Annotated in this window: 185 protein-coding genes, 1 pseudogene, 1 CRISPR repeat array and 1 riboswitch (1 of these 188 cut by a window edge); of the genes and pseudogenes, 89 read left to right on the forward strand and 97 right to left on the reverse strand. The window is 38.8% G+C overall.

Annotated features, from left to right (window positions below; all coding sequences use genetic code 11):
- The 3 genes from PL8927_RS00565 to PL8927_RS00575 form a co-directional block, all read left to right on the forward strand.
- Positions 1-28, forward strand: the final stretch of a protein-coding gene (locus PL8927_RS00565; RefSeq protein ID WP_083616484.1) for a hypothetical protein. It extends 188 nt beyond the left edge of the window; only the last 28 of its 216 coding nucleotides appear in the window; its start codon lies beyond the left edge, outside the window; it ends in the stop codon at positions 26-28.
- Positions 28-393, forward strand: coding sequence for a hypothetical protein (locus tag PL8927_RS00570; protein ID WP_083616485.1), 366 nt, complete (start codon positions 28-30; stop codon positions 391-393). The genes PL8927_RS00565 and PL8927_RS00570 overlap by 1 nt, the downstream gene beginning before the upstream one ends.
- A gap of 78 nt (positions 394-471) precedes the next feature.
- Complete coding sequence (locus PL8927_RS00575) at positions 472-1,056, forward strand: 50S ribosomal protein L25/general stress protein Ctc (RefSeq protein WP_083616486.1); 585 nt, start codon at positions 472-474, stop codon at positions 1,054-1,056.
- A gap of 72 nt (positions 1,057-1,128) precedes the next feature.
- Here PL8927_RS00575 and PL8927_RS00580 read toward each other — a convergent pair whose 3' ends face one another.
- The gene (locus tag PL8927_RS00580) at positions 1,129-2,130 is read right to left on the reverse strand and encodes an adenosine kinase (protein ID WP_083616488.1); all 1,002 of its coding nucleotides are present in this window, start codon (positions 2,128-2,130) and stop codon (positions 1,129-1,131) included.
- Between the two features lie 171 nt (positions 2,131-2,301).
- Between PL8927_RS00580 and PL8927_RS00585 the strand changes: the two genes are divergently transcribed.
- The 3 genes from PL8927_RS00585 (at position 2,302) to PL8927_RS00595 (ending at position 6,612) form a co-directional block, all read left to right on the forward strand.
- Positions 2,302-3,843 carry a bifunctional aminoglycoside phosphotransferase/ATP-binding protein gene (locus PL8927_RS00585; RefSeq protein ID WP_083616490.1) on the forward strand — a complete coding sequence of 514 codons (1,542 nt, stop codon included), beginning with the start codon at positions 2,302-2,304 and terminating at the stop codon, positions 3,841-3,843.
- A 104-nt stretch (positions 3,844-3,947) separates the two neighbouring features.
- Positions 3,948-5,204 (forward strand): glycoside hydrolase family 10 protein, encoded by a 1,257-nt coding sequence (locus PL8927_RS00590; protein WP_083616492.1) that lies wholly within the window; start codon positions 3,948-3,950, stop codon positions 5,202-5,204.
- A gap of 70 nt (positions 5,205-5,274) precedes the next feature.
- A complete protein-coding gene (locus PL8927_RS00595) occupies positions 5,275-6,612 on the forward strand; it encodes a Fic family protein (protein WP_197047268.1) in 1,338 nt (445 codons plus the stop codon).
- A gap of 5 nt (positions 6,613-6,617) precedes the next feature.
- Here the strand turns inward: PL8927_RS00595 and PL8927_RS00600 are convergent, their stop codons facing one another.
- The 5 genes from PL8927_RS00600 to kdpA are packed head-to-tail and all read right to left on the reverse strand — an operon-like array spanning position 6,618 to position 12,487.
- Positions 6,618-7,766, reverse strand: coding sequence for a histidine kinase (locus PL8927_RS00600; protein ID WP_083616494.1), 1,149 nt, complete (start codon positions 7,764-7,766; stop codon positions 6,618-6,620).
- Positions 7,763-8,347, reverse strand: coding sequence for a K(+)-transporting ATPase subunit C (gene kdpC / locus PL8927_RS00605; RefSeq protein WP_083616496.1), 585 nt, complete (start codon positions 8,345-8,347; stop codon positions 7,763-7,765). The genes PL8927_RS00600 and kdpC overlap by 4 nt, the downstream gene beginning before the upstream one ends.
- A gap of 48 nt (positions 8,348-8,395) precedes the next feature.
- Complete coding sequence (locus PL8927_RS00610; protein WP_083616498.1) at positions 8,396-8,665, reverse strand: potassium-transporting ATPase subunit F; 270 nt, start codon at positions 8,663-8,665, stop codon at positions 8,396-8,398.
- Between the two features lie 34 nt (positions 8,666-8,699).
- Positions 8,700-10,766 carry a potassium-transporting ATPase subunit KdpB gene (gene kdpB / locus PL8927_RS00615; RefSeq protein WP_197047279.1) on the reverse strand — a complete coding sequence of 689 codons (2,067 nt, stop codon included), beginning with the start codon at positions 10,764-10,766 and terminating at the stop codon, positions 8,700-8,702.
- A 38-nt stretch (positions 10,767-10,804) separates the two neighbouring features.
- Positions 10,805-12,487, reverse strand: coding sequence for a potassium-transporting ATPase subunit KdpA (kdpA, locus tag PL8927_RS00620; RefSeq protein ID WP_083616501.1), 1,683 nt, complete (start codon positions 12,485-12,487; stop codon positions 10,805-10,807).
- Between the two features lie 351 nt (positions 12,488-12,838).
- On the opposite strand from kdpA, the gene PL8927_RS00625 reads away from it, so the two are divergent.
- The gene (locus PL8927_RS00625) at positions 12,839-13,915 is read left to right on the forward strand and encodes a sensor histidine kinase (protein ID WP_331281787.1); all 1,077 of its coding nucleotides are present in this window, start codon (positions 12,839-12,841) and stop codon (positions 13,913-13,915) included.
- A gap of 32 nt (positions 13,916-13,947) precedes the next feature.
- Positions 13,948-14,619, forward strand: coding sequence for a response regulator (locus tag PL8927_RS00630; protein ID WP_083616505.1), 672 nt, complete (start codon positions 13,948-13,950; stop codon positions 14,617-14,619).
- Positions 14,620-14,680: 61 nt separating this feature from the next.
- Here PL8927_RS00630 and PL8927_RS00635 read toward each other — a convergent pair whose 3' ends face one another.
- Positions 14,681-15,985: a CrcB family protein gene (locus tag PL8927_RS00635; RefSeq protein ID WP_083616507.1), complete on the reverse strand. Its 1,305-nt coding sequence runs from the start codon at positions 15,983-15,985 to the stop codon at positions 14,681-14,683.
- A 145-nt stretch (positions 15,986-16,130) separates the two neighbouring features.
- Here PL8927_RS00635 and PL8927_RS00640 point away from each other — a divergent pair, with 145 nt between their 5' ends.
- From PL8927_RS00640 to PL8927_RS00650, 3 genes are all read left to right on the forward strand, one after another.
- A complete protein-coding gene (locus PL8927_RS00640; protein ID WP_083616509.1) occupies positions 16,131-17,027 on the forward strand; it encodes a calcium-binding protein in 897 nt (298 codons plus the stop codon).
- Between the two features lie 401 nt (positions 17,028-17,428).
- Positions 17,429-17,620: a BrnT family toxin gene (locus tag PL8927_RS00645; protein WP_231505870.1), complete on the forward strand. Its 192-nt coding sequence runs from the start codon at positions 17,429-17,431 to the stop codon at positions 17,618-17,620.
- A complete protein-coding gene (locus PL8927_RS00650; protein WP_083616513.1) occupies positions 17,589-17,876 on the forward strand; it encodes a CopG family antitoxin in 288 nt (95 codons plus the stop codon). The genes PL8927_RS00645 and PL8927_RS00650 overlap by 32 nt, the downstream gene beginning before the upstream one ends.
- Positions 17,877-18,002: 126 nt before the next feature.
- Here the strand turns inward: PL8927_RS00650 and PL8927_RS00655 are convergent, their stop codons facing one another.
- The 5 genes from PL8927_RS00655 to PL8927_RS00675 form a co-directional block, all read right to left on the reverse strand.
- Positions 18,003-19,637, reverse strand: a complete 1,635-nt coding sequence (locus PL8927_RS00655; RefSeq protein ID WP_083616515.1) for an alpha-D-glucose phosphate-specific phosphoglucomutase — start codon at positions 19,635-19,637, stop codon at positions 18,003-18,005.
- A 67-nt stretch (positions 19,638-19,704) separates the two neighbouring features.
- Positions 19,705-21,210, reverse strand: coding sequence for a sensor histidine kinase (locus PL8927_RS00660; protein ID WP_231505871.1), 1,506 nt, complete (start codon positions 21,208-21,210; stop codon positions 19,705-19,707).
- 440 nt (positions 21,211-21,650) lie between these two features.
- A complete protein-coding gene (locus tag PL8927_RS00665; RefSeq protein ID WP_083616517.1) occupies positions 21,651-22,997 on the reverse strand; it encodes a TldD/PmbA family protein in 1,347 nt (448 codons plus the stop codon).
- A 111-nt stretch (positions 22,998-23,108) separates the two neighbouring features.
- A complete protein-coding gene (locus tag PL8927_RS00670) occupies positions 23,109-23,762 on the reverse strand; it encodes a Uma2 family endonuclease (protein WP_083616519.1) in 654 nt (217 codons plus the stop codon).
- Positions 23,763-23,800: 38 nt separating this feature from the next.
- Entirely contained in the window at positions 23,801-24,316 is a 516-nt protein-coding gene (locus PL8927_RS00675; RefSeq protein ID WP_083616521.1) for a DUF29 family protein, read from the reverse strand.
- A gap of 160 nt (positions 24,317-24,476) precedes the next feature.
- On the opposite strand from PL8927_RS00675, the gene uvrC reads away from it, so the two are divergent.
- The gene (gene uvrC / locus PL8927_RS00680) at positions 24,477-26,336 is read left to right on the forward strand and encodes an excinuclease ABC subunit UvrC (protein WP_083616523.1); all 1,860 of its coding nucleotides are present in this window, start codon (positions 24,477-24,479) and stop codon (positions 26,334-26,336) included.
- Between the two features lie 76 nt (positions 26,337-26,412).
- Here the strand turns inward: uvrC and PL8927_RS00685 are convergent, their stop codons facing one another.
- Together PL8927_RS00685 and PL8927_RS00690 are read right to left on the reverse strand one after the other, a co-directional pair.
- Positions 26,413-29,205 (reverse strand): PAS domain S-box protein, encoded by a 2,793-nt coding sequence (locus PL8927_RS00685; RefSeq protein ID WP_083616525.1) that lies wholly within the window; start codon positions 29,203-29,205, stop codon positions 26,413-26,415.
- Positions 29,206-29,237: 32 nt separating this feature from the next.
- Positions 29,238-30,272: a BMP family protein gene (locus PL8927_RS00690; protein ID WP_083616527.1), complete on the reverse strand. Its 1,035-nt coding sequence runs from the start codon at positions 30,270-30,272 to the stop codon at positions 29,238-29,240.
- Between the two features lie 475 nt (positions 30,273-30,747).
- On the opposite strand from PL8927_RS00690, the gene PL8927_RS00695 reads away from it, so the two are divergent.
- The gene (locus tag PL8927_RS00695; protein ID WP_231505872.1) at positions 30,748-31,413 is read left to right on the forward strand and encodes a tetratricopeptide repeat protein; all 666 of its coding nucleotides are present in this window, start codon (positions 30,748-30,750) and stop codon (positions 31,411-31,413) included.
- Positions 31,414-31,513: 100 nt separating this feature from the next.
- Here the strand turns inward: PL8927_RS00695 and leuD are convergent, their stop codons facing one another.
- Positions 31,514-32,107 (reverse strand): 3-isopropylmalate dehydratase small subunit, encoded by a 594-nt coding sequence (gene leuD, locus PL8927_RS00700; protein ID WP_083616812.1) that lies wholly within the window; start codon positions 32,105-32,107, stop codon positions 31,514-31,516.
- A gap of 248 nt (positions 32,108-32,355) precedes the next feature.
- The gene (gene leuC / locus PL8927_RS00705) at positions 32,356-33,759 is read right to left on the reverse strand and encodes a 3-isopropylmalate dehydratase large subunit (protein ID WP_083616530.1); all 1,404 of its coding nucleotides are present in this window, start codon (positions 33,757-33,759) and stop codon (positions 32,356-32,358) included.
- A gap of 232 nt (positions 33,760-33,991) precedes the next feature.
- Here leuC and PL8927_RS00710 point away from each other — a divergent pair, with 232 nt between their 5' ends.
- Together PL8927_RS00710 and PL8927_RS00715 are read left to right on the forward strand one after the other, a co-directional pair.
- Complete coding sequence (locus PL8927_RS00710; protein ID WP_083616532.1) at positions 33,992-34,561, forward strand: Uma2 family endonuclease; 570 nt, start codon at positions 33,992-33,994, stop codon at positions 34,559-34,561.
- 8 nt (positions 34,562-34,569) lie between these two features.
- Positions 34,570-35,520 (forward strand): nucleotidyl transferase AbiEii/AbiGii toxin family protein, encoded by a 951-nt coding sequence (locus tag PL8927_RS00715; RefSeq protein WP_083616534.1) that lies wholly within the window; start codon positions 34,570-34,572, stop codon positions 35,518-35,520.
- Here the strand turns inward: PL8927_RS00715 and PL8927_RS00720 are convergent.
- The 3 genes from PL8927_RS00720 to PL8927_RS00730 form a co-directional block, all read right to left on the reverse strand.
- Positions 35,517-36,089, reverse strand: a complete 573-nt coding sequence (locus PL8927_RS00720) for a Uma2 family endonuclease (RefSeq protein ID WP_083616535.1) — start codon at positions 36,087-36,089, stop codon at positions 35,517-35,519. The two genes, PL8927_RS00715 and PL8927_RS00720, sit on opposite strands and share 4 nt — an antisense overlap.
- A 107-nt stretch (positions 36,090-36,196) precedes the next feature.
- Positions 36,197-36,892, reverse strand: a complete 696-nt coding sequence (locus PL8927_RS00725) for a hypothetical protein (RefSeq protein ID WP_083616537.1) — start codon at positions 36,890-36,892, stop codon at positions 36,197-36,199.
- A gap of 44 nt (positions 36,893-36,936) precedes the next feature.
- The gene (locus PL8927_RS00730) at positions 36,937-37,359 is read right to left on the reverse strand and encodes a hypothetical protein (protein WP_083616539.1); all 423 of its coding nucleotides are present in this window, start codon (positions 37,357-37,359) and stop codon (positions 36,937-36,939) included.
- 141 nt (positions 37,360-37,500) lie between these two features.
- Between PL8927_RS00730 and PL8927_RS00735 the strand changes: the two genes are divergently transcribed.
- A complete protein-coding gene (locus tag PL8927_RS00735) occupies positions 37,501-38,586 on the forward strand; it encodes an AAA family ATPase (RefSeq protein ID WP_083616541.1) in 1,086 nt (361 codons plus the stop codon).
- Between the two features lie 289 nt (positions 38,587-38,875).
- On the opposite strand, the gene PL8927_RS00740 is transcribed toward PL8927_RS00735, so the two are convergent.
- Positions 38,876-39,172 (reverse strand): hypothetical protein, encoded by a 297-nt coding sequence (locus PL8927_RS00740; protein ID WP_156093052.1) that lies wholly within the window; start codon positions 39,170-39,172, stop codon positions 38,876-38,878.
- 67 nt (positions 39,173-39,239) lie between these two features.
- On the opposite strand from PL8927_RS00740, the gene PL8927_RS00745 reads away from it, so the two are divergent.
- The 4 genes from PL8927_RS00745 to PL8927_RS00760 all read left to right on the forward strand — a co-directional run bounded on the left by PL8927_RS00745 (position 39,240) and on the right by PL8927_RS00760 (position 43,170).
- Positions 39,240-41,330 carry an AAA family ATPase gene (locus PL8927_RS00745; protein WP_156093053.1) on the forward strand — a complete coding sequence of 697 codons (2,091 nt, stop codon included), beginning with the start codon at positions 39,240-39,242 and terminating at the stop codon, positions 41,328-41,330.
- Between the two features lie 26 nt (positions 41,331-41,356).
- The gene (locus PL8927_RS00750) at positions 41,357-41,572 is read left to right on the forward strand and encodes a type II toxin-antitoxin system HicB family antitoxin (RefSeq protein WP_083616545.1); all 216 of its coding nucleotides are present in this window, start codon (positions 41,357-41,359) and stop codon (positions 41,570-41,572) included.
- Between the two features lie 65 nt (positions 41,573-41,637).
- Complete coding sequence (locus PL8927_RS00755; protein WP_083616547.1) at positions 41,638-41,889, forward strand: type II toxin-antitoxin system Phd/YefM family antitoxin; 252 nt, start codon at positions 41,638-41,640, stop codon at positions 41,887-41,889.
- A gap of 420 nt (positions 41,890-42,309) precedes the next feature.
- The gene (locus PL8927_RS00760; protein WP_083616549.1) at positions 42,310-43,170 is read left to right on the forward strand and encodes an alpha/beta hydrolase; all 861 of its coding nucleotides are present in this window, start codon (positions 42,310-42,312) and stop codon (positions 43,168-43,170) included.
- Positions 43,171-43,336: 166 nt separating this feature from the next.
- Here the strand turns inward: PL8927_RS00760 and PL8927_RS00765 are convergent, their stop codons facing one another.
- Positions 43,337-43,531, reverse strand: a complete 195-nt coding sequence (locus PL8927_RS00765) for a hypothetical protein (RefSeq protein ID WP_083616551.1) — start codon at positions 43,529-43,531, stop codon at positions 43,337-43,339.
- Between the two features lie 37 nt (positions 43,532-43,568).
- Positions 43,569-43,657, reverse strand: a riboswitch (Glutamine riboswitch).
- 321 nt (positions 43,658-43,978) lie between these two features.
- Here PL8927_RS00765 and PL8927_RS00770 point away from each other — a divergent pair.
- From PL8927_RS00770 to PL8927_RS00785, 4 genes are all read left to right on the forward strand, one after another.
- Positions 43,979-44,125, forward strand: a complete 147-nt coding sequence (locus tag PL8927_RS00770) for a zinc ribbon domain-containing protein (RefSeq protein WP_083616553.1) — start codon at positions 43,979-43,981, stop codon at positions 44,123-44,125.
- 355 nt (positions 44,126-44,480) lie between these two features.
- The gene (locus PL8927_RS00775; RefSeq protein ID WP_083616555.1) at positions 44,481-46,895 is read left to right on the forward strand and encodes a dynamin family protein; all 2,415 of its coding nucleotides are present in this window, start codon (positions 44,481-44,483) and stop codon (positions 46,893-46,895) included.
- Positions 46,896-46,915: 20 nt separating this feature from the next.
- The gene (locus PL8927_RS00780; RefSeq protein ID WP_083616557.1) at positions 46,916-49,090 is read left to right on the forward strand and encodes a dynamin family protein; all 2,175 of its coding nucleotides are present in this window, start codon (positions 46,916-46,918) and stop codon (positions 49,088-49,090) included.
- A 92-nt stretch (positions 49,091-49,182) separates the two neighbouring features.
- Complete coding sequence (locus PL8927_RS00785) at positions 49,183-49,902, forward strand: M15 family metallopeptidase (RefSeq protein WP_083616814.1); 720 nt, start codon at positions 49,183-49,185, stop codon at positions 49,900-49,902.
- Between the two features lie 12 nt (positions 49,903-49,914).
- Here the strand turns inward: PL8927_RS00785 and PL8927_RS00790 are convergent, their stop codons facing one another.
- Both PL8927_RS00790 and PL8927_RS00795 read right to left on the reverse strand, forming a co-directional pair.
- Positions 49,915-50,769: an Rpn family recombination-promoting nuclease/putative transposase gene (locus PL8927_RS00790; RefSeq protein WP_083616559.1), complete on the reverse strand. Its 855-nt coding sequence runs from the start codon at positions 50,767-50,769 to the stop codon at positions 49,915-49,917.
- A 5-nt stretch (positions 50,770-50,774) separates the two neighbouring features.
- Positions 50,775-51,221, reverse strand: a complete 447-nt coding sequence (locus PL8927_RS00795; RefSeq protein ID WP_083616561.1) for a hypothetical protein — start codon at positions 51,219-51,221, stop codon at positions 50,775-50,777.
- A gap of 237 nt (positions 51,222-51,458) precedes the next feature.
- Here PL8927_RS00795 and PL8927_RS00800 point away from each other — a divergent pair, with 237 nt between their 5' ends.
- Both PL8927_RS00800 and PL8927_RS00805 read left to right on the forward strand, forming a co-directional pair.
- A complete protein-coding gene (locus tag PL8927_RS00800) occupies positions 51,459-53,138 on the forward strand; it encodes a glycoside hydrolase family 10 protein (RefSeq protein WP_083616563.1) in 1,680 nt (559 codons plus the stop codon).
- 12 nt (positions 53,139-53,150) lie between these two features.
- Positions 53,151-53,615 carry a GNAT family N-acetyltransferase gene (locus PL8927_RS00805; RefSeq protein ID WP_083616565.1) on the forward strand — a complete coding sequence of 155 codons (465 nt, stop codon included), beginning with the start codon at positions 53,151-53,153 and terminating at the stop codon, positions 53,613-53,615.
- Positions 53,616-53,786: 171 nt separating this feature from the next.
- Here the strand turns inward: PL8927_RS00805 and PL8927_RS00810 are convergent, their stop codons facing one another.
- Together PL8927_RS00810 and PL8927_RS00815 are read right to left on the reverse strand one after the other, a co-directional pair.
- A complete protein-coding gene (locus PL8927_RS00810; protein ID WP_083616567.1) occupies positions 53,787-55,967 on the reverse strand; it encodes a lytic transglycosylase domain-containing protein in 2,181 nt (726 codons plus the stop codon).
- A gap of 147 nt (positions 55,968-56,114) precedes the next feature.
- Complete coding sequence (locus PL8927_RS00815; protein ID WP_156093054.1) at positions 56,115-57,176, reverse strand: class I SAM-dependent methyltransferase; 1,062 nt, start codon at positions 57,174-57,176, stop codon at positions 56,115-56,117.
- 417 nt (positions 57,177-57,593) lie between these two features.
- On the opposite strand from PL8927_RS00815, the gene PL8927_RS00820 reads away from it, so the two are divergent.
- Positions 57,594-58,916: an RNA-guided endonuclease InsQ/TnpB family protein gene (locus PL8927_RS00820; RefSeq protein ID WP_231505873.1), complete on the forward strand. Its 1,323-nt coding sequence runs from the start codon at positions 57,594-57,596 to the stop codon at positions 58,914-58,916.
- Between the two features lie 195 nt (positions 58,917-59,111).
- Here PL8927_RS00820 and PL8927_RS00825 read toward each other — a convergent pair whose 3' ends face one another.
- A complete protein-coding gene (locus tag PL8927_RS00825; RefSeq protein ID WP_083616569.1) occupies positions 59,112-60,695 on the reverse strand; it encodes a B12-binding domain-containing radical SAM protein in 1,584 nt (527 codons plus the stop codon).
- 186 nt (positions 60,696-60,881) lie between these two features.
- On the opposite strand from PL8927_RS00825, the gene PL8927_RS00830 reads away from it, so the two are divergent.
- Positions 60,882-61,892 carry a M28 family peptidase gene (locus PL8927_RS00830; RefSeq protein WP_083616571.1) on the forward strand — a complete coding sequence of 337 codons (1,011 nt, stop codon included), beginning with the start codon at positions 60,882-60,884 and terminating at the stop codon, positions 61,890-61,892.
- A gap of 473 nt (positions 61,893-62,365) precedes the next feature.
- On the opposite strand, the gene PL8927_RS00835 is transcribed toward PL8927_RS00830, so the two are convergent.
- Complete coding sequence (locus PL8927_RS00835) at positions 62,366-62,851, reverse strand: VOC family protein (protein WP_083616575.1); 486 nt, start codon at positions 62,849-62,851, stop codon at positions 62,366-62,368.
- A 4-nt stretch (positions 62,852-62,855) separates the two neighbouring features.
- Entirely contained in the window at positions 62,856-63,233 is a 378-nt protein-coding gene (locus tag PL8927_RS00840) for a hypothetical protein (RefSeq protein ID WP_197047269.1), read from the reverse strand.
- A 540-nt stretch (positions 63,234-63,773) separates the two neighbouring features.
- Between PL8927_RS00840 and PL8927_RS00845 the strand changes: the two genes are divergently transcribed.
- Complete coding sequence (locus PL8927_RS00845; protein WP_083616577.1) at positions 63,774-65,243, forward strand: CIA30 family protein; 1,470 nt, start codon at positions 63,774-63,776, stop codon at positions 65,241-65,243.
- A 319-nt stretch (positions 65,244-65,562) separates the two neighbouring features.
- Positions 65,563-66,450: a carbohydrate ABC transporter permease gene (locus PL8927_RS00850; protein ID WP_083616579.1), complete on the forward strand. Its 888-nt coding sequence runs from the start codon at positions 65,563-65,565 to the stop codon at positions 66,448-66,450.
- A 17-nt stretch (positions 66,451-66,467) separates the two neighbouring features.
- Here PL8927_RS00850 and PL8927_RS00855 read toward each other — a convergent pair whose 3' ends face one another.
- Positions 66,468-66,863, reverse strand: a complete 396-nt coding sequence (locus tag PL8927_RS00855) for a winged helix-turn-helix transcriptional regulator (RefSeq protein WP_083616581.1) — start codon at positions 66,861-66,863, stop codon at positions 66,468-66,470.
- 417 nt (positions 66,864-67,280) lie between these two features.
- Here PL8927_RS00855 and PL8927_RS00860 point away from each other — a divergent pair, with 417 nt between their 5' ends.
- Positions 67,281-67,454, forward strand: coding sequence for a helix-turn-helix domain-containing protein (locus PL8927_RS00860; protein WP_331281788.1), 174 nt, complete (start codon positions 67,281-67,283; stop codon positions 67,452-67,454).
- Between the two features lie 221 nt (positions 67,455-67,675).
- On the forward strand, positions 67,676-70,219 hold the full coding sequence (gene ppsA, locus PL8927_RS00865; protein ID WP_083616583.1) for a phosphoenolpyruvate synthase: 2,544 nt from the start codon (positions 67,676-67,678) through the stop codon (positions 70,217-70,219).
- Between the two features lie 130 nt (positions 70,220-70,349).
- Here ppsA and PL8927_RS00870 read toward each other — a convergent pair whose 3' ends face one another.
- From PL8927_RS00870 to PL8927_RS00885, 4 genes are all read right to left on the reverse strand, one after another.
- Positions 70,350-71,123 (reverse strand): RloB family protein, encoded by a 774-nt coding sequence (locus PL8927_RS00870; RefSeq protein ID WP_083616585.1) that lies wholly within the window; start codon positions 71,121-71,123, stop codon positions 70,350-70,352.
- Between the two features lie 11 nt (positions 71,124-71,134).
- Positions 71,135-72,538 carry an AAA family ATPase gene (locus PL8927_RS00875; protein ID WP_083616587.1) on the reverse strand — a complete coding sequence of 468 codons (1,404 nt, stop codon included), beginning with the start codon at positions 72,536-72,538 and terminating at the stop codon, positions 71,135-71,137.
- 115 nt (positions 72,539-72,653) lie between these two features.
- On the reverse strand, positions 72,654-73,166 hold the full coding sequence (locus PL8927_RS00880; protein WP_197047270.1) for a hypothetical protein: 513 nt from the start codon (positions 73,164-73,166) through the stop codon (positions 72,654-72,656).
- Positions 73,167-73,168: 2 nt separating this feature from the next.
- On the reverse strand, positions 73,169-74,446 hold the full coding sequence (locus PL8927_RS00885; RefSeq protein ID WP_083616589.1) for an AAA family ATPase: 1,278 nt from the start codon (positions 74,444-74,446) through the stop codon (positions 73,169-73,171).
- Between the two features lie 291 nt (positions 74,447-74,737).
- Here PL8927_RS00885 and PL8927_RS00890 point away from each other — a divergent pair, with 291 nt between their 5' ends.
- From PL8927_RS00890 to PL8927_RS00950, 13 genes are all read left to right on the forward strand, one after another.
- On the forward strand, positions 74,738-75,673 hold the full coding sequence (locus PL8927_RS00890) for a restriction endonuclease (RefSeq protein ID WP_083616591.1): 936 nt from the start codon (positions 74,738-74,740) through the stop codon (positions 75,671-75,673).
- Positions 75,674-75,731: 58 nt separating this feature from the next.
- Entirely contained in the window at positions 75,732-76,658 is a 927-nt protein-coding gene (locus PL8927_RS00895) for an alpha/beta hydrolase family protein (RefSeq protein WP_083616593.1), read from the forward strand.
- Between the two features lie 310 nt (positions 76,659-76,968).
- On the forward strand, positions 76,969-78,783 hold the full coding sequence (proS, locus tag PL8927_RS00900; protein ID WP_083616595.1) for a proline--tRNA ligase: 1,815 nt from the start codon (positions 76,969-76,971) through the stop codon (positions 78,781-78,783).
- A 215-nt stretch (positions 78,784-78,998) separates the two neighbouring features.
- Positions 78,999-79,415: an ATP synthase subunit I gene (locus tag PL8927_RS00905; RefSeq protein WP_083616822.1), complete on the forward strand. Its 417-nt coding sequence runs from the start codon at positions 78,999-79,001 to the stop codon at positions 79,413-79,415.
- 54 nt (positions 79,416-79,469) lie between these two features.
- Positions 79,470-80,228 carry a F0F1 ATP synthase subunit A gene (gene atpB, locus PL8927_RS00910; RefSeq protein WP_197047271.1) on the forward strand — a complete coding sequence of 253 codons (759 nt, stop codon included), beginning with the start codon at positions 79,470-79,472 and terminating at the stop codon, positions 80,226-80,228.
- Between the two features lie 268 nt (positions 80,229-80,496).
- A complete protein-coding gene (gene atpE, locus PL8927_RS00915) occupies positions 80,497-80,742 on the forward strand; it encodes an ATP synthase F0 subunit C (RefSeq protein ID WP_026786419.1) in 246 nt (81 codons plus the stop codon).
- 93 nt (positions 80,743-80,835) lie between these two features.
- The gene (locus PL8927_RS00920) at positions 80,836-81,321 is read left to right on the forward strand and encodes a F0F1 ATP synthase subunit B' (protein WP_197047280.1); all 486 of its coding nucleotides are present in this window, start codon (positions 80,836-80,838) and stop codon (positions 81,319-81,321) included.
- Between the two features lie 143 nt (positions 81,322-81,464).
- Positions 81,465-81,992 (forward strand): F0F1 ATP synthase subunit B, encoded by a 528-nt coding sequence (locus tag PL8927_RS00925; RefSeq protein ID WP_083616599.1) that lies wholly within the window; start codon positions 81,465-81,467, stop codon positions 81,990-81,992.
- 2 nt (positions 81,993-81,994) lie between these two features.
- Positions 81,995-82,540 carry an ATP synthase F1 subunit delta gene (gene atpH, locus PL8927_RS00930; RefSeq protein WP_083616601.1) on the forward strand — a complete coding sequence of 182 codons (546 nt, stop codon included), beginning with the start codon at positions 81,995-81,997 and terminating at the stop codon, positions 82,538-82,540.
- Between the two features lie 72 nt (positions 82,541-82,612).
- The gene (gene atpA / locus PL8927_RS00935) at positions 82,613-84,130 is read left to right on the forward strand and encodes a F0F1 ATP synthase subunit alpha (RefSeq protein ID WP_083616603.1); all 1,518 of its coding nucleotides are present in this window, start codon (positions 82,613-82,615) and stop codon (positions 84,128-84,130) included.
- Positions 84,131-84,650: 520 nt separating this feature from the next.
- Positions 84,651-85,601: a F0F1 ATP synthase subunit gamma gene (locus tag PL8927_RS00940; protein ID WP_083616605.1), complete on the forward strand. Its 951-nt coding sequence runs from the start codon at positions 84,651-84,653 to the stop codon at positions 85,599-85,601.
- A gap of 329 nt (positions 85,602-85,930) precedes the next feature.
- Complete coding sequence (locus PL8927_RS00945; RefSeq protein ID WP_083616607.1) at positions 85,931-86,122, forward strand: hypothetical protein; 192 nt, start codon at positions 85,931-85,933, stop codon at positions 86,120-86,122.
- The gene (locus tag PL8927_RS00950) at positions 86,119-86,298 is read left to right on the forward strand and encodes a type II toxin-antitoxin system HicA family toxin (protein ID WP_026788940.1); all 180 of its coding nucleotides are present in this window, start codon (positions 86,119-86,121) and stop codon (positions 86,296-86,298) included. Before PL8927_RS00945 ends, PL8927_RS00950 begins: the two co-directional genes overlap by 4 nt.
- A 71-nt stretch (positions 86,299-86,369) precedes the next feature.
- Here the strand turns inward: PL8927_RS00950 and PL8927_RS00955 are convergent, their stop codons facing one another.
- The 5 genes from PL8927_RS00955 to ilvB form a co-directional block, all read right to left on the reverse strand.
- Complete coding sequence (locus PL8927_RS00955) at positions 86,370-87,173, reverse strand: ParB N-terminal domain-containing protein (RefSeq protein WP_083616609.1); 804 nt, start codon at positions 87,171-87,173, stop codon at positions 86,370-86,372.
- Complete coding sequence (locus PL8927_RS00960; RefSeq protein WP_083616611.1) at positions 87,166-88,545, reverse strand: ParA family protein; 1,380 nt, start codon at positions 88,543-88,545, stop codon at positions 87,166-87,168. Before PL8927_RS00960 ends, PL8927_RS00955 begins: the two co-directional genes overlap by 8 nt.
- 451 nt (positions 88,546-88,996) lie before the next feature.
- On the reverse strand, positions 88,997-89,605 hold the full coding sequence (locus PL8927_RS00965; RefSeq protein ID WP_083616613.1) for a DUF4276 family protein: 609 nt from the start codon (positions 89,603-89,605) through the stop codon (positions 88,997-88,999).
- Positions 89,602-90,750, reverse strand: coding sequence for an AAA family ATPase (locus PL8927_RS00970; RefSeq protein WP_083616615.1), 1,149 nt, complete (start codon positions 90,748-90,750; stop codon positions 89,602-89,604). Before PL8927_RS00970 ends, PL8927_RS00965 begins: the two co-directional genes overlap by 4 nt.
- Positions 90,751-91,235: 485 nt before the next feature.
- The gene (gene ilvB / locus PL8927_RS00975; RefSeq protein ID WP_083616617.1) at positions 91,236-93,071 is read right to left on the reverse strand and encodes a biosynthetic-type acetolactate synthase large subunit; all 1,836 of its coding nucleotides are present in this window, start codon (positions 93,069-93,071) and stop codon (positions 91,236-91,238) included.
- Between the two features lie 815 nt (positions 93,072-93,886).
- Between ilvB and PL8927_RS00980 the strand changes: the two genes are divergently transcribed.
- Complete coding sequence (locus tag PL8927_RS00980; RefSeq protein WP_083616619.1) at positions 93,887-94,225, forward strand: P-II family nitrogen regulator; 339 nt, start codon at positions 93,887-93,889, stop codon at positions 94,223-94,225.
- Between the two features lie 134 nt (positions 94,226-94,359).
- Here the strand turns inward: PL8927_RS00980 and rdgB are convergent, their stop codons facing one another.
- The 5 genes from rdgB to accA all read right to left on the reverse strand — a co-directional run bounded on the left by rdgB (position 94,360) and on the right by accA (position 99,340).
- Positions 94,360-94,938: an RdgB/HAM1 family non-canonical purine NTP pyrophosphatase gene (gene rdgB, locus PL8927_RS00985; protein WP_083616621.1), complete on the reverse strand. Its 579-nt coding sequence runs from the start codon at positions 94,936-94,938 to the stop codon at positions 94,360-94,362.
- A 151-nt stretch (positions 94,939-95,089) separates the two neighbouring features.
- Entirely contained in the window at positions 95,090-96,520 is a 1,431-nt protein-coding gene (locus tag PL8927_RS00990) for a phosphoglucomutase/phosphomannomutase family protein (protein ID WP_083616826.1), read from the reverse strand.
- Positions 96,521-96,664: 144 nt separating this feature from the next.
- Positions 96,665-97,384 (reverse strand): GTP cyclohydrolase I FolE, encoded by a 720-nt coding sequence (gene folE, locus PL8927_RS00995; RefSeq protein ID WP_083616623.1) that lies wholly within the window; start codon positions 97,382-97,384, stop codon positions 96,665-96,667.
- 69 nt (positions 97,385-97,453) lie between these two features.
- Entirely contained in the window at positions 97,454-98,179 is a 726-nt protein-coding gene (locus PL8927_RS01000; protein ID WP_083616625.1) for an SDR family oxidoreductase, read from the reverse strand.
- A gap of 180 nt (positions 98,180-98,359) precedes the next feature.
- Entirely contained in the window at positions 98,360-99,340 is a 981-nt protein-coding gene (gene accA, locus PL8927_RS01005) for an acetyl-CoA carboxylase carboxyl transferase subunit alpha (RefSeq protein ID WP_083616627.1), read from the reverse strand.
- 283 nt (positions 99,341-99,623) lie between these two features.
- On the opposite strand from accA, the gene PL8927_RS28765 reads away from it, so the two are divergent.
- The 5 genes from PL8927_RS28765 (at position 99,624) to PL8927_RS01025 (ending at position 104,585) form a co-directional block, all read left to right on the forward strand.
- Positions 99,624-99,758 (forward strand): hypothetical protein, encoded by a 135-nt coding sequence (locus PL8927_RS28765; protein WP_269321996.1) that lies wholly within the window; start codon positions 99,624-99,626, stop codon positions 99,756-99,758.
- Positions 99,759-100,028: 270 nt separating this feature from the next.
- Positions 100,029-100,415, forward strand: a complete 387-nt coding sequence (locus tag PL8927_RS01010) for a hypothetical protein (protein WP_083616629.1) — start codon at positions 100,029-100,031, stop codon at positions 100,413-100,415.
- Between the two features lie 27 nt (positions 100,416-100,442).
- Entirely contained in the window at positions 100,443-102,305 is a 1,863-nt protein-coding gene (locus PL8927_RS01015; RefSeq protein WP_083616631.1) for a MotA/TolQ/ExbB proton channel family protein, read from the forward strand.
- Positions 102,306-102,307: 2 nt separating this feature from the next.
- Positions 102,308-102,976 carry an OmpA family protein gene (locus PL8927_RS01020; RefSeq protein WP_083616633.1) on the forward strand — a complete coding sequence of 223 codons (669 nt, stop codon included), beginning with the start codon at positions 102,308-102,310 and terminating at the stop codon, positions 102,974-102,976.
- Positions 102,977-103,100: 124 nt separating this feature from the next.
- Complete coding sequence (locus tag PL8927_RS01025) at positions 103,101-104,585, forward strand: EH signature domain-containing protein (protein WP_083616635.1); 1,485 nt, start codon at positions 103,101-103,103, stop codon at positions 104,583-104,585.
- Positions 104,586-104,808: 223 nt separating this feature from the next.
- On the opposite strand, the gene PL8927_RS01030 is transcribed toward PL8927_RS01025, so the two are convergent.
- The 3 genes from PL8927_RS01030 to PL8927_RS01040 all read right to left on the reverse strand — a co-directional run bounded on the left by PL8927_RS01030 (position 104,809) and on the right by PL8927_RS01040 (position 106,885).
- Positions 104,809-105,264, reverse strand: a complete 456-nt coding sequence (locus tag PL8927_RS01030; RefSeq protein WP_156093055.1) for an SMI1/KNR4 family protein — start codon at positions 105,262-105,264, stop codon at positions 104,809-104,811.
- Positions 105,261-105,545, reverse strand: a complete 285-nt coding sequence (locus tag PL8927_RS01035; RefSeq protein ID WP_083616639.1) for a hypothetical protein — start codon at positions 105,543-105,545, stop codon at positions 105,261-105,263. The genes PL8927_RS01030 and PL8927_RS01035 overlap by 4 nt, the downstream gene beginning before the upstream one ends.
- A gap of 242 nt (positions 105,546-105,787) precedes the next feature.
- On the reverse strand, positions 105,788-106,885 hold the full coding sequence (locus PL8927_RS01040) for an SDR family NAD(P)-dependent oxidoreductase (protein WP_197047272.1): 1,098 nt from the start codon (positions 106,883-106,885) through the stop codon (positions 105,788-105,790).
- A gap of 80 nt (positions 106,886-106,965) precedes the next feature.
- Between PL8927_RS01040 and rpsO the strand changes: the two genes are divergently transcribed.
- From rpsO to PL8927_RS01060, 4 genes are all read left to right on the forward strand, one after another.
- Complete coding sequence (gene rpsO / locus PL8927_RS01045) at positions 106,966-107,235, forward strand: 30S ribosomal protein S15 (RefSeq protein WP_083616641.1); 270 nt, start codon at positions 106,966-106,968, stop codon at positions 107,233-107,235.
- Positions 107,236-107,319: 84 nt separating this feature from the next.
- A complete protein-coding gene (locus PL8927_RS01050; protein ID WP_083616643.1) occupies positions 107,320-107,856 on the forward strand; it encodes a PAM68 family protein in 537 nt (178 codons plus the stop codon).
- Positions 107,857-107,976: 120 nt separating this feature from the next.
- On the forward strand, positions 107,977-109,038 hold the full coding sequence (aroF, locus tag PL8927_RS01055; protein ID WP_083616645.1) for a 3-deoxy-7-phosphoheptulonate synthase: 1,062 nt from the start codon (positions 107,977-107,979) through the stop codon (positions 109,036-109,038).
- 189 nt (positions 109,039-109,227) lie between these two features.
- Positions 109,228-110,100, forward strand: coding sequence for a hypothetical protein (locus tag PL8927_RS01060; RefSeq protein ID WP_083616647.1), 873 nt, complete (start codon positions 109,228-109,230; stop codon positions 110,098-110,100).
- A 58-nt stretch (positions 110,101-110,158) separates the two neighbouring features.
- On the opposite strand, the gene PL8927_RS01065 is transcribed toward PL8927_RS01060, so the two are convergent.
- Positions 110,159-111,295 carry a GspE/PulE/PilB domain-containing protein gene (locus tag PL8927_RS01065; RefSeq protein ID WP_083616649.1) on the reverse strand — a complete coding sequence of 379 codons (1,137 nt, stop codon included), beginning with the start codon at positions 111,293-111,295 and terminating at the stop codon, positions 110,159-110,161.
- 655 nt (positions 111,296-111,950) lie between these two features.
- On the opposite strand from PL8927_RS01065, the gene PL8927_RS01070 reads away from it, so the two are divergent.
- The 3 genes from PL8927_RS01070 to PL8927_RS01080 all read left to right on the forward strand — a co-directional run bounded on the left by PL8927_RS01070 (position 111,951) and on the right by PL8927_RS01080 (position 114,527).
- Positions 111,951-112,457: a cupin domain-containing protein gene (locus PL8927_RS01070; protein ID WP_083616651.1), complete on the forward strand. Its 507-nt coding sequence runs from the start codon at positions 111,951-111,953 to the stop codon at positions 112,455-112,457.
- Positions 112,458-112,499: 42 nt separating this feature from the next.
- The gene (locus PL8927_RS01075) at positions 112,500-113,177 is read left to right on the forward strand and encodes a MarC family protein (RefSeq protein WP_083616653.1); all 678 of its coding nucleotides are present in this window, start codon (positions 112,500-112,502) and stop codon (positions 113,175-113,177) included.
- A 288-nt stretch (positions 113,178-113,465) separates the two neighbouring features.
- Complete coding sequence (locus PL8927_RS01080; protein WP_083616655.1) at positions 113,466-114,527, forward strand: DMT family transporter; 1,062 nt, start codon at positions 113,466-113,468, stop codon at positions 114,525-114,527.
- Between the two features lie 17 nt (positions 114,528-114,544).
- Here PL8927_RS01080 and argS read toward each other — a convergent pair whose 3' ends face one another.
- The 3 genes from argS to ychF all read right to left on the reverse strand — a co-directional run bounded on the left by argS (position 114,545) and on the right by ychF (position 118,263).
- Complete coding sequence (argS, locus tag PL8927_RS01085; protein ID WP_083616657.1) at positions 114,545-116,302, reverse strand: arginine--tRNA ligase; 1,758 nt, start codon at positions 116,300-116,302, stop codon at positions 114,545-114,547.
- A gap of 348 nt (positions 116,303-116,650) precedes the next feature.
- Positions 116,651-117,019, reverse strand: a complete 369-nt coding sequence (locus PL8927_RS01090; protein ID WP_083616659.1) for a phage holin family protein — start codon at positions 117,017-117,019, stop codon at positions 116,651-116,653.
- 152 nt (positions 117,020-117,171) lie between these two features.
- Complete coding sequence (gene ychF, locus PL8927_RS01095) at positions 117,172-118,263, reverse strand: redox-regulated ATPase YchF (protein ID WP_083616661.1); 1,092 nt, start codon at positions 118,261-118,263, stop codon at positions 117,172-117,174.
- A 340-nt stretch (positions 118,264-118,603) separates the two neighbouring features.
- On the opposite strand from ychF, the gene PL8927_RS01100 reads away from it, so the two are divergent.
- The 5 genes from PL8927_RS01100 to PL8927_RS01120 all read left to right on the forward strand — a co-directional run bounded on the left by PL8927_RS01100 (position 118,604) and on the right by PL8927_RS01120 (position 123,828).
- Positions 118,604-119,647 (forward strand): DNA cytosine methyltransferase, encoded by a 1,044-nt coding sequence (locus PL8927_RS01100; protein ID WP_083616663.1) that lies wholly within the window; start codon positions 118,604-118,606, stop codon positions 119,645-119,647.
- Positions 119,648-119,763: 116 nt separating this feature from the next.
- Entirely contained in the window at positions 119,764-121,236 is a 1,473-nt protein-coding gene (locus PL8927_RS01105) for an aminotransferase class I/II-fold pyridoxal phosphate-dependent enzyme (RefSeq protein WP_083616665.1), read from the forward strand.
- 66 nt (positions 121,237-121,302) lie between these two features.
- The gene (gene cbiT, locus PL8927_RS01110; RefSeq protein ID WP_083616667.1) at positions 121,303-121,902 is read left to right on the forward strand and encodes a precorrin-6Y C5,15-methyltransferase subunit CbiT; all 600 of its coding nucleotides are present in this window, start codon (positions 121,303-121,305) and stop codon (positions 121,900-121,902) included.
- Positions 121,903-121,977: 75 nt separating this feature from the next.
- Positions 121,978-122,871: a phosphatidate cytidylyltransferase gene (locus tag PL8927_RS01115; protein WP_083616669.1), complete on the forward strand. Its 894-nt coding sequence runs from the start codon at positions 121,978-121,980 to the stop codon at positions 122,869-122,871.
- A 24-nt stretch (positions 122,872-122,895) separates the two neighbouring features.
- Entirely contained in the window at positions 122,896-123,828 is a 933-nt protein-coding gene (locus PL8927_RS01120) for a DNA cytosine methyltransferase (protein ID WP_083616670.1), read from the forward strand.
- On the opposite strand, the gene PL8927_RS01125 is transcribed toward PL8927_RS01120, so the two are convergent.
- The 7 genes from PL8927_RS01125 to PL8927_RS01155 form a co-directional block, all read right to left on the reverse strand.
- A complete protein-coding gene (locus PL8927_RS01125) occupies positions 123,825-124,856 on the reverse strand; it encodes a DUF4435 domain-containing protein (protein WP_083616672.1) in 1,032 nt (343 codons plus the stop codon). The two genes, PL8927_RS01120 and PL8927_RS01125, sit on opposite strands and share 4 nt — an antisense overlap.
- A 4-nt stretch (positions 124,857-124,860) precedes the next feature.
- Positions 124,861-125,805 (reverse strand): AAA family ATPase, encoded by a 945-nt coding sequence (locus tag PL8927_RS01130; protein ID WP_083616674.1) that lies wholly within the window; start codon positions 125,803-125,805, stop codon positions 124,861-124,863.
- A 159-nt stretch (positions 125,806-125,964) separates the two neighbouring features.
- Positions 125,965-127,266: a DNA-processing protein DprA gene (locus tag PL8927_RS01135; RefSeq protein ID WP_083616676.1), complete on the reverse strand. Its 1,302-nt coding sequence runs from the start codon at positions 127,264-127,266 to the stop codon at positions 125,965-125,967.
- Positions 127,267-127,277: 11 nt separating this feature from the next.
- Positions 127,278-129,374, reverse strand: coding sequence for a RecQ family ATP-dependent DNA helicase (locus PL8927_RS01140; RefSeq protein ID WP_083616678.1), 2,097 nt, complete (start codon positions 129,372-129,374; stop codon positions 127,278-127,280).
- A gap of 44 nt (positions 129,375-129,418) precedes the next feature.
- Positions 129,419-130,828 (reverse strand): cytochrome c biogenesis protein, encoded by a 1,410-nt coding sequence (locus tag PL8927_RS01145; RefSeq protein WP_083616680.1) that lies wholly within the window; start codon positions 130,826-130,828, stop codon positions 129,419-129,421.
- 51 nt (positions 130,829-130,879) lie between these two features.
- Positions 130,880-131,617 (reverse strand): cytochrome c biogenesis protein CcdA, encoded by a 738-nt coding sequence (locus PL8927_RS01150; RefSeq protein WP_083616682.1) that lies wholly within the window; start codon positions 131,615-131,617, stop codon positions 130,880-130,882.
- A gap of 58 nt (positions 131,618-131,675) precedes the next feature.
- Positions 131,676-132,359 carry a pentapeptide repeat-containing protein gene (locus tag PL8927_RS01155; RefSeq protein WP_083616684.1) on the reverse strand — a complete coding sequence of 228 codons (684 nt, stop codon included), beginning with the start codon at positions 132,357-132,359 and terminating at the stop codon, positions 131,676-131,678.
- Positions 132,360-132,550: 191 nt separating this feature from the next.
- On the opposite strand from PL8927_RS01155, the gene PL8927_RS01160 reads away from it, so the two are divergent.
- Positions 132,551-133,876 (forward strand): PQQ-dependent sugar dehydrogenase, encoded by a 1,326-nt coding sequence (locus tag PL8927_RS01160; RefSeq protein WP_083616686.1) that lies wholly within the window; start codon positions 132,551-132,553, stop codon positions 133,874-133,876.
- Positions 133,877-133,967: 91 nt separating this feature from the next.
- A CRISPR array of direct repeats spans positions 133,968-136,655; the repeat unit is 37 nt; unit sequence GTTTCAATCCCTGATAGGGATTATAGCTGATTTCAAC.
- A 290-nt stretch (positions 136,656-136,945) separates the two neighbouring features.
- Here PL8927_RS01160 and PL8927_RS01165 read toward each other — a convergent pair.
- The 6 genes from PL8927_RS01165 to PL8927_RS01190 form a co-directional block, all read right to left on the reverse strand.
- Positions 136,946-137,239: a hypothetical protein gene (locus PL8927_RS01165; protein WP_083616830.1), complete on the reverse strand. Its 294-nt coding sequence runs from the start codon at positions 137,237-137,239 to the stop codon at positions 136,946-136,948.
- 58 nt (positions 137,240-137,297) lie between these two features.
- The gene (locus PL8927_RS01170; protein ID WP_083616688.1) at positions 137,298-138,290 is read right to left on the reverse strand and encodes an ABC transporter permease; all 993 of its coding nucleotides are present in this window, start codon (positions 138,288-138,290) and stop codon (positions 137,298-137,300) included.
- Positions 138,291-138,344: 54 nt separating this feature from the next.
- A complete protein-coding gene (locus tag PL8927_RS01175) occupies positions 138,345-138,860 on the reverse strand; it encodes an adenine phosphoribosyltransferase (protein WP_083616690.1) in 516 nt (171 codons plus the stop codon).
- A 71-nt stretch (positions 138,861-138,931) separates the two neighbouring features.
- Positions 138,932-139,327 carry a phosphomannose isomerase type II C-terminal cupin domain gene (locus PL8927_RS01180; protein WP_083616692.1) on the reverse strand — a complete coding sequence of 132 codons (396 nt, stop codon included), beginning with the start codon at positions 139,325-139,327 and terminating at the stop codon, positions 138,932-138,934.
- Positions 139,328-139,408: 81 nt separating this feature from the next.
- Positions 139,409-141,430 carry a CHAT domain-containing protein gene (locus tag PL8927_RS01185; protein ID WP_156093056.1) on the reverse strand — a complete coding sequence of 674 codons (2,022 nt, stop codon included), beginning with the start codon at positions 141,428-141,430 and terminating at the stop codon, positions 139,409-139,411.
- Positions 141,431-141,704: 274 nt separating this feature from the next.
- The gene (locus tag PL8927_RS01190; protein WP_083616694.1) at positions 141,705-142,385 is read right to left on the reverse strand and encodes a DUF305 domain-containing protein; all 681 of its coding nucleotides are present in this window, start codon (positions 142,383-142,385) and stop codon (positions 141,705-141,707) included.
- A gap of 118 nt (positions 142,386-142,503) precedes the next feature.
- On the opposite strand from PL8927_RS01190, the gene PL8927_RS01195 reads away from it, so the two are divergent.
- Positions 142,504-143,082, forward strand: coding sequence for an NUDIX hydrolase (locus tag PL8927_RS01195; RefSeq protein WP_083616697.1), 579 nt, complete (start codon positions 142,504-142,506; stop codon positions 143,080-143,082).
- Here PL8927_RS01195 and PL8927_RS01200 read toward each other — a convergent pair.
- The 5 genes from PL8927_RS01200 to PL8927_RS01220 all read right to left on the reverse strand — a co-directional run bounded on the left by PL8927_RS01200 (position 143,051) and on the right by PL8927_RS01220 (position 148,868).
- The gene (locus tag PL8927_RS01200) at positions 143,051-143,905 is read right to left on the reverse strand and encodes a GGDEF domain-containing protein (protein WP_083616699.1); all 855 of its coding nucleotides are present in this window, start codon (positions 143,903-143,905) and stop codon (positions 143,051-143,053) included. The genes PL8927_RS01195 and PL8927_RS01200 overlap by 32 nt on opposite strands.
- A gap of 96 nt (positions 143,906-144,001) precedes the next feature.
- Positions 144,002-144,850: a diguanylate cyclase gene (locus PL8927_RS01205; RefSeq protein WP_083616701.1), complete on the reverse strand. Its 849-nt coding sequence runs from the start codon at positions 144,848-144,850 to the stop codon at positions 144,002-144,004.
- A 76-nt stretch (positions 144,851-144,926) separates the two neighbouring features.
- Positions 144,927-145,280 (reverse strand): slr1659 superfamily regulator, encoded by a 354-nt coding sequence (locus tag PL8927_RS01210; protein ID WP_083616703.1) that lies wholly within the window; start codon positions 145,278-145,280, stop codon positions 144,927-144,929.
- A gap of 38 nt (positions 145,281-145,318) precedes the next feature.
- Positions 145,319-145,894 carry a slr1658 superfamily regulator gene (locus tag PL8927_RS01215; RefSeq protein WP_083616705.1) on the reverse strand — a complete coding sequence of 192 codons (576 nt, stop codon included), beginning with the start codon at positions 145,892-145,894 and terminating at the stop codon, positions 145,319-145,321.
- A gap of 418 nt (positions 145,895-146,312) precedes the next feature.
- Positions 146,313-148,868 carry an adenylate/guanylate cyclase domain-containing protein gene (locus PL8927_RS01220; RefSeq protein ID WP_231505874.1) on the reverse strand — a complete coding sequence of 852 codons (2,556 nt, stop codon included), beginning with the start codon at positions 148,866-148,868 and terminating at the stop codon, positions 146,313-146,315.
- Between the two features lie 365 nt (positions 148,869-149,233).
- Here PL8927_RS01220 and PL8927_RS01225 point away from each other — a divergent pair, with 365 nt between their 5' ends.
- The 3 genes from PL8927_RS01225 to PL8927_RS01235 all read left to right on the forward strand — a co-directional run bounded on the left by PL8927_RS01225 (position 149,234) and on the right by PL8927_RS01235 (position 152,571).
- Positions 149,234-150,925 carry a SulP family inorganic anion transporter gene (locus PL8927_RS01225; protein WP_083616709.1) on the forward strand — a complete coding sequence of 564 codons (1,692 nt, stop codon included), beginning with the start codon at positions 149,234-149,236 and terminating at the stop codon, positions 150,923-150,925.
- 63 nt (positions 150,926-150,988) lie between these two features.
- A complete protein-coding gene (locus tag PL8927_RS01230) occupies positions 150,989-152,107 on the forward strand; it encodes a glycosyl transferase (RefSeq protein ID WP_083616711.1) in 1,119 nt (372 codons plus the stop codon).
- A 47-nt stretch (positions 152,108-152,154) separates the two neighbouring features.
- Positions 152,155-152,571: a secondary thiamine-phosphate synthase enzyme YjbQ gene (locus tag PL8927_RS01235; protein WP_083616713.1), complete on the forward strand. Its 417-nt coding sequence runs from the start codon at positions 152,155-152,157 to the stop codon at positions 152,569-152,571.
- A gap of 397 nt (positions 152,572-152,968) precedes the next feature.
- On the opposite strand, the gene hemL is transcribed toward PL8927_RS01235, so the two are convergent.
- Positions 152,969-154,264, reverse strand: coding sequence for a glutamate-1-semialdehyde 2,1-aminomutase (gene hemL / locus PL8927_RS01240; protein ID WP_269321997.1), 1,296 nt, complete (start codon positions 154,262-154,264; stop codon positions 152,969-152,971).
- A gap of 139 nt (positions 154,265-154,403) precedes the next feature.
- Between hemL and hisE the strand changes: the two genes are divergently transcribed.
- The 5 genes from hisE to PL8927_RS01265 all read left to right on the forward strand — a co-directional run bounded on the left by hisE (position 154,404) and on the right by PL8927_RS01265 (position 159,242).
- Positions 154,404-154,979: a phosphoribosyl-ATP diphosphatase gene (gene hisE, locus PL8927_RS01245; protein ID WP_083616715.1), complete on the forward strand. Its 576-nt coding sequence runs from the start codon at positions 154,404-154,406 to the stop codon at positions 154,977-154,979.
- 266 nt (positions 154,980-155,245) lie between these two features.
- On the forward strand, positions 155,246-156,667 hold the full coding sequence (locus tag PL8927_RS01250) for a nicotinate phosphoribosyltransferase (RefSeq protein ID WP_083616717.1): 1,422 nt from the start codon (positions 155,246-155,248) through the stop codon (positions 156,665-156,667).
- A 141-nt stretch (positions 156,668-156,808) separates the two neighbouring features.
- Positions 156,809-157,759, forward strand: coding sequence for an ADP-ribosylglycohydrolase family protein (locus PL8927_RS01255; RefSeq protein WP_083616719.1), 951 nt, complete (start codon positions 156,809-156,811; stop codon positions 157,757-157,759).
- Between the two features lie 37 nt (positions 157,760-157,796).
- The gene (locus PL8927_RS01260; RefSeq protein ID WP_083616721.1) at positions 157,797-158,369 is read left to right on the forward strand and encodes a nicotinate-nucleotide adenylyltransferase; all 573 of its coding nucleotides are present in this window, start codon (positions 157,797-157,799) and stop codon (positions 158,367-158,369) included.
- 138 nt (positions 158,370-158,507) lie between these two features.
- Positions 158,508-159,242 (forward strand): NUDIX hydrolase, encoded by a 735-nt coding sequence (locus tag PL8927_RS01265; RefSeq protein ID WP_083616723.1) that lies wholly within the window; start codon positions 158,508-158,510, stop codon positions 159,240-159,242.
- 36 nt (positions 159,243-159,278) lie between these two features.
- Here the strand turns inward: PL8927_RS01265 and PL8927_RS01270 are convergent, their stop codons facing one another.
- A complete protein-coding gene (locus PL8927_RS01270) occupies positions 159,279-159,506 on the reverse strand; it encodes an antitoxin (protein ID WP_083616725.1) in 228 nt (75 codons plus the stop codon).
- Positions 159,507-159,692: 186 nt separating this feature from the next.
- On the opposite strand from PL8927_RS01270, the gene PL8927_RS01275 reads away from it, so the two are divergent.
- Positions 159,693-161,096, forward strand: coding sequence for an IctB family putative bicarbonate transporter (locus tag PL8927_RS01275; protein ID WP_083616727.1), 1,404 nt, complete (start codon positions 159,693-159,695; stop codon positions 161,094-161,096).
- Positions 161,097-161,158: 62 nt separating this feature from the next.
- On the opposite strand, the gene PL8927_RS01280 is transcribed toward PL8927_RS01275, so the two are convergent.
- Positions 161,159-161,341, reverse strand: coding sequence for a hypothetical protein (locus tag PL8927_RS01280; RefSeq protein WP_083616729.1), 183 nt, complete (start codon positions 161,339-161,341; stop codon positions 161,159-161,161).
- A gap of 845 nt (positions 161,342-162,186) precedes the next feature.
- Here PL8927_RS01280 and PL8927_RS27880 point away from each other — a divergent pair.
- Complete coding sequence (locus tag PL8927_RS27880; RefSeq protein WP_197047273.1) at positions 162,187-162,360, forward strand: hypothetical protein; 174 nt, start codon at positions 162,187-162,189, stop codon at positions 162,358-162,360.
- Positions 162,361-162,442: 82 nt separating this feature from the next.
- Here the strand turns inward: PL8927_RS27880 and PL8927_RS01290 are convergent, their stop codons facing one another.
- From PL8927_RS01290 to PL8927_RS01305, 4 genes are all read right to left on the reverse strand, one after another.
- Positions 162,443-162,859 (reverse strand): TIGR02588 family protein, encoded by a 417-nt coding sequence (locus tag PL8927_RS01290; protein WP_197047274.1) that lies wholly within the window; start codon positions 162,857-162,859, stop codon positions 162,443-162,445.
- Complete coding sequence (locus tag PL8927_RS01295; RefSeq protein ID WP_083616733.1) at positions 162,856-163,758, reverse strand: TIGR02587 family membrane protein; 903 nt, start codon at positions 163,756-163,758, stop codon at positions 162,856-162,858. Before PL8927_RS01295 ends, PL8927_RS01290 begins: the two co-directional genes overlap by 4 nt.
- A 35-nt stretch (positions 163,759-163,793) precedes the next feature.
- Complete coding sequence (locus PL8927_RS01300) at positions 163,794-164,156, reverse strand: 4a-hydroxytetrahydrobiopterin dehydratase (protein WP_083616735.1); 363 nt, start codon at positions 164,154-164,156, stop codon at positions 163,794-163,796.
- Between the two features lie 99 nt (positions 164,157-164,255).
- Positions 164,256-165,191, reverse strand: a complete 936-nt coding sequence (locus tag PL8927_RS01305; RefSeq protein ID WP_083616737.1) for a cation diffusion facilitator family transporter — start codon at positions 165,189-165,191, stop codon at positions 164,256-164,258.
- A gap of 424 nt (positions 165,192-165,615) precedes the next feature.
- Between PL8927_RS01305 and PL8927_RS01310 the strand changes: the two genes are divergently transcribed.
- Positions 165,616-165,972 (forward strand): hypothetical protein, encoded by a 357-nt coding sequence (locus PL8927_RS01310; protein WP_083616739.1) that lies wholly within the window; start codon positions 165,616-165,618, stop codon positions 165,970-165,972.
- A 139-nt stretch (positions 165,973-166,111) separates the two neighbouring features.
- Positions 166,112-166,510, forward strand: coding sequence for a hypothetical protein (locus PL8927_RS01315; RefSeq protein WP_083616741.1), 399 nt, complete (start codon positions 166,112-166,114; stop codon positions 166,508-166,510).
- Positions 166,511-166,959: 449 nt separating this feature from the next.
- Here PL8927_RS01315 and PL8927_RS01320 read toward each other — a convergent pair whose 3' ends face one another.
- From PL8927_RS01320 to rbfA, 3 genes are all read right to left on the reverse strand, one after another.
- Positions 166,960-167,184 carry a DUF4327 family protein gene (locus PL8927_RS01320; protein WP_072719914.1) on the reverse strand — a complete coding sequence of 75 codons (225 nt, stop codon included), beginning with the start codon at positions 167,182-167,184 and terminating at the stop codon, positions 166,960-166,962.
- Between the two features lie 234 nt (positions 167,185-167,418).
- Complete coding sequence (locus PL8927_RS01325) at positions 167,419-169,023, reverse strand: glycoside hydrolase family 3 N-terminal domain-containing protein (protein WP_083616743.1); 1,605 nt, start codon at positions 169,021-169,023, stop codon at positions 167,419-167,421.
- Positions 169,024-169,150: 127 nt separating this feature from the next.
- Positions 169,151-169,549: a 30S ribosome-binding factor RbfA gene (gene rbfA, locus PL8927_RS01330; RefSeq protein WP_083616745.1), complete on the reverse strand. Its 399-nt coding sequence runs from the start codon at positions 169,547-169,549 to the stop codon at positions 169,151-169,153.
- 135 nt (positions 169,550-169,684) lie between these two features.
- Here rbfA and sipA point away from each other — a divergent pair, with 135 nt between their 5' ends.
- Complete coding sequence (gene sipA / locus PL8927_RS01335) at positions 169,685-169,939, forward strand: regulatory protein SipA (RefSeq protein WP_083616747.1); 255 nt, start codon at positions 169,685-169,687, stop codon at positions 169,937-169,939.
- Positions 169,940-169,947: 8 nt separating this feature from the next.
- On the opposite strand, the gene PL8927_RS01340 is transcribed toward sipA, so the two are convergent.
- The 4 genes from PL8927_RS01340 to PL8927_RS01355 form a co-directional block, all read right to left on the reverse strand.
- Complete coding sequence (locus tag PL8927_RS01340; protein WP_083616749.1) at positions 169,948-170,148, reverse strand: antitoxin; 201 nt, start codon at positions 170,146-170,148, stop codon at positions 169,948-169,950.
- A gap of 38 nt (positions 170,149-170,186) precedes the next feature.
- On the reverse strand, positions 170,187-170,966 hold the full coding sequence (locus PL8927_RS01345) for an alpha/beta hydrolase (RefSeq protein WP_231505875.1): 780 nt from the start codon (positions 170,964-170,966) through the stop codon (positions 170,187-170,189).
- A 306-nt stretch (positions 170,967-171,272) separates the two neighbouring features.
- Positions 171,273-172,169: a type II secretion system F family protein gene (locus PL8927_RS01350; RefSeq protein WP_083616751.1), complete on the reverse strand. Its 897-nt coding sequence runs from the start codon at positions 172,167-172,169 to the stop codon at positions 171,273-171,275.
- 377 nt (positions 172,170-172,546) lie between these two features.
- Positions 172,547-174,241, reverse strand: a complete 1,695-nt coding sequence (locus PL8927_RS01355) for a tetratricopeptide repeat protein (protein ID WP_083616753.1) — start codon at positions 174,239-174,241, stop codon at positions 172,547-172,549.
- A 425-nt stretch (positions 174,242-174,666) separates the two neighbouring features.
- On the opposite strand from PL8927_RS01355, the gene PL8927_RS01360 reads away from it, so the two are divergent.
- On the forward strand, positions 174,667-175,023 hold the full coding sequence (locus tag PL8927_RS01360) for a Mo-dependent nitrogenase C-terminal domain-containing protein (RefSeq protein WP_197047275.1): 357 nt from the start codon (positions 174,667-174,669) through the stop codon (positions 175,021-175,023).
- Positions 175,024-175,112: 89 nt separating this feature from the next.
- Here the strand turns inward: PL8927_RS01360 and PL8927_RS01365 are convergent, their stop codons facing one another.
- The 4 genes from PL8927_RS01365 to PL8927_RS01380 all read right to left on the reverse strand — a co-directional run bounded on the left by PL8927_RS01365 (position 175,113) and on the right by PL8927_RS01380 (position 179,960).
- A complete protein-coding gene (locus tag PL8927_RS01365; protein WP_083616840.1) occupies positions 175,113-175,466 on the reverse strand; it encodes a Dethiobiotin synthetase in 354 nt (117 codons plus the stop codon).
- Positions 175,467-175,761: 295 nt separating this feature from the next.
- Positions 175,762-177,348 carry an SDR family NAD(P)-dependent oxidoreductase gene (locus PL8927_RS28770; protein WP_083616757.1) on the reverse strand — a complete coding sequence of 529 codons (1,587 nt, stop codon included), beginning with the start codon at positions 177,346-177,348 and terminating at the stop codon, positions 175,762-175,764.
- 199 nt (positions 177,349-177,547) lie between these two features.
- Entirely contained in the window at positions 177,548-179,167 is a 1,620-nt protein-coding gene (gene guaA, locus PL8927_RS01375) for a glutamine-hydrolyzing GMP synthase (RefSeq protein WP_083616759.1), read from the reverse strand.
- Positions 179,168-179,747: 580 nt separating this feature from the next.
- Positions 179,748-179,960 (reverse strand): hypothetical protein, encoded by a 213-nt coding sequence (locus PL8927_RS01380; protein WP_083616761.1) that lies wholly within the window; start codon positions 179,958-179,960, stop codon positions 179,748-179,750.
- A gap of 204 nt (positions 179,961-180,164) precedes the next feature.
- Here PL8927_RS01380 and PL8927_RS01385 point away from each other — a divergent pair, with 204 nt between their 5' ends.
- Complete coding sequence (locus PL8927_RS01385) at positions 180,165-181,517, forward strand: FAD-binding oxidoreductase (protein ID WP_083616763.1); 1,353 nt, start codon at positions 180,165-180,167, stop codon at positions 181,515-181,517.
- An 88-nt stretch (positions 181,518-181,605) separates the two neighbouring features.
- Here PL8927_RS01385 and PL8927_RS01390 read toward each other — a convergent pair whose 3' ends face one another.
- The 6 genes from PL8927_RS01390 to PL8927_RS01415 form a co-directional block, all read right to left on the reverse strand.
- Positions 181,606-182,031: a DUF29 family protein gene (locus tag PL8927_RS01390; RefSeq protein WP_083616765.1), complete on the reverse strand. Its 426-nt coding sequence runs from the start codon at positions 182,029-182,031 to the stop codon at positions 181,606-181,608.
- Positions 182,032-182,073: 42 nt separating this feature from the next.
- On the reverse strand, positions 182,074-182,493 hold the full coding sequence (locus tag PL8927_RS01395; RefSeq protein WP_083616767.1) for a DUF29 family protein: 420 nt from the start codon (positions 182,491-182,493) through the stop codon (positions 182,074-182,076).
- 70 nt (positions 182,494-182,563) lie between these two features.
- Complete coding sequence (locus PL8927_RS01400; protein ID WP_083616769.1) at positions 182,564-184,081, reverse strand: hypothetical protein; 1,518 nt, start codon at positions 184,079-184,081, stop codon at positions 182,564-182,566.
- Positions 184,078-184,476: a hypothetical protein gene (locus PL8927_RS01405; RefSeq protein ID WP_083616771.1), complete on the reverse strand. Its 399-nt coding sequence runs from the start codon at positions 184,474-184,476 to the stop codon at positions 184,078-184,080. The genes PL8927_RS01400 and PL8927_RS01405 overlap by 4 nt, the downstream gene beginning before the upstream one ends.
- Positions 184,477-184,479: 3 nt before the next feature.
- The gene (locus tag PL8927_RS01410) at positions 184,480-187,359 is read right to left on the reverse strand and encodes a CHAT domain-containing protein (RefSeq protein ID WP_083616773.1); all 2,880 of its coding nucleotides are present in this window, start codon (positions 187,357-187,359) and stop codon (positions 184,480-184,482) included.
- Between the two features lie 581 nt (positions 187,360-187,940).
- Positions 187,941-188,246 (reverse strand): hypothetical protein, encoded by a 306-nt coding sequence (locus tag PL8927_RS01415; protein ID WP_156093058.1) that lies wholly within the window; start codon positions 188,244-188,246, stop codon positions 187,941-187,943.
- Positions 188,247-188,403: 157 nt separating this feature from the next.
- Here PL8927_RS01415 and PL8927_RS01420 point away from each other — a divergent pair, with 157 nt between their 5' ends.
- Both PL8927_RS01420 and PL8927_RS01425 read left to right on the forward strand, forming a co-directional pair.
- Positions 188,404-188,700, forward strand: coding sequence for a DUF4926 domain-containing protein (locus PL8927_RS01420; protein ID WP_083616777.1), 297 nt, complete (start codon positions 188,404-188,406; stop codon positions 188,698-188,700).
- 173 nt (positions 188,701-188,873) lie between these two features.
- Positions 188,874-189,683 (forward strand): creatininase family protein, encoded by an 810-nt coding sequence (locus tag PL8927_RS01425; RefSeq protein WP_083616842.1) that lies wholly within the window; start codon positions 188,874-188,876, stop codon positions 189,681-189,683.
- A gap of 297 nt (positions 189,684-189,980) precedes the next feature.
- Here PL8927_RS01425 and PL8927_RS01430 read toward each other — a convergent pair whose 3' ends face one another.
- On the reverse strand, positions 189,981-190,613 hold the full coding sequence (locus PL8927_RS01430; protein WP_083616779.1) for a hypothetical protein: 633 nt from the start codon (positions 190,611-190,613) through the stop codon (positions 189,981-189,983).
- A gap of 197 nt (positions 190,614-190,810) precedes the next feature.
- On the opposite strand from PL8927_RS01430, the gene PL8927_RS01435 reads away from it, so the two are divergent.
- Positions 190,811-191,479 (forward strand): DUF2301 domain-containing membrane protein, encoded by a 669-nt coding sequence (locus PL8927_RS01435; RefSeq protein ID WP_083616781.1) that lies wholly within the window; start codon positions 190,811-190,813, stop codon positions 191,477-191,479.
- Here the strand turns inward: PL8927_RS01435 and PL8927_RS01440 are convergent.
- The 4 genes from PL8927_RS01440 to PL8927_RS01455 all read right to left on the reverse strand — a co-directional run bounded on the left by PL8927_RS01440 (position 191,469) and on the right by PL8927_RS01455 (position 197,871).
- On the reverse strand, positions 191,469-192,758 hold the full coding sequence (locus PL8927_RS01440) for an O-antigen ligase family protein (protein WP_083616783.1): 1,290 nt from the start codon (positions 192,756-192,758) through the stop codon (positions 191,469-191,471). The two genes, PL8927_RS01435 and PL8927_RS01440, sit on opposite strands and share 11 nt — an antisense overlap.
- 11 nt (positions 192,759-192,769) lie before the next feature.
- Positions 192,770-194,950, reverse strand: coding sequence for a GumC family protein (locus PL8927_RS01445; RefSeq protein WP_083616785.1), 2,181 nt, complete (start codon positions 194,948-194,950; stop codon positions 192,770-192,772).
- Between the two features lie 35 nt (positions 194,951-194,985).
- Positions 194,986-196,458, reverse strand: coding sequence for an SLBB domain-containing protein (locus tag PL8927_RS01450; RefSeq protein WP_231505877.1), 1,473 nt, complete (start codon positions 196,456-196,458; stop codon positions 194,986-194,988).
- Between the two features lie 96 nt (positions 196,459-196,554).
- Positions 196,555-197,871, reverse strand: a complete 1,317-nt coding sequence (locus PL8927_RS01455) for a cytosine deaminase (RefSeq protein ID WP_083616788.1) — start codon at positions 197,869-197,871, stop codon at positions 196,555-196,557.
- Between the two features lie 509 nt (positions 197,872-198,380).
- Here PL8927_RS01455 and PL8927_RS01460 point away from each other — a divergent pair.
- From PL8927_RS01460 to PL8927_RS01485, 6 genes and pseudogenes are all read left to right on the forward strand, one after another.
- Entirely contained in the window at positions 198,381-200,240 is a 1,860-nt protein-coding gene (locus PL8927_RS01460; RefSeq protein WP_083616790.1) for a ferredoxin--nitrite reductase, read from the forward strand.
- A 66-nt stretch (positions 200,241-200,306) separates the two neighbouring features.
- Positions 200,307-201,644, forward strand: a complete 1,338-nt coding sequence (locus PL8927_RS01465; RefSeq protein ID WP_083616791.1) for a CmpA/NrtA family ABC transporter substrate-binding protein — start codon at positions 200,307-200,309, stop codon at positions 201,642-201,644.
- Positions 201,645-201,825: 181 nt separating this feature from the next.
- Complete coding sequence (gene ntrB / locus PL8927_RS01470) at positions 201,826-202,665, forward strand: nitrate ABC transporter permease (protein WP_083616793.1); 840 nt, start codon at positions 201,826-201,828, stop codon at positions 202,663-202,665.
- Positions 202,666-202,711: 46 nt separating this feature from the next.
- Complete coding sequence (locus PL8927_RS01475) at positions 202,712-204,715, forward strand: ABC transporter ATP-binding/substrate-binding protein (RefSeq protein ID WP_083616795.1); 2,004 nt, start codon at positions 202,712-202,714, stop codon at positions 204,713-204,715.
- A 44-nt stretch (positions 204,716-204,759) separates the two neighbouring features.
- Positions 204,760-205,590 (forward strand): annotated as a pseudogene (locus PL8927_RS28945) (nitrate ABC transporter ATP-binding protein); the annotation flags it as partial.
- Between the two features lie 1,518 nt (positions 205,591-207,108).
- Positions 207,109-207,855 carry a DUF561 domain-containing protein gene (locus tag PL8927_RS01485; RefSeq protein WP_197047276.1) on the forward strand — a complete coding sequence of 249 codons (747 nt, stop codon included), beginning with the start codon at positions 207,109-207,111 and terminating at the stop codon, positions 207,853-207,855.
- Positions 207,856-207,981: the final 126 nt, after the last annotated feature.

The raw sequence follows: 207,981 nt of genomic DNA on the forward strand, positions 1-207,981 counted from the left end.
GGAATCTGAAGTACAGGAGGAAGGATAATGTTAGATATTGTGTTCTATCCTGCTAATGGTGAGTCATCTTATTCTGTTGATGTTTCAGAAGAGATATATGAATGGTTAGCCAAGTCAGAATTCTCTAAAATTGGGAAGTCGGTCGAGCGTAAAATGCTGATTGATGGAGAAACAGAAAAACTGCCTTTAGTTAAGTTAGGGAAAGACACTCGCAAAAAGTTCAAGAATTTTTTTCGAGATGTGATCACCCAGGAAAGTGATCAAGTGCTAACTCAACTGGGGGACTCTCCCTCAAAGCAAGAATATCAACAGGCGACATACCGCTTAAAAATCCTGCAAGAACTCCGCAAGTGTATTGAAAATCTGAACTATCTGTATCTGCAAAGATGTTAGCTACAACGTCAGAATTTTGGTATAATCAGAGTTTGGCTAAAAAATTTTAAGTGTTTTACTCTAAGCGCAAGAAACGTCATGGAAATTACGATTGAAGGTCACAAACGGCCAGAAGGCTCTAAACCCAATGCTTTGCGTCGTCAAGGATTAGTCCCGGCGGTGCTGTATGGCCATCAAGGGGCCGAATCTATTAACATTACTATTCCAGCGAAAGCCGCAGAAACCCTTCTGAAACGGAACGTTGTGAATCATGCCTTAATTCAACTGAACGTTCCTGAACTCTCTTGGAGTGGCAAAACCCTCCTCCGGGAAGTACAAAAACATCCCTGGAAAGGATTTCCCTATCACTTGAGCTTCTTCTCTGTGGCTCAACAAGACAGTTTAACCGTTTCTATTCCTCTGTATTTCGTCGGTGAACCCGTTGGGGTAAAACTCGAAGGCGGTCTGTTAGATGTCGTCCTCTCGGAATTAGAAATAGACTGTGAACCGGGTAGTATTCCTGATCGCATTGATGTCGATGTTACAGGTTTACATCAAGGTCAAGCCCTACATATTAGAGAACTCACCTTACCTTCAGGAGTCACAGCCACAGGTGATTCTGAACAAGTGGTTGTCAGTATTATTCGTCCTGAACGGGGTGAAGAAGGGGACGCGGAAGCTTAATGATTGTTGGCTGTTGGCTGTTGGCTGTTGGCAGATGAGATGTTAACCGACAACCGACAACCGACAACCCAACTAATTAATAATTTGCTTTAATTTATCCTGTTGAGATTCGGGTAAACGGGGGCCGTGAATTTGGACGATTTGAGAACCGAGATAATTTCCCCAACGGGCGGCTTGTGAGGTCGTTAAACCGTTGGTGAGTCCGTATAATACCCCACCCGCAAAAGCATCTCCCGCCCCAACAGTATCAACGGGTTTGACCGGAAACCCTGGAACATGAATCAGGGTTTGGTTTTCAACCACGAAACAGCCTTTATCACTATTCGTCATGAACACAAGATCAACTTTTTCTCCTAACTGACGGGCGCAAACCTCTAAATCTTCGTTACCGCAGAAGTGACGCACCTCATCTGCATTACAAAACAGCACATCACAATACTCAGTTAAAACACTGCGAAAATCATCCCCAAACCGTTCGACTAAAAACATATCGGAGAAGGTAAACGCTACTTTTACCCCTAAGCGTTTCGACTGTTCCATCGTTTGAATACTGGCTTGACGGGGTTGGGGTGCATCCCACAAATAGCCTTCAATATAACTGTATTGACACTGATTCAAATGATCAACATTAATATCCGTCACCGCTAAGGTTGTGGAAACCCCCAAATGAGTACACATCGTTCGTTCTGCGTCGGGAGTTGTCAACACCAAACAGGTTCCCGTTGGCCCTTCGGTGCTATTAGCGGGTTCGATTTCAAACCCAATTCCAGCCGCGACCATATCCTGTTGATAAAATTCGCCATTGGTATCCGCACTAACTTTACCCGAATAAATTCCCGTCCCTCCACTTTGAGCGATCGCAATCATCGTATTAGCGGCGGAACCTCCACAGCGTAATTCTAGGGGATGGCTCTCCAATTGTTGTAACAATTTCCCCTGTTTGATCGTATCCATCAGGGTCATTGATCCTCGGTTGAGGTCATGGGTTTGGATAAAATTATCCTCAACTAATGCCAAAATATCGAGGAGGGCATTTCCAACACCAAAGACATTAAAGGGTTTGGGTTCTGTCATTGACTCTTGGTATAAAACGGTTTGAACAATTCAATTGTTATCATATCAAACCTTTTGTAACTTTTATTTTCAACCCATTGGAATTTGCTGTTTTTCCAGACATAATAAAAATAATACTCAACCTATTATTTCTTCTCAGCCCTTATTCTCCGATTTTTATCTTTTTTTGATATGACTGACTCTGCACTTCCTCGACTAATTCAACAAATGTTAGAACCGGATTTTTATCCCCATTCGGTACAAGAACCCATTCAACTCTTACAAACTCATATATCGTTTATTTTGTTAACGGGAGAGTATGCTTATAAAATTAAAAAAATCGTAAATTTTGGGTTTTTAGATTATTCCACTTTAGAGAAACGATGCTATTTTTGTGAACAAGAATTAAAAATGAACCAGCAACAAGCACCGGAATTGTATTTAGAGGTTTTACCAATTATAGAAATAGGCGATCGCTTTCAATTTAGTGACAATCACGATCAAGCTGTAGAATATGCTTTAAAAATGCGTCAATTCCCCCAAGAAGATTTGTTAATTGATTTATTTAATCAGGATAAATTAACAATGAAAGAGATGGAAGAATTAGGAAAAGCTGTTGCTGATTTCCATCTTAAATGCCCTACAAACGAGCAAATTTTAAAATTTGGGATTATTGCTCAAATTCGCCATTCTATTGATGGAAACTATCAAAAAACACAAAAATATATTGGCTGTTGTCAAACTCAAGACCAATATGAACAAACCAAACAATATACAGATAGCTTTTTTGAAACCCATGAAGCTATTTTTAAAAGTCGAATTGAAAACCGATGGATTCGAGAATGTCATGGAGACTTGCATTTAAAAAATATTTGTATTTATCAGGATAAAATATTACTGTTTGATCGAATTGAATTTAATCAAGAATTTCGGTTTGTAGATGTGATCTATGATGTCGCTTTTGTGGTCATGGATTTAGAAGGACGAGGACGGGCTGATTTAGGAAATCGATTTTTAAATACTTATATTGAACAAACCGGAGACTGGGAAGGATTACAATTATTACCCTTTTATTTAACTCGTCAAGCCTATGTGAGAGCCAAAGTCAATTCCTTAATCTTAGATGATCCAGCCATTGCTGAAGAACAAAAAGAAATAGCCAAACAAGAAGCCACCCAATATTATAAATTAGCATGGCAATATACTCGCAGATCTTCAGGAGGAATTGTGATGATGTCCGGCTTATCGGGGTCAGGAAAAAGCACAACCGCCCGCAAATTATCAAAACAATTAAATGCGATTCATATTCGTTCTGATGCGGTGCGAAAACACTTAGCAAATGTTCCTCTTTATGAAAAAGGAGAAGAAGAAATCTATACCCCAGAAATGACCGAAAAGACCTATAAACGACTATTAGAGTTAGGATTATTATTAGCAAAACAAGGATTTTGGGTAATTTTAGATGCCAAATATGATCAACAAGAACGACGGGGAGAAGTCATAGAAACCTGTAATACCCATCAATTACCCTTACAAATTGTTGAATGTACAGCACCAATGGATATTTTACAAGATCGTTTACAACAACGTCAGGGAGATATTGCTGACGCAACGGTAGATTTATTAACCTCTCAACAAGCAAAATCTCAACCCTTTACAGATTATGAAAAAAACTATCTGACAACCATTGATACCACTCAAAATATTGATCAGCAATGGAAAAAATTATATTAAAATAATCTAGGGTTTCCGGTGCAAAAATACTAAAATTCTAGTTTCTTGCTTACCCTCTATCCTTCTCTCTTTCTTTGTGTCTTTGTGTTTCCTTCTTTATAATAATGAAATTAAGCAAAAAAATCATCTTAATTATCTATGGAATTTCAAGTTTAATTTTATCCTTGATTCTAGCGATCGCTCTTTTAATTCCGCCCACACCTTCCCAACCCATTTTAATTATCCCCAATGAAATTAGAGGCGTTTGGTTAACCAATGTCAGCAGTGGTGTACTATTTTTTCCTTGGGGAATTAATAGAGCTTTAAATCAATTGTCAGAACTCAAATTTAATACCATTTATCCCGTTGTTTGGAACCGAGGAATTACATTTTATAAAAGTGCTGTTGGTAGGCGAGTTATGGGTCGTTCTCAAGATCCTTTGTTAAATTTAACCCAATTAGGAGGAGATATTTTATCCAAAATTGTTACAGAAGGACATCGAAACGGATTAAAAGTAATTCCTTGGTTTGAATATGGGTTTATGGCTCCGAAAAACTCCGCTATTGTTCAACGTCATCCTGACTGGATTGCTCAAACTCGACAAGGGGAAAAAGCCTTAGATCATTTCAGAAATTCTGAGGATGTTTCCTATCAAACCAAGATCAAAAACTGGATTGTCAATCAAATTTTAGAATGGATGACGATTAAAAATGTCTGGTTAAATCCGTTACATCCTGAAGTCCAACAATTTATTGAAGATTTAATTTTAGAAGTTGTGATCAAATATAATATTGATGGGATTCAACTGGATGATCATTTTGGTCTTCCCGTAGAATTTGGTTATGATCAGTATACGATTCAACTTTATCAACAAGAACATAATGGTCAATCTCCGCCTAATAATTATTATGATCAAGAGTGGCGAAGTTGGAGAGCAAACAAAATTACTGAATTAGTGCAAAGAATTGTCAAAAACGTTAAAAAAGTTAAACCCGATTGTATGATTTCTTTATCCCCTAATCCCTATGAATATACTTATGAAATGTATTTACAAGATTGGCTAACCTGGGTGAATCAAGGATTAGTCGATGAAATTGTTTTACAAGTTTATCGAGATAGTATGGTAAAATTTATTTCAGAATTAGATCATGAATCTGTACAAATAGCACGGCGTAAAGTCCCAGTAATTATTGGATTATTAAGTGGAACATTACGACATCCTGTACCGATGGAACAAATTGAAAAACAAATGCAAGTTGTACGCGATCGCGGCTTTGATGGAATCTCGTTTTTCTATTGGGAAACCCTCTGGAGTTATTTCACTCCCGACTCTCCTCGATATCGTCGCAAAAGCTTTAAAACCTTATTTTCGGATTCATAAATTTGACTAAAATAAGATAAACTAAAAGAATAGAATTGAGTGAAAAATACTCTCTATGGCAAGAATTAGAGTGCCTAAACCTCTCATTTTACTATTGCAAGAAGTTGAACCCGAAAAATTTCTACCGTTACTTGGAAAATATGGAGCAACAGATTCCAAAGGAAGGTATTTTCATTGGAATGATTTTAAATGGAGAGTCAAACCGGGTGACAACGAATTAGCGGCATGGATAGCCACTAAAATTGCACGGAAAGCAATCACTAAGAACTTACCATTATTAAAAGCTGAAGGCGATTATTGCTTTAGTTACTGTGTACCAGACTCACTGTTTGCTCAACTCTATGCTATTGATACAATGACCGGGGGAAGTCGAGAGAATAGTAATAGTATTCTCGGATCTTCTCTTCCCAAAAATCGTTATCTTGTCAAAAGTTTAATGCAAGAAGAAGCGATTACTTCCTCTCAACTTGAAGGAGCTTCAACAACTCGTGAAGTTGCAAAGGAAATGCTGGAAAAAAATCTCACCCCTAAAGATAAATCTCAACAGATGATCCTGAATAATTATTTATTGATGAAAAAAGCGGTTGAAAAAAAGGATGAGGAATTATCGCTAGAATTTATATTAGAACTCCATAGAATTGCAACAGAAGAAGCCATAGAAAATCAAGCAACACCAGGGGAAATTAGAAAAAACAATAATATTTTTGTTTCTAATTTATACAATGAGAATACTTTTTACCCCCCTGACTGGAAAACCCTCGAAGCTAGACTAACAAATTTGTGTGATTTTGCAAATTATGATCCTGCTCCCAATGATTATAGTAATTTTATTCATCCCATCATCAAGGCTATTATCTTACATTTTATGATCGGATATATTCATCCTTTTGGGGATGGTAATGGTAGAACTGCAAGAGCTATTTTCTATTGGAGTATTCTGCGGTCGGGTTATTGGCTATTTCAATATGTTTCGATTAGCAAACTCATACAAGAAAAACGTGGAGATTATGATCAAGCTTTTATTTACACTGAAACTGATGATTTTGATATCACCTATTTTCTCTATAATCAGATTAGTACCATAGAAAAAGCAGTGAAATCATTGTATGAGTATATGGGCAGAAAAAAACAAGATTTTTATGAATTTATGGATTGGATTGATCAAAGTCCTATTGCAAAAACTTTACACAGAGGTCATTTAGAAATCCTCAAAGAAGCATTCAGAACACCCGGTAAAGAATTTACTTCAAAACAAGTCGCCATCGATTTTGGGATCACCGAAAATACTGCTAGAAGTTATCTGAATAAATTAGTGAATAAAGATTTATTAATAGCCGCTAAATCTAAAAATCAGAAAACAGTTCTCTATCTGGCTCCAGCTAACTTACAAGCTAGACTGAAACTCTAATCTAATTAGGAGGAGGAATTCAATGTTTTTTCAGCATCAATAATATGAATATCAACCCCTTTTATATATTTTAATAATTGCTGAACAGGCGATCCTTTCCAAAACAATTCCCAGCGAGATTTGCGCGTATGTCCGAGAACAACTTGAGTGATATGATATTGTTGAGCAACTTGAGCGATCGCTTCAGAAACATTATAACTTTTCACCCTAAGAAACTCTCCTCCAAACGCATTAATTAAATTTTGACAAGTTTCTAATAGTAAACTTTCTTCTTTTGTTAAAAAACGTTCTGGATTTTCCACATATAACCCATATAAACGAGCTTTCATCGCATTCGCTAAACGTAATCCTCGCCGCAAAAGTTGGGGGGAATTTTGATAAGTAGAAATACAAACTAAAACTCGCTCATGAACATTACAAAATAAAGCTTTTTCAGTGGTTTCTGCTGCTGCTTCAATATTATCAGCAACTTCGCGTAAAGCCAACTCTCGCAACGCCACTAAATGACGACGTTGAAAGAAATTTTGTAACGCTTGTTCTATTTTTTCAGGTGCATATATTTTCCCCTCTCTTAACCGTTCTTGTAACGTTTCTGGGGTAACATCAATCACCACAACTTGTGTTGCTTCATCCAAAAGACGATCAGGAATTCGTTCTCGAACCACAACCCCCGTAATTTTTGCAACTAAATCATTTAAACTTTCTAAGTGCTGAATATTCACCGTTGAATAGACATCAATTCCATGATTGAGAATAATTTCTACATCTTGATAACGCTTTTCTCGGATAGAACCCGGAACATTAGTATGAGCTAATTCATCCACTAAAACTAATTGAGGTTGACGAGATAAAATCGCATCTGTATCCATTTCCCATAAGGTTATTTCTTGATGAAAAACCGTTTTTTTAGGAATAAGTTCTAAACCCATCGCTTTTTCTGCGGTTTCTTCTCGTCCATGGGTTTCTAGTAACCCAATTACAACATCAATTCCTTCTGCTTTTAATTGGTGTCCTTCTTCTAACATTCGATAGGTTTTACCGACCCCAGGAGACATCCCAATAAAAATTTTATGTTTTCCTCGATTTCGAGAGGATGTTTGATAATCAGATTCAGGGGAATTTTTTTGAGTCTCAATTTCGCTGCTATTAATCATAGTGAATTGGATAGGTTATCTAAATCTAAATTAACTTTCAGAACATTAACCCCCGGTTCTCCAAAAATTCCTAAAAATCGATGTTCAGTATTTTTATTAACAAGAATTTCCACTTGATTAGGATTCAAAGAACGCGCATTAGCGACTCGTTGAATTTGGGCTTTTGCGGCTTGAATACTAATATGAGGATCTAACCCTGAACCCGATGAATAAACTAAATCCGCCGTTGGAATAATATTATTAGATTGGAGTTGATCAATTCGTTCTGTTACTTTTTTTAACAAATCTGGATTACTGGGTGCTAAATTACTTCCTCCTGAAATTCCGGTTGCTAAACCATCTTTAACTGGACTATAATCAACGCTACTGGGACGGGATAGAAAATAACGATTGGAGGTAAAATTTTGACCGATTAAAGTCGAACCAATAATCTCTCCTTGAGGATTTTTGATCAAACTTCCATTCGCTTGAAAGGGGAAAATTGATTGACCGATTATTAGAATCAAAACCGGGTATAAAATAGCCGTTAAAACCCATAAAACTAGGGTAGTGCGGATGGCGGTTAACAAATCTCTAAACATAGTATATTTTGAAATTGAAAGTACATTTTTTGAGAACTTAACTGGTTTTTAAAACCGTTCAGGCTGTAAAATTACAGCCAATAAATAGAGAGCAATGGCTATCGTGACTAAAATTAAAACTCCAATAGCCCAAGCTGCTTTGCGAGTTATTTCTTCTCCCGTTGCTGCATAAATTACGGGAGCAAAGATTAAATTAGAGGATAACAAAAAAAACAAAGCAAGGGGGAAAAGGTTGCGTTTACCTTGAGTTTGAATTAAGGAAATTATTCCTTTGAATTCACGCGGTAATCTTGAATTAAAACCATCTAATGTTTTCATTTTTTACTCCTATTTTTTTTAGCTTGGTTTCTTTTTATGTTAAACCAATAATAGCGATGATGCTATCAATCATTTTAATTCCAATAAAGGGCGCAATGATTCCTCCTAATCCATAAATTAAAATGTTTTCTCGAAGTAATAGATTAGCACTAACTGGGCGAAATTTAACTCCTTTTAAGGCTAAAGGAATTAAAGCGGGGATAATCAAAGCATTATAAATTAGGGCGGATAAAATAGCCGATTGACTACTGGCTAATCCCATAATATTTAAACTTCCAATACCCACCGATGAAAACATTGCTGGAATAATCGCAAAATACTTAGCAATATCATTCGCAATAGAAAAGGTTGTTAACGCTCCGCGAGTAATCAATAATTGCTTACCAATGGTGACTAAATCAATCAACTTTGTAGGATCAGAATCTAAGTCAACCATATTCGCTGCTTCCTTTGCAGCTTGGGTTCCAGAATTCATTGCTAATCCGACATTTGCTTGAGCTAAAGCCGGAGCATCATTCGTACCATCCCCAGTCATTGCTACTAATTTACCCTGGGATTGTTCCTTTTGAATCACAGCAATTTTATCCTCTGGAGTGGCTTCTGCAATAAAGTCATCTACCCCCGCTTCTTGAGCAATAACTTCAGCCGTAATCCGATTATCTCCCGTTAACATTACGGTTCTTACTCCCATCCGTCGCAGTTGATCAAACCGATCTCTAATCCCCGGTTTAATAATATCTTTCAGGTAAATAATTCCATACAATTCATTGTCTTTGCAAACAGCTAAAGGTGTACCACCCAAACGAGAAATACGCTGATAAGCGATATCTAAATCATCCGTTAGTTGACCTCCACGAGAACGAACAAACCCTTTAATGGCATCAACTGCTCCTTTTCTAACTTCGCTTTTATCGGGTAAGTTTGTACCACTCATGCGAGTTCTAGCAGAGAACTCAATTCCTTCGGCTAATTCTCGATTAAAATTAACCGTCGCTCCCATTTTTTCCGCAAGTCTAACAATCGATTTTCCTTCCGGTGTTTCATCAAAAATACTAGCCATGAGTGCTATTTCAGCAACAGTTTTTGGACTATGACCATTCACCGGAATAAATTCTTCAGCTAGTCGATTTCCTAACGTAATCGTTCCGGTTTTATCTAAGACTAAAGTATTGATATCCCCACAAGCTTCTACAGCCCGCCCCGATGTCGCAACAACATTAAATTGAGCCACCCGATCCATTCCAGCAATGCCAATTGCACTTAATAAACCGCCAATTGTTGTCGGAATTAACGCCACTAATAGGGCAATTAAAATTACAATACTAACGGGAGTTTGAACATAATTGGCAATGGGTGAAATTGTAGCGACTACAATTAAAAAAACTTCAGTTAATACCGCTAATAACACCGTTAAGGCAATTTCATTCGGGGTTTTTGTCCGTTCTGCTCCTTCAACTAAAGCAATCATTCGGTCTAAAAATCCTTTCCCTGGTTCCGATGTCACCCGCAAGATTAATTCATCAGAAATAATCCGAGTTCCCCCCGTTACAGAACTAGCAATATCGCTTCCAGGTTCTTTTAAAACCGGGGCAGATTCACCAGTAATTGCTGATTCATCGACGGAAGCAACTCCCGCAATTACGACCGCATCCACTGGAATCATATCTCCAGCAATAACTTTAATTTGATCTCCTTTTTTTAACGATGTGGAACTAATTTCTTCAACAGAACCATCGGGTAATAATTTTCGGGCGGTGGTTTCTGCTTTGGTCGAACGTAAGGAATCTGCTTGGGCTTTTCCTCGTCCTTCTGCAACTGCTTCAGCGAAATTTGCAAACAAAAGGGTTAACAATAAAATCACGGTGATTAGGAAATTAAAGAAGCGATTATTTTCTCCTTGAATGGTTCCAAATAAGTTAGGATCAAGAACTAATAAGGCTGTGATTATTGTTCCTAACCAAACGACAAACATCACTGGATTTTTAATCATGTATCGTGGATCAAGTTTGCTAAAAGCATCCCTAAACGCTCGTTGATACAGTCCTTTAGTATTGACTTTTTTTTGCTTTTTTTGTTGTCGTTTATTTAAGCGAGTTTGCATCATAAAATTGCAGGGGTATTTGATGAAAAATAGTGAGATTATTTGAAACTAGCAATTTGAAAGGCTTCCGCCACTGGCCCTAATGCTAAAACAGGTAAGAATGTTAAGGCTCCTAAAATCAAAATCACTCCCGTTGTCACACTGGTAAATAGGAGAGAATTGGTTTTTAATGTGCCAGGAGTTTCGGGAACAGGTTGTTTATTTAACAGACTTTCTGCTAATAGCAATAAAGCCACAATTGGAATATAACGTCCCGCTAAAAGCACAACACTGGTGCTAAGATTCCACCAGATAGTATTATCCCCTAATCCTTCAAATCCTGAGCCATTATTGGCAGCGGCAGAAGCATATTCATAAATCACTTGGGAAATGCCATGAAATCCGGGGTTTGAAATCCCTGAAAGTTGAGGATAAGCGAGGGTAATAGCACCAGGAATTAAAATGACAATGGGATGAACCAGTAAAATTACACTGGCGAGAATAATTTCTCGTTTTTCAATTTTTCGCCCTAAAAATTCTGGGGTTCTACCGACCATTAATCCGGTTAAGAATACCGTTAAAATCAGGAAAATGAATAAGTAAACTGTTCCCGTTCCTTGTCCTCCCCAAACAATTTGTAAGAACAGGTTAAATAAGGTAGAAAAACCCCCATTTGGCATGAATGAATCGTGCATCCCATTAACAGCACCGCACATTGTTCCGGTTGTGGTAACAGCCCACAATGCGGTTTCTGCCCAACCAAACCGAATTTCTTTTCCTTCTAAATTCGGAGCTTGTTGACCGAGAAAATTATTAACAATTGGGTTTCCTTGAAATTCCCCCAGAGCGGTAATAATGATGAAGCTTGAATAGATTAAAAATACCATTCCAAACAGTAACCAGGCTTGTTTTTTATCCTGGGTAAAAATTCCAAAGGTATAAATCAAAGAAGCGGGAATACTAACCATTACTAAGGTTTCAATTAAGTTAGAAAACCCATTAGGATTTTCATAGGGATGGGCTGAATTTACTCCAAAGAAACCGCCTCCATTTTCTCCGAGTTCTTTAATGATTTCAAAATGAGCAACTGGCCCCCGTGCGATCGCTTGTGTTCCTCCATCTAAGGGGGTAACAATTTGTGATCCGGCTAAGGTTTCAGGTACACCTAACGCTAATAAAATGATTGCTCCAATTAAGGAAATAGGTAATAAAATTCGAGTAATAGAACGGATCAAATCAATATAAAAATTCCCTAATGATCTGCCTGTTATTCCTCGAATAAAAGCGATAGAAACGGCTAAACCTGTTGCAGCCGAAGTAAACATTAAAAACCCTAATGCGAGCATCTGGGTGGCATGGCTGAAGGTATTTTCCCCGGAATAATGTTGTTGATTAGTGTTGGTTAAAAATGAAATTGTTGTATGTAGGGTTAAATCCCAACTTGGGGCATTTAATTGCATGGGATTTAAGGGCAAAATTCCTTGTAAACTGATAATAAGATAGACAAAAACTCCCATGACTAAGTTGATCAAAAGCATGGCGCGAGCATATTGCCAACCTGTCATATCCCGTTGTAAACGAACTCCACTGAAGTTATAAATTAGGCGTTCTAAGGGATTGAGTATGGGGTCAAGAAGGGTCTTTTCCCCTAAGAAAACATTGGCAATATAGGTTCCGAAAATAGGAACAATCGCCACTAATAGTCCTAATGTTAGGGCAATTTGAAAAAATCCATGCCACATAAATATGATAGAGATTAACATCTGAATTTAATCCTATTATTTTACTTTTTCCCGAAAAAACAATCTAACAAAAAGTAGAATTTTGATCAGAAAATGATATAAACCAAAAATATAAGAGATATGTAGTTACTTCTATCTGAGATTATAAACCTCTTGATATAGATGAGTATAACTAGAGATATATACCAATCATAAAAAATGTAGGGGTTTGGTCTTCAAACCCAGGCATAAAGAGGGTTGGGAGACCCAACCCCTACATAATTTGTTCACAAATCATTTAGGATTGCTATAGGTCACTTTCAACGGTGATTTTAAGCTAAATTAAAAACACAATCTATTGAGCAATCAGTTATGATGTTAAAAAATACTTTAAAAATTCATTGGTTAATTTTGGGATTCTTTGTGGTGGTAATTTTATTAGAATATACGACTCCAGCAGACTATGTTTTTGGTTATCTTTATACGGTTCCGATTTTACTCGCTCACCCCCGTTTAAATCGGATGATTACGCTACAAGTAACTGTAGCTGCTTGTTTATTGACGTTATTTAATTTGGTTTTTCCTCTTCCTAAAATCATCAATTCAGCAACAGTTGCTAATCGAATGATTGCTGTTTTTGCCTTAATTGTTACGGGTTGGTTAAGCGATCGCACTCGTCGCTATGAAGAAGCGATTTCTCAACAACAAGCTCAACTCCAAGCGCACAGCAAACTAGCCAGTGTTAGAGAAGATTTTGCATCGACTCTAACCCATGATTTAAAAACACCCCTTTTAGGAGCAATTGAAACACTAAAATCTTTTAAAAATAGACAGTTTGGTGAAATTAATTCAACTCAAGAAAAAATTCTCGATATGATGTTGCGTTCTCACCAAAATAGCTTACAATTAGTTCAAACTTTATTGGATGTTTATCGCAATGATACGGAGGGATTAAAACTAAATTTAGAACCGATTAATTTAGTTAATATTGCAGAGGAAGCGATCGCAACTTTAACGGATTTAGCCACAACCCGACGAATTTATTTAAGTTTAAGTTATCGGAACTCGAATTTTCGTAGATTTCTATGGGTAAAAGGCGATCAACTGCAACTTCAGCGCGTTTTTAGCAATTTATTAATTAATGGGATTAATCATTCAGCGCGTGGGGGTCGGGTTGAGGTAATATTAGAATCGGAAGCTCATTTTCAGGTGGTGAAAATTTGGGATCAGGGTCTAGGAATAACCCCCGGAGAATTGCCGAATTTGTTTGAGCGATTTTATCAGGGAAATAGCGATCGCCAAGCTCAAGGTTCAGGATTAGGATTATACTTAACTCGACAAATTATTGAAGCTCATGGGGGTATAATTTGGGCAGAAAACAAAATTCCCAATGGAGCAATATTTTGTTTTCGTCTTCCGGCTCTAGCTCAGGGAGAAATTCAACTGTAAAATTTAAAATATTTTGAAAAAAGTTAGTAAAAATGCCATCAAAAGTCTTAAGAGTTTTATTAGTCGAAGATGATGAATTATTCCGTCTAGGACTGAATATTCGCTTGCAAAAAGAACCAGAAATTAAAATTATTGGGGAAGCTACTGATGGAGAAACAGCCGTTGAATTAACCAACCAATATTTACCAGATGTGGTATTATTAGATGTAGGATTGCCGGGAATTGGAGGAGTAGAAGCCTGTCGTCAAATCAAACAAAACCATCCTGAAATTCCGATTTTAGTCTTAACTTCTCATTCTCAAAAAAGCCTAATTGAACGATTAATTAAGGCGGGTGCATCAGGGTATTGTTTAAAAGGAATTGAACCTGATTTATTGATTTTAGCCTTACATTCCGTGGCGGCGGGAGCTTCTTGGTGGGATCAAACTGTAACCGCAGAAATTCGGACATTGTTTGATAATATCGAATCAGGAGAAACTCAAAATACAGCGATCGCTGATCATGATTTAACCCAAAGGGAACAGGAAATTTTAGCTTTAATTGCTGATGGGAAAACGAATCAAGAAATTGCCAATTTACTTCATATTACATCAGGAACAGTGAGAACTCATGTTCATGCTATTTTACAAAAGTTAGAGGTGCGCGATCGCACTCAAGCTGCAATTCTAGCGATTCAGAAAGGATTGATTTCTAAACCTTCATAATTCCTAATTTAAGTAGGATAAAAGTCAAGTTTTATGAGGTTTGATTCAGCTTGTTTTGCTCTTATTCCGATTGATCTAAACGGTTTTGCCATTCCGCATCAATTTGATCGGAATTTTGGATTTCCTGTTCTAATAAATCTGTTTCCGTTGTATAAGCTAAATTAGCTTCAGTGATCACCGTTTTTTTAGCAAACTGACGAGCATAATTGAGTTTTTTCTTTAAAATTGAATCTCCCTCGACTAAAATATTAGCTCTTTTTTCTCGCATTATATTGCGATTATCAATCTTTTGATTTTTCCATTGAATCCAAAAATATCTAATCATAGGAATCGTTAAAAATCCAATTCCATAAACTAATAAAATTGGATAAATGATATTAATAAATCCCAAAAAACCTGTTAAATATCCAGCAATTTCTGGAGTTTTTAATAAACTTCCTAACATTAATGCGCCAATTAAATTAACCGAACCCAAACCAATTGCCCCCAAAACTTGCCCAGAACTTGCTAAACTAAATCGCCAAGATCTTTCTTTTAAATAATCAGAAACAGGTTGAGGTTCTGATTTTTTGGCTGTGATTTGTAATTCAGGAAAATGATACACCAATTGCCCTTCTGGACTCACCTCCGGTTTGCCATCAAATCGAGTTAAAATCGGTAACATATAATCTTCATATTCTTGAGCGACTGAACTCCCAATTTCATCCAAATAAGGCGTGATTTGTTCAGCAATAATCGCTCCTTTCTGATTTTTAATGACTGTACCAATAGTTTGCCATCTGCGTTCTTCTAAATTATAATTGGGGTTGCCATCTCCAAAAATAAACGAAAAAACAGATTCCAAAAAATTCATCTGTTTCTTTTTATCGCTACTTTTAGCATTTTGGCGTTGATAATTATTATTATCGACCGTGGAAAACCACCGAAAATCAGGCATCAACCAAGCTATCCAAAACCAACCACCACTATTCCGATTTCCGCCTGAACTATCGTTATCCTGACTAGAATTAATTGCAATTAAAATAGCAATAATAGCAACAATAATCAGAAGAATCGATACAATCAAAATAATTCCAAAAGAAATCCGAATCAGGTAAAATAAAACTTTCCAGATTTTTTCCCACCCATCTTGTAATTTTAACCGCCAATATTTATTCCGCAAAATCGCCCGAAAATTTGAGGGAAACTCAAAGGCTATATCTCCCGACTGGGCGACTTGTAAATGACCTCCCGCTTCCGATGCGAGGGCTAAAAGTTCTCGTTGGGCGATATTAACATCAATTCCCGCTTGAGTTGCGACATCGCCACTGGTGACACGACGCCCTAGTTTTTCCACGGCATTGATGATGCTAGGATTAAGAGTCATTGATTTCTCCTACTTAACACTCATCCAATTTGATCAGGGGTGATTTCCTCTGATTAATTCTATTATTACTGGTTTTGTGAAAATTGGGTTGCCGTTACTATAGTAAACTTAAGAATGAAGTCAACAATAGGAAGGTTTTGATAAGATGTTAACCTTAGAAACACTCTTTGATGAAGAATTCTATCTCGCTAAATATCCTGATGTTGCTCAAACTCTTGAAAGCGGAGAATTCGATACGGCTTTTGATCATTTTATTGAGATTGGTCAAGTATCGGGTTATAACCCTAACGCTTTATTTGATACCCCATATTATCAGGAGGTTAATCCCGATTTAGCCGCCCAAATTGAAGGCGGATTTCTCACACCTGTTGAACATTTTATTAATTATGGACAATTTGAACTGCGTTCTCCTAATCCTTTCTTTGACCCTGGATATTATTTAGAACAATATCCCGATGTTAAAGCAGGTTTTCTGAGAGCAGAAATTAACCCCTTTGAACATTTTTTTCTGTACGGACAATATGAAGGACGTAATCCCAGTATTGCTTTTGATACTAATTTTTATCAAACTCGATATCCTGAAATTCTAACAGAATTGGAATCAGGGCTATATAATACATTATTTGAACATTTTTGGCAACGAGGCTTAGAAGCAGGAAGATTAGGAATACCTCCGGCTTTAAAAGATGACCTGACTCAAGCTGTTGATGTTGATATTCTGTTAGGAAACCGAACAATTGTTGGCTTGATTACAGATGCTGATCCGGTTGATATTTATCAATTAATTATTCCCAATAATAATAGTGAATTTAGTGCGATTATGAATCAAATGAAAGCTAATTTAGATTTAGATTTAATTCAAGATTTCAATAATAATCAAGCGGTTCAAAGTAATGAAATTATTGCGACTTCTGCTAATTTAGGTTTAACCCCAGAATCAATTTTAATTGATTCATTACCCAGTGGTATATATTTTGTCCGAGTTTCTCAAGTGGAAGGAAGTACAAACTATCTTTTAAATTTATCAGCTACTCCTATTTAGTGAATTTTACCTAAGTATTAACTCACAAAAAAAATGAATCCTATTCAATATACTGTATCCATTAATTTTGGCATCGAAGATGGAGTTAGAGATTTTAGGATGTTGGGCTATCTGTAAGTTGAGTTAATATCATTTTGGGGGTTAGGGCTTAACTTAAACTCTAATCATACTATTATTGAATTTGCAACTTCAGAAGAGATGGAGGCTGAAGTGATTGTGCTGGTTGAGTTATAATAGGTAAGACTGACTCTATTACCTAGGTAGGTGCTTGAAGATGGCGATCGCAAAAAAAAGGAGATAAAATTTAGTTGGAAATATTTGATTTAATTTTCTTGGATAGTATTGTTGAGAAACTGGCTCGCAAGCACAGCGTTCAGACACAGGAGGTAAGAGAAGTTTTTGTGCGGTTTCCACTGATACGATTTATAGAAAAAGGAAACCGTCAAAATGAAAATGTTTATGCCACTTATGGTCAAACAGAGACGGGACGCTACTTAATTGTTTTCTTCATCTATAAAGAAGATAACAATGCCTTAATATTATCAGCGAGGGACATGACTAATGCCGAACGAAGAAAATACCAAAATGACTAGAAGTTCTATCTCAAATGCTACCTCTTATGAAGAGATAGGAGAGTTTTGGGATGAGCATGATACGGCGAATTATTGGGAGCAAACTTATCCCGTTGAATTTACAATTAATCTTGGCCCTAAATCTCAAGTAACATATTACGGCATCGATAAAAGTTTAGCTGAAAAAATCAGTGCTGTAGCAGAACGAAAAGGGATGTCTGCGGAAAATCTTTTAAATTTGTGGTTACAGGAGAAATTAAAGGAAGAGAGGGTTTAAGGTGATGCCTCTACCTAGGCTAAAATGAGTAGGGTTTAGCTTAAGATAAAACATTTTAACTAGATTACATATAATAACATTGGTGGGCAAAGCCCACCCTACGAGTTTAGATCAATTTACCCCATATTAGGTAATAACAGTGGGTTGTTGACGTCCGGTTATGGTTTTGATTTGGGCAATTTGATCAGCAATGGTGATTAATTCTCCTAACGCTTCTTGGGGATCTAAATTGTGTTTTGCGGGGTCGGGTTCATAACTTTCTAAATAAACCCGTAGCGTCGCGCCTTTAGTTCCTGTTCCTGACAAACGAAACACAATTCGAGAACCATCGGTAAACCCAATGCGAATTCCTTGATTATTACTGACGCTATTATCAACCGGATCAGTATAGCTAAAATTATCGCTATACTCGACTTGATAATTTCCGAATTGTTGACCTTTGAGATTGGGTAAAATAGCTTGCAACTTGTCAACTAATTGATTGGCTTTTTCTGTCTCTACTTCTTCATAGTCATGACGAGAATAATAATTTCGTCCGTAGGTTTGCCAATGATTGCGAACAATATCTTCAACGGATTCTTGACGCACGGCTAAAATATTCAGCCAGAATAATACCGCCCACAAACCATCTTTTTCCCGAACATGATTTGATCCGGTTCCAAAACTTTCTTCCCCGCATAATGTGGCTTTTCCAGCATCTAATAAATTGCCGAAAAACTTCCATCCCGTAGGGGTTTCATAACATTCAATTCCTAATTTCTCTGCCACTCGATCTGGGGCTTGAGAAGTAGGCATAGAACGGGCAACTCCCGCCAAACCGTCTTTATACCCTGGAACTAAATGGGCATTCGCAGTTAATACCGCTAAACTATCGCTGGGAGTTACAAAAAAATTACGCCCTAAAACCATATTGCGATCGCCATCACCATCAGAAGCCGCCCCAAAATCCGGTGCATTTTCCCCAAAAATAATTTCAACTAAATCATGGGCATAAACTAAATTCGGATCGGGATGACCGCCCCCAAAATCTTCTAAAGGAATACCATTAACAACCGTTCCCGGTGCAGCCCCTAACCGTTTTTCAAAAATAGCATGGGCATAGGGGCCAGTAACCGCGTGCATAGAGTCCATACACATCCGAAACTTGCCCGATGTTAACAATTTTTGAATTAAGTTAAAATCAAATAAAGACTCCATCAATTCCATATAGGGTTGCACGGAATCTATCACCTCAACATCCATTGTTCCCAATTTAAAACTACCGGGTTGATCGAGGTTAATATCCGCCGCATCCATCATTTTATAGGCATCAATCACCTGAGTTCGAGCATAAATTGCCTCGGTGATTTTTTCGGCGGCCGGCCCGCCATTACTGGCATTAAATTTGATTCCAAAATCTCCTTCTGGCCCTCCGGGGTTATGGCTTGCCGAGAGAATAATCCCCCCAAAGGCTTGATTTTTGCGAATCATACAGGATGCCGCCGGAGTGGAAACAATGCCCTCACACCCCACCAGAACCCGCCCTACGCCATTAGCTGCGGCCATTCTGAGAATAATCTGAATCGCCTGACGGTTATAGTAGCGACCATCTCCCCCTAAAACCAGGGTTCCCCCTTCATACCCCTGTTGGGTGTCAAAAATAGCTTGAACGAAATTTTCCAGATAGTGGGGTTGTTGAAACACGGGAACCGACTTGCGTAAGCCTGATGTACCCGGTTTTTGGTCGTTAAAGGGTTGAGTTGAAACTGTACGAATATTCATGAGACATTGAGAATGGAGTGCTTGCCCCAATTGTATCGGTACACAACGCCAGTTTGACAACGAATTCCTAACCGGGAGTCAGTTCGTCAAGGGATAGAAGAATTTCAAAAGTTGTCCCTTGTCCTTCTTGAGAAAAACATTTTAAGCTACCTTGGTGTTTTTCTACAATGATTTGGTGAGCAATAGATAGACCTAAACCTGTGCCTTTACCAACGGGTTTTGTCGTGAAAAACGGATTAAAAATTTGGTTTTGAACGAACTGGGGAATTCCATGGCCATTATCGGAAATAGAAATACGAACGGCATCTTCTATTACAGAGTTTGGGTTGATTTTGCAGCACTCTGTTTTGATCATGATTTTTCGAGGAACAGGTTGATTTTCTAAGGCATCAATTGCATTAGATAGAAGATTCATAAACACCTGATTGAGTTGATTCGGGTAGCATTTCACTAAGGGGAGTTTTCCATAGTCTGTAATTACTTTAATTTCTGAATGATTCCCCTTGGCTTTCAGTTGAGTATGCAAAATTTTTAAGGTTCCATCTAAACCAATATGGAGATCCGCCGATACCATTTGCTGATCATCTAAGCGGGAAAAATTTCGCAGAGATAAAGCTAAATCATATAAACGGTTAGCCCCTAATCGCATGAATTCTAAACTTTGCGGTAATTCATTAATAATTATATTAACATCCGATGCTGCCATAAAATCTTGAATTTCTGAGGTCAGTTCAGGATAATGCTGTTGGTAGAGTTTGAGAAGTTCAATTAAAGTCTGAACATCTTGATCAACATAAGTTAGATTTCCGTAAATAGAATTAATCGGGTTCTTGATTTCATGGGCGATTTCCGTCATCATTTGCCCTAAACTGGACATCTTTTCAGCTTGGATTAATTGAGCTTGTGTCTGTCGCAAATCTTGCAGGGTTTTTTCCAGTTGTAAGGCTTTTTCCCGTTCTTGAATTTCTGAAACTCGTAAGTTAGCTTCGGCTTGCTTGCGTTGAGTAATATCCCTTACAATCGCTAATATTTCATAGGTTCCACTTTGAACGTAGCGAGCTTCATAATGATGCCATTCCCGACCTACTTTCATAACATACTCACCCGTTTGAATTTCACCTGTTTCTAAAGTTTTTTCCAGATAATATTGTGTCCACGTTGCTAAATCTTTAGGAAAAACATCCTCAATTTTTTTACCCATTACATCTTCTGTTTCTAAGAGATGCTTATTCTGTTTATCTGGATAATAATCTTCAATAATCCCTTCCGTATTAATGCAAAACATTAAATCAGGAATGGCTTGAATTAAACTTTTAGTTTTAGCTTCTGCTTGTTCTAAAAACCTCGTCATTTGATCATATCGTTCTTGGATTTGGCATTTGTTTTCAGGCTGAACATGAATACAAACTAAGCTAGAGTTAGCGAGTGTTTTTTTCAATTCCGTCAGTTCGTATTGAGTTTTTTGAAGCTCTTCATCCAAAGCATTTCTTTCTATGATTAAACGTTCATAATCAGCCATAATTCTATCCACAATAGCATGGGGGTTTAAATCCTGCCATAAAGGTTCAACCATTGGGCTGCAATTAAAAGGATCTCTCTGAAAAATGTGCTGGCTCATTGTTGGGTTTCTCCTTCATTCTGTATAAATAAATGAACCTCCCAGGATAAATCCCAAAAGGTTTTTGCCGCCCTGGAATTAATTATGCTACTGTTAAACTTAGAATCATTTAATGCAAATTGAATAACAACCCGTGATCCTCGCACAAGTAGAGCAGAATAGATCGATGTTCTGTTGACTAACCTCTCAAACAAGTGACTAATTTTGATTAGTGCCCTTGTGATCAGGGTTTTCACCGAACTATAGCCAGTCCTTAGCTTTTATTGCACGTTTTTAGCACATTATAACTCAATAACAACCTCAGCTTTAGTAATCTAAATCACAAAAAAGATTAATTTTTTATTAAACTGATTTTATCAAGCTTAATAAAAACAATTTTTTAGATGATACTTTTCTTAGACACTATCCGTAATACTACTAAAATTAAAAGCTTTAACTTTAACTCCAGGTACAACGCTATTTCCATAACGTTCAACGGAACTTAATGCTTCAACATTCCCTAACATTTCTGGTAAACTTTGATTAAAACGGAGATTTTTTATGGGATAAGCAATTTTTCCTTGGTCAATCCAAAAGGTGCCATCTCTTGTCATTCCCGTTACTTCTAAGGTTCGTGGATTTACAGAGCGAACATACCAAGCCCGACTTACTAAAATCCCCCGTTCCGTCTGAGCAATTAAATCCTCTAAACTTTGATTTGACCCTAACATAACTAGGGGAAATAGTCCGCCTTGTGCTGTTTTTCCTTGTTTTTGAGCCCAATAACGGCTATAATTTAAGGTTAGAGGAATTCCATTTTTGATCATCTCTAAATCATCTTTTTTCATGCCATTATTAAAAAAGGTAGAGGCTTGTAATAAGGGATGGGATGGATTTCGTTGTACCTGAATTAAGGGACTAAATAATTGTTCTCCGAGGCGATTTCCCATCGATTTTCCCTCGGAATTCGTCCGCGACATAAAAGATCGTCCTTCATCCGCCGCCCGTGCATCTAAATTCCAAATTACCCATTCTAATAAATCAGTAAAGGCGGCTCCATCGAAGACAACGGGATAAATTCCAGGGCTAACTTCACGCGGATTTTGGGATAGCAAAGCTCGATTAATTACAGTTTCAGTTAATAATTCAATCGGTAATTGGTTCACACTCCAAGCCGTTCGTTGACTCCAAGCCGAACCTGTTTCTATTCGGGCGGTGACACTGAAATCGGCTGATGTTAAACGGTTACAAGCCTGTAACCCGCGTGAATTCGCCACAGCAAATAACACCGCTTCACTGCTGAGGGTTCCCGATGCTTCTCCGTTGGATTTAGCACTTAATTGGCATACCTTTTGCACCATTTCCCCCCTCCAGCGAGGAGATAAGTGGGCTGTTTCAAGATCGAAGGCGGGGATACGGTGATCATAAATTTGAGGTTCCAGCAGGGGAACCCATTCTGGGTCTTCGGGAGCGATGCAGGCGAGTTCTTCAGAACGGCGAATGGTGGCGATAATGGCATCGGGATCAAGTTCATTCGTGGAAGCAGTAGCACACCTTTTCCCATAATGGCTCGTAATGGAGAGATTAAATTGGGTAGTGGTGAGATTTTGACTAATTTGATTTTCAGAAAACCGAGTTAAGGATGTTTCGGTATTGTTGACCGTGACAGTGACATCCTCAGCCTGGGAATTTTTTAGAACTGTTTCTAGTAATGATAATGCTTCGTCTGTGGAAATTAAAATAGAATTTGTTGCTAGGGTCATAATTTGAACGAGGGATGCTTTTAACTCTTATTCTAAAATATTTTTAAAATTTTGAGCAACTTGATCCTGATTTAATTTTTTAATCTCAATAATAACCCTAGTCTTTCTGATTTAAGGGGAATTAATAGCACCCATCAACCAGCGTGTAATGGCTCCATCATCTTCAGTTTGGGAACGTTGCAATGCTTCTAGCACTAAGGCTATTTTTAATCCGGGTAAAACGATTGATTCTTCTATTAATCGACTGCCTTGATTTTCGACAGCAAAGGCTAAAATTGTGTTATCTTCAACATTTACAACCCAATATTCTTGGATTCCTAATTTTTCATAGAGTAATCGTTTTCGACCAATATCATCGGCAAAAGATGAAGCACCGATTTCAACAATTAAATTAGGAGAAGTGAGTTCATCTAAATTAATCGGGGAATTATTGCGAGGCGGAAATTGAAAATTATCCCCAATATAAAACCCGATATCCGGTTGACTTTCTCGCAACCCTGTTTTTCTAAGAGATGTGTTAGTAAATCCTTTAATCCGAATATTTTTTAAAGCTGCATAAATTAAGATTACCGTTGAGAGAATTGTGTTATCGTGTCCGTGTGCTGAACCTAATGGTGACATTTCTATCCTCACATATCCTTGATCATAATAAAATTTACCCTCAGCATACTGAGGATTCTCGGCTAATGCTAAAAATTCTTCCCAGGTGGCTTTTACCCAGGTGTTAGTTGCGATTGTTTTTAAAGCAGGGGGAGCTTGAACCATAATCAACACCTTAACCCTAATATTGAGCTATTTTACAATTATAACGGATCAAACCAATCTTGACCTCCTGGTAATTGAGCTAATTCTTGATCAATGCGGTGAGGTAAATCTTTAACCGGATATTCATAAGTTAAATCAAGTAGTTTTTGGGCAATATTTAATAATCCGTTTTGCTCAATCATTGCTGATAGTTGAGTCGATTTTAAACTGCCTCCTAAAATTTCTATACTAGCAGGACGAATGGCTTGCTCAATTGCTTCTTCCAAATAAGGTTTCCATTCAGTGCTTTGAATATAATAAGAATTTTTATGAGCTTTTAAATTAAGTTTCTTGATTTGGATGATAGAATCTGATATTGAAGCTATCCAAGAATTCGTTAATCGTTTTTCAACTTGATTTTTGAGCAAATGGATAAACAGCCGAACTAAAAAAGATTCTATGTTTCTCAGAATTGCTTGTTTTCCCATTTCTTCAAGTTCATCAATAATCTCTAAAGCATCTTGATAACGTTGTTCTAAAATACAATTTCTTAAGTCAGTGAGTTCTTGAACCATAATCTTATCCTAATTTTGCTTACCCTCAACAAAAGTTTTATTTTAAGAAGACGAAAATAGAAACAGAATCAGTAGGGAAATTACGATTTTTAAGACAAAACATTTTGTTATAATCAGATTATAGCAATTTAATTTCTTACATTCAAGTTTAATTCTAACCATGTCATCGATTATAACTCTTCCTTTAGTTAAAGACCCAGAACGTTTAGAAAAACAGTTACGCGATATTCCTCCGGTTTCTGGGGTGTATTTGATGCGAGATCATCAGGATAATATTCTTTATATTGGCAAGTCTAAGAAATTGCGATCGCGGGTTCGTTCTTATTTTCGAGAACAACATCATCATACCCCCAGAATTTCTTTAATGGTGCAACAAATTACCGAGATAGAATTTATTGTTACGGACACAGAAGCGGAAGCCTTAGCGTTAGAAGCCAATTTAGTTAAACAACATCAACCCCATTTTAATGTTCTCCTCAAAGATGATAAAAAATACCCCTATTTGTGCATTACTTGGTCGGAAGATTATCCGCGAATTTTTATTACCCGAAAACGTCGTTTAGGAAATCAAAAAGACCGTTATTATGGCCCCTATGTGGATACAAGGGTATTGAGAAATACGCTGCATTTAGTTAAGCGAATTTTTCCCCTGCGTCAACGTCCGAAACCGTTATTTAAAGATCGTCCTTGTTTAAATTATGATATTGGTCGCTGTCCGGGGGTTTGTCAACTGTTAATTTCTCCCGAAGACTATCGAAAAATAGTTCAAAAAGTGGCGATGATTTTTCAAGGTCGATCAACGGAACTGATGGATCATTTAACCGAACAAATGGAACAAGCTGCTGAAGAATTAAACTTTGAAATGGCTGCAAAAATTCGAGATCAAATTCAAGGGTTACAATCTTTAAATGCCGAGCAGAAAGTCTCTTTACCCGATGATCGAGTCTCCCGCGATGCGATCGCACTAGCGGCTAATTCTAAACAAGCTTGTGTGCAATTATTCCAAATTCGAGCCGGACAATTAGTCGGACGATTAGGGTTTACCGCCGCCGTCCCGACCGAGTTAAAATTAACAGAAATGGGGTTAATTTTACAACGGGTTTTAGAAGAACATTATCAAACGGTTGATACTGTTGAAATTCCCAGCGAAATATTAGTTCAATATGAATTACCCGATGAATCTATTCTAACAGATTGGTTGAGCGATCGCAAGGGAAAAAAAGTAACAATTTTAACCCCCCAACGCCAACTCAAAGCCGAGTTAATTGAGATGGTAGAACGCAATGCGGAATATGAATTAGAACGGGTGCAAAAATTAAGCGATCGCAATACCGCAGCGATGGAAGATTTAGCAGAAATTCTGGATTTACTCGACATTCCTCACCGTATAGAAGGTTATGATATTTCCCATATTCAAGGGTCAGATGCTGTTGCTTCCCGTGTCGTATTTATTGAAGGTTTACCCGCCCCACAATACTATCGTCATTATAAGATTAAAAACCCCACGGTTCAAGCCGGACATTCCGATGATTTTGCCAGTTTAGCGGAAGTAATTCAGCGACGGTTTCGAGACTATTTTACCTCAACAGATAAACCGGATTTAATCATGATTGATGGGGGAAAAGGTCAACTGTCGGCGGTGGTAGCTGTATTACAAGAGATGAATTTATTAGAGGAAATTCGAGTAGTTAGTTTAGCCAAACAACGAGAAGAAATCTTTTTACCTGGAGAAAGTTTTCCCTTAGAAACTGATCCCGAACAACCGGGGGTTCAATTATTAAGAAGATTACGCGATGAAGCTCATCGGTTTGCGGTTAGTTTTCATCGGAATAAACGCAGTGAACGAATGAAGCGATCGCGTTTAGATGACATTCCAGGGTTAGGACATCATCGTCAAAAATTACTATTAGCCCATTTTCGTTCTATTGATTATATTAGAATGGCAACCTTAGAACAGTTAGCTGAAGTATCAGGAATTGGCTCAAAATTAGCCCAACAAATTTATGATTATTTTCATTAAAGTAGTGAGGCGTGAACGCCTCAGAAAGCCCTGAAGGGCTTACTACTTTTCAGAAAGCCCTGAAGGGCTTACTACTTTAATGTTGATGTAGGGGAATTTCAATAATAAATTCAGTTCCTTGACCTAGTTCTGAATTACATTGAATTGAACCTTTATGTTTTTCAACAATAATTTGATAACTAATCGATAATCCTAACCCTGTTCCTTTTCCGACGGGTTTGGTGGTAAAAAAGGGATTAAATAAGTTAGATTTAACGTTTTCTGACATTCCCATGCCATTATCTGCAATTTTAATTCTAACCCATTGTTGATCAAGCAGTTCAGTTTGAACTGTAATTCGACCCTGATTGTGCCGAGGTTGTTGGACAGAGGAATTATGACCCCAATTTTCTAAAGCATCAATGGAATTAGAAATTAAATTCATAAACACTTGATTTAATTGTCCAGCATAACATTCAACTAAAGGAATATTGTCATATTTTTTAATAATTTGAATAGCTTGATGTTGGGATTTTTCCTTTAAACGATTGTGTAAAATCAATAAAGTATTATCAATTCCTTGATGAATATCAACGGCTTTCATTTCGGCTTCATCTAACCGAGAAAAATTCCGAAGCGAAAGAACAATTTCTCGAATTCGGTTGGCTCCCATTTTCATAGAATTGAGAATATTAGGCATATCTTCAATTAAAAATTCTAGATCCGAATCCTCGGCAAAATCAATAATTTCAGGGGGGGGATCAGGATAATGATTTTGATAAACTTTGATAAAATTTAATAAAGTTTCCGTATATTCTTGAGCATGAATTAAGTTACCATAAATAAAATTAACCGGGTTATTAATTTCATGGGCAACTCCGGCCACAAGTTGACCTAAACTCGACATTTTTTCAGCTTGAATTAATTGCGTTTGAGCTTGGCGAAAATTAGTTAATGCGATTTCGGCTTCTTCTTTCGCCTGTCGCATGGCTTCTTCTGCTTGTTTGCGATCAGTAATATCAGTAATTGTACCAACATAACCAATAACTTCTCCCTGAGAATTCATCTCAGCCGCCGCTTGACCATACACCCAAGTAATCTTGCCATCAGGACGTTGTATACGGTATTCAGACCCAAATAAAACTTGATTTTTAGCGCAGTTTTCCCAGTCTTGATATACTCTAATTTGATCTTCGGAATAAACCGCAAGAGACCAACCTTTTCCCATCGCTTCCTCTAAATTTAATCCAGCAATTTCAGTCCATCGCTGATTAACATAAAGACAGTTTCCCTGATTATCTGTATGGAAAATTCCCACCGGAGAAACTTCAGCTAATGTTGCATAACGTTTCTCACTATTTCTCAACGCTTGTTCTGCATTTCGTTGTTCTGTTACATCTACACCAACACTGACAATATAGTCAATTTCTTTGGCTTCATTGAGTAAGATTGTATCCGACCAACTAATAATTCGTTGCTCTCCATTTTTTGTGATCCAACAGGCTTCGTAATATTTAGGAAATTGATCAATGAGTAAAAAAGTAAAATTGGCTTTAACTTTAGGTGCTTCATCTGGGTCTAAAAACACATCCCAAACATAGCGATTTCTAATTTCATCAAAAGTGTATTGGGTTGTTTGTTCAAAGGCTCGGTTAAATCGAACAATCCGACCTTTAGCATCTAGTAAAACCACTAATGCCCCTGCAATATCTAAAATAGCAGCAATAAAATTTCGTTCCTTTTCAATGGCTGCAAATAACTCATCAATTTGAGTCGTCATTTGATTAAAAGTTGTGGCTAATACCCCTAATTCATTAGAACATTGCACATCAACTTGGGTTTTCAAATCTCCTTGACTGATTTGTAATGCAGCTTGGGTTAATTTTTTTAAGGGTAAAATAATTTGCCGACTATGAAATATACTGATACCAATAGCAAAACCTGTAATTAAAATCACAGTTCCCCCCATGACAAAAATCATCTGATAAATGGGAGCATAAGCTTCTGTGATCGGAAGTTCAACGACCAAAGACCAATTAACACTAGGAATTACTGATGTCGCCCCCAAAACCTCTACATTTTTTAACCCTAGATAATGATTTATTTTTAATTTTTTATTATCTAAAATATCTTGAATTGACTCAATAATTTTAGGATTTTTTAAATTTTGAATCTTAAAGATTTTAGATTTATTTTCAGGAGTAGTAAAGACTCGATTTCGTTCATCGACAACATAAACATATCCAGTTTGACCCACTTGAGTCTGAGACAGAACAAAACTGAGAAAACCCAAGTCAATTTCAGCGAATAAAACGCCATCAATTCGATCTAAATTATCTCGAATGGGAACAGACATCACCATTTTATATTTCCGATCATGAGGATCAAACTCAATAGTTCCTACATAATCTTCCTCTTGTTTAAAAGCTCGAATAAATAAGGGAGAATCTGTATAATTTTTTCTTAAAGTTTGATCATCAGTGAGTATAGATGTAATCACCTCTCCCTGACGGTTTAAAATAGCAACTAAATGATAGGCTTCATTATGACGAACTAATCCTTCTATCAAGTTTTGTTGAATATCCGGGGTTAAATCTGTTAACCCTTTAACCCGTGCTAAATAACTTAATTTTCGTTGTAAATCATCTATATAGTTATTAATTTGATAAGCAATAACTTGCGATCGCTCACTTTGTAGAGATTGTAACTGTTTCATCTGAGATTCATAACTCAGATAAATCAATAATCCGCCACTGGTTAAAGCACTGATTAGCCCGACAAAGAGTAAACTGCTACGGAGTTGCTTGGCTAGGGAAAAAAATCGCGGGTTGGGGGATAAAATAGAACCCCGAAACCTAGATAAAAAATGATGTTTCTCCGCTTGACTCATGATTTTTCCAATAACAGGGAAATGATCTATTTTTATTTATTGTAGTCTGTTGTTGGCTCGGAAGGTGTAATATCAATTTTTCCAGTCACTACTTGTTGTTTGATCTGATTAAATTTTGCCTCTTCTTCTGGCGTTAATGTGCCTCTAAAGGGGGCAAAATCATAGATTTTTTCGCGTAACCCATATTTATATTGTTTGCCTTCCCATCGTCCTTGCTGAACTAAAGTTGCAATTTTTAAGACTAATTCAGGAATATTCTGTAAGACACTGGTTAAAACTTTTCCCGGAGCTAGATTATATTGATCTTTCGTCCAACCAATACCATAAACTCCTGGTTTTTCACCAGCTAATTTTAAGGCTGTAAGTCCAGCTACATCTGCGTTAATTGCGATAACATCAACTCCTTGTTTTAACCAATCTAGGGCGACTTTATTGCCTTTTTCTGTATCTATCCAAGTCTGTAAAAATTTAGTATAGACTTCAATATTGGGTTTGGTTTCAGTTGCACCCCGTCTAAATAATTCTTCTTCTTCTTTATAAAAAGGGTAATCAAATCCTACCATATAAGCGACTTTATTTGTCTTAGTTTTTATCGCTGCTAATGCTCCCGTCAGATAACCCACTTCCCCAGAACGAAAGGCAACTGCCCCTAAGTTTTTATTATTCCCAGCATAGGTTGTGACTAAAGCAAATTTGGTTTCTGGAAAATCTTTAGCCACATTTTCCATGGCTTTAATATAACCACCACTATGACCAATAATTAAATCATATCCCTGTTCTGCATAGCGACGAATCAAGGCTTCACTGTCTGCGTCTAATATATTATCGATGTAACTAATTTCAGTATTATATTGTTTTTCAATTAATTTTAATCCTTCATAATTAGCTTGAGTCCAACTACCATCCTGAATAGAACCCGATAAAATACTAGCCACTTTAAATTGACTCTGAGAATCTGAGGGAGAGGTGGTTAATTCTTCTTGATTAAACTGGCTACAACTCACAATAATAACTAAAGTGATGAGTCCCAGTAGGATGTTTGTTAAAAACTTGGGTGTCTGGAGCATATAATTCCTGAAAGTTGATGTGAATTTTAACCTTGAATTCAAATGACTTGAATTGTCATTGCACCCGGGCAGAACGTTATATTAGATAGAATTATAATTGAGGTTCAGTTTCTTTCTCGGTGATCAGAAATTTTAAAAGGCTGGGGGACTCAATCTGTTGTAGCATACAATTAGTCCCAAGGGTAGATCTGGGTTTTTCTTTTGTCAGCATTGCGATCGCTTGCTGGAGGACTTTTCAAGCAGACATTCAGTTCAAGCTGATTGAGGGAAAGTTAGATGAAATGATTCCTTTAACTTAGATCGAATTGTTCCCGTATTTCGGGAAAATGGACGCACCAATCATGAGGAAATTTTCTTAGATTATTATAGCCAATTAACAGCACTAGGTTGCCATAAAGAAACTCAACGAATTCTTTTTGAAGCAGATTTTGAACAATATCAAGATTGGACTCCTCACGAACGCCAGCAAAAAATATTGGAAATTAAAGAACTTCTTCAGGAACCCTTTCAAACTCATCAAAGCCAAGCTAATTTATGGTTAAAAATTGGTAATCTTTTTCTTGGCAATCAGGAATATGAAGAAGCTATTTATTCTTATGATAAAGTTGTAGAATTTAAACCTGATTATCATGGTGCTTGGAACAACCGAGGCATTGCTTCAGCTAATTTAGGGCAGTTAAAAGAAGCGATTTATTCCTTTGACAAAGCTGTAGAATTTAAACCCGACTATCACGAAGCTTGGAGCAACCGAGGCATTGCTTTAGCTAATTTAGGACAGTTAGAAGCAGCGATTGAATCATACGACAAGGCTTTAGAATTTAAACCCGACTATCACGAAGCTTTAGAATTTAAACCGGATGATCATCAAGTCTGGAACTACCGAGGCAATGCTTTAGTAAAATTAGGACAATTAGAATTAGCAATTAATTCTTTTGGCAAGGCTTTAGAGTTAAATCTTAATGATGCTAATACTTTATATAATAAAGCCTATGCTTATGCCTTACAAAATCAGGTTGAACTCGCGATTGAAAATCTGCAACAAGCGATTAATTTAGATCCAGAATATCGAGAGATGGCAAAAACGGATTCTGATTTTGATTCTATTCGCTCTGATCCTCGTTTTCAAGCGTTGTTGAGTTGAAATAAATTTCTGTTTTATCAATCTAGGAATCAAAGCTTTTTAACCCTATCAATGTTGAAAATAACAAGGAAGCTGAACGCCTCCTTGCGATTTTTAGGCTTTAACTTGCCCAGTTCAGATAAGGTAATTTTGTGAAGGTTTCTCGAATTTGATCAACATTGGCAATTAATTGTCCGCAACTATCCCACAGTCCCGTTATAAACGATTGACGAGAACCGGCATTCATATTTACATCAATAGTTAAATCCCCACAGTGGGCTTTCATGGCTTCTAAATCAACGGTGACAGTTGCTTCAGGATTGGCTTTTAATGCTTCTTGAAATGCCTTAACTGCCTCCGCTTCTGCCGTAACACAGGGAATGCCAATCGCTACGCAGTTTCCCAAAAATATTTCTGCAAAACTTTCACCAATAATCGCTTGAATTCCCCATTTAGCAATCGCTTGGGGGGCGTGTTCCCGTGAAGAACCACAGCCAAAATTAGCATTCACAACTAATAGATTAGCTCCTTGATATTCGGGTAAATCAAAGGCGTGTTTACCCTGCATTTGTTGGCGATCATCGGCAAAGACTTGTTCCCCTAATCCATCAAAGGTAACACACCGTAAAAACCGAGCGGGAATAATCCGATCGGTATCAATATCACTGCCGACTAAAGGAATTCCTTTTCCTGAAATACTTTGAATTTTACTCATGGTTAATGTTCTGTCGTTAATATTAAGAAATCGTTGACTTTGTTCTTTTGATTCGTTATGACCTCTCCCCCAACCCCTCGACCGCATGGAGAGGCGTGAAGAATTCTGGTATTAAATGTTTACTCATGTCTAAACTGCTCCCCATTCCGAATAAAAATATTCTTCCTTTTCCCTCTCCTTGTAGGAGAGGGCAGGGAGAGGTGGAGAGGGTAGGGAGAGGTGGGAAGGGGGTTGGGGGGTTAGGTCACTTACAGCAACTCCCGTACATCCGTAACCACCCCGTTAATGGCCGCCGCCACTACCATCGCCGGACTCATCAACAACGTGCGTCCGTGAGCAGAACCCTGACGGCCTTTAAAATTGCGGTTAGAAGAGGATGCACTCAGTTGATTTCCCTGTAATTTATCGGGGTTCATCGCCAAACACATCGAACACCCCGCCTCGCGCCATTCAAACCCTGCCGTTTCAAATATTTTATCAAGTCCTTCCGCTTCCGCTTCCGCTTTCACCCGTTCAGAACCCGGTACGACAAAAGCTTTCACCCCATTGGCGACTTTCCGACCTTGGGCAAATTTAGCGGCTTCTCGCAGGTCACTCAGGCGGCCATTGGTGCAACTGCCAATAAAACAGACGTCCACTTTTGTCCCTTGAATCGGGGTTCCAGGGGCAAATTCCATATATTGATAGGCTTCTTTGGCCACATCCCGATCGCTTTCTGGAATCTGCTCTAAATCAGGAATCAACTCGTTAACGGCCATTCCCTGTCCTGGGGTAATGCCCCAAGTTAGGGTCGGAGCAATATCCGCAGCATCAAATTTTACCAGATCATCATAAACTGCATCCGTATCACTACGGATACTATTCCACCAGGCAACGGCCTTTTCCCAGTCGTCTACTTTGGGGGCAAAATCTCGACCTTTCAAATAGTCGTAAGTCACCTGATCCGGGTTCACATAGCCACAGCGAGCGCCGCCTTCAATGGACATATTACAAACCGTCATCCGTTCTTCCATTGACATCGCCTCAATAGTGCTTCCGGCGAATTCATAGGCATACCCGACACCGCCTTTTACCCCCAATGTACGGATAATATGCAGCACAACATCCTTGGCATAAACCCCCGGTGGCAGTTCTCCATTCACTTCAATGCGGCGCACCTTCAGTTTCCCTAACGCCAGGGTTTGAGACGCCAGAACATCCCGAACTTGAGACGTCCCGATGCCAAAAGCGATCGCCCCAAATGCTCCATGAGTGGAGGTGTGGGAGTCACCACAAGCAATGGTCATCCCCGGTTGAGTTAACCCCTGTTCCGGTGCGATGACGTGAACAATGCCTTGATTTCCTGACCCGATATTGTAAAAACGGATACCATGCTCTTGACAACTTTGTTCTAAAGACTGCATCATCTCTTCCGCCAAGGTATCCACAAAGGGACGAGCTTGGTTATCGGTGGGGACGATATGATCCACTGTAGCGACGGTGCGTTCAGGATAGAGGACGGTGAGATGGCGATCGCGCAACATCGCAAACGCCTGGGGACTGGTAACTTCATGGATCAGGTGCAGACCAATGAAGAGTTGAGTCTGTCCTGAAGGGAGAGTTCCAACGGTATGCAACTCCCATACTTTATCAAATAGTGTTCTTTCGCTCATAGAATCTGAAAAATAATTGCGTTTGTAACGCTCTCTATACTGGTATTTATTTTAGCGGTTAATGGGACACAAATGGTTAAAAAGGGATAAAATAACGGATTTTTTTAATAGTATTTTGAAAATAACTTGTCTAAACTGATCAATATTCACTCATTTTTAATTAATCTTTAAAAATCATTCAAATTTCAATAAAATATGATAAAATAACATTTAACTCTACCCTCTTTTTATCATGAATCCAACTCTGGCAGAATCAATGAAGTGGACAACAGCCGATTTAGAGTTGTTGTCAAACGATGAGTGGAAACGTTATGAAATTATTGCGGGAGAATTATTTGTGACTAGAGCACCAGATTGGAATCATCAACGGATTTGCGGTAATATCTATGCAGAATTAAATGCTTGGTCACGTCGCACAAACTTAGGGGAACCTGCAATGACCCCTGGAATTATTTATACTGAATCTGATAATGTCATTCCTGATGTGGTTTGGGTCAGTCGAGAAAAATTAGCAACGTTATTAGATAGTTCAGGACATTTAACAGGTTCTCCTGAATTAGTCGTTGAAGTGTTATCCCCAGGAAAAGAAAATGAAAGACGGGATAAACAAGCAAAGTTAAAACTCTATTCTATTCAAGGTGTTCAGGAATATTGGATTGTTGATCAAAATCAACAGCAAATTCAAGTTTATCGTCGTCAAAATCATCAGTTAGCTTTAGCTGAAACCTTATCAATAACGGATGAAATCACCTCTCCACTTTTACCCGAATTTCGCTGTCAAGTTGAACTATTTTTTAATTAAAACCAATCATGAATCAGCATTCTATTCCTGAACAATTGCCCTTTTTAGAGCGTTTATGTTGGCAAAGAATAGGAATTGAAAATTTAACGCCGTTGGAAATGCTAAAACGGTATGAACGGGGATGGCATTATCGAGATATTTTTGGGGAAATTAATCCAACGGAAGCCGAATTTATTCAACAACTGGCTCAACAGTATAATTCTTGGTTATTCAATCAAATGTTTACACAAAACTTTCATCAAAAAATTATTACTGTTCTCCATCAACTCAATCCTAATTTCTTACAAGACTGTCAGGCTTATTTTGGTGGCGGAACATTCATCTGTTTAAACTATGGAGAATATCGCCTGAGTAAAGATATTGATTTTCTCTGTTCCACAGGTTGCGGTTATCGATTATTAAGACAATCTCTGGGTCAAAATAAATATAACGCTTTATTTAATACTCAAAATAATATCACCTTTCCCCAAGAAATACAAGCCAATCAATATGGCATTAGATTTCCTTTATTAATAGAAGGAACCTTAATCAAATTTGAAATTATTATGGAAGGAAGAATTGAACTAGAAGCACCCGCTTTTCCTCAATGGTCGTCTGTTCCTTGCTTAAGTTTAATTGATTGTTTTGCAGAAAAACTATTAGCCAATGCTGACCGATGGATTGATATTTCAGTAGAATCACGGGATTTAATTGATTTATCTGTATTAAGATTAAATACTTCTATTCCTTCCCAAGCGATCGCAAAATCAGAAGCAGCTTATCCTGTGATTGAACCGTTAAAGGAGGCGATCGCAAATTTTCAACAAAAACCCAATTATCGAGATAAATGTTTTCAATCTCTAAGAATTAATAACCCTGTTGCGATTATTGACGGTTTAGATTTATTAGCGGTTGATTTTGGGTTAGAACCCACAGAAAGAACGTTTAGGGAATGTTTAGATCAAGATGAATTTATTTAACTCGGATTCAGTTTTAACCAACTGAAGATATCCCTTAAGGTTAAAGTTAAATTAGAGATAAATTCAGGAACCGGAATTACAGCATCAAGTTCCTCTAAAAATATCGGTTGTTGTCCTGAAGGATAAACAAAAATAGACTTTTCCTCTGGAACAATTAACCATCCCATCTGACAACCCGAATTTAAACAATGTAAAATCTTTTTAGTGACTTTAGTGGTACTTTGGTCTGGGGATAAAATCTCAATTGTCCAGTCAGGATGAGCATTAAAGGTATTAGCAATATCTCCATCTTCATCAAGGGGAATTCTATCCCACACAAAAACCGCTACATCAGGAACAATAGAACGACCGCTAAAGGTACATCTTAACTCAGGTAAAGCTAAAGCGATCGCTTGTTGTTCAGCAATATTATTAATGACTGTAACTAATTTACCTTGTAATTTACTATGTTTTCCTTGTGGCATGGGTTTCTGGATAATTTGACCATCGATATATTCACTAGCGGGTTTTGTTTCGGGTAACTTCAGAAATTCTTCTAAGGTCAATGTTTTGTTAAGAATTTGTACCATTATTAATTCCCTTGTTCAAATTTTAACCAGTCTGATTCAATTATAACCCTGTAGGGGCGAGGCGCGCCTCGCCCCTACGAGATATTGGGATATTATCAAAAATATCACTAAGCAATATTTCGTTGTTGTGACCAAAATTGACCGACTCTTAATTTCCACTTTTCCCAATATTCCATCAATTCCTGAGATTCAATTAAGGTAATATCAACTTCATAGGGAGTAACAGTAATAATAATCCCGTGATTAATATTAACTCCGTAGGGTTGACCATATTGTCGGTTTAACGCTGCAATATAAGCAGCAACTTGTAATTTTTGTTCGGGGTAAACGGTCGGTTTAACCGAGTTAGAAAACTTAAATTCAATCACGCTTTCTGGATAATTATTTAACCGTCCAACACAGCGAACCTGTCCTGCAAAGCCTTCATAATGGTGGAAAACATAACCTTTTAATAATCTAATATTATGAATATTATTTAAAACGGGTTCGAGATGTTCCCAATGGCGTTTAAGAATTACGGGACAGGGAGTAGAATCACCGTTAAAATAATATTCAATTTGTTTATGTCCCCGTTTGCCAATTTGACAAGCTAAATTAATCATTTCTCTTGATTCTGATGTCTGTTTTTTCTGCCAATTCCTAAATATTGCTTTTTCAGCAGGCGATCGCGTTTCTTCAGTAATATGGGTAACGCTAGGCTCAAAATTAAATCGTTGATCCTCAATTCCCTTCATTCCATTACGTCCAGTTGGTTTACCAAAATAGGGAGGAAGGGGGTTTTTAGACCAAAATTGATTTTTCATGATTTTTTAACCTAAATTAAGTGTTTTGCTGTATATCTGAGTGATCACCAAGAACGAGTTAAAATCAAATCTCCATCTCTAAAAACCTTGATATAAGGTTGATTTAAAGTTCGTTGCAGGTTTGTGGCATACTCCAAAACACTGCCCCAATGTTGATTTAGAGATTGTGTGTTCATCCAAGCGATCGCAATTCCTATCACCCTGGTTTTAACCTCCTTGTTTACACAGGCGTAGGTCTGACCCATTTCTAAATAAGCAGTTTCAGAGAAATATTGATTCAGATGTTGCCAAGTTGGTTTTAGGTGAAATTGGCTATCTGGTATAATTACAGCGATCCAATGGCTACTACTCCCAATTGACAGAGAGAGGGTCTGTACTAATCGAGAGACTTTGGAAACAACGTTAGGATCAGCCTTAACCTTTGGAATAAAGGCAGTTTGAGATTTATTATTCATTTGCGTGTACATAAAGCGCAATTGCGTATCTATTTACGTTAATATCATAAACCATACTTGTCTTTAGATGTCAAGTGCCTTAGACCTGAAATTTTTAGTTTACGCATAGCAGTAGGTAGTCATCCACGCCAAAGTAGATTACAATATACGCAAATGCGTATTCAACAAGATCAGATGGATTCTATAAGTCAAGAGGAGTCTGCTAAATTTGAGCAGACATTAGCTAACCTACCTGCGCGAAGGAGAGAGATCCTGCTGAAGTTGTTGGTAGGAGAGACAGATGATCAAATTTCAGAGTCATTGGCGATTCACCCAGGAACAGTCAGAAAGCAGATTTCAAACCTATGTGATGACTTTGGCTTAAAGGATGTTGAAGGTGAACGACGTCCTAAACGTGCTGACTTGATTACTCTGGTGGCTAAATGCAAACCAGAACTATTAGGATCAAACACAGTAGCAATAAAAAACCCTATTGTTCAGCCAGAACAAAATTTATCTACCAGTTTGCCTAATCCATTCGTTCCAATAAACGGATTTATCAATAATCCTCAACTATTTTTTGGTAGAGAGAAAGAAATTAAAAGGATATTTGAAACTCTCAATAGTGGGAGTAGTGTTGCCATAATTGGAGAACGACAAATTGGCAAATCTTCGCTATTAATGGAAATTAGCCGACAAGCCAAAACCCTATTGTTACAACCCCGTGAACCAATTTATCTGAATTTACAAGATATTCATGACGATGACGACTTTTATCAATTCTTGTGTGACTCTGTAGGAATTGATTTTTGTAAAGGTTATCGTCTCTCTCGAAATTTACAAAATCATCGATTATTGTTAATTATTGATGAATTGGAAAAAATGACCTGGGATGGTTTTACCAATAATATTCGGGGACAACTGCGAGGATTAGCAGAAGGAATGAATGCACCTTTACGCCTAGTTGTTGCAGCTTGCACCTCTTTAGATCAATTATTTCCCGATAGTCAAGATATTGGGATGACTTCTCCCTTTACTGGAATTTGTATTGAGTATAAATTAGAAAAATGGGATGAAAAAACTATTAGGGAGTTTATTGCTAGTCGTCTTAATTTCCCTTTATTAACACCAGACTCTAAAAATATAACTTTTAGTGAGGATCAAATCAAGCAATTAATTAATGACAGTGAGGGTCATCCTCAAAAATTAATGGTGTTATGTAATCAAACCTTTAACTGTTACTTGGAGAAATTATCATGAGTTTAACACAAAATCCAGTTCCTCATTTAGATTTAGCCCCTAAATTATATCGTTCTCTTTCCTTAAAAAATCCCTTAGATTACTTAAGGGTCTTTTACTGGTTTTTTTTCTTCCCACAAGCTTTGCGTTTATTTGAAGGTAAAATATACAAATTAATATTTATAGGATTAACTATAATTAGCTTTTTAATATCTTTAATAACTTTTTTATCTATCTACATATTTAATGCAAATATACCGATTTCAAATTATTTTATATTTTTTATGACAATTATTTTTTTAGGTTTTTTTTATGGTACAACAATAGAAATATTTAAAGATACAAAGAAAAATACAAAAAAAATTTTAGGTACAGTATTGGGAATTGCATTTACAATTTCATTGGTTATTTTTTTTATAATTTCTACTTTTATAAGTTTTTTTGTAACTATTATTATAGTTTTTTTTATACCTAATATTCTAAATATAAAGCCCGTAAATGAACTATATTTTTCAGTGTGTATTGGGATATGGATTGGTGCTTCTTTAGGCTTTACATCTAATGTAAAATTCGGAATAATTTCGAGTTTATATAAAAACTGGATCAAAGAATTTTTTTTATTAATAATATTATATATATCTAGTTTTGTAATAATATTGTTTAGAGATTATACTTTGATTAACCAAGATTATATTATAGGAAGTATAATAAGTCTTATATGTTGGGCTTTAGGTGCTTTGATTTTAATTCTTCGTCCCTTAGAATGGGCATTGTCTAGCATCTTTAATTTATTGTTATATAGTAATAAATTAAAGGGTATTTATTTTATTAAAGTCACACCAATTCCTATTATAAATCTTGCCAAAAAGATTAAAAAATGGTTGTTACACGATTGGGAAACAGGCTTACATAATGCTAATCAACTTTTAGAATATACACTTCAGTATGAATCTGTGGTTCAAGGAATTAGCCATGCTCTTTCTGAACTACCTCAAGAGCATATTATTTTTCGTACTAGCCAATTAACTAATTATCCTTATGATTGGACAGTAATTCAATTAATTTTTAAAAAATTAAATCACTTGGCAGAACAAAATAATGTAAATAAAAATATTTTAATACAAGATACTTTAAATAATTATCTTGTTGCTTCAAATGCAACGAAGGGGTTTTGGTACTTACATGAATCGGCAGTAGTTGGAGACAATGGTATATCTTTAGAAATAAACTTTATAGAAGAATCAGTAAAGGCTTTTACTCAAATTCGTTCTCTACCTTATGGAGAAGAACTATATATTTTAGCTCAAACCTTAGCAGCTTTTGCTAATGCCGGAGAATTAGCTGTTGTTACTCTTTTAAGATTACCTGCTATTCCTCAAGAACCTATTCTTAGAACATCAACTTGGGAAGTCATTAACTCTTTACATCAAGTAGTTCAAGTTTTTCGAGAGATTCAATCTAAAGTGTCTTATGCTGTTAGATTATCAGCATTAAAACGAGCCTTAATAGAACTTGATAGTGTTCAAGGAAAAGTTGATTTATTGCCTGAAGCAGAACGATTTTTAATTAAATATATTGTTAGTACATGGCAAGATTCCTTAAAAAGAGTTAATACACAGTTAGAAAAATTTTCTATTAATGCTCCTGTTGAAAATCCTTATATAATAGGTGATCCAGTACAGGGCAGAAGTTTTGTAAAACGTCAGGATATTTTAAAAAAAATTGAGGAGGTGTGGGTATCAAATAAACAACTTCAGTCTATAGTTTTATATGGACACAGACGCATGGGAAAAACATCAATTTTGCAGAATGTTTCAACCTGCTTAGATGAAAAAGTTAAACTCGCTTATGTTAACTTACTAACGGTTGGTAATAGTATTCAAGGAGTCGGTGAAGTATTAATGGCGATCGCAGATTCCCTCTCAGACACCCTGCAAATTCCACCCCCCGATGATGAAAGCTTAATCAATCTTCCCTATCGCACCTTTGAACGGTATTTAAAACAAATTGAAACCCAATTAGGCGATACTGGATTAATTATTGCCCTTGATGAATTTGAACAAATCGAAGAATTAATAAAAAGTGATCGCATTCCTAAAGACTTTATGGGCGTATTGCGGGGAATGGTGCAAATGAGTCCTAAAATTGCCTTTGCTTTAGCCGGACTCCACACCCTGGAAGAAATGACCGAAGACTATTTTAACCCGTTTTTTGCCAGTATTATTCCCATCCGCGTTAGCTTTTTAGAACGGGCAACCTGTCGCTATCTTCTCGCTAACCCCAGTGAAGATTTCCCCCTCGATTATAAACCCGATGCGCTTGATTATATCTATGATTTAACTGCCGGACAACCCTATCTCGTTCAACTCATTGGTTTTCTGTTAGTTCGTCGCTATAATGATCAAGTCTTTGAACTCGGAAATAACCGAGATCCCATGTTTACCATTGCTGATGTTGATGGGATTATTAATCAACCCGAATTCTATCAGAATGGACGTTATTATTTTACAGGGGTTTGGCAACAAGCGGGGGAAGGTTCACTAGGTCAACAAAATATTATAAAAGCGATCGCACCTCACCCCACCGGACTCGATTTTAATACCCTACAAACGGTTACAAATTTAGATTCCAATTCCCTACAAAATGCCCTCGATACCCTTTCTCGTCATGATGTTATTATAGAAACCGATAACCATTGGCGGATCATTGTGGAACTGTTTCGCCGTTGGGTCATTAATAGTGTTAAACTAAACCTATTGACTTAGTATAATAGCAGGTGATTCAGAAAATTATGCTAAAAAACATTGAAGTTCGGCTAGAAATATTTCAAGAAGGTGATTTTTATGTAGCCGTTTGTCCTGATTTAGATGTTTCTAGTTTTGGTGAAACCCTGGAAGAAGCAAAACAATCTGTTCAAGAAGCATTAGAAGCTTTTTTTGAAGAATGCGAAATAATGGGAACATTAAGCATTGTTTTGGAAGAAGCGGGTTTTATGCAACAGAATTGAAGTATGTCATAATATTATTAAATATCGGTTTCCGTTATTTATAAACTTAACAAAGAGGTTAAACCATGTATCATGTTACAGGAGAATATGCTAAAAACAACTTCAGTGAAGTTTTAGAAAAAGCCAGTACCGAACCCGGAGGAGTTGTTATTGTTCAGGAAAATAAAAGTTTTATTCTCATCAGCCAAGAAGAATTAGAAAGCTGGATAGAAACCGCCGAACTCCTTCAAGATAAAACTTTAATTGCTGATATTGAAGCCTCTCATCAAGAATATCATCAGGGGAAAGTTTTCACAATGGATCAACTTCTGGATTAAAACTATGGCAGATTATCAAATCTTATTTTATAATAAAGGGATTATATTCTGATCAACTCAACCGTAAAGATCGAATTGTTTATGAAATTTTAGAAGCCGATAAAGTAGTGTTTATAATTAGAACAAAAACCCATTACGGCGATTGATTTTAGTGATCAGTGCGATCGCACTTAGCTTTTTATTGTCGAACTGTTTGGCTGTTGGGTGATTAATAATTGACCCATCCTAACTTCGTAGGGTGGGGTTAAAATCGTTGGCTAAAATTCTTGCTAAATTAAACGGAAATGGGTTGAGATCAACCGTAAAGAATAAAGTTGTGTGGAAGGGAGCTTTTCTTTTATCTTCTTAACCTTGATTTTTCCAGACGGTTAAGAAAGATTAAAAAGGTTAGTTTTATTCAAAAAGTGAGGGAATAAAATTATGTTGAATACAATTTTAATTATTCTGTTTAAATTAGGATTAATTGTTTTAGCCGTTGGCGCGATCGCTTATTTCTGTGCTTGTTTATTCCTGTTTTTACGACAAACTCGATTTATTTTTTTCCCCTCTCGTTTAATCTCCATGACCCCGGATGATGTGGGTTTAGCCTATGAAGATATTGAGTTAAAAATTCCTATTCCTTCAGGAAAAGTAGAAACGGTGCATTGTTGGTGGGTTCCTGCTAAATTCAATTCTGAAAAAGTGATTATTGATTTACATGGAAACCGCAATACTATCGGGGCAAATGTGGGCTATGCTGAACAATTTCACCAAATGGGGCTATCGGTTTTATTAGTTGAATATCGGGGCTATGGACGCAGTACAGACCGTTTTCCCTCAGAAAAAACCGTTTATGAAGATGTAGAAGCAGCTTGGAATTATTTAGTTAATGAACGCCAAATTAATCCTAATAATATTTATATCTTTGGTCATTCATTGGGAGGTGCGATCGCTATTAATTTAGCCTTAAACCATCCTAAAATTGCTGGATTAATTATCGAAAGTTCCTTTACTAATATTCGAGAAATGATCGATTATAAAAAGAAATATTGGATGTTTCCAATTAATTTAATTTTAACTCAAAAATTTGATTCTATCGCTAAAATTCCCGCTTTAAAAATGCCAATATTATTCACGCATGGAATGGACGATGAGTTAATTCCTTCGACGATGAGTGAAGCTTTATTTACCGCAGCAACGGAACCTAAACAGCTTTTAATTGTTCCGGGTGCAGGTCATAATAATGTTAGACAGGTAGGAGGAGAACAATATTGGCAAACCGTCGAAAAATTTTTAACTTGATAGAGTAGGAAATAGGAAATAGAAAGAGTTTACCGTTCTTAGTCGTAGGGTGGATAAATAGTTAGTTTCAAAACAGGTAAGGGCGACTCATTAGCCGCCCCTACAAATAATTTTATTGAGTTGGAAAATAGGATAATACCCGATTAATTGGGGTTAGCTATTTTCCTCAACCTCTGATTCCCTGTAATGGGGATGGGGTTGTTTGAGCGTCGTTCTTAGAAAGTTCGGGAGCCATTTGGTGATTGAGCGCCGCAATAAGCTGACGTTTCACTTTTGTTGCCCACAAATCGAAATCGAAACTCTCACTGGTCGGAATATCCGATGCGGAAGTTTCGCCCACACGTTCTTTACTCAAAGTCATGGTTTTTCGCCTCCTGTTTCAACTCGCAGTGAAAACAGGCGCGTTCCTTCGGGAGAACTCCCTACTTCCGTCTTTTAGCAGTCATTTTAATATTCGAGGATCAAAGACCACCAAAAGATGAACGATTTCACTACTCTTTCTAATACTAGCACTAAACTTCCTTTCTATCAAATCAACTTATGCTAATATTACATAATTCTTATACATTTCTCGATCATCATCTTTTCATGATTCCCCCATCTTTGCCGTTGCCCCCTTTCGTTGAGCATTTTTCTGACTCAATACAAATTCCATTGGTTATAATAAAAGTACCTGATTTTTTAATAGGCGAACTTAAGAATAAACACCTCTATTAAATAGAAAAAATTCTTAGGGTAAGTCCGACAACAATTGAGTTAAATCCTTCTCTGAGAGAGCTACTTCAGATTGTAAAACTGTTCAATATCCGTGTTGGATGCTGGGTGGTCAAACTTCCTGTCAATACTGGCAAACAAAGCCGAAAATACTGGTTTGCTAGTTGCCCAGGTAAGCACCCATAATACATCACAAGATTGCTCTAATTGTGGCGAGAAAGTCCCAAAAAAGCTGCATTAACTGAATTATCGCACAAATATCTAGCTAAGATCAGCTACGCGCGCATTTAAACCACCTCCCCTAGCGAGCAAGGACGCTCACAATAGAGGATTTTCAAGTTTTTTGAATACCAAATTTAGATGCTTAACGATTTAAAAATGTTAGCGATGATCTGATACACCCTGAATATAGTATGATCAGAAGACGCTACCACAGATAAACCTAAAAAATTTCTGCTATCAAGCAGCTTATTCGCTACTGCCATAAGCTACAGAGGTTAATTTTCATGTCTTCCTCAACTCTATTGAGAAAGTTTAATGATTTTAAACTTCTGTAAGAATTTCTGCATCATTCGTTACTAATCAGAGGAAAATTCATGGACTCCGAATTCCCAAAACCCAACGTTAAAGACTTACAAAGCGATGTGATTGAGTTATTAAAGGATATTGGTGCTTTGATGAGTCGTGCGAGTTGTGCCTTAACTTCTGATCCAATGGGTCAAAAGTATGGAGAGTTTCAGAAAGACGTTAATCAAGCGATCCAAAATGTGACAAAACTAGAATTAAGAATGGCGGTTGTTGCACCGATGAAAGCTGGTAAATCTACCATTACAAATGCTGTTGTTGGTCAAGATATTTTACCGAGTCGTAATGCTGCGATGACAACTCTACCGACGGAAATTGTTTTAAATTCGCAGTTAACAAAACCCATCCTAACTTTAAGTCCTGAGATTTTATCGGTATTCAAAGAAACCTTTTCAACCCTCCAGCAAATAATACAGGAATTAGGGTCAGAAAGAATGCAGAAGAAGATAGACCAGTACCCCCATTTAATGGAATTATCTCAAAATATTGCAGCCGGGAATTGGGAAATTCTGATTACTCCTAAAATATCGGGACGTGACAATATTGTTAAAACTTTGACAGGTCTAAATGATATTGTGCGTTTATGTAGTTTAATTAATCCTAATAGCGATCCCTTAAGAAAACTGGTTGATGTCCCTTGTATTGAAACTCCGTTTTGGCGTTCAAAAAATAGCGAAAACTCAGAACAATTAGGCAATCTTGTAATTATTGATACGCCAGGGCCAAATGAAGCGGGAGAAAACCTTAAATTAAGGGGAGTTGTAGAAAAAGAACTGAGTAAAAGTTCGATTGTATTAATTGTTCTGGATTTTACACAGTTAAAAACGGATGCGGCTGAAAAAGTCAAAAAAGATGTGCAGAAAGTTATTAATTTACGGAGGAAAGAAAACCTCTATGTTTTAATTAATAAAGTTGATCAACGTCGAGATGGGGATATGACCCCAGAACAGGTTCGGCAGTTTGTAGCGGCTGAATTAAGTATTGGTTCTGAGGAAGACAAGGATCGAGTGTTTGAAATTGCGGCTCGACGTGCGTTTGTTGCTGCCAGTTTTATTCAAGAATTGGAACAAAACGCTGATTTAGAACCGATTAAAATGCAAACTTCAAGAGCTTTAGCACAAGAAGTTTATGGGATTGATTGGGAAGAAGATCTTGAGGATGCAACAATTGAAGCATTATCTAAAAAGGCACAACGATTATGGAAAAAATCAGGTTTTGATCCATTTTTAGAACAAGCAATTAAGGCATTGGTAGATCGGGCTGCACCTCGATGTATGGATTCAGCTTTAACACTGATTAAAAATCACCTGGTCACACTTGGAGATGAGATGAGTCTTCGTAAGAATGCGATCCCTCAGAAGCGACAAAAGCTACAACGGGAAGTTGAAGCTTTAGAGTCTGATCTTCAGAGTCTTGAAAATTGCCGGAGCCGTTTACAACAGGTAGATACTACCAAAGTTCAACTAAATCAAAGGCTTCAAGAAATTCTTGAAGAACTTAAAAAAGTGGCTAGAGTTAGCTTAGAAAATTATTTTGAACAACAAGAATTCGAGAGAGGAAACCCGCTTGAAAAAATCAGTATGGTAGTGAAAACTGTAGGTCAAAATTTTTTGAAAACTTTACTCCAGATTGAACCGTTTTCTAATAGACTTCCTCCGCAGATTAAATCAGGAGTAGAATTCAAAAGCCAAAAAGAGGAATTTGAATTTGAAACAGAAGATCAAGCCGAACAGTTTGCAAATTTAGCCACAGCCTATGCTAGAGAACGAGCCGATACCTTACTAGCAGGGGGTCGTCAAGAAATTAACGATGAAGTTGACAAAGCACGAACAGGCTTAACCCAATTCTTAGAAAAGGAAACAACACCGATTATTGAACGAGCGTGTGAGCGACTTAAGGAAGCATTCAACGTTAATTTATCCCTACCAAAACTCTCTTTAGATGATGATGGGGTTAAGTTAGTTGAGCCTCGTGTTAAAGCTTCAACTCGTGAAATTGATCAGGGTTATGAACAAAAAACTATTAAGAAACGTTCTTTCCGGCATTGGTTGTGGCTGATTCCCTATGATGAAACTATCAGAGTTAAAAAGCCAGTTAAAAAAGAAAATTACTATATTGTTTCTCTGAAGGATCAGATCATTGAGATAAACCGATCCATAGAAGCCGGAATTGATGCCATGAATCAAGATATTAATAAGTATCTTGATGAAGACTTTAAGGATTGGTTTGATCAATATTTTGACAAACTTGAAGATTATCTTGGTAATTATAAAGATACCTTAAAACAAGCACAAGCTGATCAAAACTTGAATTTAGAAAAGCAGGAAAAATTAAAAGAAGATCTGGAATCTTTACTAGGAGAAGCCAAGAAATATATTGAGAAAGTAGACGAATCTCTTGACCGCACAAACCAGTTAAAATTTTAAATCAAATCAGAGGATTTCCAGTGAATACGAATAGCCTCAATCTTCAAACTCTAACCTTACAGAAAAAAGTTGTTTCTCTGTTAGGGAAAATCAGCTTATTGATGGATGAAGCCAGCCGTTTAACGGGTGATCATGAAACTGTATTAAAATATGAAAGATGCCATCAAGAAATCATTAAAGCTGCCTGGAATGTAGAAGAATTGAGGCTAAAAATGGCGATCGCAGCCCCGATGAAAACAGGTAAATCAACGATTATTAACGCCATTATCGGTCAACCGTTGTTACCGAGTCGGAATGCTGCGATGACCACTTTACCCACAGAAATATTACTCAATGCTCAACTGAGCGAACCCGTTTTAACCCTGAGTCCTCAAACCCTATCCATTCTCGAAACAACTCAAGAAAAATTACAGCAAAAAATCAAAACCTTAGCTGAGGAAACTCTACAGGAAAAAATATCAAGTTATCCCCATTTAGCAACATTAGTTAACCGGATTTCTACACCCTCTCAATGGCATCTTGCTGAAAAAGTATTCGGGTGTAAAGCGATTAATCAAACTCTAACGGATCTGAATGATTTGATCCGCCTTTGTACTCTAATTTTACCCGAAATTGATCCCTTACCCACCTTAACAGAATTTCCCCATATTGAAACACCGTTTTGGGGTTCAAAACAACAAGGAATTGGTAATTTATTAATCGTTGATACTCCTGGGCCCAATGAAGCCGGAGAACATCAATTAACAGAAGTGGTTAATCAACAATTAGAGAATAGTTTAATTGTGTTAATGGTTTTAGATTTTACTCAACTCAAAACCGAAGCCGCCGAACAAGTTAAACAAGATGTTAAGAAAGTTATAGAAGTTAGGGGAAATGAAAATTTATATATTTTAATTAATAAAGTTGATCAACGAAGATCAGGAGATCTCACCCCGGAACAGTTAGGCAAATTTGTATCGGCTGAATTTGGACTCAGTGAAGAAAATCATGATCAAAAATTGTTTGAAATATCAGCTAGACAAGGGTTTGTTGCTGCTCATTTTATCCAAGAAACTGAACAGGTTTCAGAAATTGCGATCGCTAATTTAGAGACAGCAATTCCCTTATCAAAAGAAGTATTTGGCATCGACTGGGAAGAAGAACTTGAAGAAAAAAACCTGGAAGAATTAAAAACTTTGTCACACAAACTCTGGAAAAAATCGGGGTTTCCCAAGTTTTTAGATACCGCGATTAGCCATCTGATTGAAAATGCAGCTTCTCTCTGTATTGAATCTGCACTTAAACTGAGTAAAAGCAGCCTAACAGAAGTTTTAAAAGATAGGAATTTCAAAAATAGCAATATTATCAAAACTGCGGAGGAGTTAAGCCATCAAATTACTCAAGTTTATGAAGTTTTATTTGTACTTAAAATTTGGCATAATTGTTTACAAGAAATTGATCAAATTGTCCCCGATATTAATCAATTGATTGATCAGGATGTTCCTGAAATTAAATCTAAAGTTAAATCCCTATTTAAAACCTATTTTTATGATCAGGAGTATGAACATTCTTCTAGGATGATAAAATTGTATACTCGGTTATTTCAAAATAGCACAAATTATTTTAATCCTCTGAAATTGGGGCTTTGTAATTCTATCCATAATCAGTTTAAATTTAAACCCATCGGTAAAATCCAGTTTAAAACCATTGAAGAAGCTCAAGGTTTTTCAAAATTATCGAAACGCTATATTAAACCTGAGATCAAAAGAATTTTGGAAACCCAAGACACAAAAGCTATTCAATATTTTATTGAAAATAGAAACTCTATCATTGACTTTTTAGATAAAAATACTCAACTCTTGAGTGAAAGATCTCGAACTTGGTTTAATGATAATATGATCAAAATTCTTGCCTTTCCCAAAATCAATTTACAAACGGCTCAAACTTTTAAGTTAATTAAGCCAGGATCGATTAAAAAATTTAAACCCAAGAGGGAAAAACCTAATTTATGGTATAATATATGGGATTATATCAATCAATCTTCTCTCGTCAAGTATGAAGTATCTTTTCAAAGTTTAGATCAAATAAATACCTTATCTATTGATTTTAGTATTGATCAAATGAAGCACAAAACTAGCAAATATATAAAACAGAGGTTTAAAACTCAAATCAATGAGTTGTTGAAATCGTTTGTTGATTACCTATTATCTAATTAAAAATAATTCTTAAAGTTTTGTTTTAATACCGTAAGGTGATCAATAAAACTCCTAAAGAAGAACTCTCACATAACCAAACTGCTTTAGCGATGATGAAACCTTATCAACAAATTACCATTCAAGACTGCGGTGAACCTTTGGTTGCTATTCCTTTAGAAAAATTTGCGGTAGAATTTCCCCATGCTTATCAAAAATTAGGTGCGCCTTATCATCTTTCTTCGGTAGACTCTCCCTATTATTTAAGACAAAGTGTTTTAGACCGTTTACTAATAGCACAATTGCAATTACAGGAAAATCATCCTCACTGGAAAATTTTGATTTTTGATGCCTATCGTCCCGTAGAAGTGCAACAATTTATGGTGGATTATTCCTTTGAACAGCTATTAAAACAACGAGGAATAACTCAACAATCTCTTTCCGCAGAACAACATCAATCTATATTAACAGAAGTCTATCAATTTTGGGCAGCACCCAGTTTAGATCCGGCCACACCACCGCCTCATAGTACAGGTGCGGCTGTGGATATTACTTTAGTTGATCAAACGGGAACATTACTGAATATGGGGTCAGAAATTGATGAAATTTCTCCTCGATCTTACCCTAACTATTTTGAAAATAGTTCTGATCTAATTGAGCAAAGTCATCATCAAAATCGTCAAATTTTATTCCAAGTTATGAAAACCGCAGGATTTCAACAACATCCGAATGAATGGTGGCATTTTTCCTGGGGTGATCAACTTTGGGCTTGGTTAACAAATCAACAAAATCCAGAGGAAAATGCGATCGCAAAATACGGTCGATATTCCTCTTAATTATTGAAAAAATCAGGATCTTAAATTTTGAATTTCTGCTAAACTTAACCCCGTTGTGCGACTAATGGTTTCATCATCTAAAATATTTAGGAGTTGACGAGCAATTTCTATCGCTTTTTCGGTTCTACCTTCTGTTTGGCCCTCTTGTCTAGCTTGATTTTCTGCAAAACTAATTGCATTTCTTTGATCCTGTAAAAACAGTTCCACTTTTTCAACTTCATCGAGTTCCTCACGGGTTAAATTCGTTTGATTAGCAATTTCAAACGCGCGTTGAATTTGAGGAACACGGTCTAAGGTATCAGGAACAGTTTCTAATAGTCTAGCACTTTGCATAAAATAAATCCATTTATCCGTTAATGTCTCTAATTCCTCTAAAGATTTCTGAAATTTGGGTAATTCCACAAACACTAACTCTAATTCATTTTCAGAATAATTAAAGTTGTGATTTTTTTCTTTAAACACAAACCGAGAAATTAAAGCATCAGTATTTTCAAACTCAATAAAATCGGTAATCGTTAAAGCAATCACAGGTTTTAGAAAACGATAACCTTGTCCAGCATCTAATTGCAGAGAATAGGTTTTTGCTGCATTGTATAACACTCGTTTTGTAAAGGCTTCTACATTTAAAACCTGCATCTCAATAATAACAATCTCACCCGTATTCAGTTGAGCTTTAACATCTAAATAAGTATCCTTTAATCCCGTAATTTTGGGCGCAAGGTAAGGATCAAAAATTTCTAAATCCTGAATCATTGGCTCAGAATTATAAACCAGTGCATTCAGAAAACTAATTAAAATATCCTTACTTTCCGATGAGCCAAAGATTTTTTTAAAGGCAAAATCAGTTTTAGGATTGATAAAACGCATGGCTTTTATTCCCTGGTAAATAAATTAAGATAATCAGCGTTAATCGGGGCAATATATTTCAAATTAGCCCGAACATAACAAACTCCCGAATTAAACCGAGGGCCAGCCGGATGAATACTTTCTACTTTTAACCAAGGTTGACCATTTTTAATCACTATTGCATCCCCTTTTCCATTATTAGAAAAAAGAGCATTAATAATTGCACCCGACTCTAATTGAGTTTTCACTGTTCCTTCGGGAGTATTCCTACAGTTCAAATATTGGGGGTCAACAACCAACCAATTGATATTATTATAAAGTCCTCGATTTCCTTGAACTTTTGCCGTCATAAAATCCCCTTTATTATTGGCTCTTGGGACTTCAGCCATTTGAGCCATCCCTACACTTGTCACTAAGGCGAGGGTTGCAATGGCGGTGGTCATTCCTGAAAACAGCGTTGAAATCAATTTCATAATTAGACCTGAAGCTATAAAACGATTACTGAAAGAACATGAATAAGTCAGCATCTTTTGGGATTGTAACTTATCCAACTTTAGGTTAAAATTCTTACTTGTATTATATTCTTTTTGGATGGAATTAGATGCAAAATTAATCAATTATTTCCTTTTGTTCCTAAAGATGCACAGTTAAACGGGAATCTAAAAGCGACCTCCTCCTAATTTGAGCAATCTCTATCACCTTCAAATTTTATGGTAAACTTTACAGATCTAACGAATCATTGGGCAAAAAATAGTATTGAAACCCTGGCGAATAAAGGCATTATCAGTGGTTATCGAGACGGAACCTTTAAACCCGATGCCCCTTTAACTCGTGCTGAGTTTGCTACAATGCTAATCAAAGCCTTTCCTCAACTTTTAGACATCCGAGAACCCCTCGAATTTAAGGATATTTTACCTCAATTTTGGGCTTATAGTGTGATTCAAAAAACCTATCGGACAGGGTTTATGAGTGGTTATGAAGACAAAAGTTTTAAACCGCAACAAAATATTCCCAGAGTTCAAGCCTTAGTCGCTTTAGTTAAAGGGTTAAATTATGAACCGAGTCAATCTATTGTTAAAACCTTAAATCAAAGCTTAACGGATGCTAAAGATATTCCCAATTATGCCAAAACTGCGATCGCTGCCGCCATTGAACATGACTTAGTTGTTAATTATCCAGAAGTCAAACTTTTAAACCCCAATAAACCCGCAACTCGTGCAGAAGTGGCTGTGTTTTTCTGTCAAGCTTTACGACAAGTTAATGAGCCCTTAACTATTGCCGAACAATATATTGTTAAACCTCCCCTTATTCCAGTTCCCACAGGAGAATTAAGAGGGGTTTGGTTAACAAATATTGATAGTGATGTTTTGTTGTCTAAAAATGCCTTAACAGATGCCTTGAATCTATTATCTGAATTGCAATTTAATACGGTTTATCCGACAATCTGGAATGACGGTTATACTCTATATCCGAGTCTGTTAATGGAACGGTTTACCGGAATTAAAATTGATCCCATTCCTGAATTAAAAGATCGAGATATTCTGCAAGAAATGATTCCCTTGGCAAAAGAAAAGGGCATTAGTGTGATTCCTTGGTTTGAATTTGGGTTTATGGTTCCCCCAAATTCAAAAATTGCCGAACTCCGTCCCCATTGGATTACTTGTCGTCAAGATGGTACAAAAGCCTATAAAGAAAGTCAAGTTAATCAAGTTTGGTTAAATCCCTTTCATCCCCAAGTTCAACAATTTATTTTAGGATTAATTATTGAAGTGGTTAAAACCTACGATATTGATGGGATTCAACTCGATGATCATTTTGGTTTACCTGTGGATTTAGGGTATGATGAATTTACTGTACAATTATATCGTAAGGAAACGGGAAATCCTACTCCTCCCAGCGATTTTCAGGAGGCAAATTGGGTAAGTTGGAGAGCTAAAAAAATCACAGAATTTTTAACTCGAATTTTCTGGGTTATTAAAGACTATAAACCCAATTGTATTCTTTCTTTATCCCCTAATCCTTATTTGTATGCCTATTCTCAATTTTTACAAGATTGGAAAACCTGGGAACAAGAAGGTTATTTAGAAGAATTAGTTTTACAAGTGTATCGAGATGATTTGAATGGGTTTTTAGCCGATTTAAAACGTCCTGAACTCTTAGAAGCAAAAAGCCATATTCCGGTTAGTATTGGGATTTTAACGGGATTAAGAATTAAACCCATGTCCTTTGAAATCGTTAAAGAACAAATCCAACTCACGCGCGATCGCCAATTTGCAGGAACATCATTTTTCTTCTATGAAACCTGGAAACAAATGATGGAATTAGAAACTCAAAAAACTGAATTTAAAACCTTATTTTCTGAGGGTTTACAACGTCCTAAATTGGTCTAATGATGAAGGAAAATGATTATTATTCGTCCTTATTTAGAACAGGATTGGTCACTCATTTGTCACGCTCATGATCGCGCTCAACCTGCGGAATTTAAAGGATCTTGTGATTTAAGAGCCATGACACCGTTAGCGCACAATCCTAATGCGGACAAAATTTGCTATTCCTATAAGAAATTTGTAGCTTGTAAAGGGAAAACGGTTGTCGGTTTTGTTGCCATTGATCGCAACTGTATTGCCTTATTATATGTTGATCCTGACTATCAAAATCAAGGCATTGGTAAGCGGTTATTACACTTAGCTTTGAAGTTGATTGGTTCACCCGCTTATACGATTGTGATGGCAGGAAATCAACGAGCGATCGCTTTTTATAAAAAAGCTGAATTTCAAGAAATTGGTACTTTTAAAAGCCATATTTCCGGTTATCCCTGCAAATTTATGCGTTTAGTTCGTTTAACAGAAAAGATTGATCCGTTATAGCAGGGAACAGGGAACAGGGAACAGGGAACAGGTAGGAAAAGAGTTCTCTGCAAACGGTTTTAGAATCAGTCTATGTCCTAACTGCCTTGGCGACTGCTATAATATAAACCCTCTAGTTGTAGTGAGGGCTTCAGCCCTCTTTTTATTATTGATCAGGTTTCTCCCACATTCCTAATTTTTATAATTAGCCGTATGTTCTTGTAAAAGTTGGGCAACATCGGGGTTATAAATTCTGAGATAATTCCAGTAATTTTCAAACACCGATTTCACATAATCTTGAGTTTCAGGATAGGGAATTTTAACCACAAATTCATCGGGATCTTGAAATCCAAAGCGCTGTAACCAACTTGAAACCGCACCCGGCCCAGCATTGTAACTCGCTACTGCTAACATGGAATTATTGTTATATTCTCGATGGGTAAAATCCAAATAATAAGTACCTAAATTGACATTATCATTGACATTATCTAAGGAATAATCAGTCAATTTAATTTGTTTAGCAACATCCGCCCCAGTTTCTGGCATTACCTGCATTAATCCCGTCGCTCCGACAACAGATTTAATCCTCGGCATAAACCGGGATTCTTGACGAATTAAAGCCGTTACTAATACCGGATTTAATTGTCGTTCTTTTGACCAATTGACAATGGTTTCTAAGTAGGGAAAAGGATATAATGCTTCCCAATAAGCAGGTCTTTGTTTTAATTCTAAATATTGCGATCGCTCTTGAGGATCATCTCGCCGACTTAAACTCGATAACATCCAAATTCCCTCTAAATTATCCCCTATTCCCATTCGCATTAATCCATCGGTATATTGTTCAGTAACCGAAGGCTGCATGGGATTTTTAAACTCCGTTTGCCATAACGTCCAAGCCTCTTGATTTTGTCCTAACGCATATAATTCTTGTAAGGTTTGAGAACCCCCCGGAGGCACTTCTCGAATATCAGGATGTTCAACATGGGGAGAGAGGGGCCGAACTGTTGTAAAATCTCCTACAGGCCATCCTAAATGCACCGCAGAACGCCAAGCATAATAAGAGGAAGGATAACGCACAATTAAATATTCAAAGGCTTTTTTTGCATCTTGAGAATTGCCGATTTTTTCCGCCCATTTCCCTACCCAAAATGTTGCTTCTGGGGCAAATTCACTATCAGGATTTTTCGTTGAAACTTGTTTCGCCCAGTCGGAAGCTGATTTTAAATTTCCGGCTTTTGCGGCTTGTTGGGCGAGTTCCCAACGCAATTGGGCGGCGGCTTCAGAATCACTATATTGACTGAGTAATTGTTGACGAGTTTCTGAAGCAGATTTTTCCGATCGCATTTGATCTAATAGTTTAGCTTTATCTAATAAAGCTTCTGCTGCATGACGAGGAAATTTAGCAATAACTTGATCTAAATAAACTAAAGCCTCTTTTTGATCGGAAAGCCGCGATAATCTGAGTAAACCAAATCCGGCATCTTCCCCTTGGGGATCAATCTCCTGGGGAAAGGCATTAATTAACTGTTTATAAGCAATTCGAGACTCAGGAATTTTATCATTTAACCATAACCCTCTCCCATGACGATAGAGATTTTGAGGCGTTTTTGGGGCTTTGGAATAGGCGATCGCTGCTTTCCCATAATCTTGTTTTTCCCAATAACCAAATGCCACAATTTCCCATTGTTCGGGAGTGAGTTGATTGCCATATTTGGCTTTTAATTGTTCTAAATAAGTTCCATAGTCTTTTAAATACAATCCATGTTGGGCAATTAATAATAATAACTCCGGTTGATTGGGATTTTGTTTGAGGCGACTTTGAGCAATTTCTAGGGTGCGGGGATGACTGGGAAATTTAGCGATTGCTTGATCCCAATATTTAGGATTTGTTTTTCCCAAGGCAAATAACGCTTCTACGACAACAGGTTGTTCTCCATAGTTTTCTAAGAGTTCCTGCCAAGTTTTCTGAGCTTTTTCGGTCTCTCCTATTTGTTCATAAGCTTGCGCCCGTTTAACTAAAATATGACCGGATAATAGGGGATAATCTTTCTCTAATCCCTCTAATAATTGAATCGTGATTTCAGGTTTTTCCTGTAAAGAATCACTGGCTAGTAAATATCGCGCCCGACTTCTTTCTACAGAAGTATTTCGCTCTTGGGCTATGGGTTCTAATTCTGTTTGACGTTGAGAAACTGGCAATAAAGCAAGTTTTAAAACTTCCGACTCAGGGGTTTGTGAACCGGGAGAATGGGTCTGTTGTAATGATTGTTTCCAGGCTCGAAATTGCGTCAGGGGAAAGAATACACCCACCAACAAAGCCACAGATGCAATGACTGGTAAAATCCAAACTTTTGAGATTCGTCGCTTAATCATGATGGAGGTTATAGTAGGGAATGGGGAATTACGAATTACGAATTGGGAAAATTGACAGAATGATCATGATTTTAACTCATCTTTTTAGAGGAGGCTTTACCTTTGATGTTCTGAAGTCAGAAACTTCCGACCTCCTCCTAATACCGTTTATTTTTTCACCTGACATAATAACCAACGTAAGGACAGAGGAGGGTTTTGAATGGGGACGACATCTCGACCCTGTGACCAATGCTCAAACCAAGTCGTGGGCGGCCAAGCTTCCGGGGGGAGGTGAGTGCGTTCATACTCATAAACCGACTCATCAGAAATCATTTGTACAGGTAAACTTTGTAAAATCGAATTAATTTCAGGACGAGTAATCAAATATGACCATTGAATTTGACCCATTTCTCGAACTTTATCATTGAGTTCAAAGTTTTCATCAGTAATAAATGTACTAAATAAAATTAACCCTCCAGGAGCAACCGCATCACAGACTTTAGTTAAGAGGGTTTGGACATCCTCTAAGTTCCGAAAATGGGAAATCACTTCCGCAATTACCGCTAACCGATAATAATTAGCAGGTAAAACTAAAGCCGGGTTGAGAATATTACTTTGAATCACCCGAATAGGTAAACTCGCTTCTTTGGCTTCCTTAGCAATAATTTGAGCAAAGTCTGGGGTGAGTTCGACTGCATCTACCGGATGCCCTTTGCGGGCTAAAGCCAGGGTATTTCGACCCACACCCGCCCCGACATCTAAAATAGGGGTGTGAACGGGATCGGAGAAATTAGACACCACCGCCATTAATTTAGCATCAGGATGGGCTCCAAACAACGGCCCTTCACGGGTGGTTAACCAGTGTTTATATTTATTTTCTAAAGAGGTGACTTCCGTGGTTACGGTGAGTTTTAAACCACTGGTTAATCCTTGGGTGGGGTCAGGAGGTTCATATTTAAAGACTAAACGGCTATGGGGTGAAGCTTGATATCCTTCCTGCAATTTTCTTTCCACAAGCTGACGTAACCCCTTCAATTCATCTGGAGTAAAATTTTGCCCCAATGCTGTCAGCAACGCATAAAACTGACTCATGTATTCGTCCAGCAAAGCAGGTGCACAAGGAAGAACAACTTGTCCTCGTGCTGAAGTCAGTCGTTTCACTTTTAATAAAAGTGCTTTTTCAATCAAGTTTTGATCATTCACTGTAATCGGTTGATTCACGGCTACCACGAATACAATTTCCTTTTAATGCTGTGTCACAACTTGCCCTGTTGCTCTAATTTATCAGGAAAAGCAGAGAAATCAACAGACTTGCTGTTTCTGGTCTAATCATAGCCATGCCCGAAAAAAGTTATCGACCAAAGGTAGAATTAGGGTGAACAGGTACAGCAGGAGGTTTAGGAGGTAGTCAATACCCTGGTGTTCCCAAACCTAATAAATTGTGAAAAATCTACGGTTTAAAGAACTCAGGAGTCTAATATTTTTATGTGCTTTTCAGCAACGGCAAGTTTTACTGCCAGTTTCTCATAAAAACAGGATGGGAGTGTGGAAACGAGCGCGTCTTCAGACAACAGAGGAAACACGACACTTCGGCAAGCTCAGTGACCGCTCAGGGGAATTTATTCCCCGTGAATATTCTAGTAATTTATGTTAACATCAAGAAACAAAAAAGTCGTGATAGTCGAGTCAATGGCTAAAGCAATTAAAACAATGGGAGTACAGCAAATATTGTTGTCTCCAGACCCAGAAATCCGTGCGTTACTAGAATACCTTTGTCAACAATCCGGTAAATTGTACAACACAGGAATTTATTTTGCCCGTCAAACATTATTTAAGACAGGTAAATTATTAACAGGAAAGTTTGATTTAGCTTTTGAACCATCGGTATCAAAATCTTTGTTGGCACAATCAATGCCATCAACACCGATGCAACAAACCTTAATGTCGGTAACAGAAGCGTTCAAATCTTTCAAGAATTTAAGAGATTTACATAAAAAAGGTCAACTGCATTTTAGACCTAAACCTCCGGGCTATCTTAAGGGTTCTAAACTGTTCAAAGTTGCCTATCCTAATTCTGGGGGACAAAAACCGACATTAATCAATGGTCAACTTAGATTTTCTCTAGGATTAACAATTAGAAGATGGTTTGGGGTATCAGAATTTTTTTTACCCATGCCATCTAATCTTGATTACTCCCAGGTTAAAGAGTTTACTATTCTTCCTAAGAATGGTGCTTTTTACTTGGAAGTATCCTACGAGATAGAAAAACAAAGCCATGAATTAGATGTTAACCAAGCGTTATCTATTGATTTAGGAACTGCTGATAATTTAGCAGCTTGTGTTGATACTTTAGGAAATTCCTTTTTGATTGATGCCAGAGCGATGAAAGCCGCAAATCAACTTGGAAATAAAAAGGTATCAACTCGCAAAGAAGGTAAAGCCCAAGGATACTGGGATAACTGGTTAGACCGTATAACCCGTAAACGCAATCACCAAATGCGGGACGGGATTAATAAAGCCGCTAAACTAATGCTCAACCATTGCCTGAAATATGGCATTGGAACTTTAGTAATGGGATGGAATGAAGGGTTTAAAATTAACGCTGATTTGGGTAATTTGAATAATCAAAAGTTTGTTCAAATGCCTTTGGGTAAATTAAAATCCCGTGTCAAACAACTGTGTGATTTACACGGTATTTTATTTGTTGAAACCGAGGAAGCCTATACTTCAAAAGCTAGTTTCTTAGATGGAGACTCCCTACCCAAATACGGTGAAAAACCGATGGGGTGGAAAGCATCTGGAAACAGAATTAAGCGTGGTCTTTATCGGACGTCTGATGGTTTTGTTGTTAACGCTGACTTAAATGGTGCAGCCAATATTTTGAAAAAAGTATCGGGAAGATTAGGTTTGTCGCTTAATCAACTCAGTAGACGATCTTTGGCAGTCGTAGCGAGAATTAGATTAAACTAATTCTGTCCGCAGAATCTCAGCGTCTTCAGACCTGAGAGTGTCAATATCTGTGTTAGGAGTTGCAACACTGACACAGCAGACATATTTTATCAAACCACTTTTATTTCAGTGTGGTGTTTCTTCGCGGCGGTTTTGAGTAGTGTTTTGTTGTTAATATTTTTTAACTGGAAAACAGCATTATCAAAGGATTAAAGATTAAGACCGTACCGATAGTTGTTTTGCTGTGAAGGTAACAGAGGGTTCAGGTAAATCAGAAGTCATCTGTTGAGTAATCCGTTCTTTTGCTAAGGCTCGGTATTCCCAGAAATGTTCTCCAGCCGCACATAACCCCAAATACATATTCAAAACCTGGGGTTTTCTTAACAGAATGATCCACAGTTGATACCAAAACTGGCCTCTAATTTCAGGGCGACGAATGCCTTGATGCCAGATCAGTTGAATTACTAATCTTAATCCTTTGCCGAGAGGGAATTTCATGGTTTGCTGATGATGTTTTAAGGTGGCAATTTGGAGACATTGTTGTAAACACCGTCGGAGATAATTCTCCGGTTCGTACATCGTCCAAAACCCTTCAACATATTCTCTAGCAATTTCTGTGATCGGGCGTGTCGGAACGAAATTCATTAGAGTATTTTGATCACCTGTGGGATGGCTATTACTATCAATTAAACGCTGTTCTTTTTTAAGTCGCTCCCAGAGGGCTGTATTAGGTAGAGCTTGAAGAATTCCTAACATCGGTTGTGGAATACTGGTTTGTTCTACAAAGGCTTGAATGCGATCGCCTGCTCCGGTTCGTTCTCCATCAAAACCGAGGATAAATCCAGCATAGATCAACAGTCCTGCATCGTTAATTTTACGACAGGCTTCTATTAGGGGATTACGGGTATTTTGCAATTTGCGAGTGAGTTGTAAGCTATCTTGATCAGGGGTTTCAATACCCAGAAACACCGCATAAAAACCCGCTTCACCCATGAGTTGCAACAATTCATCATCCTCAGCCAAATTCACCGAAGCTTCAGTAATGAAAGTAAACGGATAGTTATGTTGCTGCATCCAGGGAATCAGTTCTCGCAGAAAGCGTTTAACATTCCGTTGATTACCAATAAAGTTATCATCCACAATGAACAATGAACCCCGCCAACCCAACTCATAGAGGGTGTTTAACTCAGCCAGAGCTTGATCCGGTTCTTTGGTGCGAGGTTTACGACCATAGAGAGAAATAATGTCACAAAATTCGCAATTGAAGGGGCATCCCCGTGAAAATTGAATCGCCATCATTAAATAGGCATCCTGTTGAAGCAGGTCAAAGCGGGGGATAGGGCTTTGAGTGACATCGGGCTTATCAATTGAACGAAAGATCCCCTGGGTTTCGCCTTGACGCAGAGCTTCCAGAAATGGGGGAATAGTCATTTCTCCTTCATCGAGAATCAGGAAATCGGCCCCAGAGTCCAAGGCATCTTGGGGAACAGAGGTGGGATAGGGGCCACCAACGGCGACGGTTTTGCCCAGTCGGACGGCTTTATGAATTAGGGCGTGAAAGTCAGGCTTTTGCACCAGCATCGCAGAAAGAATCACTAAATCGCACCACTGCCAATCTGCATCGGTTTCACAGGTGACATTGCGATCGTAAAATCGAATTTCCCACTCTGGGGGTAACATTGCAGCAACGGTAATAATTCCCAAGGGCGGAATCACTGCTTTCAGTCCGGCAATTTCCATGAAGCGATCATAAGACCAAAAGGACTGAGGAAATTGTGGATAGAGTAGCAATGCTTTCATAAATCTCTCCAGTAACTTAAGTTGACTCTCAGGGCCGGGGAAGTCTTGTACAACTAACCCCTTGGAAATTTAAGCGGTTTTTCCGCATTTTCCTACAGTCAACTTATAGTCAGCGCACCCTAGAATTTAATCTATCCCAAGTATGATGATCCTAATAAAAATAATCGAACTTGGAGGTCAACAAAGATGCAATGGATCACGAAAGCTGCTCTCATCCGTCTGGGGATTTTATTAGGGGGTTTAATGGTTTTGTTTATGGCGATCGCATTTTTAATGACAACCATGCCCGAAAAAAGCTATTCAGGACAGTTACCTCCCCTAACTGCCTCTCAACAGCAATTGCGGGATGATTTAAACCGAGATATTAAAATCATGACTGAAGATATTGGCGAACATAATTATCTTTTTTATAACAATTTAATTCAAGTCGAAAAATTTTTAAAGACACGGTTGAGTCAAGCAGGTTATTCGGTTAATACTCAAGAGTATTCCGTTAATGGACAAGTTTTTAGCAACTTAGAAGTAGAAATTAAAGGAACTGAAAAACCCGATGAAATTGTCATTATTGGTGCTCATTATGATTCGGTTGTTGGTTCTCCTGGAGCAAACGATAATGGAACCGGAGCCGTTGCTGTTTTATCCTTAGCCCAGTTATTTTCCACAACTCACCCCAAACGAACCTTGCGGTTTGTGGAATTTGTTAATGAAGAACCTCCGTTTTTCTGGTCAGAAAATATGGGAAGTTTGGTTTATGCTAAACGCTGTCAAAAACGTCAGGAAAATATTGTAGCCATGCTGAGTTTAGAAACAATGGGCTTTTATTCTCAAGCTAGGAATAGTCAACAGTATCCGGTCAATATTTTAAGATTAATTTATCCCAATCAAGGAAATTTTATTGGTTTTATTGGTAATATTGGCTCCCGATCCTTAATCCATCAAGTTATAGCAAAATTTCGGACTTCTGCTCAATTTCCCTCCCAAGGCGTTAGTTTACCTGATTTTATTCCGGGGGTTGGATGGTCAGATCACTGGTCATTTTGGCAAGTTGGCTATCCCGCTTTAATGGTTACAGATACAGCCCCCTTTCGTTATCCTTATTATCATACTCAACAAGATACTCCCGATCAAATCGATTATGATTCCTTAACCTATGTTGTATCAGGATTGCAATCTGTGATTCAAGATTTAACCCATTAAGCTGTTAAACATCATACAATTCCCCATTTCCCATTCGTAATTCGTAATTCGTAATTCGTAATTCGTAATTCGTAATTCCCTATTCCCTAATTAACTAAGTATTTGGATAAAATCATGCTATTATAAAAATAGTGTGAATTTGGGGCTGTGGCTCAGGTGGATAGAGCAAGCGCCTCCTGAAAAATCGGGCACCATGTGGGGAAACCCCGTGAGTGAATGTGGTCAAACTCAAGGAAGCCTAAGTCTGGCGACAGATAAGGTAATCTTGAGCCAAGCTTTACCTCTTATGGAGGAAAGAAGGTGCAGAGACTGGCTCTAGGGAATGATTTGTTTTATTCTTTAGACATAACGGCCACCACCTACGGGCAGCGTCAGCCTAGGGTGAAGGGATAGTCCAGAGAGTGGGGAAACTCACACAAATCTGAAGCGCTAGGTCGGCGGTTCAAGTCCGCCCAGTCCCGTTTAATGGTAAATTATTCGGAATCACAGCGAATTTCTAACATGAAACCATCGGGGTCGTAGAAATAAATCCCGCGTCCAGTGGGACGAGTGACAGGGCCATGATCTATGATCAGGGGATGGGAGGTGTTAGCCTGATTGCTGTGCGATCGCAATACCTCTACAGCTTGATCAAAACATTCCGGTGCAATGTCAAAAGCCAAATGATTAACGCGGGTAAACGCGATTGTTGGATCAGGATCAGGAGGGTTTAAATCGGGTTCAGCAAATAAATCAATTACCGTCCCATCAGGGGTGACAAAATTAGCCACTTTCCCTGCTTCAACTAAGGATTTTAAGGTAGTGGGAACTTCATCCCCAACTAATTCATGTAACCCTAGAATTGTACCATAAAAATAGCGAGAATTTTCTAAATTAACAACATTTAACGCAATATGGTGAACCCGGCGTAACCATCCAGGAGATAGAACTTTTGGGGATATCGCTTGAGTAGATTCCATGAGTTTAATTAAACGCTACATTTTGAACTCTGCCGATTATTTTTTGAACCCAGAAAACGATTTTTTCAAGAATATGTCTTAAACTTTGGGGAGATAGAACCGCCCAAATATTAATTCCTAAACAGGTTGTTCCTAATAATAATAAGACATAGGTAGGAATCATCACCACACCAATCATAAACCAAGTGAAAACGTGCAGTACCATCAATCCCGAATATAAACTAGCAAATCCAGAAATTAAAAAGATTTGAGATTGGGGACGATTTAGACCAATAAAAATTAGGGTTTGTACCGTAGCCAATAAATTAAAAGGCACTAAAAAGGCACAAATTCCTAAACAGTTGGCACGAGAGAAATCAGCAATTGTTGTTAAATCTATCATAATCAAAACTCTTTATTTTGGGCGGTTTGAGATCTGAAATTTAATAATTTTTCTGTTCTGGACTTCTTCACTATAACGTTTTTATTGGAAATGTGAAATTTTCTCTCCCTTTCGATTATCCAGAACATTCACAATCTCAATAAAATAGTAGATGAATTCAGGAATTTTTTAATTGATCTCTGTCTAAAGGGTTAACTCCTACTCATTACTATTTATTTTTTTTTAAAGCTGTTGTCCAAAAATTGGTAAACATCATTAAGAAACTACCCAGAATAATCATTAAGGCGATTCCAACGGGGATCGCCGTTTCTAAATCAATACTTTCCATTGTCATTCGCTAAATTTAATCAACAGATACCTTAACACAGATGTTTATTCTAGGGGAAGGTGAATCTCGTGGTTTGGATTTTTGCCCTTTACCTGTTGAGTTACCCCTTTTACCGACCTTGAGCAACTTTGCCTTTCTTCTGTTACCATTGAATTTGTTACATATCTTAATCTATTAGGACAGTCCCTTAACAAAATTATACGGAGAAGGCGATGGCCGAGCAACAAAAAGGACAATGGGATGGCGGTCGGTTCCTCAAAACCCTCGCTTATTTTAGAGTTATTCCCTTTATTGGGAATATTAGCTGGATACAAAATTTATGGGGTGGAGGGACAAAAAAACGGCAAGAAAAACCGAATATTATATTAGTAGTTGGTGCGACGGGGGGAGTCGGAAAACGAGTTGTTCAACGCTTACAACAACAAGGAATCAAAGTACGTTGTTTGGTTCGAGATGCGAACAGAGCTAGAACACTATTAGGAAATACAGTAGAATTAATTGAAGCCGATTTGACAATTCCTCAAACCCTAAACTCTGAGATTTTTCAAGATATTACCGCGATTATTTGTTGTAGTGGAACGAAAGTACAACCCGTTGAAGGGGATACTCCCAACCGAGAAAAATATTATCAAGGAATTAAGTTTTATCTGCCGGAAGTCGTTGATGTACCGGAATTAGTCGAATATAAAGGCATTCAAAATTTAATTTATGCACTCCCTAAAACTTTGAGAAATGCGGGAGAAAAAATTCTGTTTGATTTTACTCAACCCACTGAGGAAATCAAGGAAATTTGGGGTGCATTAGATGATATTGTTATGGGAGGTATTAGCGAAAGTTCCTTAAAATTAACCTCGGATAGTGCCGTGTTTACAGGATATGTTTCAACGGCGAATTCTGGGGGGTTTGTTTCGGTTAGAACTCGCAATTTTGAACCGCCTTTAAATTTATCTGATTATCAAGGAATTGAATTACGAGTTAAGGGGGATGGAAAACGCTATAAATTTATTATTCGTTGTAATGATGGCTGGGATAGTGTCGGTTATTGTTATTCGTTTGATACGGTTTACAATATTCCAATTACGATTCGCATTCCTTTTGATAAATTAATCCCCGTATTCCGTGCTAAAACATTACAAGAGGGAAAACCGTTTAATCCTAATCAAGTATTTTCTTTGCAGTTAATGTTGAGTAAATTTCAATATGATGGGGCGTTAAATCCTAAATTTGAACCGGGACTCTTTCAATTAGAAATTGAGTCTATTAAAGCTTATGGCGGAAACATATTACCTCGGTTTGTTCAGGTGAGTTCGGCGGGAGTAACTCGTCCAGGGAAACCGGGATTAAATTTAGAAGAAGAACCTCCGGCGGTGCGTTTAAATGAACAATTGGGGGGAATTTTAACCTGGAAATTACGAGGAGAAGATGTTATTCGTTCTAGCGGTATTCCCTATACAATTATTCGTCCCTGTGCATTAACTGAACAACCAGGAGGCGCTACTTTAATATTGGCTCAAGGGGATACCATTAAAGGACAAGTTAGCCGAGATGATATTGCTGAATTATGTATCCAAGCTTTAACTCAACCCAAAGCTTTTAATACCACCTTTGAAGTTAAAGCAGAACAAAATAGTCAAGGGTCAGAAAATTGGAATCAGTTATTTTCTGAGTTAAAACCCGATTAACCGTTACGAATTACGAATTACGAATAGGTTGTAATATTTTATCGTAGGGGTTGGGAGACCCAACCCAGGCGCAAAGAGGGTTTGGAAACCAAACCCCTACAGAATTTTTTCACAAATCCTAAACGGATTGCTATATATAACTACCATTACCCTATCTTCAAATCAAATTATATTTTAAAATTAAGCTAATCAGTATTTAAACTGAATCTTTAATTAGCACAAAACCCTTTACTATTCCCTATTCAGTAAGTTATATGTGTGACAGCTTATGATAGGATTTTAAGGGGGGTTTTGATGGGCAAAGCCCATCCTACGGAGTATGTTAAAGTTTAAACCTGTTTTCACGCCTTATTTATTTTTATTTCCAGCTTTATTAATGCTGACCTTAACGGTATTCTGGCCAGCGTTACAAGCCTTTTATTTGAGTTTGTTTAGTTATGATTTGCTGACGCCGCCGGAATGGGTGGGGTTAAAGAATTTTCAACGGTTATGGACAGATGAGGTTTTTTGGGAAACCTTAAAAAACACATTTCTGTATTTGATTATAGTTGTTCCGATTTTAGTATTTGCACCTTTAGGATTAGCAATTTTAGTCAATCAAAAATTACGCGGAATTAATGGATTTAGAACCGCCTATTATGTTCCGGTTGTGATTTCAATGGTGGTGGCGGGTATTGCTTGGAAATGGTTATATGCAGAAAATGGGTTTTTCAATCAATTCTTGAATGCAATTTCTCTTCCTCCTATTCCTTGGTTAACCAGTCCCAATGTCGCCTTATTCAGTGTGATGGCGGTGACAATTTGGAAAGGCTTAGGTTATTATATGGTCATCTATTTAGCGGGATTACAAGGAATTCCCTTAGAACTTTATGAAGCGGCTAGTATTGATGGTTCTGATGGGTTTAGAAAACATTGGGATATTACGTTACCGTTGATGAAACCTTACATGGTTTTAGTTGGGGTAATTTCCGCTATTTCCTCAACGAAGGTGTTTGAAGAAGTTTATATTATGACCCAAGGAGGGCCCAGAAATAGTTCAAAAACAATTGTTTACTATTTGTATGACCGAGGATTCCAACAGTTAGAATTCGGTTATGCTTGTACTATCGGGTTAATTCTATTTTTAATTGTTTTAGGATTATCGATTTTACGATTAGTGATTGAACGGTTTAGCGAAAATATTAAAAGCAGTAATCCTTTAATGTAGAATGCTTAATATCCATTTTAGGGTTCTATCGAACACCCACAGAGTTTTTGCTCTAATAATTGTTCTCCGGCTTTTTTGAGCGCGACTAATACAGGTTGCAGTTGTCTTCCTTTCGCGGTCAAAGAATATTCAACATGAGGGGGAATTTCTGCGTAAACCCTCCTTTCAATAATACCATATTTTTCTAATTTTCGTAGGCGAATTGTCAAGGTTTTCGGACTCAATCCAGGTAAAGCGTCTAAAAATTCATGGGTGCGACGATTCCCAATTAATAACTCGCGCAAAATTAAAACTGACCATTTGCTGCTGATGAGTTGCACAATATATTGAATCGGACAAGTATTTTGACTTAGACAGCTTAGAGAACCGAAGTTTGGCTTTTCGATACAAGTGTTAACATTTGTTTGCAACATTTTTTAACGTTAATCCCAAGAGTTTTGAGGATTTAATCTTTTTTAAGAATAGCCTAGAATGCCGTAGTAATAACATTTCTTTACTTTTAGTAACTATATGAACAAAAAGAACCTATATTGAAATAATGATAGAAAGTAGTAACCTTTTAGATAGAGGGAAAACAAACCCTCGGTTGAGACCGAAAGTTCACACCTAGAGAGAAAAAAACAAAACCTAATCTTAAGAACTGTAAAGTTCACCGATTCCAGATTCAGAAGTTCTAAACATTCCATTAAGTATCGAGTGATTTAGCTTCATCCGCTCATAGTGCCCCACGTCTGACCCGTTAGGGCAGCGTGGGATGAGTTGCGGTCAGGAACTAAAATGTTCAATAATTTTCAATAATTGATTATAATCAAAAAAGGGGGTGATTTAAAGTGCTTAAGGCAGTAAAGGTTAGACTATACCCAACACCGGAACAGGAATTGGCATTAGCCAAGTCTTATGGGTGTGCAAGATGGTATTGGAATTTTGCCTTAAATGCCTGTATTCAGCACTATCAAGAAACAGGAAAAAGCTTAAAACTAGCAACCNCACCCCGTCTCTGCTGATGGAGCCTGTGTAAGACCGGATAACCGCAAGGTAAAAGGGCATCGGGCTGAGAAATCAGAAGCCCACACTTCTCTACGAGTAAGTGTGGGTAGTTCACAGCAAGTTAACTCAGAATGTACGGGTAAGGATAAACACATTCTGACCTAAGTTTGAACTTAAATAAGCAAAAAGATTGACTGAATTCTAATAAAACAGTCATTCCAATTGGAGGAATTTTAAAATGGTTGACGCTTATGCAACGACTGCAACAGTAAATTCAGAAGCCAAAGAAAAAGCGTTTGTGCTTTGGTTTGATGAAGTTGGAATTTCTGATATTCCCTTAGTAGGTGGAAAAAACGCATCTTTGGGTGAAATGATTCAACAACTCACCCGCCAAGGCGTAAATGTTCCCAATGGATTTGCCACCACTGCTTATGCTTATCGTTATTTTATTGAGTCTGCGGGTTTAGAGAAAAAACTACGAGAACTATTTGCAGACCTCGACGTTGAAGATATGCCGAATTTGCGGCAACGCGGCAAACAAGCCCGTTCATTAATCCTTGACACTCCGTTTCCACCCGACTTAGAAGAAGCGATTACCAGCGCTTATAAAAAACTTTGTGAACGCTACAGTACAGATGGGGATTTTTGCAAGCAATTTGGTGAAGAATACAAGGAAGAATGCAAACGTTATGCTAATGATGTAGACGTTGCTGTCCGTTCCTCCGCCACCGCCGAAGACTTACCCGATGCCAGTTTTGCCGGACAGCAAGAAACTTACTTAAACGTTTATAGCGAAGAAGGGGTTTTAGAATCCTGCCATAAATGTTTTGCCTCTATTTTCACCGACCGGGCAATTTCCTATCGTACCATTAAAGGTTTCGATCATTTTAATGTTGCCTTATCCGTTGGTGTGCAAAAAATGGTGCGGTCTGACCTCGCCAGTTCTGGGGTGATGTTCTCCATTGATACCGAAACCGGATTCAAAAATGCTGCTTTAGTAACTGGGGCCTATGGGTTAGGAGAAAACGTAGTTCAAGGCACGGTTAACCCCGATGAATATTTCGTTTTCAAACCGACTTTATTACAAGGCTTCCGTCCCATCTTAGAAAAACGCTTAGGCAGCAAAGAACTGAAGATGGTCTATGACATCGGAGGTACTAAACTAACCAAAAATATCTCAGTTCCGCAATCGGAACGGGATAAATACTGTATTAACGATGATGAGATTCTGCTATTAGCGAAGTGGGCTTGTATTATTGAAAACCACTATTCGCAAGTTCGGGGTACTTATACTCCGATGGATATTGAATGGGCGAAAGATGGAATTACCGGACAATTATTTATCGTCCAAGCCCGTCCTGAAACCGTACAATCCCAGAAATCCGGTTCGGTTTTGAGAAACTTTAAACTCCAAGGCACCGGTAAAGTTCTGTCTCGCGGTCGCGCCGTTGGCGAAATGATTGGTCAAGGGAAAGCGCGGGTGATTCTGGATGTGCATAAAATTGATGAATTCCAAGCGGGTGAAGTGTTAGTCACCAATAAGACTGACCCCGACTGGGAACCGATTATGAAGAAATCCAGCGCGATTGTCACCAACGCAGGCGGACGGACGTGCCACGCGGCGATTATTGCCCGTGAAATGGGAATTCCGGCGATTGTCGGTTGCGGTGATGCCACATCGGTGATTAAAAACGGCCAAGAAATTACCGTTTCCTGTTCTGAAGGAGAAGAAGGTCGGGTTTATCAGGGGTTAGTTCCCTTTGAAGTCCAAGAAACCGTTCTCGATAATCTGCCCAAAACCCGCACGAAAATTTTAATGAACGTGGGCAACCCGGAAGAAGCTTTTGGGTTATCCGGTATTCCCTGCGATGGTGTCGGGTTAGCGCGGCTTGAGTTTATTATCGCTAACCATATTAAAGCCCACCCGTTAGCGTTGTTGAAATTTGACCAACTCGAAGATGAGTTAGCCAAACGGGAAATTGCCGAACTGACAAAACTCTACGACCATAAACCGGACTTCTTCGTTGATAAACTAGCTCATGGCATTGGGATGATTGCGGCGGCATTCTATCCGAATCCCGTAATTGTACGGATGTCCGACTTCAAGAGCAACGAATACGCGAACCTGTTAGGTGGCCGTCAGTTTGAGCCCAAAGAAGAAAACCCGATGATTGGTTGGCGGGGCGCCTCTCGTTACTATGACCCCAACTACCGCGAAGCTTATGGGTTAGAATGTGTCGCCCTAAAACGAGTTCGGGACGAAATGGGTTTAACCAATGTTACCCCGATGATTCCTTTCTGTCGCACTCCTGAAGAAGGTCGCAAAGTGTTAGCAGAAATGGAAAAATACGGGTTGAAACGCGGCGTTAATGGGCTGCAAGTTTATGTGATGTGTGAACTTCCCAGTAACGTGATTTTCGCCGATGAATTTGCCCAAGTGTTCGACGGATTCTCCATTGGGTCTAACGATTTAACTCAATTAACGTTAGGGTTAGACCGAGATTCTGCGTTAGTTGCTCATATTTTTGATGAACGGAATGAAGCTGTTCGTCGGATGGTGACAATTGCGATTAAAGCGGCTAAAAAATATGGTCGCAAGATTGGGATTTGTGGTCAAGCACCTAGCGATTATCCAGAGTTTGCCCGCTTCTTAGTTGAACTGGGAATTGACTCCATGAGTTTGAACCCTGACTCTGTGATTAAAACGATTCTTGACATTGGCAAGATGGAAGAATCTGGCACGTTGTTAGATGAAGTTATGGACGTTGCTAAAGCCAAATAAATTCTCGTAGAGACGTTGTATACAACGTCTCTACAGGGATGGTTTGCTGAATTTTAAGGATTAAAATAATTAGGGTATGGCGATGTCATACCCTTTATTTATTGGGGTTAGGAATAAATCGATGGAAGCTTTAATCTAATTGTTCAAATAATTCTGAAAACTGTTCTAAAAGTTTATAAACCATTGTACCGATTCTTTGAGGAAAGTCCTCATCAGTTGGATGACAGTCTGCTAGTTTTCTAGCTCGTTCAATTGCAGCAAGTAGATACTTACCTTTGATAAATTCTTTATAGTAATTAGATTTATCTGGGTGGATATCATCAAGAACATTTTTACAAAGTTTAGGTCTACCTTTGATTCCTTTCTTTTCAATAGATTCCCTGATTGTAAGTTGTTTGACTTCCTGTTTTTTATGGGTTTTACCTTTTTTAGGATTATTACCTTTCTCAAATTGATGATCAGCATCTACAAAATGCAGAATTAACCAAAGTTCAAAGCAAGGGTTACTCAATCCCATTTTAAAATTTTGATTTATCTCACATAAATTTATTGATTCTTGAATTTGTTTTTTACGATTATTATAATCATCTGTATCAATAATCATCCAAAACTCATCATATTCTTGGATATTATACTGATCCACCAAAGAATTATAAAATTGCCTTAATTTTTCACGAACAGATCCAGGAGCAGAGTCTCCAGACTTGTCTCTATCAACATATTCTAAATGAATATTCTTCCCGTTTAATCTTATACTGTATTGCTTAATTAGCTCTTGAAAATAAAAATACTCTGTCTTATCCCCTTCTGTTGCAATAACATAAATTTTCCAGTTCCCATTTTTACATTTATCAGCAATATCAATAGCTTGTCGCTGATAATCAGTATTTCTTTCTCTAGGCATTTTTTTATCCCCTATTTAGCCAAAACTGGTTCTTCATCATTTTTAATATCTCTGAAAAAAGGGATAGCTCCAAACCGACCGTTAATATAACCTTTAACTAAATCTAAATTTTCTACATGGGTGTTTGCAAGAGAATAAGCAATTGATTGTCCATGTTTATCTTGTTCAATAAACCAAATTTCATCTTTTCTAAAAAGTTCTTTAATATCCAAAAGAGTCACTTGATGTGTTGTAGCAATTAATTGGCTATTATGCAATTTATCATTTTGATTTTGATTCTCTATTTCAAAATTGAGAAAAAGCTCAAATATTTTCCGTGCTAACAATACATGAAGGCTTCTTTCTATTTCATCAATCACAAAAACAACATCGCCTTGAGAGAGTTTAATTAACATCGGAATTAAATCTATAATTCTTTGGGTTCCATCTGATTCTTCTTCAATTTCAAACAAAACTTCTTTTTTATTTTTATCATGCTTAATTATAACCAAGTTCATAACTTTTAAAGCTTTTGAACTTGGAATAGATCGAATCATTAAACTGCTCCCTTTATTTCTCGCTAAAACAAATATTGCATTAGCTGTTTCATCATGATAAGGGAATTCTTCTTGAATCATTTCTTTAACTTCCAGTGGAATTCTCTCATACTTTTCTAAATCAATCTCATTAATATCTACTCTTTCTATTCCTAAATCCAAAGATTTTAATAATTTATTAAATTTTTTAAAAAAACCTTGGTTCAATGATTTTTCATTGTCCTTTAACAGTAACGGAAGTGCAAAAGGTTTACTTTCAGGGAATAAAATTGTTAATACATTTGAGAACCAATTATAAATATTTTCAAAATATTCAATCCTACGTTCTTTACAATTTGTTAAGAACAATAAATTTTGCCTGGTACTTTCTGACTCAAATTCAATTCTAGTTTTTTCTTTATCTTTTATGCTTCTAAATAGAGAATGTTTAAAGTTAAATTTATAATCATTACCATTTCTTTCATAAATGCTTTCTTCTTGATTAATACCTATTTCAAATAACCATTCTTCATAAACTTGAGTAGCATCAATGATAAATCCGTAAGCATACTGTTTTTGATGATGTCTAAACTCAAGTTCAAACCGAGAGGGCTTTTTTAAAGAATCTTGATCACGTTTAAATGAACTAACTTTTATATTTTTATTTTTATCAACGCCATCTACAATAAAATCTTGAGCAAATTTCATCGCTTTAATCAGGTTAGATTTACCAGCATTATTAGTTCCATAAATCACAGAAGTTCTTAATAATCTAATGGATTCTTTGTTATCTTCTTGAACAACATGATGAGGATGATTGTTGTCAGGAGAAGCAATCATCGTAAATTCAGTTCTTTGGTTAAAAGATAGAAAATTTTCTACAGTAAACCGAATTAACATTGTTTTATTTTAATTTTATTTAAAGTCAAATCATATATAATTCAACTTTAAATATAAAGATAGCTTATTACCTCACAAGTGTCAACCCGATTTTCACGCTTTAAAGGGAAAGGAGTTACTTCTGTTTGCGCCGAGGAATTAAAGGAGGTTTTGCTGGTTCATAGGATTTTAATCCTCCATCTCCCGTCAGAATTTCGACTTCATAACCCGACTTGGCATAATAATCTGCAACTCGCTTAATGGTTGCATCTCCAAGGGATAATTTTTGCGTGGCTAACTGAGGAAATTCATCCGCTAGTTGTTTAATTTGTTCAGAATTCCATAACTCTGACTGTTGGGTAAATGCAGCCCAAGGGGTTTGATTATCAGCCGTTAATTTCATTAATTCTGCTAATTTTAGAGCAGTTTCATATCGTAGATTAGAAGATTGGGCAATATGATTTCCCGTTTCAATAATAGAAGCTAAGGGTAAAACAAACGTTGTTTTTAATTTTTCTTCCTGTTGTAAAATTTTCTCAACTTTGGCTTTATCCCAATAATTTTCTTTTGAACCACAGGTTTGTTTACCGGGAACTCCTAACCAAACACACAGGATAGAAGTATCAAAAATCAATACTTTTCTCACCATTTCTATTCCCGATGTTTAGCTAAACTTTTTTCTAATAATCCCTCTTGGGTGATTTTTCCTAAAGAACCCGAAGCCATTAATTTCGGTAGATTTTCAATTTCATCTAAGGGAATTAACTGGCTTTCTCCGGTATCTTGATCTCGATAAGCAACCATGACAAAAGGAATAAAATCAGGAGTTAATTCATCCATTAAAGCCGGGTTATGAGTCGTAACTAAAATATCGATATTGCGGTTTTTACCAATTTCTCGTAACATTTGTAAAAGTAAACCAGCGCGGGAAGGATGTAAACCATTATCGACTTCTTCAATCACAATCAAACTGCCTTCGGGACGAGTTAATAAAGCGGTTAAAATCGCTAAAAATCTTAATGTTCCATCGGACATTCCCCTCGCATCTACTAATAAAGGTTCTTGATTTTCACCCCATTTTTCTTCACAATATAACATCGCATCACTACCTAATCTTCCCACAGGTTCAGCCCAAACTCGTTGTAAATCTCCTTCAGGAAGTTGGGATAAATAATTCAGTAAAGTTTGTTCTATTTTTTCTTTTTCCGGTTCAGGAAGAGCCGCTAAAACTCCAGCAATATTTGAGCCATCTTGTTCTAAAGTTTTTGATAGGGGAGAATAGTCTCTCATGTTCTGAGGAATAGGGTTAATAATAAATATTTTTTTTAGAACTTCTATAGTAGTAGTATGACTCCAAAGCGTAGTCCAAGAAGAATAAAAATTATAAAAGGGCAGATATTTCTGATTCATCAAAATAAATTGAGTGCTAGGAAACAATTTGTTTAATGCTGATAATTCATACTTTCCAAGAGTCATTTTTATCCCACTCAAAGAGGGATGTGGAAATGAATCTATACGACTGACCGTATTTTCTGATGAGTTATTAATTTCGTTATTTTCATTAGATTTAAGTAATTTTATAAATTCATTAATTAATTGTATTTTAGGTTCTATTTCAGTTGTAACGCTATAAAGACAATCAAATTCAACTTGTTCATATTCTCCACTAACAACAGCTTCTAAAGTAAACTGAGTTTCCGGTTTTCTAACTACCCATTCTAACCCCCCTCGAATTCCTGGGGTATGACTATCACCCATTAAAGCAGATTCTAAAGATTTTGCTTCGGGAATGCGACTTAAAAAATCCAAAGCATCAATAACATTAGATTTGCCACTAGAATTAGTTCCAATTAAAATAGTAATTGGATCAATATATAATGTTGCATCTTTAAAACTTTTCCAGTTTTTTAAGTTAATTTGCTTAAGCATGAGGAATTTTTTATAGTTGAATTATTTTTCTAAACTCTACTTAAAAATGCTTTGAATAGGCACACAACTTGCTAAAAAAAGAATAAATATCATAGAAAATTGTTTCTACTGTTTGACGTTTCACCTCGGCTTCAGGATAGATGCCTCTAACTTATAGTGTAGCATAGCAGCTTGACGCGATCGCATCAAGCTATAATTTTTCTACAGCCTAATTTTATAGTTCAGAAGAATGTTAAGCTAGATCATCTTATTGAAATTTATTAAATTAGTGCGATCGCAACTCCTAAAAAAATGAATCAATCCCCTATTATTCCAACCCTTAGTGATTTGATAGAACCACTCATAAAAGCTCTAAAAACTTTGGGCGGTTCTGGAACTGTTCAGGAAATTTATGATAAAGTCTGCGAACTTGAAAATTTTTCAGATGTTCAACAAAATATACTGCATAAACAAGGGCCGAATACAGAAATAGCTTATCGTTTAGCTTGGGCTAGAACTAATTTAAGAATTTATGGCGCATTAGAAAATGTACGTCGAGGGGTCTGGTCTTTAACAGAAAAAGGACGTAACCTCGAAGCAATTGATATTACAGAAATCAATAAAGCTGTCCAAAAATCAACGAAACAGAAATTCAAATTAGTTTCTGATGGTCAAAATGATTTAGAAAATAATCAAGAAATAATAATTGATCCTGCTGATTTTCCTATTACAAATGATAAATCAGAGCGTGATTTTATAAAAGATAATAGTAAAATTCCGGTAGATTCAGATATTTGGATAGAAAAACTATTGAAAGTTTTGCAACAAATTCCTCCTGATAGTTTTGAACGGTTATGTCAACGAATTTTAAGAGAATCTGGATTTATTAAAGTTGAAGTAACCGGAAGAAAAGGAGATGGGGGAATTGATGGAATAGGAGTCTTAAAAATTGCCCTTTTGAGTTTTCAAGTATTCTTTCAATGTAAACGTTATACGGGTTCTGTTGGCCCTTCTGAAATTCGAGATTTCCGAGGTGCTATGGTAGGAAGAACCGATAAAGGTTTATTTCTAACCACAGGAACTTTTACCAGTTCAGCCAAACAAGAAGCAACCCGTGACGGTGCGCCTGTATTGGATTTAATTGATGGGGAACAACTTTGTCAAATTCTCAAAGATTTGAATTTAGGAGTCGAAACAAAAATGATTGAAGTTGTTGAAATTGATCAAAATTGGTTTAATCATTTATAATTGCTATGCTATAATTAAATACTAACCCAACCCAGAAACACTTTACCAATTCTCGATTATGCTTGTATTTTTTATTCATGGTGTCGCCACAAGAGATGCTTGCTACTCATCAAATTTACAACAACTGATCAAAGCAGAATTTAGTCACCGGGAAGAAAAGAATCCTCATTTTTATGCTAGTTTTTGGGGTTCTGCTTTAACGGATATGGGGAAAATATGGAATGGTATTGATGAAGATTTAGCAGCCGTTAAAAAGAAATATTCTAAAAGTGATAGTGAAGAGTTTTTGAAATATCGATCGTTTAGAGAAGGTTTCTTTTCTCAATTTATCGGGGATTTCTTTACCTATATGAATCCTGATAAGGGTCGAAAAATTCGCAAAACCATCGCTGAACAACTCTATGATTTTATCGAGGAAAACCCTAATAATTCTGAACTTCATATTGTTGCCCATTCGTTAGGAACTGTAATTCTATGGGATGTTTTATTTTCAGATCGATTTTCAGCGAAAGATCCCGCTTTATCGATTCGAGCTATGATTCGACAATTGGAAAATCAGACAGATACAGATGTGAAACTTAAACATCAGGTTAATTTGAGCAGTATCACGCTCATAGGTTCGCCCATTTTATTGATTAATACGATGTTAGATGTACGTCCCGAAAAAGTCGAGCAATTTGCTCATTCCTATTCTTCTGAACAGCCTTTAAGATGGCTTAATTTAATTCATGGTTCCGACTTAATGGCTTATCCTTTAAAAGCGAATTTACATCTGGCTGAAAATAGTTATCTAAAATTTGAAGATGAGTATTTATTAGAGGATGCTAACTGGGTTGAAAAAATAGCTAGAAGTTTAGGTCAAAATGACTTAGCAATGGCTGTGAGTTCTAGTGATGCCCATAATAGTTATTGGAATTGTCCTCACACTGCTAGATTAATTACTAATAATATTTTGAATCAACTTGACAATAATGGTTTAGTCTAAAAAAAATATTAAATCTCAAAAATTTATAGTGATAATGAACTTCAATTCGGTGGCTATGTGGGTTGGATAGATCAGGAAGGGTTAATGAAAAAACTAGAGTTAATAAAGGGTTTAATGATTAACCGTTAATTCATCTAAATGTAAAAAGCTGTTGAGTGAGGATTTAGATTTCGTCGAAAAAAGAAGGACTTATACAAAAAGATTGGCTGAGGGTTTGAATTTCCCTAACTCTAGTCCAAAATTCGATAATACTAATTTAACGCTATTCTGCAATAATAATAAATTGGTGTTTAATTTAGGAAACATAACGATGCGACTGTCTCAAATGCTATTTGTCACCCTGCGGGAAGATCCCAAAGAAGCAGAAATTCCCAGTCATAAACTATTAGTCCGTGCTGGATATATCCGGCGCATCGGAAGTGGAATTTATGCTTATCTTCCTTTAATGTGGCGAGTTCTGCAAAAAGTTTCTCAAATTGTCCGAGAAGAAATGAACGCCACAGGAGCCCAAGAATGTCTACTTCCCCAAGTTCAACCTGCGGAACTCTGGCGCGAGTCGGGACGGTGGGATACCTATACTAAAGCCGAGGGAATTATGTTTTCCCTCACTGACCGTCGTAAACGGGAATTAGCATTAGGGCCCACCCATGAGGAAGTGATCACAACTATTGCGAAAGAAATGATTCGTTCCCATCAACAATTACCGATTCATTTATATCAAATTCAAACGAAGTTTAGAGATGAAATTCGTCCTCGGTTTGGGTTAATGCGGGGACGAGAATTTATTATGAAAGATGGTTATTCTTTCCATAGCGATGAGGAAAGTTTGAAGAAAACCTATCGAGATATGGATCAAGCTTATCGCAATATGTTAAGTCGTTGTGGGTTACAATATCGCGCCGTAGAAGCTGATTCTGGAGCTATTGGAGGAAGTGGTTCTCAAGAATTTATGGTCTTAGCAGAAGCGGGAGAAGATGAAGTTCTCTACACCGAAGATGGCAAATATGCCGCTAATACTGAAAAAGCTGTATCCCTTCCGGTTGATGCTGAACTTTCTAGCTTTACAGAATATCAAAAGTTAGAAACTCCCAATACTAACACCATTGAAACTTTAGCCAATTTCTTGAAATGTTCTGCGACCCAAATTGTTAAGAATGTTCTTTATCAAGTTGCTTATGATAATGGGATAACGGTTTTAGTTTTAGTGAGTATTCGCGGAGATCAGGAGGTTAATGAAGTTAAATTGCAAAATGAATTAACTAAATTAGCTTCTGAATTTGGCGCGAAAACGATATTATCTTTAACAGTTCCTGATCAAGAAGCTCAAGAAAAATGGGCAGCAAAACCGTTGCCTTTAGGCTATATTTCTCCTAATTTAGAAGATAGTTATATTACCTCCGCTCCGAAGGAGGGTATCTATTCCAAATTTGTCAGAATAGTAGATCAAACCGCCGTTGAATTAAAGAATTTTGTTACTGGCGCGGATGAATCAGGATATCATGTTGTTGGAGCAAATTGGGGGAAAGAATTTACGTTACCTAAAAGTATTGTAGATATTAGAAAAGCTCAAAAAGGCGATCGCGCTGTTCATGATCCGAGCCAAATTTTAGACAGTGCGAGAGGAATTGAAGTCGGTCATATTTTCCAACTGGGGATTAAATATTCTCAAGCAATGGGAGCAACTTTTACCAATGAACAGGGAGAAGAATTACCGTTAGTCATGGGATGTTATGGCGTTGGGGTATCTCGGTTAGCACAATCGGCTGTTGAACAATCTTATGATAAAGATGGGATTATTTGGCCTGTGGCGATCGCACCTTATCAAGTGATTATTGCGATTCCGAATATTACCGACGTTCAACAGATGGAAATAGCTGAAAAACTCTATACAGAATTGAAGCAAGCGGGTATTGAAACCTTACTCGATGATCGCAATGAACGGGCCGGGGTAAAATTCAAAGATGCGGATTTAATTGGCATCCCCTATCGGATTGTAACCGGGCGTTCAATTAAATCGGGTAAGGTGGAATGGGTAGAACGAGCCACCCACAACGCCCAAGAAATCGCCATTGAGGATGTTGTTAGCACCCTCAAACAGAATATTCAAGCAGCATTGGGGGATTAAGTTTGTTGTTGGTGCGTGCGCGGAGCTTACGCACCCTACTTGTTGATTAATTTTCTTTTAAGTTCTGTTCCCACAACATGATATGATTCATTGTGGCTTACAGAGCGTGTTATACGCCTGTGCGTGAACTTGGGGAAGGTTAGAACTGCCCGCTTTTCGGAGCGGCTCAATCAGTTGTGACTGAACTCAAAATAGGTGAACTTGTCCAAGTAACTATGACAAACGCAGAGGAAACAGTCGAATCCGGGTCTAAGCTTGCTGTAGAACCCGACCCTTCTATGCTGGAGTATTATCAGTTGCAACGTCAATTGTTGCTGATGACCCTTGCTGCGACTGGGGTAATTTTTGTTACGGTTTGCTGTTTTTATTCCCTGGAAGTTGCCTGCAACTATTTAATCGGGGCGAGCGTGGGCATAGTCTACTTGCGAATGCTCGGCCAAGATGTGGAAAAACTGGGTAGAGAGAAAAGAAAACTAGGCCAAAACCGGATTTTAATCCTAGCGGGTTTTATCATTTTAGCCACTCGATGGCATCAACTCCAGATTTTACCGATTTTCTTAGGATTTCTCACCTACAAAGTCGCCCTCTTGTCCTATGTAATCATGACAGCGTTCAGCTTGAAGCCGAAGTAGGTCGCGTGGTTTTCGGAATCCTCCAGTCCTCAATCTGTAGAGGAAGCCTCTTGAATGGAAATGCTGACTGTTTTAAACATCTTCAATCCTCTTCCCCTCGCTAGTTTGGAAGTTGGCCATCACCTTTATTGGGAAGTCGGCGGTTTAAAACTGCATGGTCAGATTTTTCTGACTTCGTGGTTTGTAATCGGTTTGCTGATTATTTTCTCAGTGTTGGCCAGCAGCAACGTGCAGCGAATTCCCAGTGGGATGCAGAATTTTATGGAGTACGTCCTAGAATTCATTCGCAACCTTGCTAAAGACCAAATCGGGGAAAAAGAATATCGTCCTTGGGTTCCCTTCATTGGAACACTGTTCTTATTCATCTTTGCCTCTAACTGGTCAGGTGCCTTAATTCCTTGGAAGTTGATCGAACTTCCTTCAGGAGAATTAGCAGCCCCCACCAGCGATATCAATACGACAGTGGCCTTGGCCCTGTTAACGTCTTTAGCGTATTTCTACGCCGGAATCAGTAAAAAAGGCTTTGTCGGTTATTTTGCTGATTACGCTCAACCCCTTGCCTTCCTCGCTATATTTCGGGTGATTGAAGATTTTACCAAACCCCTCTCCCTGAGTTTCCGTTTGTTTGGTAACATTTTGGCGGATGAACTGGTGGTTGCCGTGTTGGTATTCCTGGTACCTCTGTTTATTCCTCTGCCCCTGATGGTTTTGGGTTTATTCTTGAGTGCCATTCAAGCGCTAATTTTTGCGACTTTGGCAGCGAACTATATTGGTGAAGCCTTAGAAGGACATGGTGCGGAACATCACGACTAAGAAAAGCAACAAATCCTTGAAGATTTCTTTTCTTAAGATCTTGATTTTTCCAAAATGTGCTGTTGGGTTAAACTAGATCCCCTTTATTGGTAAAATAACGTTTTGGGGACTCCAATCCATTAAACGAATCTGGCATTGATAACGGGACAAAGAAGAAAAATATTTTCTTCAAACCTCCTAGTTTTATAAATGCTGATAGGGATTGATTTCACATTTGTCTAACTGATTGTTTGTTAACTCTTTTGTATTTAGAAGGAAGAAAATTATCATGAATCCACTGATTGCTGCTGCTTCCGTTGTTGCTGCTGCTTTAGCTATTGGTTTAGGCGCGATCGGCCCTGGAATTGGTCAAGGGATTGCTGCTGGTCAAGCAGTGGAAGGGATTGCCCGTCAACCCGAAGCAGAAGGTAAAATTCGTGGGACTTTACTGTTAAGTTTAGCCTTCATGGAAGCACTGACCATTTATGGTTTAGTCGTTTCTCTGGTATTACTGTTTGCTAACCCCTTCGCCTAAACAGTAATCCAAACATGGATTTTAGATTTTAGGTTTTGGTCTATCTCAAATCTAGGTCTAAAATCCATCTTTAATTCAACTCTTCAAAGGACAATAATGCACGGGACAATTTTATTTGCGGTTGAAGAGGCTGCCAAAGAAGGGGGACTGTTTGATCTCGATGCCACCCTGCCCTTAATGGCAGTGCAGTTCTTGATTTTGGCAGCAATTTTGAACCGGGTTTTTTATAAACCATTAGGAACGGCAATTGATGAACGGGCCGATTATATTCGGGAACGGGAAGTCAACGCCAAAGAACGTCTGGCTAAAGCTGAAAAATTAGCCCACCAGTACGAATTAGAGTTGGCAGAAACTCGGAAAAAAGCTCAAGCGACGATTGTAAATGCTCAAGCGAATGCCCAGAAAATTGCCTCTGGAAAAGTCGCAGAAGCGATGCAAGAAGCGCAAAAATTGAGAGAAATAGCGGCTCAAGAAATTGAGCAGGAAAAACAACAAGCCCTGCAAGCTTTAGAGCAACAAGTAGAACCCCTCAGTCGCCAAATTTTAGAAAAATTATTAGGGGCTGAGTTAGTTAAATAATCTTGGCTGCGCTAAAGCTGAAAACAATCTTGTGATCAGCTTGTTAAACTGCGGAAAATTCGGATTGAAGACAGCCCAGGCTAGATGATAACGCCCAATATGGGGAGTTAAAACTTAAGCCGCGCATTTATGAGAAGAACATCATGGAGACTGTTTTATTACTAGCCACAGAAGCTGGCTCTGAAGCTGGATTCGGTCTCAATACCAATATTTTTGAGACGAACCTAATTAACCTAGCCATTCTGATTGGTGTGCTGGTTTACTTTGGGCGAGGCTTTTTAGGAAAAATCCTAAATGAAAGACGCTCCACCATTGAAGAAGCGATTCTAGAAGCTGAACAGCGCCAAAAACAAGCGGAAGCGTCTCTGGCAGAACAACAACAAAAATTAACCGCCGCCCAAACCGAAGCTCAACGGATTTTAGCCGAAGCGGAAGAACGGGCAAAAGCTGTTAGAGAGTTAATTCTCGCCAAAGCCGTCGAAGATGTGGAACGCATGAAAGCAACTGCCAACCAAGAGTTAGATTCAGATCGAGAACGGGTGATTGCTCAACTGCGTTCTCTGATCGCCACTCAAGCCATTGAACGGGCAGAATCTCAACTCAAACAGCAGCTGAATGACACTGTTCAGGAACGATTAATTGATCAGAGTCTAATGCTGTTGGGAGGTTAAATATGAGTGCGATCGCTGGAGAAATTATCGAGCCTTACGCCTCGGCGTTAATGTCCTTGGCTCAATCGAGAAACTTAACGGAAGACTTCGGTAATGACACTCGCTTATTACTAGAATTACTGGACAGTTCCGCAGAATTAAAAACCTTTTTAGGAAGTCCTGTGGTTAAACCCCAGGACAAAAAAGCCGTTCTGCAAAGGATTACAGCCGATCAAGTTAATCCCTTGTTACGGAATTTCTTGATGCTATTAGTGGATCGAGGACGGATTTTATTCCTAGAAGAAATTGCTAAACAGTATTTAGTCTTACTGCGGAAACTCAATCAGGCAGTTTTAGCAGAAGTCACTTCCGCCCACCCGTTAACAGAAGCTCAACAGAATACCTTGACCGAAAAGGTCAAAGCCATGACCCAAGCCCGGTCTGTGGAAATTTCCAGCACAGTTGATCCTAACCTGTTGGGCGGTGTGATTATTAAAGTTGGATCTCGCGTGGTGGATGCCAGTTTGCGCGGACAACTGCGTCGAATTGGGATGAAATTAGCCCAATAAATTGTTGTAACCCGTCATGATCATGCCGGGGATTTTTACTGAACTTATAACCCCTAACTACTGACAAGAACAATGGTAGCGATCAGACCTGACGAAATTAGCAGTATTATTCAGCAGCAAATTGAACAGTACGACCAAGACGTTAAAGAAACTAACGTCGGAACTGTTCTGCAAGTCGGTGACGGTATTGCCCGGATTTATGGCTTAGATAAAGTCATGTCTGGTGAACTGTTAGAATTTGCCGAAGGCACCATCGGGATTGCTCTAAACTTAGAAGAAGATAACGTCGGTGCGGTGTTAATGGGTGAAGGTCGGGATATCCAAGAAGGTTCCCCCGTTACCGCCACCGGAAGAATTTCTCAAATCCCCGTTGGGGACGCCATGTTAGGCCGAGTTGTCGATGCGTTGGCCCGTCCGATTGATGGTAAAGGCGATCCCAAAACCACTGAAACTCGTTTATTAGAATCTCCAGCCCCTGGGATTATCGCCCGTCGTTCTGTGTGCGAACCCATGCAAACGGGGATTACGGCTATTGACTCCATGATCCCCATCGGTCGGGGTCAACGGGAATTAATTATTGGCGACCGTCAAACCGGAAAAACCTCCATCGCCATTGACACCATCATTAACCAAAAAGGCGAAGACGTGATCTGCGTCTACGTTGCTATTGGTCAAAAAGCTTCTACCGTTGCTCAAGTCGTCGCAACTCTGGAAGAAAAAGGCGCGATGGAATATACTATCGTCGTTGCTGCCAGTGCCAGTGAATCCGCAACTCTGCAATACCTGGCCCCCTATACGGGCGCGACCCTGGCTGAATACTTCATGTATAAGGGCAAGCACACCCTGGTCATCTATGATGACTTATCTAAACAAGCCCAAGCCTACCGTCAAATGTCTCTGTTACTGCGTCGTCCTCCCGGACGGGAAGCCTATCCTGGGGATGTGTTCTACCTCCACTCTCGTTTATTAGAACGGGCTGCGAAACTGAACGATGAACTCGGTAGCGGTAGCATGACGGCCTTACCTGTGATTGAAACCCAAGCGGGTGACGTTTCGGCTTATATTCCGACCAACGTGATTTCAATTACCGATGGTCAGATCTTCTTATCTTCTGACTTATTTAACTCCGGTTTACGTCCGGCAGTGAACGCCGGGATTTCCGTTTCCCGTGTGGGTTCTGCGGCTCAAACCAAAGCCATGAAGAAAGTCGCCGGGAAAGTTAAATTAGAATTAGCTCAGTATGCTGAGTTAGCGGCATTTTCTCAGTTCGCCTCTGATTTAGACCAAGCCACCCGCAACCAATTGGAACGGGGCAAACGTCTGCAAGAACTGTTAAAACAACCCCAAAATTCTCCTCTGCAATTGTTTGAACAGGTGGCGGTGATTTACGCCGGAATTAACGGTTATCTCGATGAGATTCCCGTTGAAAAAATCGTTGCTTTTGCTGTCGGACTGCGGGACTATCTGAAAAATAGCAAACCCAAATATGTCGAAGTCGTTCAAGGTAAAAAAGTCCTTGATGATGAAGCTGAAGGTCTGCTGAAAGAAGCAATCACTGAGTTCAAACAAACTTTCTTAGTTTCTCCTTAAGGGATGATGGGGTGTTGGCTAGTACGGGCGGGGTTACCCATTGGTGTTAACAATCGCGCTAAAAGTAGGCTAGAAAACCGAAAGTTTGTTGATTTTTTTAAGCGTCCTAGATCCCCCCTAACCCCCCTTGGAAAGGGGGGGATTAGAGTTCAAAGTCCCCCTTTTTAAGGGGGATTTAGGGGGATCTAATCTCGGCTATAATCACGGTTTTCGGCTTAAGTTGACACGATGCGGGGCTTACCCATTAGTGTCAACTTAAGGCTAAAAGTAGGCACTAAAACCCGAATTTCCTTGATCTGATCCCAAGTCAATGATCCCCCCTAACCCCCCTTGGAAAGGGGGGGATTAGAGTTCAAAGTCCCCCTTTTTAAGGGGGATTTAGGGGGATCTAATCTCGGCTATAATCACGGGTTTTCGGCTTAAGTTGACACGATGCGGGGCTTACCCCACCCCTACAACGGTTGACTGTTGACCCACACCCTTCTTCCTCCTTCGTTCATAATGCAAATCTGACAAAACTATGTCAAATTTAAAAGCGATCCGCGATCGCATTGATTCCGTTAAAAATACCAAGAAAATTACAGAAGCGATGCGTCTGGTGGCTTCTGCAAAAGTGCGTCGCGCCCAGGAACAAGTCTTAGCTTCTCGTCCCTTTGCTGATCGGTTAGCCGGAATTCTTTATGGGTTACAATCCCGTTTAAAATTTGAAGAAGCAGATTTGCCTCTCCTTAAACAACGGGAAGTCAAAAAAGTCGGATTACTGGTAATTTCTGGTAATCGAGGCTTGTGTGGAACCTATAATAGCAGCATTATCAAACGGGCTGAAACTCGCGCTAAAGAGTTAGAAGCCGAAGGCGTTGAATGCACTTATTTGTTAGTCGGACGTAAAGCGATTCAATATTTCCAAAGACGGGATGTTGATATCCGCGCAACGGTAGAAAACCCCGAAAAAAATCCCACCATAGATAAAGTCAGGGATTCTGCGGACAATCTTCTGGCTTTATTTTTATCGGGAGAATTGGATCGGATTGAGTTGATTTATACGAAATTTGTTTCGTTAATTGCTTCTCGTCCCGTGATTCAAACCTTGTTACCGCTTGACCCCCAAGGGTTAGAGCCAACGGATGATGAAATCTTCCGTTTAACGACTAAAAATGGTCAGTTTGAAGTTACCAGAGAAAAGGTCAAAAACACTCTCACGGATTTACCGAGAGATATGATTTTTGAACAAGATCCGGCCCAAATTTTAGATGCGTTATTGCCTTTGTTCTTAACAAATCAATTGTTACGCGCTTGGCAAGAATCCATCGCTAGTGAGTTAGCCGCCCGGATGACGGCGATGAGTAACGCCAGTGAAAACGCTGGAGATTTAATTAAAAGTCTAACGTTATCCTACAACAAAGCTCGCCAAGCCACGATTACCCAGGAACTTCTGGAAGTGGTCGGTGGTGCAGAAGCATTGAGAGGTTAATCTCTGTTTCAATCTTAATTTTAAGGTGGGTTTACCAATGTTGTAACTCACCTTATTTTTTTTAGGATTTACCTACACCTCAAGAAACCGGGTTTCTGACCCTGATTATGGGATAAAATTAACGTGAGTTCGACGGAGCGTGATGGCGTAGCCACCGCTTGTCGGCATCGCACCTCAACAGAAGAGTAGGAAAGCGATGGCGTAGCCGCCGCCTGTCGGCATCGCACCATCAACTACCCTACACCCAAAAGAGCGATCGCAAAAGTTCTTAATTTCATTATTTTGTTGATATAATATTCGGCATAGCTATCAAAATTAACATTAAAGCAATGGATAAGCAAAAATACATTTATTGGCAAGATGAGGATATGTTTCTTGGTTACTTAGAAGAATATCCTGATTATTGGACTCAAGGAATTTCTTTAGAAGAATTAAAACAAAATTTATTAGACTTGTATCACGAATTTAGTAGCAATAATATTCCTTCTGTTAGAAAAGTTGCAGAGTTGGAGTTATTATGAAAAGGAGAGATTTAATTAAACAATTAGAAGAAATGGGCTGTGTTTTTATTAGACATGGTGGAAACCATGATTGGTATCAAAATCCGATGACAAAGATTTCACAACCTATTGCTAGACATCGAGAAATTAATCAGAATTTAGCTAAACATATACTTAAAATGCTTCAAAATCCTTAATAGCGATCGCATCTCAACTCCCCTAAATTCCAAAGAGCGATCGCCCAATCAATATAATATTTCTCTATTATTTATAAAGAAAATACGGTTTTTAGAGTTTTAATCTGATTTTTACTGACTCCACAGTCAAGGGTTGAAATAGGATTTAAACTTTTCCATTTCTCTCTAGGAGTTGTAAATAGAGTATCAGCTAATTGATCCGGATCTATTTTATCAAAACCATCTATTTTATTAATAGATAAATAATTGAGACGCTCAAAAATTTGATCTCGGTTGGCTTTTTTAATAGATACACGTTCCGGTGCTGGCGGTGGCGGTGGCAGAGGTTCTGGTTTACAGTAAAAGACTTTTTTTAAACAGTCTAATTTGTTCCCTTTTGTAATTCCACATTTTAACTTTATAAGTTCATTAAGATCAGCCCAAGTTTCTCGATTAGATTCAAGAATAAAGTCTGTTACTTTAATTAAATCTACTTTTTTTAAAGGACTGGTAGATTCAGATTGTAAATAGCCGAGTGCTGCTAGAATTTTATCTCTGGAAGCTGTACATAAATTAACATTAACAACCGGATTAGCTTCTCTCGTTAAAATTTTAGCTTGTTCAATATTAGAAGGTTTTGGATCAATAACAATACACCAAACCCGCTCTAATTGTGCTTTTTTAGCCGCTGCATAGACAAAATGGTTACTCACAGTTTGATACTGATAATCTGCAATTTCCTGCACAATCACTGGAACCCAATTTCGTCCATTTGCTTGTAAAATAGCTTCGGCTGCACCTAACACTAAAAATTCCTGTCCTGTAATTTCTTGTCCGGGTTCAATATCAATTAAAGGCAAGTGCATTAATTTACCAATATTATCAAAATCACTCATAAAGAAAATACTCCTGTGCTAAAGAAAGATAATAATCGTTTACAGTTTTATGCTTAAATACGGCAGGTATCCGTTCAAAAGCGGCACTTGCAACAATAGCATATTCTGGAATACTGAATATTGTTTGATCTGGACTACCTTTTGTATGTTTTGGATAAAAGTAGGGTAATAAATCAGGATTAAAAACTAATTTATCACCTTGCTTTAGGGAAATGATCGACTTGATTTCATTGTTAGCTCGTTTCAATGAAGTCTCTGTTGCTTTATGTTCATTAAAAAAAATAGGCAAAGGAATCGGGCCATACTCTCCTTTTTTATCTCTTACTTCTTGAATTTCAGGAATAAATTCTAGGATGACTTTAGCAGCATTCTTTAAGGAGGCAAAATTCGTGTGTTTAGTTGGCATTAAAACAACATCAGAGGCATAAACACAACTTTGGCTAAAAAACGTCCAGTTTGTGGGTGCATCGATCAAAATATAATCATAATCAGGTTTCAAACTCTCTAATAAATCTCTTAACCTTGCTGGCCCTTTTTGAAGTTGTGTTCCTCGGTTGTCAGAAAGCAGAACTTCTTTTAAACCCGAATCTGAAGGGATAACGTCAAAAACTCGAACCTCTCCAGATTTAGTTTTAATTTTAAAAGGCTGAATAGCATCTTTAATGTTTAAAGATCGATCAATTAAACAATCAGATAACTTGGTTTTTGTAGGTTGTAAACCCAGCGAATCTGTTAAGTCTTGCTGTTGAGGATCAAAGTCAATCACTAAAACATTCTTTTTCTGTCTCCGTAAGATAGAAGCTAAGTTGATTGTAGTTGTTGTTTTGCCAACACCTCCCTTATCATTGTAGAGACTAACGACTAAAGCAGGTAAAGGATTCTCGATCAAATCTTTAATGCGATTAACAATATCTAGGATATTATCTTTTTTAATTAGCCAGCAAGGTGTAGCAGGATGAACAACTTTACCATGTCGCCGAAAAAGTTGAATATGGATTGAATTTGTAATAATTCCCCATTGAGCAGTTTTACAGTTAGGGGATAGTAAATATTGTTTAATTTGATTTTGAGCGTTGCGATACTGCGGTTTTTTCTCCAAGAGATTTATTCTCGCCCCCCAACTAATAGCTCGACCTGTAACTTCTACCAACAGATAAGGATCAGTTTTTGATTGATTAAAAATATCACTGTCTTGGTTTTTCCGAGATGCAAAACCTACTGTCCCAGAACCCGTATTAAATTTAGGGTATTGTTCCTCAAGACTAAACCCTATAGCTTTTAATAAAGGCTTAACAAAGTCATCACTAACAATAGCTTCTGAAGCTAGATCGGGTATACTGTCTAAAATTGTATTCCAGTTTGCATCAGTCATATAAATATAGATAAGACGATGGAAGATTGCATTGATTTATCTCAATGTAAAAGACAATCAAAACTTAGATCCACTTTGATTATTATTTGAGAACATTATACCCGTCTAAGTGTTTATAAGTCATAATTTTTTCCCAGACCATCAAAATTGGGTGACAATGTTAAGTTGCTAATATTTTGTTGGCTCGTCCCTCGTTCCCTGGTTCCCCTCGTTCCCCTGCTCTGCATTCCCTCGTTCCCCTGCTCTGCATGGGAATGCCAATTTTGAGGCTCTGCCTCAAATAAATAACAGGAGGCGGAGCCTCCATAATATCATTTCTAGGTAGAACCTAGAAACGAGGAAACGAGAAAATTATTGAGGTTAATTGTTTTTATTATAGTCTTCTGATTGTGCTGAAGTGCAACAACGAGGTTTACCAAATTTGTTCTAAGTTTAAGAAGTTTTGATTACATCAAGGGATCACTTTATCCTGATCACAGAGAGAAATAATTCGATTCACAAAAGCTTTTAATTCTGGACAGGCTTTGATGGCTATCATCAGATCATTTTTCTTTAAAATCGCTTTGCCATCAATTATTTTATTATAGTCTCTTTTGCATTTTCCTACGCTAAAAATCTGTTTAATTCTATAAGAAGGAGGGTGATCGTGATTCACAGTTTCAGGAGAACCATTAGGAGCAGAAAGATTATGTTTTGCTAATTGTTGGATAGTTTGCCAGTAGGGAAGTAACCATGCTTCAAAATCATGTAATGCTGTATGGGGGTAAAAATTGGGGTTATTTCCCACCCAATTGTTCATTTTAACTTTAGCATCATTCGCATCGATAAAGTCGTTTTTTCCGGTATAAACATCGGTCAGTGCAATGACAGCATCATAGCCATCATTATCTAAAAGATTTTCAACAATACGCCTAAGTTTTCCTTCCTTGGGAATACGACCATCCTGCGGAATAAATTTAATCTTTGGCATTTTTTGACCCAAGCAACTTTGCAAAAAATCACGAAGTTTTTCTTTAAATGCCACTTCAGTAGCACCTTCAACCAAAATCGCAATTTTCATGGCCGACCTCCCATGATATTCATTGCCCAAACTTGATCAAGGCTATAATCTTCTAACCATTTATCCAAATTAAGAGTGTCAGCCCAAGTCATTTTTGCCTCACCTTCTTCGAGATCACAAATCAAAACTTCCCTAGGTTCTAGGAATCTAATCAGTCGATCTGAGTGGGTGGCAACGATCAGTTGTGTATGTTTTGAAGCTTCTCTCATTAGATAAACTAAATGTCTTAAAAGTTCGGGATGTAAGCTAACTTCGGGTTCATCTAGTAAGGTAATTGTTGTTAAATTTTTACTTTGAAGTAAAGTAACCAACCAGAGAAAACGTAATGTTCCTTCTGATAATTCATGGACATAAATCGGTTGAGAAAAATTTCGGTCTGTCCAAGTCATAGAAAGAGTTCCGGCGGCAACGGGAGGAAAGTTTAATCGCTCAAAATCTGGAAAAGCCACAGATATAATATTTTCCACCATTTCAAAGCGATCGCGATCGCTTTCTCGAAGGTCATAAAGACAGGAAACTAAGTCTTCACCTCTTGCCCCTGGTAACTTGGCAGGACGCATGGTTTGAGGGAGACGAATGGGGCTTTTCTCGGAAACATCAAGTGCTCCATAATAAGTACAGGAAGCCAATCTTTTTCTTAAACTTTCGGGTTCACGATACATTTTAGGAACTTGAGAAAGGGATGTTTCAAGGGGGTTATGTTCCCAATTGGGTCTTAAAAGTTTGCGGTCTTCCTGACTATAATATTTAATATCTGAACTTCTTGATGCTATATACTTAAATGGTTCTGTAGCATTGATATCGCTTTGCTGTGTTAAAGTTTCTTCCCTAATTTCATAAGATAACCCGTTAGGAGACAAAGTTAAATTATATTTTAAAGGCTGGATCTCTGGTACTTGCATTGAAACTGAAATTTTTAGCTCTTGTGCTTCACCTCTGGTTAAAATTTCATTCAAGCCACCTTTGAGTTGCAATATATTATGTAAATTCCCACTTGCTGAAGCAGCGAGTACAGAAAGAACATCTAAAAAAGAAGTTTTTCCTGAACCATTTGCACCAATCATAACGATGAGATTCCTCATCTCCAGGTTAATATTTTGAAGACGGCGAAATCCCTTCACAGATATATTTTTAAATGTATTCATACAGTTAACTTCTATCGTGATCAAGAGTTAAACTTGCCTATACAATAAAGTATAGATTAACTATTAGTATACCACGTTGAGAATCATAATCAATAACTAAAATATTCCCCCCTTCCCATGCTCTGCATTGGAATACCAATTTTGAGGCTATGGCTCAAATAACAGGAGGCGGAGCCTTGATGAATAGTATTTCTAGGTAGAACTTAGAAACGAGAAAATTATTGAGGTTAATTGTTTTTATTATAGTCTTCTGATTGCGCTGAAGCGCAACAACGAGGTTTATCAAAATTATTTGATATAGCTTCTAATCGCTTACAAGACGTTGCTGATTAAATTAAGTTATCTATCCAGAATTTCGTTAATAATGCAGAGGTTTTTACGATTTCTGCTCCTAGTAATACGGATGTAACGGGAGTCTTCTTGCTCCATTAAAATAAAAAACAACCCCATATAGGGGTTGCTTATCACCTTAATAACCTCCTAAATTAGAGTTTAGTTCCACACTCAGGACAGAAATTATTGCTGGCTACATTTTTCGCGCCACAATTATTGCAATAAACTAACTCAATACTTTCGAGTTTTGTCCGCTCCGGTAAACCAATCATTTGAGCATTGCTCTTACCCGGAGCCACCATCGGATAACAGTTTTCATCCCGTTTTACCTGCACATCCATCAACACCGGGCCATCGAAAGCCAACATTTCTGCAATAGCATCTTTCAACTCCTCCCGGCGAGTCACCTTAATTCCCTTCACTCCGTAGGCTTGCGCTAACATCACAAAGTCAGGCATTCCGGGCTGCATATTAGAAGAAGAATAGCGCTCGCCATAGAAGGTTTCTTGCCACTGACGCACCATGCCTTGCCAACCATTATTGACAATCACAGTTTTCACAGCAATTCCATATTGGCCCAGGGTTCCCAACTCCTGAATATTCATCTGAATACTGGCATCCCCGGCCACACAAATCACCTGTTCATTGGGTAGAGCCGTTTTTGCGCCCATAGCGGCAGGCATTCCATAGCCCATCGTCCCTAAGCCAGCGCTAGAAATCCACTGACGGGGGCCATTTTTCAGGAATTGAGCCGCCCACATTTGGTGCTGTCCCACATCCGTTGTGTAGTAGGCATTCGGAGCCATTTTCCCCAAGGTATCAATCACCTCTTGAGGAGAAAGAGAATCCTCGTACTTGGGCGCAACCAGGGGATACTCTTCTCGCCAGCGTTGAATACGTTGTAACCATTCCGCCGTTTGGCTGGTTTCCGTTCCCCCACCCGTTTCCTGACATCGACGCAATAAATCCACTAACACCTGTCTAACATCCCCAACAATGGGAACTTCAGGAGCGCGATTTTTACCCACCTCCGCCGGATCAATATCAATATGAATCACCTTGGCACGGGAGGCAAATTCATCGAGTTTTCCCGTCACTCGGTCATCAAAACGAGCGCCAACGGCAATTAATAAATCGCATTCTGTCACCGCAAAATTGGCATAAGCAGTGCCGTGCATTCCCAACATTCCCACCGATAAGGCATGATTTTCATTGAAAACCCCCTTACCCATTAAGGTTGTTGTTACAGGCAAATTAAACAGTTCTGCTAACTCTTGAATTTCCCCATGGGCTCCAGCAGAAATCGCGCCTCCGCCAACATATAACAGAGGTCGTTCGGCTTGGCGAATTAATTTAATCGCTTGATTAATTTGGCGGGAGTTGCCTTTGACCGTTGGCCGATATCCATGTAAGGTGACTTCCCCAGGATTAACCGGAATATAATCAAATTCTTCTAAACCTACATCTTTAGGAATATCAATTAACACCGGGCCAGGACGTCCACTACTGGCAATATGGAACGCTTCAGCCACAATTCGAGCCATATCCTTCGGCTCACGCACCACATAGGAGTGTTTAACAATGGGAAGGGTGATCCCGTAGATATCTGTTTCTTGGAAAGCATCTGTACCAATAGCCGGACGGGGAACCTGTCCCGTGATCACGACCATGGGAATAGAGTCCATGTGAGCCGTCGCAATTCCCGTGACTAAATTAGTAGCCCCCGGCCCTGATGTCCCAAAACAAACGCCGACTTGACCCGTTGCTCGTGCATAACCATCCGCCGCATGGGCGGCTCCTTGTTCATGGCGCACGAGAATATGTTGTAAATCTCCCGTGGCTTCAAAGCGGTAGAGTTCATCATAAATCGGTAAAATCGCTCCACCTGGATAACCGAAAATATGCTTGACGCCATGGCGTTTCAAACTATCCATCAATGCGTAAGCACCCGTTGCCCGTTTTGCAGCTATTTTAGTTTTTAGTTGCACAGTAATTCCTCAAACTGTGTTTTAGTTGACTAGGGGGTAGGTTTTTCAAAGCCCGAAATCATACTCAAAGATGATCTTGATTAACCCGCCCATACATAGTTGTTTTATTCTAAAAGTTACCAAGCTCTCACGCTTGAGAAACTGCCACTTTTAACAAGATTTTACAATATCAGCCGCGTGCAGTTTTTAAGGGAATCGGATCGATTTTTCTTCGGCTAAAAATTGCCGAATCTACAGATCGATTCTGAAATCCTCAAGCCAACTGTCCAAAGTATGGTAAAATCTCTCTGGCTCTGGGGCAGATTCCCCCCTTTTGCCTCGTTGTTCATCCGGCTTAGATTAAATTCGGATAGAGGTGTGAGGAGGAACAAACCCATCTTCCATTTTGGAGATCAATTGTAGCATATTTTACAAATAACAGTCTCTTGGCGGTGATATCAAAAGATAGGATGCTAAGTCAGCACCCCGCTCTAAAGAGATGGGGCTATGGGCGGAGCGCGGGCACTGCCAACATTGCCTCTAACTTTAGATAGTTGACCAGCCTGAGTCCGCAACGGACTACGTTAACTGAGTCATGATACCCACGAATGCGACGCTAGTTTGTGGCTCTATCGTTGACCATTAAACAGTCTTACGAGGGGTAAGACAGTGTGGTTAGCCTAACAAGCTCAGATAACATTGGCGAAGCGAACTTTACCCCAGTAATGGGAGTGGGAGAAATCCCGAAAAAACGGGAATCGGCAAATACAACAATTTTTGTCGATTATTTTTCTAGTGACGACTAAACGAAGTATTCAGCTTGAGGAGTGAGGATCTTGAAGAAGATAGAAGCAATTATTCGGCCTTTTAAGCTTGATGAGGTCAAAATCGCCCTGGTCAATGCAGGTATTGTTGGGATGACCGTTTCTGAAGTTAGAGGTTTCGGACGCCAGAAGGGTCAAACAGAACGTTATCGAGGTTCTGAATACACCGTTGAGTTCTTGCAAAAACTCAAAGTCGAAATTGTTGTAGAAGATAGCCAAGTGGATATGGTCTTGGATAAAGTCATTGCTGCTGCTCGGACTGGGGAAATTGGTGATGGGAAAATCTTTATCTCTCCAGTGGAAGAAATTATCCGCATTCGTACTGGAGAAAAGAACCTAGAAGCTATTTAATTCTGTTCGCACCCACAAGCGGGATACGACAATACCGTATCCCGATTAATTGAAACGATAGCGCTCCTGTAAATCTAAACCGTACACCCCTCTTTTTCTTTCTGTTCCCAGTTAAGCTGTTCCCTGTTCCCTTCTTACAATAACGCTTGAAGTTGAGGTAAAACCCCTTGAAATGCTTGACCTCTATGGGAAATTTGATGTTTTAATTCTGCCGACATTTCCGCAAAGGTCATCTTAAATTCTGGAACATAAAAAATCGGATCGTAACCAAAACCCCCGGTTCCCTGCGGTGCTTTTGTGATGATTCCTTTACAAATTCCTTGATACAAGCACCAAATAGAACCATCGGGACGCGCAACAGCCACAGCACAGACAAATTGAGCATTGCGGTTGGGAATATCCCCCAATTCCTTCAGCAGTCGCACAATACATTCGGCTTCTGTTGGTGCATAACGAGCAGAATACAGTCCCGGTGCGCCGTTTAACGCTTCAACGGCTAACCCAGAATCATCTGCGATCGCCCATTCTCCCGTTGCTAACGCCACTTGCGACGCTTTCAACCCCGCATTTTCTATAAACGTTGTTCCGGTTTCTTCTATTTCTAAATCTTTAGGCTTAAGCTGCAATTCAATCTCTAAATTCTCCAAATAAGCCTGTATTTCCTTCAACTTACCCGGATTTCCCGTTGCTACAATTAGTTTTTTTAGATTCATATTTTTGACTGTTAACGGGTTGCATTCTTGCTGGCTGAAGTTCTGACTGTTGGTGCGTGCGCTGTGCTTACGCACCCTACAGTTTCTCAGAGGTTAGACTGTTGGTGCGTGCGCTGTGCTTACGCACCCTACAGTTTCTCAGAGGTTAGAACTAAAACTGATTTGCCCAGTTTTTAGCCCAGTTTAGGGTTTCCTGAACAATATCCAGGGTGGGAGCTTCACAATAAAGGCGTAAAACGGGTTCTGTCCCGCTAAAACGAATTAATAACCAACGACCATCGGCGAGGCGATATTTGTAACCATCGACCGCTAAACAATCAACCACCGCTTGGCCCGCAATTTCCTGTAACGGTTGAGTTTCCAATTTTTCGACTAGGCGCGATCGCACATCCATACTCGCTAACGGTAAATCAATCCGATCATAGGCCGAATCAAAACCCGTTTGTGCTTGTAAACGTGAGTATGTTTGAGTCGGGTCTTCCCCGGACTGTACCATCGCTTCTAAGACATACAGCGCCGATAACAACGCATCTCGTTCAGGAATATGGGTTCCATAGCCAACGCCGCCAGATTCTTCACCCCCGACTAAGACTTCAGTAGTTAACATCCGATCGGCAATATATTTATAACCGATCGGAGTTTCATAAAGCGATAAATTGAATAATTTAGCAATGCGAGGAATTAAATCCGAACCACTCACAGTTTTAACAATTTCTCCGGTAAATCCTCGACGAGTTGATAAATGTTCAATTAAGACCGGAATTAAAATTTGAGAACTGAGGAAATTGCCATTTTGATCAATTGCTGCAATGCGATCGCTATCCCCATCAAACACAAACCCAATGGTTAAACCCCCATTAGAAGTGCGAAAAGCCTCTAATTGTTCAAATAATTCAGGAATATAACGGGGTAAAGGTTCCGGCGCGCCTCCCCCAAAATAAGGATCACGATTTGTATTAATTTCGTGAACTTTATCTCCCAATAATTGAGTTAATCCTCCCGTCGCCGCCCCGTGCATCACATCCGCAAAAACCGTTAATTTTCCTTGATTAATTGCCTCTTGAATTCCCCCAATATCAACTTTAGAACGTAAAGTTTCACAATAACTCGGCCAAGGATTAAAATGTTCTAAAGTTCCGGGTGTTGTTTCAAAAGTAGGAGGTTCGGTTAATAACGCTTCAATTTGTTGGGTAATTTCTGGCCCGACCGAACCTCCAAAAGCTCCTTTAACTTTTAACCCTAAATATTTACCGGGGTTATGACTAGCGGTTAACACAATTGCTCCTAACGCCTGTTGTTGATGGGCGATTAACGAAAAAGCCGGAGTCGGAGCAAAGGTTTCACTGAGTTTGACATCAAAGCCCGCCGCTTGGATGGCGACCGCAGCACATCGGGCAAATTCTTCCGCTAAAAAACGCCGATCATGGCCGACAATCACCGTCCGGCTTCCGGTACTTTCTCCGTAGGTTTGATAGAGAATCTGAGCCGCAATGGGAGCGACTAAAGCCACTCGTTCAAAGGTGAAGTCCAAAGCAATAACACCGCGCCAGCCATCGGTTCCAAATTTGATGGGTTGAGTGATCATGAATTTTCCGATTAAAAGTGAACTAAGAATTAAGAATTTAAGAACTAAGAATTATAGCTTTTAGGCTTTTTCTAGCATAAATTAAATTTCTTCTTAATCCTCTATCTTAAATTCTTAATTCAGCGCTAAAATCCAGATTGCTTAAAAAAATGCAGGTTGGTGACGAATCAAATTCAGAAATTCTTCACGGGTTTTCTGATCGTCTTGGAATGAACCGACCATCGCGCTCGTCACTGTCCAAGACCCCGGTTTCTGAACCCCCCGCATTGCCATACACATATGGGTTGCTTCCATGACAACGGCGACCCCTTGGGGTTCTAGGACGGTTTTAACCGCTTCAGCAATTTGGCGAGTCAGACGTTCTTGAACTTGTAGGCGACGACTGTACATTTCCACGATCCGAGCCAGTTTACTTAAGCCAATGACTTTTTGATTGGGAATATAAGCAACGTGCGCCCGACCCATGAACGGTAACATATGGTGTTCGCACATACTGAAGAAAGTAATGTCGCGTACCAAGACCATTTCTTCATGGCCTTCATCAAAAATCGCCCCATTTACGAGATCTTCGAGGGATTGATTGTAACCATTGGTTAAAAATCGCATGGCTTCAGCCACCCGTTTAGGGGTTTTCAGCAACCCTTCTCGTTCAGGATCTTCACCCACCCCGTATAGCATGGTGCGAACAGCATCCATCATTTGTTCATCGCTCACTTCCGTGCAGGGTTGGGAAGGAGTGCTTTGACTATGAGATAAAGTGCGATCGGGTCGAATGGGGAACCCACTGGTGTCATCATTTTTGTCCCCATTCGGGTCGATCTCTAAATTTTTGACGCCATTGGTGCTTGGTGAGATAGTCATGGTGTATCTTGAATCAAGGTTTAGAAACAACAAAGGTGAACGGTTTTAGAATTGACAAAAATCAACGATTCAAAACGTGCCCACACTGGGCATGAGCGTTAATTCTTCAATGACAGCAACCGTCGGCAATAAAGCGACATAGAGAATTGACTCGGCGACAATCTCCGGTGTCAGCATTGCAGAACGATCAAAATCGGCTTGAACGGTTTCGGTATCCCAGATGGGAGTATTTACAGAACCTGGACACAGGGCTGTTACCCGAATTCCATTTACACGTTCTTCCATTGCTAAGGTTTTGGATAAAGCCATCAAACCAAATTTGCTCACGCAGTAGGCTCCCCAGTTGGGAAAAGCCTGTAACCCCGCAATGGAGACAACGTTAATGATGGTTCCACTTCCTTGATCCCGCATTCCCGGTAAAACCCCTTTCACACACTGAAAGACACTGGTGAGGTTCAAGTCGATCACCCGTTGCCAGTCGGCAAGGGATGTGTTAATTAAGTCTCTGGTGTATCCCATGCCAGCATTATTGACCAAAATGTCAATCGGGCCAAAGGCAGCAACGATACTATCGATTTGGGCATGGACTTGTTCAACTTTCGCCAAGTCAAGAGCAAAAGCTTTCGCTTCCACCCCAGAATTTCGGGCTTCTTCAGCTACCGCTTCTAAGCGATCCTCCTGGCGACTGACTAATGCAATGTCAATTCCGGCTCTGGCAAAGGCGAGGGCTGTGGCCCGACCGATGCCACTACTGGCTCCGGTGATCAAGGCTCTTTTTTGAATGGGAGAAGTCATGTCCGTTTTAAGTCGTCTCCAATGGGACTCAAATAGAGGTGACAAATCTGTAAACTGCTTAATCTGAGAATTGTGTAAAGATTTGTTACTTCCGTAAGTATATCATCAAAGGAATTTTAGATTTTGGATTTTGGATTTTCGTTAAATGCCGTCATCTCTATCCCTGGTGTTGTTAACTGTTTAAACCTTGACTTCTGCAAAAACCCCAATATTTCTAAATTTCTGATAGCGCATTTCTCGACGCTGTTGGGAAGTTAACGCCAGCAGTTCAGCTAAGGATTTCAGGAGGACATTTTTGAGCAGTTCTGCCGCTTTTAAAGGGTTGCTATGGGCACCCCCATCGGGTTCGGGTACCACTTCATCAATAATGCCTAATTGTTTAAGATCTTTGGAGGTAATTTTCAAAGCTTGGGCGGCTTGAGGCGCTTGACCCGCATCTTTCCACAAAATCGCGGCGCAGGCTTCGGGGGTAGCTACAGTATAAACGGAATGTTCTAACATCAGCAGTTTTTCCCCAACTCCAATCCCTAACGCTCCACCGGAACCTCCTTCACCAATGACGGTACAGATAATGGGAACGTCTAAATTAAACATTTCTCGGAGGTTATAAGCGATCGCTTCTCCTTGACCGAGTTTTTCGGCGTCCACTCCCGCCCAGGCGCCAGGAGTATCAATAAAGGTGAGAATGGGCATGGAAAAACGGTTGGCGTGTTCCATTAACCGCATGGCTTTGCGATAGCCACCGGGGGCGGCCATACCGAAATTCCGGGCTACATTATCTTTGGTATCCCGTCCTTTTTGATGACCGAGGATGATCACAGGTTGTCCACCTAAACGAGCAACGCCCCCCACTAAGGCTGGATCATCATAGCCTCGGCGATCGCCATGTAACTCCATCCATTCATCGGTCATGGCTTGAATATAATCTAGGGTGCTCGGCCGTCGGGGATGACGAGCCAGTTGTAGCCGTTGTAGGGGAGATAAACTACTAAAAATTTCTTGTCGCAGTTGGTTAGCACGGGCTTCGAGTTGCCGAATTTCTTCGGATACATCAACACCATTTTCATTCGCTAATTGACGAATTTGGTCAATTCGGCTTTCTAGCTCGACTAGAGGCTTTTCAAAGTCCAGGAGAATCGGTTTTCGATTAGAATTAGCCACACTCAAAATTACAGTTACAGGGGTGAATATTTCTCAGTATTTTATCGTGGAACAGGCATCTTGCCTGTATCTTGTATTCTGTATCTTGTATCCTGTCTCCTGTGTCCTGAATTTGCCTCATTGGGAATTATTTGTGGAAAGTTCGAGTCAAGGATAAAGTATTGCGTCCGATTGAGGTGATTACCTCTAAATTAGAGTGAATAAAAAAATTTTTGAAAATTTGCGTAATTTTGTTTCTAAGTCGCTATAAGTCAGTATAGCTAATTATGAGGTATTGGTGACCATGCGTTACGATAATTTTGGCCCCGGTGAGGACGGTTACGACAACGACGACCACGACTATGATTACGACCGGGATGTTCAGGATAGTTACGATGATTACCGAGAACAAAACGCCTTAGATCGGGAATTAGAATGAGATTCGGAACGGGAGATATGGGAGGGAAACGAATCGGATTCGGACTGGTAGCAGCATCACCCCTCGGTTTTAGAAAGTAGATTTTAGTGAAATGGCTCAATTACAAGATGTTATACCCGCAGAAACAAAAACGATTCGTTAGGGTATATAACCAATAAATAAACATTAAAGTTCCGTAATTTCACTGATTTACAAACTTTGAATTCTGAATTATTATCAATCTCAGATTCATAGATAGCAATATTTATAGGAGCATCATCGATATTAAAAATGTCTTCTCTCCCCGATAATTTTTTATTTCAACCTAGCTTAGAACAGCTTCTTGCAGAAATTGTAGCCATTAATCATGCTTGGAAAGAAGCACGGTTTATGTTCGGAAATTCTGCGGGTTTAACCGTTTCTTTGCGGAATTTAAAAACGCGATCGCAAGTTCGACTTTTACGCAATTATGCACCGGAAAAAGTCTACCTCAAAATAGATGAAGAAGCACTAGAACCTTCTTTAGAAGTTGATAACGATGCTGAAACAGGAGAACCGCTTTATGGCTTAATTCTGCGAAAACCTGTTAATGGTGTTACCGATGCGGCTCACCTTCCTATGCGAGTTGCTCAAGAATTTTTATCTGAGTCTGAGATTCAAAGATTTACTCAAAATTAACTTACTTAAATATTAGGAGAATTAGCAATGTGGGAATGGTTTAAAAAAAGTTTAAATTCAGGTGATCCAGTTAGTGATATCTTTATTTGGATTATTATTGTATTCGCTTTACTAGCTTTGGGATTAGAACTTTTTTCTATTTTTAAAAATTATTTTCCGAAGTTCAAAGATACTGAAGATGGGATTAATTTCTTAAACAGCAATAATAAACCAGAAGAAAAATTGGATTTACCAACAGATACAGATGAAAAGATTAGAAAATGGCTACAAAGACACTTTTTAATTCAAAATGAAAAACTCATCAAAGATGAAAATGATCAGCTAAAATTTATTATCCTATCAGCCCCCTCTATTCTATCTCAACCTATACCCCGCGGCCCTGTTTATTTTGCACCGACTTTATTAACCGCATTGGGGGTTTTAGGAACCTTTGCGGGGATTTATTTAGGACTGCAAAACATTAATCTTGGTAATATTTCAGAAGCGAATAACCTGCTGAAAGCTAGTACCCAACTGATGGAAGGAATGAAGTTAGCCTTTGTTACTTCCCTATTTGGTTTAGGAACTTCTAGCTTTTTTATGTTATTTCTGGCTTGGGGGAAATGGCGACGGGAACAACGACGAGATAACTTAAGAAATCAACTCAGAGAAATTGCAATTTTAGAAACTCCTGTTAGACTTCTTTCTCGTTTAGGTAATCAACAATCTAATCAAACCGAATTGGTAGAATCTTTGAAGAATGTTGCTGATAGTTTAAAAGGAATTAGTAACCTGAGTGCGGATGAAATTGGGAAAGCAACGGGCAGGTATTTTAGAGTCGTTGTTCAGCAAGATGTAAAACCTTTATATCAAGAGTTATATCAGGAGTTACAACAACTACGAACAACACAAGAAAGTCAAGGTCAAACGGTAGAAACCTTAATTAAACAACAAGGTCAAACTGTAGAAACCTTAATTCATCAAATGGAAACCCAGTTAATTGAACCTGTTGTCAAGCGGTTAGATGAAAGTGCAGCCTTAACCCAGGAAGCATCATTAGCCGTGCGAGAGTTAAGAGAATCTTTAGGAGGAATTTCAGCAAGTTTATCAAGTGCTATTTCTACTATTCAGGAATTCCAGAAAACTACATTAGTAGAACTTAAAGACTTTGCTGTTAATTTGCAGGAGATTTTAGGACAATTCCGCACCGATACAGAAGGGGTAATGCAGAAAGTTTCTCTTGAAATTGAACGGGCGGTTAATACCAGTATTGAGGGGATGGAAGCCCAGCGTCAAGCTTTTGAATTAAGTGCGGAAAAAGCCGCCGATACCTTTAAAGGAATTCGCATTGATTTTGAGGAAGAATTAAAAAAATTCCGTAATGAATATCAAGAATCTCTCAACAATTTCTTTACTGAACAAAATCAACTGTTACAGGAAACCTTGGGAGAACAACGGGACGGTTTAGCTCAGGTTGTAGATTCTTTGAAAACCGTTTTTATAGAAGATTCTCAACACATGAGCGAAGAAATTCAAACCAGCATGAACACCATTAAGGAAACCGTTGAAAAGGTTTCTAAATTATCAAATACACTGGGTTTAACCTCCGGTGAACGTCTCGCACAGTTACAAGAATTAGCTCGAACAATTGGAGATGAGGCGAATCAAGTTTCTGGCCATTATCAAAATATGGCTACTCAATTTAATGCCACTTTACAAGCCGGAAATCAACAGTTAGCAGGTTATCTTCAACAAGCAAATGAGGTTTATAGTAACCGCATTCAGGAGTTTGATACAGCAACGGCTACCATTTGCCAACAATTAAACTCTACTTCTCATGAATTTATGGGTGTGGCTCAATATCTCGTTTCTGCTGCTGACGATCTTAGAAATACTAATGGGAGAAATTAATCATGAGTGATTTATCAGAATTAGAATTAGAAACAGAACTTCAGGAAGAACAAAATTCTGGAGTTTATCTCTCCATTGGGGATTTAATGTCGGGGTTATTAATGTTTTTTGCCCTATTATTTATTACGGTAATGGTGCAACTCAATAAAACTCAAGATATCATCAAGAAAATTCCTGATGAAATGTTTAGAACAATGCGAGATTTACCTAATGGTAATCTGATAAAAATTGATCCAAAAACGGGAGATGTAAGTATTCCTGATGCGATTCTTTTTGATAAAGGGAGTGCAGAATTAAAACCGGAAGGCAAAAAGTTTTTGCGAGAATTTATTCCAAAATATAGTGCTGTTATTTTCTCTAACCCTGCTTTTGAGGATACTGTAACTCGCGTTATCGTTGAGGGTCAAACCAGTTCTCTAGGAGATGATAAATATAATATGGATTTAAGCTTAAAACGCTCACTATCTGTTTATAATTATGTCTTTTCAAGCGGATTTGTTTTTCAAACTAAGCCTAAATTTCAAACCAAACTCATGGCCGCAGGACGAGGAGAAGTAGAAGCTAATCAAAAAATTGATGATCCACGCGATCGCCGGGTTGTCTTTCGCTTTCAACTTAAACAAATTGATTGGGATAAGTTTTTAAATTCATCAAAATCTCAATCAAAGTAAATAACTATAGCAAGTCTAAATCAGTTTAAATCCGACTTAAAATCCAATTCATCGTAGGGGCGAGGCGCGCCTCGCCCCTACAAACCTACAAAGACTAAATCAAATTTTAGGGGGTATTACAAGGATGATTTTTTCAAGTTTAAGTTTACCGGATTTCTCTCCAATAAAACCTTCTCAACTCCTAGACTTTTCAAATTCGCTAGGTGAACAAGAGAGTTTATTACCTCCTCATATCCAGATTACAAATTATATTAAACCTCGAACATTTGAGGAAATATCAAAAGATATTGAAAACAATCAAATAGATAAAATTAGTAATTTAGAATGGATTTATTTAGTTTACTTTAAATCCGATGATTTAAAACTATGTCAGTTAATTTGGAATATAGCCAAAGAAAAAGGATGGTTAAAAAACCGTTTAATTTGGAATTTAGTTTTATATTATGGAAATGAAGATAATAATAAAAAAAGAATTATATCAGAATCTTTAGTTAATTCCTTTTCTGTGGATGTCTTAGATAAAGTGGATTATCAAGACTTGGTAACGATAAAAATTATTGAAAGTTTAAAAAAAGCTCCTGCTGATTTAGCAAAATTAAGTTTAACGTATAAGAAAACTCCCAAAAATTTATTAAAAACCTATCAATTACCTTACTGGATTAAAAAAGCTGAAGATGCGCTAACAACGGTTGCAGAGGTTTTTGTATCTTCTCGTGATCTTCAATACGAGACTTGGTTGCTCAATTGTCTTGAAGAAATGCTGTCTGAAGATCAAATTAAAGCAACGGATTATTTACTAACTAACATATCATCCGAAATAGCTGAAACTTTACCGAATCTGGTCGAGTGGGTAAAATTGAATTTTAAACCTAAAAATTCTTATAGTAAATGGCATCAGCTTTCAGGAGAAGCTAAAGAAGCATTAAGAAAATGGATCGGTGCAGTTAATTATAAAGATTTTGAAAATATTGTTGAGCTTTTATTAGAAAAGAATCATGAGTTAAATATACCAGATTGGCAAAAAAATCAGTTACGAGCGCGCAAAAAATTCTGGGAAAATTATAGCGATAGCTTTGAAAGAATTAGAATTTTATTACCTCAAAGATCTATTAATGCTCTCGGTCAATATCTTCCTGAAAATGTTGACCGTTTAATAGAAGATGATAGCGATACAGAAGTTTGTATTTTTGATTTTGGGGATTGGTTTATTGTTGAGTTTTTCCGAGGGGAAGGAAGTGAAACTCGTTTATTTAACAGTTCTCAAAATCCTGACCTTGAGCAAAAACTGTTCGGTTCTTCTGAAGTTTCTGTTAAACATCTGCGTTGTTTTAAACCTCGTGAAATTCATGATCATGTTTTCTGTTGGCAAACCTACTGTGAAAAATGGTTAAAACTCAGCAATATTCTTCCCAATGCAGGGACTGTGTTTTTTAAAGGGTTACCATATGAATATGGTAGATATGGTTCAGATGGACTTCCTACACCCTCATACGAAGATCAACAGAAACGAAATCACCGATTAGATCAATGGAAAAACAAGATTATAGAAATTGAATCTGAAGCGGAAGAATATGTTATAACAGTCCTATTTGATTTGGGAAGTTTATAAATGGCATTCATAAGTTAGTCATTATATTTACAGCATATCCCTTCAATTCCTATACTAACCTACCCTACCTAAAGATAAAAATTAAGCGATCGCATCTATTTCTTAACTCTTCACATTATCTAATTTCTTGATCAAGACGAACTTCTAAGTTTTCAAATTTGTGTTTTTCTTTTCCATAAAAAAATCTTTTTTTATGGAAAAAATCTTTTTTATCAAGTAAAAGTTACCGAATAATTTTTAAAGCCTCTAGCTCAAGATTGTAACGTCTACCATATTCCGATCGCAGTTCATCTCTATACCAATCATCTAAAGTCTGAAATTGATCAATTTCTTGATAACTCTCATCCAATTTAACATAATACCCATCGGTTAAACGAACAGCACTCAACCCTGTTCCCAGATGAAACAGTAAATAATTTTTTGCCATCCCTTGAGAGTAGTGAAACTCATTCATACTCTCAATATCATCTCCCAAGCTATCATCCCCAAATGGACTGAGAATGGTTTCACTCTCGAACAAGTCACCCCCATTCGTCCGTTTCCAAAGTTCAATTAAATCTTGGGGTAAATTCAATTGATGCTCTTCTAACCAGACTTCTAATTGATTAGATTCAATTGTACCATTCCACACAAATAGTTGGGGATGACGTGCAGCATCTTGCATTAGTATATTATTCATTGTCTTGCTAAGAACTCCTCTAAAAAACCAATAAATGCGTAAGTATTTTTATCAAAGCGGACACCTTGTCCAAGATCGTTATAAATATCAGTAACTTTATCACCCATAAACTGTCTTTTGGGGTGAGTGAGAATATTTCGGATTAACACCTCAGCATTAAGTTGAGTTGGTTCAATACCCTGAAAAACTGAAGCATATCCTCCTGAATTGGCGTGTCCTTGTTTTTTAGCAATAGCCCTCGCCCCCTCCGTTGTTTGACCCCGAATTTTTCGAGAACTCACGACAACTTGTTCAATTTCTGCTTCTGTAATAAATAGCCACTCCTTCTCAAATTAACTTCAATGTTAGCATATAGCTCTAGGTTTCATCAAGGGCGATCGCTCTTTAACAACACAACCTCCAATCTTCAAACTATTTAACTCTCGGCTTTAAAACAGCAGGTAAGGGTTAGTTTAAATCTTGATAGATGCGATGCCGTGATGGCGGTGGCTACACCATCACACTCCGTCAAACTCACATCTGTTTAGTAAGCCGTCCAACCCCCATCCGTGGCATAAGTACAACCCGTTAAATTAGCAGCATCTTGAGACAATAAAAAGAGAATAATTGCCCCTTGTTCCCAAACGGTGGACGAACGATGTTTGGAATCAACAGCAGACAGAATGCTCTGTAGTTTGAGCCCCCCCATTGAGCTACCCTCGCCAGCTTTTTTGCTGGCCTGCACAAATTCGCCTGCTCTAGCTACCATCGGTGTATCCGTAGCTGCCATATTAACTGAGTTGATCCGAATCCCGTAAGGCGCATAATCTAGGGCTGCATTTCGCGTTAAGCCTGTAACTCCGTGTTTACTAGCAACGTAGGCAGGATTTCCGGCTAATCCAGTTAAGCCCGCGATCGAACCAATATTGACGATGGCTCCACCTTTACCCTGTTCTAACATTTGTCGTAGTTCTGAGCGCATTGACTTAAATACACCCGTTGTATTCGTTGCTACCACAGCCTCCCAATATTCATCAGTAGCGAGATGAATTGAATTAGGCAACAAATCGCGTTGACCTTCAAAATTAAGCGGTTGAGCCGGATCGCCTCCATCCATGACTCCCGCCGCATTCAGCGCCAAATCGACACCACCAAAGACGTTCACCGCTTCTGTTACCATACGATCACACAACGCCGTTTCTACGACATTCCCAACAATTGCGATCGCATTATGTCCTTCCCCTTTAATCTTACTAATGGTCTGATTGAGTTCTTTTTCCTTCCGGTCAACTCCCACCACATTAGCCCCTTCACGAGCGGCTCTAATCGCCGTAGCTGCTCCAATTCCCGTGGCCGCACCCGTAATTAAAATCGTTTTTCCTTGAAATCGATTGGGAATAAAATAGTCAGGATTAGTGGGCTGAATATCCATAGTTTTTACTTCACCTTTGATTAGATTGCTGGCAGAAGAAACATCGGTATTTTGGGCAGGTTCAGCTTCCCCTGTCAAGCTTGAAAGCATAAGTGTTGTCACAAAAGAGCCAGTTCCTAACACAAGAAACTGACGACGTGACAGCATATATTGCATGACTTCCTGTACCCCCGGATTGTCAGGATTGAGATGTTGAAAATTTGGCCCCACTGGATTTCCCTAATGTCTTCGTAAGTATGGTACTCTAAATGATTGTGGCAAATTACGGATTAACTTGAGATTCAACAACTATGGCTCTCACACAGCAGCGTAAACAAGAAATCATGTCCGAGCACCAAACCCATGAAACCGATACCGGTTCCTGTGAGGTGCAAGTGGCAATGCTGACCGAACGCATTAATAAACTCAGCGAACACCTGAAAATCAATAAAAAAGATCACTCCTCTCGGCGTGGACTTTTACTAATGATTGGCCGTCGCAAGCGTCTGTTAAGCTTCTTAAAAAGCCAAGATAAAGGACGCTATCAAGCCTTAATTGCTCGTCTGGGTATTCGGGGTTAGAATTCTGCAACTGACGTAACAACCGAAGCCTTGATCTGTTACCTTAGCTTTCCTCCTGCATTTTCAGACCCATTTTTTAAACTTATGTCCTCTGAACGTCCTCCCGCACGTCCCGCCTTTGAACCGAAGAAAAATCGCAAAAAACCGAATAAAGCGACCTCAAAACCTCCGGCTAAGGCGACTTCAGACTCTAAATCAACAAAACCCGATCAAAAGGTCAAGGCGACTGTTAAGTCCCCACAACCTCAACCCCAAAAAAACAAAGACACTAAACGTCGTTACACCCGTGAAGAAACGGCAATTCCAGAGAAAGTCAGCCAACGAATGTTATCTCGGATGGTGCTTTTGGCTGGAATACCTTTGATGATGGGCTTAGGAAGCTTCGTGGGTAGTTATTTTGTGATTACCCAGGACTTGTTTCTCTTCCCTCATGCCATTGTGGTGATGATTAGTATGGGATTTTTTGGGTTAAGTGTGGTGGGCTTAAGCTATGGCGTTTTGTCAGCATCCTGGGATGAGGAAGTCTCTGGGAGTATTTTGGGCTGGCAGGAATTTAAAGTCAATTTAGGGCGAATGCAGGACGGATGGAAAGCTGCCAGACAAAAAAATCCGAAAAATTAAGAATTCAAAACATTACGTCCAAAACTGAATTGTTATACGCTAAATTAGCTTTAACGTAGGCTGTATTTTTTGAAACAATTCCAGCATTTTAAGTTTGATCAATCGATCACTCCAGCATAAATGATTATAGTAATGAAAGTCGGCACACCTGAAGCCGAAATTGAGCGTTTAAGTGAAGATCTCAACACCAGTTGGGGGTTATCACCCGAAAGAATTGTCGGTAAGCATAAAGTTGTGATTGGGTTAGTCGGTGAAACGGCTGACCTTGACCCCTTGCAACTGCGGGAAATTAGTCCTTTTATTGAGGACGTGTTACGGGTGGAAAAACCCTATAAACGGGTGAGTCGTGCCTACCGTCAAGGGGAAGCCAGCGAAGTCACAGTGCCCACTCCGGCCGGAGATGTCACCTTTAGTGAACATCATCCCCTGGTTATCGTTGCTGGGCCTTGCTCAGTGGAAAATGAGGAGATGATTGTCGAAACCGCAAAACGAGTTAAAGCTGCGGGGGCTAAATTCCTGCGGGGAGGAGCCTTCAAACCTCGGACGTCTCCCTATGCGTTTCAAGGACACGGTGAAAGTGCCCTAGGGTTATTAGCCGCCGCCCGGGATGCGACGGGGTTAGGCATTATTACGGAGTTAATGGATGCCGAAGACCTGGAAAAATTAGGGGAAGTTGCCGATATTATTCAAATTGGCGCTCGCAATATGCAGAACTTCTCCCTATTGAAAAAAGTGGGAGCGCAAGATAAACCTGTTCTGCTAAAACGGGGAATGTCAGCCACCATTGAAGAATGGTTAATGGCGGCGGAATATATTCTCGCAGGCGGAAACCAAAACGTGATTTTATGCGAACGCGGCGTTCGGGGTTTTGACCGTCAATATACCCGGAATACTTTGGATTTATCCGTATTACCCGTATTGCGATCGCTCACCCATCTGCCAATTATGATCGATCCCAGTCATGGGATTGGTGTTGCAGAATACGTTCCCCCAATGGCGATGGCTGCTATCGCTGCGGGTGCAGATTCCTTGATGATTGAAGTCCATCCCAACCCGGCTAAAGCTCTATCTGATGGCCCTCAATCTCTGACCCCAGAACGGTTTGACCACTTAATGCAAGAATTGTCTGTAATTGGTAAAGCCGTTGGTCGTTGGCCAAAAGAACTGGCTGTAGTCGGTTAATTCTTGGGTAAAAACTTTAAAATCTGATAAAGGCGTTTGTGAAAAACGTCTTTATTTTTGGCATCTATCTACAGAAAGATTTTCAGCAACCCGATAACCGTTTTTTATCTGGAATAATCTCTGGAAATTATATATAATAATGGTGTTAAATTTCCTACAAAAATTATTTATTGAGGAGTGCAATTACAGATGGCTAATCTCCGTAAGACAGCTTTTCTAGGAACAGCGATCGCATTTACCCTAAATGGGGGTGAACTTTTAGCACAAGAACTTTCCTCTCAATCCTCTTTAGAAAATATTGTTGGGTCTTCAGTGGAAATTGCATCTCAAACTCTCTCAGAAACACCGGATTTAAAACCAGAACAGTTAGCTTTTGAACCTACAGAAATTAATAATTCCCAGGAAATTATTCAACAGCAACCCCAGACTTTATCGGAAGCTGAAAATACTTTTCCCTCAACACAAGCAGCCGATTTAAGTGAAAATTGGATGGATCGAGTCGAGTGGAATATTGCTCAAAATCCAGATCAATCCTTTCCAGCTACCGAACAACAGTCCCAAGCAACAGAAGCAAAACCGGAAGATCCGCGTAAAGCCGCCGATGCTAATGGTCGCCGTTTAAGTAATAATTATAATTATGTTGGACTGGGAGGGAATATTGGGATTACAGGAGATGGATCAGGTTTAGGAGGGGGCGGTTTAATGAGCCTTTCCAAAACTGGATTTTCAGAAAATGTTTCCCTACATTCGGGTGGAATTATTGTCGGAAGTGATAGCGCAAGTTTAGTCCATCTGACGGCGGATTTTCCTGTCAGAAGTGAAACCAACGCCGTTCGTTTTTCCCCTTTTGTGGGAGCCGGAATTATCTACAAAGATATCTTTAATAATGATTTTAGCGTCGGCCCTTCAGCCGTAGCCGGAATTGATATTCCCGTTTCTTACAGCTTCTTAATTACAGGCCGTGCTAGTGTCGGATATATTCGAGATGAAACCGATTTCGGGATTCAACTGGGTTTCACTTATATCTACACGAAAGGACTACTGGGTTTAATTTTTGATTAATCTTTTGGCGGTTAACGGTTGATTGTTAACTGTAAACTGTAAACCGTTAACCGTTAATCTAACGCTTTATATCCGAATCTTGACTTTTTTGGATTAACGCATCAGATTGTTCAACCATTATTCTCAAGAGTTGATTTAATAAGACTAAATTCTCCGAAGATAGAGGAGTTACAGCCAGACGAGAACTAATTTCACTGATCTTATGTTGGAGTTGCTGAGTTAGTCGTAAAGCATCTAAACTCAATTTAGATAACTGTTGTTTTTGATAAAACTTTAAAGCGGCTCCGCGTAACACCTGTAAATTAGCTTCTTCTCCTAATGTTCCCGGAGTAATTCTTAATCGGAGTAATAGATGGGTATTTTGATAGACCCGTTCAATTTCAGCTTGTCGGGGTTTATCAAATGGAATTAACGGCAGTTCTACTAACAATTTTAACTCATTAATAACCCCTTGAAATTGTTGAGGATTTAACCCCGTAACAACCGATTGTAAAACGCCATCCTGACTCCACAAAATTCGGGATGAACTCCCCTCTTGACATTCAAAATAAAGCCGTCCAATACCACCCACTAAAACCCGTCCTAATAGTTCTTGTAACAAATCATGGGGAGATAATGTTGCTAAAATCTCCACCGGACTCGATAAATAAGTCGTTTTGACTTCTAATGGTTTTAAGAAACTTTCAGAGGTTGGCTGCACAAATTCAGGTGAAAATGTTTCCTCCTCTGAATCAGAGAAATTTGAGGCGGGTGGCGGTAAACAGACCAAAGGTTGTTTAATCGTAATTTTTTGAGGTGTAACAATAGGAGAAACTTCTGTACTCGGAACAGGAATTTGTGAGGGTTTTTGACCTGTAGAAAATGAAGTTAACTGAACCTCTGTTTGAGAAGATTCACCGCCTTTAACCTGTTGCGTATGATAGAGATAAGCAGACAATAAAGAATGCTCCTCCTCCGAAGAAATGACCTGAGTAACGATGGAGCAATTCATATAAGATACGATCTTTTGAACATATTCTAATGCTGATTCATCTTCTGAATCAACAACACCCAAATATAAATGATTATCCTTGAGACAAAGAGGTAAAATTTGGTAATGCAAGCAAACTTCTAAGGGTAAGATGCTGTCAATTAAAGCGAAAATTTGCTGCGAGTCCAACGGAACTGTCCCAGTTGCTTGAGATTTAGCTAACATTGTTTATGAATAGTGTCTTAGTCCAATATTCCCCGGCTTAGAGCTAAATCAGCCCGAATTAGCTCCCACGAAAAAGGCACTCCGACTCAAATTCCATATCCGCAACCCTGGGGAGTGGAGAAGGGTAAATTAGTAATGGTTATTTCTCTAACTTCAGTTTAACAGCCTTTGCGAAAATTATCGATAAAACGCCAGCGAAAATCGCTAAACTCTGGGAGAAGGAGATTAGCGATCGCAACTCAAAGCCGCGCAGATAGTCGTCAGGGATAATCCCACCTTTGATCAAGGTGGACGTATTCAACCCTTGATTCAGGATGCGGGTTGTCAACTGTTGTACTGACTAGCCCCTACCCTATCACCCCAGGGGTTGTTTAACGTTATTGGGTGGACAATTCTGGAGGACAGGTTAATAGCTCTGACTGTGGATTGATTTCCTCAGATGCTAATCTGATCAGTGATGTCAAGGATGTATCCTCCTTGACATCTTTTAATTTCTGATATAGCAGTCCTAAATAGGTTGTAATATTTGATCGTATTTGCATTTTTCCGTTGATCAATTGTCGGTTGGGTTAAACCCCATTTCCCTTGCAAAAAGGGTATATAACCATCCTAAATTTGATGTACAATTTTTCTATTCCCTGTTTTCTTTGAATTTATGATCACTGTAGAAAAATTAATTGAAAAATATCAGCTTATTCCTCACCCTGAAGGAGGTTATTTTCGAGAAACTTATCGTGCAAAGGGTGTGATTTCTCAGAATTCTTTACCGGGTAATTTTAAAGGCGATCGCAATTATTGTACAGGAATTTATTTTTTATTACCTCAAGGAACAAAATCCTGTTTACATCGAATTCAATCTGATGAAATGTGGCATTTTTATTTAGGAGGTTCCTTAACTCTAATATTAATGCACGAAGACTATGGCGTGCAGAATGTTATTCTAGGTTCTGATATTCAAGGGGAGGAAATTGTGCAGTATGTTGTTCCGGGGGGATGGTGGTTTGGGGGCTATCCTAACCCAGAAAGTGCCTATAGTTTTGTGGGATGTACCGTTGCGCCAGGGTTTGATTTTGCCGATTTTGAATTAGCGGACAGGACTAACCTGATCTCGAAGTTTCCCGAATCTTCTGAACTGATTTTAAAATTAACTCCTGAGCCTTAATTGAAGGTACAATACATCGTTTATGCAGTCTTAATTTAAAAAATGATAGAAGAGTTGTTAACCTTCGTTTTAGGCAGTTTTGCATCCTTGTTCCCCATTGTAGATCCCTTGGGTGCTGTGCCAATATTTTTGGTTTTAGCCACAGGCTATTCTCCAGAATTACAACAAAAATGTGCGATTAAAACTTCCCTGAGCTTTGTAGGAGTTTTAATATTTTTTCTATTAATTGGGGATAGTATTTTAGAGTTTTTTGGGTTAGCAATGTCAGGGGTAAAAGTGGCTGGAGGAATTGTAATTTTTGAAACGGGATGGGAAGCCTTAAAAGCCGAACCCAAATTAACCCCAACAGAAGAAGAAGCTTTAAGTTGTCAAATTCAAGAACATAAAGATATTTCCTTTATTCCCTTAACAATTCCTTTATTAGCAGGGCCAGGAGCGATCACGGTAACATTAGGATTAGCAGCCGAAGCGGGGGAAAGTTTTTCAACCGAAACCGTATTACACTTAGGCGCGATTATTGTGGCAATTCTGCTGATTGGAATATTAGTTTATGGCTGTTTAATCCTATCTAATCGGTTACTCAATCTTTTAGGAGAAAATGGAATTATCGCCTTTACCCGCTTTTTGGGTTTATTTATTTTAGCCTTGGGAGTACAATTAATCTTAAGTGGATTAGAAAACTGGATCGAAGGTTTATTTTCGACTTATTTATCAAATTGAATCCCCCCTGAATCCATCGGTAAATCTGGGGAGTCCCATTGATGGCCCTCTCCTGACTCCTGACCCAGGGGTTGCAGGTAAAAAAATATCACTCCCAGGAGATTCTATTCGTTCTAAAATATTCTTAGAATAAACAGCAAACTGTTGTTTTTCTGGCAAAGGAGGTGAACACACTTACCATGATGTTGACCGATTTGCATGAATCTTAAGAGTGAAATTGTGTGTGTAAGTCCCTTCCAAGGATTGATTTCTCCCCCTTGAAAATGAACAATTTATAACCATTTCTCAATGACTCTTTTACAACCCAAATCACAACATATTCAGGGTGTTATCCTACTGGTAGCAGTTACCCTACTTTGGGGAACAACATTTCCCCTCGTTAAAGAAATCATTCATAATATTTCTCCGGGTGTATTAATTGCGATTCGATCTGCTTTAGCAGCGCTCGCTTTTTCCATCCATTTACGGACGTTGAATCTTAAGTTAGTTCGAGATGGTGTTATATTAGGAAGTCTATTTTTTTGCTGTTTAACGGTTCAAGCAATTGGCTTAGAAACCCTCTCCGCAAATCGTGCTGGGTTTATTTGCGGCCTGAATGTGATTTTAGTCCCATTGGCAGGACAATTGTTCGGTCAACGGGTGAAACGGGGAATATTTTTAGCAGCCGGACTCGCTTTGCTAGGGGTAGGAATCATGTCCTGGGAAGGCGGATCTCTGACAGCTGGGGACTTCTGGATGTTATTAGATGTTCTACTCTATACGAGCTATATTCTGGTTTTGGAAGCGGTCACTTGCAACCATTCGGCTCTTTCCTTAACAGCCATTCAGCTTGTAACGATGACGGTTTTGGCTACCCTGTGGACATTACCCGATTTGCTCAACCAATGGGAGGGCATTCGCAGCAGTTATATGCCTCTATTATACCTGGCTGCGGTAACGGCTATAACAACTTGGCTTCCGGCGATCGCTCAACATTGGGTTTCCGCCTCTGAAACGGCGATTATCTATACCTTTGAACCTGTATTTACCTCTTTATTTTCCTTTTGGTTACTCGGTGAAACTTTAGGGGTACGGGGTTGGCTTGGGGGTGTGATGGTTTTAGCAGCAATGTTTATTAGTCAACAATACACGAATTCTACAGGATTAGAGGGTGAAATCAGAGGTGAAGAAAATCTGCTGATTCCTACAATTGAACCCCTGGTAATTCGTGAAGAAATTTGTATTGATTTTTCTTGGAATCATCCCGAATTAGGAAAAGAACCGATCCCTGTATTGGCGACTTCAATTCCCCATCCAGAGTTAATAGAACCGAGAATTGAAAGGTTAGAAGAACCGGGAAGGATTAAATAATTTTATCCGGTCTGATCTTACATTCTTTCTAACACCGGAATACCTAAAAGAGATAACCCTAATTTTAAAGTTCGTGCGGTTAAATCACACAAAGCGATCCGGGAAGTTCGTTGAGGTTCTTCTGCGTCCAAAACCGAACATTGATCATAAAATTGATTGAATTTTTGGCTTAATTCAAACAAATACAAGCATAAACGGTTGGGTAATAAATCTTGAGAAACTTCTGCTAATACTTCTTGCAATTGCAAGAGATGTTTGGCTAATACCAATTCTGTTTCGGCGTGCAGAACCAGTTTAACATCCGTTCCCAACTGTTGCCAATTAATATTCCCTTTGCGACTAATACCTTGAATTCTGGCATAGACATAAAGCATATAGGGGGCTGTATTTCCTTGCAACGCCAACATTTTATCAAAGCTAAAAATATAATCGCTGGTACGATTTTGGCTTAAATCTGCATATTTAACCGCACTCAAACCCACGACTTTCGCAACCTGATCAATAAACTCCTCTGTTTCGGTGCGTCCTTCTTCCTTGATCCGGGTTTCTAAATCCTTTTTAGCATAATTTACCGCCTCATCTAATAACTCTCTTAAACGCACCGTTTCCCCAGAACGAGTTTTTAATTTTTTGCCATCTTCTCCTTTCACAACCCCAAAAGCAACGTGAACTAATTCGACATTTTCCGGTATCCAACCCGCCCGTTTTGCCACTTGCCAAACCTGCATAAAATGGTTAGATTGTCCAGCATCAGTAACATAAATAATTCGGGTAGCTTTCTCCGTTTCAATGCGATGTCTTAAGGCGGCTAAATCCGTTGTCGCATAATTATAACCGCCATCGGTTTTCTGCACAATTAAAGGTAAAGGTTCCCCTTCTTTATTGGTAAATCCTTCTAAAAAGACGCATTTTGCTCCCTGATTTTCAACTAATAATCCAATTTTGTCTAATTCTTCAACAATTGGGGGTAAGAATTGATTATAAAAAGATTCTCCTCTTTCGGTTAAATTAATTTCTAAATCATTATAAATTAACTGAAATTCTCGCCGAGATTGTTCACACAATAATTGCCACGCTTGACGGCTATCTTCCGCCCCAGCTTGTAATCTGACTACTTCCTGACGAGCCGTTTCTTTGAAGGTTTCATCTTGATCAAATCTAACTTTTGATTGCCGATAAAATTCTACTAAATCCCCTAAATCTAAAGCATTAGCAGTGGTTAAAGCATCAGGATAAACTTCTTTTAAATAGGTAATTAACATTCCAAATTGAGTTCCCCAGTCCCCAACATGATTAAGACGTAAAACGTCATGTCCTTGAAATTCTAATATTTTAGCAAGACAATCTCCAATAATAGTAGAACGCAGGTGTCCGACGTGCATTTCTTTAGCAATATTCGGACTAGAAAAATCAACAATAATTCGTTGGGGGGGGTTAACTTTAGGAATATTTAAGCGTTCATCCCCTAACATTTGTTGAAGTTGGGTTTCTAAATATTGGGTTTTTAAGCGTAAATTAATAAAACCAGGGCCAGCAATTTCGGGAGTTTCACAGATTTCATCTAAGCTTAAATGGTCTATAATTTGAGTAGCGATCGCTCTAGGATTACTTTTTAAGGGTTTTGTTAACGACATCGCCAAATTACATTGATAATCACCAAATTTGGGATTAGTTGACGCCACCACCATCGGGTCAGTTGTGGCGAAATCTTCTCCAAATGCAGCTATTAAAGCTTGATTAAATTTAATCTTGAGCAGTTCTACTGTAGATGTCATAATTAACACTTCAAGTTTAAAAGTTAATTTAAGGATCTCCTTCTCAGTCTATTGTACCTTGAATGGAGTTGATCATGATCAATAAACTAGAGTTTTAGGCATCCATCAGCTATAATATAATAATATAATTAAATTTAAAAAGTAAACGATTATTATACGAAGCACTAGAACTCAGTCATCAACCTAATCAATCTCAAGTTACAGCTTACAGCTTGGTTGCTGAATCAATTTCAGTCTTAGGTTTAACTTCCTCAAATTAAATCAACAATTTGACCTACATAAATAGAGGTCGATGAAGGTGCATTCCTCAAGGGATATTTTTTAATCTCTGGTTAGACCTAATGAAAATTATCTAATACCGGCTTGTGCTAATACCTGAAACAGAACAGAATTAATAAAACTCAGTGCTAAAGCTCCAATTACAGCACTCCAAATTCCCCAACGTAAGCGAAATCCTTCCACCAGTTTAGCGGCTAAGGCGAACATCGCCACGTTGAGAAGAAACGCAATAAAAGAACCCGCAAAAATCAAAGTTGCTGGAGCTATAATTAATGCTAAGAGTGGGCGCACTAAAGCATTAACAATTCCAAAAACCGCCGCCGAAATTAAGGCTTTTTTGAAATCCTCAATTTCAACCCCAGTAAATTGACTCAGTAAAGCAATCAAATATAAGCTGACGGCTGTTACTAACCAAGCGATTAACAAACTGACTAACATTTTTGAAACTCCAATACTCTGATAACGCCTGATTCTACCCCTAATTCATCACAGTCTGAAGATAAAATTATAAAATCTTTATTTTTGCTTAATAAAATTTAAGAAAAACTCGCCCCCGCACAGTTTACCAGTACAGGGGGAAGCTTCAAAAATTAAACATTAAATCGGAATAACAGCACATCCCCCTCTTGGACAATATACTCTTTTCCTTCACTGCGAACTAATCCTTTTTCCTTCGCAGCATTCATCGAACCTGTCGCCACTAAATCCTGATAAGCCACCGTTTCCGCCCGAATAAATCCCCGTTCAAAATCAGAGTGAATGACTCCGGCGGCTTGGGGTGCAGACATTCCGGCTTTAATTGTCCAGGCGCGAGTTTCTTTCGGGCCAGTGGTTAAATAAGTGCGTAATCCTAATAATTCATAAGTCGCTTTAATTAAGGATTTTAAACCCCCTTCTTCTACGCCTAAAGAAGCCAAAAAATCAGCCCGTTCTTCTTCCGATAAATCCACTAATTCCGCTTCTACCTGTGCCGAAATAATCACCACTTGAGCATTATCAAGTTTTGCCACTTCCCGAACTTTTTCAACTTGTTCATTTCCCGTTGCTAAATCATCTTCTGAAACATTAGTTGCATAAATTACAGGTTTTTGCGTGACTAACCCTAACCCTTTTACGGCTTCTAGTTCTTCTTCGGTTAATATCGCTTGACGGGCGGGTTTACCTTCATTTAAAAATACCGAAATTTTTTCTAAAGCCGTTACTTCAATTTGGATTTCTTTATTGGTTCTCGCTTGTTTACGGGCTCGGTCAATCCGGCGTTCAACTTGAGATAAATCTGATAAGGCTAATTCTAAATTAATAATATCAATATCTCGCAAAGGATCAACAGAACCCGCAACATGAATAATATCATCATTTTCAAAGCAGCGAACGACATGAACAATGGCATCCACTTCTCGAATATGGGATAAAAATTGATTTCCTAACCCTTCTCCTTGACTCGCGCCTTTAACTAATCCTGCAATATCGACAAATTCCATTCGAGTCGGAACAACGGCTTGAGAATTGACGATTTTTGCTAACACATTCAACCGTTCATCGGGAACTGCGACAACACCGACATTCGGTTCAATAGTACAAAAGGGAAAGTTAGCCGCAGTCGCCTTCGCATTAGCAACTAAAGCGTTAAATAATGTCGATTTACCAACGTTGGGGAGTCCAACAATTCCGGCTCTTAGCATGGGTTCAATGGTTGAGTTAAACGTTCAATAGACTATCAATTTATGATTATAAACCGTCTGGGGACAAATTTAACAAAGCTGTATCTAAATCTAAAGGGGGTTTTATTTTTAACTTGTTTCATTATTAAGATAAAATGAATATACTGTATCTGCATTGTTGACCACAAAGACACAAAGACACGAAGAAAGAAGGATAATTAATGGGATAGCGGTTGTGGTAAGGGTATAGTTTAATCATACCTTCGTTACAAATTTTTGAACAGGTAAAAATAGAAAACCCTCATCAGTCCCTTTGTGTCTTCGTGTCTTTGTGGTTCCTTCTACCTACAATAGTTATAATATGGATCATTCTCTTAAAATAGCAGATTTATTTTCAGGAATCGGTGGGTTAAGATTGGCTTTTGAAAAAGCAGGTTATCAATGTGTTTATTCTTGCGAAAAAGATCCCGCTTGTCAATCGGTCTATTTTAATAATTTTGGAGAACAGCCAGAAGACGATATTACTAAAATTAATTATAATAATATTCCTCAGTTTGATATTTTAACCGCCGGGTTTCCCTGTCAACCTTTTAGCATTTGTGGAAAACGTCAAGGGTTTCAAGATACCAGAGGAACCCTATTTTTCCATATTTGCGAAATCATAGAAACCCATCATCCCAGGGTTATTGTCTTGGAAAATGTGAAGCATTTGTTACATCATGATCAAGGAAAAACCCTCAAGACTATTTTATATTCATTAGAAGATTTAGGCTATTGTGTAGATTATCAATTATTGAATGCGAAAGACTTTGGACTTCCTCAAAATCGAGAGCGAGTAATTATTATAGCTTGCAAAGATAAAAATTTTTCTTTCACAAAAATGCAAAGGGTTTATCCTGTTCCTAAATTGAGGGATTTTTTAGACAAAACAGGAAAATTTGACTACTTAAACCCTGAAGAATATACACTAATTGAAGATTATAAACAGCAATCATCCGGTTTAATTTTTGTCGGATATCGGAATAAGAATATCTGGAAAAAAGGGATTAGACCTAATACCGAACATTTATCGAGGGTACATCATCAACCGAATCGAATTTACTCCATTGATGGAGTCCATCCCACCCTTCCCTCCCAGGAAACATCGGGACGTTTCTTTATCTATATTCCCGAAGAAAATCGAGTTCGTAAATTAACCATCCAAGAATGTTATAGAATTATGGGGTTTCCTGATACCTTTAAATTGCATCCTAATTTAGGAGAATGTTATAAACAAATTGGGAATTCTGTTTGTATTCCTCTATTCCAAGAACTAGCAATACAAATTAAAGAGCAAATTTTTAGTTCTTCTGAGCATCAATATTTATCAGGATGGACAGTCAAATCATCAATTAAAAAATTATAAATTCTTTGTGTCTTTGTGTCTTTGTGGTTAAATTTAAAAATATCAGTGCGAACTACTATAAGTCCTGATAACGCAGTAAAATCTGCGCTTAAGCGCAACAACACGGGAGTTTTTTAATGTTAGAACAATCTCAAACACCCCTATTAACCGCCTTAAAAAATTGTGCAAATCAACTCGATACCGCCTTTTATGCTCCTGGTCATAAACGAGGACAAGGAACTTCAGTATTATTAACAGAACTATTAGGAACCCAACTGTTTAAAGCGGATTTACCCGAATTACCTGAACTGGATAATTTATTTAATCCCGAAGGAGTAATTTCAGAAGCTCAAGACTTAGCTGCTGATGCGTTTGGGGCTGAACAAACCTGGTTTTTAGTTAACGGTTCAACCTCTGGAATAATTGCGGCGATTTTAGCAACTTGTGGAACGGGAGATAAAATTTTAGTCCCCCGAAATGTGCATCAATCTGTGATTTCTGGGTTGATTTTATCGGGTGCGATCGCAATTTTCCTACAACCCGAATATAATCCAACCTGGGATTTAGCTTATAGTATTACCCCGGAAATTCTTGCTCAATCTTTACAACAACATCCCGATGCAAAAGCGGTATTAATAGTATATCCCACCTATCAGGGAATTTGTGGAAATATTGCCGAAATTGCTAAAATTACCCATGAATATAATATCCCCTTAATTGTCGATGAAGCCCACGGAGCGCATTTTAATTTTCATCCTAATTTACCCACGCCAGCCCTCAAAGCCGGAGCAGATTTAAGCATACAATCTACCCATAAAGTTTTAGGTTCTCTTACCCAATCTTCAATGCTTCATGTTCAGGGAAATCGGATTAACCGAGATCGATTATCCCAAACCTTACAATTCGTTCAATCTACCAGTCCTAATTATATTTTATTAGCTTCCTTAGATGTCGCCCGTCAACAAATGGCAACCCAAGGCTATAATTTAATCAGTCAAACAATATCTTTAGCCCAAATAGCCCGAACTAAAATTAGCAAAATTCCAGGTTTATCTAGTTTTGGAACGCCCGACTTTAAACCGACATCAGGATGTGTTAACTTAGATATTACTCGGTTAACGATTAAAGTATCAGACTTAGGAATAAGTGGTTATGAAACTGATGAAATTCTCCGTCAACAATTCCATGTCACCGCAGAACTTCCGAGTCTGCACCATCTGACATTTATTATTAGTTTAGGGAATACCGAAACCGATATTAACCAACTAATTAACGCCTTAAAAACCCTTTCCCTCCAACACCCACCTAACGCCATACCCCACCCCCTTCCTAATTTCTTCCCTACGCCCGATAATTTAGCCCCTACGCCTCCTTTCTCCTGTCGAGAGGCTTTTTTTGCCCAAACTGAAACGCGACCGCTTAAAGACTGTATTGGGCGGGTGAGTGCAGAAATCATTTGTCCCTACCCGCCCGGTATCCCCGTATTAATGCCGGGTGAAATTGTGACCTCTAATGCACTAAAATTTTTGCAACAAGTGATAGCTTTGGGTGCGAAAATAACAGGATGTAGCGATCCAAACCTGCAACAGCTTAAGATTGTTAAGGGTTAAATCAATCATAGACAACCCTTCAGTTATCCCTAAGCTAATCATTACAACTTTAAACCGATCCCCAAAATGTCCAAACTTTGGCCCTATGTCACTCCTGGTATCCCTGATGATTTGTTTGAACGGTTGCCCGGTATCCCGTTAAGTAAGCGGGAAGTTCGGTTATTATTAGTATCTCTGATGCGATTGCAACCCGACTCAATTGTCTGGGATATTGGGGCGGGGACGGGGACAATTCCGGTAGAAACGGGGCTATTATGTCCTCACGGTCGAATTATTGCGATTGAACGGGATGAAGATGTGGCGAATTTAATTCGGCTTAATTGTGAACGGTTTGAAGTTAAAAATGTGGATGTGATTGAAGGAAGCGCCCCCGACTGCTTACACAGTATTTCCTATCTACCTCATCGGGTTTGTTTGGAAGGTGGACGACCCCTAAAAGCCATTTTACATGAAGTTTGGAAATATCTACAACCTCAAGGACGAATTGTGGCGACAGCATCAAATTTAGAAAGTCTTTATGCCATTTCTGAAGGGTTTTCTGAGTTACAAGTCCGTAACGTTGAAGTCGTTCAATCGGCGATTAATCGCTTAGAAAAACGGGGAAATCATCAAACCTTTGAAGCCGTTAATCCCATGTTTATTTTAAGCGGTGAAAAAATAGATTGAATTTAAAATTAAAACTTCTGTAGAGACGCGCCATAACACCTCTCTATAACATCCCAACTCCTCACTCCTAACACTATGCCTTCTTTGTCTCGCATTATCAGTGGAATTATTGCAATTATTTTAGCCTTGGGAATGCTCATTTTTGGGGGATGGTATTTTACCCTCGGTTTCAGTGTGATTGTCTATTTAGGTCAATTAGAATATTTTCAATTAGTTCGGGCTAAAGGAATAGAACCTGCGGGGAAAACGACTTTAGTTGTTAGTCAAGCGTTATTGTTAACGGCGGCATTTTCTCCGAGTTTAGTCGATGCCATGTTTGCCTTAGCAGGAACGCTGATTTGTTTTTATCTATTATTTCAACCTAAATTATCAAGCATTGCTGATATCAGTTCTTCGATTTTAGGCTTATTTTATGGGGGATATTTACCTAGTTATTGGGTACGGTTAAGAGTTGGACTTGAACCAAATACTTTATTAGAAAAAGCCTTTGCCAGTCCGATTCCTTTTAATGAACATTGGCTAGAAAATTGGTCATTGTTTAACTTATCCCCAGGATTAACCGCTACTTTATTAGCCTTTGGTTGTATTTGGGCGGCGGATATTGGAGCTTATATTTTTGGTAAATGTTTTGGACGGACTCGCCTATCGGATATTAGTCCGAAAAAAACCGTTGAAGGGGCAATTTTTGGAGTTTTAGGCAGTATTGTCGTGGCAATATTAGGATCTTGGTCTTTACACTGGCCGGGGTTTCCTTGGGCGGGTTTAATCTTAGGATTATTAATCGGAATTGCCAGTTTATTAGGGGATTTAACCGAATCTTTAATGAAAAGAGATGCAGGAGTCAAAGATTCCGGTCAACTGATTCCCGGTCATGGGGGAATTTTAGATCGAGCAGATAGTTATGTCTTTACTGCACCCTTAGTCTATTATTTTATCACCTTATTTTTACCCTTATTATCAACCCGATAAATCATCAGATTAATCCTTATAAATATGAGCCTAAAATCAACTCAATTCAGAGTGATTGATTTATTCTGTGGATGTGGGGGATTATCCCTAGGATTACACAACGCTGGCTATAATATTATTGCCGGATTTGATAACTGGAAATTTGCTATTGATCTCTATCAAAAAAATTTTAAACACCCCAGTTTTTTAATCGATTTAGGGAATTTAGAGGGAGATTTCTCAATTTTTAAAGATTTTAATCCCGATATTATTGTCGGGGGCCCTCCCTGTCAAGACTTTTCCAGTGCTGGAAAACGAGATGAAACGTTAGGACGAGGAGATTTAACCCTAGTCTTTGCGGAAATTATCGCCACAATTCAGCCTCAATTTTTGATCATGGAAAATGTTCCTCGATTTATTAAAACTCAGAAATATCAACAAGCTAAAGCTATTTTAAAATCGGCTAATTATGGGTTAAGCGAAATCATCTTAGATGCTAGTTTATGCGGAGTTCCTCAAACTAGAAAACGCTTCTTTTGGATAGGAGAATTCCGGGGAAAAGATGACCAATTCCAGCTTGATTTAAAAGCTAATTTATCTCCAAAACCCCTAACAATTCGAGACTATTTTAACCAAATCGGTAAACCCTTAGATATTGACCATTATTATCGACATCCCAGAAGTTATAAACGGCGAGGGATTTTTAGTATTGATCAACCCAGTCCTACCATTAGAAGTGTTAATAGACCTATTCCTAAAACCTATCAACCTCACCCTGGAGACTCTGCCTTAATTTCTCCTAATATTCGTCCCTTAACCACCCTAGAAAGAAGTTATATACAAACTTTTCCAGAGGATTTTATCTTCACAGGAACTAAAACCCACCTCGAACAAATGATCGCCAATGCTGTCCCGGTGAAATTAGCTGAATATGTTGGTTATTGTTTAACTGAATATCAAGAAAAATTAAACTGTTAATTCTTATTTTTAATGAGATTAAATTCTTGTAGATATCTATCTATATCTTGTTTGATTTTCTCCATCAGTGGGCATAACTCTAAATAAAGCAAACAGGAATTATGTCCATCTTTTAAGAGAGTTTCCCAATGTATTCCTTTAGTATGATTCTTGTATTCATTTAATTTGTTTTTACCCTCTTGAGAATCAATATTATAATCATTTTTTCTTTCTTCTTGATAAATCTTTACAATTTTTTTCAATAAATGCGTTACCACGCAATCATAGAGTATATGCCCTCTAATATACCAATAAATATTTTCAGGTTTAACTTCAAATTCTTCTATTAAATCATTTTCTATAGCTTTTAAATCAATGTTTTCGTATTTATTTTCTATCTCTAATTTGCATTCATTAACTCTATCCTTAAGTAATTTAATTAGACTTTCACCATTATTAGATAAATCAATTTCACTTTGATCAAATCCAAAAACAGAATTCAAATTTTTATTTGAAATTAATATTTCACTTTTTACTTCCAGACCTTGATTTTTAGCATTATATTCCTGTTTTCTGAAAAAAAACATATATAAAAAGATTTCGTATATTGTCTTTGAATAAGCTTCAAAAAATTTAATAAAGCAAAATGTTTCCTGTAAAGGCAATGAACATTTTTTAGCAATAATGTTTAAATTATAGGAAAACACTTTAAAATTTTCAATAGAATAAGCGTAAGTATGAAAAATATAAGGATGACTGTAAACAGGTTCATTTTTTAGCAAATAATCGAAGTCACTATCTACACACAAAATTAATTTTGAATTAGCATTTTTTATATTATCTTTTGTTAAAACTTTCTGTTTTCCACTTTTATACTCACTCTCTCTCGAATGAGGATAAAAAATAATTTTCAATGAAGGGGCGAATTTTCTAAATACATCTTCCCAAAATACAACATCATCTAAACCTTCAACATAAGCAGTAATATCTTTATCGAGAAAAAAAGTATTTTCTGTATCCCGATAATCAGCATCAATATATTCTTCCATAGTTTTAATCCTTAATAATATTTTTCATATCAATAACTTTATCTTGCCATCCTTTGCTAATTATACCCGGTGCATGAGTCGCAATAATAAGTTGACAATTATGATTCAGTTGTTGAATCATATCTATCAAGTCAAGTTGCCAACTTAGATGCAGTGAGATTTCGGGTTCATCCATCAAAACAATGAAGGGTTTGTTTTCCTGAAGTAAAATACTTAAAAGAATAATTAAGATCTGCTTTTCTCCAGAAGATAACTGATAAGCTGAAATCGTTTTATCATTAGATTTTCGGAATATAATCGAATTTTCTTTATCAAAATCTATTTTTTTATTTGTTTCATCGAATAGCTTATTTATTAGCTCTAAAAAACGGTTTTGATTTTGATTGATATTAGCAATAATATCATCTTTTTGTTTAAGTAATTCTCTCAGCTTGGAAAGTTCTTCAGCATTGGCGCTATCTTTATTAGATAACGCTTTAATTTCATTATCCTGATCACGAGTTTTCTCTTTTTCCTGGTTTCTGAGTTTTAATTGATAGCTTTTAAAATCATCTATCAACCCTTTTAAAAGATAATCTAATTCTGTTTTAATATTTTCATCTTTTTTATAGTTTTGGTTTTGAAGATCCTTGACCAGCATTTCAAACGTACTTATTTTGCACAAATTAACTTTTTTTGAAAGTGCTTCTATAAATCCACGTTCTTGATTATAAAAAATCGAACTCTCATCATCAAAATATATTTTGAATAATTCTAAATTGAATTGACGCTCAACTCCATATTTTTCATCTATTATATCTTCAATTAAATTCAATAATGTTGTTTTACCTACTCCATTTTTACCAACTAAAATATTAACTTCTTGATCAAGTTCCCAATAAATATCAAGCTCACCCCATAGTTTATCAATGGTTATCGATTTAATATATTTGATGTTTTCTTCTGTCATTTTAATTAACCTCTACAGAAATTCTGCAAAAATAGGGTTTCTTAACATTCCTTATTAATTTTAAACAACTGGCAAATTAGAAACTCAATTTCTAGGGTGAGTGTTGCGTCAATCCTGATCAATTTTTCAACTCTATATTATCAGAGGGGAATATGTTAGTCAATGTTTATTAGAAATAAATGATAATAAAGAGACATCTCGATTGACTTCATAAGTCACGGGTTTTTTATTCTTTTTAACCTTTCCTTGACTAACAGCAATATTTAACCAATCTTGTATTTGGGAGGGTCTAACTTGTAGTAATTCAGCTAAAGATTTGGCATCTTTCGGTTGTTCAAGTTGACGGATAATTAGGGGTAATACTGCTTCATAAATAGTTTGAGAAACAGGATAAACGGGTGTATCTTTCTGACTTTCGCTATTTTCAGAAGCGGGTTTAAGTTCATTTTCAGTTTGGGGAGATAACGTTAAATCTATTTCTGAATTAGGAATAGAACTTAAAGCATCTTGATCCATTGCAATAACATCAGTTATAAGTTCTTGAAGTGGACGATTAAAAGGCATTTCAGGAAAAGGTTTAGCTCCCCGATTAATTAACTGTTGATTTCCGTCTGGTATTGTTCCTTGCATTCGCACAAATACGGGAACAGTTTTGATTTTTTCTAACGCTTCAATTGCACCCGCCCAGGTTCCTCCTTGGTCTACTGAAGAACTAATAATTAACCCATAATCGGATAATCCATAAATATATTTATTCCGTCCCATAGCATTCCCCACATTAAATCCAGCATCAGGATCATAGGAAGAAATTAAGGCTAAATTTCCGCTTTTAATAAAGTTGCGATACTTGCTAGAAACCGCCGATTTTGCTAAACTATCTCCCAGGACTCCAACAACATTTCCTCCTGCATTTAAAGCCACTAACATCGCTGTTTGATCAACGCCTCTCGCCCCTCCTGAAATAATTTGTATTCCCTGTTCTGCACAAGTTTGAACAATATAATCCGTATAACTTAATCCCTCTTCATCAACATCACGGGAACCCACCACCGCTAAACCGCCTTGAGAAAGTTGTTCAAAATTTCCCACCCCATATAAAATTGCTGGGGCTAAATGTTGCAGTTTTTGTTTGAGACAGCGAGGATATTCAGGATCACTTCGTCCCAATATCCATAACCCTTGACTCGTCCATTTTTCGACCGCTAAACTTAACAGCATCCCCCGTTCTAATAAGGCAATAATCCGGTTAGGATCAAGAGGAATAATCATTTCTAGTAGCTGTTTTTTAGCCGTTTCTTCTAATAAATTTTTGGGCGTTAATTGCTGTAGTCGCAGACAATTAGCTAAGGTATTATATTCAGTTAAAGTTAACGGTTGGGGTTCGGTTTTACGATTTTGACCAAAACTGGCACATAATAATAAAATTGCTTGGGTATCGGGGGGGAGTTGATGGTTTAGCATGGGGTTTAAATTTAACTAGATTGAGATAAGGAATTTAGAGCTAAAGCGAGGGGAAAAACTTGACCACTTCCTCCTTGACGTAATAGGGCGGTAATGATAGTTAATGTCCATCGAGAATCTACAAAATCATCGATTAAAAAAACAGCACCTTTTTGAATATTTTCCCGATCAATTTGAAATGCACCATCTAAATTATGCGCTTGTTGATAACTATTACTCATCATTTTTTGAGGTTGAGTTGGGCGAATTTTTTGTACGGCTGGGAGAAACGGTAAATTTAGTTTTTGAGCTAATCTTTGAGCAAAATTCGGTACTAATTCAGAACGATTTAAGGAAGGAACACAAGTTACCCAAGTTGGCATCGGTTGGGGTTGCCATCGCTGAATCATTTCGATTACACCTTGCACTAAAGCATCATCAAAATAACCCTTTTGATATTTTCCAGTTTTAACCAATTCTCCCCAACCTGCATCCCCCCAAAGAGATAAAGCGCGACCTATTTCTGCCTTGAACCCTGGTTTGATATTACCGGAAAAGTTATAAATTTGTAAGGCTCCTTTTGACGGCCATTGTTTGCGAGGTTCAATAATTAAATCACACCGTTTTAAGTATTGAATGGCTTGATTAACTGTTTCTAAAGCAGCAGTTTCAGGGAATAATTGTTGACCTAAACAAACGGCACATTTTCCACAGGGTTGAGCATAGGGATCATCTAAGGCTGTTGATAAAAATTCCATTAAGCAAGATTGACTGTTCATATAATCTTGCATTTGAGCTTGTTCGTGTCTGCGAATTTGAGTTAATAGTTCTATTTTTTGGCTGTTAGATTGATAATCAATTGCTGTCGCATACCATTTTGTTTTTTGCTTAACAACTGGACTGGGAAATTCTAAAGAAAGTAACTTTAAAACCTTGTCAATTTGTCCTCTGGATAAATTACAATATTGTTCAAGTTCAGGAGTTGAAAAACCATTTTGAGATTGATTTAAAGCATTTAAAATCGATTGAGTATGGGCTTCTGGTGGAAAGGCGGTTTGAATAAAATAATTAATAATATCATCATCTTCATCGCCACACAAAAGAATCCCATAAGCTTGTTCAACGGCCCTTCCTGCCCGTCCTACTTGTTGATAATAATGGACAACAGAACCGGGTCTTTGATAATGAATTACAAACCCTAAATCGGGTTTATCAAAACCCATTCCTAAAGCAGTTGTTGCTACTAACGCTTTAATTTCATTATTCAAAAGTTGATTTTCTAAAGGTTCCCGTTCTTCTGATTTTCCGTGATAGGCTTTAGCATCAATTCCTTGCGTTTGTAACCATTCTGCCACTTGTTCTGCATCTCTAACCGTGAGGGTATAAATAATTCCGCTTCCGGGTAAATGGGGTAAGGTTTCTGCTAACCAAGCCAGACGACTAGCGGGGTTAGGAAGGTGAATATTTTGGAGTTTTAAACTATTCCGAGTTAAAGCTCCTCGGATGATGTGTAAATTGTCTCCCAGTTGGGTTTTAATATCCTCAACAACTCGATTATTAGCAGTTGCAGTTGTGGCTAAAACGGGAATAGTTTGAGGGAGAGCTTGTAAAATTCTCACAATGCGACGATAATCAGGTCTAAAATCATGTCCCCAGTCGGAAATACAATGGGCTTCATCGACAACAAATAAACCAATTTTTTGAGAAAGGGGAATTAAAATATTGTTTCTAAAGTCTTCATTTCCCAAGCGTTCTGGAGAAATCAATAAAAGATCAACTTCTCCGGCTAATAGTTGCGTTTGAATAGTATCCCACTGCTCTTGATTATCTGAATTAATAGTAGCAGCTTTCACCCCAATTCGTTCAGCAGCAACCATTTGATTTCGCATTAATGCTAATAGGGGAGAAATTAATAAAGTCGGGCCTGATCCTTGATCTCTTAGCAGCCGAGTTGCGAGAAAATAGACTAAACTTTTACCCCATCCTGTGCGTTGAACTACTAAAAGTTGAGAACGATTTTGGATTAAATCGGCGATCGCTTCCCATTGTCCCTCCCTAAAATTAGCTGTAGGATTATTGAGGGCTTTTCTCAGAAACAATAAGGCTTGATTTTGAAGAATTTCCGTCATATTTTTGACCTAAAAATCATTAACAGAAACCGGGTTTCTATATTTTAACTTTGGGGATTTTCTGACAAATTGCCTAACGAAAGGCTATTATTATCCTCTCGATCATTTAACTCATCTAAAATGGCGACAATTTCCCGTTCAAAAGTGACTTTAGCGCGATTCGTTTTGCCTCCAATATAAAGGCGATCGCCCTCTTTTAATGCCCAAATTTGTGAATGAGAAACATAACTCATGATCACACTAATCATTAATAATCCAAACCCTAAATAAACAAAGGGAATCCCCGGATCGGCTTTAATTTGTAATCCCGTACTCCCGACCACTTCATCAATAAATAACGTTACTCCATCGACTTCCGTTGACATTCCCTCTCGAACTGTTGAGACTAATTGACCCTTTCCGTCATAGACTAATACCGTTCCTTTTAAGTCTCTGGTTAAGACAGAAACCCCGGCGCTAAAATCCGGTTTAATCGGAATCCAAGTTCCCCAAATTCGACCTTGACCTCCGGTGTCTAAGGGTGCCATTGGTAAGCGAAATACAGGGCTTTTATTCACCCGCACCCGTAAGGCTGCAATCCCCCAATCTGCTTGATAAAAAGTCACCCCTTGATAATGCAAAGGTTCATTAACATGAATCGTTTTACGATCAACTTCTTCCCCCTGTTGATTTAAGACAGATAAATCAGAATAAAATTGATCAATTCTACCTTCAGGATCATAATCAATCCAAAATCGATTGACTTTAACCGCCCAATCTTTGGGAATTCGAGACTCAGAAAATTGTCCGGCATCTAGGATATTTTTAACTTGAAAAATATTCCCCCCTGGAACCATTTCTTGGGCTGTAAATCCCGTAATAGAACCGATAATAGAACCTGCTAAAATGATTAACATACTAGCATGAACAATAATCGGCCCTATTTTCCCGATGATTCCTCGTCTAGCATAGAGTTTATTTCCTTCTTGAAAGACTAAATAATGGCGTTTTTTTAATAAAGGTTCTAAGGCGGTTAAAGAACCTGTGGTTAATTCCGCACTCAAAGCGATATTTTTAAATTGTTTGGGTTGCTCGTAATAAACCCAACGACGGGCTGATTTTAAAGTTGGTAATTGTCGGGTAAAGGTACAGGCTGTTAAGCTACTACCAAATAAAACTAAAAGGGATAAAAACCACCAGGTTCGATAAACATGATCTAGTCCAATAAATACAAGAACTCTCCAGGTTAAAAAGCCGAATAAAGCGGGATGTTCAGGATAATTGGATTGATAAAATTCTAGGGACTGTCCCTGTTCGAGCAGGGTTCCTGAAATACTAAAAACCGCAATCACTAATAATAATAATATTGCTAATCTTAAATCCGCTAAAATGGGCAGGATCTCTTTCCTGATTTTTTTTTGAAAAGCGGTTTCTCCGGTTACTATTTTTCTGAAAAATGAAATCTCTGTATCCATTGTTATTACCCTCAATTAAGTGTTAAATGTGATGATATTTTTATGTTTAAATTAGGTGACAGGCAGGAATCTAAATAACAGCGAAAATACACCAAAACCGACTAATAAAGCCCCACTTGTGGGAGTAATCCAGCTTGACCATTTTCGCAGTTCTAGTAATTTTTTAATGGTAGCAGTAAAGGTTCCTGCTAATACCAAAGGGGCAACATAACCTACCGCATAAGCCAATAATAAAACCCCACCTAGAATCATGTCTCCTGTGGTTGAAACCCAAGCTAATAGGGTTGCTAAAACGGGGGTACTACAGGGAGAAGCAACTAACCCAAAGGTTAAACCTAATAAATAGGATTTTAAGCTATGGGGAAACTGTTTAGGTATCCATCCCATTGTATCAAAAGCAGGGAGTTGTAAAGGTAAAGCTTCTAATAAATTTAACCCCATTAAAATTGCAATGACACTCACAATAATGGGCAAACCTAAGCCAATTTGACCATAGACTTGTCCGACAAAAGACGCCAGAATTCCTAACCCCGCTAAGGTCGTTGCTAGTCCCAATGCAAACCAAGTTGATTGAATGGCGGCTTGCAGTCGATTTTCGGTTTCATACCCGCCAATATAGCCAATTGTAATCGGTAACATCGACAGCATACAAGGGGTTAAACTGGTTAACAAACCTGCAACAAAAATAACAACAATACTCCCCCAACTGATGTGAGTGAGTTGGGTTTGAACGAGATGATTTGCCAGTTGCGCCAGTTCATACAATTTTGTTTGTAGGGTTTCTAGCATGGGATGAGGTGAACAATTAGTTTCCTTTGGAATTATAACCTATTTTAACCCTGAATGATTATTCATGAATTGAACCATCTGGCATGACAGCACCTTGTAAAATTACCGTTTCTAAATTAACTCCTTCCAGGTTTGCACCTTCTAAATTAGCATTGCTGAGATTGGTAAATTGAGTCGCATCTCGAAATAATAGACTATCTAAATCTGCAAAACTCAAATTACTGTTTTCTAGGTTAGCGTATTGTAAATTAGTCCCTCGTAAGCTGGTAGAAGTTAAATTAGCTTGGGTTAAATTTGTTCCCCATAATCTTGATCCTAACAGCTTGGCTTTTTCTAAGTTAGCATGGCTTAAGTTGGCTAAAGTTAAATTGACTTCTAATAAACTAGATTGTGTTAAGTTGGCATCAGATAATTGAGCATGACTCAGATTTGCTCCTAATAAGTTGGTATTTTCTAAGTGAGCTTCTCTTAAATCTGCTCTGGATAAATTAGCATATTTTAAAGTGGCATTTTTTAAGTTAGCTTGTCTTAAATTAGCTCCTGATAAGTTAACTTTCGATAAATCAAATTCTTGTAAATTTGCTCCTTCTAAGTTACAAGGTTTCCACAGAAAAGAAGGACAAATTTTATGTTCAGTTAATTGTTCTATCGTTTTTAGATTGGCCGCCGGAGAGGAAACAGCCCAACCTAACATCAAACTCAGGATTAACCCAATTTTAATCACGAAAGCGATCACTTTCATGGCACAACTCAAATTTAATTTAATCTCAACAATTATAGTTTATCTCAAAATAGCGCCCTAAACTGTTAAAATAATTAACAATATTACCCAGAAACCGGATTTCTAATTGAACATCTTGCTCGGCAATTTGGGCCGATTCAGCAACCCAGTCTCTTATCCTTGTTTTTGTTGTTAATACTAGGACGGTGATTATGTCTAAGTTGCGTTATTTTCCTTTATTCGTTTTAGGGTTATTAATTGCTTGTCAAAAAATTAGCGATCGCGCTCCCGCAAATCCCCCCATTTCCAACCCTCAATCAACTGCTATTTCAGCTACAATTGCACCTCCAAAAACCATTGAAACAAAACCTCTATCTTCCCAACCGATTCGGATTAATTTAGAGAGTTTACCCCAACCTTTTCATAGTAATAGTGCTTCTAACCCTCCTCAAGTTATTCCCATTCCTGAAAACCCGATTTTAAATGTTCCGGTGGGATTTAAAGTTAATATATTTGCCGATAATTTAGATCAACCCCGTTGGTTAGCGTTAACTCCCAATGGCGATGTATTAGTAACGGAAACCAAACAAAACCGAATTCGATTATTAAAAGATACAAATCAAGATGGGGTAGCGGATGAGATTAAAACCTTTGCAAATAGCGAAAATAAGTTAAATATTCCCTTTGGAATGGCATTTTCCCCTGGTTATTTTTTCCTGGGAAATACTAACGAAGTTAGACGTTATTCCTATAATAATCAAGACCAACTTACGGGAACTGGGGAGAAAATAGCCAGTTTACCGGGAGGAGGATATAACCAACATTGGACGCGAAATGTTGTGGTTTCTCCTGATCATCAAAAACTGTATGTTTCAATTGGTTCAGAAACTAATGTAAGTGAAGAAAATCTTCCCCGTGCATCTGTTCAAGTGATGAGTTTAGAAGGTTCTAATCAACAAACTTTTGCTTCTGGACTCAGAAATCCTATCGGGTTAGATTTTCATCCCCAAACGCAAGAACTCTATACAACAGTTAATGAACGGGATGGGTTAGGAGATGATTTAGTTCCTGATTATTTTACTCGCATTCGTCCAGGGGAATTCTATGGATGGCCCTATAGTTATTTTACACCGAATAATCTTGATCCGCGTCATGTTAAAAATGGTGAGAGTGTTCGTCCTGATTTAGTCCAGAAAACCTTAAAACCTGATGTTTTGTTTCAAGCCCATTCGGCGGCTTTAGGGTTACAATTTTATGATGGAAATACTTTTCCTGACAACTATAAAAATGGGGCGTTTGCTGCTTTTCGAGGAAGTTGGAACCGCAACCAAGGGACGGGTTATAAATTAATTTTTATTCCTTTTAATCAAGGTCGTCCTCAAGGCTATTATCAAGATTTTTTAACGGGTTTTTTAGTGGATGCTTCTATCCCTGAAACTTGGGGTCGTCCGGTGGGGTTGTTGGTTTTACCCGATGGGAGTTTGATTTTTACTGAGGAAAGTAATGGCCGTATTTATCGGGTTCAATACTCTCCCTAGATTGTAATTAATTACGAATTACGAATTACGAATTACGAATTGCGAATTACGAATTACGAATTACGAATTACGAATTACGAAATTGATTCCGGTTTCAATTCTTGATAGAGATTATAGCTGATCTCAACTATTTTGTAGTGAGTTCTTTAGGACTCCCTTCTTCCATTTCAATCCCTGATAGGGATTATAGCTGATTTCAACCCCACCGTTGTTTAATGTGTGACGAATTTTCAGAAGTTTCAATCCCTGATAGGGATTATAGCTGATTTCAACGAATTTGGATTTGCCAAACCAGAGAGGGGTAGGAGTTTCAATCCCTGATAGGGATTATAGCTGATTTCAACCTTTAATTCCTCTCATATTTATGCCTTAAACCATCAGGGTTTCAATCCCTGATAGGGATTATAGCTGATTTCAACCCGGGAATTTTTGCCTCGCTGGAAAGGATGCGATCGTTTCAATCCCTGATAGGGATTATAGCTGATTTCAACTTTTACCGATGAAAAAACGAACTCCGAATTTTTTGGTTTCAATCCCTGATAGGGATTATAGCTGATTTCAACTTTCTTTTTTTCTCATGGTTAGTAATTTTGTAGTAGTTTCAATCCCTGATAGGGATTATAGCTGATTTCAACTTTTTTTAGGTTTTTTGTTAGGTTTTTGTGGCGTGTGGTTTCAATCCCTGATAGGGATTATAGCTGATTTCAACTGAATTCTTAAGGATGATGTATTTTTGTTGAAATTCATCTGTTTCAATCCCTGATAGGGATTATAGCTGATTTCAACAAGAAATTTCGATAAGATTCTAAAAATCTTATCCGAAAGTTTCAATCCCTGATAGGGATTATAGCTGATTTCAACCTGGGGGCTTTTAAAATAAGTGTTGGAGCCATAAAAATGTTTCAATCCCTGATAGGGATTATAGCTGATTTCAACATGGGATATAAGCGTGCAATCCCCCAGAGTTAGAGGGTTTCAATCCCTGATAGGGATTATAGCTGATTTCAACTAGCTTTTTTAAAATTCTCTCAGGTGAAAACTATTTTTGTGTTTCAATCCCTGATAGGGATTATAGCTGATTTCAACCTTCACAAATAGATCTAAGGATGTTCCTCACTGGCATGTTTCAATCCCTGATAGGGATTATAGCTGATTTCAACAGAGGGAGTTAACCCTAAGACATTTAAAGAGGAGTTTCAATCCCTGATAGGGATTATAGCTGATTTCAACGCATACAAATTCAGCATAAGCCAGAAGGATAGCAGGTTTCAATCCCTGATAGGGATTATAGCTGATTTCAACAACCGTTACCTCTAATGTTGGGAAAATATCTCTCGTTTCAATCCCTGATAGGGATTATAGCTGATTTCAACATGCAAAAATTTCTGATGAAGTTAAATTCAAAATCTTGTTTCAATCCCTGATAGGGATTATAGCTGATTTCAACGATAAAATAATCGGATTGCTTGTACAGCATCAAAATGTTTCAATCCCTGATAGGGATTATAGCTGATTTCAACTTAGAAGGGAAATCCAGAGAGTATCGCAGCTATAAGTTTCAATCCCTGATAGGGATTATAGCTGATTTCAACCAGATTGAGACAATTTATCAAAATTACGAAATTCTTTAGATGTTTCAATCCCTGATAGGGATTATAGCTGATTTCAACTGCGGAATAGATTCGCCCGAATTAAAGCAAGAAGGGGTTTCAATCCCTGATAGGGATTATAGCTGATTTCAACCCCCTTTAATAGCGGTAGCAATATCATTTTTACGTTTCAATCCCTGATAGGGATTATAGCTGATTTCAACGGTTGGAAGCCAAGCCAGATTGTTCAAGTTACTGGTTTCAATCCCTGATAGGGATTATAGCTGATTTCAACGAGTAGGACTGAAAATTCCAGGTCTAGGGGTTGAAATTGTTTCAATCCCTGATAGGGATTATAGCTGATTTCAACTCCATAATCCTTGTTTACCCTTAACGTTAGGAATTAGTGTTTCAATCCCTGATAGGGATTATAGCTGATTTCAACCCGAATTAATTGATACTTACTTAGTTTTTATATAGTTTCAATCCCTGATAGGGATTATAGCTGATTTCAACCTCCTTTAATGAAATAAGCGGTCGAGCCTTCGAGGTTTCAATCCCTGATAGGGATTATAGCTGATTTCAACTCATGATTTTGAACTGTTTAAAACTTCTTTAAGTTTCAATCCCTGATAGGGATTATAGCTGATTTCAACCTTTAACGATTAAGAATTGTGCAGTGAAAATGTTAAAAAGGTTTCAATCCCTGATAGGGATTATAGCTGATTTCAACCGTTTTCCGCCCAGATTCTTCTTAGGTTTTTCTTCGATGTTTCAATCCCTGATAGGGATTATAGCTGATTTCAACGAAACACCCCCAGTAAATTGTGGGAAAAATTTCGTTTGGGTTTCAATCCCTGATAGGGATTATAGCTGATTTCAACTGATTTTTTAGCTCTAATCATTTTGGCATCGAATAGAAGTTTCAATCCCTGATAGGGATTATAGCTGATTTCAACGTTGGACTAATGGCATAAATCCAGAATATTTTTGTTTCAATCCCTGATAGGGATTATAGCTGATTTCAACTTGAAATTTATCTAAATCACCATCGTGCGAGATTTCAGACTGGTTTCAATCCCTGATAGGGATTATAGCTGATTTCAACGATTGATAATCGTTATCACAACTATTACAACAATTCACATTAGGCGTTTCAATCCCTGATAGGGATTATAGCTGATTTCAACCGCAGGCTTCTGGAACCCTTGATATATTTAGTTTTCAAGGTGCGATCGCGCTAACCTGATCTAAGAATACCATTTCAGCCATCAACTTAGCAAGGGGTAAAAATAAAAAAACGCTAAAACCCTATTCAGATAAGGTTTTCAAGAGTTGCGCTAACCTCTTAATCATACTGAGGGGCTTCAAACCCAGAATAGATAAAGGTTTCAGACCCGAATTTCACCCCTGGGAATTCAAACAGCTATAGGTTAGCGCAATTCAGGGGATAGGGCCAAATTTAGAACTTCCCCTCAAATTATGAATGGGGACTGACGAGAATAAAATCCACTTCAGGTAAGAGGACATCCTTAACCTTACCAATACCCACAAAACCCCAGCGCTGTAAAATCGGTTTAATTTGCGAACCCGTAATCGATTCTACCGCAAACCGATCTTTCAAATCCCCAGCGTGTTTGTTTAAATAACCGAGAGCATCAAATTGTTCTGAAAATAATAACAAATAACCCGATGGACTATCCGGGTCAGGACGGGCGGTTACATAACGGCCATCGGCTCTCGCTCTAAGAATATAATAAACTTCTGAAAACATTTTAACACAATCCTGAGCTTTTAAAACAAAATTTAAACCCATTTATCCTAGTCAAATTCTAGCGTAAATCTTCTAATTTAATCCGAGGGTCAACGGCTTTTAAGAGTAAATCTGCTAATAAATTACCGATAATTAACATCACCGCCCCCATCATTAAACTCGCCATGACTAAATATAAATCTTGTTGTTGTACTGCTTGTAAGATTAATTTACCTAATCCCGGCCAATTAAAAAAGGTTTCTGCAATAAACGCTCCTCCTAATAAACTAGCAAATTCAAAGCCGACTAATGTAATTAAAGGGTTAATAGCATTGCGAAGGGCATGAATATAAATTACCCGGTTTTCGGGCAGTCCTTTTGCCCTAGCCGTTTGAATATAATCCTGACGTAAGACATCTAATAATTGCCCTCGCATTAACCGTTGTAACCCGGCAAAGCTGGTAATACTTAAAGCTAACGTTGGTAAAATACTATGCCAAGCAATATCCGCTATTTTTCCCAAAGGTGATAAATCTGGGTAGTTAATACTGGTCATCCCACCAACAGGAAATAAGGGGGAGGTTTTTTGAGCTAAAAACAATAATAATAAAGCGGTGATGAAACTGGGAAAACCTTGTCCGGTGTAACTAATGACTTGTAAAAATCGGTCAATGAAACGATTTTGATGAACAGCCCCAATAATCCCTAATGGAATTCCAATTGCCCAAGTTATAATTAACGATAAAATCGCTAATAATAAGGTAGCGGGAACTCGTTCGATTAGCAAGGAAGTGACAGAGCGTTGATTAGCGAAACTATAGCCAAAATTACCGTAACCAACAATTTGCCCTAACCAATACCAATATTGTTCCCAAGCGGATTTATCGAGGTGATATTTTTGTCGGAGTTGGTCTAAGGTTTCCGGTGAAATTTGAGGATTATTTGAGAGGTTATCTAAATAGTCTCCGGGGGCAAGCTGAGTAATGGTAAAACATAAAGCCGATGCTAAAAATAGAGTTAACAGCGCTTGTAATAATCGCTTGCCAATATAGACTAATGTTTCACTCGTCATCTTGATTTTCCCCTTTTATAACCTACAAATACCATCACGGAAAACCTATAATTATTAATCGTATTGTAACAAACTAATCACCGGAACATCGGGCAATTGTTTGCGACCCTTTAACCCCGTGAGTTCCACTACAAAACAAAATCCAGCCACCGTAGCTCCCGCTTGTTGAACTAATTCAGCCGTTGCTTTTGCTGTCCCTCCCGTAGCGATTAAATCATCAACAATTAACACCCGATGCCCTGATGAAATCGCATCTTGGTGCATTTCCAAACAATCTGTGCCATACTCTAATTCATATTCCGCCCGGTAGACGGCGGCGGGTAATTTTTTGGGTTTACGAATGGGAATAAACCCCACTTCTAATTGATAAGCTAAAGGCATTCCAAATAAAAATCCCCTCGACTCCATTCCCAGAATATAGTCAGGAGACAAAGGACGACATTTTTCGGTTAAACAATCAATTGTATACCGAAGTCCTTGGGGATCTTGTAACAGGGTAGTAATATCTCGAAATAAAATTCCAGGTTTAGGAAAATCGGGAATATTGCGAATGAGAGACTTTAAATCCATGAGTATTTTAACAAACGAGAAGATTAAATAGACTCAAGAAAATTGTCTCTCATTTTGTGCGTTCTGTCGAGTTATTTTTTAGCGTTGCGTTTAGCATCTTCTTCAGGAAAACGAATAATATCATCATTTCCTAAATATTCGCCATTTTGCACTTCAATCATCACCAAAGGAATCACCCCAGGATTTTCCACGCGGTGGGGGGTATTCATCGGAACATAGGTAGACTGTTTGGGCAGCAGTAAAGTTTCTTCTCCCCCACAGATGACCTTTGCTGTACCTGCGACAACAATCCAGTGTTCACTGCGATGATAGTGCATTTGGGTACTAATATGATAACCCGGATTGACAATAATTCGATTAATTCGGTAGCGATCGCCTTCTTCGAGTAAGTTTACCTCACCCCAAGGCGGTGTGCGCGTCGTGACTTCTTCTGAGAAGATGGGTTGTGCTGTTTTATCTTCGCTCATAATTTCGGGTTGGTAATCTATTTCCTATAGATTTTAATTCAAGGTAAAGTTTGAATTATACATCCTGTATTATATCCCAATTTACCAAGGACTGCCAATTAAGGTAAACCCAGACCAATAATAAGGATGGTTCAGAGTTTTAGCCGATAAATTTCCCAGTTCTGGTGGGAGAAGAATGGCTTGTTTTTCATCCAGTTGTAAGTAACCTTTTTCTAATTTGACCTCCCCTTTTAATAGTTTAATTTGAGCCTTTCTTAAAGCCTCAGCTTTAATTTTAGACTCCTGTAATTGCCCATAAAACGCCGTCATTAACCCCAAAGTTCCCTCATCACTGACATACCATAAACTCGCTAAAGCCGATTTTACTCCCGCTTGCACCGCTAACCCCGCAAACCCTAATTCTGCCCGTTCATCCCCCAAAGCCGTGCGACAGGACGACAATACTAACAATTCAACGGCGGGTTTATTCCATCCTAATTGTCGTAATTGATTTAAACCTAATCGTTCCGTTTGCCATAATTGAATATAGGAATTTTCAGGACTTCCGGGGTTAAATTCACTATGGGTTGCTAAATGAATAATTTGATAGGGATAATCTCGCCGTTGACGAATTAAATTATTAATCGTAAACTCCTGATTAATAAATAACTGACCCGACCACAGGGTATGAGTAATTAAATTTAACTCCGTTTCTACCGCAGGTAACGGTTGTAAATCTACAAATTGATTCGCTCCCATGGCTAAAACTTTCGTATCTTTTAGAGACTTATAACGAGTGTCTAATAAACTCAGACTAGGAATTAAACTCAAACTATATTTTTCGATTAAAAATTGTTGCCCATCATGCAGGGCTGCCATCGGTAAACTGCGTAATCCCGAATCTAAACTTAACAATAATGTTTCAATATCTCCATCTTTTAATTGAGATTCAATCGGGGCAATTAACCACCGATAAAGCTGTTGAGATGAAGCCAAATATCGATCAGAATTGCGTTCTCGTCCATTGGTAATTGCGGCTCTAAACTCCTGAACTTTCGCCATTAATTCTGCATGGGAAACTTCAACTCGTTGCAGTTTGAGTTCACCCTTCTGAGTCAGAACTACTAAGTCTAAATCCTCTTTCCTCGACATCACATAAACCACCGCCGCATGGGTTCCGGTTTCTCGATAAATGCGTTGCAAAACCGATGCAGCATCAGCCGTTGTTAATGAAAAACCAACCGCTTCTTGTCCTAAATATTCGGCAAATTCATCTCGACGTAATTCCTCTAATCCCGTTATTCCTCCCCAATTTCTATCATTTAATTGTGTCTGGTTGGGAGTTAATGACAAATTATTAATTTCATTCATCGGCAGATCTAATTTTTGTTGGGAATTAGGCGGTTTTAACCCAGGAAAACCCATCATCGCAGGTGTCCCCATCCCCGGCCCGCCATTCCCTGGAATTAACCGGGGATCAAGTTGTAGAATTGTAGGAGAGGCAGGAGAAAACGACCCCGGAGTCATACCCACAGCCGATGGGGACGTACTACTTAACACCGTTTGACCTTGAGCATTAACGCTGACATGGTTAGCAGGACTATTGAAGGAAGAACCCGTCAGCAATTGGGGTAAGGCCAAAGGATTCATCGGCACATTGCCGACGGTGGCGGTTACAGGCACTTCTAAATTCAGCATTTGCCCCATTCCTGATAATTGGACAAAATTGCCATTACCAACGGGGGTGGGTTGGGGTGCGGAATTTCCGGGTATTGAATGGGGAGAAGGTGATGTGGGATTTGTTAAAAATGTTGGGTGAGAATTAGGGGGCGAAAAAATATTATTTCCGTCCATCGGTTGATTTTGAAGCTGCATAAAATTCCCCGGCATAGCAGAGGAAGAGCCAGGGCTTAAAACCGGGGAATTATTAACGGGAACAGCCGGAAAAAAAAGTGCGGAATTTAGATGGGATTGTCTCCCAGGAGAGACAGTATGCCCATGGGGTTCTACGGGTTGAGGAACAGTACCAGAAGGAGTCACAGGAATTTGAGCTACCGCAGGAAGGGTTAGACTGTTTAAAACCAACAGTGTGATCAATCTTGCTGTTAATGGATTGGCTTTCATTTTGTCTATAGCGCTACGCGCAAGGGAACAGGGAACAGGGAACAGGGAACAGGGAATGAGTTTCAGGATTTAGAAGAGTTATAACTATAATGCGTAGTGCTATACTTTAGATATTTTAAGGGATTTACTACGGTTTAAATTAGATTTAATCAAATCTTTACGTTCAGCTTTTTAGCTTTATCAATAATTTTTAATTCTTCACAAATAATTATCCTAACCATCATCCCTGAATCTTTGGGATCTCAAGGATGATGGTTAATGGAGGGATTTTTTATTAATTAAATCCTGTTTTTAGCCATTGCTGCATTAGCTGAATTTCCGCTTCTTGGGACGTTAAAATAGCTTGCGCGAGTTGCTGCATTTCAGGACGTTTTGATTTGAGTTGAGCATCTTTTGCCATCACTAATGCGCCTTGATGATGGGGAATCATCGCAGTCATAAATCGTTGATCAAAACTCGAATCATCTGGGCCTAAATCAGCCATCATCATCATCGAATCCATCTGTTGAGAAGACATGGGCATACTATGACCCATTGCCGCATGATAAGCAATAGCATCCTTAGCTTCAGGATACCATGTTTTGCGCCATTGCTGCATCTGAGCAATTTCTTTTTCTTGGGCTTTAATGATCTCTTCGGCTAATTTTTTGAGTTCAGGATGAGTCGATTTTTGAAGTACCTGTTGAGCCATAGCAATTGCTCCTTGATGGTGCGGGATCATGGCATCAATAAAGCGTAAATCATACTCAATATCGGCTGGCCCTAAATCCATGATCATCTGATGATTTTCTGACATCATCCCGTTATTTTGAGTCAGGATTGTTTCAGAACTCACGGGAGTTGTTGTTAGGGAATTAAGGGGTTGAGAAGAGGATTGAACTGTTGTACAAGAACCCAAACTTAAGGTTAGGGAAATTCCGAGAATAGGAAATAAAAAATTAGGGGTGAATTTCATGGTTGTGATGTCAGAATTAAAAACAGAAGCGTTAATCTGTTAAGATTAAAGGGGAGTTGATCCCAAAGGTGAACTCCTTAATTTTCAGTTTGACATTAAATAATGAAATTAGGATGAAATGATCAAAAATCATCAACCCTCTCACCCTTGGAAAGTTGTGCAACCGTTGGTGGAGATTCTTTCTCCTTGGGTAACAGTGATTGCAGAACAATTACAAGATGATCAAGGCAAAATTTTAGAATATTGGCGGGTTGAAAAAGCCGATTCAGTTGTGATTTTAACCCTTCAAAATCAGACTCTTCTTTTGCCTAGACCGATGTATCGTCCAGGGGTAGGAAAAACAACCCTTGATTTTCCGGGGGGGCGAGTTCCCTCTGAACAAACCCCTTTAGAAACCGTTCCTAATATTCTCAATAAAGAGTTAGGAATTCAACCGTCTGATATTGCTACAATTATAGCATTAAATTCAGAAGGTTGGGCGATTAATAGTTCTTTTTCTAATCAAAACTTGTATGGATTTGTAGCGGAAATATTACCGGATGCTGTTGTGAATCCTGAACAAATTGGTGCAACCTATCCGATCACAAATCAGGGAATTGAAGAGTTACTCCAGGATTTAGTTTGTCTTCAGTGTCGAGGAATTTTATTAGAGTGGAAACAACAATTTAGAATAGGGAAGCAGACTTGGGATCAATGATAACAACGCGATCGCGTCCCTGTTCTTTGGCTTGATATAAGGCGGCATCTGCGAGTTGTAATAAATTATCACAGGAGTTCCCATGTTCGGGAAAATTTGACACTCCAATTGATAGGGTAATTCCTTCTAAGAAATGATAGGAATATTCCTGTTCTAAATTCTTAATCTTGAGACGGATTTCCTCTGCAATGGTTTGAGCCATTTTAATATTCGTATTCGGTAAAAGGAAGACTAATTCTTCTCCTCCATAACGATAAGCCATATCAGAACTACGGAGAACATCTTGTACTGATTGACTGACTAATTTAAGAACAATGTCTCCCGCTTTGTGCCCAAACTTATCATTAAATCGTTTAAAATAATCGATATCTGCAATTAAAATACTTAAAGATTCTTGAGTCTTTTGGGCAGAATGTAGTACCTGGGGAAATACTGTGTCTAAATACCGACGATTAAATAACCCTGTTAAGCCATCATGAATACTATCATAATGTAAGCTTTCTTCAACAATGTTACTATGTTCAATCGTTGTTTCTAAAATCAGTTCTAAATCGTTTTTTTCTTGGCGTAATATACTAACTAAAGACTGAAGGTGTTCTTGAGAGGCTTGTAACTTCAGTTGTGCTAAATAACGTTCTTGGATTTCTGCTTGTAGTTTTTCATGGGATTTCTGTAACTCAGCTTCTACTAAATCCCCATGAGCCGTTGTAATTTCTAATAAAATTTCTAGATCTGCTTTTTCCTGTCTAAGCATTTCAATATTTTGGCGAAGTTGGTTGATATAATCCAGCAGTTGTTGTTGAGAAAGGTGATCATTTTCCATTAACTTATACTTACCTTAAAAGATAAAATGATATTCACAAGAGCGAGTGATTTAATATTAATTTAAAATTGATTCAGTTTAGAAAAAATGTGTTACCTAGAGCAGGAGTTCACTCGCAGTAATCGTACAGTTTCGTCCTTTGGCTTTAGCGCGATATAATGCTGTATCAGCCGATTGAGTGATTTCCAGACTCGATAATCCATGTTCAGGAAAACTCGCAATTCCTAAAGAAAGGGTGATTTTTTGCAAAAATTGGTCGGTTTTTTCTAAGCTCAACTTTTGAATTCCTAAACGGAGTTTCTCTCCTAAACCTTTGGCTTCTTCTAGGGAAGCTCCGGGTAAAATTAACATGATCTCCTCACCTCCATAACGACAAGCAACATCCGATTGACGAATATTTTGCATCAAAAATTTGCTGATTTCTTGCAGAATAACATCTCCAGCTTGATGTCCCCAATTATCATTATAATTTTTAAAATAATCAATATCACTCATAATAATACTCAGGGCTTGTTGATGTTCCTGTGCATATTTGAGATGACGTTCTAAAGATTTTTCTTGATAACGGCGATTAAATAAACCCGTCAATGGATCTCGAATGCTAAGATTGTGGGTATATTCTTCGATAAAATCGCCATGAGTTGTTGTGGTTTCTAAGATAATTTTCAGATCATGATTGGCTTGACTCACTGTTTTTAGTAACGCTTTAAGTTGAATTTCTGAAGCTTTTAATTTGGCTTCAGCCGCTTTTCGCTCTCGAACTTCTAATTGAAGTTGTTGGTTAGATTCGTGTAATTGAGCTTCAACTAAATCAGCATGAACGGTGGTGGTTTCCAGTAAAATTTCTAAATCTAACTTTTCCCGTTTCAAGAGTTCTAACTCTTGATGGAGTGTTTCGATTTGCAATAAGAGTTCAGCACTCAAGGCTTGGGGTTCTTGCTGCATCTTTAAAGTTTTCCTTGGGTATACAAATTCTCCTGTCTAGTTTTAAGTTTTAACTGAAAATAGTAGATCAAATTAATTATTCGATTTTCAGTTCTAAAGTCGGCATTAATCGTTGTAAATTTTTCAGCGATTTTCCCTGCCAAGGAACTTTACTAGAGCCTAAAATTATTAACTTCATATCCTTTTTCTGGCGAACTTTGATCACAAATTTAGAGAGCATATTAATGCCAGAGCTATTCAAAAACTCTAACTCTTGAAGATTAATGGTAATCTGTAAAGCTTCTTCTACCAAAATATCATTGAGTAATTTAATCACCGGGTTGGTGTCTTCAAGTCCACTCAAACGCAACGATCCCGATAGGATGATTGTACTGGTGTTACTCTCATAAGTAACTTCATAATCTTCTGTTTTAAATTCTTTGATCACCATTGTTAAAATCCTAATATTTTCTTTAATTTAATTTAATTTTAAATGAAAAGTTGAACCATTGTTGCAACAGTCACAATATCGGGTTCTGTTTGAATCGTTTCAAATTTCCAGCCTAATCGAGCTAAGTAATCATTGATCATGGTTAAATATCCTAAACCAGACATGGTATCACTCTCTAAATTCTGTTCTATTTGCTGAATATACAATTCTTGGGTATCAGAATTAATCAGTTTTTCAATAAACACTTGAAAAGGTTGAACAGCATTATGAGTAATACTATTCACAACAACAAAGATTAATCTATCTGTTTTTAAATAGAGTTGAATGCTAATCGGTTGATTGAGTGTATCATCACTAAATTTCATGGCATTCTCTAATAATTCATTAGCAATAAAACTGACAGCACTTTTAATTTCAGTTTGTCGATAAAAAGCCGTTGAATCATATTCGCTTTTTGGGAAAAATGTTGTTACATAATCTGCCAGAAAATTAGCTGACAATCCATTATTCCGCCAACGTTGTTTGAGTGGTATGGAACTTGGAGAGAAACCAATAACAAGAAATTCGTTACTCAGAGGTGGAACTTCTATGAAGTCGCCAAAAATTTGGGTCATAAATCGTTTGGGTGACAACAGACAAAAAGCTACAGCACTAGCGTGCTTTTTTTTTACAAAAAATAGACGAGGGTAAAATCGAGGAAAGGCACGAAAACAACTGGAAAGTACAGCTTAACGGTTCAACTGGGTTAGAGTAAGTGTAAAAAATCTAACCCGATCAGACCTAGAGAACTTTTGTAAACTTCCCTCCTTGAAACTTTTGCTAAAAAACTGTGGCAGTTCATTGTATCATAGAATGTTAAAAGGTATTTATCAAATTTTGATAGATTAAATGAAAATTTAATCCCTACTCTTCTTGACTTAGATTACTGAACTTCTATACAAGCTGTCAAGAAACAGTTTACATCTTCAAAAAAACTCCCAAATTTTTTATTTATTTAAACTTTAATTGGGTGAGGTTAGAGATCAATGCTGACTACATTGATAACGATTGAATCACACGCTGTAAGTAAATTTGAGCTACTTGATCCGATGGATTCTCCCGCAGACAGGCTTCAAAACATTGAGCAGACTCAGGAAATGCTTCCAGATGATATAGCGTTAACGCCTGCTCAAATAAGGTCTTAGTTGCCACTTTTTTTTGATATAAAATTGGGGGATCAGCATCAAAAATCTCAAAAACTGATACCATTTCTGATTTGCCTTTAACTCTAACTTTATCAATCACTCGGAAGCAATAAACATTGGGATCTTCAAGACGTAAAAATGTATGTTCACTAATTAATAAAGGAATCCCATACCGTTTACTTAATTCCTCTAATCGAGATCCTAAATTTACAGCATCACTAATCACGGTACTATCCATTCTATGTTGTCCACCGACGATCCCCAGCATTAAATCCCCTGTATTAATGCCAATCCCAATAGAAATAGGAGGACGCTCAGGACGTTGACGAGTTAGGTTATATTCCGTTAACCGTTGTAACATTGAAATCCCCGCTTTTACGGCATCATCAGCACTCCCTCCAAATAATGCCATAATGGCATCACCGATATATTTATCAATAAATCCTCGATTTTCCGTAATGGCAGGTTCCATGCGAGATAAATAGGCATTAATAAATTTAAAATTATCTTCAGGAGTCATTTGTTCAGACATTTGGGTAAAACTGCGAATATCTGAGAATAAAATCGACATTTCTTTTTGAACAGCATCCCCCGATTTAACATCAACTAAACTTTCATATCCTAAAAACGATAAAAATTGATTCGGCACAAATCGTCCCGCCGCATCCGTCAATTGTTCTTCTTCATCTAAAGCGAGTTCTAAGTTACAATTAATCTCAAACATTTCTTCAATAAACTGTTGTCGTTCTTCCTCCGCACGGCGGCGTTCCGTAATATCTTGAAACACTCCAATCGCATAAACAATTTGTCCTGATTCATCATAAATCGGGGTTCCCCAGGTTTGTAATGGAACAATTCGGTCTAAGTGTTCAACTTCTAATTTATCAATGCTGCCTATTCCCTCATGCAACGCTTTGAAAATTGGTAAATTCTCCAAAACATAGGGGTTTTTTGTTTCTGAGGGCGAATTAGAATAAACATTCAATTGTAAAGGCGGATCACTAAATAAAATTTCGGCTCCCAATAACTCTTGAACGACTTGATTTGTATAATATAATTTTCCCGTAGCATCCAGAACAATAACCCCTAATGGGATGGCTTCTAAAAGTTGATACAGTCGTTGATTTTGTACCCGCAATTCTGCCATTAAATCTAAATTTTCTGTTTTGAGCCGTTGGTTGAGTAAGGTAATTTCTCGATAAGCTTGAGTTAATTGATTTTTCTGAAGTTCACTAATTTTCTTTTCGGTTTTTAGTTGATTTAAACTGTCTTTTAATTGCATTTCTTTGTGTTGAAGCAAGGCAAGTTTTTCTTCCAAACCTGCATAGAGACGGCGTAATTGTCGGGTCATGCGGTTAAAGGCGATCGCTAACTGTCCAATTTCATCATCAGTAATCACCGGAGCAACTAAGGTAAAATCCCCATCGGATACTTGAATTGCTGTTTCAGTAATGGCTAGAATGGGGCGAGTAATTTGTCGAGCGAGAATATAAACGCCAATCGCTAACAGCACCGCCGAAGTTAATCCCACCGATAAAATAATCCAAGCCAAGCGATGAGCCGGAGCATCGGCTTCGGATTGGTGCATTTCTACTAATAAAGCCAATTGCTGCTGATCCAACCACCGATAGACTCCAATCACCGGAATTCCGGCATAGTTTAAATACATTTTATGGCCGTCTTTTCCAGCTAAAGCGGCTTCAATTCCTAAGCTATTCACTCTGATCGGAAAGTCATTTCGACCAAAGCGTTCGGCGGTGACAAACATCTGAGATCGATCCACTAAATAGGTTTCTCCACTCTTTCCTAAACCTGTTTTATCAAAAACAATTTCTTCCATTTTTTTCAGGTTGAGATGGGCCACCAATACCCCAAATATATCCTGATCACTTCCCTTTAGCGGTGTCGAAATCGTTAAAGTCGGTTTATTGGTGTGCGATGAAAAATAAACATTTTGTACAAAAGTATGATACCGACCTTCTTGGAAATATTTTTCTTTAAATCGATATTGACGTTCAGACTGGGGATCAGTCGAAAAAATAATTTGCCCTCCAGTGGCCGTCAAAAGCTGAACTTCCAGCAATTCCGGCTTGGCTGCTAGTGCGGAAGCCATATATTGCTTGATTTGAGTATAGGCATCCCTCCATTCTTGAGAGCTAGAATTAGCCGTCAATAGAATTTCTGCGGCTGTTTGGAGATCGGGTAATTGTGCCAGAGAGACAGTAGCATTTTTTTGGTTCTCCACCCAGAGATTTAAAGCTTCTTCTTTTAGGGTAGCCGTCACTTCCAATCGGTCAAACACCAGTTGTTGAATGGAGGTTTTAGCACTTTGAAACGCAATCGCCCCCATAAAGAAGACGGTTAGTACAGATAACAGTAAAAAATAGACCACAAGCCTGGACATCAGGCTTTTTGTCCAGAATTTCATTCAATTGGCCCTTGATCACCTGTCACAACTGAAATTTTTAAAGTACAAGACAAAACTCATAAATCTCTCAATGGTTAAGCAAGCGAGGATTTTGCTGTTTGCTTCGGGCTTCTACCAAGCTCGACGGCGAAGAACATTCCCCAGGAGTTAATTCCCTAAAGACGTACAATGATAGCGCGTCTGCACCCAGCTTACTGAATGATTCGGCGTATTTATTTGCCTAAATTAATAGTATATTCAATCTCTGGATAATAAAAATCTCAAGTACAAGTTAGGGGATGCAGTTCAGACCCAATTTTTGGCTAAATTTCTTCAATCACTGATTAAAATTCCTCATAAACGTGTCTATCAACCTAAGCAACAAAATTCACTTTCGCAATTGGCGCGGCGACCTATTTGGGGGATTAACCGCCGCCATTGTTGCCCTACCCTTAGCCCTAGCCTTTGGGGTAGCCTCCGGTGCGGGGGCGATCACTGGCCTCTATGGGTCAATTATCGTCGGCTTCTTTGCTGCCCTGTTTGGGGGTACTCCCGCCCAAGTTTCCGGCCCCACAGGGCCAATGACCGTGGTGATGACGACGGTGATTGCTGCCTTGGTCGCCCGTCACCCGGACACGGGACTAGCAATGGCCTTTACCGTTGTGATGTTAGGGGGACTGCTGCAAATCCTGTTTGGGGTGATGCGTCTGGGACAATACATCACCCTGATGCCCTACACGGTCATTTCCGGCTTTATGTCTGGAATTGGGGTGATTATCATTTTGCTACAATTGCCGCCCTTGTTGGGACATACAGCACCGGGTGGGGTGATTCCCATCCTACAACAACTACCCCTGTATCTGAGTCAGCCCAACTTCGTCGCCCTGGGGTTAGGACTACTGACTTTGCTGATTGTCTTTTTTGTCCCTCCCAAATTCAATCGGATTGTGCCCTCGCCCCTGTTGGCTTTAGTAACTGTTACCCTGATCTCGGTGGTTGTGTTTGGCAATGCCAATTTGGAGCGGATTGGCGAGATTCCCAAGGGATTACCGACCCTGCGAATGCCGACCTTCAGTGTCCCAGAGTTGGCAGATATGCTGCGCTATGGCTTGATGTTAGGGGTTTTAGGATCGATTGACTCCTTATTAACCTCCTTGGTTGCGGATAGCATTTCTCGGACTCAACATGACTCGGATCAGGAGTTGATTGGTCAAGGGATTGGCAACTTCTTAGCTGGATTATTTGGAGGCTTACCTGGTGCGGGGGCAACCATGCGGACTGTAGTGAATGTCCAAGCGGGAGGTAAAACCCCCCTATCGGGAATGATTCATGCTGTAGTGCTGTTGGTCGTTGTGTTTCAGGCTGGCCCCTTAACGGCTCAAATTCCTAATGCGGTGCTGGCGGGGTTACTGCTGAAGGTGGGGATTGATATTCTCGATTGGGGCTTTATCAAGCGGGCTCCGCGTATTTCCTTAAAAGGCACGGGATTGATGTATCTGGTGCTGTTTTTAACGGTATTTGTTGATTTGATTACGGCGGTATTGGTGGGGGCATTTATTGCCAATGTGTTAACGATTAAACGGTTGAGCGATCTCCAAAGTGATAATATTCAAGCCATTACTGACCCGACGGATTCCCATAACTTGACCCTCGCCGAACAAGAAATCCTCACCCAAGCCAATGGGAAGATCTTGCTGTTTCAGTTGGGGGGGCCGATGAGTTTTGGGGCGGCGAAAAGTATCTCGCGGCGGATGTCTATGGTTAAAAACTATGAAGCCCTGGTCTTAGATTTGAGCAAAGTTCCGACTATTGGAATTACATCGGCACTGGCGATTGAATCGATTGTACAGGACGAGATCAACCATCATCGCCATGTCTGGATTGTTGTTATCCCTGGACAGGTGAAACAGCGAGTGGAAAAACTGGATTTGCAACGCTTCTGTACTTGTGATCAGACATTGGGAGACTCATCCTCAACCCGCTCTAGCCAAATTAATCAGTTAGAAAACCGTTTACAAGCCTTGGAATCTGCTTTAAAAATGTTGCAGCCTTGAGATTCCTGCCTACCTTTGTAGGTTATCTAAAATTGTTTTGATCTCAACCTAATTTTTTCTACGATGTCAAGACCAACTGTCTATTTAGCGATTACCAATCATGGATTTGGTCATGCTGTGCGATCTGCTGCTGTCGCCAATGAAATTCAAAAGCGTTGTCCTGATGTGTTATTAATTTTAGTGACAACAGCCCCTCGATGGTTATTAGAGTCTTATATTGAGGGGGATTTTATTGTCCGTCCCCGTGCTTTGGATGTGGGGGTGGTGCAGTCTGATAGTTTAACAATGGATCAAGCCGCAACCCTACAGCAATGGCAACAAATTCGTCAACAAGAACGTTCAATTATTGCCGGGGAAGTTGGTTTTATTAAACAAAATCAAGTTAATTTAATTTTAGCCGATATTCCCCCCCTCGCTACCCAAATTGCTCAAGCTGCCGGAATTCCTTGTTGGATGATGGGTAATTTTGGCTGGGATTTTATCTATCGAGATTGGGGGGAAGAGTTTATAGAATTAGCGGATTGGATTGTCAGTTGTTTTAGTCAGTGCGATCGCTTATTTCGCTTTCCCCTCCATGAATCCATGACGGCTTTTCCCCATCAAATTGATGTCGGTTTAACCGGAGGAAATTCTCGGTTTAATTTAGATGATTTACGAGAAAAATTAGCTATTACTACTCCCCCGGAAAAAACAATATTATTAACCTTTGGAGGTTTGGGATTAACGGCTCTCCCTTATTATAATATTGAACGGTTCTCTGATTATACATTTATTAGTTTTGATCCTAATTTACCTCGGTTTCCGAATTTAATTCAAGTCAGTAACTTTCTAGAATTACCCGATATTCATTCCCATCTGTTTCGCTTGCGTCCGGTAGATTTAATGCCTCTATGTGGACGAGTTATTTCTAAACCAGGATATAGTACCTTTGCGGAAGCATTACGCTTAGATATTCCCATCGTTTCTCTGACCAGAGATGGATTTGCTGAAGCCCCTGTTTTATTAGACTGGTTGCAAAATTATGGGACTCATCAAATTATAACGGCGACGGAATTCTTTGAAAAAGATTGGGATTTTCTGCATCAACCTGTACAAAAACCTCGCTTATCTCAAGAATTAGATAAAAATGGCAATGAAGCCATCGCTCAAGGGGTGGTTGACTATCTTTTGAATTCACTTTAAAATTTAAGGGGAATAAAGCCCTGAAGGGCTTACTACGGGTTTTAATTATGACTCATTATCAAGAAATTTTGGATATTCAAACCAGTGGTAAATCATTTTCTAATATTACCCATTATGTGCAGGAAGTTGTTAAAAATTCTGGGCTAAAAATTGGAATCTGTCATTTATTTTTACGCCATACTTCCGCGAGTTTAATTATTCAAGAAAATGCTGATCCTGATGTTTTAAGAGATTTAGAGAACTTTTTATCAAAATTAGTTCCTGAAGGTAATTATTATATTCATGATGCGGAAGGTTTAGATGATATGCCTGCCCATATTAGAACAGTTCTCACCCATACTTCTGAACAAATCCCCATTGCTCAAGGACGATTATTATTAGGAACTTGGCAAGGAATCTATGTCTGGGAACATCGTCGCCATCGTCATAACCGGGAATTAGTCGTACATATTATGGGGGAATAATATTAACACATTATTTTAGGGGAATTATAGGTTATAATTTTGATTAATTGGAAGCCTCACAAATAAATTGGAAGTCGATAGAAACAATAATTGATGAAAATCGTAGTCGCAAGTTATTTTCATAATCTATAGCAATCCCAAATAGGTTGTAATATTTTATCGTAGGGGTTTGGTTTCCAAACCCAGGCGCAAAGAGGGTTTGGAAGGACATTACCCCTACAGAACTTTTCCATTTAGAAGAGGAGTTTCCCGGTCGTTACGTCGTTATTAGTACAACCAATATCAAGCATTTAGGGTTGTTTTCCAATGCTCAAGAATGGCAAGATATTAGTTATTAAATCTCTAGTTACAGTGGGGTGAGTCAGTGAATTCCTTCTAACTCACCCCACCCCAAAACTTACAAACTAGACATCACTTCTCTAGCGGCTGCTAAAGTTTTATCAATATCTTCATCCGTATGAGCTAAAGACGTAAACCCGGCTTCAAATTGAGAAGGAGCTAAATAAATTCCCCGTTCTAACATTCCCCGATGGAAACGACTAAATTTAGCTAAATCGGATTTTTTCGCATCCTCATAATTATGGATTGGCCCTTCAGTAAAGAACAAGCCAAACATTCCACTAATTTGTCCGCCACAAGCCGCATGACCTGTTTCTTTGGCTATTTTTAACAACCCCGCACTTAATTTTTTGGTGATTTTATCCAAATATTCATAAGTTCCAGGTTTTTGCAATAACTCTAGGGTTTTTATCCCTGCTGTCATCGCCAACGGATTTCCTGATAAGGTTCCCGCTTGATACATCGGGCCAGCCGGAGCCACCATTGACATAATATCCCGACGTCCGCCATAGGCCCCCACAGGTAAACCGCCGCCAATGACTTTCCCCAATGTGGTTAAATCTGGTGTCACCCCAAATTTCTCCTGAACCCCGCCATAAGCAATGCGAAACCCGGTCATCACCTCATCAAACACCAATAAAGCCCCATTTTCCTTGGTCAGAACTCGTAGACCTTCCAAAAATCCGGCATCAGGAGGAATAAAACCAGCATTGCCTACAATCGGTTCTAGGATGACTCCCGCAATTTCGCCCGGATTTTCATTAAATAGCTCTTTGACCGCTTCTAGGTCATTGTAAGGGGCGGTGAGGGTACTAATGGTAACGGCTTTAGGAACTCCAGGAGAGTCGGGTAAACCTAAGGTAGCGACCCCGGAACCCGCTTTCACTAAGAACATATCTCCATGTCCGTGATAGCAGCCTTCAAATTTAATCAGCTTATCCCGTCCGGTGAAGGCTCGCATCAAACGCAAGACCGACAAACAGGCTTCCGTTCCCGAATTGACAAATCGTACCATTTCCACGCTAGGAACGGCATCAATCACCATTTCAGCTAAAATATTCTCTAATACGCAAGGAGCCCCGAAACTGGTACCTTTTTCTAAGGCTTCTTTCAAGGCGTTGATCACATCGGGATGGGTATGACCGCAAATGGCAGGCCCCCAGGAGCCAACATAATCAATATATTGATTCCCGTCAACATCCCAAGCATAAGCGCCTTTGACTCGCTCAAAGACAATGGGTTGTCCGCCGACCGACTTAAACGCCCGCACAGGAGAGTTTACACCTCCCGGCATAATTTTTTGGGCGGCGGCAAAGATTTCTTCTGATTTTGTGGTTGTTAAGGGTATGGTCACTCTGAGATAATCTCCTTAAAGGTCTATTGTTTGGGTGGATGCGTTAAAAACGATCAGAATATGGCTTTTACTAGGTATAGCCAAACCAACAAGATGATATTGTAGTCAAGTTAGGGATCTGGTTGTATTGGGTAAATTTATGTCACGGTTAAAACCCCTAGAGTTAAGCCTGTTGAGTGGGATTGATACAATTCGTTACAACGAAAAAGGATTGATTCTAGCCGTTATCCAAGATTGTTTAGAAGGAACGGTGTTTACTTGGGTTTGGATGAATGCAGAAACCTTAGAAAAAACTTTAACCTCTCAGCAAGTTTGGTATTGTCAAGATCCAGAAATTCTGCTCTGGAATTCGGAAATTTTTGTCAACGAAATTCGCTACATTGATGAGAACCCGATGATAATTATTGGGGTTGAAGCACAGCATCAGGAGTTATCAGGAAATACGTTATCGGGATTATTTGATGTGATTTGCGAACGTCGAGACTATCCACAATTAGAATCTTACACTTGTAAATTATTAGCCGGAGGAGATAATAAAATCCTCAAAAAAATTGGGGAAGAATCTGCTGAGGTGGTGATGGCTTGTAAGGACAAAGATAAAGATGCGATCGCCTCAGAAGTTGCGGATTTATTTTATCATACTTTAGTGGCTTTAGCCTACCACCATGTTGATTTAAGAGACGTTTACCAAAAGTTAGAAGAACGCCGAAATTGACATTCTCCACTAAACTAATACTTCAATACTTATTATTTTTTTGTCATTACTATTAAATAGTAATATCGGTGGCGGAACTGGGGATCAGAAAACTCTCCGGTGCATTTTACTTAAATCCACCATAAATAAATGTAAAAATCCCCTAAAAACTGCCTCAAACCCCGAAAAAACAGGATTTTTCTGAAACGGTATCCAGTGTTACCCTAGATAAATTTGGTGAAATCTACTATAATTAAAGGGACAACACTCACCAAGGAGGCGACGCTATGAGTACCGTCCTGTCTGCTCTTAACGTTCAGGAAACCTGGGAAGACCCCGACCTGAATCTTACCCCTGATGATTATAGTCTATTGACCGACCTCTACCAACTGACGATGATTGCCTGTTACACCGGGGAAGGACTCGACCAACGACAGGCCAGTTTTGAACTATTTACGCGAAAATTGCCAGAGGGGTTTGGCTATTTAATTGCGATGGGACTGGCCCAAGCTCTCGAATATTTAGAGAAATTCCGTTTCACTGAAGCCCAACTTCACGCCCTCCAGTCTACGGGACTGTTTACCCACGCTCCCCAGGAGTTTTGGTCACTGCTGGCTACCGGACGCTTTACTGGGGATGTGTGGGCGGTGTCGGAAGGGACGGCTATTTTTGCGAACCAACCCTTTTTGAGAATAGAAGCTCCCCTGTGGCAAGCTCAGTTAATTGAAACTTATCTATTAAATACGATTAATTATCAAACCTTAATTGCTACCCGGGCAGCGAGGTTGCGGGATGTGGCGGGGCCAAAAGCGACGTTATTAGAATTTGGCACTAGGCGGGCTTTTAGTCCCCAGGCGTCTTTGTGGGCGGCGAGGGCGGCTTTAGCTGGAGGGTTGGATGCGACCTCTAACGTTTTAGCGGCGTTGAAATTGGGCCGGAAACCGACGGGAACGATGGCCCATGCGTTGGTGATGGCAATTTCGGCTTTAGAAGGGTCAGAAACTCAAGCGTTTACGGCTTTTCATCGCTATTTTCCAGGGGCGCCTTTATTAATCGATACCTATAATACAATTGATGCCGCCCGGAAACTTTCAGAACAGGTAAAACGGGGGGAAATTGAGTTAAAAGGGGTGCGTTTAGATTCGGGGGATTTAGTTAGTTTATCACAGGAAGTGCGATCGCTTTTACCGAATATTCCGATTTTTGCCAGTGGCGATTTAGATGAGTATGAAATCGCCCGTTTACAAGCAGCTGGGGCGATTATTGATGGTTATGGTTTGGGGACAAAATTAGTAACGGGAATTCCAGTAAATGGGGTTTATAAGTTAGTTGAAATTCAGGGAAAACCCGTGATGAAGGAAGCTACGGGAAAGGTGACTTATCCAGGGAAAAAGCAAATTTTTAGAACCTTAAAACAGGGTCAATTTATCGCTGATGAAATTGGGTTAATTACAGAACCAATAAAAGCTGAATCTTGGCATTATTCTAATGTGCAATCAATATTTCCGTCACGGATACCGTTAATGCGGTTAGTGATGAAGCAAGGAAAACGACTTTATTCCACAGAATCGTTAACAGAAATTGCTGAACGCACGGCAAAATCCGTTGCCAGTTTACCCTCAGAAACCCGATGTTTAAATCATCCGGTTTCCCCGACGATTCAAATTTCTCCAGCGTTACAAAAATTAACAGAAACCACCCGTCATTAATTGTTGTAGAATGGGAACAATCCACAGGAAACTGCTACCTATTGAAACCGATAATTGATATCAGATGGGGGTGAGAGTGTCAAGCGTCCTACAAATGGGAAGGGATGGATAAATGATGATAGGGAGGAATCAATTTTAAATATGAAAAAATCAGCTATTTTATCCGGTTTAATGGGGGTTTGTGTCGGTGATGCTCTAGGCGTTCCCGTAGAATTTTCTAGCCGCCAAGAACGTCTTCAAAATCCGATCACAACTATGACGGGACAGGGAACCTATCGACAACCTCCGGGCACTTGGTCGGATGATAGTTCGTTAACATTATGTTTAGCAGATAGTCTCTGTCAGGGATATAATTTAAAAACGATCGCCGATTCTTTTAGTCGTTGGCGCTATCAGCAAGAATGGACACCTCATGGCGTGGTATTTGATATTGGCGGAACAACAAATCAAGCCATTAGAAATATCTTAAATGGGGTTAATCCTGTGGAAGCGGGAGAAACCCATGAACGCAGTAATGGAAATGGTTCATTGATGCGAATTTTACCGATGGTGTATTTAGCTTCCACCGTTTCTTTCTATCAATTAATCCAGTGGGTTCATGAATGTTCCTGTTTAACCCATGCTCATGTCCGATCTCAAATTGGTTGCGGGATTTATATTAGTATTGCGGTTAAGTTACTCCAAGGTTTAGATCTAAAATCGGCTTACCTTGAAGGAATAGAAGCCGTAAAACCGATTTATTATCATCCCAGTTTAACTGTAGAAACTTCTCGGTTTGAACGGGTTTTAACAGGCAAAATTGATCAGTTATCAATGGGTCAAATTGAATCCAGTGGCTATGTGATTCATACCTTAGAAGCGTCTTTATGGTGTTTATTAACGACATCTTCTTACGCTGAAGCCGTTCTCAAAGCCGTTAATTTAGGAGAAGATACCGACACGACCGCAGCCGTAACCGGAGGTTTAGCAGGACTCTATTATGGGTGGGAAAATATTCCCTCAGAATGGGTGGAACAAATTGCTCGCAAAGATGATATTATTGCTTTAGCTGATCGGTTAGAACAAGCGATTTTCTCAACAACTGAGTCCTGATTTTGTTAAGAAAGGTGAGTTAAATTCAAACCCAAAAATGACTAAAATTGCCCTATTTGGAACCAGTGCAGACCCTCCAACCGCAGGACATCAAGCCATTCTATTTTGGCTGTCTCAACGGTTTGATAAAGTTGTGGTTTGGGCATCGGATAATCCCTTTAAAACTCACCAAACATCATTAAAACATCGCATGGCAATGTTATCATTATTAATTGAGGAAATTAACACCTCTAAGCAAAATATTGCTCTGCATCCTGAATTGAGTCATCGCCGAACCTTAGAAACCTTAAAAGGAGCTAAAAACTATTGGCCTGATGCAGAATATACCTTAGTTGTGGGTTCAGACTTAGTACAACAAATTCCCCATTGGTATCAAATAGAAACCCTGTTAAAACAGGTACAATTATTAGTGATTCCTCGACCCGGTTATCAGGTAGAAGAAACAGATTTAGAGCCTCTGCAAAGCTTAGGAAAAAAAGTTAAAATTGCCACCCTGACAGGTTTACCCGTTTCCTCAACAAACTATCGCCAGACCGGGGATATTGATGTCTTACCTTCTCCTGTACAAGCCTATATTAACCAAGAACAGTTGTATGAGTATACCCGTTAAAATTTTAAGATGAATCTGGAAACTAAAATTAATCTGACCATAATTTTTTATTGATTATTATTTTAATTTAAGTCATGAAAAGATTATACCCAGACGGCAAAATTTTTCAAAGTAAAAACTTATTCTTGGGAGATATAAATGGTTGGAAAAACTCAAAAAAAAGTATTATCGTCCCCATTAGAAAATTTTAAGGTTGGAGTTGATAATGTAATTTTTTCCGTTGATACTGGGCAAAATCGTCTCTTGGTTTTATTGGTAATGCGACAAGAAGAACCCTTTATTAATACTTGGAGTTTACCGGGAACTTTAGTTCAACAAGGGGAATCTTTAGAAGATGCAGCCTATCGAATTTTAGCCGAAAAAATTCGGGTCGAAAATTTATATTTAGAACAATTATATACCTTTGGCGGGCCAAATCGTGATCCCAGAGAAGCCCCAGATAGTTATAATATTCGTTATTTATCCGTGAGTTATTTTGCTTTAGTTCGGTTTGAAGAAGCCGAATTAATTGCGGATAAAGTCACAGGAATTGCTTGGTATCCTATTGACAAAATTCCCCAGTTAGCTTTTGATCACAATCAAATTTTAGAATATGGTTATCGTCGATTACAAAATAAATTAGAATATAGTCCGGTTGCTTTTGATGTGTTACCAGAATTATTTACATTAGGGGATTTATATCAATTTTATACAACAATTTTAGGCGAAGGTTTTTCCGATTATTCTAATTTTAGAACCCGGTTACTGAAGTTAGGATTTCTTTCGGATACGGGAGTAAAAACATCACGGGGAGCGGGTAGACCTGCAAGTTTATATCGATTTGATGCGGAAGCTTTTGCACCCTTAAAAGATAAACCTTTAGTATTTGTTTGATCTTGGCTTCTAACTCCCTATTTTTTAAAATTCTACCTAGAATTCCTCTCTGATTTCAAGGGGAGGTTGTTCTCTCGATTCCATAAAATCTTCAGAAAATAGATTTAAACTTTCAAATAAAGATTGCCAAGGATGATCTTTAGGAATTAAAATTAAAACATTTCCAATTTTTTTGAGATAAACTTCATCTCCAGAAAATTGATATTCTTCGGGTAAGACTAGAGTTTGTTCATTGCTATTTTTTAAAAGTTTAGCAGTATCCATTGCTTTAATATTATTGAATGTGGGTTAATATTATTATATCAAATATAAGGGTTTATTGGCTTAGTATCAAACAGTTGTGGGGTCAGAGTCGGTATCAGGAATAAAGAATTTTGTTGACAACAGGTAAATTAAGGTATACTAATGTCTGAATTTCCTCCCCTATAATCTCAAAACCTATTGCATGGCATGACCACCTTAAATACTGTTTGGCAACAATTTACCCTACAAAACTTACTCATCTACCAATGGCGGAATACCAGTATTCTCTATCGCTTAACGGGAGTTTTACACCAATGGCGACAGGGAAGTTGGTTATTGCAGTGGGGTGAACCCTTGGGGGCATTATTAATCACTATTGTATTCGGTTTAGCTCCTTTTGTGGGAACTGCATTAATAGGGGTTTTATTAATCGCTTGCGCCGCCTGGTGGCTATTATTAACTCTTACCGATGAACCTTCACAAACAGCCTTTACTCCGATTCATTTAATTGTTTTATTATATTGGGGAATTGCTACCATTGCAACGGCTTTATCTCCGGTTAAAATGGCGGCATTGAGTGGGTGGATTAAATTAACTCTTTATCTAATTTTATTCGCTTTAATGTCAAGGATATTGCGATCGCCTAAAATTCGTTCAATTTTTATTACTATCTTTTTACTAACGGCTTTAATTGTCAGTGTTTATGGTTTAAGACAATGGTTTTCTGGGGTAGAAGCCTTAGCGACTTGGGTTGATCCCACCTCTCCCCAATCCAAGTTAACACGGGTTTATAGTTATTTAGATAACCCCAATTTATTAGCTGGATATCTATTACCCGCAGTGGGTTTAAGTTTAGCATCATTTTTTGTTTGGAGGGGAATTTTACCCAAAGCATTAGCATTAACAATGATTGTTGTTAATTCCTCCTGTTTAGTCTTAACTTTTAGCCGAGGAGGATGGATTGGATTAGTCCTATTAATATTTGCCTTTGCCATTCTATTATTATACTGGTTAAGTATTCAGTTTTCTCCCTTTTGGCGACAATGGGCTTTACCCCTGGGTTTAACGGGATTAACCGTTTTTCTATTATTTGCAGTGCTATTTGTTCCCCCAGTTCGAGATCGGGTAGCGAGTATTTTTGCCGGACGGGGAGATAGTAGTAATAACTTTAGAATTAATGTTTGGATGTCAGTAATTGAGATGATTAAAGATCGTCCAATATTAGGAATAGGCCCTGGAAATGTTGCCTTTAATAAGATTTATCCCCTTTATATGCAGCCTCGTTACACCGCTTTAAGTGCCTATTCAGTAATTTTAGAAATTACTGTTGAAACTGGAATTATTGGTTTAAGTTGTTTTCTCTGGTTATTAACCGTTACCTTTAATCAAGGATGGGTGCAATTAAAACGACTTCGAGAGTTAGGAAATTCCCAAGGATTTTGGTTAATGGCTGCTATTTCTACATTAGTGGGAATGTTGGGTCATGGGTTGGTTGATACGGTTTGGTATCGTCCTCAAGTCAATACTTTATGGTGGTTAATGATTGCGTTAATTGCCAGTTATTATCAACCGAAACCCCAAATTTTATCCGATGAAGTTCAGACGGATTAAAATCCCTAATTCTTTTTCTCCTGCGTTAATCTCAATCCATCTAAAAATCGGGTATTCAAGGGTTATCCAATCCTCATTAATGCTTCTAATTCTTGGGTGATTGTGTGTTCAAGATTTTCTAATACTGAGGGAGGAATCAGCTTTTGAATTGAAGACCAAAGCTCCTGAGCTTTTTTAGAGTTATGCTGGGAATAGAATACACCAGCAACCGTAGAAGTAGAACCGTAGCAGAACAAGAATTCCATAGTCAGATTCTCACAAATTGATGATGTTTACCTGTACAAAGTAAACAGCAAATTGTCTGAATTTCCACTCATCCTTGTGCTAGTTTGCGATGTGATCCCGCAACAATTCTACACCCAACGTTTCAGCCCCGGTCAATTGGTCTTAACCGCCCAACTCCTGGGGACAATTTCTCAAACTGGCACAATCCCTGGGGTATGACTCTAATTTATAGTGTTTTTCTCACTTGGCACAACAAAATAGGTGTTAATAGACATCGGCCTGTAAGAATTAAAATCCTCAAAATCAGTGAATTTACAGGGATTTGATCCCCGGTCATAGCAGGTCTAAGTAATTTACCGTAGAGTCTCTTCCATTTTGAATAAAAACCTGTATTATATGTAAGGTAAACAAGGAGAAATCTTACAACTTCCTTAAAAACTGAGGAAAGTTGTGTTTTCTGAATGGTAGGTCAGAATAATCCAGGAAATTCCTTTTGTCTGATTGACAAAAGGGTTTTGCTTGAGTTAAAAAGGGCTTTGATGAGTAGGGTGTTTTTATTCCCAATCTTTCCTAATTTCTAGCTTGAAGTTCAGGAACTGGGAGAAAACACTTTGAATCGGGTTCTATAGACGTCAGGGGAATATAAAAAGTGACTTTAATCAGGATCAATTCAGGATTTTTAGGAATCAAGAGTCCTCAATTGAATAGCTGAAAGTCGCTTCCAAATATTACCCTAAAATCCAGGCGGGTTAAATCTCAATCCAGGTTTAATTTCCAACTGACTATTCAGAAACATCCCTCAAATTAAGGTGTGTTTTTTCTCAATCTTGTCACTCACTTATTTTCCCTTTTCTTGAGACATCCTATGAAAAAGTTTGCTGTAGTATTCACGGGTTTAGCAATAGCTTCTTCTTGTTTATTAACTTCTTGTGGCGGGACTCCCACCCCTGAAGCCACAACCGCTCCGGCGGCTTCTCCCACTCCGGCGACTTCTCCGGCTCCAGCGGCTTCTCCTACTCCGGCGGCTTCTCCCAAATAAGGGAACTGATTTTCACAGATTCGAGATGATTTCCTCTCCAATTATTCAGGGGAGGAAATTGTTCTAATCGGATTAATTAGCCTCACGGTAACTTATAACTTCCCACTCGAATTTTAACTTCTCCGTCCTGGGGATTTCCACTAAAAATAAACGCACCAGATGCTGATTCTCCCCCGGAAAGATAATCAATTTGTTGTTCTCCCTGTTCAATGACTTCTCCCTTCGAGTAAAATTCTCCAATCACTTGTACAGATTGTGCGGTTTCTCCCCCTTCATTAATTACCGTAAAGGTTACATAAAATTGTTCCTGCTCTTGGCGAATAGCTTCGGGTTGGGTGAGGGTTAAAACCGGAGGTTTATGCTTTTGAATTCGCCAGCTATAAACCACTAATCCCAGTAAAAGAACGAGAATAAAAATGGAAATACTCAAGCTGAATTTTTCAGCGATTGAACGGCTCGGTTTCGATGAATTTTGCTCAGAAATCTGATTTTTGATCATATTGCTAAACGTCCTGCTGCTCCCCCAATAGTTGCGGGAAGTCCTAAAATTAAAGTCGAGTTTAGCCCTAATATCCCCGGCTCACTAAAGCTCAATTTCTGAAAAAACCACAGCATTAAGACTGAAGTAATTAAAGAAATTAAGTAAGAAACAATCGTTTCTGTGTGGGGAGATTGAAATAATCCTTGCTGACGATGACGCTTTTGTTGATTTCTAAAACCCGCCGCAAAAACAATACAATAGGAAATAATTAAAGATGCGATCATAATCGCAATTAACCAAGGTGGAGAAGTTGCACCTGCTAGAATACGAACTTCATCGGTAGGCGCAATACTAAAGGCGATAAACAGGGCTCCAATAAAGGTAGCACTAATATCATCCAGAGTATCCTGTAAATTGATTTTATTGGCTTTTAAAAAATTAGATTTTATCGGTTTTTTATCCTGAGATGATGAGGATGAGTTAGACGATTCATCACTTAACATTAATTCCGCTAAAGCAGCACCCATCGCAAAGGGAATACTCTCTAAAATTATTTTTCCCAAGGCTTCATCTAGGGGAGTTTCTTGATTAATTTGTCGTAATAAAATTAAAATAAAGGTTGTACAAACTAATCCAATGGCTAAGGCTTCTACACTTTCTAACAGGGTATTTTTTAGGGTCTTGTGTTGATGACGACGGAATCCAGAAACTCGAATTAAAAGAAATACAACAAAATAGGTAATTCCCAAAAGAGTTAGCATTAAAGGAGGTTCTGTAAAGGAACCAATTTGCCAAACTTCCATTGTATATAACAGGGGAATTCCAAACAAAAACCCCCCAGAAATTCCTCGCACCAGTTCTTGGAACTCAAGAATCCAAGATTTTGAATGGCTTGAAGAATTAGCTTGTCTTTTCATAATAAAACATCAGAGGTTTGGAAATTCAGCCGATTTTATTTTCTGTTTTTTATTCCTGAATTTTCAGCCAGATCATCGGTTTTTGCTGCCATAATAAAATCATTTCGATGTAACCCAAAAATGGCATGAGTCCACCAGGTTACAGTCACTTTTCCATATTCTGTTAATAATGCGGGATGATGATTTTCTAATTCGGCTATTTCTCCGACTTGATTGGTAAACGCTAAAGCGGTTTTAAAATCAGGAAATGAATAACTTCTTTCTAACCGGGATTCTCCCTCTACTTCTATTAAATTCCAATAGGGAATTTCCGGTTTGAGCTTGGCAATTTCTTCTAAACTCACGGGAGTTGATTTTTGATGGCAAGCTTCACAGGTCTGTTGAGTTAAGGATGTCATTGTTATCGGCTTAATATTAACAATTGGGATCAATTTTTAAAGGTATTTAATCATCATAAAAAACTCAAGCTTAAATTTTATCTATCTACAGAGTGAAATTCACTGTTTGATTTTGGCCGATGGGGAGTCATAGGTAATTTCCTCGGATTGATATTCGGGAGGTTCAACATGAATTAAAATTCTAGCAGGATTAAAGCGATTACCTAATTCTGCTTCAACGGCTTCTGTAATGCTGTGGGCGGTTTCGACATCGGTGGCTTCAACAATCATGTGCATTTCAATAAAAACTTGTCGCCCAATTACGCCACGAGACGCAATATTATGACAGTTGACTACACCGGGAACAGACATAGATATCTCTTTGATTGTTTCCGGTGCGATCGCCATTTGATCTACTAACCAAGGCAGATTTTCTCTTAATACACTCCAACCACTTTTAAAGACTAATAACGCCACAGGAAAAGCTAAAATTACATCTAAATATTGCAATTTTGGCAAATTCCAAACTTCCCCTTGCCAAATTCCAATTAATCCCCCAATTACCATAATGGTAATCCAAACATCGCTCATGGTATGTTTAGCATCTGCCACTAAAACCGCACTTCCTAAACGCTTTCCAGCAGAGCGTTCATAATAAGCGACAAAAATATTAATCCCTAAAACAATTAATAAAATCCATAATTCTTTAGGAGAAATTTCGACAGGTTTACTTTCTCTAAACACCCGTTCCACGGTGCTACTCAAAATTTCAAAACAGGCAATTCCCAAAAAAACAGCCACACCCAAGGCTCCCAAAGCATCGAATTTTTGATGTCCATAAGGATGTTCCCGGTCGGGTTGAGGAGAGGCAAAATGATTCGTAACTAACCCTAAAATATTATTAGCACTATCGGTAACACTGTGTAGGGCATCAGCTAGTAAACTTAAAGAACCTGTTAGAGTTCCTACAATAACTTTAATGCTCATCACTATCAGGTTTAAACCCAGTGTGAGTAATAAAACAAATTGAACTTTTGAGCGATTATCCTGAATCATAGAATCTCTCCTTTTCAGCTTTTATGGGGATCAAAAGCTATTTTTACAATATCATTTTATTCAGTTAATTTAACTATTGAGATTAATTTTTATTAAAATTCTATAGCAATCCTATTTGAGTGGGGTTCAAAATTTAGGCTTAAAAGGGAACAGGGAACAGGGAACATCGGATCTGGGAACAGGGGGTAATACTTCTGGTTGTTTCATATCAGTATTAAAATGTTACAACCTATTTAGGGTTGCTATATTGCTAACTTCTAGCTTTCCCTGTAAATGTTCCCTATCTCTTCTAATTTCTCGCGTCTATCTTAATAAAGGAGTAGAGCTTAATCAAATTTTGCTAAAAAGATAAACTCTCATTACGGTTAACTTAACAGTAAAATCAGATCAAAGGATTTTAATTGCTGTTTGGAATAGGTCTTCTATGTCTGTAGCTTCACTCACACTCAATTTAACTCAGGGTTCTGTCTCCTTGCGCTTTACTCCCGAAGCCGCCCAAAATTTAAAAGCGGCGCTAGATGAATTGATGCAAAAACTCAAAGCTGTGGCTGCAAAAAATTCCCCAGGTGGGGGTAAACCTACGCCTCAAAAGCCAATAGAATATCAATATACTGGGGATGTTTTTTTAGAAGTCTTCTGCAATCCCAATATTTGGCCCAGTCCCTTTGCCGCCAAAGTCTTGATTACAGTCCGAGATGAACGGATTAAACTGATGACGGAAGCCGAACTCACCCGTCTTATTGATGATGTCAATCAATACCTCGATCAAGTCAACAAATAAGCTGTTAGAATATACGAGCCAAAGAGGGCTTCTTTAGAGGTTCGGCTTACTCATTTACAGCCAAGCTATCCGAAGCCGAACTCAACCAAGCTTGAATCATTGTACTCAAAATGTCTAATTGAGGAATAGTTTGATTCTGATGAATGCTGAACACTTAACCGACTTACTCCACCAAGGATTTCGCGTTACCCTGGGCGCGACATCTTCCCTGATCGAGATCCTACAAGATCCTTACAAGCGCAATGAGAATCTCGGAAAAATTCAGTCTCAGTTTAGCGAATTAGCTGATGAATGGGCTGAAAAAGGAAAAATGACTGAGCAGGAAGCGCGCAATTTTGTTGATACGATCCTCTCTCAGCGCCCTCAGAACGTCAATACAGACACCACAACAACGGTAACAACCTCCCCTGTTACCACTCCAACGGCTCCCGTAACCTCAGACCCCGAACCTGTCCGGGAAATTCAAGAACTCACAACCCAAATTGCTGAGTTAAGAGATGAATTAAAACGTCTACGCGAATCTAATTCTTCTCACTAATCATGATAAAGCCCGCCTCCACAACTCAATTCTTGGGATCAGAATTCACACGAATTGGGTTTAAGGTTGGAGGGCGGGATTATCGTTTTAACTATTATTATTTGATATCTAATTGCAGAACCTATCCTGAGATTGTTCACTTTCAGATGGCAATCAATATCAAATCGCACGAGCTTAAATTTTAACTTTATTATTCGTTCCAGAATCTCAGGCTTTGAGCAACTTTCCTCCAAACCGCGAGAAGTAATCCTTTGTCAGCCTATTGATCCCGAATTCAAGATGTTTTAGACTAAAGACATCACGGATCAGCGAGGTTTGAAAGATTAGCTAAATTGAGTTTCTAACTAAACCTGAATCAGTAGCCCGATCAATTTCAGACTACAGGAGCCAACATTTAGCGAACTAAAAGGTCTGAAAAATCTTTTGTGTTTTAAAATTCATTGGGGATTTTAGTCGTTATCCCAGGTTTCATGGCCAATCAAGTCGCCAATCCGATCTCGAAGCAAGAAATTGCATTCTTCCAACTCACACTCCACACAAGCCCATTCCCGCGCCGGAATATATTGGCAAAGTGTATAGATGGGTTGCTGACGGCTCACAATTCCCTTGGTGACGAGTTGGCGGGCTTCGTCTTTGATCACATCTAAAGAATATTGGACAGTGGTGTAAGTCATAGTTCGCCCTCTTGGCGTTGCCGGAGAAGTTTTTGGCATCACTATTAATTAATATAATCGAAAAACTGATTTTAGGAAAGGTTTTTTTTCAGTATAAGCCAATACAAATAGCTTTACTTTTTTGATAAAAACCTAAAAAGTCACTAGACATACTCCCAGGAAGGGGGTTAAGCCTCCCCACATTATCCGAACTTAGGCTTGAATTGATGATTAGACACAATTGTTAAATTTTACTTAAATTCCCCAAAGGACTTTTAAGGCAATTTCTTGGGCCATCGGAGTCTGACCGTAGGAGAAGACATAAGGAGTTGTGGGGGGAATTTGGGGTAAAAATTGTTCGAGTGTGTAGGGACTACCGTAAATCACCAGTGCTTGTAAACTATTCTGTTTTAACAGCAGGTTTAACCAATCTTGAGCAATTTGTGTTAATCCCGAACTATCGCGGAAGGCATTAGCGCGAATAAAAACTTGGAGTAATGTCGGAGCCGAATCAAGCGGGAGTGAGGAATCTTCCCCAGACTCAGAAAAAGCTGGCGCGTGACAATCAACCAGTTGTAAGCGATAGCCTAACTCAGTCGGACGAGCGATCGCAGGGGTATGATTTCCTAAAATCGAACAATTGAGTAAATCATCCACAATTACTACATTTTGCCCGGTTTGGGGAGTTTTTGACAGGATTAACGGTAACGTTCCCCCCTGTTGGAGAGAATCTTGCAAAATTGTCCTCACCATCTGTTGAGAGATCGGTTGGGACAGAGAATCAAATAAGATTTTAGAATCTCGACGAGGGAGAGAATAGGATTCATCCAGTTGAGTGTCAGGGAATACCTTGGCTTTAGCCTGCAAAATTCGCTGTACAGAGGCTTCAATGCGTTCACGCGAAATTCGACCCTCGGCCACCGCAGCACAGACTGCTTCAATCGTGACTTGGGGATCAAGCGGCATTAATAAAACATCTGCACCCGCTTCCACGGCTAAAATCGCTGCTTCTTCTGGAGTATATTGTTTAGCGATCGCCCCCATCACTAAAGCATCCGTCACCACCAACCCCTCAAACCCTAACCGTTGTCTTAACTGCTGCTGAACAATTACCGGGGATAAGGTAGCTGGACGTTCTCTATCCCACGCTGGAATTAACAAATGAGCCATCATCACCGCATCTACACCCGATGCAATTGTTGCTGCAAAGGGCGGTAATTCCACCTCAGCGAGACGTTGATCAGAATGGGGGATCACCGGTAATTCTAAATGGGAATCAATCGCCGTATCCCCATGACCGGGGAAATGTTTCGCCGTCGTTAACACCGGATAACCTTGACATCCCCGGATAAAGGCCGTTGCTAACTGACTCACCCGTTCTGGAGTCTCTCCAAAAGAACGGACATTAATCACCGGATTTTTAGGATTATTATTGACATCGACAACCGGAGCCAATATCCAATTTAACCCAACCGTTAAAGCTTCTTGGGCGGTAATTGCCCCCATTTTTTCTGCATAAAATTCGGCTTGTTCTAAGGATTGATTTGCTAAAGCCCCAATTGCCATTAGAGGCGGAAACCAAGTCGCCCCCGCAAATCGCTGACCTACCCCTTCTTCCACATCCGCCGCCACCAATAGGGGAAATTTTGCCCAAGATTGTAACAACTGAGTGCGAGTTGTTAATTCCGCCGCACTGCCATCAACTAAAATTACCCCACCCACACCTAGATCTTGTAACCAATGTTTTAATCGGTAGGCTGGAGGTTCCCAAAGGGGATAACGAATTTGATGATCAAACAAAAAACCAGAGGCGCGAACCACAACCATCTGGGCGACTTGTTCAGCTAAAGAAAGAGTCATAATTGGGGGTGTTGACGGTTGACTGTTTTGTTACGGAGTGCGGAGTGCGGAGTGCGGAGTGCGGAGTGCGAAGTCAGAAGTTAATAATTTCCTCTTACTCCCCCTGCTCCCCTTCTCCCCCTGCTTCCTACTCTTCCTCCCCATAATCGTTAAAGTCTTCTTCGTCAGGTTTACGGTTATGGGCTAGTTCATTTAATAGGGTTAACATTTTGTCTCCGCGTTCCAAGGAACGATCTTCTAAAAAAACCACTTCTGGAGTTCGACGCAAACGGACGCGCTTACCTAAGTAGGAACGAATATAACCTGTTGCCGATTTTAACCCTTCCATTGTTTCTCGTCTGGCTTCTTCCGTCCCATAGATACTGACAAAAATTTTGGCGTGTTGTAGGTCGCCGGAAACATTGACATCCGTAATACTCACCATCCCCGTACCCACACGGTCATCTTTAATACCATCAATTAATATCTGACTGACCTCCCGTTTAATTTGTGAAGCCACGCGGGACACTCGACGATCTGTAGCCATGATATTACTACCCCCTCAAACAGTCTTATTCTTCCATTGTCTCAAGTTTAACGTGGTTATTTCTGATTTTGGCGACCCAATCCCGATAAAGCCTCATGATATCTTACGAATTGAAACGCATTTCTGGGTTTGCTAATGGAAAAAGAGTTTGAAATTCGCCAAAAAGTTAAAGTAATTGCCATTCCTCCTTATGTAAAAACGGCAGAACCCATGCCGATTTTACGTCCATCCAGCGTGATTAAACTCGGTGAAGTCGGTGTTGTGATTGATAGACGACCCGGCGGCTATTGGGGGGTTTTATTTCAAAAGGGAGCATTTTTAATGGAGAGCCAGTATATCGAAGTGGTGAAATCCTCTGAAAATAATAAGGATACGACTGAACATATTTGAATCTACTCTCACGCATCAAAGTGATGCCACCTATTTTCAGAAAATAGATTTAAACTTTCAAATAAAGATTGCCAAGGATGATCTTTAGGAATTAAAATTAAAACATTTCCAATTTTTTTGAGATAAACTTCATCTCCAGAAAATTGATATTCTTCGGGTAAGACTAGAGTTTGTTCATTGCTATTTTTTAAAAGTTTAGCAGTATCCATTGCTTTAATATTATTGAATGTGGGTTAATATTATTATATCAAATATAAGGGTTTATTGGCTTAGTATCAAACAGTTGTGGGGTCAGAGTCGGTATCAGGAATAAAGAATTNAGTGAACACCCAGCTTTCCCATATTGAGAGGCTTTCTTAAGCAGAGAATCAAGATTCCCTGCTAAACCTTTAACTTTATCAACCGTCTCAGGAATATTAGCGACATCAATGTACATTCCAGGAACGGGATAGTAGCTCACAATATCCAAGAAGGAAAGCTTCCCATCTTCACTGAGGGCATTGATTAGAGCCGCACGGATGGCTTTACCGTTAACCGCTTCAGTGCTGTAGGCGATTCCAGGTTTTCCCCGATGGGTTCTAACCGTTGTCCCGATAGTATCGGTTAATTCCTGGCCTTCTGGGGAATAGAGAATACAAGCAAAGGGAACTAGATCAAAGCCGACTTCTAAGGTCATTAGACCCCGAAGGGTATCCGCTTCAATTTTAGACGCCTTAACGATTTGGCCAATCGTTTTGGTCATTGTCCCAGTTTCGGCAAAATTCTTTAATTCACTAACCAAGATCGGGACTTGGAAAGGGCCGTAGGTTAGAATTACACGATCTTCCCCACAGAATACCGTGCGATCCGGGTTAGGGAAATCGAGAATCGGTGAAGGGACTCTCATGTAATCCGGGGATGGAGGGCAAGCGCTAGGATGGTGCGCTTTTGCTTGGGGAATCGGGACAACACTGTTGCTGACTAATACCCCAGCAAGTACCCCCAAAATCCATCTCGGTTGTAGTCTTTGAGGTTTTGGTATTTTCATTATCAACTGATAATTGCAAAAAAATCAGTTTGACACTCCGCGCTCTAAAGAAACGCAGATTCTTTAAGACTGGCTTAAAAGGGATAGTCAAATATCCCACTAGGCGCCCAAAACAATGACTAGATAAATCCAGTGTTGCAATTGCGCCTACTTTTGTGTTTTGAATTAACAGCTTAAAGGGTGTTGCTCAGTTTCACAAGAGCCAAGTCCGATTTTTTATTCAGAATCGGGAATTTGAAATCTGGAATCGCTTGTGGGGTGAGGGGTATAGCCCAAAAGAAAGTAAATACCTAAGATTACCTAAGATTAACTGGGTAACAGAATTAATAGGGATTTCAGGGCTTGTAGTGCTAATAACAGAACAACTGTACCCGCAATCAGAATTGTGGCAGGAACGAGAAGGGTTTGTAGACGACGTAAGGTTTGTTCAAGTTCCTCTTCGTAGTAATTTGTTAGTTTTTGTAAGGCTAAATCTAATCGTCCAGTTGCTTCCCCGGTGCGGATCATTTGTAAGGCTACCGCAGGTAAACGACCTTCTAAGCTTTGACTCAAGGTTTTTTCGGCCGGAATTTGACCTAATGCAATGGTAATCGTGGCCTTCATTTCCGATTTGGGAATATGGGCGCGAATTAATTCCAATCCAGCTAACAAGGACATCCCGCAACTCAGGGGTAATTTTAATTCTCCCAAATACAACATCATCCGGGCGGTGGCTATTTTTTTAACCAGGGGTAAACGAGGCAGAATTTTAGGAATAATAAATCCCATGATCCCCAAAATTCCCACCACCCAAAACCACCCTTGACCAGATAAACCGGATAAATAACATAAGGTCAGCACTAACAGAGCAATACTAACAAAGGTGGTAATCGCCGCCAGGGTGACAGACCGATAAAGTTGTTGATGGCGAGCCTGTTGTTCTTCGATCTCAGCAATCCGATAGCAAATTTCAGGTAACATCCCTTGGGATTCTCCCATTTGAATTAGGCCAATTGTCCACCGATCAAAATATCGGGAGGCTAAGGCCAACGCTGAGGCTAAATCAGCCCCCCGTGAGGTGGCTGCTATCATTTTGTTGAGATACCGTCCGAGTTGCGGATAGCTCTCTTTCCCCACCAAAGTTAAGCTCTGCTGTACAGTTAAACCGGAGTTCAACAAGGTTGCTAATTGAAAGAAAAAAAGAGCCTTTTCGCGGGGATTCATTGGTGAACAGGGTGTTACTGCATTGAGCAGAGGTTTTACCGAATGTTCTATTTTGCCAAAAAGCCACCCTGGAATCAAGAGTTGCTGTAAATGTTTCAAAAGTCCCTGTAGTCAGCCCTTCAGGGCTGTCTCTTGACGCCTATGATTAAGAGTCCTGAAGGACTCACTACGGGACAGGGAACAGGGAACAGGGAACAGGGAACAGGGAACAGTAAGAAGTGAAAGGGTTTGAGAATTCAGAAATGTCCTAACCGTAATGGGTAGGGCTATATCTCTTGACGGCTATGATTAAGAGTCCTGAAGGGCTATCTCTTGACGGCTATGATTAAGAGTCCTGAAGGACTCACTACGGGGTCAACTCTACCCTAACTTAACTCTTATTGCTGATTATTTTTTAACTTTAAATTGACTCGATTGCGATGAATAACGGCTTCGGCAGAATTAGGCTGCATTTCTAATGCTACACCATAAGAACGGTTAGCATCCTGATAGCAATTCATCTGTTCAAAGGTCATTCCTCGACGAATCCAAGCTTGATAATAGTCGGGTTTTCGTTGAACAATTTTGTCATAAACGTTTAAGGCATCTTGATAGCGTTGGGCTGATTCTAAGGCTAATCCCCACTGTAACCAAGTAGAATAGGAATCAGGCCAAATTTTAACCGCTTGATGAAAGGCTTCTGCTGCTTCTAAATACTTTTGAACCGCTTCTAAGGTTTTCCCTAAATGTACCCAGGCTTCAAAATTATCCGGTTGCACGCGAATCACTTTTTTATAAGCAATAATCGCCTCATCATAGCGTTCTAATTTTTCTAAAGCTTCTCCCCGTTGTAATCCGGCTTTTGTTGCTAAAGCTGTATCTTCTGTGGTCATTTGTACCACTTTATCATAGGCAATTAAGGCTTCTTCAAACCGATCTAATTGTTCTAAGGCTTCTCCCCGACTATTCCAAACATCCATAAAATCGGGTTGAATTTGCAAGGCATTATCATAAGCAATAATCGCTTCTTGATATTGCCCTAACTCACATAGGGCTTTACCTCGACCTAACCAAGCTTCAGGAAAATTAGAGTTTAATTGGGTGGCTTTATCAAAAGAGGCGATCGCGGCTTGATATTGTTTTAACTCTAATAAGGTTTGAGCGCGACTAATCCAAATTGCTGCCACATCTGGATTCATTTGTAAGGCTTGATTTAAGCAGGTTAAAGCTTCTTGATGCTGTTGACTATTTAACAACGCCATGCCTTTATAAAACCAGACTTCATAATCCTGCGGTTGCAGTTGAATTACCGTATCATAGGAGGTAATTGCTTCTGTATATCGCCGAATTTTTTGTAAGGCAATTCCTCGATTAAACCAAGCTTGATAACTCTTGGGTTGCAGTTGAATCGCTTGATCATAGGATGCGATCGCATCGGCATATTTTTGTTGACTTAACAACATTTCACCCCGATTAAACCAGGCTTCATAATTGGCAGGTTGTAATTGAATTGAACGATCATAAGATGCCACCGCATCGGTATAACGTTCTTCATTCATTAAGGCATTGCCTTGGTGATACCAAATCGCAGAAACATTCGGTTTAATTTCAATTGCTCGTTTATAAGATGCCGATGCTGCTTTATATTGTAATAATGTTTCTAATGCTAAACCTCGTTCATACCAAGCTTCAAAATTTTCCGGTTCAATTGTAATGGCTTTATCAAAAGATGCCACCGCTTCTTCAAATCGTTCTAATTTGGCTAAAGCAATGCCTCGAAATGTCCAGGCCCAATAATCTTCCGGTTTAATTTTAATCGCTCGATCATAAGAAGCTAACGCATCTTTATACCGTTTTAATTTGCGTAAACTATTTCCCCGTCTTAACCAGGCGGAATACCAATCGGGTTTATAATGAACAGCCCGATCATAGCGTTCAAAAGCAAATTCATAGCGCCCGAATTTATAGAAGCGATTGCCTTGACTGTATTCGGGCCATGCTTTAAAAATACCTAAAAATCCTAATCCAGAGGCTGGGTGAGTTTGTGGGGGAGATTCCACAGAAAACAGGGAGGAGGTTAATTCTTCCGACATGGGGGATATTTGACTCCTGACCATTAAAGTGCTAATACTTCAATTCTACCGGGCTTCTAGTCAGCTGCCACTCTCAACGCTGAATGTTGAGAAGGGGTGGGTAATTCACATTTTAACCATTATGTCAATAGATAATTAATTAAACTTACTTATAAACTTTATAAATAAAATTCATATTTTAAATATAACTTATGGGAAAACTCTGGAAATTTAGGGCATGATTATCCCCTAGAAGGACAAACACAGTTTACCGACTCGACTCTGGCCAGAAATCCCGTTGCTTCTGTTTTGAAACCTTTAATTTCTGCACTGACTCTTATCCCTTGTGCAGAAACTTACAACAATATTTCGTAGACACTACATAGATAACTGCCTACGTTTAGTTTTTACTCCGAATGAGAACGATGAATTTTCCTTCCAATACCATGTCTTATCTAACTTTTGTTAGTCGCGGAACAACTCCTGTTCCATCTGCTCCAGTTTCTCCGTCTAGTTCCTTCGATCCCTTCCCCTCCAAACGTCGATTTACACCTCTACGTCCGATTCGCAATTGGCTAGAAAGCATTAAAATCCAAGACCCAAAGTTCGCTCATCGCTTGTGTGAACTCATCCCCTCCCAATGTCCGTTTGAACGGGATATTAAACTATTCGGTCATCTCCTCTTCCATATTCCGCCTCTGTGTAAACTCAATCCTTTCTATGAGGAATTAGTGTCTCTGCGCTTTCAGGCGTTATGTTATTTGGCGGATGAATGTGGAGAAGATATTTCAGCTTATTGTTGAGGTGTTGACTGTTGACTGTTAATTGAAAAATCCGTCTAAATCAGATCAGTGATCCCGATTAACGGTTAACAGCCAACATCGCTTTTTTCCTATTTTTCTACCAACCAATGACCGGAAAAAATACTTTTAACGGCTAGAGAAATACGATGTAAGTCTTCTTGTAATAAAGGGGGCCATTCAACGCCTCGGTTGCGACCGGATGCAAATTGTTGATGACTTTCCATTGCTAATTGATGTAACGCCAATACAAGGATTTTTTCAAAAGTTGACGTTTCTTTTAGGGTATCATAAGCAATTTTCAAGGCTAATAAAATAGACGTGACCTGACCCGGAATCGGAGGTTGACCCTGTTTCAAGCGGATTAAAAACGCATCGGGGTTTTTTTGTGTTTCTAATGCCATGCCTTGATCAATTAAAAAATTGTAGGCTGTTTTGTAATCCATTGCAATTGATTTGTTAAATTTTATCCACTCAAATTCTATAGCAATAGGGAATAGGGAATAGGGAACAGGGAACAGGGAACAGGGAACAGGGAACAGGGAATATAGCAATAGGGAATATAGCAATAGGGAATAGGGAATATAGCAATAGGGAATAGGTTGTAACATTTTATCGTAGGGGTGGCGTCCCTCCCAACCCTCTTTGCGCTTGGGTTGGGAGGGACGCCACCCCTACAGGTTTTGATCACAAATCATTTAGGACTGCTATAGCAATCTTCAAGCTTATGCTATTCCCTATTTACAGAAATAAAATCGGAGATTGTAGGTGAGAACTATAACTTCCGCAGACTTTTACCGTTGATTCTGCAAGACGCAGTGTTAAAGATAAACGAACTTGACCGCTAATATTACAAATAGAACGATGAATTAAATCATCAGTAAAAAAGATAAATTCTCCGGGTTTTAAACTCACAGGTAAGGCTGCTTTTTCTATTTCTGCTTTAACGTCAAAAAAAGGATTACCACTAAAGGGATCATTCATTTTTACAGGACACAAAGAGTTATATTTATTGGGTAAATATTGAAACCCATTTCCAGCATTCACTTCAGTTAAAGCCATATAAACATGAAGGGTTTTTCCAGTTTTTGTTAATAACTGAGGATATCGATCTTGATGCCAAAGGGGGATTAATTGTTGTGCGGGATAATTAACCCACAATTCTGAACGCCAAAGCAAGGGTGATTCTCCTAAATATTCCTTAACTTTTTGGAGTAAATTAGGATTTTGACAGAGTTTCAAAACTACAGGAGAATCTAAATGTCTTTCCATATTAAATTGTCGTTTATACCCTTGAATCAGAAGTAACATTAATGATCCAAAATCTGCTTTTTTTAAGAACTGATAGCTATTAAAAATTAGATGACTGGGAGAATGGGGTAAAACAGTTGTAAAGATATGGTTTTGAATCTCTTGGATCTCGATTTCGGTTAAATTTAAAGAATATGGCCCCCAGATTCCATCTTCTTGATGATAGGTAATGGGTGCTTTTGAACTCAGATTAGATAATCCTGTCCAAAATAAACTTTGTTCCCATAATTGACGACCTAAATGATCATTTTGAGCGAGATCTGTTAAAGGCATCGGTTGCAAGTTTCGATTTAAAAATTGACCATTAATTAAGCAATATTCGGGATAAGTCAAAAATTTAATCAAATTTAGACTAATTTTTTGAGGAGAATTCCCAATCTTAAAAAAACGGCTTAAACGATGCCAAATTGTAATATTAGATTGGACAAAACCCGGATGCAAGGCATTCACTCTGACGGAGGTTTGACTCAATACATTTTGCAGGAGATCCCGCATTAACAGCAGTAAACAAACTTTAGAATCGGCATATAATTTGAGGAAGTTTAAAGGTGTTTTTTTGACCCATAATTTCCAAGCTAGATTCTTTGACCATAAAGCCAAATCAGAAGCTATGAATAAAATTTGGCTCGATTCTGATGTTTTGAGTTTATCTAAGAGTAAATAAGTGAGTAAAAAATGTCCTAAATAATTAGTTCCCCAAATTAATTCAAACCCTTCTTTTGTGGTTCCAGATTGATTGAAAATACCAGCATTATTAATTAAGACATTCAAAGGAAGTTGACGTTGATCAAATAAATCAACACAGGAATGAATTGATTTTAACGAGGCTAAATCTAGGGGTAAAAATTCAACTTTCCCCTGATTTGTTTGGGTTTTAATATAATCAATCGCTTGATTGGCTTTGAGTTGAGAACGACAAGCAATAAACACATGATTTCCCTGTTTTGCTAGTTCTAATGCTGTCATTAAACCAATTCCTGAACTTCCCCCTGTAATTAGACAAACTTGTTTTTGCATATAAACTCTGGTTAGATAAAAATGTTCTTGTAGAGACGCGACATGGCGCGTCTCTACGGTTATTAATTGGGAATGATAGAGCAATCTTGACTAACAGTTAGGACAAAGATTAATACAGCAAACCTAGAGGTGCAATCTTTCTCTTTCTCTTTCTGTTCCCTGTTCCCTGTTCCCTGTTCCCTGCTAGACTTAAAAAAGTCTATTCCCATTCAATCGTTCCAGGCGGCTTAGACGTAATATCATAAACTACTCGATTCACGCCACGAACTTCATTAACAATCCGATTAGAAATTAATTCTAATAAATCATAGGGAACCCGTGACCAATCGGCTGTCATCCCATCTTCACTACTCACAAATCGCAAGACAATCGGATAAGCATAAGTGCGATGATCTCCCATCACACCGACACTTCGCACCGGAAGTAACACCGCAAAAGCTTGCCAAAAATCGTGATAAACTCCTTGTTTATTGATTTCTTCCCGAACAATTAAATCCGCATCTCGGAGAATATTTAACTTTTCAGCCGTAACTTCTCCTAATATCCGAATCGCTAAACCTGGGCCAGGAAAAGGATGGCGGCGGACAATTTCTTCAGGTAAACCAATCGAACGCCCGACTTTTCTGACTTCATCTTTAAACAGTTTTCGCAGAGGTTCAACTAATTTAAACCGTAAATCTTTGGGTAATCCGCCAACATTGTGATGGCTTTTAATTTTAACCGCAACTCGTTCTCCACTTTTGGGATCAACATTCGTATCGGCGGACTCAATCACATCAGGATATAATGTGCCTTGAGCTAAATAATCAAAGGGCCCTAAACGGACAGATTCTTCTTCAAAAACCCGAATAAATTCTCGACCAATGCGTTTCCGTTTTTCTTCGGGATCAGTAATTCCTTCAAGTTGTTTTAAGAACCGTTCCCGCGCATTAACATATTGAACCGGAATGTGAAATTGTTCATGAAATAATTTTACTAATCGTTCCGGTTCCAATTTCCGCATAAACCCTTGGTCAATAAACATACAAGTTAAATTATCACCAATGGCGCGGTGCAGTAAAAATGCTAAGGTTGAAGAATCAACGCCCCCAGAAAGTGCTAATAAAACCCGTTTATCACCGACTCTAGCGCGAATCTCTCGAATAGATTCTTCTACAAAAGCTTCCATTGTCCAAGTCGGTTGACAGCGACAAATATGATAAATAAAATTGCGAATTAAGGCTTGACCGCCAATGGAATGCACGACTTCAGGATGGAATTGGACGCCATAAAATCGTTTTTCATGGTCAGCAATAGCGGCGCAAGGCGTGTTATCGGTATGGGCTAAAATCTCAAATCCAGGGGGTAATGCAGTACAGGAGTCGGCGTGACTCATCCACATGGTGGCGCCCTGTTCAACGTTGGTCAGTAAGTCGGTGGGATCATCAATCTGTAAGGAGGCTTTACCGTATTCCGCCCGTTTAGCTCGTTCTACGCCACCGCCTAACTGTTTCACCATTAACTGCATTCCATAACAAACCCCTAAAATGGGAATGTTCAACTCCCACAGTTTGGGATCACATTCTGGAGCCGCGTCATCATAAACAGAATTAGGGCCACCGGAGAGGATAATGCCTTTGGGGTTGAGTGCTTTGAGTTGTTCGGCGGTTGTCCGATAGGAAATTACTTCAGAATAAACTTCAGTTTCCCGAATGCGGCGGGCGATTAATTCGGAATATTGGGAACCAAAATCGAGAATAACGACCATTTGTCGGTTCAATTTTTCAACGGTCGTATCAGTATTTTGGGTTTGAGTTGGGGTTTGAGTCTGGGGGGACATATTGAGTTTAGTGTAAGGGATAGAAATTCAAAGGTTAACAATTATAAAACTCAGACCCCCTCTAATCCCACGGAGGAGAATGATAGAGGAGGTTATGATTACAGGTTTAGAGATCCTGAATTAGCAGTTATGGGTCACGATGGACAAATCTTGACAACAGCCTTCAAGAGTGATTCTGATTACATTGACACTCCCTGTGCCTAAAGACATGGGGATTCTGGGTTCAACGAAACCACTTAATCAAAGTACCTTGCAGTGCTTTAACCAGAGGTGGGATTCACGCCCTTGCGTAAATTCGGATATGCCCTATCCTATTCGCATTGCTGCGAGTTCTTTTTTACTTGAAACAAATTTGTTTCAAAAAACTGGTTGTCTAGCTCCCACGAATCTTTTACCCACTGCTGGGGGAAACTAGAACTGTGCAGTAGAACCCTATAGATTCAATTGTCAAGGTTCAGCGTTTTGCCGTTAGGCGACTAGGTTTTTAGACAGGTTGTTCACCTTTCCTGTTACCGGAAATGGTAGCACAATTAGATTTGAACTGAAAACCTAATATAAAGCCTAACTAGGTATTAGGGGTTTAAAACCCATTTTTCTGATAACAAATTTGCTCTAAAAGTGGATCAGCGATTTCACTTTTAATGATAATTTTACGCTTCCGGTCGAACATTAGGGAAGCCACCTTGACATTTTTTTCGCATTGGCTATAAATATAAGCCTGGGATCGGTGATCAATAGCTGTTGCGATCGCTCCATACACCCGATTTACCCAATTTTCCCCCCAAGAGTGCATCTAATTCCCGCAGGTATTGTAAACCATCTTCAGCCGTGGAACTGTAGAAAATTTGTTGTAGATCTGGGGTAGGTAGTCCCACAATTGCACAATGGGCGGTTAAAATTTCTAATCGGACATCTGCAAGATCATGATGGGTATAAAAAATTCCTCCCCGAAAAATCAGTTATCCTAGACGGAAAACGGATTACCCTTAACATAACCATGATTGATATTAACTGGGATACCTTTTGTTCTGAACTATCGGGGATTGAGACGATTCGGGATCAAACCCAAGTGATGAAACTTTCCCAAGACTATTATCATTTTAGCCCAATTTTGCAACCGTTACTCCAGAATAAAACCGGAGATATTGTAGTACGTCCCACAACGGAAGCCGAAATATTACAAGTGGCTAAAGTTTGTGTGAAATATAAAGTTCCGCTCACGGTTAGAGGTGCGGGAACGGGAAATTATGGACAGTGTATTCCCTTAGCAGGAGGAGTAATTTTAGATATTTCTAAATTGAATAAAATTAAATGGATAAAACCAGGGTTAGCTTGTGTCGAACCTGGGGTTAAATTAGCAGCATTTGATAAACAAGCGAGGGAAATGGGATGGGAATTACGCATGATTCCTTCCACCTATCGAACAGCAACTATTGGGGGATTTATTGAGGGGGGAAGTGGGGGAATTGGTTCGATTACTTATGGACAATTACGCGATCGCGGTAACTTACAAGCAGCGCGAGTTATCACAATGGAAGATGAACCTGGGATTATTGAATTAAGAGGGGATGACGTGCAAAAAGTCAATCATGCTTATGGTACAAATGGGATAATTACGGAGTTAGAAATTCCCTTAGCTCCTGCCTATCCTTGGTCAGAAATTATTGTTACCTTTGATAATTTTATGACCTCGGCTCGATTTGGTCAAGCCTTAGCCTTATCCGATGGGATTATTAAAAAATTAATCTCTATTTGTGCATCTCCTATTCCCTCCTATTTTACTGCATTTAAAGATATAATTCCCGCCGGAAAACCCGCAGCATTGTTAATGATTTCCGAAACCAGTTTAGAACCGTTTCAAGAATTAGTTAAAGAATATAAGGGCACAATTTGTTATCAAAAATCATCCCAAGAAACCGGGAAAGGAACAACAATAATAGAATATACTTGGAATCATACGACATTACACGCTCGAAGTGTTGATCCATCAATTACCTATTTACAAACGCTATTACCTGCGGATCGAAAGTTAGAATTATTAGAACATCTTTATGATCATTTTGGGGATGAAGTTATGCAGCATTTAGAGTTTTTAAGACTACATGGAGAAATGCACCCCGCCTCTTTACAATTAGTGAGATTTACCACAGAAGAACGGTTAAATGAAATTATTCGTTATCATGAAGAACGAGGGGCTGTTATTTTCAATCCCCATACTTATATTTTAGAAGATGGCGGGATGAAAATGATTAATTTAGAACAGTTACAATTTAAACAAAAAGTAGACCCTTATGGGTTATTAAATCCAGGGAAAATGAGAGCTTGGTTAGAACGTGAAAAACATCTTTAACTACCAACTCCTAGAAATTGGGTTTCTGAATCAAAAATCTTGATTTTATCCCATAAACAAGGGCTAGAAACCCGATTTCTGTGATAATTTATTCATCTTTAATTAACTCCATCGCTTGCTTTAATATTTCTTCTTTGTTGGCTAATTTTTCTAATTCTTTAGCTTCATAAATTCCTTCAGAAACCTCTAAGGATGCTTTATTAATCGCTTGTTTATAAGCAACTTCTAAAACTTCCTCAAGTTCCTCTGGAGACAGATAATAACTTTGTGAGCGAGGACGTTTATTTTCATCCTTTATTTCAAAAATAGCATTCTGAATTGAAACATCCCAAGACCGAGTTGTCCGTTTTTCAACTTGACGTTTAATTAAATGAATTAATAAAACGATAGCATAGCTACGAATGGTTTTAACAATATCTTTGCGACCCATTTCTTCTAATTCTTCAACAACAGCAAGGGAACCCGGAATATCCCCTTTTAACAATAATTCCTTTAGGGTTAGGATTTCTTCCATAATATCTGGAATTGATGAGGGTTAATTTTATTATAACATAATTTATGTAATTAACTTAAAAGCTTGATTTAATAGTTCTTCACGATTGACTAATTTTTCTAATTCTTGAGGCTCATAAATTCCTTCTGAAACTTCTAAAGACGCTTGATCAATTGCGTTCAGATAAGCATCCTCTAAAGTTTCCATTAGCTCTTCATAATTGAGGTAATATCCTCCAGATTTTCGGCGTTTGTTTTCCCGTTGAATTTCTCGAATTGAGTTGCGAATTGAAACATCCCAAGACCGAGTTGTCCGTTTTTCAACTTGACGTTTAATTAAATGAATTAATAAAACGATAGCATAGCTACGAATGGTTTTAACAATATCTTTGCGACCCATTTCTTCTAATTCTTCAACAACAGCAAGGGAACCCGGAATATCCCCTTTTAACAATAATTCCTTTAGGGTTAATATTTCTTCCATAATATCTGGAATTGATTAGGGTTAATTTTATTATAACACAAAATTTATGTTATAATAACTTAAATCCGAGTTAATCTCTATTACATGGAGAATTTTCTCTATTGGTTTCTTCTCTATTTGTTTCTTCTCTATTTTTTTCTTCTGAAATAAGTTTTGTAATTTGCCAAATAATAAAACCTGCTATCGCTCCTATTACAATACTTAATAAACTTAATAAAGATGCTAGAATCCAAGGATCAACGGGTTTTTCCAGATAGGATAGGGTTCGGGGTTTTTCAATGTATGCTGAGGTAATAGAGGAAGCAATACCCCCTACACCTAAACCAACGCCTAACGTTGAAATAGTACGCTCTAAAGATTTATCGCGTTTTGCTTCTTCTTTTTCATTTTTGCTTAATGTTTTGGCATTTTCTTGATCAATTTCCGCTTGTTCAATTTCAACTAAACTGCGAATAGTATTGATTAGTTGTTCGAGTAAATCTTGACCGGGGGATAAATAATTGAGATTAATTTCAATTTGGGTTTGATACAATTGTTTACAGGTGCGATCGCCAAACTCTTGCCAAAATTTCACCTGATCTTCTGGGGTCAAAATATTTTTAAGGCAAGTTTTATAGTTTATGATATTTGTAGATAAAGAGGTGGAATAGGTTTTTAAATCGCGTAAAGAACGGCTATAATTGAGCGAATCAATAGGAATAGAATTGAGCATTTCTTTAAAGGTTTCAAGGCGAGTTTCTGGTTTTGCGATCGCCTGAGAAAATTCCTCTATTTTTTTCTCAATTTGGACGTATTGTTTTCGCGCCGTTTGGTTTGCTTGTTCAGCTTTTTGATAGATATATAAAATCTTATGGCGACAGCAGAGGAACTCAATTATCCAGTCGTTAATTTTTTCCTCCAGTTCAATTTTATCAGCTTGATGGTTATTAATTGAAATCAGAATTTGACAGTTTTTCGATGGATTTTGAGGTTCAGTTAAATTGATTAATTCATATTGAAATATATGACTTTTAAACAGTTTTCCTTGATCACGAAAAACAAGTTTATATTCATTTGTTAACAGCTTATTAGCCCAAAGCTTGGCGATTTCTTTACATTCATCATCGGTTGCTTCCGCTTTTCCATAAAGCCAGAGGGTTTGTCCTAATGAACCTTGAATGGAATTTGGTAATAAATGATTGAGTTCAAAATGGGTTAGATCTGTAGTATCAATGGAGGTAGAGAATGGTTCACAAAACAGCGTTAGATCGATGGCGTAGGTATCGTTAAAACGGAATGGTTGAACATTTCCTACTAGGGAAAATTGATCATTTTTAATCGGTTTAAACTCAATAATACCAGACGTTGCTAAAGATTCGGTTTGTTGTCCGTTTTCATTTTGGGGGATATAATTCCCCGCTTCGTCATAACAAATCAGTTTTGTGCGTAATTCTTTTAATTCAGAAAAGGGTAAAAACTCACTCAGCTTGATTAAATTTTCCCACAATAAATTTGCATCTTTGTCAACTTGATCAGGTGCATCGGTCAAGGTATGACGAAGATGAAAACTATAGAGAGTTACGGTGAAATTTTTTAGGGAATTGTTCACGGTTGGGGGTTAGAATCTTGGGGATTTTTGGGTTTTGGGGAAGGTTCAGGGTTAACAATAGGGATAGAAAGTTTAATAATCGAGTTAATTAGTAGTTGGGAAGATGGGGGACTATCTGAATCTAGCGGACTTGAATATTTAGTATTACCAATAGCTAGATTTAGGTTTAAATTTAGTGAGGGTGAGGTTTCTTCGAGTCGCTGACAGTATTCCTGGCGAATCTGCTGATGGCTTTCTAACTTTAACCACGCCTCAATCTTGTCAACAATATCTTCCTCATCGCTAGGAATATTATTAACCCAATGCTGTAAATCTTGCCAATCTGCAAGGGAGATTGAGTTGGGTTTTTCTATTAATTCAATAAACACTAAAACACTATTTCGATAAACTGACATGGGTTAAACTCCTTTACCAATTGCACAAAACGCAGCCCAATAACAGGGAGATTCAAAGGGTTGAAATGTTGCCGCTTTTTCGATTTCCTGTTCTTGGAAATGTCTCTTTAATTGCGCCTTCTCAGCATCACGCAGGGGCGTGGTGGGTAGCCAGGTTTGAAACCCCTGAACGGTGGTATCCCTGAGCCAACATTGGGCAGTCTTGAGGGCTAATCCTATATTACCAAGGTTTTCAAGTTCTTGGTAGAATTTTAACATTAAGATGGCCGTAGCAATAGCATTCACTGACCACAAACTACTGACAATATTCGTGGCCCCTGCTAAAATAAAGCCACTGGGTAAACCAATATACTCATCGCTGTTTTTGCTGAAGTCTGTTAACCCGGTTTCGCAGGCGGAAAGGGTGACGAGGCGACAGTTTTTTAACTCAAAATAGCGGATAATATCATCTAAGGTAAGGACAACCTCATCGGCTAATTCCAAACCTGAATCTAAGGGATTATTGGGATCAAACTTCCCATGACAGAAGAAAAAAGCACAGTGACTATTCCGCAGTTTTTCATTGATACTACCGTTTTTTGTAGTGGCATCAATGTGTAAAATATCTGATTTTTTGGCTCTATCGTTTTTCAGAATATCCGATTGGAGAAATTGTTGTTTAATGGCATTTACTGAACCTAAATCTAAATCTTTTAAATTTGGGTTGGGGGTTTGAACTGCAAATAAGCGATCAAATTCCGTGCAGTTTTGCTCTTGCACTTGCTTTAATAGTTGGTTACTGGGAGTATAGCGAACTCCTTGGGAAAAACAATCAAGAACAGTCGGATGGGAGGGAATGGGGTTGCCCTGGGGATGGAATTTTAACCAAGTTTCTGTGCTGACAGGTAAAGTATGGAGGGGGAACAGATGCAAATAGCGATGGGGAATCAGAATTAATTGATTAATTGATTTAGGAAGTTCTGAGAATTTCCCTAAAATTTGATCAATCTGTAAAATCTTGGCTAAATCTTGCAGACGAGACGGGAGGCTATTTTGCCATTGTTCTTGTAATGCTTCTTGTTCTGATTTGGTTTGTGCTTGCTCAGAGGCATAATAGGCTTTAAAATATTCAACTGCCCAATTTTGTAATTGTTCTAAATCAGTGGTAGTAAAAGTATAAATCAGGGGTTGGGAACGGTGACGGGTGATGATAAAGGCGCGAAAACAATCCCCGAAAATATACCATTGAAGAATGGCTGTGTGATCGTCAATTAAACCTTGAATTTCTTTATATTGAATCGGTTTAAAAGGATACAGTTGATCGTAGCGTTTACGCAGTTCGTCAATTAGGGTGTCGTCCCGTTGGGAAGCAGCGGCTTGACGACGATCTTCGTAATCAATTTCTTGCCGTAATCGTTCCAATTCCCTACGCTTATCATCAGGAATTTTGCCCTTGGGATACAAGTCCCGAATCGCTAAAACTTCAACCAGATTTTGGGCTTTGCTGCGTTCCACATATTCAATCGCTTTTTTATAGTGTTTCAGTTCGATGCAAACTTCCACCATCCTCCGGTAAAGTTCATTCCACTCCTCCGCTAATTTCTGTTTCGCTTCCTCCCCCGAAACAATTTGACTGCGGAGAGTTTCTACCGTGTTGATGGCATCGGCAAAAGTTTCATAAGCTAACTGCCATTGTTGACTGTCTTGATAAACCCGTCCTAAGTTAAAGGCGGTTTTCGCATGATTTTGGGGAAAAGCCTTGCGGGTTCTAACAGACAAAGCATCCTTGTAACAAGCGATCGCAGTTTCAAGATTCTCGGCTTTTTCCCCTTGGGTGCGATCACTGTAGGCAGTACCGAGATTCATTTGTGTCCTCGCCCAATCTTGGGGAAAAGCGTTGCGGGTATAAACAGATAATGCCTGGGTGTAACAAGCGATCGCGTTTTCAAGATTCTCGGCTTTTTCCCCTTGGATGCGACTGCGACGCCAGTAGGCAGCACCGAGATTCATTTGTGTCCTCGCCCAATCTTGGGGAAAAGCATTGGGGGTATAAACAGACAATGCCTCGGTGTAATAAGCGATCGCTTTTTCAAGATTCTGGGCTGTTTCCCCTTGGATGCGACCTCTGTAGGCATTACCGAGATTCATTTGTGTCCTCGCCCAATCTTGGGGAAAAGCGTTGGGAGTTAAAACAGACAAAGCATCCTTGTAACAAGTGATCGCGGTTTCAAGATTCTGGGCTGTTTCCCCTTGGATGCGACTCTCATAGGCAGCACCAAGATTCATTTGTGTGATCGCCCAATCTTGGGGAAAATCCTTGCGGGTTCTAACAGACAAAGCATCCTTGTAACAAGCGATCGCTTTTTCAAGATTCTGGGCTTTTTCCCCTTGGATGCGATCGCTGTAGGCATTACCGAGATTCATTTGTGTCCTCGCCCAATCTTGGGGAAAAGTGTTGGGAGTTAAAACAGACAATGCCTGGGTGTAATAAGCGATGGCAGTTTCAAGATTCTCGGCTTTTTCCCCTTGGATGCGACTCCAGTAGTTAACTCCTAAACCATTTTGAATCGCTGCCCAGTTTTCGGTGTTACTTTCCCTTGTCCAAACGGTTAAGGCTAATTTTAAACAATTAATCGCAATTTCTATATTCAGGGCGCGGTTGCCCAGAGGGAACTCGGAAATTATAAGATTGAATAAATATAAAAGTGATGAAATTAGATTGGATTTGTCAGGGTCGGCGTCTTGCAGTTCTTCTGTTACCCATTCTTGCAAGGTGAGAATAAAGGTTTGATCTAATTTATCGCTATTTTCTAGGAGTAAGGGATAGACCGCTTTAGGATTCTTTTTATTTTTGGCAATTGCTATTAGTATTTCGAGTAATAGTTGTAAGTAGGCGTCGTTCATGGTGAGGGAGGGTTGGGGTTGGGTCTGGCTGTTATTGATGATTATAATAGATTTAAGTTGGAAAGGAACCACAAAGACACGAAGACACGAAGGAAGGGAGAAGGATGATTAAGGGGGTATGGGTATTGTTATTCGTGTTAACAATGGCGCTAAAAGCCTTGAAATAAATTTCAGGCTCAAAGCTCAAACCCGTTAAAACGGGTTAAGAAAGAGAAGTTTTGAGTCATCTTTAGATGACTTTAGCTCTTAGCCCGAAATTTATTTCCGGGCTTTTGGCGTTAAGTTGAAACCAAGGGGGTATTGTTCCCCCAACCCAGAAACCGGGTTTCTCTATTTCCCACCCCAACCCAGTTGAATTGAGTATAATTAAAAAATCTCTCAAACATCAGATGTTATGAATACTCTTAAATACAAGACAACTATTAAAAATGGTAAACTCGATTTACCTTCCCTCGATTTGCCAGAAGGAACTGTTGTTGAGGCAATTTTATTAATTGGCAAATCAACTGAAACCGATGAAACAGATTATCTACTATCTACAGAAGCTAATCGCCACCATCTAAAAGAAGCTGTAGAATCACTTAAACATCCTGAGAACTATATTTATGTCGATCATGATGTTCTGCACCATCCCTTGGCAAAACATCCAAATCCTCATCCGATAAATTATTAACAAAAGAACTAGCAATTTCTAACAAAAATGCACTCGTATCCTCTGCCGAATCTGAAGGGTTTTCTGTTAAATTGGAACTGGGAAGGGGTCGCTGATTTGTATTGAGTCGCCATTCTAAAAAGCTAACAAAATCTAAAACCTCTTGCAAAACAGGTTCAGATAAAGTTTCTAAATGCTCTAATTTGTCTAAAATAAGCTCTTTGATTGCGTTCATATCCTGAACCTTGTATCAACACATTTACATTTTAACTGAAATCATAGAACTCAGCAAACCGGGTTTCTGGGTTTCTCTCTCACAACTGATCAAGTATGCTACAAATGTTAATGTAGCCTATAAATTCCCCTAAATCCTATTGAATAAATAACTGATTATGAACGAAATTCAAGAATACGATCTGGTTGCTCTAACCGAAGATGCGATCGCTATCCACAAAGTCACCCATCAGCAAATCCTACTCCATCGAGGGCAAATGGGAACAGTTTTAATGTCTTTTGATCAAAAAGCATTTTTAATTGACTTTACAGATCAAGAAGGCAATACTTTTGCAATGGAAACTATTGAAGCTGTTAAACTTTTACGCCTTATTAATGAACCTGAATTAGTAGGGTGCGTAAGCTCCGCGCACGCACCAATATTAGATCACAATCACAGAGATATTATCCTCTGAATTTATTATTGGCGATCGCACAATCTTTTGAGCAATTTATCTGAAAAATTTTTGATTAATCAGAAACCGGGTTTCTTGGGGTTGGGGATGGTGCGTGCGCGTGGCTTACGCACCCTACGGGATGATGAAATTGGTATATGTTAAATCTATTGAATCCTAATTTTGAACCTATGATGCACAATTTTATCCCCCCTGAACGGTTTTTCCCTTATTTAACTTGGACAGAAATTGAATCAATGGCTGATAAAAGTAATGTGGTTATTTTACAACCCATTGGAGCGATTGAACAACATGGCCCCCATTTACCGTTAATTGTTGATGCTGCGATCGCAACGGCTGTAACAGGTCATGCTTTAGCCCAACTTAATGATAACATTCCTGCCTACGCTTTGCCAACAATTTATTATGGAAAATCTAACGAGCATTGGCATTTTCCGGGTACAATAACGTTAAGTTCCCAAACCTTAACTGCTGTATTAATGGAATTAGGCGAAAGTCTTTATCGGGCTGGATTTAGAAAATTAGCTTTTATTAATGGTCATGGCGGACAACCGCAAATATTAGAGATGGTAGCGCGAGATTTACATCAACAATATGAAGATTTTTCTGTATTTCCCTTATTTGTTTGGCGGGTTTCTAACGTTGCTAGGGAATTATTAACCCCGAAAGAATTAGAGTTAGGAATTCATGCCGGAGATGCGGAAACCAGTTTAATGTTATCTTTACTGCCAGAACAGGTTAAAATGGAAAAAGCTGTGTGTGAATATCCCCAAGGTTTACCGGAAAATAGTTTATTAAGTATGGAGGGAAAATTACCCTTTGCTTGGGTGACACAAGATTTAACCAAAAGTGGGGTTTTAGGGGATGCAACGGTAGCGACAAAGGAAAAAGGCGATCGCATTTTAGCTTCTTTAGTTAACAGTTGGGTAAAAGTTATTGAGGATTTATATAAATTTAAACAACCCCAAAGGTTTAGGGATTAATTGAATATTAACGGAGTGCGAGCGTCCCCGCTCGATAGTTTCTCCCCTACTGATTTTCAATTGTTATAACAATAACTCTAATGGCTATATATAGCAATCCGTGTAGTCAACTTAACGCCAAAAGCCCGGAAATAAATTTCGGGCTAAAAGCTCAAACCCGTTAAAACGGGTTAAGAAAGAGAAGTTTTGAGTCATCTTTAGATGACTTCAGCTCTTAGNGGAGATAATTACTAATAATTAAAGCTCGTCTCGGAACCCGCCCTGCCCTGTTCCCTGTTCCCTGTTCCCTATTCCGTCTTATAAATAATTCACAAACCAGGTTAAATAATCTTCTACCAAAGTATAGTTTCCAGAATCTTCATCTGATACTTCTAATTCTGCTAAGGGAAGGGCAAATTTTCGATTATCATTGACCCGTTTAACATCTACAATAATTCCATCCATTTCATCAACTCCACCCTGAAACTGTTCCAATGAAAAAATATCCGTGTAAGAAGGATTGGTTTTTTTCAGCTTTTCATAATCTTTAGGATTTCCAGCACCATAGAGATATTCTTCTTCCCACAGAAATTCCTCTGCTCCCGTTAAATAACAAGGCATTTCAATCTTTTCTTTTAAATACTTGAGATATCGATTTAAAGTTTTAGAAGTCACATCTAGGGAGCCATTTCCCAATATTTTCTTGATTTTCTCCTCAAATTCTTCAACATTAAAGTTTTCATCTTCAAACAAACTTTCAGCATTAATTAATCCCATTGACTCCATTTGTTCAATGAGCTTTGTCATTGAACTCATTAACTCTTCTTTGAAGCCATCTCTTTGTTTATTCAATAAACCCGATACAATCGTCTCATCGATTTGAAGGGGTTTCAAATCAACTCCTGGTGGTTGTAATTTCTTTTTGTTTTTGTTCTGATACAGTTTAGACATTCTGTTACACCAAGCACAGTAGTTCTTCGTCTCAACCCTAGATGATTTCTAATTGATCTTTTTTAAGGTTTTTAGTTGTAGAGATGTTTTAAGTTACATCTCGACCAATCTTGACCTCAAGATTTTTCTATTGGGAAGGGAGTAAAATTTAGTATATCGTGCTACAGGTCTTTTTGTATTTTCAAGGGGAGAGAATTATGGTACAAACACAACAACCCGCTATACCCGTTATTTATCAAGGACAGTTTGGCGAATACACGATTAACGATAATGATCGTTGGAGCGTGATTATTTACCGAACAGGCTTAATCATAGCAGCCTTATGCTTTACGGTGGCAACGGGATTAATTTTGTTTCAGGAGAATAACCCCAGGGTTCTACAAGCGTTAACCCCCATCTACTTTTGTTTTTGGTTAGGGTTGGGGGTAAGTTTATCAACGATTCATATTTATTTGATTCCGTTACACCGACTTCTCCAACTCTTTTGGTTAATTGGGGGAATTGCTGCTGCGGTGTTTGCTTGGGTTGATGAAGAACCCTTAGCGTTAACAATTTATCACCATCCTTATACGTTGTTTGGGGTGGGGTTTACCTTTGTTGCTTTAACGGGGATTTATTTTAAAGAAGCCTTCTGTTTTAACCGCATGGAAACCAAGTTATTAACGCCTCTTGTTCCTTTATTATTATTGGGATTTATTGCAGGAATTTGGTCAGTTTCGGCTCAAAGAATTTTGTTAGCATTTTGGGCGATTCAATTTATCATTTTTGCTGGTCGAAAAGTCTTCCAAGGAATTCCTGCTGATATTGGGGATAAAAGTGTGTTTGATTATCTTCACGCTCAACGTTCTACTCAAGCTAAGGTTTAGATTCTAAAACTTCATGCTGAACCCGATAATTTTCCTTGATATCAGGTTCAGCTATTGTAATCGAAATCGCAATATATAACAGCCAAAAAATACTATTGCGAGCGACTAATCCGGTTTCGGTGTAGGTTGATATCAAGGTATAGGTCAAATAAATTAAAGGCCAAAGACCATAGAGGGCGTTAGTAGAACGAGCTAACCACAGGGAGCGGATTAAATTAATTAAAAATCCCAAAGCATAAGTCAATACTCCTACAAAACCCAAATCCAGCCACAAATCTATCCAACCGTTGTGGGAATTAGGAACAGGCCATTGGGCAATCCGAATGATGTACCCTGATGGGCCATCTAACCCTCTCCAAAACGCCCCCCAGCCATAACCGAGCCAGAACTTTTTTTCAATCATATCCCAAGCATACATCCATAGATCTGTCCGACCTGTAAGAGAGGCATCTTTACCCAAGGAAGCAAACACTAAACTGGAATACTCTGTGTATAAAAAATAGAGAACACCGGAGAGTGTAACTAAGCTTAAAAATGCTGGAACCATCAATACATAGCGGAATCTAAAGGTCTGATAAGCTAATAATGCCATCAATAAAATGCTTGTATTAATCATACTGGTTGTTGAGCGAACACCGGGTAAAAGAATTAGAACTAATCCTATACAGCAGTGAGCAATCCAAGTCTTTTTTTGTGGTAATACAGTTTTGAACATTAAGAACACAATCATACTCAGAGCGAGAAATCTTCCAAAAAGATTTTTATGGGTAAAAATTCCTCGAAATGCTCCGCTATGAATTGCCCCCATAATTCCATAGTGAGGTAATCCGCCAATAAATAGTAGGCTTAAAATCAAGATAAATAAATATGTCCAGCCTAAGATTCTAACTTGTTCCTGAATTGAATATCGAGATCCTAGATAGAGTCCAAAAAAGGTAGTTCCGATTAAGGTAATTGCAGTTCTGATGGTGATTGAGGGTTCGTCAGACCAAGTTATAGAAGCAACGGCAAAGCCGACAATTGTAATAATAATTCTATCTTTACTCATAAAATATAATGTTTTTTTCCAGCGTAATATCAAGAAGAAAATAGCTCCTAAATAAGTTAAAAAATAAAGGGCTGTATTCATTGCTAAATTAGTGGGATAAACTGAACCATCTCCCTCACTAGCTCCCCCGGATGCAATTAAGGGAACCCAATCGGCAGTATAATGGGTAATCGCTAAAATAGTAAAAACGGTTTCTATTTTTTGGAACAACGATTGTGATTTTTTAGGCATTTTTAGTTGTTTTAATTTTTTTTATAAGGATGATCAAAAAAATTAGACTTTTTTGAAGTGTGGGAAGCATAACGTTTAGCATGATAAAAATACTGATTTAACTCCTTTTTATTAATGCCATTAATGACTAAACCCAAGACTCGTTGACTAGCACGGTCTAAAATTTCTTTGACCGTGATCGCCGTTTCTCGATCAATTACCCCAGGACGACTGACTAATAAAATTCCCTGCGCCATTTGGCTGACAATTAAAGCATCTGCTGCCACAATTAAGGAGGGTGTATCGATAATTACAAAATCATACTGTTTAGAAATGTTCTGAATTAATAAAGCCATATTTTGAGACTCTAATAATCTTAATGGGTTGGGAGATATGACACCTGCTGTTAACACATCTAACCGTTCCATACCTTGACGAATGACAGAACTTAATTCTAGGGGTTCTGCTAAAATATCAGATAATCCAGGGGTATTCACTAACCGCCAAATTTGATGCTGAAAGGGTTGACGCATATCGGCATCAATTAATAAAACTCGATAACCTAATTGAGCAATACTCGCCGATAAATTAGCGCAAATTGTTGATTTTCCTTCCTGGGTCACGCCACTGGTAACAACAATAACTTTTAGGTTTTTATCGGAAGTCATTAACCTTAAATTTGCCTGCATCATCCGATATAGTTCACTCACTAAAGAATTCGGTGCTTCCATCACAGGAACAAACAGATTTTTTCGGATTCGGCTAAATTTAAAAGATCGATTTTTGGGAATAAACGGAATAATCCCAATAAGCTTATAATCCAATAAATTTTTTATTTCTTGAGTGCTTCTAACGGATTTATCTAAAATATCTAATAATAAAACCGATGCGGTTGCAAAAACTAAACCTAACATTACTCCTAGAATAAGGAGTTGGGATTTTTTACTTGTTCCTTTTTCAGGAACAATAGCAGTTTCAATAATTCTTGTATTATCAATTCTTTTATTTTCTGCTACTTGAACTTCTTCTAAATTTTTTAACAAGGTTTCATAGGTTACTCTAGCAACCTGAACTTTACGTTCTAGTTCCTGCTGTTGTTGTTCCAATTTAGGTAAAATACTCGCTCGTTTTTGATAAGCTGCACGAGATTCATAAAGAGAATTTAACTGTTGAGTTAAATCCAGACGTTTGCTTTCTGTATTAACATATTCTTGGAGTAAGTTATTATTTCCTTGACTACTTAATAATCCTCTAGGAAGTGAAATATTTTTGCCTAAAATTTGCTCAATTTGCTGTTGCAATGTGGCTGTAAGAGCCTCTTTTTTAGCAATTAAAGCAATAATTCTAGGATTCTGATCTCGAAATCGTTTTCTTTCATTGGTTAAATCCGATTCAACTTTTTCTAATTCTACTAATGTGCTTTTCATCAACGGGGATTCGCTTAAGGTATTCAAAGCGATCGCTTCTTCCAAATCTAAACCTACTTGAGTTTCTAAAGATTTTGATAAACTATTGATGCCATTCAGTTGAGATTCTAGGGTTGTAATTTGTCGATTTAACTCGGATAATCCCTCCACCGCCGAACTAAATTCTTGTTCTAAATTCAAAACTTGATTTTCTTCTTTAAAATCTCTTAAAGCTTGTTCAACTCTAAACACTTCTTTTTGAACGACTGGAAGTTGCTGAACAATAAAATCACGAGCTTTAGAAGCATCCCTGCGATTATTTTGATCGGTAATTGAAATATAAACTCCCATCAATGTATTGACCACATCGGCTGTTTCTTTAGCTATTTTACTGCTACAGGAAATTTCAACAATATCAGTCCCACCTAGAATCTTAATTTTGAGTTTACTTCTCAAAGAATCGGGTTCCATTAATTTCCCCTGAGAATCTGTTAATTTAAGGATGTTAATCGTTTTTTCTAATAAGGGACTCGATTGCATAATTTCAATTTGCGTACTCAAAGGAGTCTGATCAGATAATAAAGCTTTTAACTCTCCCAATTCTTTACCAATTCCAGCTAAGGATGAAGTTCGATCCACTTCAAATAATAACTTTCCCGTTGCTTCATAGGTTGGCTTGAGAAACCGAGTTCCATACCAGGCTAAACCTAAAAACAAGAGGAAAATCCCGACCACAATAAACCCTCGCTGTTTTAAAGTCAGTAAATACCGACTAAAATCCAAATCAATTGATTCTCTGTCTACCATTACTTTAACCTATCGCTATTCAAGATTTAAAACAATTAATTTCCGTTCAAAAATAGTCGGGTAATCGTATTCATAACCGACAACAAATCGGTGAAGGATTGTAAAGGTCGAAAGGCTTCTTCCAAAGAATCCCCTGTGCGAGTGACCGCAGATCGTCCGACAATAATCACATCATTTTGTTGTAAAATTGGATTTAAAGCTTCATTAACTCCTTCAGTCCAATTAACCTTCAGATTTCGTTGGGATACCGTACCATCAGGATTTAAACGCAGCAATTTAACTTGATTTTGACGAGCACGAATTAAATTAAACCCTCCTGCGACTAAAATCGCCTCGTTTAAAGTTGTATCCAGGGGAATTTCCAAAGTCCCTGGATTTTTAACTTCCCCCACCACGGATACTTTAATGGTATGAGGAGAAAAACTCGCTTTTCCTAACGCCCCAACTTCTGTGGGATTAATTGCGGTGGCTTTGGGGATCAAAATTGAGTCTCCCGGTTGTAAAGTCATATCCTGTTTTACATCTCCGGTTCGTAACAATTCCCATAAATTAATATTAACAATTTGTTCTTCTGAACTTTGCGTTAGACGCCGCAGTTGAATTTCTCGAATATTAGCTAAGGGAGTAATCCCTCCGGCTAACTTAATCGCCGCTGTCACCGTTGGAGGTTGTCCAGTTTCAGTTGCTTTTTCTCCCACAAGATGAGTCCCCGGATTAAACACTTCTCCGACCACAATAACGGGAAAGGGATCGATTTTTGGCGAAGCAAAACTGGCAGAATTAAGTTGACGAATATTTAAAGCATCAAGGGTTTCAGCTTGAGGAACATTAATCCGATCTCCATCCCGCAACACCAGATCTTGACTGAGATCACCGGTTTCAATTAATTGTCTTAAGTTAACTATAATCGATTGTTTTTGAGGATTATTCCGTTCAATTTTAACCCGACTAATATCGGCAGATTGGGTAATTCCTCCCGCTTGTTGTAACAGTTGGGTGACTTTATAAAACTGAAATTGACGAGCCGCAGCACTGGGAACGGATAAGCTCAGGGTATAGGTTCCAGGATGATTAACTTCCCCGGAAACAGCAATTGTCATCGGTCGAGGCGCAATTATGGTGACGGTGGTAATGGGTTGTTGAACATAAGGCTGATACTTTGTAGCAATAATCTCAGCTAGTTGTAAAACCGTTAACCCAGTAACAGCAATATTTCCAATTAAGGGTAAACCAATCGTACCATCACTTAATACTAAATATTCACCACTGTATTCGGGTACATCTAAAACATCAACTCGCAAGAGATCCCCTGTCCCCAAAGTATAGGCTTCAACGGGTAGAGTTAGGGGTGAAACTTGAGGAGAAGAAGACGTTAACCTTCGGTTTGGCAAGAGCAATTGAGCATCAGCACTCTGAATATTATCAGTAACGATCTCAGTAAACATTAGGATCGCTACAACTTGAAGAGTTAAGGTTTTAAGAATCGATAGGCTATCATCGGTTTTCATAAACACTCCATTGATTCTGCGAAAATTTTCCACAGTAGAAGAGCTTGTTATAAACTCTCTGGAGTTATCCTCAAGTTGAATCGATGGGTAGCGGGATCAAATTAAAGAATCTAGCTCCGTGTAATCCGGGAGTGACTCTGTTATGAGTATACCATTTCTAATAACAAGGCGCTCGCTCTCTTGACGAGATAAGATTTCACTCAAATAACGACCTTTAAAAACAATAAAATCTGCCGGAAGTCCGACACCAATACGTCCGACATCGGGTAAACCCATCAAATCTGCTGGGGTTTTTGTTACCGTACATAACCAATCTTCAAAAGGTCGATCTAAATGACAAATTCTCACCGCCATTTTAAACACTTCTAAGCCATCATGGTCGCCAAATCCATAAAATGGATCACGACAATTATCACTCGCAAAAGCAACAGGAACTCCCGTTTGTTTCAATTCATGGACTAAGGTTGTTCCTCGCCAGTGAGGGGTTTTTGGAGATTGAGATTGATCATATTGACGATCTTGTAAATAGAGATTACACATCGGTAAACTCACAACCCCAATTCCGGCTGATTTAACGATATTTAAGGTATGTTGAACAACATCATCGGGTTGTACCGCTAAACTGCAACAATGTCCGCAAACAATTTGACCTTCAAATTGATGTTTTAACGCGGCTTCCGCAATTTTCTGTAAACAAATTGATTCTACTTCTCCATTTTCATCAACATGAAAATCTAAGTTTAATTTCCGATCTTTGGCGATTTGAAAAACTCGTTCTATTTGTTGATCTAACTCAGGATTCATATAGGCAACTCCCCCTAAAATTCCTCCTGATTCTGCTATTTTATCAACTAATTTTTCCCCTTCCGGCGTTAAATAATAATCCAAAGTTGCTAAAGAAACGGCTTGCAAAATTAAGCGATTTTCCCATTCTTTTCTCAGGGTTTTAAATACATCCCAATTCAGATCCGTTAACCGTCCGGCTGAATCTAAATGAGTCCGAATCGCTTTTGTTCCATGCACATAACTACACTTTAAACCAAATTCCATCCGTCGATAAATATCTTCGGTTGTCCAGGTTTCTTCATCTTTAAATGTTGCTGTTAACGCCTGTTCAAAAGTTCCATTTAGATTCGGTGAACGTTCCCAAATATGACCTTTATCTAAATGAGTATGAACATCGACAAAACAAGGCCAAATCTGTCTCCCCTGTAAATCTACCGTTGCAATATTACCTGATTCAACACTTCCTGATACAACAATTTGCTCTATTATCTCCGATGCAATTTTAACATCAACCACTGCCATACCATCGTTATTTGCTGAATTTGCGATCGCCGCATCCCTATTTTTCAACACACAAACCGGAACACGAACATTTTTTAACCAATAACAAGAGGTATTAGGAATCATAAGTGGGGGATAGAAACCGGGTTTCTCTACTTTTTTAACATGATTTCAGCAAGTACAGAGAAGAAACCCGGTTTCTGACTCTAAGCAGGGGACTAGAAACCGGGTTTCTCTACTTTTTTAACATGATTTCAGCAAGTACAGAGAAGAAACCCGGTTTCTGACTCGTTTCTCTACACCAAAGATAAAAACTCTCTAAAGATTGATGATTATGCAAAAAACGTATGCTAGTCATGCTAAAGCTTCATAAAGTTTTAAGTTTTGTAACATTAGCTACGATTATATCGGGTTTAGGGGTCTAACTTATTCATATTCCTTAACGTTCCGGTTGAGGGAACAAAGGTGAACTCTCTCACTTTAGGAGGATCTTCACCCTAAAATTAAGCAATTTTTTACATTTGAGTCTCAAATGATACGGTTTGCCTTCAATAGACCTGTTAGTATTCGGCCAAATTTGATCCATTTCTCATTGGCCTGAAAATTTGAGACAGAGCAACACTGAGGAATCGGCTATGACCAGCACAGTCCCACAAAAGACAGCCACAAACAGGTTTGAGAAATTCAAAGCGGAAAAAGACGGTTTGGCTGTCAAAGACGAAATCGAAAGCTTTGCCCGTTTAGGATGGGAAGCGATGGACGAAACCGACCGAGACCACCGCCTGAAATGGTTAGGGGTGTTCTTCCGTCCGGTGACTCCGGGTAAATTTATGCTCCGGTTACGTTTACCGAATGGGGTCATCACCAGTGAGCAGATGCGGGTTTTGGGGGAAATCGTGCAGCGCTACGGTGATGACGGCAATTCTGATATTACCACAAGACAGAACCTTCAGTTAAGAGGAGTTCGGATTGAGGATATTCCTGACATTTTTCGACGGTTTGAAACCGTTGGACTGACGAGCATTCAGTCAGGAATGGATAATGTGCGAAATATTACAGGCTCACCCGTTGCGGGTTTAGATGCGGATGAACTTTATGATACTCGTGAGTTAGTGCAACAAGTTCAAGACCTAATTACTAACTCTGGAAAAGGCAATTTAGAGTTTAGCAATTTACCGCGAAAATTCAATATTGCGATCGCCGGATGTCGAGATAATTCCGTTCATGCCGAAATTAATGATATTGCTTTTATTCCGGCATTTAAACAGAATATTTTTGGGTTCAATATCTTAGTGGGAGGGTTCTTTTCTGCCACCCGTTGTGCTGCGGCGATCCCTTTAAATGCCTGGGTACAACCCCATCAAGTCGTGGGTTTATGTCGAGGGATTTTAGAAGTCTATCGAGACAATGGGTTAAGAGGAAGTCGTCAAAAAGCTCGGTTAATGTGGTTAATTGATGAATGGGGCGTTGATAAGTTCCGTTCTGAAGTGGAAAAACAAATCGGTTATTCTTTAGAACCCGAAGCCGAAAAAGACGAAATTCTCTGGGAAAAACGGGATCATATTGGGGTTTATCAACAAAAACAATCAGGATTCAACTATGTTGGATTAAATGTTCCCGTTGGACGTTTATATGCTCACGATATGCTAGAATTAGCCCGAATTGCTGAAGTTTATGGCACGGGGGAAATTCGCTTAAGCGTTGAGCAAAATGTGATTATTCCCAATATTTCCGATAGCCGTTTAGATGCTTTCCTAACAGAACCCATCTTAGATAAATTTTCAATTAATCCATCGGGGTTAAGTCGAGGGTTAGTATCTTGTACAGGCGCACAATTCTGTAACTTTGCCTTAGTTGAAACTAAAAACCGGGCTGTGGCATTAGTGAAGGAATTAGAAGCAGAATTAACCGTCGAAAAACCCGTCCGTATTCATTGGACAGGTTGCCCGAATTCCTGCGGACAACCCCAAGTTGCTGATATTGGATTAATGGGAACAAAAGCGCGCAAAGAGGGGAAATCTGTTGAAGGCGTTAACCTCTATATGGGAGGAACAGTTGGCAAAGATGCTAAACTCGGTGAATGTGTACAAAAATCCATTCCCTGTGATGATCTAAAACCAATGTTGCGACAAATTCTTGTAGAGCAATTTGGAGCAAGACTCAAAGAAGGAGTGGATTTAACGAGTTCTGAATCTGAAATTAACCCTCCAGAAACAACTCCAAAAGCCCCGGCTAAAACAGCAATAATTATTTTTGCTAAATCCGGTAAAACCTTTACCTGTGGAGAAAATGAACTGATTCTCGATATAGCTGAACGCGAAGGAATTCCCATTCCCAGTAGTTGCCGTTCAGGAAATTGTGGAACTTGCCAACAAAAATTAGTTAAAGGTCAGATCCAATATGATAGTAATCCTGATGCAGCAAAAGACCTAGAACCCGGTATGATTTTAACTTGTACTGCCCATGCTATTAATACCGTCGTTATTGATGCTTAACGACTCTAAAGATTAATCAGAAAAACCACATCAATTATTTACCAACACGGAATAAAGACATAAGACATGAGTAAGCTTTCACGACGTAAATTCCTGTTAACGGCTGGTGTAACTGCGGCTGGAACTATCTTTGTACATGGTTGTACTTCTGGAACTAATTCTTCAACAACTGCCTCTAATTCTTCCCCGGCAACAACAGTAGTTCCGGCGGCTAATATTAATCCGGCTGATGCCCCAGAAACACCAACTGCAACATTAGGATTTATTGCCTTAACCGACTCTTCACCCTTAATTATTGCCTTAGAAAAAGGCTTCTTTGCTAAATATGGAATGACGGATGTTAAGGTGGTTAAACAAGCCTCTTGGCCTGTCACCCGTGATAACTTAGAATTAGGGTCAGGTGGAGGCGGAATTGATGGGGCGCATATTTTATCACCCATGCCCCATTTAATGACATTAGGAACGATTACTAAACAACCCGTTCCGATGTATATTTTAGCCCGATTAAATACCAATGGTCAAGCAATTTCGTTAGGGAAAGATTATCTTGATGCTAAACTAACCATTAACGATAGTGCCAAATTCAGAGACATTGTATTAGCTGCCAAAAACTCAGGAAAAGAAGTCAAAGGAGCCATGACTTTTCCGGGTGGAACCCACGATTTATGGATACGCTATTGGTTAGCTTCAGGTGGGACAGTTCCTGATACCGATATTTCAATTATTCCAGTTCCCCCAGCCCAAATGGTTGCTAATATGAAAGTCGGGAATATGGAAGGCTTCTGTGTCGGTGAACCTTGGAACGCCCAATTAGTGAATCAAAAAGCCGGATATACGGCTTTAATAACCGGAGAATTGTGGAAAGATCACCCCGAAAAAGCCTTTAGTATGCGAGCAGATTGGGTGGATAAAAACCCGAAAGCAGCAAAAGCATTAACAATGGCGGTATTAGAAGCGCAACAATGGTGTGATCAACCCGAAAATGTTGAGGAAATGTGTCAAATTGTTTCCCAAGATAAATGGTTTAAAGTCCCCTTTAAAGATATTATTGAGCGATCTAAAGGAAATATTGATTTTGGGGATGGGCGGGTTATTCAAGCGAGTCCTGTTGCGATGAAATTCTGGAGAGATAACGCCTCTTATCCCTATAAGAGTCATGATATGTGGTTCTTAACCGAAGATATTCGTTGGGGATATTTACCGCCTGATGTAGATATTAAAGCCACCGTTGATAAAGTCAACCGCGAAGATTTATGGAGGGAAGCAGCCAAATCTTTAAGTGTTCCCGCCGACCAAATTCCAGCGACTACTTCTCGCGGTGTGGAAACCTTCTTTGATGGCGTACAATTTAACCCCGATGATCCTCAAGCTTACCTCAATAGTTTAGCCATCAAAAAAATATAATTCCCTCTGTTTGATCCCCCCTAACCCCCCTTACCAAGGGGGGAACCAGAAAATCAAAGCTCTACTTTTTTAAGAGGGAACTGGACTATTAAAGTCACCCTTTTTAAGGGGGATTTAGGGGGATCAAACCTAGGAATATATCGCTAAAAACCCGATTTCAATTCACTCATCTCTAACACTTATGACGACTAGCATTAAAGCTCGTTCTAGCAGTAAAAATCCTCTGAGTTTTATCTTTGATTGGTTTAATAAAAACCGCAATCAAATCATTCGTCCGTTAATTGCCATCTTTATTTTTCTAGCCATTTGGCAACTGTTATGTTCAGGAGAAAACCCTAATTTACCTTCTCCAATTACCACCGTTAAGGAATCTTGGGAATTAATTGTTAATCCATTTTTCGATAATGGGGGCATGGATAAAGGGCTATTTTGGCAAGTTCTAGCCAGTTTACAACGGGTTGCCATTGGATTTACCTTATCCGCTATTGTTGGAATTGCATTAGGGATTTTAATCGGAACAAATGCCTTTATGTATGATGCCTTAGATCCCCTATTTCAAATCTTAAGAACTATTCCCCCCCTGGCTTGGTTGCCCATCGCCTTAGCCGCTTTACAACAATCTAATCCTGCTGCCATTTTCGTCATTTTTATTACCGCAATTTGGCCGATTATTATTAATACTACCGTTGGAGTTCAACAAATTCCTCAAGATTACAAAAACGTTGCTAGAGTCTTACGTTTACCCCGAAGTAAATATTTCTTTAAAGTGTTATTTCCCTCCGCAGTTCCTTATATTTTCACTGGGTTAAGAATTGGTATCGGTTTATCTTGGTTAGCCATTATTGCGGCGGAAATGTTAGTCGGAGGAGTTGGCATTGGATTCTTTATTTGGGATGCCTATAATAGCTCTCGAATGAGTGCGATTATTGTGGCTTTAATTTATGTCGGGGTTGTGGGTTTAATCCTCGATCGCGCCATTGGTTTTATTGCTTCTAAAGTTGTTCCCGCCGACCAGAAATAAATCACTAATTTCAACCCTTAACCGTTAACCCTTCTCACCTCTAATTATGTCTGTATTTGTAGAAATTGATCACGTTCATCGCATTTTTAATCTCCCCAATGGAGAACAATATATCGCGCTGAAAAATATTGAACTCAAAATTAAAAAAGGTGAATTTATCACCTTAATTGGTCACTCTGGCTGTGGAAAATCGACCCTTTTAAATATTATTGCGGGGTTAGATCAAGCCACAGAAGGCGGGATTATTTTAGCAGGGCGAGAAGTCCGCGAACCGGGGCCAGATCGGATGGTTGTGTTTCAAAATTATTCCTTATTACCTTGGTTAACGGTACGCGAAAATATTGCACTAGCCGTTGATGAAGTCTATCGCAAACTGCCTAAAACCGAACGTCAAGATATTATTGAAAAACACATTAAATTAGTCGGTTTAAGACAGGCGGCAGATAAATTACCGGGAGAAATTTCGGGGGGGATGAAACAACGAGTTGCGATCGCTCGCGCCTTAGCTATTAAGCCCCAATTATTACTTTTAGATGAACCCTTTGGGGCGTTAGATGCTTTAACTAGAGGAGGGTTACAAGAGCAGTTAATGAAAATCTGCGAAGCCAGCCAAGTTAGCGCTGTGATGGTGACTCACGATGTCGATGAAGCCTTATTATTATCCGATCGCATTGTGATGTTAACTAACGGCCCAGAAGCCCATATCGGGCAAATTTTAGAGGTGAATATTCCCCGTCCCCGTCAACGGATGGAAGTGGTTAATCATCCTAACTATTATGCCTTGCGAAATGAGATTGTTTATTTTCTCAATCAACAGAAAAAAGCCAAAAAATCAGCCGTCCAAAAAGCTCCTACTGTTATTGCTAAAAATGGTTTAGAAAAAGTTAATTTAGAGATCGGGTTTATTCCCTTAACCGACTGTGCTCCTCTGATTATTGCTAAAGAAAAAGGTCTTTTTGCCGAGTATGGATTAAGTGACGTTACCCTCAGTCGAGAAACCAGTTGGAAACTATTAGGTCAAGGAGTCGTAGAAGGTCGTTTAGACGCGGCGCAAATGGTATCTGGAATGCCCTTAGCCATGACATTAGGCTTCGGTAAAAATCCCCCAGTTCCGATAGTAACGGCCTTAACCTTATCTCGAAATGGCAATGGAATTACCCTAAGTCGTCAATTATATGAACAAGGGGTTAGAACCCTGGAAGACTTCAAATCCTTGATCCAAAAACAGCAGGATAAAGTGCATACTTTGGGCATGGTACATCCGACTTCTATGCACAATTTAATGTTGCGGTATTGGTTAGCAGCCGGAAATATTAACCCCGATCAAGATGTTAATTTAACGGTAATTCCACCGCCTCAAATGCAAGCCAATTTAAAAGCCGGAAATATTGATGGCTATTGTGTGGGGGGGCCGTGGAATTCCCGCGCTGTTTATGAAGATTTAGGATTTGTGATTGCCAATAGTTTTGATATTTTCCCAGAAGGACATACCGAGAAAGTTTTGGGGGTGACAGAAGACTGGGCAAATCGTTATCCTAAAACCCATATTGCGCTAGTAAAAGCATTAATTGAGGCTTGCGAGTATTGCGATGATCGGCGAAATCGGGAAGAAATTTTAGAGATTTTATGCCGAGATGAATATATCGGATCTGCACCGGAATATACAAGATTAGGATTTATTGATCCCTTTCCTAAAGGTGATGGAAAACCCCCAGAATTATTAATCAATTACAATCAATTTTTTGTCGATAAAACCAATTGTCCAGATACGACAGAATTTCTGTGGATCATGGCAGAAATGGCACGATGGGGGATTACACCTTTTCCCAAAAATTGGGTTTCAATTTTAGAACGGGTATTAAGAACAGATGTCTATGGTGAAGCGGCAAGAGAATTAGGTTTACCTTATGTTGGACGCGATCGCCACACAATTAAACTGTTTGATGGCACTCTATTTAATCCGAATGACCCGATTAAATATCTCAAAAATCTCAAAATTAAACAGGAAATTTGGATTGAAGAAATTATCCTTGATCCGATCGCTGCCTAAGCGTCAACAATCAACCGTCAACCCTTAACTGTCCCCAAAAAATTATGCAGACACTAGACAGTATTTCTTCTAAATCAACTTCTCCCTCTAAATCCGATGCCTTTTTGGTGATTGATCAAGTTTCCAAGGTTTATGACACACCCAAAGGTAAATATATTGTGCTTGAAGATGTCAATCTTCAGGTCAAAGAAAGCGAATTTATTTGCATTATTGGTCACTCCGGGTGTGGAAAATCTACGTTATTAAATATGGTGGCGGGGTTTAATCAACCCACAACCGGGGTCGTATCTGTTCAAGGACAATTGATCACCGAACCTGGGCCAGAACGGATGGTGGTCTTCCAAAACTATTCCCTTTTACCTTGGTTAACTGCGAAAGAAAATATCCACTTAGGCGTTGAGTCAGTATATCCTGACAAATCCTCGGCTGAACACAGCGAAATTGTTAAAGAAAATTTAGAGTTAGTGGGGTTATCCGAAGCGGCGAATAAAAAACCCGCTCAACTGTCGGGAGGGATGAAACAACGGGTTTCCATTGCGCGTGCGTTGGCGACTCGTCCCCAAATGCTGATTTTAGATGAACCCTTTGGCGCCTTAGACCCCATTACCCGCGAAGAATTACAGGAAGAATTGCTCAATATTTGGCAAGATCATCGGATTACGGTTTTGATGATTACCCATGATATTGATGAAGCTTTGTTTTTAGCGGATCGCCTGGTGATGATGACCAATGGCCCCGCCGCCCAAATTGGAGAGATTCTCGATATTCCCTTTTCCCGTCCCCGCAACCGGGCCCAAATTATGGAAGATCCCCGATATTATGAATTGCGGAACTATGCCCTAGATTTTCTGTTTCGACGTTTTGCCCATCATGAGGAAGATGAAGATATAACCCCTGACACGGGATCAGCACAAAGCACTACAATAGCACCCAGTTCCAGTCATATAGCAACAGAGGTGCTGAATATGCAACCCAATAGACCTGATCCTGATGACAATCCTTATGCTCAAACTCCCGAACCTGAGTTAACCCCTGTGGTTGATCCCGTGACTCCGATACCTGAACCCTCAGAAGAAATGTCACCTGGAATGAAAACAGGGATATTATTTGCCCTGTGGGGAGTGATTCTTGCTACCTTAGTGGGATCGTTAATGTTTAACTCCACGACCCCAACCCCGAATCAAGAGGCGGAAACACCAGAATCATCGGCTACGACGATGGAGACGGAAACTACCACCGTCACGGAAACCGTGACTCCGATCATAACGCCGTCTCCTACCCTATCCCCTACCCCGACGGCGACCTTATCACCCGGTACAGTTCCCTCGGTTAGTCCCTCTCCCTCCCTGGCTGTCACTCCAACCCCCACTCCTAATGCAGTGGTAACGACTTCACCGAGTCCCAATAGCCTTGGATCTACCCCAACAACAACCTCCTCCCCTAGTTCAACAACGGCTATCGCACCGACACCAACGGCATCTCCAACGGTTTCTCCGTCTCCCGTTGCAACGGCATCCCCAACGCCTGAAAGTTTAGCATCGCCAACGGCGGCTCCTTCCCCAGCCGCGACAACATCACCGACAACAACGGCGTCGCCAACGTCTTCACCTTCTTCTGTGGCAACATCCCCCAGTAGCACAACGACAACCACCCCTAGTGCGGCGGATTTAGAACAGTTAAATCAAGAGGTTTTTGACAAAATTAATGAAGCGTGGACAACTACTCCGGTTACTGCATTATCGATTTATGTGGTTAAGGTGAGTCAAACCGGGGATATTTTGAGTTATGAAGCCAAATCTGCCGATGCAACTCAGAACCTGAATAATACCCCTCTGCCGAAGTTAGTTAAGTCGGATGTGAGCCAAACGCCCTATACGCAATTTGAAGTAACATTTACTCCCGTAGGAACGTTAGATATCAAACCTGTTCAATAGGGAATCAATCATGAGGAATTGGGAGTTAATTATTATCCTAATTCCTCTGTAGAAGGGAGGGAACAGGGAACAGGGAACAGGGAACAGACAGGAAAAGAGAGACAAAAGTTTAGATTTTAGCATCAGTCTATGTCCTAACACCCCAGGCGCGACTGCTATAGCGCTACGCGCAAGGGAACAGGGAACAGGGAACAGGGAACAGTAAGAAGTGAAAGGGTTTCAGGATTTAAAAATGTCCTNCAGCTTTTAGCCCGAACTTTAGTTCAGGGCTAACGTGACTTAAGTTAACATCAATGGGCGCGCCTTACCCCTATATTAAACTCAAATAAAAATGCTATAATTTTAGATAACAAATAATTTTTAGGGTTATTATCACCGGAATGTCATAAGTTATGGCACAATGTTTTTTACCTCAGATAGTCAGAGTCCTGAAGGGCTCACTACGTCAATAATAGAATTATGATGAATTCCTCCTTACAACGAGCATTCGACCAAGGCAACGCCCTGAAAGTAATTAGCGGTTTAACCAATTTTAACGTCGGACGGGTCGCCTCTGTCGTGAAAGCAGCAACTCAAGGCGGCGCAACCTTTGTGGATATTGGCGCTGACCCTAACTTAGTGCAAATTGTCCGTCAATTAACCCATCTCCCCATCTGTGTTTCTGCGGTTGAACCCCAGAAATTTGTGACTTGTGTAGCAGCAGGTGCAGACTTAATTGAAATTGGTAATTTCGATGCGTTCTATGCTCAAGGACGGCGTTTTGAAGCGGCGGAAGTTTTGCAACTGACCCACGAAACCCGCGCCTTACTGCCCCATATTACCCTATCTGTCACCGTTCCCCATATCCTCGAACTCGACCAACAAGTTGAACTCGCCCTCGAACTTGTGAAAGCGGGTGCAAATATTATCCAAACCGAAGGCGGAACCAGTGCTTCCCCGGTTCATGGTGGCACATTAGGACTGATTGAAAAAGCCGCCCCGACCTTAGCCGCCGCCTCGGAAATTTCTCGCGCTGTGTCGGTTCCGGTATTATGCGCTTCCGGTATTTCTAATATTACCGCTCCGATGGCTATTGCTGCGGGAGCCGCAGGCGTTGGTGTCGGTTCTGCTATTAACCGCCTTGATAACGAAGTCGCAATGGTGGCGGTGGTTCGGAGTTTAGTTGAAGCGTTAGCAACGGTTCAAGCTAACCGAATTTACGCTTAAAAAGGCAATAGAAAATAGGGAATGGGCACAAAATATAACAGCCAGCAGAAGAAAGAAAGGGCGGGTTTAGGGAGATAATTACTGATCATTAAAGCTCGTCTCGGAACCCGCCCCTACGGTTTAATT

The organism is Planktothrix serta PCC 8927, assembly GCF_900010725.2.
Classification (GTDB): domain Bacteria; phylum Cyanobacteriota; class Cyanobacteriia; order Cyanobacteriales; family Microcoleaceae; genus Planktothrix; species Planktothrix serta.

Excerpts from the sequence above, each read along its gene's own strand:
- PL8927_RS00570 (WP_083616485.1), top strand. The coding sequence starts at position 28 with ATGTTAGATATTGTGTTCTATCCTGCTAATGGTGAGTCATCTTATTCT.
- PL8927_RS00575 (WP_083616486.1), top strand. The coding sequence starts at position 472 with ATGGAAATTACGATTGAAGGTCACAAACGGCCAGAAGGCTCTAAACCC.
- PL8927_RS00580 (WP_083616488.1), bottom strand. The coding sequence starts at position 2,130 with ATGACAGAACCCAAACCCTTTAATGTCTTTGGTGTTGGAAATGCCCTC.
- PL8927_RS00585 (WP_083616490.1), top strand. The coding sequence starts at position 2,302 with ATGACTGACTCTGCACTTCCTCGACTAATTCAACAAATGTTAGAACCG.
- PL8927_RS00590 (WP_083616492.1), top strand. The coding sequence starts at position 3,948 with ATGAAATTAAGCAAAAAAATCATCTTAATTATCTATGGAATTTCAAGT.
- PL8927_RS00600 (WP_083616494.1), bottom strand. The coding sequence starts at position 7,766 with ATGATTAATAGCAGCGAAATTGAGACTCAAAAAAATTCCCCTGAATCT.
- kdpC (WP_083616496.1), bottom strand. The coding sequence starts at position 8,347 with ATGTTTAGAGATTTGTTAACCGCCATCCGCACTACCCTAGTTTTATGG.
- PL8927_RS00610 (WP_083616498.1), bottom strand. The coding sequence starts at position 8,665 with ATGAAAACATTAGATGGTTTTAATTCAAGATTACCGCGTGAATTCAAA.
- kdpB (WP_197047279.1), bottom strand. The coding sequence starts at position 10,766 with ATGCAAACTCGCTTAAATAAACGACAACAAAAAAAGCAAAAAAAAGTC.
- kdpA (WP_083616501.1), bottom strand. The coding sequence starts at position 12,487 with ATGTGGCATGGATTTTTTCAAATTGCCCTAACATTAGGACTATTAGTG.
- PL8927_RS00625 (WP_331281787.1), top strand. The coding sequence starts at position 12,839 with ATGATGTTAAAAAATACTTTAAAAATTCATTGGTTAATTTTGGGATTC.
- PL8927_RS00630 (WP_083616505.1), top strand. The coding sequence starts at position 13,948 with ATGCCATCAAAAGTCTTAAGAGTTTTATTAGTCGAAGATGATGAATTA.
- PL8927_RS00635 (WP_083616507.1), bottom strand. The coding sequence starts at position 15,985 with ATGACTCTTAATCCTAGCATCATCAATGCCGTGGAAAAACTAGGGCGT.
- PL8927_RS00640 (WP_083616509.1), top strand. The coding sequence starts at position 16,131 with ATGTTAACCTTAGAAACACTCTTTGATGAAGAATTCTATCTCGCTAAA.
- PL8927_RS00650 (WP_083616513.1), top strand. The coding sequence starts at position 17,589 with ATGCCGAACGAAGAAAATACCAAAATGACTAGAAGTTCTATCTCAAAT.
- PL8927_RS00655 (WP_083616515.1), bottom strand. The coding sequence starts at position 19,637 with ATGAATATTCGTACAGTTTCAACTCAACCCTTTAACGACCAAAAACCG.
- PL8927_RS00660 (WP_231505871.1), bottom strand. The coding sequence starts at position 21,210 with ATGGTTGAACCTTTATGGCAGGATTTAAACCCCCATGCTATTGTGGAT.
- PL8927_RS00665 (WP_083616517.1), bottom strand. The coding sequence starts at position 22,997 with ATGACCCTAGCAACAAATTCTATTTTAATTTCCACAGACGAAGCATTA.
- PL8927_RS00670 (WP_083616519.1), bottom strand. The coding sequence starts at position 23,762 with ATGGTTCAAGCTCCCCCTGCTTTAAAAACAATCGCAACTAACACCTGG.
- PL8927_RS00675 (WP_083616521.1), bottom strand. The coding sequence starts at position 24,316 with ATGGTTCAAGAACTCACTGACTTAAGAAATTGTATTTTAGAACAACGT.
- uvrC (WP_083616523.1), top strand. The coding sequence starts at position 24,477 with ATGTCATCGATTATAACTCTTCCTTTAGTTAAAGACCCAGAACGTTTA.
- PL8927_RS00685 (WP_083616525.1), bottom strand. The coding sequence starts at position 29,205 with ATGAGTCAAGCGGAGAAACATCATTTTTTATCTAGGTTTCGGGGTTCT.
- PL8927_RS00690 (WP_083616527.1), bottom strand. The coding sequence starts at position 30,272 with ATGCTCCAGACACCCAAGTTTTTAACAAACATCCTACTGGGACTCATC.
- leuD (WP_083616812.1), bottom strand. The coding sequence starts at position 32,107 with ATGAGTAAAATTCAAAGTATTTCAGGAAAAGGAATTCCTTTAGTCGGC.
- leuC (WP_083616530.1), bottom strand. The coding sequence starts at position 33,759 with ATGAGCGAAAGAACACTATTTGATAAAGTATGGGAGTTGCATACCGTT.
- PL8927_RS00710 (WP_083616532.1), top strand. The coding sequence starts at position 33,992 with ATGAATCCAACTCTGGCAGAATCAATGAAGTGGACAACAGCCGATTTA.
- PL8927_RS00715 (WP_083616534.1), top strand. The coding sequence starts at position 34,570 with ATGAATCAGCATTCTATTCCTGAACAATTGCCCTTTTTAGAGCGTTTA.
- PL8927_RS00720 (WP_083616535.1), bottom strand. The coding sequence starts at position 36,089 with ATGGTACAAATTCTTAACAAAACATTGACCTTAGAAGAATTTCTGAAG.
- PL8927_RS00725 (WP_083616537.1), bottom strand. The coding sequence starts at position 36,892 with ATGAAAAATCAATTTTGGTCTAAAAACCCCCTTCCTCCCTATTTTGGT.
- PL8927_RS00730 (WP_083616539.1), bottom strand. The coding sequence starts at position 37,359 with ATGTACACGCAAATGAATAATAAATCTCAAACTGCCTTTATTCCAAAG.
- PL8927_RS00735 (WP_083616541.1), top strand. The coding sequence starts at position 37,501 with ATGCGTATTCAACAAGATCAGATGGATTCTATAAGTCAAGAGGAGTCT.
- PL8927_RS00750 (WP_083616545.1), top strand. The coding sequence starts at position 41,357 with ATGCTAAAAAACATTGAAGTTCGGCTAGAAATATTTCAAGAAGGTGAT.
- PL8927_RS00755 (WP_083616547.1), top strand. The coding sequence starts at position 41,638 with ATGTATCATGTTACAGGAGAATATGCTAAAAACAACTTCAGTGAAGTT.
- PL8927_RS00760 (WP_083616549.1), top strand. The coding sequence starts at position 42,310 with ATGTTGAATACAATTTTAATTATTCTGTTTAAATTAGGATTAATTGTT.
- PL8927_RS00765 (WP_083616551.1), bottom strand. The coding sequence starts at position 43,531 with ATGACTTTGAGTAAAGAACGTGTGGGCGAAACTTCCGCATCGGATATT.
- PL8927_RS00775 (WP_083616555.1), top strand. The coding sequence starts at position 44,481 with ATGGACTCCGAATTCCCAAAACCCAACGTTAAAGACTTACAAAGCGAT.
- PL8927_RS00785 (WP_083616814.1), top strand. The coding sequence starts at position 49,183 with ATGAAACCTTATCAACAAATTACCATTCAAGACTGCGGTGAACCTTTG.
- PL8927_RS00790 (WP_083616559.1), bottom strand. The coding sequence starts at position 50,769 with ATGCGTTTTATCAATCCTAAAACTGATTTTGCCTTTAAAAAAATCTTT.
- PL8927_RS00795 (WP_083616561.1), bottom strand. The coding sequence starts at position 51,221 with ATGAAATTGATTTCAACGCTGTTTTCAGGAATGACCACCGCCATTGCA.
- PL8927_RS00800 (WP_083616563.1), top strand. The coding sequence starts at position 51,459 with ATGGTAAACTTTACAGATCTAACGAATCATTGGGCAAAAAATAGTATT.
- PL8927_RS00805 (WP_083616565.1), top strand. The coding sequence starts at position 53,151 with ATGATTATTATTCGTCCTTATTTAGAACAGGATTGGTCACTCATTTGT.
- PL8927_RS00810 (WP_083616567.1), bottom strand. The coding sequence starts at position 55,967 with ATGATTAAGCGACGAATCTCAAAAGTTTGGATTTTACCAGTCATTGCA.
- PL8927_RS00820 (WP_231505873.1), top strand. The coding sequence starts at position 57,594 with ATGTTAACATCAAGAAACAAAAAAGTCGTGATAGTCGAGTCAATGGCT.
- PL8927_RS00825 (WP_083616569.1), bottom strand. The coding sequence starts at position 60,695 with ATGAAAGCATTGCTACTCTATCCACAATTTCCTCAGTCCTTTTGGTCT.
- PL8927_RS00830 (WP_083616571.1), top strand. The coding sequence starts at position 60,882 with ATGCAATGGATCACGAAAGCTGCTCTCATCCGTCTGGGGATTTTATTA.
- PL8927_RS00835 (WP_083616575.1), bottom strand. The coding sequence starts at position 62,851 with ATGGAATCTACTCAAGCGATATCCCCAAAAGTTCTATCTCCTGGATGG.
- PL8927_RS00840 (WP_197047269.1), bottom strand. The coding sequence starts at position 63,233 with ATGATAGATTTAACAACAATTGCTGATTTCTCTCGTGCCAACTGTTTA.
- PL8927_RS00845 (WP_083616577.1), top strand. The coding sequence starts at position 63,774 with ATGGCCGAGCAACAAAAAGGACAATGGGATGGCGGTCGGTTCCTCAAA.
- PL8927_RS00850 (WP_083616579.1), top strand. The coding sequence starts at position 65,563 with ATGTTAAAGTTTAAACCTGTTTTCACGCCTTATTTATTTTTATTTCCA.
- PL8927_RS00855 (WP_083616581.1), bottom strand. The coding sequence starts at position 66,863 with ATGTTGCAAACAAATGTTAACACTTGTATCGAAAAGCCAAACTTCGGT.
- ppsA (WP_083616583.1), top strand. The coding sequence starts at position 67,676 with ATGGTTGACGCTTATGCAACGACTGCAACAGTAAATTCAGAAGCCAAA.
- PL8927_RS00870 (WP_083616585.1), bottom strand. The coding sequence starts at position 71,123 with ATGCCTAGAGAAAGAAATACTGATTATCAGCGACAAGCTATTGATATT.
- PL8927_RS00875 (WP_083616587.1), bottom strand. The coding sequence starts at position 72,538 with ATGTTAATTCGGTTTACTGTAGAAAATTTTCTATCTTTTAACCAAAGA.
- PL8927_RS00880 (WP_197047270.1), bottom strand. The coding sequence starts at position 73,166 with ATGGTGAGAAAAGTATTGATTTTTGATACTTCTATCCTGTGTGTTTGG.
- PL8927_RS00885 (WP_083616589.1), bottom strand. The coding sequence starts at position 74,446 with ATGCTTAAGCAAATTAACTTAAAAAACTGGAAAAGTTTTAAAGATGCA.
- PL8927_RS00890 (WP_083616591.1), top strand. The coding sequence starts at position 74,738 with ATGAATCAATCCCCTATTATTCCAACCCTTAGTGATTTGATAGAACCA.
- PL8927_RS00895 (WP_083616593.1), top strand. The coding sequence starts at position 75,732 with ATGCTTGTATTTTTTATTCATGGTGTCGCCACAAGAGATGCTTGCTAC.
- proS (WP_083616595.1), top strand. The coding sequence starts at position 76,969 with ATGCGACTGTCTCAAATGCTATTTGTCACCCTGCGGGAAGATCCCAAA.
- PL8927_RS00905 (WP_083616822.1), top strand. The coding sequence starts at position 78,999 with ATGACAAACGCAGAGGAAACAGTCGAATCCGGGTCTAAGCTTGCTGTA.
- atpB (WP_197047271.1), top strand. The coding sequence starts at position 79,470 with ATGGAAATGCTGACTGTTTTAAACATCTTCAATCCTCTTCCCCTCGCT.
- atpE (WP_026786419.1), top strand. The coding sequence starts at position 80,497 with ATGAATCCACTGATTGCTGCTGCTTCCGTTGTTGCTGCTGCTTTAGCT.
- PL8927_RS00925 (WP_083616599.1), top strand. The coding sequence starts at position 81,465 with ATGGAGACTGTTTTATTACTAGCCACAGAAGCTGGCTCTGAAGCTGGA.
- atpH (WP_083616601.1), top strand. The coding sequence starts at position 81,995 with ATGAGTGCGATCGCTGGAGAAATTATCGAGCCTTACGCCTCGGCGTTA.
- atpA (WP_083616603.1), top strand. The coding sequence starts at position 82,613 with ATGGTAGCGATCAGACCTGACGAAATTAGCAGTATTATTCAGCAGCAA.
- PL8927_RS00940 (WP_083616605.1), top strand. The coding sequence starts at position 84,651 with ATGTCAAATTTAAAAGCGATCCGCGATCGCATTGATTCCGTTAAAAAT.
- PL8927_RS00945 (WP_083616607.1), top strand. The coding sequence starts at position 85,931 with ATGGATAAGCAAAAATACATTTATTGGCAAGATGAGGATATGTTTCTT.
- PL8927_RS00950 (WP_026788940.1), top strand. The coding sequence starts at position 86,119 with ATGAAAAGGAGAGATTTAATTAAACAATTAGAAGAAATGGGCTGTGTT.
- PL8927_RS00955 (WP_083616609.1), bottom strand. The coding sequence starts at position 87,173 with ATGAGTGATTTTGATAATATTGGTAAATTAATGCACTTGCCTTTAATT.
- PL8927_RS00960 (WP_083616611.1), bottom strand. The coding sequence starts at position 88,545 with ATGACTGATGCAAACTGGAATACAATTTTAGACAGTATACCCGATCTA.
- PL8927_RS00965 (WP_083616613.1), bottom strand. The coding sequence starts at position 89,605 with ATGAAAATTGCGATTTTGGTTGAAGGTGCTACTGAAGTGGCATTTAAA.
- PL8927_RS00970 (WP_083616615.1), bottom strand. The coding sequence starts at position 90,750 with ATGAATACATTTAAAAATATATCTGTGAAGGGATTTCGCCGTCTTCAA.
- rdgB (WP_083616621.1), bottom strand. The coding sequence starts at position 94,938 with ATGAATCTAAAAAAACTAATTGTAGCAACGGGAAATCCGGGTAAGTTG.
- folE (WP_083616623.1), bottom strand. The coding sequence starts at position 97,384 with ATGACTATCTCACCAAGCACCAATGGCGTCAAAAATTTAGAGATCGAC.
- PL8927_RS01000 (WP_083616625.1), bottom strand. The coding sequence starts at position 98,179 with ATGACTTCTCCCATTCAAAAAAGAGCCTTGATCACCGGAGCCAGTAGT.
- PL8927_RS28765 (WP_269321996.1), top strand. The coding sequence starts at position 99,624 with ATGCGTTACGATAATTTTGGCCCCGGTGAGGACGGTTACGACAACGAC.
- PL8927_RS01010 (WP_083616629.1), top strand. The coding sequence starts at position 100,029 with ATGTCTTCTCTCCCCGATAATTTTTTATTTCAACCTAGCTTAGAACAG.
- PL8927_RS01015 (WP_083616631.1), top strand. The coding sequence starts at position 100,443 with ATGTGGGAATGGTTTAAAAAAAGTTTAAATTCAGGTGATCCAGTTAGT.
- PL8927_RS01020 (WP_083616633.1), top strand. The coding sequence starts at position 102,308 with ATGAGTGATTTATCAGAATTAGAATTAGAAACAGAACTTCAGGAAGAA.
- PL8927_RS01025 (WP_083616635.1), top strand. The coding sequence starts at position 103,101 with ATGATTTTTTCAAGTTTAAGTTTACCGGATTTCTCTCCAATAAAACCT.
- PL8927_RS01030 (WP_156093055.1), bottom strand. The coding sequence starts at position 105,264 with ATGAATAATATACTAATGCAAGATGCTGCACGTCATCCCCAACTATTT.
- rpsO (WP_083616641.1), top strand. The coding sequence starts at position 106,966 with ATGGCTCTCACACAGCAGCGTAAACAAGAAATCATGTCCGAGCACCAA.
- PL8927_RS01050 (WP_083616643.1), top strand. The coding sequence starts at position 107,320 with ATGTCCTCTGAACGTCCTCCCGCACGTCCCGCCTTTGAACCGAAGAAA.
- aroF (WP_083616645.1), top strand. The coding sequence starts at position 107,977 with ATGATTATAGTAATGAAAGTCGGCACACCTGAAGCCGAAATTGAGCGT.
- PL8927_RS01060 (WP_083616647.1), top strand. The coding sequence starts at position 109,228 with ATGGCTAATCTCCGTAAGACAGCTTTTCTAGGAACAGCGATCGCATTT.
- PL8927_RS01065 (WP_083616649.1), bottom strand. The coding sequence starts at position 111,295 with ATGTTAGCTAAATCTCAAGCAACTGGGACAGTTCCGTTGGACTCGCAG.
- PL8927_RS01070 (WP_083616651.1), top strand. The coding sequence starts at position 111,951 with ATGATCACTGTAGAAAAATTAATTGAAAAATATCAGCTTATTCCTCAC.
- PL8927_RS01075 (WP_083616653.1), top strand. The coding sequence starts at position 112,500 with ATGATAGAAGAGTTGTTAACCTTCGTTTTAGGCAGTTTTGCATCCTTG.
- PL8927_RS01080 (WP_083616655.1), top strand. The coding sequence starts at position 113,466 with ATGACTCTTTTACAACCCAAATCACAACATATTCAGGGTGTTATCCTA.
- argS (WP_083616657.1), bottom strand. The coding sequence starts at position 116,302 with ATGACATCTACAGTAGAACTGCTCAAGATTAAATTTAATCAAGCTTTA.
- PL8927_RS01090 (WP_083616659.1), bottom strand. The coding sequence starts at position 117,019 with ATGTTAGTCAGTTTGTTAATCGCTTGGTTAGTAACAGCCGTCAGCTTA.
- ychF (WP_083616661.1), bottom strand. The coding sequence starts at position 118,263 with ATGCTAAGAGCCGGAATTGTTGGACTCCCCAACGTTGGTAAATCGACA.
- PL8927_RS01100 (WP_083616663.1), top strand. The coding sequence starts at position 118,604 with ATGGATCATTCTCTTAAAATAGCAGATTTATTTTCAGGAATCGGTGGG.
- PL8927_RS01105 (WP_083616665.1), top strand. The coding sequence starts at position 119,764 with ATGTTAGAACAATCTCAAACACCCCTATTAACCGCCTTAAAAAATTGT.
- cbiT (WP_083616667.1), top strand. The coding sequence starts at position 121,303 with ATGTCCAAACTTTGGCCCTATGTCACTCCTGGTATCCCTGATGATTTG.
- PL8927_RS01115 (WP_083616669.1), top strand. The coding sequence starts at position 121,978 with ATGCCTTCTTTGTCTCGCATTATCAGTGGAATTATTGCAATTATTTTA.
- PL8927_RS01120 (WP_083616670.1), top strand. The coding sequence starts at position 122,896 with ATGAGCCTAAAATCAACTCAATTCAGAGTGATTGATTTATTCTGTGGA.
- PL8927_RS01125 (WP_083616672.1), bottom strand. The coding sequence starts at position 124,856 with ATGGAAGAATATATTGATGCTGATTATCGGGATACAGAAAATACTTTT.
- PL8927_RS01130 (WP_083616674.1), bottom strand. The coding sequence starts at position 125,805 with ATGACAGAAGAAAACATCAAATATATTAAATCGATAACCATTGATAAA.
- PL8927_RS01135 (WP_083616676.1), bottom strand. The coding sequence starts at position 127,266 with ATGCTAAACCATCAACTCCCCCCCGATACCCAAGCAATTTTATTATTA.
- PL8927_RS01140 (WP_083616678.1), bottom strand. The coding sequence starts at position 129,374 with ATGACGGAAATTCTTCAAAATCAAGCCTTATTGTTTCTGAGAAAAGCC.
- PL8927_RS01145 (WP_083616680.1), bottom strand. The coding sequence starts at position 130,828 with ATGGATACAGAGATTTCATTTTTCAGAAAAATAGTAACCGGAGAAACC.
- PL8927_RS01150 (WP_083616682.1), bottom strand. The coding sequence starts at position 131,617 with ATGCTAGAAACCCTACAAACAAAATTGTATGAACTGGCGCAACTGGCA.
- PL8927_RS01155 (WP_083616684.1), bottom strand. The coding sequence starts at position 132,359 with ATGAAAGTGATCGCTTTCGTGATTAAAATTGGGTTAATCCTGAGTTTG.
- PL8927_RS01160 (WP_083616686.1), top strand. The coding sequence starts at position 132,551 with ATGTCTAAGTTGCGTTATTTTCCTTTATTCGTTTTAGGGTTATTAATT.
- PL8927_RS01165 (WP_083616830.1), bottom strand. The coding sequence starts at position 137,239 with ATGTTTTCAGAAGTTTATTATATTCTTAGAGCGAGAGCCGATGGCCGT.
- PL8927_RS01170 (WP_083616688.1), bottom strand. The coding sequence starts at position 138,290 with ATGACGAGTGAAACATTAGTCTATATTGGCAAGCGATTATTACAAGCG.
- PL8927_RS01175 (WP_083616690.1), bottom strand. The coding sequence starts at position 138,860 with ATGGATTTAAAGTCTCTCATTCGCAATATTCCCGATTTTCCTAAACCT.
- PL8927_RS01180 (WP_083616692.1), bottom strand. The coding sequence starts at position 139,327 with ATGAGCGAAGATAAAACAGCACAACCCATCTTCTCAGAAGAAGTCACG.
- PL8927_RS01185 (WP_156093056.1), bottom strand. The coding sequence starts at position 141,430 with ATGAAAGCCAATCCATTAACAGCAAGATTGATCACACTGTTGGTTTTA.
- PL8927_RS01190 (WP_083616694.1), bottom strand. The coding sequence starts at position 142,385 with ATGAAATTCACCCCTAATTTTTTATTTCCTATTCTCGGAATTTCCCTA.
- PL8927_RS01195 (WP_083616697.1), top strand. The coding sequence starts at position 142,504 with ATGATCAAAAATCATCAACCCTCTCACCCTTGGAAAGTTGTGCAACCG.
- PL8927_RS01200 (WP_083616699.1), bottom strand. The coding sequence starts at position 143,905 with ATGGAAAATGATCACCTTTCTCAACAACAACTGCTGGATTATATCAAC.
- PL8927_RS01205 (WP_083616701.1), bottom strand. The coding sequence starts at position 144,850 with ATGCAGCAAGAACCCCAAGCCTTGAGTGCTGAACTCTTATTGCAAATC.
- PL8927_RS01210 (WP_083616703.1), bottom strand. The coding sequence starts at position 145,280 with ATGGTGATCAAAGAATTTAAAACAGAAGATTATGAAGTTACTTATGAG.
- PL8927_RS01215 (WP_083616705.1), bottom strand. The coding sequence starts at position 145,894 with ATGACCCAAATTTTTGGCGACTTCATAGAAGTTCCACCTCTGAGTAAC.
- PL8927_RS01220 (WP_231505874.1), bottom strand. The coding sequence starts at position 148,868 with ATGTCCAGGCTTGTGGTCTATTTTTTACTGTTATCTGTACTAACCGTC.
- PL8927_RS01230 (WP_083616711.1), top strand. The coding sequence starts at position 150,989 with ATGTCAAGACCAACTGTCTATTTAGCGATTACCAATCATGGATTTGGT.
- PL8927_RS01235 (WP_083616713.1), top strand. The coding sequence starts at position 152,155 with ATGACTCATTATCAAGAAATTTTGGATATTCAAACCAGTGGTAAATCA.
- hisE (WP_083616715.1), top strand. The coding sequence starts at position 154,404 with ATGTCACGGTTAAAACCCCTAGAGTTAAGCCTGTTGAGTGGGATTGAT.
- PL8927_RS01250 (WP_083616717.1), top strand. The coding sequence starts at position 155,246 with ATGAGTACCGTCCTGTCTGCTCTTAACGTTCAGGAAACCTGGGAAGAC.
- PL8927_RS01255 (WP_083616719.1), top strand. The coding sequence starts at position 156,809 with ATGAAAAAATCAGCTATTTTATCCGGTTTAATGGGGGTTTGTGTCGGT.
- PL8927_RS01260 (WP_083616721.1), top strand. The coding sequence starts at position 157,797 with ATGACTAAAATTGCCCTATTTGGAACCAGTGCAGACCCTCCAACCGCA.
- PL8927_RS01265 (WP_083616723.1), top strand. The coding sequence starts at position 158,508 with ATGGTTGGAAAAACTCAAAAAAAAGTATTATCGTCCCCATTAGAAAAT.
- PL8927_RS01270 (WP_083616725.1), bottom strand. The coding sequence starts at position 159,506 with ATGGATACTGCTAAACTTTTAAAAAATAGCAATGAACAAACTCTAGTC.
- PL8927_RS01275 (WP_083616727.1), top strand. The coding sequence starts at position 159,693 with ATGACCACCTTAAATACTGTTTGGCAACAATTTACCCTACAAAACTTA.
- PL8927_RS01280 (WP_083616729.1), bottom strand. The coding sequence starts at position 161,341 with ATGGAATTCTTGTTCTGCTACGGTTCTACTTCTACGGTTGCTGGTGTA.
- PL8927_RS27880 (WP_197047273.1), top strand. The coding sequence starts at position 162,187 with ATGAAAAAGTTTGCTGTAGTATTCACGGGTTTAGCAATAGCTTCTTCT.
- PL8927_RS01290 (WP_197047274.1), bottom strand. The coding sequence starts at position 162,859 with ATGATCAAAAATCAGATTTCTGAGCAAAATTCATCGAAACCGAGCCGT.
- PL8927_RS01295 (WP_083616733.1), bottom strand. The coding sequence starts at position 163,758 with ATGAAAAGACAAGCTAATTCTTCAAGCCATTCAAAATCTTGGATTCTT.
- PL8927_RS01300 (WP_083616735.1), bottom strand. The coding sequence starts at position 164,156 with ATGACATCCTTAACTCAACAGACCTGTGAAGCTTGCCATCAAAAATCA.
- PL8927_RS01305 (WP_083616737.1), bottom strand. The coding sequence starts at position 165,191 with ATGATTCAGGATAATCGCTCAAAAGTTCAATTTGTTTTATTACTCACA.
- PL8927_RS01310 (WP_083616739.1), top strand. The coding sequence starts at position 165,616 with ATGTCTGTAGCTTCACTCACACTCAATTTAACTCAGGGTTCTGTCTCC.
- PL8927_RS01315 (WP_083616741.1), top strand. The coding sequence starts at position 166,112 with ATGAATGCTGAACACTTAACCGACTTACTCCACCAAGGATTTCGCGTT.
- PL8927_RS01320 (WP_072719914.1), bottom strand. The coding sequence starts at position 167,184 with ATGACTTACACCACTGTCCAATATTCTTTAGATGTGATCAAAGACGAA.
- PL8927_RS01325 (WP_083616743.1), bottom strand. The coding sequence starts at position 169,023 with ATGACTCTTTCTTTAGCTGAACAAGTCGCCCAGATGGTTGTGGTTCGC.
- rbfA (WP_083616745.1), bottom strand. The coding sequence starts at position 169,549 with ATGGCTACAGATCGTCGAGTGTCCCGCGTGGCTTCACAAATTAAACGG.
- sipA (WP_083616747.1), top strand. The coding sequence starts at position 169,685 with ATGGAAAAAGAGTTTGAAATTCGCCAAAAAGTTAAAGTAATTGCCATT.
- PL8927_RS01340 (WP_083616749.1), bottom strand. The coding sequence starts at position 170,148 with ATGGATACTGCTAAACTTTTAAAAAATAGCAATGAACAAACTCTAGTC.
- PL8927_RS01350 (WP_083616751.1), bottom strand. The coding sequence starts at position 172,169 with ATGAATCCCCGCGAAAAGGCTCTTTTTTTCTTTCAATTAGCAACCTTG.
- PL8927_RS01355 (WP_083616753.1), bottom strand. The coding sequence starts at position 174,241 with ATGTCGGAAGAATTAACCTCCTCCCTGTTTTCTGTGGAATCTCCCCCA.
- PL8927_RS01360 (WP_197047275.1), top strand. The coding sequence starts at position 174,667 with ATGTCTTATCTAACTTTTGTTAGTCGCGGAACAACTCCTGTTCCATCT.
- PL8927_RS01365 (WP_083616840.1), bottom strand. The coding sequence starts at position 175,466 with ATGGATTACAAAACAGCCTACAATTTTTTAATTGATCAAGGCATGGCA.
- PL8927_RS28770 (WP_083616757.1), bottom strand. The coding sequence starts at position 177,348 with ATGCAAAAACAAGTTTGTCTAATTACAGGGGGAAGTTCAGGAATTGGT.
- guaA (WP_083616759.1), bottom strand. The coding sequence starts at position 179,167 with ATGTCCCCCCAGACTCAAACCCCAACTCAAACCCAAAATACTGATACG.
- PL8927_RS01380 (WP_083616761.1), bottom strand. The coding sequence starts at position 179,960 with ATGCACTCTTGGGGGGAAAATTGGGTAAATCGGGTGTATGGAGCGATC.
- PL8927_RS01385 (WP_083616763.1), top strand. The coding sequence starts at position 180,165 with ATGATTGATATTAACTGGGATACCTTTTGTTCTGAACTATCGGGGATT.
- PL8927_RS01390 (WP_083616765.1), bottom strand. The coding sequence starts at position 182,031 with ATGGAAGAAATCCTAACCCTAAAGGAATTATTGTTAAAAGGGGATATT.
- PL8927_RS01395 (WP_083616767.1), bottom strand. The coding sequence starts at position 182,493 with ATGGAAGAAATATTAACCCTAAAGGAATTATTGTTAAAAGGGGATATT.
- PL8927_RS01405 (WP_083616771.1), bottom strand. The coding sequence starts at position 184,476 with ATGTCAGTTTATCGAAATAGTGTTTTAGTGTTTATTGAATTAATAGAA.
- PL8927_RS01410 (WP_083616773.1), bottom strand. The coding sequence starts at position 187,359 with ATGAACGACGCCTACTTACAACTATTACTCGAAATACTAATAGCAATT.
- PL8927_RS01415 (WP_156093058.1), bottom strand. The coding sequence starts at position 188,246 with ATGAACGCAATCAAAGAGCTTATTTTAGACAAATTAGAGCATTTAGAA.
- PL8927_RS01420 (WP_083616777.1), top strand. The coding sequence starts at position 188,404 with ATGAACGAAATTCAAGAATACGATCTGGTTGCTCTAACCGAAGATGCG.
- PL8927_RS01425 (WP_083616842.1), top strand. The coding sequence starts at position 188,874 with ATGCACAATTTTATCCCCCCTGAACGGTTTTTCCCTTATTTAACTTGG.
- PL8927_RS01430 (WP_083616779.1), bottom strand. The coding sequence starts at position 190,613 with ATGTCTAAACTGTATCAGAACAAAAACAAAAAGAAATTACAACCACCA.
- PL8927_RS01435 (WP_083616781.1), top strand. The coding sequence starts at position 190,811 with ATGGTACAAACACAACAACCCGCTATACCCGTTATTTATCAAGGACAG.
- PL8927_RS01440 (WP_083616783.1), bottom strand. The coding sequence starts at position 192,758 with ATGCCTAAAAAATCACAATCGTTGTTCCAAAAAATAGAAACCGTTTTT.
- PL8927_RS01445 (WP_083616785.1), bottom strand. The coding sequence starts at position 194,950 with ATGGTAGACAGAGAATCAATTGATTTGGATTTTAGTCGGTATTTACTG.
- PL8927_RS01450 (WP_231505877.1), bottom strand. The coding sequence starts at position 196,458 with ATGAAAACCGATGATAGCCTATCGATTCTTAAAACCTTAACTCTTCAA.
- PL8927_RS01455 (WP_083616788.1), bottom strand. The coding sequence starts at position 197,871 with ATGATTCCTAATACCTCTTGTTATTGGTTAAAAAATGTTCGTGTTCCG.
- PL8927_RS01460 (WP_083616790.1), top strand. The coding sequence starts at position 198,381 with ATGACCAGCACAGTCCCACAAAAGACAGCCACAAACAGGTTTGAGAAA.
- PL8927_RS01465 (WP_083616791.1), top strand. The coding sequence starts at position 200,307 with ATGAGTAAGCTTTCACGACGTAAATTCCTGTTAACGGCTGGTGTAACT.
- ntrB (WP_083616793.1), top strand. The coding sequence starts at position 201,826 with ATGACGACTAGCATTAAAGCTCGTTCTAGCAGTAAAAATCCTCTGAGT.
- PL8927_RS01475 (WP_083616795.1), top strand. The coding sequence starts at position 202,712 with ATGTCTGTATTTGTAGAAATTGATCACGTTCATCGCATTTTTAATCTC.
- PL8927_RS01485 (WP_197047276.1), top strand. The coding sequence starts at position 207,109 with ATGATGAATTCCTCCTTACAACGAGCATTCGACCAAGGCAACGCCCTG.